The following is a 230686-nucleotide window of genomic DNA, read 5'->3' as shown; positions in this document are numbered from 1 at the left end:
GACTTCTTTACCAACCCGACTCTTCAGGAAATCGGTAAAGAATATGGCAAATCAGTGGCACAGGTCGCACTACGTTATCTGATTCAACGCGATATTATCGTGATTCCTAAATCGACTCATAAAGAACGTATGATTGAGAATTTCAATGTTTTCGATTTTTCTTTAACACCGGATGCTATGGCGGCTATCGCTGCGCTTGATACAGCTAAGACACTTTTCTTCTCTCATAATGACCCGGAGATGGTGAAGTGGTTGATTAATTATAGTAAATAAGGAAATGAAATCCCCTTTACTCCTTTTGCTACTTTCATTACATGAAAGACAAGGTTAAAGGGGATGTTCTCATTAATTGCGCTCATTATAAAATACTACGAATCAGCTATTGAAAATAAACTATCATTCATTTCCGTACGGTTTTCACCACAGAGGACACGGAGGACACAGAGTTTTCAGAGTTCTAATTCAGAGATTATTATAACCTCTGTGTCCTCCGTGTCCTCTGTGGTGAAATAGTTCATTTATATACTGTTTTACTCTAATTCAACTACTGATTTACATAAAAAACAATTTATTTTTCCAATAGAGTGAAATGCAATGCAGCCCCGCCACTTGCTTTTAGCTTCAAAACAAGTTTATCTCCGGCTTTTATCTTCTTATGAGTAGTGCGTACTTTCGTTCGTGTATTCAGCTTGTCATCATCTTCATAGAGATGAAGCATATACTTCTTTCCCGGTTCCAGAAAATCCGTAGTCAATGTAATTGTGCGGGCTTCCGTATTTGTCATTGCTCCTACAAACCAGTCATTCCCCGAACGACGTGCCTGAATGATATATTCACCAATTTCTCCATCTAACGCACGGCTGTCATCCCATACACTCGGAATGGCTTTCCAAAATTCCAGTTCTTCTTCTCCTTGGTAGAATTCCGGTCTGTCATACCAAAACATAAATTGCAAAGGACTGTAATACACTGCTGCCATAGCCAACTGATGTGCTTTCGTATTCTTCACCCGGTTATTGAAATAACAAAGCGTATAATCTCCTGCACCTGCCAGATAGCGGGTGAAAGGAAGAGTCGTATTGTGTGTGGCATCCGGCATTTCTTCATTACCACGAATACCCTCCTGCGTCATCAGGTTAGGATAAGTACGACTGAATCCTGTCGGACGATATTCGTCATGAATATCTACCATCAGACCGTATTCTCCACATTTACGGACTGCATCATGCAGCCAAGTACTCCAACGCTGATTACCAATCTGTACAAAACCGAACTTGATACCTTTCAATCCCCATTTCTTATACAAAGGCAACAGGGTATCCAACTGCTGCACTAATGCACGCTGATTGACATACACCATAAGTCCGATTCCTTTCGATCCGGCATATTTACATAAAGCAGGTATATCAAGGTCTTTATCAGGAGAAACAGTAGTAGCATCCGAACTCATTTTCATTTCCGGTCCGTACCAGCCGGCATCCATATGCACATACTGAATGCCGCGCTCTGCTGCAAAGTCGATGGCAGCTTTTACTCTTTCCTGTTTCAGGTCTCCCGAACGGAATACTTTTCCCGGTCTAATCCAAGAAGTATCAGCCAGTTTGCAAGCCGGATTCAGATTCAAGACAATATCATTATTATTAATTAAATCGACCGGACGTTCGCCAACCATGATTACACGCCACGGAGTACTGTAAGGAGAAATAATATCGACGCTACTATACAGACTTGTCTCCAAAGTGGAAGGTTTCTCTGCCGATAAACGGAATTTACCACGGGCATAATCCACCATTTCCGTTTCCAGCAGAGCTACGGATAATCCGTCAGGCAGTATCAAAGTCAAAGGACGCTCACTCTCCTCTTTGCCCCATCCTTCCAACGGACGAAGTACGCAAGGTCCTTGTGCCCAACGCTCGTAATATGCCATCGTTCCTTCAGGCATTGTGAAGCTGGTCTGCTCACCGATGATATGCAAGAAAAGTCCGTTTGTCGTTTCCGGAAAATGATAGCGGAAAGCAACTCCTTCATTATAGGCACGAACGATAATGTTCATAAAGTAATTCTTACGCTTATCATAGCCACCGTCTCGGTTGCCATCCCCTTCTCCCTTCTTGAATTTCAAAGTCATCTCATTGTAGCAGTCACGTACTTCCGCACGTTCGCCATATACAGGCTTCCATGTTGCATCCGCCTTTCGTTGTTCAGTCCCTGTCAATTTCAGATTTTCACACCAAAAATGACAAGTATCGTTCGGAACGCCCAACGCCGACTCAAACAGTTGATTCTCAATCAGAACTCCTAATTTACTTTCTTCAATCACCGGACGGTTCTTATAAGTCAAGGTATAATACATTTGTGCATTATCCTCTCCCACCGCACGCTGATAGAAGGTAAAGCGGTAAGCTCCATCAGGAGACATCAGTTCCTGGCGGGTTTCTGTCATCACATCTTGCGCTTTTACCAATGCCGGTATCACCAACAACAAAAGCAAAATTCTTTTCTTCATTCTTCTATTTACGTTCATGTTTATTCATCTTTCCTATTATATACGAACGAGAAAGATATTATACTCAATATCAAATATACGATAAAAAATAAAATATTATTTTTAGTTCTATTATTTAATAGTATCTTTGTTTAGATTGTAAGCAGAACAAGATATGAAAGTAGAAGAACCCATAGGTGAATATTATTCCCAGTCATATATCAAAAATATAAGACGTAAAATTATTAAGTCCATCAGAGAAGAAGAAAATGTTGATGTACTAAAACAGTATATGCAGCTTCAAAAAGAAAAAGGGGGACAGATTAATCTTTCCAGAAAGAAAAGGAGAGAATTGTTCGATAGCCAATCCTTAATAGGAAGTATTGATTCTGAAATTCCTTGGGAAGAGATGAGAGATAATATTTTAAAAGAAAAATATAACCTAGAATGAGAGTCTTTTTAGATACCAATATATTAATGGAATCCATAACCAACCGTTCACATTCCGCTGAAATCTCCCGCATATACAATCTATATAAAACTAGAGTTGTCGACTGCTATATTTCTCAAGGTTCTTTCATATACAATTACATATCTTGTGGAGGCATACTTAAAGAAAACAAATTCTTTATCCAAAGAGCAACGTTTAGATAAGCTACGTAATATACTTAATAACATATTATTAATGTCGGATATTTGCGACATTTCAAATGAAGAATTAAACAAAGGCATATGGGATGCTAATTTTACAGATATAGAAGATAGTTATCAATATCAAAATGCAATAGCCGAACAATGTGAATACCTAATAACTCTGAATAAAAAAGACTTCTATACCAACAATGACCAAATAGAGATTGTAACTCCCGAAGAATTTATAAGAAAAATATCATCTGAACTTTGATATTATTCCATCTGCTCTCTATATAAAGTCGGTGTTATTCCTGTCACCCTTTTAAAGATGCGGTTAAAATGTACAGGTGATTCAAATCCGCAAGTAGCACTGATTTGAGATATATTCATCATACTACTATTCAATAGTTTACAAGCATATCCGATACGCATATCAAGTACATACTCTTTGAATGTCTTTCCTGTGTTTTCTTTAAAGTATCGGCAGAAAGCAGCAGGGTTCATCGCTGTGTAAGAAGCAATTTCATCCAGACCGATAGACTCGGTATAATGTTTATTCAAATAAGCAATCACCTTTTCCATTCTTTCATTACGCATGATGGAAGGAGATGGGGTATAATGGGAAGTAGTCAGATATTTCCTGTGATTATTGGTAGCCATCATCTGTAAAAGTGAAAGCAACAGGATGATTTGCTCCGCTCCCCTGGCAGAAGGTATCTGTTTTAATAGCTTGATAATTTTCCCTGAGTGGACAACAGTGAATTTAATCCCCCTGCAAGCATCTTCCAATAAATTCCTGATAGGAATAAACTGGGAGTATTGAGAAATAGAATAATGCATAAAATCTTTCTCAAACTGAATATTCACTCCTTTTACTTTCAGTTTGGATTTTTCTCCATTATCGGATTCTTCTCCGTCATCCGGTGGGCTTTGCATACTATGAGGCAGCTCGGAACCGAAAAGAATCAAATCACCTTTTGAATAAGAGATAATGCTGTCACCCACCAGGCAATCCCCCTCTCCCTTCTCTACATAGATAATTTCATACTCATTATGAAAATGCCACGGATACGTAAAACGCGGATATTCATAAAAGCGGGCACGGACGGGATTGGAAGTCGTAATAGTCAACTTCTCATTCATTATCTTCTTCATAAATCTCCTTTCTAAACTACCTTTGCAAAGATAGGTAAATATCTTGCAAAAATACGCATCATAGCATGTATAAAAACCCGCTATTTTTGCATCAATTCATAAAAACATTTGATAGAAACCATGAACGAATTATTTAGTATTGCCGGTAAAGTTGCTGTTATTACCGGAGCAGGTGGTGTACTGGGTGGAAATATTGCCCAACACTTTGTACAGCAGGGAGCAAAAGTAGTCGCTATTGACATTCGTCAGGAGCAACTAGACAACCGTGTGGCTGAACTTAAGCAATACGGTGACGATGTAATCGGTATCATCGGTAATGTACTTGACATCGCCAGCTTGGAGAAAGTAGCCGAAGAAATCGTAGCCAAATGGGGACAGATCGATATTCTATTGAACATTGCCGGTGGCAATATGCCGGGAGCTACTCTTGAACCGGATCAGCACTTTTATGATATGGATATCTCTTGCTGGGAAAAAGTGACTAATCTGAATATGAACGGGACAGTCTACCCATCTATGATATTCGGTAAAGTAATGGCAAAACAAGGCAAAGGATGTATCATTAATGTATCCTCAATGGCAGCATACAGTGCTATCACCCGTGTACCGGGATATTCGGCTGCAAAAACTGCCGTAGCCAATTTCACTCAATGGCTGGCAAGTGAAATGGCACTGAAATACGGTGATGGTATCCGTGTAAACGCTATTGCACCGGGCTTCTTTATCGGCGACCAAAACCGTCGTGTGCTCATCAACCCGGACGGTTCACTGACAGATAGAAGCAAGAAAGTATTGGCTAAAACTCCTATGAAACGTTTTGGTGATATTAAAGAATTGAATGGCGCCGTGCATTTCTTGTGTAGTGAAGCCGCTAGCTTCGTAACCGGAGCCATGCTACCTATCGATGGTGGTTTCAGTGCATTCAGCGGAGTATAAATAATCGCTCCTTAATAAAGAAAAGAAACTATGATGGAAAAAACTTGGAGATGGTTCGGCAAGAAAGACAAGATTACCTTGCCGATGCTCCGACAAATAGGGGTAGAAGGGATTGTCACTGCCCTGCATGATGTACCGAATGGTGAAATATGGACAGTAGAAGCTATTAACGATTTGAAATCATACATCGAATCGTATGGGTTACGCTGGTCGGTAGTGGAAAGCCTTCCTGTTTGTGAAGCAATCAAATACGCAGGAGCGGAACGTGAACAGTTAATTGATAACTACAAAACAAGCCTTGCCAATTTGGGTAAATGCGGCATAAAAACAGTTTGTTACAACTTCATGCCCGTTATCGACTGGATACGTACAGACTTGCAATACCCTTGGCCGGACGGTACCAGTTCCCTGTATTATGACCGCATCCGTTTTGCTTATTTCGATATCCGAATCCTAGAACGTGAAGGAGCTGAAAAAGATTACACTGAAGAAGAACTTCAGAAAGTTGCCGAGTTAGATAAGGTTATCACAGAAGCAGAAAAAGACGCTTTGATTGATACCATTATCGTCAAGACACAAGGTTTTGTCAACGGCAATATCAAAGAAGGAGATAAAAATCCGGTTGCCATCTTCAAGCGGCTACTCGCTTTGTACAAAGATATAGACCGCGATACTTTGCGTGAAAATATGCGTTATTTCTTATCTGCAATCATGCCTGTATGCGAAGAATATGGAGTTAATATGTGTGTACATCCGGATGATCCTCCATTTCAGGTATTAGGTTTGCCACGTATCGTTACCAATGAAAGTGATATTGAATGGTTCCTGAATGCCATAAATAATCCTCATAATGGATTAACTTTCTGTGCAGGCTCTTTGAGTGCAGGCGAGCATAACGATACACGTGAGTTGGCTAAGAAATTTGCAAAAAGGACTCATTTCGTACACCTGCGCAGCACGGCTGCCATGCAAAGTGGAAACTTCATTGAAAGCTCCCATCTTACGGGAAGAGGACATCTGATTGACCTTATCCGTATCTTCGAGAAGGAAAATCCGGGATTACCGATGCGTGTAGACCACGGACGAATGATGCTGGGAGATGAAGATAAAGGCTACAATCCGGGATATTCTTTCCACGGACGTATGCTGGCTCTTGCACAAGTAGAAGGAATGATGGCTGTGGTGGATGATGAGAAAGAACGGCAGATTATATTATAATCTTGCAGTACTGATACAGTACAGAGCTTCGTCAGAGCAATAACCTAGTTATTTGTTTCAAGGCGGGAAATATTTTGTTTCACGGTGTGAAACAAAGTGTTTCGTTACTTGAAACTGATGGTTTCCTGCCTTGAAACTTTAGTTCCAAAGGCTCGAAACTCCAGTTCCAAAAGCGGAAAACTATAGTTTCTAAAGCTGGAAAATTCAGTCTCAAAGACAAGAAACGACCATTCCTCCGGGCCTTTAGTTATGATCATATGTGAGAGTAAATTTTACCCTCACACTACTCTCACCTTTACCCTCACCCACGAAAGTCCGATGGATAAAGGGATTGAGAGCCGGGTGAGAGTGTGAGGGTAAAATCAACACAATCTTTTATTTGTTAGCTACTTTATCCGTATCTTCCCTACAAAATCTTTTTTATCTATATTCAGTTCTTCCAAAGAGGTGATCCGTTTGCCGTTCAACACGATGTTTTCAAACAAAATATTCTCAACCTTCCTATTCTTATCATAACCTTCCATCAAAGAAGGATTGATATATTTCCCGATACATGAAATATTACGGAACGTTATGTTTCTGACACCTCTGCCGGGCCCTGTGTTATATTTTTGGTTATACATCACCCGAAGATGAAACAACTGTCCTTCCTGAATATGCTCCACACGAATATCCTCAAAAGTAATGTTTTGTGCCAGATTGTGATCTCCTACGTTGATAGTCATACAGCCTTGATAATCACGATCGTCCTCATCATGTTCCAAGATATCGATATTCTTGAACAATATATCTTCTAAAACTTCATCTCCTGTTTTCGTATTTCCATGTGTACCGATATTGATGGGGTGAGCAATATCCGCCCATAGTGTAGAATTAAGTACACGGATATTACGAGAATCTCCATAATAATTCCAACGATGCGTATAGATGGCTATACAGTCGTCTGAATTACGAAGAAAAACATCATCAATCACTACATCCGAGCAGGACATAAAATCCAATCCGTCACTCCAGCCCTGATAACTGAATGATTTCAGGTTTTTGATAGTGATTCCTTGCGATTGCCCACCGGAAACAGTGTAGTGACGGGAGTTGACGACTGTAATTCCATCAATCAGTACATTCTTGGAGTATGCCACCGATATTCCCTGCTGCGGTTCAAGCAACATACCGTGTCCGAGAATCTTTACATTCTCTACGCTGTCGCAAGTCAGGCAACCTTTCAGCACCGCTCCACCTTCCAGATAGACAGTCGTGTTGGAAGGAATACGGAAGCATTTGCCTGCCACATCAGTGGGTTCGTGTATACCGGACTCAAAATACATCACATTCGGATCATTCTTATCAGGCACATTCTCAATGATCGGATTGGCAAACACATGCAGATTATTCAAACGGTCACCGTTGAACTCTACAGAGAGCTTTTGCGGTTTATCCAATGTGAACAGCAGAAAATTTCCGTCTATCTCCGGCTGAATGCCTTTGGATAACGGACGCACTACTGCTGAACGGAGTTCTCCGTTATTCTTTTGCACCAGCACTTCCACTTTACCGGAAAAATCAAACTGTACCATGGTTGCATCCGACTTGGTATCCATATCCACCTTTACATTATATTCATAAAGGTCTACCCAATCTTTTTCACCCACTTGACGTACCTTTACTGTGTAGTCGTCGTTGTGACGGGCATAGTAGATACCTTGTGGCACCGGATAGATGACAATTTCTGCCTGTATAACTTCTGAAGTCATTACAAGTAAAAATGTAAACGCTATTCGTATCAGTCTATTCATTTTAAGTTGTTCATTTATTTTGCATACATCAATGTACCAAGTCCAAGTACATCATATCCGCCGGAATTAGCATCATAATAACCGCCGCCTCCTTCTATTCCTACATATTCGGTAGCAATCTTAGTGTATTTGAGATTATCATCCGAGATGTTTTTTACCCCTTTGTAATGATAGTAAGGCAACGCCCATATCGCACGTTTGATCCATTTACCGTCACCAAGTGCTGTTTGCTCTTCCGGAATCGGATATCCCCATTGACTCTGTTTTTGCCATATATAAGTAGTATATGGTACAGTCTCATTGGTGTAATTACAACAAGCGGCATATTCGCAAGCCCGCATGAACAGATTGTCATCATAGGCAAAGAAATCGTCTCCCTGACTCCATGCCAACTGGCAAATAATTCCCATCAATCCGACACACATCAACGTGTGCCCTTGGTCACGTCCACTCTCCTGCCATTGAGCAAAGTTATAGTCCGGTGCATAATCGTGATAGATAGCACGACGTAAACGTCCGTTTGTATCACCAGTCTGCAAATGGTCGATACCTTCGTTATAAATATCACGACGATCGGTAACGATGCCGATAGCCATTTTAGCCGCTATATTACAAAGACACCAGTTAGCCCAATAATGTAACGCATTCGTATCGTGATGGCGTTTCAGAAAATCGTCATTGGCAGGATAGAACACTTTAAGTAACCAATTCTGGAAAGCTGCGAAGTCCGCACGGTCCCATCCTCCATAGTCCCTCAATAATTCACCGGCAATAGCAAATTCATAACCATAAAGTCCTGCGGCAAGAGATAAATTCGTATTACCCGTTACACCGACGCAAGTCTGTACCCACTTATTCAAATTCTCCACCGCTTTTGCCGCATATTCATCATCTTGTTCAATCTTCCAACGAAGCGCTTGCTGATATGCGATAGTAGCTCCTCTGGCTGCATTCATATAATTTTCATCACCGGAAATTCCACGTTTAATCCATTCCGTAGGATAAGTATCTGCCGTCTTCTGCGAAAACTGACTTTCTACTAATAATTGATAAGCACTTACCCAAGGCTCTTCTCCGGCAGCTTTTTTATCCCGGATACGCTGGAAATCTGCCTCCGTATGCAACCCTTCATGCAGCATGGGTTCTGTTGACGGTTTAAGTTCAACCTGTTCCAAATTTACGTTATTATCAGGAAGGGGAATTTTATTCAAATCAGTTTCCACATTGACACCCGGAAGGTCAATGCCGTCACCACATCCTGCCAAAAACAGGGTAGCGAATACTGCAGCTATGTAATATATCTTTTTCATCATACTTTTGGTTTAATGGTACACCGCATCTACCATTGATTACGGTGTACCCAATTATAGTTTATTGCTCTACTAACTCTAATTTGAAATTATCTATCTTAGCCCGTCCTTGTTTTACTGTAATCGTACAGACAAAACCAATGACCACATCGGTAGGCTCTTCCACAAGAATATCAACGACTACATCACCCGTACCGGAAATAGAAGCGTTTGCCAGACTCTTACTTGGTATATCACTAGTATTTGCCATCTCATTGCCTTTACAAACCGCAACATAACCGGTAAAACCTCTACCGTCATATTCATAAACGTGTGCCGTCAACTTATATTTTCCTTTTTGAAGATGAGAAGTCTGATATACCTTACCATCATTTTTAGGATTGTCAAATCCCCAATCTGTTTGTAAAGCCAAACCTGCGTCACTTCCATCACCATATTTCGTTTTAAATGCCAAATCAACAGCAGCACCTCCTTCACCGGCAGTCAAGTTAGAGTTCTGAACTATCCAATAAGCGGCTTTTGCCCACTCTCCTTTTTTATGGAATCCATTATCTCCACCTTCTTTTACATAGTCAAAAGGCTGTTTATAATTCATAAGTACATATTGAGAAATATCTCCATCCGCCGGCAGAGGTTGTAATATATCACTCTCTACGGGCTGTGTAATGCCTTCAAACACCATTGTTACTTTTCCACCATTGAAACCTTGCGGAACTGTTACTGTTATAGCAGTCGTAGTAATCTCTTTAACCGCAACAGGTACGGATATTCCCTCAAAAGTAACTGTAACAGAATTCTTATCCGTTCCAAAACCTTTTCCTGTAAATGTTATTTCCTGTCCGGCTTTTACTAATGTACCATAAGGATAAATATACGGTGTTTCAACGGAAGTGATTTCCGGAGTTTCCCAAACCTCAAATGTGCCCGATTCGCCCATCTCTATTTCCTTACCCTGAATGATCAGTTTAATCTTCACCGGAGCTTCAGATGAAACTCCTTTTGGAACATTCACTACAATATTACCTTTATCATTCAGTGTCACTTTATCACAAACTGTCTCTCCGAAAAAGACCTGAATATTTTCAGCTTTCGTACCAAAGTTCTGACCAATGATCATTACTTCCGCATTAATATATCCGGCTTTCGTTGAAATGCCTGTTACTGTCGGCATCGGTAATACCGTATATTTCAACTGTGTCCCAATAGTTTCAAACGGAGTGATGACAGTAATTGTATAATCTCCGGCTTCCAACGAAACAGGTACAGTGAGTGGAATACTCTTATCTGTCAAATTATCAGTATCTATTGCAGCTTCTACAGGTTCTCCGCCAGCTTTAGAGAAAGTGACTTTCAAAGGCTCCAACCCCTCAACAGACCTATCCAGCAATTCTTGCACAAGATTGGTTCCTGTTATTGCAAATTTACTGCCTGCAAAACCAGATGGAACCGGTTCGCCTTCCTTAGGAATATCAAGCGTTGCATGCTTCAACACTGTGAAAGGATAAGATGCTAAATCAATCGTTTGTTCTGCCATAACAAGTGTCATGACTCCACTGCCAGCTGTCTCGGGAACTTTGGCTGTAAATTCGGTATCAGTAGGCGTACCCACAATCTCCGCCTTTTCTGTGGAAGTTCCAAAAGTCAAAGTGTATAATGCTTTAGAAGAAACAAATTCTTGTCCTTCGAAAACAATACTGGCACCCGGAAAACCATAGGAAGGTTTCACTACACTAACACCCGGCTTACCAAGTACACGATAAACAAGATCAGTCTCTACACGTTGTCCGAAGACTTCAACGGTTATCTTTCCGTTTGTTGCAGATTCCGGCACTTTCGCAAGAATTGCATCGTCGACACAGGAGACTACTGCTGCCTCCTGGGAACCGATAAAAACTTTCACATCTTCTGTTCTGATACCAAAATCACTACCACTAACGGTAAACTCATTCCCAACATATCCTTCTACAGGATCTATCTTTGTTACAGTTGCCACAGGATCAGTGTAACTCATTGGAACAATTTCTTCGTTATCCTCGTCACAAGCAGCCAATGCGAAAAGCGAGAGGAAAACGGGAAACAGATAGTTATATATTTTCTTCATAATCTTAATTATATTATCACGATGAATTACTCTTTTTTCTTTTTCCACATCATTCAAGAATCAATTTCAATTCTGTTACCTTAAAGTATGAATTGCCTTTGGCCAGAGAAGTAAGGAATCCAATGACAACATCCGTTGTCTCCGCCACTTCAAACGAAGGTGTCACCAACGTACCCGAATCATCATTTGTACCAGCTTTATCATAGACCACACAAACTCCATCTAATTGCTCAATATCAGCCACATCCGGTATATCACTCTCACTATTTCCTTTAGCTATTAATGCAGAAATAAAATTCCCCGCATCATTTACTACCAACGAATAGGCATATGTAACTTCCAATCTATACTTACCAGGACGGAGCGTAGCAACTTGCCACATTTTCCCATTCGCATAAGCTTCCTTGTCCCATCCATTCTGGAACGCTAATGTGAAGCCCTCTGCTGCTTTATACTGCATTCCGGTAACAGTAGTATTGTTTTTTGCATTGAAAGATGCCTTATTCTGATTCCATACTGCCGGAGTCCACCATTCACCGTTCTTCCAATTTTCGTCATTTGCCTTGGCAAACGGCTGCTTGTAGTTTTGGAGGTAAAGCACTGTCACATCACCCTTTGAGTTAGGATTAAACATTGCACTACCTGTCATTGTATATCCATGAATAGTTACAGTCACATTACCTGTCTTATAATCTGCAGGAGTTGTCGCAACAATAGTAGATTCATCCACCAGTTCAAATTCAGCCGGCGTTCCGTTGAAGCTGACAGAAATATCAGATGGATCCGCACCAAAGTTCTCACCTGTTATAGTAACCCTGTCTCCCGTATCAGCTACCCCCTCACCGTCTTCACTATCAGAGGTCACTGTAATGACACGTGGTGTCGGCAATACTGTATAATAACCGATATTCTCCACCTTTTTATTATAAATCTGTAAAGACAGATTGCCTGTTACTGCTGTTTCCGGCACTTCCACTACCAAACGGTTATTTTTGCAATCGAGCACTTTATTTGATTGAGCTTCACCGAAGAAGACCTTCACAGCTTCTGCACGGTCACCAAAATTGGTTCCCGTAATAACTACCTGTGTAGTGACATATCCGTCCGTTGGATAAATGCTCTCCACTACCGGCACAGGATAATCATAAACTCTATACTTGGGATCTTGCTCACAACCGGAGAAAAGTGCGGAAACACAAGCAAGTATTGCCAAGTGAAATGTATATTTGAATAAAAACTTCATATAATCTATGGTATTATACGTTAAACGTTTGAATGATTAATATCCCGGATTTTGTACCAGATTTGAATTCAGGTTGATTTGATTTCTTGGAATCGCCCACAAATAATCTCCCTTAGTAAATGCACAGTCGGATGATTTGAGAAGCACTACACAAGGTAGTTTACCTTTACCTGTCTCTACTTCTTCCGTCCCTTTCGTAAAAATAGCCGGATTGAAAGCACTGGTAGCATTCCCGTTTTCGTCTATAAATGCCGTCGGATAGCTGGCATTACCTACTACCGCACCGCAACGAGACTCATTCAGATTCTCTTCCGCAATACCCCAACGTTTCAGGTCGTCGCAACGGAAACCTTCCATATAGAGTTCCAAAGCACGTTCACGACGGATCTCATCCAGCATTACCTGATTAACTGTCTTACTCGCATTTGCCGGTACTCCTTCCTGAATTCGCTTTGCCAATGCATTTGTCAGGTTGGCAATTCCTGCACGGGCACGGACTTTATTTATTGATTTATTCAACTGGTCATCTGATATTTCACCATAACGTTCCATTACAGCCTCGGCATAGTTCAAGTATACTTCTGCCAACCGAAGTACCGGATAATTGGCCGATTCATCTTTACTTTGGCGTTGAATATCAGTAATAGCAAACTTGGAAACACCATACCCACAGTTCTCAACTGTCAGACTCGTAGCATATGAACCCACATAAGAGGTCAAACGGAAATCCCGGTTCTGAAATTCGTCCCCCGGATTCTTATATCCCTGAAATTTATCAGACATACTGACCGGAAGCCCGTCGGTGCATAAAAACATATCAATTAATTTCCGACTGGGACGCATATCCGTATAAATCACCTGATTCAAAGCAACCTGTCCTTTACGCGTTTCCTGACTATATACAGAAGCTATGATAAATTCCTTGTTCGTCGCTCTTCCTGCACCGGCAGGATTGCTAGCTTCTTCTTCAATATTAAACAGGTAACGGCTACTCATATTTCTCATCGCTGCTACATTATTATAATTCCAAAGAGAATAAACAGCATCCCCCATCACAGTTTCGGATAGTTGAAGAGATTCTTCCAGGAAAGCATTTACTTGATCGGAAGCCGGACCGGCAGAACCTTCAAAATCGGTAGAAGTGCCATTGTATTTACGCCAAGTAGCTTCATAAAGTAACACACGAGCCTTAAATGCCTGTGCAGCCTGTTTGCTGATTTTACCTTTGTCGGCAGAGGTTATATTCTGCTCCAACGGCAACCCTGCGATAGCCTCATCCAAATCGGAGAGAATCAAGTTGACAACCTCATAACGGCTATTACGTTTTCCATATAATTCCGATGAAGTCACGTCGAGAACTTTCGTAACGACAGGCACTCCGCCAAAAAACTTTAATAAGTAAAAATAGTTATAGGCACGAAAGAAATGACCTTCGGCTAATTCTTTTTTAATATCCGCCAAATTACCTGTATAGGAAGAAACTGCCCTCTCAAACATGTGATTAGTGGCACGAATATTACCATAGCAATTATCCCAACGACTATCGTCATTAGGAACTCCCATCACACCGGTTCCTACACCATACGAATATCTGAAACAAGTGGAGAGATCGGATGCTGCATCCATGTGATCGAATATACTTCCATAAGAAGATTGCCATCCTAATAATTGCCCGTAAAGCCCGTTAGCATATTCACGGAAATGTTCCGGAGTCTTGAAGTAAATCACATCTGTCTTGGCATCCAGTGGTTCCAAGTCAAGGAACGTATTCACGCATGAAGAAAATCCCAATGCGCAGGTGCAAATTAATATATAGTTCGTTATCTTTTTCATATCTTCTATTCTGTATTTAATTTTTCATAGCTACTATAAAGTGACGTTCAGACCGAACGACCAAGTACGTGCAAACGGGTATCCACTGTTATTGGAGGCCGCTCCCATTTCCGGATCGAAACCGTCTCGAATACTGGTAGCTTCCCATAAATCATTGCCAGAGAAGTAAACACGTACTTTTTCCAGTTTCACCTTGCGCGTCCATATCTGCGGCAATGTGTAGCCGACTATCAATGTCTTCAAACGGATATAGCGGTTATTCTGCATCATAAAGTCATTATTCTGATAATTCCAGCGTGCAAGGTTTGCATTAGTAGTCAGACGAGGGAATTCCGCATTCAGATTGCTCTCTGTCCATGTTTTGCCCAAATATGTCGGGTTCTGATTGGCGGTACGTGTTTGAAAAGGATAAGCCATCCAGTCATTACGGATAACATACTGCTTGCCGACACCTTGGAACATCGCGTTCACATCAAAACCTTTCCATGATCCTCCCAATGTGAAACCGAAAACAAAATGTGGATTGGAGTCACCGAGGTATTGCAAATCGCTATTCTCATTCCCTGCACCGGAAATCTTATAATCACCATTCAAATCCAAACGTTTGGTATCACCCGGACGCAACCGGCTTGCACTTCCTGCTCCTACACCAGTCAAATCTTCTTTACCCTCTCCATAAAGTGCATAATAGCGATCTACTTCCGCCTGATCTTTAAAGTAACCATCTGTGCGATAAAGGAAGTACGAATTCAATGGATATCCATTCACGGCCGCATTCCAACCGGCCCCATAAGAATCTGCTCCTTCCATCTCTTTCAACAGACTCTTTGTATCACCAATATTAAAGTTGGCATAGTAAGAAAAGTCTTTAATCTGGTCGCGCCATCCGATAGTAAACTCCCAACCTTTTACATTCAAATGACCACTATTCGTTTTAGGAGATTTACCTCCTAATACGCCCGGATAGGTGACATTTACCAACATACCGGTATTATCTTTTATAAAATAATCGAATGTAGCTTTCAAGCGATTATCGAAGAAGTTAAGATCGATACCGAAGTTTTTTTGTGAAACTTTCTCCCAAGTACGGTCATAAGAAATTAAACCACCGAAACCTGAAGATACCTGGTTGGCAGGTATAGTTCCAAAACCGGCCGTCCCAAGAGAGACAGTAGATACATAATCGTAATCGCCCAGCCCAACATCATTACCTGAACTACCATAGCTTAAACGCAGCTTACCAAAAGAAAGAACAGGCTTTAGAAACTCTACAAATTGTTCTTCCGAGAACGCCCAGCCCAAAGAAACGGAACCGAAGCTTTTGAAACGGTAACCAGGAGCAAACTTGGAGTTTCCGTCACGGCGCCCCATCAATTCAACCATATATTTTTCCGCATAGTTGTAATTCAAACGGGCAATATATGAATAGGTACCATTATGAGTCTTTCCTCCCCCCGTTCCCCTGTGTACCTGTAGCCAGATTCAGATCGTAAATTCCGACATCCTCAAACTTCTCACGAGCGGTAACCACTTTTTTAGTCACCCATTTCTCGGCACTGATACCGAACATGGCATCTATGTTATGTACTTCGGCAAATGTACGCTTATATTTCAATAGCCCTGAATAGTATTGATACCGGGAATTGTTTGCCTGTACCAGATATCCCGGCTGATGGGAATCTTTAAAATTCATCACATCTTGCGGAGTACTAAGGGTCTGTGTTGTTTCATACACCAACTTCGCCGTCTGCTCGCCGAACCAATTGTAGCACTGTACCGGAAGCGAATAACGTTCCCTGCGATATTCCTCATTTTGAAAGGAAGCAGTACCCTCGAAAGTAATTCCTTTCCAAATATCCACCAATGCTTTAAAATCAACACGAGTGGTCAGATTCTCTCTCTCGTCACGTCCGCCATCCGTTGTAGCTGCTGCCGCATTGCGGTCACCTACATTACCGAAGTTAGCATACCATTGTCCATAAGGATTCTTAGCCGGAAAGAATGGAGCATCATTCCCGTAGAGTGTACGATCGATACCATGTGTGGGCGTTTCGGTATTTGTTTTAATCATACTGGCTGAAGTCTCCAGTTTGAACCAATCGGTCAATTTGATTCCGTAGTTCAAGCGCAAGTTCAACTGTTTCTGTCCATCATAAGCAGTGGCCAGATTGGCTTGGTTATCGGCATAAGCTAAAGAAATACGGTAATCGGATTTATCCGTAGAACCTGCTACACTCAAGTTATGCTGGTAGGAATAACGACGGGCAAACAATTCATCCAGGCGATTGGCATTACCTACGAACATCGTACCCCAATCGGCCACAGTCGACTCATAAATACCTTCAATGCCTTGAGCCATCTTTTTCAGATTTTCTTCTCCCCAGCCCCACCAGTCATGCTCCGGCATTTCCTTATTGGCTTCCAGCCACATGGTGGCATATTCCTGCATACTGGGAGAGAAAGCCATAATGCCATTAGTGGTGAAACGCATATTGAAGCCATAATCTACGGTGGTCTTGCCCTTACCTTTTTTGGTAGTTACCAAAATAACACCATTGGCTGCTTTCGCACCATAAATGGAAGCTGAACCGTCTTTCAGAACACTAATATTTTCAATATCATCCGAATTTAGATTTTGGAATGACTCTGCATTCAATACAGGTACTCCATCTACAATAATCAACGGACTACCTCCATTGACAGATGTCAGACCACGAATCTGGAAATTCAAACCTTCATTACCCGGACGTGAGGAAGAACGAGTGACTACCAAACCCGGAGTAGCTCCTTGCAAAGCAGCACCGACATTGGTAATGGCACGGCTTTCCAATACCTGGCTACCTATTTGTTCTACCGCCCCTGTCAATGTCGCTTTTTTCTGTGTACCATACCCCACTACAACAACCTCATCCAATGCATTATTATCTTCCTTTAATACTACCTTAAAATCAGAGCGGTCGTGAAGGTTAATGATCTGATCTACATATCCGATATAGCTAATTTTAATTTGTTTGGCATCAGCAGGAATATTCAGTGTAAACCGACCGTCAATATCGGTAATCACTCCTGCATTGCTTCCTACGACCACTACATTACAACCAATCAATGGTTCACCATTCGCATCTGTCACAAGACCTTTGATGATACGGCCTGTCTGGGCTACCATCAAACTCTCTTCTACAGAATCATTTGCATAGAGCAATACACCGGGCGAACCACCCAGCAGCATGGCAAAAGCCAATGCGACTCCTTTTGAACACAAGAATTTGGATTTAATTTCCATAATACTATTAAATTGTTAAAGTTAATATGTGTTTTTCCGAATCTGGTATTTAACCGACTTTGGAGAATTCATTTTTCAAACAAGTACGAACAGTTTTGCGAGCCAGCAATAATTGACATTCTACTGTACGGGGAGATAAGGACAGCTTTCCTGCAATGGCAGGACAAGACAGTTCATGATTGAAACTAAGTTCATAGATCTGGCGGCGTTTGACAGGAAGAGCTTCCATAACTTTGTCGTGTATCTTTTTTAGTTCACGATAATGAACGGCATCTTCTGTGGTATTCCGACCGATGTCTTCCATCCTATTATATATATAGGCGACAAAATCTTCCTGTTTATAATAACGACGGATTTTATCAGTTACGATATTGCGGGCGATAGTAAAGAGCAAAGACCAGACTGTATCTTTGTTCACGAATGCCCTGTGTTCCCATAAGCGGACAAAGACATCCTGCGCCAAATCTTCCGCTTCGTGCGGATGGCAAATGCGGATAGCGATGTAGTTCTTGATATACTCCTTATATTTAAGGTAGCATTCAGAGAAAAAGTCGTCAAATGTAGCTTGCTGTTTATTCATGGCATTAAATTTATCCGTTTAACGATGATACAAAAGTAGGAACAAGTTTCGAACTAAAATATCACAAAAGTAACAGATAACAAAACTATCGTAACAAGCGTGTATTTTTGCAAAAACGTCCCATTTCATCGGGATAAATCTAACGGTCACTCCAATAAAAAAGGGGATGCCGTTACATTAGACGACTCCCCTGTTCTTAAATTTGCATGGATGAAAGCTTTCATCCGGAAGGATTCATTATTTATTATCCTGCGATGTCTGGAAATCCGGTATACGTTTTACGTTCGCACCTTTCATCACACCTCTTTTGATCGCTTCATTCGTATCGGTGATTTCTTTCTTCACACGTTTATAGTATTCTTTCGTCAGTCCTTTCTCTACCGCTTCCGATTCTGTTACTGCCCAAAGATACTGATAATCCATTAACATCAAATCCGGTGCCACTACTTTAAAGAAAATGCTGTCATCCGCAAACTTTTCACGCAAATCGCCCAAATAGATTGTATCTGCCGGATTTACTTCTTTACCACTCGCATTATTTTTTGAACTGCTACCTCCGCAAGAAGATAACATCAAACCTCCTACCAACGAAATTAAAACTAATACTTTCATATCAATATATATTATAAAATAAAACTTCTTCTGCCCCAATGTGAACAAGATCTTACAATTATCTCACTTATTCAGCGCAAATGTAATAATTAAACTACAAATACAAGCACAATGTCATTCTTTTCTTCCCGATTCCTCGGCATATTGCTTGGGTAGCACCCCAAACATTTCTCTAAAACACTTCGAGAAATAGCTGGGTGAACTGAATCCTACCCGGTTCGCAATTTCAACAATCGGCAACTGGCTTCCTTGTAATAACTGTGCCGCCCGTTTCAAACGGATGCTGCGGATAAAGTCCGTCGGTGTGTGTCCGGTGATGGATTGTAGCTTACGGTAAAGGCTCATACGCACCATACCCAAATCCCCACTCAACTCTTCTACACCATATTCCGGATTGTCCATGTTCTTTTCTATATATTCCAGACACTTCTGTATAAGCTGTTCGTCTACTGAAGTAATAGTGATAGCACTCGGATTTACTTCTATGTTTTTACGGAATTCCTGCTTTCTCTTTTCCTGTTGCTCTATCAGTTTTTCAATGCGCACCATGAGCATATCAAAGTTGAAGGGTTTCGACATATAAGAGTCTGCTCCTACTTCATAGCTATTGATCTTGATATCATCGGCAGTGCGAGCCGTCAACAATATCACAGGTATATGGGAAGCCTGCACATTCGTCTTGATCCGACGGCAAAGTTCGATACCGTCTACTTTCGGCATCATAATGTCGCTGATAATCAGGTTCGGATTCTCCTCTATCGCTTTTCGCTCTCCTTCCTCGCCGTCTGCTGCTTCAACGATCTGATAGAAATCTTCCAACTGTTCTTTCAGGAAAGTACGGAATTCCTGATTGTCCTCCACTAACAACAGTTTCTTCAGGTTATCGTCAACTATGGATGTAGTGGTTTCTTTCTCTTTAACGTCCGTTGTTTCCGTTCCGATAATTTCTTCCGGCAGTTCATCCGGTTCCGGTTTCAGATCCATCGGCAGCCAAACGGTAAATACTGATCCGCGATCTATCTGACTGTCCACTTTAATGCGGCCACCATGTATATTTACATATTCCCTTACCAAATGAAGTCCGATGCCACTGCCTATTTTTTTCGTCCCCTTCATTTCCTACCTGATAGAAACGGTCAAAGATATAGGGAAGATCTGATTCGGATATTCCGATTCCGGTGTCGGATACGGATATTCTCACGTAGTTTCTTCCTTCTATTTCTTCTGTTGCAAGCAGTAAGTCTACCGTCCCGCCTTCCGGCGTATATTTGAAGGCGTTGGACAAGAGATTATTTACAATCTTATGTACCTTGTCCCGGTCGAAGAACATATAAAGCGCTCTATGTTCCGATTGGTTCACGAAGTTAAGATGCTTCTCTACTGCCATTGGCATGAAGTTGTTATAGGCCGAAACAATAAATTCCTCCATATCGCCGTTCATCAGATGCAACCTCTCTCCTTTCATTTCCAGTTTGCGGAAATCGAGTAGCTGATTCACCAATGACAATAGGTTTTGAGCATTCTTATAGATGGTATTCAGTTGTTTTTTCATCGCATCGTCTGTCAATCGACGTATCATCATATCCAATGGCGTGATAATCAACGTCAACGGAGTGCGGAGTTCATGGCTTATATTTGTGAAGAAGCGGAATTTCATCTGATCCAGTTCTTCTTTCTGCTTCAACGCTTCTTCCTCCTGCATACGAATCATCTTTTGCCGGTTGCGGCGGTTTATTACATAGATCAGCCCGAAGATTAAGAGAATACCTAAAATTGCATAGAAAACACGAGCGGCCAGTGTATCCCAAAACGGGGGATGAATTACAATTTTGAATGCAGACTCCGGTCCCCATATCCGGTCGTTTCCGGCAGCGGACACACGGAAGATGTATTCGCCCGAAGGGAGATTATTATAGACAACACGTCCTTGTCCATTCTCAAAAAGGGTTTCTGTCCATTCCTTGTCAAATCCTTCCAGCTGGTAACGGAAAAAGGTTTGGGAAGGATTGGGGAAGTTCAGGCCGGAGAATTCAAGTGTAATGTAATTCTCATCATATTTCAACTGTACTTCGTCCGAATAACTCAATGCTTTGTCAAATAAGACACGCCCGTTATATGTTTCACCCGAAACAACCGGAACATTAAACAAGCGGAATGAGGTAAACAGAGGACGATTGAGGCACTGATTATCTATCATGTTTTCCGGTGAGAAAGCGATAAAGCCGTTCATCAACCCCAGGAAAAGCTGATTGTCCCTGGTCATTAACGAAGGGAAACTATATAAATCATCCTGACGGATTTCATCTTCCGACAGACAGCTGATTACATGAAAGCCGTATTTATCAGCTCTTCTGTCTACTTTTATCTTATAAATAGAAGTGACTGTCGAAATCCAGAGATCATGGTTCTTATCTTCTACTACGTTCAGGATGGCTTTGGACAGACCTTCTTCTCTCCCTAATGTGTAGCTTTGCCCATTGTGAGTCAAGACGCTCAAGCCATATTGAGTGGCAAACCATAAAGTTCCCTCATGGTCTTTGAGTATTTGGTTGTACTTGATACTTCCCTGATTGAAGATTGAATTAGCCTGGCCGTCTTGCTCCGGTATCCATATTTTATTCGTTGCAGGATCGTAAATGTAAAGTCCGTTATCACTGCCTACGACCAACCGGGATTGGTTATCTATGGCCAATGCATTGGCTACTTTGTATTTTTTGAGTTCGGGGAACTGTTCGGACAATAAGTTTATTTGCCCGTTTTCCGGATTGAATAATCCTACACCACCATATATACTTACCCACAACCGACCGGAAGGGTCTTCGACCATGACACGGATATTACTGAAATCCAGTTCATTCTGATAATCCGTATCGGGATAATCGTAAGACCGTACCTTTCCATGATCTATACAGTAGAGTCCATCGTGGTATGTTCCGACCCAAACACGCTTCTTACTGTCTTCATAGAGTACACGGCAATTCTTCTGACTGAATTCATGATAGAATCTGTTCATTCTCTTAGTCTCCGGTTCATAACGATAGACACCTTGTGTAGTACCCATCAGAATTTCTCCTTTAGAGGTTTCGAGCATACAGCGTATTTCCTCTCCTTTCCAGTCGCCATTTATCATCTTTTTGTTGTACAGCACTATTTTATTCATGCTGGGATGGTAATAGCACATTCCCTGATTATAGAGTCCTATCCAAACAGAATTGTTTTCCTTGTCGCAATAGATACTCTGAATGCCATTACGTACTGTATTACCTGATAATAAAGGAATGTCCTGTGTCCGGGTTACAGAAAAATTATGCATATCAATGACATAGAATCCATCGATAACGGTTCCTACCCATGCATTTCCACCTTTATCAATGTCCATAGAAGTGAACCATGAATAGTGTCCGAGTCGGATACCTGAAATTTGATTCCATTTTTTATTATAGACATCATAATAGCCTACTCCACGATCCCACATCAGCCAAAAGTCACCATTGTCGAGTATCTTCAGAACTACACGGTCATCCGGTTTCAGTTGGTCTTTCAGGAAATCAAGTTGCTGTACAAAACGTTTCTTTTCCAAATCGTAGCAACGGATAGCTCCTTTCTGATGAACCATCCAACTGTATTTTCCATGACTTTCCACCCCGAGCAATCCGCCATAGTATTCCATAAACTCATCGTTCCTGCAAACCTGCTCGATTGATTTTGTCTCTGCATCGTACATATAGACAGAGGAACCCGGTGTCAGAAACCAACAGTGTTTTTCAGAATCAATGATGATATCCGCCACTTTATCCTTTAAGCCGAACTGTTGGAATAAAGAATCTACGTTATATATATACTGTTCGGTAGTCAAATCGAAAACACGCAGGCTCTTGCGTTCTTTCATCCACAAACGTTTATCAGCATCAATATACTGTTCAGGAATGATATGGTTATATGCTATCGAATATTCGCCATGAATATTGAAAGGGAAATTTGAATAGTTCGCACCGTCATACAGGCTTAACAGCACAGTGCTTCGCACACCGATACGTCCGTCCGGGATGGGGAAAACGCTTTTTACATAGTTATCCGGTAATCCTTCGACAACTCCAATCTGGCGGAATACATAAGGGGACTCTTGCGAGCTAATATAACCCGGATACAATAATCCCATCAGTATGATTAACAAACATATTCGAATTTTCATGGCCATCTTTTTTTGTAGTACTATTATTAAGTACGAATGAGAAATCAAATCCCCTTATCCTGCTTTACTATTATTTTCTGGATTTCGAGTTTATCTCCGGCTTGCTCTATCTGTAAACGAAGTACGCAAGCTCCTGCGGAAAGAGTGAGTTTTCCTATTTCTCTTTCCGTCCATTGTGCGGAGCAGGGTAATTTCACTGGTTCCGTCTTTACTTCCGAATCAGAAGCTACGGACAATAAAGAATTTCCTTTTGATTGATAAACTAGACAATAGGTGATTCCGGGATGAATGAAGTTACGTTGTTGCGCTTGTACTCCATTTTGAATGTTCCCTATCCATACAATCCCAATAATCCATATAATTCTGTTAATCATAGTGCGATTCGATTTCTTTTCTACCAAATGACAAGCAAAGATAGCATTTCGTAGTAAAAAGAAGCTCAAATAGATAAGTTATTATCTCTCTATTGCAAAGTTCTTTCCTTCTAATACTAAAGTTGCTCTTAACTAATAGAAATCTATAATTGCAAGCTTTGATTATAAAAACGAAAGTTTCATTTATATAATTGCAAGTTCTGATTATATAAATGAAACTTGCATTTATAGTTTATGTTTAACCTAAAGAAAGTTTGGTATTAGAAGAAAATAAGTTTGCACCTAATGCAAAGAAATTTATCTATTCATACTTCATGTTCCAGATTATGCTATTTGACGGTGATCTTCTTTATATATTCATTCGTGATAAAATCATCTGTGTTTTTCATCTTCACACCATTGATCATCACATTATCAAAGATGATATTCTTGACGGAGCGTTCTTTATCAAACCCTTTCAATAGAGACGGATTCTCACCCACTCCATTATAAGTGATATTGCGGAAAGTAATATCTTCAATTCCCCCGTCCGGGCTGTTTATCATACTTTGAATTGAAACGGACATTAATATGAAACAATCTTCCCTCCTGAATACTTTCTACACGGATATCTTCAAATAATATCTTACGTACCAGATTTTTATCACCGCAATCCACCGCCATACAGCCCTGATAAAGAAGATCATCTTCGTCATGTTCCAGAATATCGACATTCCGGACGGTTATATCCTCAACCACTTCTCCCACTGCGTCGTCCGGGTTACCGTGTCCTCCAATGTTGATCGGGTGAGCAATATCCGCCCAAAGGATTGAATTCTGTAAAGTCACGTTACGACTTCCTCCGTAATAGTTCCAGCGATGGGCATAGATGGCAATACAGTCATCACTGTTCCGCATAAAAACATTGTCTATTAATACGTCACTGCAACACATCAGGTCTATGCCATCACTCCATCCTTTACAACTGAAAGACTTTAAATTCTTGATGGTCATGCCAGTAGATTCACCACCAAATACTGTATAGTGATCAGGATTTATGACTGTAATACCGTCAATCCATACATTTTTAGAATGAGTAACTTCTATTCCACGGATCGAATGGTCGAGAATACCACGCCCGACAATGCGTACATTTTCAGCTTTATCAATCAGTAATTTAGCTTTTACAACAGCTCCGGGAGCTAAATAAACAGTAGTATTGGAAGGAATCTGTATCTGTGTATTCGGCAAATCTTTCGGACGATGGACACCCGGTCCGAAATACATCACTTTGTCACTGCTTTCAGTATAAGTTTCTGTTTCCAAAGGATTAGCAAACAAATGAAGATTATGCAAACGATCACCATTAAACTCAATCGACAGGTATTGAGGTCTAATTAATGTAAAAAAGATTGCATTGTGATTTACCGTATGTTGTATACCTATTGCCAACGGACGGATTTTCACATCCTGAATTGAACCATTGTTCTTTTTCACCATCACTTCTACGGGACTGCCCATATCAAACTGTACCATTGAAGCAGATTGTACCCGATCCATATCTACCTGAACTTCATATTCGAATACATCTTTCCATTCACCACCTGCTTCACGTACTTTGACTGTATAATCATCATTATGTGGCATACCTGTGTTCAGTCCTTCCGGATAGGTTACTAATTGGGCGTTCCCGAATGTTGAAAACACAATAGCTATCGCTAATAAACATTTTCTTTTGCCAAATAAAACTTCTACCATATTCATATCACCAAACTATGTTATACTTTAATTATTCTATTTATTGAAGTTCTTTGCAAAGCTACACTTTCTATTCCGGTCAGGTTGGCAACCTGGTAACAGAAACTGCCAAACAAGGAACCAATACAAAAAATCTCCTTTATTGTCTATTACGAACAATAAAGGAGATTTACCTAGAGTATTTCTGTTTTTTCAGTTTTCTTATTTCCCGCCTTTTATACTTGCCTCTGCAAAAATACTTCTCTCATAATTATCAGGCAAACCATCAGCTAGCCCGATACGGCGAAATATATATAGAAGGGCGCATTCAGTTTCCCTGTGTGTTTTCATACAATAAATAGTCGGATAATAAAGTGCCTATTTCTTTTCTTACTGGAAAGTAGGCATCTTGAATCTGTATAATAATCCACCTACCATGGAAGCTACGCGGTCAGGTCTTCCCTGTTCGGAGCCATCGTATGTATCGGTACGGATACCCACTTTAGGTTCGGCATACAGATACAAAGAAGAAGCCACTTTCAGCTTAACCTGCACACCGGCATCCAGTCCCGGCACTGCCTGAAACTTACCGTAACGGCGTACCAGTCCGGCAGTAACTCCCACAAAAGGAACAACGTCTATCACATGATCGGGGCTATATCCTTTTGCCAATGTGGCCAGACTCATCATATAATCCATACCCAAACCGGCATAATGGAGATTCATCTTCGACGACGTTTTGGCCTTGTACATAATTGTTCCGTTTACCCGCCATGCAGATAATGGAGTGTACCATTTGCCAATGCTTCCTTTTGCTTCTACACCTGCATTCTTCACCAAATCCTTGTTGGCTACGAGCAAACTACCCAATCCAAGTGCACCGGAGATGAAGTAACGCTTGTCATCCTGACCAAACACGCTACGATTGGCTGCTTTTGAATAAGGAACAAAGCGATAGTGGAAACCTGCATTGACTCCTACCATCACGTCTTTCTGCATAAAGCCCAGATTGCCTTCGATGAATTTATCTCCATACAAGCGAATCTGTGGTTCAATATACAAACCGAGAAAATCATTCACATGCCATAATCCCTGTATGCCCGCATTAACACCCGGTTGGATTTTATGGTCTGATTGGGAAGTATAAGCAAGGTTGACACCTACCGAACCTATTAAATCAAAGATACGATCGGGATTATATCCGCTCATGGTAGACGTTATGTTCCACAAGTAATCAAGGCCGCCACTAACACTGGCATGTCTAAGTTTGCCCGCTTTAACACTTCCCGGAACTACATAGTTCGTAAAGAGTCCACCCATACCCACCAGGCGCAAACCGGAGTAAGGACTCAACCACTTACCGATAGAGACAGAGGCCTGCGGACCTAAAGAACCAAGGTTTTCAAGATTCGTCTTATTCAGGAACATTTGCACACCGATTCCCGAAGTCATAAACAGATTGTCTGCAATGTGATTGCTTGAGAATCCGTTCTTCGGACGTGCCGCACGGTCAATCGTATGATAAGTCAAACCAAAATTCAACTCTCCGAGTTGGTCTGTATTGCTACCTACTCCGCGACCTCCTGCATATCTCTTAGTATACACATTAAGGCGAGGTTCTATAAATAAATCCACAGAACGGTTGATACGGAAACTTCCTTGCACACCAACTCCTATTCCCGGAGCATACTTGGCGGTTTTATCCACTCCTTTCGTACCTGCCAGGTTAACTCCGGCAATACCGATCAGACTAAATATTCTGTCTTCATCATATCCCCAAAGAACATTATTGATATTCAACAGATAGTCCGCATGCAGATCGACATGCTTAAAGTAGCCGCTTGCACTGCCCGAAGGGGTGTCTGAAAGTCCAACTGTCCCGGACAAACGCAGACCGGAAGAAGGACTGAACCATTTACCGATTCCGGCAGAGAACTGCGGTCCTGCTCCTTTAATCGTATTCTTGATTCCCGGAACTTTCAGCGTACTGATACCACCGGATAAAGAGATAAACATATGATTCAGGAAAGAGCTATTATCAAAATCATCGAAATGGATCTTAGTTCCCATCGGAGCAGCAGGCATATAGTTCAGACCTACCAGAACCGAACCTGCCATTTTATAATTTCTCCAACTTTCCGTATGGGCAAAACCGTCATTATACCATCCGATCCGTGGCTCTACAAACAAATCCAATGTAGGAGAAAGACGTACATTTCCCTGTAAACCGAGATGAGCGCCGTAATAAAGCTGACCGCCACCTTTCAAATCCGGATACTTTTCGGAACGCCCGCTATTATCGCCCACCTTAGAATAACCGGCTTCTATACCTGCAATCCCCAATAATTCAAAACAACGGTTCGCATTGTATCCGTATGCCAGAGAGGACATATTCAACAGATAGTCCAGGCTACCGCCCCCCATTTTTATTTTAGAATCGTAGATACTCGACGGCAGATAACCCAAATTCACCCCTATCCGAAGTCCGTGAACCGGAGTAATCCACTTTCCCATAAAGAGATGAGCGGTCATTCCCATCCCATCCTGACTATCTCCACTTGTAAACAAGCTGTATGGCCCGATTCCGGCGGAGAAAAAGAGATGTTCATTGAATTTATTGCTCTCGAACTTTTCATTCGCAGGCCGTTTCTGTAACATATATTGCAATGCACCATAATCCTGTGCCTGTAAGGTAACAGCAAGCATCAGGAAGATTGCCGCTGCCACATATTTATTGTTGATTCTGAAGATATTCATCGTTTACTCTTGTTGTATATATCATTATTTAATTTTCTGCTCTTCCGGCAGCAAGTCAATAATATCCCCGTCCACCTTCGCTACTTCCAATAAGGAAGGATCAAGTTCAAGGGCCTTCTCAATGCTCATAATCGCATCACCTATTTTCTCCAGACGGTTGGCGGCAATCGCTTTTATATAATATTCGCGGGCTGTCTCTACATCCATGGCAGAAATCTTATCCCATGCTTCCTGATTTTTCTTCATTGCCAGTAGCATCACCACCTCATTGAAAGGACTGGTAGCCGCCACCTTTTCGAAAGCATCATTATAATAACCGGCCAATGCCTGAACGATGGCCTGCAAATCTTCAGAAACCGCTTCTTCGGGAACCAACGTCAGTACAGAATCCGCTTTTGTATATTTCCCTTCATGTAATAAGGCAATAGCCTGATTGGACAATAACTCTGCCGGTGCCGATTTACTGACAAACGGTTCGAGAATACGTGAATCCGGAGTATCTTTCTGTATTTTTGCCACTGCCAGTTCATTGGCTGCATACGTAAAATTATCATAAAGTTCAAGAGCTTCCCTGCAATACTTTTCTCTTTCGTCGGGAGTTTTTGCCGTCGTAATCATACGGTAATATTCGAAACGGGTCAGTTCCTTCGGATTCTTTCTGTAAAGTTCTCTAATCTCGTCGTCCGTCAAAGAACGGAAGATTGAATAACCATACGTATATTGCACCTTTCTCAATTTAGGCAGATAAGTAGCCGCAAGTTCCTTGTAGAAAGGTTTCGATTTCAAGACCCCATTCAACCGGTAAGGAGTAGCTGCATATTGTTTGATTAAGTCCTCTACTTCTTTCGCCAATTCCGGTTTGGAATCCTTCTTCAGCAATTCAGCCACTTCCTTCCATGAAGCTACCGACGCATCCGATTTTACTTCCAGCAGCTTGCGTGTTTCCGGATCCAGTTGGGCCAGAATACGTTCCAGTGCTTTATCCGTACGTAACTTTGCCAGACGGAGATTCGTCTCGTAGGAACCGTCCGGTGAAGCCACTCCCGTGATATGGAAACTCTTCAAAGAGGCATCCGGATTCGTCTCAATACCACGTAATTCCTGATTCAACCGGTTCAGTTCCACCTGATTCTGTGGATTCTTATCATCCAAATCGGCTTTACCTACCAGGAAGGTCAGGTTAACCTCCCCTTTCGTATCCCGCAACTGCATCACGGGTTTCGGAAGATATTTCTCGTCCGTCAGGCTGAAAGCGGAGAATTTATACTCCAAGAAACGAAGCGGGTTGACTGTTCCGCGTGCAATGGAGAAAGAGTCGCGATAAATGATATTCCGGTAATTTTCCATCGCCAGATGCACATCCGCACGATAGTCATGTTGCAGATATTCTATATAGATAGAATCATGATAAGCAATAATATCCCCTTTGCGTGAAGAAGTCGTTTTCACACGGATGTAATCGTGCAAAGGGTCTTTATCCATATCATAATCGTACATTCGATTTTGCGTTGTATTATAAGTATCTCCGTCGAATACAACAGGACGCATCAACAGACGCTTTTTCAGTGTCACATCATAAATGGAAGGCTGCAATACCAAGCGGCGATGTGAGTTAAACATCTCCTTAGGCACCGGGACACGGGTTTTCAGATGGAAATAATTACCTTTGATTTCGATGTCCGTAGGTTCCGGAATCACTTTATCCTTCACTTTGGAAGTAATCGTTACCTCGTCCAGTTCGATGACGGCATCTTTCAATACCACATTCAGAATCTGCTTTCCTGCCACCTTCACCGTTTTGTCCTCATAACCGACACATGTAAACTTCAACGAGCCGTTTTTCTCAACCAATACACTGTAACGGCCATCCTCGTCGGACATTTCTATACGTTCGTCATTGACCGGATTCAGCACATTTACATTCGGAACACTTTTTCCCTGCGGGTTTGTGACATGCCCCTGCACACGGATCCGTTGGGCAGATACATTCATGCCGACTAACATCATCGCCACGAGAAGTATACCTGCTAATCTATCACGTTTCAAATTGATTTTCATTCTCTTTTCTGACTAGCTAATGTTCGTTATCGAATAATATAAACAAAAGATATCCCCAGTTTGACAGGTGCAATGGTGGTCTTACTATCGTTGACCGCACCCGGTTTCGGAGTACCCTTATCATACTTAAACTGACGGTAGCGCAACACACCCACTCCGGCAGTTGCTTCGATATTCCAATGATCGCCCAGCACCCATGCATATCCATAGGTCAAACCTGCGGCGTATGCATCGCCTTTGTGATGCACATCTTTCACCATCATATTAAAATTATTCACGAAAGCGGTGATTCCAAGAAAATGACTCACCATCGGACGATTTAGCCAGTAACGAACTTCAGGCTGAAAATGCGTGAAAGTCGTTTTAAAGTTGTCGGTACTGATTGGGTTCGCAGCAATCCCCATGTTTAAGGAGACATGGCTACCCAATACAAATTCTGCTTCTACATTCGGACTGGCGGTCAGCCAACCTAATGCATTTGTCTTTACAGCCACCCGCTGTGCGTGCACATGTACACCACAACATAATAACAGAAATGATAATGCAGCAATTACCCTGCGACCATTTCTCATCACATATACCATCATTTATTTCCCACTAAATATTTCCCACTAATATTTACCCACAAAAAAGGGCTTACTGTCCATTTTATATACTACTTGGACAGAAAGCCACAAAATTAGAAAAAATATAGTATTAAAAACGTTTAAACGCGCTTTTTTTGTTTTTTATTGCAACTATTTCCATCTTAGGCCATAATATATCATACTACGGACAAGATATACAATTTTTCTTTATTACAAATGAAACATCAGATACGCAACAATATAGGCTCCGGCGCAGCATCGGATTTTATCTTCTTATCGCCGATAACAACCGTACAGGGGGCAGAAGAAATAATATACCATTTTCCCCCTTTCTTTTCGAGCAATACATTGGCGGCATTGTCGGTCTGGATCATTATCCCGGGCGTAACCAATTGGGTTCCATTCCCTAAAAACAACGTCCGGTTTCCTGCATATTCATTGCTGATAACGGCATAATCCGCTTTCACTTTCATTCCCTGATAAGTAGCGGTTTGTGCGGCATCGGATAGAGAGAAGATATGATCTATACGTCCGTTTTTGCTTTTCACACAGATTCCGGCAAAGTCTTCTAAACCTGCTCCTTCCGCATCAAAGTAAGAGACGGACTGAATAGCGGACGGTTCCTTTTTCGTGCTCGGTTCGTATATCGAAACAAAAGGACGATTCCATGCTTCTCCATGCTGGCGGGCAACAAATGTCAGCGTCGGCTGCTCCTTTATATTATAGGGCATATTCGGTGTGCGGCTCAACCCTTCGGTCATTGGCGCCAAGGCCGTAAAGACTTCACGATCCGGTGCGCCTTTCATCCAAAGATTCATGTATATATCATCGCCATCCTTATCTTTCATATCAATGGTGAAAGTTGCCTTGACATCCTTATCGGTTGCAGCCACTTTCTTATCATATAAATAGGAATAAGCGTAAAGATGTGCACCTGCAAAGGAGAGTTCTTCCGTAGGCTGGAGATTCAGGTCGCTGCCATCTGCTGCCGTCAATGTCAAAGTCTGCCCAAGGTTATGATAGAAGTAATCGTGCATCTTATCGCCTCCTTTCTCTTTCCGGCTGCGGAATACATCGACATAATATCCTGTCTCCGCCCCGGTAGTGACAATACTCATCATACGGGTCTGATCCGCCCTGCTTTCCGGTTCACGGAAATAAAGGTTACTGTAAGTGACGGACGTAAATGCTTTGCCCGGTTCCGCTGATGCCGGAAAACAGGAAAGCAACTCAAAAGAATGGTTACTTTTCATCACCGGATAGCTCGATATTCCATCCACACAAACTGTATTATGACTGGGGAATTGAGAATAATATTCCGCATAATCCAGTCCGCTGTACAGGAAAAGCCCGATACCTGCATCCGGACCCAGTACATATCCTTTTCCGTAAAGTTCCATCGAAATGCCGTTAGCGTGCATGTGATTACCTTCACTGCCATTCAACGAAATCATCAAACTGTTGCGCGGATGCATACCGTTGCGCTGTACCAGCCACGACACATTGGGAGCATAAAATAAAGGAGAAACATAATCTTCTATCTTTCCCGGCTGCACTTTGGGATTTAGCGTCAGCGGTTTATCTTCAAAGAAAGAATTGACAGATACACGCACATTCTTCTTTTCTGTTTTATCATTTCCCAAATCCGGGTTCAGGCATTTCAGTAAAGCCGTGAAATAGCTTTCCTGTCCTTTCTTCCCGTTCGCCTGTGCATTCTGTATCATACGGATAAAGAAGTTCGTACTCAAATATCCCGGATGCGTATCTCCAAAGCCACAAATCATGCGGTTGGGAAACAGATATTGGGGAGTGGTTGCTACCGCTTTCGACAATACTGGCATTGCTTTCACCAAATCATATTGCAGATTCGTATCAAACTGATTCACAAAATTGGCATAATCATTGATTACCACACTGCTATATCCCGGACATTCAGCCCAAATTCCTGTATTGGTGTCGAAACCGTAATCCGCCAGTCGCGTCAGACTCCATTGGCGGATGCTGGAACGGTTCATCACATAGTCGATATAATATTCGCGTCCTTTTCCGTCGGCATATTCCTTATTGTCTTCCAATACCAATCCGACATTCATAATAAACCGTGCCTGTAACAAATTCCAATTGTTATGAGGTACACCGTTCGCAATGATATTATCCGCCCATTTCTTGAAAGCTCCGGCATAGATTTCCATTTTATCCGGGTAATTAGCCTTTAGGTAATTATATAGAAAATCATATAAAGGGACAACGATATGGAGTGCATCTTCATGGATTACCTCGAAAGAAGTCAGCCCTACCAATGTTTGCTGATGCCCGTGGTTCAAGTCGATGGGGACATTTCTATAATAAATCCCCGTCATATATGTATCAAAGACTCCTGCGGCAAGTTTGGCGAACTTCTCTTCACCCGTCATCCAATAAAGGAAAGCGGCATCACGGGCAATTCCCAGAATTTCGCAGTTCAGACTTTCGATATTCCGCCCGGTTTTGGATGGGTGTACACTCTCCATAGGACGGTCGGGAAGTGCATTATTGCAAAAAGTCACATTCCCGTCCGCATCATCATAAGGAACGACATCCGCCAATTTGGGGCGGCCGTGAGTAGCAGCCGTTCCACGGGTTCCTGTATAGCGCACAGTAGGATAAGGAGCCTTTTCACCGCCTGCATGGTCGAACGTTTCACCTTTCACATATACTTCCGTGGCATGAGATTTCCAGTACATCGCCAAACGGGACAACAACCAAGATGGTTGAGCATCCGTCAGGTTTGTATATACTTCCGTCCGTTCCTTCAATTTATTGAAGACATCTTTCGCCCATTCTTCTTTTCTAATCAACTTCCATGTTTCCTGCTTTCCCGCCGGAGTGGTCAGTACCCGCGGATGCGCCTGCGGCATCGTTTCCGGCAAGGGAATCGCTTGTCCGGATGCACTGTTCAGAAAGGATAAAAAACACAGTCCCAGTAAAATTCGTCTCATACTTCAATTATCTTTTATTAGGTTTGATACCTAATTAAATACGAAGATAGAGATTTATTTACCTAAATCCTCCGTCAAAGATCGGTTTTATTTGCACAAGAGCATGCTGTTATTCCAAACAAAGAATTATATTTGCAAAAAACCTACTAACAATTCTGATACTTATGAAAATCTTATCTATCCATGATTTGGCTACAATCAGGAAGAGAGCAGAACACAAACTTTCATTACGTGAAGAGAGTAATGAAAAAGTGACCGAAAAGTGCTGCGGACTGGCGTCCGGCACACAGCATCTTCAGATTCTTATCTGCGGCGGTACAGGGTGCAAAGCCTCTTCCAGTCAAGGCATTACGGAACATCTCCGGACAGCCATCGAAAAGAACGGCATTGCCGACAAGGTAGAAGTCATCACAGTGGGCTGCTTCGGCTTCTGCGAAAAAGGTCCCATTGTGAAAATCATTCCCGACAATACATTCTACACACAGGTCACTCCCGAAGATGCGGAAGACATCATCACCGAACATATCATCGGCGGCCGAAAAATAGAAAGGCTACTATACATAGATCCTAAAACGGAACAGACTGTCAGTGACTCCAAACACATGGATTTCTATCGGAAACAACTCCGTATCGCCCTGCGTAACTGTGGTTTTATTGATCCCGAAAACATCGAAGAATATATCGCCCGAGAGGGGTACTTCGCATTAGCCGATTGCCTGCTCAACAAACGACCGATGGATGTGATTGATATTATCAAACAGTCCGGTTTGCGCGGACGCGGCGGTGGCGGTTTTCCTACCGGATTGAAATGGGAGTTTGCCCACAAACAGAAATCAGATGTCAAATATGTAGTCTGTAATGCCGACGAGGGAGATCCGGGTGCGTTTATGGACCGTTCCATCATGGAGGGAGACCCTCATTCGATTGTAGAAGCGATGTGTGTCTGCGGTTATTCTATCGGTTCTTCCAAAGGATTGGTGTATATCCGTGCCGAATATCCGTTGGCTATCAACCGTCTGAAAATCGCTATCGATCAGGCACGCCAATATGGGTTGCTGGGAGATCATATCTTGGGGACTGATTTTTGTTTCGATATAGAAATACGATATGGGGCAGGTGCATTCGTCTGCGGAGAAGAAACCGCCCTGATTCACTCCATGGAAGGAAAACGGGGTGAACCAACCCTCAAACCTCCCTTCCCTGCCGAATCCGGTTATTTGGGCAAGCCTACTAACGTAAACAATGTAGAGACGCTTGCCAACATCCCCATTATTTTGACGAAAGGTGCCGACTGGTTTGCAGCCATCGGAACGGAACGTTCCAAAGGAACGAAAGTATTCGCCCTTGCAGGAAAAATAAACAATGTCGGCCTGATTGAGGTACCGATGGGAACTACCCTCCGGGAAGTAATCTATGAAATCGGTGGCGGTATCAAAGGCGGAAAGAGGTTCAAGGCAGTGCAGACAGGCGGACCTTCGGGCGGTTGTCTGACAGAGAAACATCTGGATACTCCTATCGACTTCGATAATCTTCTGGCCGCCGGCTCTATGATGGGTTCGGGAGGTATGATTGTCATGGATGAAGACGATTGTATGGTATCGGTTGCCCGTTTCTACCTCGATTTCACCGTTGAAGAATCTTGCGGAAAATGTACGCCTTGCCGTATCGGCAACAAACGTCTGTTGGAACTGCTGAACAAGATAACGGAAGGAAGAGGTACGGAAAAAGACCTGGATACCCTCGCTACTTTGGGACAAGTTATCAAGGACACCGCTCTCTGCGGATTAGGGCAGACTTCTCCGAACCCTGTTTTATCAACGTTGGACAATTTCTATGATGAATACGTGGAGCATGTGCGGGATAAAACCTGTCGCGCCATGCAATGTAAATCACTGCTGACTTATACGATCAATCCGGAGCATTGCATCGGTTGTCATTTATGCGCCAAAAACTGTCCGGCTGATGCAATCGGCGGCTTAGTGCGAAAACCGCATGTAATCAATCCTGATAAATGTATCAAGTGCGGCATGTGCATGGCACGCTGCAAATTCAATGCTATTCTTGTCTGCTAAAATCTATTTACTATGGAAGAAAAACAAATTACTCTCCAGATAGACGGTCATTTCATCACTGTGCCCGAGGGAAGCACCATTCTTGAGGCCGCTATCAAAATCGGTATCAATATACCTACGCTGTGTCATATCGACTTGAAAGGAACCTGTATAAAAAATAATCCGGCTTCCTGCCGTATTTGTGTGGTTGAAGTGATGGGACGACGCAACCTGGCTCCTGCCTGCGCTACCCGTTGCACGGAGGGCATGGTGGTAAAAACCAGTACCCTGCGCGTAATGAACGCCCGTAAAGTGGTAGCCGAACTGATCCTTTCGGATCATCCCAATGACTGTCTCACTTGCCCTAAATGCGGCAACTGCGAACTTCAAACGTTGGCACTGCGTTTCAATATTCGCGAAATGCCTTTCAATGGTGGTGAGCTGTCCCCCCGTAAGCGGGAAATTACTGCTTCTATCGTCCGTAATATGGATAAATGCATCTTCTGCCGCCGTTGTGAAAGTGTTTGCAATGATGTACAGACTGTCGGAGCATTGGGAGCCATCCGTCGCGGCTTCAACACCACCATCGCTCCCGCTTTCGACCGAATGATGACGGAAAGTGAATGTACTTACTGCGGTCAGTGTGTGGCTGTCTGTCCCGTAGGCGCATTAACGGAACGTGACTACACCAACCGTCTGCTCGACGATCTGGCTAATCCGGACAAAGTAGTGATTGTGCAGACCGCACCTGCCGTACGGGCTGCCCTAGGTGAAGAATTCGGATTTCCTCCCGGCACTCTGGTAACCGGGAAAATGGTATATGCGCTTCGCGAACTGGGATTCGACTATGTATTTGACACGGATTTTGCAGCGGATCTTACCATTATGGAAGAAGGTTCTGAAATTCTGAACCGATTGACACGTTATCTCAACGGAGATAAATCCGTGCGGTTACCTATCCTGACCTCCTGTTGTCCGGCATGGGTCAACTTCTTCGAACATCATTTCCCAGATATGTTGGACATTCCGTCTACCGCCCGCTCCCCACAACAGATGTTCGGTTCCATCGCCAAATCCTATTGGGCGGAGAAAATGGGCATACCCAGAGAAAAGCTGGTAGTCGTATCTATCATGCCTTGTCTGGCTAAAAAGTACGAATGTGCCCGTGATGAGTTCAAAGTGAACGGTATCCCCGATGTAGACTATTCCATTTCCACCCGTGAGCTGGCACGACTGATTAAACGTGCCAATATCGGCTTCCCTCTCGTACTGGATAGCCCATTCGACAACCCGATGGGTGAATCGACAGGTGCCGGTGTCATTTTCGGAACAACAGGTGGCGTAATGGAAGCCGCTCTCCGTTCTGTCTATGAAATCTATACCGGAGAACCTCTGAAAAATGTAAATTTCGAACAAGTACGCGGACTAAGCGGTGTTCGTCGTGCTACTATTAACCTAAACGGATTTGAATTAAAAGTAGGCATCGCACACGGACTAGGCAACGCTCGTCATCTACTGGAAGATATACGGAACGGGCACAACGAATATCATGTAATCGAAATTATGGCTTGCCCCGGAGGCTGTATCGGTGGCGGCGGGCAGCCTTTGCATCACGGCAACTCGGAAATACTCTATGCACGCGCTAACGCACTTTACCGCGAAGACGCCAACAAACCTTTGCGCAAATCGCACGAGAATCCGTATATCAAGACATTGTACGAGGATTATCTCGGCAAACCGCTGGGTGAGAAATCAGAAACTCTCCTGCATACGCATTATTTCAACAAAGCGATTGATTAACTTTTAAATGAAGAGTATTATGTCAGATATCAAACTAGCCTGTGACATGGCAGAGCAAATCAAAACGATCTGCGACAAACATGGAAATAACCCGGGCGAACTTATCAATATTTTACACGAGGCACAGCATCTGCAAGGGTATTTACCCGAGGAGACGCAACGGATTATCGCTTCCAAACTCGGAATTCCCGTATCAAAAGTGTATGGTGTGGTCACTTTCTATACTTTCTTTACCATGACTCCCAAAGGGAAACATCCCATCTCTGTTTGTATGGGTACAGCCTGCTATGTACGTGGCTCTGAAAAATTGCTGGAAGAGTTCAAACGTGTATTGGGTATCGAAGTAGGAGATACGACTCCGGACGGAAAATTCTCATTAGACTGTCTGCGCTGTGTAGGCGCCTGTGGACTGGCTCCGGTAGTGATGATCGGCGAAAAGGTGTACGGACGCCTGCAACCGGTAGATGTAAAGAAGATTATTGAAGAATTGGAATAAACGCTCAAACGTTTCTATATAAAAAATAAAGCGGCTGCTTTGATTATTCAAAACAGTCGCTTTTACAAATTTCAAATAACACTAAAAAAAAGCGGAGAGAACGAGATTCGAACTCGTGATACCCTTTAGGGGTATACACGCTTTCCAGGCGTGCCTCTTCAACCACTCGAGCACCTCTCCTTGTTCGGGGCGCAAAAGTACAGGAAGTTTCCGTAACTCGCAAATATTTGAGAAGAATAATGCAATATTTTTTATATTCAGACTTTTATTGAAAAGATTTATACATCTACTTATTTAAATTCAAGGTAATATATTCGAATAGGGAGAGAAATAAAAAAAGTCCTGCCATGATAATATGTCATGTAGGACTTTTTTATTGCCTTAAGTTTTTTGAGCGGAGAGACAGGCTCTCGAACCTATGCTTTCAAGAAATATCATAAAATTGCAAATCACTGATAATCATATACTATCTAAAGCGCAGAGTAAATCTAAATCTTTCTGAATATCTTTTGCTATTCCAAATATTGGGTGTATATTTGGGTGTAGAATTTCAAACGCACCCAATTATGAATATCAAACGTAACATCATTTTTGCATTGGAAAGCCGGAAAAAGAACGGTGTGCCAATCGTAGAGAACGTACCCATCCGTATGCGTGTCATATACGCAAGCCAACGCATCGAGTTTACAACAGGCTACCGGATTGACGTAGCCAAATGGGATGCCGACAAACAACGGGTAAAGAACGGATGCACCAACAAACTAAAACAAAGCGCATCCGAAATCAATGCGGACTTGCTGAAATATTATGCCGAGATTCAAAACGTGTTCAAGGAGTTTGAGGTACAGGAAACCATACCGACCACCCAACAGCTAAAGGATGCGTTCAACCTGCGGATGAAAGACACCAGCGAAGAGCAGCAGGAAGAAACACAAATAAGTTTTTGGGAAGTATTCGATGAGTTTGTAAAGGAGTGTGGCAATCAGAATAACTGGACGGCATCCACCTACGAGAAATTCTCAGCAGTGAAAAACCACCTCAAAGAGTTCAAGGAAGATGTAACCTTTGAATACTTCAACGAGTTCGGCTTGAACGAGTATGTAAATTTCCTGCGTGACAAAAAAGGATATGAGGAACAGCACCATCGGCAAACAGATGGGATTCCTCAAATGGTTTCTGCGCTGGAGCTTCAAGAAAGGGCATCATCAGAATATTGCATACGACACTTTCAAGCCCAAATTGAAAACCACCTCTAAAAAGGTGATATTCCTGACTTGGGACGAATTGAACAGGCTGAAAGATTATCGGATACCGAAAGACAAACAATATCTGGAACGTGTCAGGGATGTTTTTCTGTTCTGTTGCTTCACAAGCCTGCGATATTCAGATGTTCGTAATCTGAAAAGAAGCGATGTGAAACCCGACCACATCGAAGTTACCACAGTCAAAACGGCAGACAGCCTGATAATTGAACTGAACGACCACAGTAAAACCATACTCGAAAAATACAAGGAAGTCCATTTTGAAAACCACATGGCACTGCCTGTTATCAGCAATCAGAAGATGAATGATTATCTGAAAGAACTGGGGGAACTGGCTGAAATCAACGAGCCTGTACGGGAAACATATTATAAAGGAAATGAACGTATAGATGAAGTCACCCCGAAATACGCATTATTAACCACCCATGCAGGAAGAAGAACATTCATCTGTAATGCGCTGGCTCTCGGTATTCCGGCACAAGTCGTGATGAAATGGACGGGGCACAGTGACTATAAAGCCATGAAACCCTATATTGACATAGCGGATGATATTAAGGCAAATGCCATGAACAAGTTTAACCAACTATAAAAGTATCAATCAGTTTCATAGATTATCAGCTATTTGAATTATATTTGCGACAACAATAAACATTAGAATGGAAAATAACAGAGAATATCATATAGGAAGAACGGACTTTGACGCATTTGTTCATGCCGTCGGTTCGGAAATAGAACAGGCGCAAGTCCGGCTGATTGCCGCAGCCAATGCGCAAATGCTGTTCCATTACTGGAAAATGGGCAACTATATCCTGTATCATCAGAACTTGCAAGGCTGGGGAAGCAAAATCATCAAGCAACTGGCAAAGGCTATCCGGTTCAATTACCCCGAAAAGAAAGGTTATTCGGAGCGTAACCTTACTTATATGTGCCAATTTGCACGGTCATATCCGTTGAACGTGCTACGAAGTTTCATTGATACAGACACAAGGCTGTCTGTTCCAAGCATACAGAATGTTACAGATGAAGTATTGAAACTGAACAACGGACAATTTACGCAGGAACTTACTGCGCAAATACAATCCGCTGATTGTCAATCTTTAGAAATTACGCAGGAAGTTCCTGCGCAAATTCAGGATGTGGAGAAAACAGTTTCTGCCATTTACAGGATGGAGATTAGGGAAATAGAAAAAGTTTTCCTGAAATCCCCTGTTGCCAAAATAAACTGGGCAAGCCAAATGGTCATACTTAACGGTTCGTTACCGTTAGGCATAGGATATTGGTATATGAAACAGGCTGTAGAAATGGGCTGGAGTAGCAATGTGCTGAAAATGCAAATTGAAAACAACCTATATAACAGACAAATCAACAACAACAAGGTAAACAATTTCACAGCCACACTTCCAGCACCACAAAGCGACCTTGCCAATTACCTATTGAAAGACCCGTACATCTTCGATTTGGCTGGAGCGAAAGAAAAGGCAGACGAAAGGGACATAGAAGAGCAGCTGGTAAAGCACGTTACCCGTTATTTGTTGGAAATGGGCAATGGTTTTGCCTTTGTCGCCCGGCAGAAGCATTTTCAAATAGGTAACAGTGATTTCTTTGCCGACTTGATTCTATATTCTATTCCGCTACACGCATACATTGTTGTAGAACTGAAAGCTACTCCATTCAAACCGGAGTATGCAGGGCAACTGAATTTCTACATCAATGTGGTGGATGACAAACTGAGGGGAAAAAATGACAACAAGACTATCGGGCTGTTGCTGTGCAAAGGAAAAGATGAGGTGGTAGCACAATACGCATTGACAGGCTACGACCAACCGATAGGCATCAGCGATTATCAACTGAGCAAGGCTATACCCGAAAACTTGAAATCAGCTTTGCCAAGTGTGGAAGAGGTGGAAGAAGAACTGGCATCTTTCCTTGACAAGGACAATAATCCCCAAAATTGAAGTCTATGGCAGGAGAAATAAACAAACTGATTCCCCAATATGGAGAACTCAATAGAATATATAATGATTGGGTAACCAATTATGCTTTTTCTTTTGACAAGCAGAAATTCATCACCGACTTTTACAGGCAGCACAATGATACAAAGGCTTTTGAAGCCGCTATCCTTGAACTGGTACTTGACAAGCAGAAAGAACAATACACATTGATTCTCAATAGTCTGAAAATCGAAATAGAAAAAAATATACGGGCTTATGAAACAAAACCGCTGAATGATGACGTCATAAAGCGTGTGTGTTTTCACTACGCAGACAGGCATAATTCTGCAATTAAAGACCAGTTGGAGATTACCACCAAGTTGCACGAGCCTTTGAATGACGCATACCACAGATATGATTTCATTGGTTTTCGGGAGCATACGGACGAAGAAGAAATACAGGCAGAAAAGGAATATGAACGCTGCAAGGCTGAATACGACAAGGAAAAGAAAGAATTGGATAAACTTTATGAACTGCAAAAGCAAGACAGGAAAGAGGCTTTTCAATATATAGAAAACCTTTCCGGCAATGTTTACCGCCTAAGTCTTCTTTTTATGGAAGTCCTAAAAAAGTACCTTCCTAATGATAGGGAAGAAAAACAGCAGGATGAACCAGTCAAGCAAAACGAACAAGAAGAAGTACAGAATAGCCCGGAGGGACAACATGAATATTTTGACATGGAAGCAGCTTTCGCCCATTCATGAAACCTGTGTCGGGGAACAGTTCGAAGCCATTACCATAGCGGATTTCTATGCCAATATAAACCTGTACCCCTGCAAGAATAAACTAAAAATCAAGGCAAGGGAAAAGATACGGGTGTGTTACCTGATATTCCTGATGAGCGAGAAACTATCCAAGCAATACAGGGATGAATGGAGAAGCCAAATATTAAAATTGTTGGATATTGACGAGAGCTATTACAGGTCGAAATACAAAGAACCTGTTTCCGATTTTCCGAGTGACAGCAACCAGAAATTCGCAAAGGAAATGGAAAGCATATTCGGATAATTCGTGATATAACCTGACATTCTACGAAATTACCACTTTTACCACTCAAATTAATTTTTGAGTGGTATTTTTATTGTCTGATATTTAATGAGATAGCGCAGTATCCCATTTGTATTATCCACATCCTTACCACTTACAGCCATACCTAATTTTGCATCGTTCGAGAACAGAAATAACAGCCAGTGCGCAGGGCTGATTGTTTAACGACTAAATAGATTGGACGATGACAAATCTTCAAGAGTTATTATTAAAACCCGTCTGGCAGATGACAGGCGAAGAGTTCATATTTCTAAGCAAGTACGCTTCCAACCAAACGGAAGCGCAGCCACAGCCCGTTACGGACACAGAAAGAAAGTATGTGTACGGAATACTTGGCATTGCCAAATTGTTCGGGTGCAGTCTGCCTACCGCCAACCGTATAAAGAAAAGCGGAAAGATAGACAAAGCCATTACGCAAATAGGGCGCAAGATTATCGTGGATGCGGAACTTGCCCTTGAACTGGCTGGAAAGAAAACCGGAGGACGAAAATAACGGGAGGTGTACTTATGGATTATATGAAAGATATAAAAGAAATATCGGCGGAAGAAGCCGTAATCCTTTGGCAAGCCTCACGCCTGAGCCTGTCGAAAATCTATGAGAAAGCACCTGAGATTCTAAAAGTGCAAGGTTCGGTCATTGGTACACTGGGTAATTTCAGTGCATCAATCGGCAAAGCCAAAAGCAAAAAGACTTTCAATGTGTCGGCTATCGTGGCGGCAGCATTGAAGAATGGTACAGTGCTAAGATATGTGGCGGAACTACCCGAAGAGAAACGGAAAATCCTGTATGTGGACACGGAACAAAGTCCTTATCATTGTCTGAAAGTCATGAAACGTATTTTACGGATGGCTGGGCTTCCAGATGACAGGGACAATGAGCATCTGGAATTTCTTGCTTTGAGGAAATACACGCCCGAACAGCGTATCAGGATTGTAGAGCAGGCTATTTACAATACGCCTGACATAGGGCTTGTAATCATAGACGGCATCCGTGACATGGTATATGACATCAACAGCCCCGGTGAATCGACACGCATCATATCAAAGCTGATGCAGTGGACGGACGACAGGCAGATACATATCCACACGATACTCCACCAAAACAAGGGCGATGAGAACGCAAGGGGGCATATCGGTACGGAACTGAACAACAAGGCTGAAACTGTCCTTCTTGTGGAAAAGGACAAGAGCAATGGAGATATAAGCAATGTTTCAGCCATGCACATACGGGCAATGGACTTCGAGCCTTTTTCATTTCGCATCAATGACAATGCCATACCTGAACTGTTGGAGGGTTACAAGCCCGAAACCAAGAAACCGGGAAGACCGGAAGAGGAAAAGTTCGACCCTTACAGGCATATCACCGAACAGCAGCACCGCATCGCATTGGAAGCAGTTTTCGGGCTGAAAGAGGAATATGGCTACAAGGAACTGGAGGACACCTTAATTAAGACTTATGTGTCTGTGGGGGGTAAAGTTGAACCACAAAAAGGCGGTATCGCTCATCACCATGCTTCGGAACAAACGAATGATAGTGCAGGAGAACGGCAGAAAGTACACGTTCATGCCCGACTTCCACTATTAGCCCACACCTTGCAATCGCTTCACTTTATTCCGGGGGTCTATATATTAGGGATAAAGCGAAGTGGTTGCGAAATGTGGCAAAACCGCTTCACTTTATTACCGTACTCTATATATACGAAAATAAAGTGAAGTGATTATACAGACCGTACTTCATAAAGAGGTACGGGCGAAAAGAGAAAATAAACCAATTCAACTATCATTAAACCTATCGTCTTATGGATATACAGACAGCGAAACAAATCAAAATAGCGGATTATCTGCACAGTTTAGGATTTTCACCCGTCAAACAACAGGGCATAAACCTGTGGTATAAGTCACCACTAAGGGAAGAAACGGAAGCATCGTTCAAGGTAAATACAGAACGTAACCAATGGTATGATTTTGCACTCGGCAAAGGTGGGAATATCATCGCACTGGCACAGGAACTTTATTGTTCCGACCATGTGCCTTACCTCTTGCAAAAAATCGAAGAACAGACACCCCGTATTCGCCCCGTGTCTTTTTCTTTTGGCAAGCAATCATCTTCCGAGCCAAGTTTTCAACAACTGGAGATTGTACCGCTTTCTTCTCCTGCCCTGCTTGCTTATTTGCAGGAAAGGGGAATAAACATTGCAATGGCGAAAAGAGAATGCAGTGAAGCGCACTTCACCCATAATGGCAAACGGTATTTCGCCATCGCCTTTCCCAATGTGTCGGGTGGGTATGAAATCCGCAACCAGTATTTCAAGGGATGCATCGCACCGAAAGAGATTTCTCATATCAAACAGCCGGGAACAGCGAGGGAAACATGTTATGTGTTTGAGGGATTTATGGACTATCTTTCATTTCTTACTTTGAGATTGGAGAATTGCCCGAAATATCCCGAACTGGACAGGCAAGATTATATGGTGTTGAACTCAGTAGCCAATGTTTCCAAAGCAATCTATCCGTTGGGAAGCTATGAGCGCATCCACTGTTTCTTTGACAATGACCGTGCAGGAATGGAAGCCATGCAGCAAATCTATAAGGAATACGGCAGGGACTTATACATCCGTGACGCTTCGCAGACATACAGCGGATGCAAGGACTTGAACGAATACTTACAGAAACAGACTGAAAGAAACAGGCAAGTTCAATCTGCAAAAGGGGTGCGCAGCCAACCACCGAAAAAGAAAAACGGCTTTCGGTTATAGCCCACTATAACTACACGCTTCGCTTTCGTAGTTGTGGGCTCTCCCGAGGGGGATTAGGGCTTTGCCCTAATGACCCACTCAGGGCGTTTCTCCCCTAAGAACCCCGAGCAAAGAGTGCCCCTCTCTTTGCAATCTCCGCTTATGGGTTGCACCCCTAAGAACCCTGTGCGGTTATGAGCGGACAACAGAAGATTTCATCAACAATCCAAATCAAATTTTAAGAATATGGCAACAAAATCAAGCATACATATCAAACCCTGCAGAGTGACATCAAGCGGGGCTCATAACCGGAGAACTGCCGAGTACATGCGCAATATCGGCGAGTCCAGAATCTACATTGTACCCGAACTGACTTCCAATAACGAGCAGTGGATAAACCCGGGCTTCGGCAGTCCTGACCTGCAGGCGCACTATGACAGCATCAAACGGATGGTCAAGGAAAAGACCGGACGAGCGATGCAGGAAAAGGAGCGTGAGCGCAAGGGAAAGAATGGAAAGATTATAAAAGTGGCTGGATGTTCTCCAATCCGTGAGGGAGTATTGCTCATCAGACCAGATACAACACTGGCAGATGTACGAAAGTTTGGTGAGGAGTGCCAGAGACGCTGGGGTATTACACCGCTCCAAATCTTCCTGCATAAGGACGAGGGACACTGGCTTAGTGGACAACCCAAAACCGGGGATAGGGAGAGTTTCCAAGTCGGTGAAAAGTGGTTTAAGCCGAATTATCATGCCCATATCGTATTCGACTGGATGAACCACGACACGGGCAAGAGCCAAAAGCTCAATGATGACGATATGATGGAAATGCAGACTTTGGCATCTGACATCCTCTCCATGCAACGTGGGCAATCTAAATCCGAGACCGGAAAGGAACATTTGGAACGAAATGATTTCATCATTGAAAAGCAGAGAGCCGAACTGCAACGCATGGATGCTGCAAAACGGCACAAAGAAGAACAGATAGGTCTTGCTGAACAGGAACTGAAACAGGTGAAATCAGAAATACGCACTGACAAGCTAAAGAAAACAGCCACCAATGCAGCCACCGCCATAGCAAGCGGAGTTGGTTCTCTTTTCGGAAGTGGAAAGATGAAAGAGCTGGAGCGAACTAATGAAGATTTGCACCAAGAGATTGCCAAACGAGACAAAGGTATTGACACCCTCAAAATCCAAATGCAGGAAATGCAAGAGCGACATGGCAAACAGATACGCAATCTTCAGAGCATACACAACCAAGAACTTGAAGCCAAAGACAGGGAAATATCACGATTGAACACTCTGCTTGAAAAGGCATTCAAGTGGTTTCCGATGCTTAGAGAAATGTTGAGAATGGAAAAACTCTGCGCTGTCATTGGATTTACCAAAGATATGATAGATTGTCTTTTGACAAGGAAAGAAGCTATCCAATGTAATGGCAAGATTTATTCCGAGGAACATAGAAGAAAGTTTGAAATCAAAAACAACATCTTCAAGGTGGAGAAGAATCCGACCGATGATAGCAAACTTGTACTGACCATAAACAGGCAACCGATAAGCGAATGGTTCAAAGAGCAATGGGAGAAACTTCGGCAAGGTTTGCGACAACCAACGGAAGAACCAAGAAAAAGTAGAGGATTCAAGTTATAATAGAAAAAAAGACAATATAAAAGCACTCTGATAGTTACGAAGTGCTTTTATATTGTATAAATTATATAATGTTTACCATTGAAGCTTCAAAGTAAACGCAACTTAAGGAATTGCCGAATTTTGTATTAATAAAGAATATACGACCTCTGATATATGCGCAACATATTGTGATGCTTGTGATTCATTACCCTTGAAATCCTTAACAAATATCGCTAAAGTATAGCAGACATTATTAGGCAGGCATATATAGGCAACATCATTGTGAGCTGCAAGAATACCATTTTCATTGACACAACCAGAACCCGTCTTATGTGCAATAGAAACCCTTTCTTTATCAAGAAGCGGAGCGACTATTCTATCTGTACCTGTCACACATTCTTTTAATGTATTCTTAATGAAACTTTGCTTCTCACCACTGACAATACTTTCGGTAAACAAACGGTTCATCAACATTGCGGCACCAAGAGGAGATGTATAATTAAAGTAAGCCCTATCGTGGTCAGCCGACATTTCCTCTTCTGTATAAGCTATCTGAAAACTTGAACGAGGAATAAGTGTGGCTATAAAACTGTCAGTTTGAGCAACATTGACCATATCTTTAAACATCAGATTGCTTGCATTATTATCACTTTGAGCAATAGTATAACGAAGTAAATCTCTCACGGTTAATGATATAACCAACTCGGAATAATCTTTCATCATAGGACTCCAAGTCTTTGAATCAAGTCTATTCCTATCTATCTTTACTAAGGTATCAAGTGAAATCCCTTTGTTATCAAAATCATTGCAAAGAGCTAATGCCTGATGAACCTTAAATACACTCATCATAGGATATACACTCTTATCATTAACTTTAACTGTATCTGTGTTATTAATAATAATTGCCACTCCAATTTCACCAGGACAAGCTGATACTATCCGAGAAATGCTATCAGTCAAAACATCTGTCAAAGGTGGATTTGTACTATTATTAGAAGTTGATTTAGAGAACAATAAAAAAACTAAAACTATGATACAAACTAAAGCTATACACAAAATTACAAGGCGTTTTCTTCTACTTTTTTTCATACTACGATTTTTAAACATTATATATTATCATGACAGACCCTGATTTATTATTTACTGCAAAGATACGAAATCTTACGGAAAATGAATTGGTTGTTTTTTTCGTTTGTTCTGTTTTTTATCAAATTATTTTCCGAGCGAATATGATTCGTCTTAAATAAAATAAAAACACCCAACTTTACATTCTTGGGTATAAAACTGGGTGTTTGTTTTATAATTTGCTGATTTTCAGCGTTTATTGCGGAGAGACAGGGATTCGAACCCCGGGTACCTCGCAGTACAACGGTTTTCAAGACCGCCGCAATCGACCACTCTGCCACCTCTCCAAAACCTCTTTATCAGAAGTGCTTTTCGTTAAAAGCGGTGCAAAGGTACAACTCTTTTTTTGATACGCAAATATTTTTAGGACAAAATTTACGAAAAATAAAATCAGGGCAGAAAATAAAGCTGGCAAAACAACTCTATAGTCCGTTACTAATTAATTCTCATTTTCCTTTGCATATTTACATTTTATGCATATCTTCGCCTCGTTTTCACAACAAAATAAACAATAAGCGAAAAAGCAGTATGGGAAGTATATTTAAGACTAGTATTATTTTTTTATGCCTACTCACACACACTCTTCTATCAGTAGGTAGTACCCCTAAAAAAGACCTCGACCAGATTCTGGTCATCAGCGCTTATGCAGACTCCAATCCCTGGAGCAACAGCTTCATCACTCCGATTGTCACCATGGCTTCACAAGACAGCACCATAGGAGCATATACTATATATCTGAATATGTTCGCATTGCAAAACGCCAAAGAGGTGGATAAATTCGAAGCAAGTATCTGCGAGATGTTACCTTCGTCTCCTCCCAAAATGGTGGTATTTGTGGGGAATGCCAGTTTCGTTTTCTGCGACAACCTCAATAAGATATGGCCGGACATTCCTATGTTGCTATGTGGCGAGCGGGATTATACAGGTCCGGACAGCCTTATCATTCAGGCTCATGCACTGGCTCCGCAACAGCGTATACCTATCAGCGACCTACAAAAGACGATGAACTTGACCATGTTGTACGCCAATCTGTATATCGAAGAGAATCTGCAACTCATGAAGCAGCTCATTCCGCAAATGAATAAAGTCATTTATATCGGTGATGGTACATACACATGCCAGCAGAACGATTATGACCTTTCCGCAACGATCAGGAAGAAGCATCCGGACTTGGAATATCAGTTTATTTCTGCAGAAAACACCTCTACCGACAGTCTTTTCACCATTCTCCGCAAACAGAATCCTCTCACTACCGGATTTTTGTTTTCTTCCTGGTTACGAAAAAAAGACTATGAAGAAAATCTTGTAATGACTAGTAACTCCCATCGTATTATCGCCACTTCATCCGTACCTCTTTTTTCATTCAGAAGAGTAGGTATTCAGGAAGAAGGAGGAATTATCGGTGGCTATATCTATGATGAAAAAGAGTATATTAACCGGATGTTAACCACCATCAAAGAGATTATCCACGGAAAACAACCCCGTTATATCCCTATCTATAATGCCGGAAATGCTACTCCCGTATTCAATTATCAGTCATTACTCCACCGCAAACTCGATCCAAAAAATTGTCCCCAAAATACAATTTTCTATGATGCACCTCCCACTTTGTGGGAGAAATACGAATATGCGATCATCGGAACAAGCTGCCTGTTCATTCTGCTGCTGTTAGGCTTCCAATATTACCGAGTACGCACACTCGAAAGAATGAAGCGTGTCCAGCACAAAGCATTAGAAAGTACTGGCAAGTATTATAACATTATCAATAGTATGCCAATTCTTTACATGGCGGAAGAACTTATAAAAGATGAGGACGGACGGATTGTAGACACAATATATATAGACGTAAACCAACATTTCGAGAAGAGATTTTTCGAAAAACAGAAAGTTATCGGTAAGCGGGGAAGCGAAATATTTCCGGAATCACTGCCGCAGTTTCTACATTTCATGAATATCTCCCTAGCAGAAAAACGTTCCATCACTTTTTCCTACTATTATAAAGAGATCGACACTTTTTATGACATAGTAGTAAATGCCAGTGACGACGGACGATTCATGCATATATTCTGTATGGACAGCACAGAGTTGCACCATGCCCAGATGCAAATGCGTTCTATCAACCACAAGTTATCCATGGCACTCGATATTGCCAATATCATCCCCTGGAAATGGGATTTAAAGACACATACCATACAGTATGATGTAAACAGAACCGCCGTCACCGGCAATGAGAATACAGAAATAAGTGATGAACAGCTTTATATATCCGACGAACAGTATTTTACAAAAATACATAAAGAAGACCTTCCCAAGGTAAAAGAAGCCTATGCAAGCCTAATCACCAAACATACTAGAAAAGCAAAGGTGGAATACCGTATCATCAAAGAAGTGGACGGTGTGAACCATACTGACTGGATAGAGGCACAGGTAGCTGTAGAAAGTTATGACGAAAACGGACAGCCACTCACTTTAGTAGGTTCCTCGCTGACCATTACCGACCGGAAGAGCATGGAAAACGATTTGATTTCCGCTAAAAACCGCGCGGAAGAGTCCAATCGACTCAAATCGGCTTTCCTTGCCAACATGAGCCACGAGATCCGCACACCGCTCAATGCAATTGTCGGTTTCTCCGGAATACTGGCTTCCACCGAGGAAGAAGAAGAGAAACGGGAATATGTCAGCATCATCGAAAATAACAATACCCTGCTTTTACAACTTATCAGTGACATCCTTGATCTCTCAAAGATTGAAGCCGGTACCATGGAGTTTGCCTACACAGACTTTGAACTGAATGGTGTAATGACCGAGCTGGAAAGTTCATTACGCCTGAAACTGTCCCCCGACAAACAAGTCACACTCACTCTCGAAACTCCGTTACCGGAATGTTATATTCATGCCGAACGCAACCGCATTTCACAGATTATCATTAATCTGGTAACAAACGCCATCAAATTTACAGAAACAGGTAACATTCGTATAGGCTACCAAATACGTGATAACAAACAGCTCTATTTCTATGTGACTGATACCGGCTGCGGCATTTCGGAAGACAAGCAAGAAAGTGTATTCGGACGCTTTGTCAAACTGAACACTTTCGCACAAGGAACAGGACTGGGACTTTCGATTTGCCAAACTCTTGTTCAGCAAATGGGAGGTGAAATCAGTGTATGCTCAACCCCCCGGAGAGGGTTCCACTTTTTGGTTCACCCTCCCCTACCGTCCCGCGCTCGAAGCTCCGCAGCAGGAAGTAACAACAGAACCGGTAAAGATAAAGAAGCAAAAAATCACGATCCTGGTGGCGGAAGACCATGGAAGTAATTACCGTCTGATAGAATCCATTCTTAAAAAGGACTACAATTTACTACATGCCTGGAATGGAGAGGAAGCAGTAAGCCTATTTAGAGAACATAACCCGCAGCTCATCCTGATGGATATCAACATGCCCGTGATGGATGGATACGAGGCAACCAAAGAGATACGGAAATACTCCAAACGGGTTCCCATCATAGCCGTCACCGCCTTTGCCTATGCTTCGGACGAGCAGAGAGTGATGGAAAACGGATTTGACGCTTATATGCCCAAGCCCATCAATGCCAATCAACTGAAAGGGCAAATCACCTCCATACTGATGAAACATATCACTTTTATGTAGACCGGAAACAATCGTTTCGTACAGTCGGGGAAAGGTCATTTCCAAAGAATAGCAATATCTAGGTATTTTATGTTGAAAAGCATAAAATAGAGCATATTTATGCCGATTATATGAAAAATCATTGTAACTTTGTGCGCTCTAAAGAAAAGGATAACTACAACCTCTAATTTTATCATTTATGGAATTAAACAAGATCTTTAAAGACGGTCTTTGGAGCACTGAAATCAACGTCAGAGATTTCGTAAGTCATAACATCACTCCGTATTATGGAGATGCTTCTTTCCTCGAAGGACCTACTGAACGCACAAAAGCCGTGTGGAACCGCTGCCTCGAAGCACTGGCAGAAGAAAGAGCCAATAATGGGGTACGCTCACTGGATAATGTCACCGTCTCAACCATCACTTCTCATAAAGCCGGATACATCGACAAAGAAAACGAACTGATTGTCGGCTTACAGACAGACGAGCTTCTGAAACGTGCCATCAAACCTTTCGGAGGTATCAATGTAGTGAGCAAAGCCTGCCACGAAAACGGTGTAGAGGTGGACGACCGCGTAAAAGATATCTTCACCCACTACCGCAAGACACACAACGACGGAGTATTCGACGTATATACCGAAGAAATCCGCTCGTTCCGTTCTTTGGGATTCCTCACCGGACTTCCTGACAACTACGCCCGCGGACGTATCATCGGCGACTACCGCCGCATGGCCCTCTATGGTATCGACCGACTGATTGAAGCCAAAAAAGAAGACTTACGCAACCTCACCGGTCCGATGACCGACGCCCGTATCCGCCTGCGCGAAGAAGTGGCAGAACAAATCAAGGCGTTGAAAGACATGAAGGTAATGGGCGAATACTACGGACTCGATTTGAGCCGTCCCGCTTACACGGCACAAGAAGCCGTACAATGGGTTTACATGGCATACCTTGCTGCCGTAAAAGAACAAGACGGCGCTGCCATGTCACTGGGTAACGTCTCTTCGTTCCTCGACATTTATATGGAATATGAATTGAGCAAAGGAACCATCACCGAATCTTTCGCACAGGAGCTGATCGACCAGTTTGTCATCAAACTGCGTATGGTGCGCCACCTGCGTATGCAATCCTACAACGATATCTTTGCGGGTGACCCGACATGGGTAACCGAATCTCTGGGCGGACGCCTCAACGACGGACGTACCAAGGTGACAAAGACTTCATTCCGCTTCCTGCAAACACTGTACAACCTCGGCCCTTCACCGGAACCGAACCTGACCGTACTATGGAGCCCGGAACTGCCGGAAGGATTCAAGGAATTCTGTGCTAAAGTTTCCATTGACACTTCATCCATCCAATACGAAAACGACGACTTGATGCGCGAAGTACGCCAGTCGGACGACTATGGAATTGCCTGCTGCGTATCTTACCAGGAAATCGGTAAACAAATCCAGTTCTTCGGCGCACGCTGCAATCTTGCGAAAGCCCTGTTGCTCGCCATCAACGGCGGACGTTGTGAAAACACCGGTACAGTTATGGTGAAAAACATTCCCGTATTGACCAGTGATACGCTGAAATTTGAGGAAGTAATGGACAACTACAAGAAAGTATTGACCGAAATCGCCCGTGTTTACAACGAAGCGATGAACATCATCCATTATATGCATGATAAGTATTACTACGAGAAAGCCCAAATGGCACTTGTAGATACCAACCCACGCATTAATCTTGCTTACGGTGTAGCCGGACTTTCTATCGCACTCGATTCACTGTCGGCCATCAAATATGCCAAAGTAACCGCACGTCGCAACGACATCGGTCTCACTGAAGGCTTCGACATCGAAGGCAAATTCCCTTGCTTCGGTAATGACAACGACAAGGTAGACCATCTGGGTGTTGACCTGGTATATTTCTTCAGCGAAGAACTGAAGAAACTTCCGGTTTACAAGAATGCCCGTCCGACTCTTTCATTGCTGACTATCACTTCCAACGTGATGTATGGCAAGAAGACAGGTGCTACTCCCGACGGACGTGCCAAAGGCGTCGCTTTTGCTCCGGGAGCCAACCCGATGCACGGACGCGACAAGAACGGTGCCATCGCTTCCTTGAGTTCCGTAGCAAAATTACGTTACCGCGATTCACAGGACGGTATCAGTAACACTTTCTCTATCGTTCCTAAATCACTGGGAGCTACTGCGGAAGATCGCATCGAGAATCTGGTTACCATGATGGACGGTTACTTCACCAAAGGTGCTCACCACCTGAATGTAAACGTTCTGAACCGTGATATGCTGTATGATGCCATGGAACATCCGGAAAAATACCCGCAGCTTACCATCCGTGTTTCCGGTTATGCCGTAAACTTCGTGAAGTTGAGCCGCGAACATCAATTGGAGGTTATCAGCCGTAGCTTCCACGAACGTATGTAACAATCTATTTACTCTATATGACGATAAACGTACATTCATACGAAAGTATGGGAACATTCGACGGGCCGGGCTTACGGCTCGTCGTTTTTCTTCAAGGTTGCAACTTCCGTTGCCTGTATTGCGCCAATCCCGACACGATAGCCGGCAAAGGCGGCACGCCTACCCCACCGGCAGAGATTGTCCGCATGGCAATGAGCCAGCGTCCTTTCTTCGGAAAGCGTGGAGGAGTTACTTTCTCCGGAGGAGAACCGACGTTTCAGGCAAAGGCACTCGTCCCACTGGTTCGTGAGCTGAAAGAGAAAGGAATTCATGTGTGCATAGACAGCAACGGCGGCATTTGGAACGAAGATGTAGAAGAGCTTTTCCGTCTGACCGATCTTGTATTGCTAGATATTAAAGAATTCAATCCTGCACGCCATCAGGCACTGACCGGAAGAAGCAACGAGCAAACCATCCGCACGGCAGCATGGCTGGAAGAAAACGAGAAACCTTTCTGGCTGCGTTATGTATTAGTGCCCGGCTACAGCGATTTCGAGGAAGACATCCGCCGTTTAGGAGAGGCTCTGGGAAAATATAAGATGGTGCAACGAGTGGAAATCCTGCCTTATCACACATTAGGCGTACATAAGTATGGAAGCGATGGAGCAGGAATACAAGCTGAAAGACGTAAAAGAAAATACCCCCGAACAACTTGAAAAAGCTGCGAAGGTATTTAAAGAGTACTTCGCTACGGTAGTAGTTAATTAGTTGAGAGTTGACAGTTGAGAGTTGGCTGCGCACTGTCACGCTGCATAGTTAATTCTCAAATCATTTCGGCTTTCACTTCGAAACAGGGACATTTTTTGATCCGTTCCCACGGGTCGATGATTCCGTTGTAATTGGTGCCCGGGCTCAAGTCCCGATGCCCCACTACTTTCGCTTCGGGATAACGCTACAACAATTCGTGTACCAAAGAGTGCAAAGCCTCTTTCTGGCAGGGAGTACGCGTGTCCACCGCCTTTCCGTTCTCATCCAGACCATCCTCATAGCACACTCCCAAACTAGTTGCATTATGGTAGATCAGCCGCCTATGTTTTACAAATCGCAAAAGAAGAGGAAAGTATCCGAAAAGAAAAAACAGGAAACAACACAAGGCAGTCACCCGGTGAGTGAAGAAACAGCACTCAACTATCATTCTTCGCACGCCGCGTTAATGGTGACTCTGAATTATTATCATAATAAATCCGAAAAATACGTCATCGGAAACCAGAACAATTACCTGCATCGTCTTGCTTGTACATACAACCGGCACGGCATCCCCGAAGAAGAAGCGACGGCATTTATCAAAAGCCAGTTTACCGACCTCCCTGCAAACGAAATGGATTCGTTGATTGCCAGTGCTTTTACATATACAGAAGAGTTCAACACGCGCAAGTTGAATACTACGCAAAAACGGATTCTGCAAATAGAACAACATATCAGCGAATTTTACGAAACCCGTTATAACGAATTACTTCACATCATGGAATATCGCCGAAAGGTTTCCGACACGGAACAACCGGAGCTTTTTCACATCCTGGATGATATGGTGGAGAACAGTATTTGGGCGGAGATAAACGAACCAGGTTACACCTGCAACGTGAAAATGATTCAAAATTTAATTTACTCTGATTTCAGTGTAAGTTATCACCCCATCCGCGAGTATTTTGATTCATTGCCCGAATGGGACGGGACGGATTATATCCGTATTTTGGCCAATAGTGTCCGCACCAATCATCAGAACTTTTGGACAGAGTTTCTGGAGCGTTATCTGGTAGGTATGTGTGCTGCCGCCACCCAAGATGAAATCGTAAACCACACGGTGCTTTTACTATGCAGCGAGATACAGAATATCGGAAAAACAACATTTATCAATAATCTGCTGCCCCCCGAACTGCACGCTTATCTCTCTACCGGCCTTATCAACCCGAATAATAAAGATGATTTGGCAAAAATAGCGCAAGCAATGCTTATCAACCTCGACGAATTCGAGGGAATGAGCGGGCGCGACCTGAACACGTTAAAGGATTTGGTCACCCGTAAAGTGATTAGTATCCGTCTGCCGTATGCGCGCCGTTCGCAGAATTTCCCTCACACCGCTTCTTTTGCCGGAACGTGCAACTATCAGAAAGTACTGCACGATACCACAGGTAATCATCGTTTCCTGTGTTTTCATGCCGATTCTATCAAGTTTATCGAAATCAATTATACACAGTTGTATGCGCAGATAAAGTATCTGCTCCATAAGCCGGGCTATCAGTATTGGTTCACGCAAGAGGAAAATCAACGGATTGAGGCGAATAACGAGGATTTCGTATTCCATTCACCGGAAGAGGAATTGGTACTCACACACGTTCGCAAACCGGAACGGTTTGATAAGGTACTTTACCTCACTGTCAGTGAGATTGCCGAGTTAATTCGTGAACGTACCGGTTATCAATATTCCACCGGGTCGAAAATTCAGATTGGCAAAATAATGGCAAAGTATAATTTTGAGTTTAAAAGGGGAAGAAACGGGAGAAGATATGCCGTATATATCATTGATACGGAACAAGTAAAGTCAAACAGAACAGGCTACACGGATAAAAAGACAGAGTTAGCATAAAAGGGGCTGTCTAATAACGCCCTTTTAAAATCGTTCACCGGGAGCGTAAAATAAACTGTGTCAAGCCTTCTTTTCTCTAAAATCTCTTCGGTCGGGGAACGCCCAGCGGCAAGGGGCGGGACCACCCGTCCCGACGAGCGACAAAATTAGATTAAAATCAATCGTTCTCCAAATTTAATTGCTAATTGTTGTGCAATTATAGCCCAATTAGCAATAGGCATAGTCCACTTTTTACGTACGTTCCGGTAAGCAAGATAAACCAATTTTTCAAGGGCTGTATCCGTAGGGAATATGCCCTTGTTTTTGGTAACCTTACGAATCTGCCGATGATATCCTTCAACAGTATTAGTAGTGTAGATAAGTGTTCTAATACCTTGAGTAAATTGGAAATACGCAGATAGCCGTTCCCAATTATCCCTCCATGATTTTATCACAATAGGATAAAGTTTTCCCCATTTCTTATCCAAATTATCCAGTTCCATTTCAGCTGTTTCTTTGCTTACAGCTTTGTAAACAAGTTTAAGGTCTTTCATAAATTCCTTTTGATTCTTGCTGGCTACGTATTTGATGGAGTTGCGAATTTGGTGGACAATACAAAGTTGGACAGTAGTATCAGGATAAACACTCGCAATAGCATCAGGAAAACCTTTCAGGCCATCTACACAAGCTATCAGAATATCCTTCACACCACGATTCTGAAGATCCGTAAGGACGGACAACCAAAAATTAGCGCCTTCGCTATGAGCAATATACATCCCTAAAAGTTCTTTATGACCTTCCGAGTCTATTCCCAAAACATTATAGATAGCGCGGCTGACAGACTGACCGCGATCATCCATTACTTTATAATGAATAGCATCCATGAAAACAATGGGGTAAACAGAATCAAGACTGCGAGACTTCCAAGCCTTTATTTCCGGAAGTACACGATCGGTGATTGAACTGATTGTATCGGCAGATACACGATTACCTAAGTTTTCCTCCATCCAATCACTGATTTGACGCGTACTGTTACCCAAAGCATACAAACCGATAATACGATCAGAAACGCTCTCCGCAAGAACCGTTTCACGCTTCTTTATAAACTGAGGATCAAAGCTGGAATTACGATCACGGGGAGTGGAAACAGTAACCTCCCCTAAGGGAGTTTGAACCTGCTTATGCATCCTGCCATTACGGCGATTACCCTCTTCACGCTCTGTTGGACTAAGATGCGCATCCATCTCACCTTCCAAGGCGGCGTTAAGAATACTTTCTAAAAGAGGAGCAAAAGCACCATCTTTACCTAACAAGGATTTACCCGATTTAAGTTGTTCGAGAGCCTTGTTCTTAATACTTTCAAAATCAAATTCTTCGTTCATAAAAAAAACTGTGTTAGCAAAGTTAATTCTTTTTTCTTTCCTGACACAGTTTAAATTACATTCTCCGTTCACCCGCATTACAAATGATTGTAGTGCGGGTGATTTTTTAGTTTTTAGGGCTTGTCAGGCTCTTTTTGTTTCTATAAATTCATCGAAAATTCGATTCTACAACCCAAAGCATTCATTATCCGATAGAAAGTAGATACCTTAGGTTCAGTCTGACCACTTTCCACTCTTGATATATAAGAGCGGTCAGAACCAATACGTCGGGCTAATTCAGCCTGGGTGATTTTAGCCTTCTTCCGTGCATCCTCAATGATCTGTCCGGTATAAAAAGCATAGGCCTTTTCTTCTGCTTCGGCACGTTCCGGAGTTCCTTCTGCTCCAAATTTTGCATCAAGAACTACATCATAATCTACTAGCTGATGATTGTTTATCTGCATAATACTCCTCCTTTATTTTTAATGCTCTTTCAATTTCAATATCCGGTGTCTTTGCAGTCTTTTTTTGAAAACCATTAAACAATACTACAATATTGCCATCATCAAAAATGAAAAATACTCGATATATATTACTATTATATTCAGTGCGGAGTTCAAAGATCCCCTCCCGAATAAATTTCACAAATTTGGCGGAGAGTCTTTCTTGTGTTTTCAACAAGAGTAATCCATACTGAATTTATCCTGTTCCTTTTCGGTTAAAGTCTCCATGAAAGCCTCAAAGTAACCTCCGTATGTACGGATCTTACGGTTCTTTTCCATACTGCAAATACACGAAATGTTGTTCAACTATACAACACAAGAGTCTCTTTTTTATCTATTTTTCATTCTATTTACTACAAAAGTGTGAGGGATGTGAAGGAGGATTTTCAACATTCGTATTTTTTTATTTGAATATATAGATAATAGAATTAAAGAATAGAAGAGTAAAAAGTTGTAATTTCTCCCTCACATCCCTCACACTTTTTCATTTGTAAAAAAAAGACAGCAGGAAATCAGAAAAACACAACCGTCTTTTTCTAATTTCCCGCCACGTTTTTAAATCAACTCACTATTCTATTCAAGTTCGTCGAAATCTCCTTCACGATAATCTGTGAAGTCTCCGGTGTGTCCCTTCTTCTCATAAGACATCAGTGTTTCCACGCTAAGTGCCTTGCCCGTTTTCGGACTTATCACATCAATCAGAGTTGCCAAAGAGCGAATGGTTTGTTCACTATTAGAAGCCCCGTCATAAGTGAGACGACCGTGGTCAATGGCATTTAGAATAACAGAGATATACCGTTTTGGATTTCCCCGATATTCTATAATAGCAGGCGTCTGCGACTTTACTTCCCGAGCCAGTTGACCAATGATTCTTTTTTTTGGTCAAACAGGTTCATCAGTTGTTCACTATGCACATCTATTTGTGCATTTACTTCACGAAGTTCGTTTTTCAACGAACAAAATAATTCATCATTGAATGAATTTTCCATAAAACAGTCCTTTTAAAATTATTAAACAAAAAGCCATTCCGGTGAGAGGAACAATACCTCTCACCTAAAATGGCGACTAATGCCTAGAAAACAAAGACTCTATTTCTAACCTAATGTACTCACATCTCTTTTGATTTTACATTCCAAACCAATAATGCAAAGAGTACCGACAGCAGAGCCGCACCAATCCAGAACCAATTGATGTATGTGAAATCATAAACATCGACTCCGTTCTGAACCGTCTTCTGACCCTCTATCAAAACACCACTCATCACATCCTGCAAACCGGCTCCAATATAACTGGCAATACCCACCACTCCCAATGCTGCGCCCGACGCATTGCGGGGAGCAATATCGACAGCCATCAGGCCACCCAGAAAACAAATGAGAACTCCGATTCCCAACCCGAAAAAGACCATGGCAAGTACATCTACCCAGAAGTGTACGCCCGGAACCAATAGGAACAGACAAAGAGCGGAAACATTCATCAATCCGAATATCAGTGCGGGGACATTACGGCTACCAGAAAAGAACCTGTCGGAAATGATACCGGAAAATACTGTACCGACAATTCCACAGATGGAACTGATAGATATGATGAGACTTGCATCCAATGTAGAGTATCCCTTTTGAGCTTCCAGATAGAAAACACCCCAACTGTTCACAGCATAACGACTGATATACATAAATGCGCTGGACAAAGCCAAAATCCAAATTGCAGGATTCTTCAAGACTGCTTTTTGAGCTTTGTTGAAATCTTCTGTCTGTTTGCCGGATGAAGAACGAGAGTCTGTGGAAGAAGAATTTTTGTCCAACAAGAATCCCTGACTCTGTGGCGTATCACGCATAAAGACAAGCATCATCAGGAATCCCAAGATACCAATTACTCCGGCTCCAATCATTCCATATCTCCATCCCATCCAACTGACCAGCAATGCTATGGAAATAAACGTCAATGCTTCGCCTAAATTATGGCTGGCAGACCAAAAGCCATAGAAAGTGCCTCGCTCCTTACTGCTATACCACCGGGTCAGCGAAACCACACCGGACGCTGCTCCCATTGACTGAAACCAGCCATTTAGCCCCCAAAGTATGACAAACGCATAAAATGAACTGGTGAAACCCAAACATAGGTTTATCAAAGCGGAACACAATAAACCGGTAGACATAAAACGCCGTACATTACTACGGTCGGCAAGAAATCCATTCGTCAGCTTACCCAATGCATACACGAAGAACAGGCAGGAGCCTATGATTCCCAATTGAGTTTCGGAGAATACTCCCTCCTCTACAATCGGCTTGCGCACCACGTTCATACTAAGACGGCAAACATAATAAATACCATATCCGGTAGTAGCCGACAAGAACGTTGCCCAACGGATACGCTTGAAGCGTGAAGAACGTTCGGAATCAGTCTCTCCTCCGGCTGCCGGAGGAGAGATTCTATAAAAATCCAATATTTTAAACGCCATAAACGGAATTTACATATTAATGAAATGCATCTGCCTTATGCTCATTACGTTTCTTACGGGCTTGCAAATATTCCAATAAATAGGCGGTACGATCGGTCTGAATGATGGTTGCGCCAAGTGTGTCTATCAAATATCCATAGCCTTCATCCGGGTTTTCCAACGATTTATCATCGTCATGCCCGCCTGCCATTGTATCCCAAAGGGTATTATACCAGATTTTACTTTTTCTTTCGAGTTTAGCTCGCACCTGTTTGGGGAGTCGGCAAGTATCCGATTCGAACAGTAGTTCAAAAGCTACAGGATGAAGTTCTTTCATAAAATCATCTATTTGCTGCATAGCTCCCGGTCTGTCCAAATGCACGATAGGCATATATATAATCCGGTCTAAATATTTACCCAAATCCTTCTTTACTTCCGTGACGGGTTTGGAGCCTTTCATAATGATCTGCCCGACGGTTCCGGTTTTCTCCAAGATGGGAAAAATCTCGTCAAATATCGGATATGCCTTATCCAAATTTACCATCACACGCCCTTTTGCCGTCAATAATGCCTCTTCCAATGTAGGCACATAGTGTTTGGTTTTCAATGCGGCGCCATTCTTCAGGCGGAGAGTCCGGATGGAGTCCAGTGTCCATTCGGCAATCTTGCCCTTTCCTGTTGTCGTTCTGTCCAACGTCTTATCATGCATAAGGATCAACTGTCCGTCTTTGGTTTTCTGAATGTCCAGTTCTACCACGTCGGCTCCCAACCGGATAGAGCTTTCAATCGCTGCCAGCGAATTTTCAGGTGCAAAACGCCAGTCCGCCCGATGGGCTACGACAGTGATTTCCTTATTATCGGGATCCGTTATCTTTGCGTAAATTGCCTTTACCGGTTCATCAGCAAACAGGCAGAGAGGAAACAGCAGAACAATTGCTATGATTATATATTTCTTCATATTCATTCTTGTTATCTATAATCTTTGGATTTTAAATACTTGGCTACCAATTCGGCATAATCGGTTTGTACGATATTAATGCGTTTATTTATCATACCTACAAGACCCGAATAGTTCTCTGAAAGCATATTCGTATCATTCGCCCCTACAATATTGGAGAAAATAAGCCAGCCTTTAGATTTAATGTCTTCGGTCATTGCGCCCGAAAGAGCATCTGATGTAGATAGTTGCATCATCTGTACATTGTCCGTATAGGAAGAAGCAAAGTAAGTAATATCATCGGCCGCTTTTGCCATCGGATGCAGTAACAGACTGCCGTTTGCCGCTTTTAAATCATACGCATAATTGCGATTATTGGAAACATACAACAGCACTTCACTTTCCATGTCCAACTTTTTAAGTAATGACACCATTGTAGCTACGGCAACGTTTTTGTTGACAATATCCAAATTGAAATATACCTTTCCTTTCCCCTTTTTCAATGCATCTTCTAAAGTTGGAATCCGTTCTCCCGTCAGATTGCCTGCTGCATCTTTGAGATAGAACTGTTGTAGTTGCTGATAGGTATAATTTCCTACTGTACCGCTTCCGTTGGTGGTTCTGTCGATGGTATTATCGTGCATCAGTACCAATATCCCGTCCGATGTGGGGCGTGCATCCAGTTCGATCATCTCTACTCCGGCGTTGATGGCATATTCTATAGAAGGCAACGAATTCTCCGGTATGCCGTTGGCTATGCCCTTCTGCGTATTCGCCCGATGGGCACAAAGCCAGACTTTATACGAGCTGTCCTCAAATAATTTCTTTAAATCGGCCTTCAGATTGCCTGTGATGGGTAGTTGTCCTCCAGGATCACCACCCGGATTTTCACCCGAACCGCCCAACTGTGCACTGGAATGGCGGCTGTCTTTCCCTTTCATCGGCCATGCGGAAGCTGCACATCCGGTAATACCTTCATCTTCCAAAGCTACCAAAACACTCTTTGACGGATCTACGGTATTCGTGACACCAATATAAATAGTGCCGTCCGGACCGATTGTCGGTGAACTCCATATCTTTCCGATACCAGCTTCCCAGTTGTCCTTCAAAGGGGAATCACTTTCATTAATCAGTGCGGCCAGATCTTTTTTCAGGATTAGCTGTTCTTCCGATGCTTCGGGTTTAATGATATAATAATTACCGGATTGGGTTCCAAAATGAATATTCCCTACCTGATCGATTGCCGCGCATCCGCTGACATCTTCCGGCACACCGTAATGCCATTGGATGACTCCATTAGGAGATAAAGAAACAATTCCTCCCGTAGCTTCGCCCGGAGCACGTTTTACTGTTACAATGATGCTTCCGTCCAAACCTATCACAACACCACCCTGATCCAGTGTTCCTACATTTCCCAACGGGGTACGCCATTTTTCGACTCCGTCGCTTCCCATAGCAAAAGCACTGCTTCCTATTCCCGCGAATGTGGCAATCCCATAAATTGTACCGGCTCCATCCACCGCTACGGAACCATTCATGTTTTCCGAAGGTTTGTCATTCCCCGAACTATATACCTGCCATGCCCACATCACATTACCGCCTGTATTCAAGGCAGATGCCGAAGCACCAAATAATCCATTCTTTCCACCTGACCAAATCAAAGTATTGTTCGCCAATGCAATTCCGGCAGCCACTCCGCCCGAAGGACCTCCCGAATTGTCCGCATTTGCCACATAACCCACTCTGTAGCCGGTGTTCTTATCAACGGCAAGCACCGAACCGGTAGAGCCGCCATTACCCATATAGATGTGGTTTTCTCCAATCGCACAGGTCAGGTAATTGATACGGGGCGTGGAAGCCTGTCCTTTATTCCAAAATCCTTTTTCGGCATCTCCGGCAACTACCCATTTTTTCGTTCCATCGGAATTAATGGCATATACACGACCTACTTTACCACTGGTATCGCCAGTCCCTACGTAGACAGTACCATCCGCGTCAATGCTTGGAGTTGTATGCGTATTGCCGGACGGAAAATCGCCATCAGCGGAAGTCCACAAATCGAATTCCCAAAGCTGTTCGCCCGTCGCAGCAGAGAATTTACGTAAATAATGGTCATTGGAAGTCATATACACATTATTATCATCACTGACTGCCGGAGCCGTGGAACGTATTTCTCCCAGTACATGGGCACCTACCCACTTCAATTTCACATTCCCGACTTCGGGCAGAGGTTCTGCTTCAATCGTCAGCAATTTATGAGCCATTGCGTAATTTCCTTTGCCATCTTTTACGTGCAAAGTCACTGTATAAGCACCATTCGTTTCATAAATTACTTTCGGGGCAATCTCGGTCGAAGTTTTTCCGTCCCCTAAATCCCATTGGCAGGTATAGTTGCCTTCCCCGCCCATCGTTTGATTCGTAACACTGACTTCTTCGCCTACATAATAAGTCGTCTTGTCAAAAGCAAATTTAGCTGTCAGCGCATTTTCTTTCCAATCATCCGAACATGCCGAAAGTACCAGCAGGCAGATGAAAAATGTTGCAAATATCTTTATATTCTTCATACTCTGTTCTTTCTAAGATAATTAATAACCTGGATTTTGAGGATAGTTTTCTTCTCCCGCCAAGTCGCGTTCCGACTGGGGCACCGGATAATACATCAAGTAGTTTCTGCCGTTCAAGGAAGTAAACAAGTCCAGCCGGTTGGTTCGTTTCAAATCATACCATCGTTGACCTTCCGCATACAGTTCACGATGACGTTCATCAAGTATTTGGTTCTGGAATTCAGTATCAGTCATGCTTGAGGGTAGCGAAACGGAAGCGTAGCGTTTGTTCATAAACTCTTTCAGCGTAGACAGTCCGTTGGTAGCTCCCAGTGCTTCTGCTTTAATTAGATACATCTCTGCCACGCGGGTAACTACAATCGGGGTTTGTGACGGCTGTTCATTGGTGACAAACTGCCCGGTACTTCCATTCGGGAATTTGATAATGCGACTATTATCCGCACCAAACACGGCTTTTGCACGTATATCTTGTTTCTTGACGGTTGTATCATCGTAGAGATGTCCGTAACAGTCAGTAGAGGGAGAATAATCCCAGGTGGGGTCGATATCGTTCACCGTTTGGTAGAATAGCAGCAGACTTGTGCTGCGCTTGTTGGCTAGCGCAAAGACCAGTTCTTTACTACTGCTGTTGGAGACAAAGGCATTGGCATACTCGGTCGAGGTAGCACTCAATGCAAAATTAGATTTGGCAATTACCTTGTCGGCATAGGCGGCTGCGTTTGTATAGTCTTTCAAAGACAGGCATACTTTGGCATTTAGTGCATCACAAGCGCTAAGAGATACATAAAAACGGTCTGTAAATTCAGGTAATAATCCTTCCGCTTTCGTCAAGTCTTCTTTTATAAAACTCCATACTTCAGTTTCGGGAGAGATGGGCACAACGTTATAGGTACGTTTACGTAAGATAGGAGCTCCCCCCAGCGAGTGACTAAATGATAGTAAATCAAGGCCCTGAAATAATATCCCGTACCGCCTGTCTGCTTCACTACCTGGTTTTCTTTATTGGAGGATGCTTCATATGTTTCGACCAAAAAGTTTACTTGCTTCAGGGTTGTGAAGCATTTTTGCCACTGGCTCAAAACTTCTTTGGAGCTGGGAGCCATCAATATCGGGTCATTCAGGGAGAAACCGGGGCCTGCCTTGAAATTCTCGCCCTTTACGTCACCGTCCATATAGAACTTGAATATCAGTTCTTCCATTTCGGCGTACACTCCATTCAATAACTTTTCCAAATCGGATTCACTCAACATATCTTGAGGGATCTGATCTTTAGGTCGCATATCGTCCAGCATACCTGAACAAGCTGTCATCCAGAAAAGGCAAATGCTACACAGCAAATAGTTGATTATAGTATAGTATCGTTTCATACATCTATGTTTTTAAAAGTTTAGATTCAGACCAAAAATAAATGTTCTCAATACAGGTTGCAGACCGAAGTCAACGCCATAATTTGAATCGCCCGGACTGCCGGAGAATGATGTTTCGGGATCATAACCGGAATACTTGGTGAGAGTCAGCAAATTATCTGCCGAAACATAGACTCTTAATGAGTTCACTCGGAGTTTCTTAGCAACCGATTCCGGCAAGGTGTAGCCCAAAGTCACTGTTTTCAGTTTAAAGTAGGAAGCATCTTCCAGATAACGTGTTGAGGTCTGTACGTTGTAGTCATAATCATATCCGGTATGTACTCCGATTCGTACAGGACGGGGAATCGTGTTGCTTGTTCCTTCTCCGCGCCAGTATCCGTTGGCCACTTCTTTGCTTACATTAAAGTATTGTTCCACAGATTCGCCTCGGTCGCCTACTTTTACATTCGACAATGCGAGCCCCAAATGGTCGGTACCTTCAGCCCCATTCACTCCTCGCCATGCCGACATCACTTTGCCACCTACGGAGAATTGTCCGAACAGAGACAGGTCAAAACCTTTGTAGGAGAAGTTGGAAGTGATACCTCCGTAAAAGTCAGGGATGGCTTTTCCTACGTTCATCCGGTCGGCGTCGGAAATGTCGCCGTCTTCGTTATAATCGAAATATTTCACGTCACCGGCACGTACGCCTTTAGCGTAAAGTTTCGCAGGTACTTCGTCGTCACGCTGGTAGATGCCTTCCATCTTCAGCATATAAAATGTACTGATGGGCTGACCATTGATTAGAGCATGCATCGAACCGCCCAAGAGATTACTTCCACTACTGGGAACTATATACATATCATTTCCTTCAATCAGGGAGAGTAATTTATTCTTCACGAAAGAGATGTTTCCTCCCAAATCCCATTTGAACTTTCCGGCAAGGATTTTGCCATTCAAAGCCAACTCAAGTCCTTTATTCTCCAATGAACCGATATTGGATTGCAAAGTAGTATATCCGGTGGTTGCATTGACCGGTTTCTTGAACAGCAGGTCAGTGGTTTTCTGATAGAACATATCTACGTTCAGAGTCAGGCGGGATTGGAACATTTCTATATCAAATCCGATATTGAACTGGCTAGCTTTCTCCCAGGTCAAGGCACGGGCGTCTTGCGAAATCTGGAATCCGGCAGAACCATTGTAGGAAGCGCCACCCGCACTGATAAGTGATAGCGGAGCATAATTGCTCACTCCTGCCATGCTTCCTGTCATACCCCAGCTTAATCTTAACTTGGCATCATTGACATATTGGTTTTTCGGGAAAAATTCTTCATTGGATGCCCGCCATGCAAAAGAAGCAGAGGGAAAATAACCGTATCTCTTGTTCTTCGCAAAACGGGAGGAACCGTCACTACGCAAAGAGGCGTTCAGTATATATTTGTTATCCCAGTTCAAGGCGATTCGTCCGAAATAGGATTCTAAAGCGTAAGAGGTATAGCTGATGTTTCCGGCATAAATATTGGGTCCTGCATTGATTAAATCAAAGTTTGAGGAAGGAAATGCACCGTTGGCGTAGTTGTCACTCTTTGCGCCGAACTGCTCATAAGTGTATTTCTCAAACGAGTGTCCCAACATGACGGAATAGATCAGTTTGTTCCATTCATTGTTGTAAGAGAATATGTTGTCTATCACATAGCGGAAACTCTGGTCTTTTTGTTCCGCCAATGCTCCCCAACCGCTGCTGTTTTTGCGGGCATCATGTTTGTCCGACAGTTTTTTAGAAGTGTTATCCAAAATGCCATATACACTTACTGTCGGTGTGTACTTGAATCCTTTAAAGGGGGTAACGTCTATGCTGAATACGCCGGATAGTTGGTATTTCTTCGCTACCCAGTCTTCTTCATTTATCAGCATTACGGGATTGTGACGCAGAATATCCGTTCCATTCACTTTGTAAGATGTTCCGTCTTCTTTGTAGGGTGAATACCAGGGCTGTTCTTCACGTGCCGTACGCAGCACTTTCAGACTGGTGCTCGTTTCTTCCAACAGGTCTGAACGGCTGACGGAACCAGCTAAGTTCATATTCAATTTGAAGATGTTATTGATCTTATGGGTGAACTTTGCACGCATATTATATTGGTCATAACTACTTTTATTCAAATATCCTTCTTGGGTATTGGCTCCCAAAGAGGCGAAAAAAGTAGTCTTTTCGTTTCCACCGGAGATGCTGATGGAGCCGGTACCTGTCTTTGAGTTTTTTCTTGATATTTCTTTCACCCAATTGGTTTCCTGAATTTGAGAAGGAGTATACAGTTGAAGGTTAGCTCCCATCTGTACATTGTAATTGTCGATAGCGGCTTGCATGGTATTCATATATTCCGTCGAATTGGCCATTTCAATGTCGCTGGCGAGATAGGCAAATCCATAGCGACCGGACACTTCTATCTTTGTCTTGCCTTGCTGACCAGATTTGGTGGTTATCAATACGACTCCGGCATTGGCACGCGAGCCATAGATGGCAGCGGCGGAAGCGTCTTTCAAAACTTCCATGCTTTCAATGTCATTCGGATTCAGATTGGGATATTTTTCGCTTGGGATACCGTCAACGACATAAAGTGGCGAGCTTCCTCCACTGACGGAACCGATACCACGAACGGTCACATTGGGGGCTTCTCCCGGAGTGCCGGAAGCAGAGGATATATTCACACCTGCTACACGTCCTTGCAGCATTTTTATCGGGTTATAGTCATTACCCTGGTCTATATTTTCCATCTTTACTTTACTGATGGAAGTTGTCACCAGTTTTTGTGACTGAACTCCATAGCCGACAACGACAACTTCATCAATCATTTTGCTGTCCTCCTGAAGCACGACTTTCACTAATGTCTGACCAGTGGTAGAAAGATCGACTGTCTTATACCCTATATAAGAAATTGTCAATATTCCTTTTTCCGGCACATCGGCCAATGTGAATTTTCCATCGAAATCTGTTATTGTCCCATGTGACTTGCCTTTGACCACAATGCTTGCACCGATAATAGGTTCCCCTTTTTCATCTACAACCGTACCTGTTATCTTTTTAGCAACTGACTTGTCCTCGGCTTTACGAATCAATACAATCACATTGTCTTGTTCTTTTTTGTATGTCAGATCCATTCTGCCTAAAAGTTGAGTCATTGTATGGTCAATCGTCGCATTGTGAACATTCAGAGATACTTTCCGATCTAACTCGGGAAGACTTTCACTGTAGAAAAATTTGTAATTGCTTACTTGCTCAATCTTCTTTAAGGAGGCTCTTAAAGACAAATCTTTCAAATTAACCGTTATTTGAGAATAAGCGGCAAAAGAGATGCTTAGGAACAATAGCAAGCATACAGCCCGTAGCGTTCTCCAGTTCTTACTTCTCTCCCCATGGGTTTGAGGGAGATTTACAAGGTGTTTTCTGTTTTTCATATATCCAAACTTTTAAGTTGTTTGATAGGTATACAGACTGCTATATCCTCCCGTCCAAGCGCCTATCAATCTTTAACTCTTATTAACCAAATCAATCCAGAGAATAAAAAAGCCATTCCTTAGAAGTGAAATTCCGAAATGGCTTTTATTATTATTTGAGATAATACTTATCTATGTTATTTCTCCTTTAAAACAATCACCGAACCATCCATCTCATAATAGAAAGGAGAAGTTAGCATCAGAATATTCAAAGCATTCTGTATACCGCCACCCGGAATAGTTCCCGTGAAATATTCTTTAGGTAATTTGCCGGAATCGAAACGAATCTCTACATCATAAATACGTGAAAGTGTCTTCATTATATTTTCCAAAGATTCTTTCTCGAAATAGATGTTTCCTTTCGTCCATTCGATGTAATCATCCGGGTGCACCTGGGTGGTCGTTATCCTATGGGTGGTTTTGTTATATTCTATTTTATCGCCAGGCTTCATGATGTGCGAGATTTCTTGTGCATAGATGCCGACTTTTCCTTCCAACAGAACGACTGTCACGTCTTTAGCATCTTCATAGGCAGATACATTGAAGGAAGTACCAAGTACTTTCACTTCCAAATCGCCAATTTGTACGACAAAGGGATGTTTCTCATCATGGGCTACTTTAAAATAGGCTTCACCATTCAGTTGCACGCGGCGAACTTTTTCTCCGAAATTATTCAGATAACTTAATTGGGAAGCTGAATTGAGTACAACATTTGTTCCGTCCGGTAGCTCAATGGTTGCTTTATCTCCTTTGGCTGCTTTCACAATAAAAGGTGTTTCTGCCGTTAGAGAAGAATCTAAAAGATAATAGGTGAAAAAAGCGACACAGACAGGCAATAAAATGGCAGCAACCCATTTCCAAGGAATGATACGGAGGGTTCGCACTTTCTTGTTTTTCAGAGATTCATCTTTCTCTTGAATTTGTTCTAGTCTTTGAATTCCTTCTTTTTCCCCACCTTCTTCTTGACCTAAAGTCTCTTCTTTGATCCGGGCAAAAAGCTTATCACGCAACACGGGGTTCATGGAAGAATCCGATCTCTCAAACTCTTGTTCCCACCAATCGTGCAATTGACGGTCATTCTTTATCCAGTCTGACAGTTCTTTTATCTCGATATCCGTGATCGTTTCTTCGAAATATTTTTCAATTAGCTCTTTATAATGTGTCTTATCCATCTTTCCACTTATTTACAAGTATACATTTTCATCCTACTTCCCATCCAAAAACAAGTATTACTATTACATTTCATTAACAAAAAAGGCCAACAAAAGGGTAATTACCTTGTCATAATGCTTCATCAACTGTTCACGCATAAATTTCACAGCCAAAGATAATTGGGTAGCAACCGTACTTTCGGAAATTCCCATGATTTCGGCTATCTCTTTATTTGTGTAATTCTGTCTTTTACTCAAAATGAATATTTTCTTCCGTTGCGCAGGCAGTTCTTCGGCAAGAGAATCGATATACTCATTCAAAAAGCGCAGATCAATATTCTCTTCTGTCTGTGAATCACGGTCTACGCTACTTTTCATCAGATATTCATTGTAAACATACTCTATGGTCTGGCGCTGGTACATATTCATCAATAAGTTTTTGGCAATCGTGCAGAGAAAAGAGATAAACGAGGAAGCCGGATCTACTTTTTCACGCACTTCCCATATACGAATGAAAGTAGATTGCACCACTTCTTCGGCCATATATTGATTGCCGGAAGAGAGTCGCATAATGAAATTGTACAGTTTGCCACTATACATAGTATACAATCTTTCGAATGCTTGAAAGGAACCGCCTTTTAAGTCAATTAATAAAAGTTTTTCATCTGTAGAATCTACCATATCTTAGAATTTTGCAACAAAGGTATGCAGCCATAGGTCATAAACAGGTGACAATATTATTAATATTTTCTCAATTATCCGACTTTTCGGGAAGAAAAAGATAGTAAATAGCAAATAGTAACGCCATCCGGTCAGGATAATGACGCTATCCAATCGGGATAGTGACGGTATCCGAACCGGATGGCGTTACTATATTTAGTGAGGTAATTCGTACTAATAAGTCAGACGAACACCTGCTTGTATGTTGAAGTTAAACGGATTCTCTTTACGTATAGTTTGTATGTCGGAGCCATCATTGAAATAATAAGCAACACCCGGTTCCACGTAGATACCCAAACGCTTCGTTGCATTGATCTGTGCACCTACACCACCGGATACCGAGAACTGCAAAGGCTTCACTGTTTCTTTTTCAGAGCCAAGCTTTCCATAAACGCATTTCTCAACCATACCTCCGCCGGAGACATAAAGAGTGACAAGTTTCTTATCCAGGAAGTTCCAGTTGGCACGCAACGGAATACCGATATAATGTAGTTTCTGCTCTATCTGTTGTTCTTCACCTGCCAGTTTTGCATCCGAAGAAAGCAGCGTATAAGTCAGTCCTGTCTCAAGAGAGAATCCCTTAGCTAAACCTTTACGAACAGACAATCCGAAAGAAATAGGTTGATGATGTTTAATATCAACCACCTGTTTTGCCTGACGCAGGTAAGGTACTCCATCTTCAAAAACCAACGTCTGGTCATTAGGAATTGTCTCCATCAAACCGTTGGAAACAGAAAACATACTCACACGGGACATATAGGCATGAGATCCGGCACCTACTTCTGTCGAAGCACCTCCTGAATTTCCTACCGAAAGTCCCATTGACCATGTTCCCTTTTGAGAAGATCTTTTTTCTGTCGGAATATGAAGTTTGTCTTTACCGGAGGGGCGGCGCGGTCTGTTATTCAATCGCTCCGCATCTTGTGACTGTCCCTGACTGGCATTTGTATTTTCTACCTGCTTCGGTTCATCTTCTACATTTTCAGTCTCTCCTTTCCCTTTTACATTCTTATCCTCCTCACTCAAAGAGTCCTCTCCATTTCCTGTTGAAGGTTTATTTTCATTACCGATCCCTAATGGATCTACACCTGTTTTCTGCTCCGTATGATTCCTGTTGACTTTCGCCAAACGGTCTACGCGAGCTACCGGCCGTAAGACAGGTTCCACAGCAGTTCCCTGCATATCCGGTTGTTGCACACCCGGCAATACATCGGGCGTGGAAGCCAATGCAGGAGTTTGTATATGACGTATTTCATCCGCAGCAGGTGTCCCTAGAAAATACAGACCTACTGACGAAACGACAGCTAATATTATAACAGCTGCAGCAGCCATCATCCATTTTCGATAAGGATATATTTTCTTCTCCACAGGAGGCATAAGTTCTTTCTCCAGTTGTTCCCAACCGGAAGCAGGCGTCGACTCGGAATAATCCGCGAGCTTCTCCTTCAACTTATTCATCCACAATTCTTTCTCTTCCATCTCTATCTATCCATTATGCGTTATCCATTCTTTTACTCTTTTTGCTAATACACTCTTTGCACGAAACAGTTGCGAAGCCGAAGATTTTTCATTGATACCTAATACCTGTGCGATTTCTTTATGCGATTTGTCTTCAAATGTATAAAGGTTGAACACGGTACGATACCCGGCGGGTAATTCTTCAATAAACTGCATCAGTACTTTTTGTGGAATCGCTTCCACATCGGAAGCATCCGGCTCTTCATACTCTTCGGGCAACTCTTCCAAAGGTGCCGACTGATTGATTACATCATTCTTCCGAAGATACTGCAAAGCAGTGTTGACCATCACCCGCTCCATCCAGGCCCGCAAGGAACCCTCACCCCTCCAGGTGAACTTATCGAACGAATCGAATATCTTTAAAAAACCGTCGTGAAGCAGATCCTGGGCTGTATCCCGGTCGCCGGTATAACGTAGACAGATGCCAAGCATACGCCCCGCATACTGTTCATACAGTTCCTTGCGGGCCCGGTTATTACCCAGCCTACATTGTTCCGACAACTCTATTTCTTCCATTCTCTTATACACGTGTTTACCTTATAAATGCAGCAAAGATAGAAATACTGCACAGAGAGAACAACTCTTTTATCACTTTTGTTTCTTTAACAGATCCGAATGCAATATTTTCTATCCCCTTGCATTTTTACTACAGAAAACATAAATATTATAAAATCTAAAACCTAGTAAGTATATGAAGAAATTTAAATTCATTGCCTTTATCTTTGCTATTATGACTACCATGCCGATTCTCCAGTCATGCTTGGACGACGATGACAGTTCGTCCGATCTTCTGGTTATCAGCACCATTAATATGATTAGCCAGGATAGCAAGGAATTTTATTTCACTTTGGATAATGGAAAAAAGATGTATCCCAGCAATTCACAAGGATGGAGCAATAAAGATTGGGTGGAGGGACAACGAGCTTTTGTGATATTCAATGAGCTGGAAGAGCCTGTAAATGGATACGACCTTAATATTCAGGTGAAAGGTATCAATCCAATCTTAACCAAAGACATCGTCACAATGGGTGAAGATGACAACGACGAAGAGAAAATCGGAGATGATAAGATCAACACGACTTATATGTGGATCAATAAGGATAATAAATATCTGACGATTGAATTCCAATATTACGGAACACATAGTGAAGATAAAAAACATTTCCTGAATCTGGTGATTAACGACAAAGAAGAGACAGTTCCCACTGCTGACGAAGACAATGCAGAGGACGAATATATTAATCTGGAATTCCGTCATAACAGTGAAGGAGATTATCCTCAACGTTTGGGTGAAGGATATGTGTCTTTCAAACTGGATAAAATAAAAGAGCGGATGGAAGGAAAAAAGGGATTGAGAATTCGTGTTAACACCTTATATAGTGGGGTGAAAACTTATGAAGTAAAATTTCCTTAGATTACTAATCTAATATGAACATGCGAAACACACTCTTTTTTAATATAATATATTAATTACGCAAGAGGGGGCGGTAGTTGTGAAACTGCCGCCCTTTACCTATAAAATCATATACACACCTGCATCTTTTCCATTCATACGCCCAGTCAAGAATGCTCCTGATTATATGGTTAGAAATCATTCCTGCCACATTAGAAAAGATAAGCAGGAATTCTCTAATTCACTATAACAAACATTGTATGGCCTGCAAAGTAAGCATTTCTTTAGGGACCGCTGCCTTTATTTCTTCTTTCAGGACGCACAGCAGACTGTGACGGATAAAATCTCTATTTGTCACCAGCACCACTTGTCGCGTAGGCCGGGGGATAGCAAACGGACGCACTAACTGTCGCTGTTCTTCTGTCAATTGCGCCACTGCCAGTTCGGGAATAAAAGTGATGCCTTTTCCGCTTTCTACCATTCGCATAAAAGTTTCCATACTTCCCAGACGATAAGCTATCTGGCTGACCTTCACCGCCTCCATCTGACAAAAACGGACAAGTTGGTCACGGAAGCAATGTCCTTCGTCTAGGAGCCAAAGATGTTCACCTGTTATATCGGAAGTACGGATCACTTCATGCTTGAAAGAGGGCTCTTTCCTTGATACATATGCGTAGAATTGCTCATAGAAAAGAGTTTCTTCTGTCAGGAATGTGTCTTCTAATTTACTGGCAATAATCCCTGCGTCCAAATCTCCGGCGTGCAAAGCTTGCTGAATATCCTGTGTTTTCATTTCTGTGACACGAATATCCAGTTCCGGGTATTTTTCCATTAGTTGAGGGAAAAAGCGGGGAAGCAAATAAGGAGCAATAGTTGGCAATACTCCCAAGCGGAATACACCGGACAATGACTGTTTATCTTCACAGATTATTTCTTTTACTTGGGCTGCCTGTGCCAGAATCACACGAGCCTGATCCTATCACTTTCCGCCCGATGGCTGTCGGACAAACGGGCTGTACCGTTCTATCGAACAGTTTTACTCCCAGTTCATCTTCCAGTTTCTGAATCATGGCACTCAAAGTGGGTTGCGTCACACGGCAATATTCGGCTGCCCGTGCAAAATGCCTGAACTGGTCTACAGCCAGTATATATTCTAATTGTTGTATCGTCATCTATCAAATCATATTAAGTTATAGATTTCATCTATGCAAAGATAGAAATTTTCAGTTTGACAACAAGCATTTTCCGCCTTATCTTTGCAGTACAGAAAAAAAGAAAACGAGTATAAATCATTAAAAATAAAAAGAATATGAAAACTTTAGAATTTATCAAATTGAACGAATCGGGAGCAAACAACGTAGTAGCATCTTTGCAACAACTATTAGCAGACTTCCAAGTATATTACACCAATCTCCGCGGGTTCCACTGGAATATCAAGGGACATAATTTCTTTGTTCTCCACAGTCAATTCGAAAAGATGTATGATGACACGGCCGAAAAAGTGGACGAAATCGCAGAACGTATCTTAATGTTAGGTGGCACTCCGGCCAATAAGTTCAGTGATTATCTGAAAGTGGCAGGCATCAATGAAGTAGATAAAGTGAGTAACGGAGATGAAGCATTGAATAGTATCCTTCAGTCTATCAGCTATCTGATTGGTGAAGAACGTAAGATCTTGTCCATCGCTTCTCAAGCCGGAGATGAAGTTACCGTTTCGATGATGAGCGATTATCTGAAAGAACAGGAGAAGTTGGTTTGGATGTTGGTTGCCTATAATAACAAGTAAAATTTAAATAAAAGGTTTAGGTTTTAAGTCAAAAAGAGAGGATATTCCCATAAAAAGGTATATTCTCTCTTTTTTGCATTTCTTCTCTCCAGAATTAAAAACATTCCTCAAAGAGTTTCTGCATTTGTGCGTATTTGCCATCTGTATCTTCGACCTCCATACGTAGTTTTATCATTTCCTTTTTCATTTGTTTAATGATAGGGGCATATTCTTTCTCATTGTACACATTATGATCTTCTTTCGGATCTTTTTGTAAATCATAAAAGTCCCATACCGGTTTAGTCGCTCTCTCCTGCCCGTCCGTCATATCTAATGGATCACCATAATAGAAAACAAGCTTATAACGTTCGTTACGAATCCCCATATGAGCAGGACGAATAGTGTGGTGCGTCCAATAACGATAATAAAAACTCCTGCGCCAGTCATCCGGTGTCCGCCCGCAAAGATTATCCACGAAGCTGCGTCCCTGCATTCCTCCTGACGGGTTCACTCCGGTAAATTGTGCCAACGTCGGAGCAAAATCGATATTTAAAATCAAATCTTTCACTCGCTTTCCGGACGGGAGCCTCTTCGGATAACGAATCACAAACGGCATGCGGGCTGCTTCCTCATAAAACATACGTTTATCGAAAAATCCATGCTCTCCCAAAAAGTAACCTTGATCGGAAACATATACCACAATCGTATTATCCGCTATCCCCATATCATCCAAAGCCTGCAAAAGTTTACCTATATTATCATCCACCGTGGCTCCGCAACGCAGATAATCTCTTATATATTTCTGATAGATAGTTTTACGGGCCGCCGCACGTTGCATACCTTGAGTAGAAAAAGGCAATCCGGGATAACGGCACCACCATTTGTCAGGATCGGCAGAAGCCAGTTCCCATCTTCTTCCTATTTCTTCCAATTTTTGTCCGATGAATCCTCTTCCATTAGTTTCCGGTCCCCAATCCATCAGATTCTCGGGCTCGGGAAATACGATTCCATCGTACAGATGCTCCATTCTAGTTGGATAATCATACGGTTCATGGGTAGCTTTAAAATGGCAACACATCAGAAACGGCTGCTTCTTCTCCCTGGCTTTCATCCATTCTATCGCTTTCTCCGTCACAATATCGGTAGAGAATCCCTGCACACACTCACCGAAATTACGATTGCCCGGCCACGGATCGGAACTATTGATAAACAACGGATCGCGATATACTCCTTGATCGTAAAAAATTGAATAATAATCAAATCCTTGCGGCTGGGATTTTAAATGCCATTTACCGACCAAGCCTGTTTGATAGCCTGCCTGCTTCAAGATAGTAGCAATGGTAGGCAACGAAGTGTCCAACGAATCGGCTAATGTATAGACACCGTTTTTATGGCTATAAGCTCCTGTCAGAATAGAAGCGCGACTTGGCGATGAAATAGAATTTGTACAGAAACAATTATCCAGCACCACTCCCTCGGAAGCTAAACGACGAATATTGGGATTATGCGCATAATCAGCCAATATTCCTCCATAAATTCCCCATGCTTGCGCTGTATGGTCATCACTTAGGATGAAGAGAATATTAGGACGTTCGTCCCCTGCTATTTTTATATCTGTCTGAGCACATATTTTTCCGTTCATACAGGCAGCCAGCACGCCCAGCACAGACAATGAAATTTTTTTGTCCATAATGTATTTTAGTCCAATTTAAAAGTATATTTCGCAATCAGAAACGAAATCGAATAAATAAAAACTACTTTTTTATACTAAATTACCCCCTTGTTACAATATCCGTAACAAGGGGGAATCATATTTCAAATGTTTTAACTCATATTGTTTTTTTGTTACAATTTTATCATCTCCCCTACAAACTCAAAGCCCATAGTAAGTGCCGGAGATGAAGCACTCTCCGCTATATTAAGTACTCCCTTAATTGTATACTTTTGGGTCGCTTCATCGTATTGAATAGTAAATGATCCCGGATTCGAAAGATCTACTTGCTTGTCTTTATCAACCCCCGTAAATCCTACCGCTCGGATGTCTGCCTTGGAATACTCACCGGGAAGTAAAACCGTCGTATTTAGCGCTATTCTAAGAGTATTATTTGTAGTATTTCTATCAAATAAAATCAACAGTAAATAATCGGTTTGAATTTGATATCTTGCCATTATAGATTCGAAAAACAGATCTGTATCGGGCGTATCTTTTGCCTCTATTCTGAGTTCTGTTGAAACTCCACTGCCGTCATTCGCTATTATTTCAATAACAGCCGTACCGGAGGCCAAAACCTCAATGATACCATTCTCCAATGAAATGACCTCATCGCCTTCCTTCAAATTATAAGATACAGATTTATCCTCCACATTATCCGGCAATACAACAAGGGTAGCATTCAAATCGTAAGTATCACCGACTACCAAGTCCAGAACTCCCATTCCATCCGCTACAATAATTTCTTCCACTCTTACCTGATAATCTACGGCTACTCTGTATTTGGATTGAAATCGTGCTATATTTGCATTATCTACCAGAGTGACCGTCAGTTCTGCTTCACCAGAAGCAATACCCGTAATTACTCCTTCACGGTTTACTGTGAAAACGTCCTCGTTACTTGAGCCAAACCGAAATGAGTATTCCTCCAGATTACCAGCATTATCCGGAATAACGCTAACACGCAGAGCAGTGGTAATTCCTACTTCATCAAAAACAATATCCCCCTCTTCGGTTATATACTCATTTTCGACAGAAATCCCGGTAACAGGGTTTTCCACCACCTCTACCTGACTAATTTCATCGTCATCACCGCAAGCCGCACATATAACAGCCGCAGCAAACATTAAATATAATAATTTTTTCTTCATATTTACTTCATTATAAATCGATTGATCTGCCAATTATTCGGGACAGCGTACACCCTCCACCCAGTTAAGAGTCTTATTTATATCCCAGCCATTTCCGGTCCAGTCTCTGACAACATCGCCTTCACCTTCATTAAATCTCCAGTAAGCAATCATATCCTGATAATTGTCCGGAGATATATAGCACATATTATTCTGAATCTCGCTCTGTGTCAAAGCCTTTTTCCATACACGAACTTCACTTATGACTCCGTCCAAATAGCGGGAATCCAGCGAAGAGCCAATACAGAACCTGCGTTTATCTGTCTTTCCACACAAGGTAATAGGACCACGCGGAGCATCTACCTGTCCGTCCAATTCACCATTCACATAAAGCTTAATGCTAGAACCGTCGAACACAACTGCAAGATGATACCATTTATTCACTTCGAACTCCGTCTTGCCCGTGACAGGATAGCCACCTCCGGCCAATTGAATCTGATTCGGCTTAATAGTAACATCACCAAAGCGCAATAGAAATTCTTCCTCCACTCCCATTACAGTACTAATATACGGATTTATGGCAGCGAAGTTGTTCACCTTAACTCTCGCCTCCATCGTGACTTGCGGCACACTCGCCAACGCAGGATCATCCTCAAAAGCAAGCTTCATGTTAGTCCGGTAAAGAGTGGCAGCCTTAACTACCATCACTTGATTCAATACAAGATAAATCGTTCGGGAAGATTCCATAACAGGCATATCACCAGTCACATTCGTAATAGTTATAGGCACACAATAGATAACCCCCTCTTCAAAATTAGTAGTTCTCAATAAAGAAAAGATCAATTGTTCTGAAATATTCTCACCTGCTTTCAGCACAATTTCGTCATTGGACAACATATAATCTTCAACAGGAACAATCTTATATTTCTTCCCATACTCCGCATTGTAACCCTCCAGCTTATCCGGATCCACTTTGACTTTAATCAGTTGATCCCCCATTGCCTGGCAAGAAGCCGAAACTGTCACACCAATGTCAGCCGGACCATCCACTGTATATTTAACAGTAGGAGAATTTTCAGTGCCGGTAAAGTATAAAGCATCTTTCAATGGTTCCGCATTTGTACAAGCAAACAAAACGGCCCCCCATAACATAATCAATAATAAATATTTTGTCTTCATATCTTTTCTGCTTTTTAGATATTATTTCTTCGCAGGATTCATTATCTGGATAGCCTCACGAAGATATTTATATTCAACATCCGTATGGTTATACTCATATTCCATATGGTAACTTCCAATCCCTCCCTTATGCTGTTTTTCCGTTATTTCTTCCGGTTGCCAGCGTGCCATTCCAAGCAAAGAGGGAATCGTGCCTAGTTCCGGATCTTTATATCCGGCTCCTCCCGTTGACCAGAGGCTCTCAAAATTTTCTGTAACTATAAAACGTTCTGGGCTAATATGTTTACTCACCGTATTAAATCGAGATTGCAAAAAAGAAGGAGCAGTTGTACCATATGCCTGGGCAATTGCATAATTTGCATATTTCCATCCTTCTTCCGTGATTTTCTCTATATATCCGTCCACACAGATGAGCTTATCCTCTCCCAAATTAGCACGCATTTCTCTCAATAAAGTAGTCATATTCACCGACTTATTGAATAAGTCACCACTGCTACATTCATGGTCGAAATCGACTCCATCATACCCATATTTGAACACACTGTCGGCTACCGCCTTCGCCACAGCAGGAATATTCTCCGCCACATTCTCAAAATTACCGGGGAAGTTGGACATATTATGAGAAAATATAGTAAATGTCACCTTGGTTCCATATACCTCTTGCACATATTTCAAATCCTCCATCTGCGCTTGAGTCAAGCTATGCCATGTTCCCCAAATAGAAACCACGTCTACACTGTCAGGCAAGTTACGCAGATATTTTACAGGAGATGTTCCGGCTGCCTTCCAGCCGCCAAACCATCCAAAAGCCAACTGATGATCTGACTTTTTATAGGCTCGCAGATTCTCATAATATTGGGCATCTTTCACAACAGGCACTTGGAGCGATATATTTTCTATCTCCGTATCACATGCCACCATAACCATAGCCAATACGAAAAGTCCAAAGACTCTATTCATTATCTTATTCATAGTAATAAAATTAGATACATAATTATTTTTTATCCCACCACAACTTTACATTTCCATAGTCCTTGCCACCAAGAAAATCAGTTACGGCCTTATTTACCTCTGTTGTATTCGTATCATATTCCGTAGACGGAAGCGGAATACGACGAGGACCGGAAGCGTCCACTTGCCCTGAACTGGCATTTGTTCCATACAAGTTAAACAGTTTCGGATACCCGGTCCGACGATATTCGCTCCAAGCCTCCTGACCTTCCGGAAACATAGCGATCCATTTCTGCGTGATAATACGCTCGAGTTTCTTTTCATCACGATCAACAGCATTCCATGCAATAGTAATTGTTGAAGCTGCCACCGCACTACCTGTTGTTCCCGAGGGCGCAGTGAACGGCACAGGTTTATATTCATCACCTCTTGTCAGATAATCACCCAAGGACACTCCCCACTGCTCAAAAGACTTCGTAATACCTGTATTATATAGTCCTTCCATTTCACCGCCCATATTCCAACCATGAAGCCTTCCTTCCGCACGCAAGAAATAAACCTCCGCAGCACACATCCACTGAACGGGTGTCTCTGCAAATATATTCGGAGCCGACAACTTAACGTAATTCGTCTTATTAGTAATATTCACCCCTAATCGTGCCCCATGAAGCTTATCACCAACTTCACCATATTCCGATTCTTGGAAATATTTGGAAAGACGAGGATCATTGTAACCCTTCATTATAGACTCAATATCAGCTCCCATTCGTACATCCTCATAATTATCCCAGCAAATCTTCAAAGGATGAAATACAGAGATCCCGTTTCCCGACTGCAACAGGGCATTTTCCGCATTTTCCGTAATCACTCCATTCTTAACTGCTTCCTCAGCTAACTTTCGTGAAGTTTTTCCATTCACCTCAAATCCCTCCACATAACAGGTACGCATAGCCAAACGCAGTTTTAATGAATTCGCGAATTTCAACCACCTCGTGAAATCACCTCCATATACCAGATCATATTTACTCAAAGGCTTACTTCCCGGATGAACAGCGACATAATCCTGCAATTCCGCTATAGCCTCATCAAGATCTTCGAAAAAAGATTTATAGATATCTTCCTGTGAATCATAAGGAGTTTCCAAGCCCCCCGTGTCCAAACTGCAGATAGGGCAAAGGACCATATATATCCGTTATCCGATGCATAGCAGCCACCTTTAATATTTGTGCCACCGCATAAGCTTCCGGAAACTCATCCTTGCCATTATCACGAATTTGTTTCCATGCCGACATCACATTAGTAAATGCGACCTCGAAAGCAACGTCATTCCATTTATCATACCGCAAGTTATAATGGCAAGCAGAATTCGATCCCCACGTACCAATGGGTGTCATGTATCCTGAATGCATATCGCCGCATAAGTTTTGAGCGCGTTGAAATTGATTAGCGTCCACATCACTGGTCGGTATAACATCCATCTGCATAGCCGGAAAGAAATTCCCTATTTTCATCAATCCGACCAGCATATATTCCGGGACCTCTGTAGGATCGGTATTCCACTCTTTATAATTATCCGTACACGATGAAGCAATCAACATAGCCGCTCCTAACGTGCATACCATATGTCTTATTTTTCCTAATCTTTTCATTGTATTATTCCTTTCTGGTTAGTTAATATTGGAATTTCACACTAAACCCGATGCTACGTACACTTGGTTGCATAAAATAGTCAAACCCTTGATAATATGTACCCGTAGAGGCCGATAATTCCGGATCAAAAGGTGCCTTATTATGAAACATGAACAGATTCTTACCAATAAGCGACACTGTTAGATTTTGTATCTGATTGCCAAACCATTTTGTTGGAAATGTATACCCTAAAGTTGCTTCTCTAAGCCGTACATTTGTCATACTATAGACATAATTCGCCAAGACTCCGGTCGCCCCATTACCAAGTACATTATAGTAATCTTTTGCTGTCACACGGCCACTATTAAGATTCACTCCACCATTATCCCGTACTATAGCCGATGTTTTAGAAGTTCCATAGTAATCCATTTTAGCTTGTGTAGCAGACACGCCTACTCCACCGATACGAGCATCAATCAGGAAACTAAGATTAATGCCTTTCCAGCTGAAACTGTTATTCCATCCCCAATTGAATCGTGGTGCCGCACTACCGGCTTTTATCCAGGTATTCGGGTCAGCCTCAATAGCACCCGTATTTGCGTCAACTTTAATGTTGCCTAAATAGTCAATCTTCAACCCAGTTACATAAATATCACTCAGAGTACCTCCCTCTTTCACTATCATTTTATAGCTTCCTTGCGGATTGAAAGGTTCTATCTCTGTAATGGAAATGGGTTCTCCTGTAATTGGATTGGTAGCACCACCGGGTAACAGATAAACAACCTTATTACGATTCATAGTAAAAGTCAGATTCGAGTTCCATTTTACAGGCCCAAGATTAGCGTCAATACCCAAACGCGCTTCAATACCCCAGTTATTTACCTTACCGCCATTCAACATATAGTTGCTATAACCCGTACTCGGCGGCATTGTATAATTAATGAACTGATTGTAAGTATTACTATTATAATAGGTGAAATCAATATTCAACAAATTCTGAAACATTCTCAAGTTCATACCGATTTCAACAGATTTTGTGCGTTCAGGCTTCAGATCCGGATTCAATAATCTGGAGGAAGTGTTGACGATACCATCTTTCACGGTATAGGTGGGCATTGTAATCTGCCGCATCGGCGGATTACCCACTTCACTGTAAGAAGCTCTGAACTTTAAAAAGGAAATATATGCTTTTGACAAATCAAACATCTCACTGACAACTGCAGATACACCTACCGATGGATAAAAGAAACCACTTTTCTCATTATCCGTATTTGCTAAAGTAGAAAACCAGTCATTGCGGGCAGTTAAATCCAGATATGCCCAACTCTTATACCCCAACTGGAAAGTCGCAAAAACAGCTTGATTATTATCTATATATCCCGCTTGTTCAGCCTTGGTATTTGCACCATTTTTACTTATATTGTTAAAAGAGAAAAAGTTGGGAACAGTAGCCAGATGTCCCTCATAGTTCGTCATTTCATAGGTTTGATGATTAAAACTGGCTCCCAAGTTTGCTGTAATTCCCCAATTCTCCCAACGTTTATTAATCTGTGCCATGACATCTCCATAGGTATTCTTATATCCAGACTTCATGTTCATATAATTACCATATTCAGATGCAAACAATTGGTCGGAAGAGGCCGCAATTTTACGTTCATATATATCATTGCTATTGTCTACGCGCATACGGCCAACCACATTCATCCAATCAAAAACTTTATAATTCAAATTAGCCGAGAACATGTAGCGAGATTTATGATTACTCATATTCTCACGATTCACAATCCAATACGGATTTTCTATTGCAAATCCCTGATTACCATAAGGCCAGTATTGCACATCATAATATTTCTCACTATTATAACGTTCATATACCTTATATTTATTCAAATCATCTCCCCTAGGCATGAGGTATAATGCAACAAGTGGGTTATGATATTGCCCCTGCGACATCATATTATTATCATTGGTAATCACATAAGAGGCACTCATATCCAATGTCAACTTATCCTTAATTAATTCAGTCGTATTACGCAATGTAAAATTATACCGGTTATAAGTATTATTAGGTATAATACCACGCGCATTAGTCGATGCTACAGAGAAATAAGTCTGATTGCGGTCATTGCCTGCTGACAAACCTAACGAGTTAGTTTCTGTGAAACCTGTTTGAAAGAAATCTTTAGGTTCCCATGTCGCATCCTTTTTAGCTCCCCAGCTAGCAAACTCACCTTCTAGCGATCCATAAGTCGTCTGAAACTCCGGCATTACCAATGGACTCATGAACTGAGTATCGTTAGAATAATTAATTCTCAACTTCCCCTCTTCTCCTTTTTTTGTTGTAATCAACACAACACCATTGGCACCCTGCGAACCGTAAAGCGCAGCAGCCGCTGCACCTGTCAATACAGACATCGATTCAATATCATCCGGGTTTATACTGGAAATCCCATCACTATCTCCTCCATCTGCATTCTCATAAAAGCTTTTTTCCTGATTAGAACGCATAGAAGCCATAGGAATACCGTCAATTACATACAAGGCATTGTTATCATTTGTGATAGATTTCAAACCGCGCATCACAACACGGGTAGAACCACCAATACCAGACGCACTTTGGTTAATAGTCACCCCGGCAATCTTACCAGCCAGACTATTCATGAAACTAGCATCCTTTACAGTAGTAAGATCAGCAGCTTTCATTTCTTGCACATTATAGGTCAATGATTTCACTTCGCGTTTAATACCCAAAGCGGTAACAACCACCTCATCCAGCACTTCATTATCCGGACGCATGGTTATACTGTAAAAGTCCTTTCCGGAAACAGGTATCAATTGAGTGGCATATCCGATATAAGAGACTTTCAAAGTAGAATTACTCAAAGCAGACATTGAGAAATTTCCATCCAAATCGGTAATGGTACCAGTATTAGTACCCTCTACTGCAACATTGACACCAATCAAAGGTTCTCCCTTCTCATCAACAATTTTTCCTTTCACCGTCTTTGTAGTCTGAGAAGTTGTTTCCTTTTTTTCAGGAACAATCATAATATACTTATCAGTCAATTTATAAGAAAACCCTGTTCCTTTCAAAATTGTTTTTAGCGCAGTCTCTAACGGTTGGTTTACTATATTCAAAGATAATTGTCGTTTATCTGAAAGTTGTGATTGATTGTAAGCAACGGATAATTTAGACTGTCTTTCGACTTCCGACAATGCCTTTTGTAAAGTGATTTCTGCATTTTTTATAGTAATACGAATATTACTTTGGGCAAATGCTGTTGTTTGTAATATAAACAAACAGCAAATAATTATTGTACTTTTAGCTGTTTTTAGATATAAATTCATATCTTCGTAGCGTTTTTAGTGTTAAACTCATAATATTAATTCCATCAAAAATCTAGTATTTTACATTTTAATACTAAAAAACTTATTTCATATCCGGAACCAGGCGGCATCCTCGTTCCGGATACTTTTTTACATAATGATATATTTTAAGGTTAAACAATCGAGCTTCTTATTCTATTTCACAGTTTTCATATAGCAAACATTTTTATCTATTTTGTAAGTAAACTTTCCAGTCACTTCTTTCATTACCTCCATTATTTCTCCAATATCCGTATTCTTGCTAAAACTAAAGTTATATTCATCTGTTGTAAATAACTTCGTATTATATTGGAAAGTTATGTCAAAACGCCTTTCCAAAGTCAACAGAATCTCTTCCATTGTACTTCCACGAAATACAATCTGTCCTCTCTGCCAAGCTGTTACATCTTCCAGATCAGCTTCTTCAATTTTACTTTGAGCTGTCTTTCGATTATAAACTACCTGTTGCCCCGGTCTCAAAATATAAGAATGATCCGATTGTTCATAGTTCACTTTTATCTTGCCTTGAATCAAAGTTGCAACAATTTCCGAATCTTCAGGATAAGCAGCTACATTAAATTCTGTTCCCAAGGCAGTTACAGACATATTGGCAGATCGCACAATAAATGGTTTATCCGGATCCTTCTTAACTTTAAAATCGGCTTCTCCTATTAGATAAACAGTACGAGTATCTCCTTTAAATGCATCCGGATAGAGCAATAACGTTCCGGAATTCACATGAACCCGGCTACCATCCGGTAATTCAAACTCATATGTTTTTCCATCAGGAATATATTGCTCAATCATCGCAGCCGTTTCCTCTTTAAAAGTATTCTTTGTTAACCAAAATGTACCGGATACCGTTACAACAAACATTGCGACTGCTGCCGCATATTTCCAGGGAAACAACCGATACCGCTTTTTAGTGCCGGCAGATACTCCGACTTTATCATATACATTCTCTAAAGAAGTCCATGTGCCTGCATCAACTTTGCCTTCTGTTTCTTTCCATAATGTACTCAACGCTATATCTTTCTCATCAGCATGCTCCTCGTCTAACAACCATTGATGTACTTCTTTGGTTACATTCTCGCTATGCTCAGAAGCGGTGAATACATTGATAATTTTTTGAATATAATTCTTCATTTTAGATTTGCCTTATATAATATAGACAACTAGCTAAAACGGACTACTCAACTGAAATAGAAAAAAATGCGATTAAGATGACTTTTTTAATTCTTGTAGTGCAAGATAGATGTGGCGTTCCACTGTACGGATAGAAAGTTGTAGTTTATCAGCAATCTCCTGATTACTCATACCGTTTTGCCGGCTCATAGAAAAAACTTTTCTGCGTTGTTCCGGCATATTATCTAAAGTAAGTTTTATCAGAAGTTGTAGTTCTTTTGCATAAAGTTTATCGTATATATCAAATTCAAAAGAAGGAGAATCTTCCTGGGACAATTTCTCCTGATAACTAAGTTCTACGGACTGATGCTTCAAAAAGTTATAAATCTGATTACGAGTCATCGTGTAAATATAACTATCCCATGTCTCTTTGTTTTCCCAGATTTCCGGATTATCCCACAGTTTGACAAATATATCCTGAGCAATATCTTCAGCATCTTCTTCCGAACGTAAAATCTTCCATGCAAAAGCCTTTACCTTCGGAAAAGTAAGAATGAAAAACTGCTCGAATTTTTTCTTCTTTTCTTGTTCACCAATATGTGTCATCAGAGATTTTCGGCTATTATCGTTTTTATGGAAGCCAAAAATAGAAGCTTTTATTAAAAAAAACAAGTAAAAGTTATATTAAAAACAAATTTATTATTTTCTCCCGAAATTCATTTTCCGGTATATCCTCTTATTTATCAGAGATTATAAAAGTGAACTACAGCTTTCATAAGATGAGACCTATTCAACTGAAAATAATCCATTTAATCTAATATCATCCGGAGAACTACCGATCATTATCTGAAAAACTCCTGCCTCAACAGTTCGTTCCACATCTTGGTTTATAATACATAAGTCTTCTTCTGCCAAAGTGAAGATAATAGACTTTTCCTCTCCCTTTCTTAAAGGAAAACGTTTAAAATGTTTCAACTGCCTCATTGGCTGGACAACTGACGCATATTTATGCCTTATATAAAGTTGTGCCACTTCCTCCCCGTCATACTTCCCTGTATTTTTCACATTAAATGAAACCTCAAAACAATAAGGGCCTTTCTGTACTATTTGTAAATCTGAATATTCAAAAGTGGTATAACTCATCCCGTAGCCAAAAGTATAGATGGGCGATGCTGACATTTCTACATAATCATGGTTGTGGGGAGCTTTCTTATTATAATATACCGGAATCTGCCCTACTGACCGGGGAACAGATATTGGCAAACGTCCGGCAGGATTATAATCTCCAAATAAGACATCGGCTATCGCATTTCCACCTTCCTGTCCCGGATAATAGGCCGTTAATAATGCATCTGCATATTCCGAAGCCCAGTTTTTCTCTAACGGACGACCTTCGATATAAACTACAATCAATGGCTTTCCCGTTTGCTTCAAGGCTTCCAATAATTCTTGCTGTCTGCCAAGCAATGACAAAGTTGCACGATCGAATCCTTCACCACATTCCATATCACTAATGCTACCCTGTTCAGCTACTGCTGCACCTGTTTCTTTATAACTCGTTTTAAAGTCACGGGCACTGGAACCGCCCACCACTGCTATGACAACTTCAGCACAACGCGCAACGTCAACTGCCTGTTTTATTTCATTCACAGCAGTATCACGGATAGCGCAACCTTTCACATATTCCACACGCGAAGGAGATAGTTTAGCTATTATTCCATCAAGTACAGTTTTCACATTACTGTCTTCCTGAGGAGCGGTATAGTCTCCTAACATATTGTACCGATTGTCGGCATTAGGACCAATAACTGCCACTTTGTTTATTTTCTTGTTTAAAGGCAGAATTGAATTTTCATTTTTGAGCAATGTAATAGAGGCTTGTGCCATTTTACGTGCCAAACTGATATGTTCTTTACTGCGTACTATTTTTTCCGCAACCTTCGGTTCCACATAAGGATGCTCAAACAACCCCATCTCAAATTTCATCCGTAACACCCGGCAAACAGCAGTATCAATCACCGCTTTGTCCATTTGCCCGGTCTGAACTGCATGCCAAAGATTAGTATAGGCATCTCCCCCTAGGTCAACGTCAACGCCCGCCATAACAGCGCTTATCGCAGCTTTTTCTTTTGTCGGAGCTACAAAGTGACTTTCATGAATGCCCTCAATACTATATAAATCGGACACAACAAAACCACGAAATTTCCACTCATTACGCAACAATTGAGTCAGCAAATAATGATTCGACGTACATGGAATACCATCTATTGAGTTATATGAGGTCATGACTGATAATGCTCCTGCATCTATCGCCTTATGAAAAGGAGGAAGAAAGTTCTGATGCAAATCCCGAATACCTACTGATGTATAATTACCATTTTGTCCACCCTCCGGCACAGCATATGCCAGAAAATGTTTCAGCGTCGCTATGGTAGCGTACTTCTGCGATAAATCACCTCCTCCTAAACCTTCGACCATAGCTGCTCCTAAAACGCCACTCAACACCGGATCTTCTCCAAATGTTTCTTCCACACGAGACCAACGCGGGTCACGAGTTAAATCAAGCACAGGCCCGTAACTTATATGCCCACCTTGAGAACGAACTTCTTTAGCTATGACCTGCCCCACTTCTTTTATCAATTCCGGAGACCATGATGCCGCCATTCCTATACCCGTAGGAAAAACAGTAGTACCAATTGCCATATGCCCATGAGGGGCTTCTTCCGCTAGAAACATCGGGATTCCCAAACGGGTATTCTCCATCACATATTTTTGCAATGCATTTCCTGCTTTCGCTGCCAATTCAGGATTTAATCCACTCGATAATGTTTTCTTTGTCCATGGATCTGCACGATAAGTCGCCCAAAGCATTCCTGCATTCCTTTCCTTGACAAGTTGCTTGAACTTCCCGGAAGGATAAACCTCATTTCCCTTTATTTCGTACATCTCCCACCCCAGAGGACAAAGTAATTGACCGACCTTCTCTTCTAAAGTCATACGGGAAAGCAAGTCTGAAAGTCTTATATCTATTGACAGACTGGAATCTTTGTAAGCAGGTAATGAGAGAGAGGATTGAGTAAATCCCAAAGTACATACCATCTGTACTATCACCAAGATATACAATCGTTTTATCATAATGTTATATGCAGTAAAATGACTCAATTAATTTATAGTGTATTTCTAATCTTTCAAATAGAGATATTCAATCCTACTTACCCATTTCTCCTTCAAATATAACTGTATGTACAGGCTGATGAACATCATTTGTTATCAACTTAACCTTTGCATCCAATGGCTGGTTTGAAGATGATACATTTAATTCAAACAAAACTTCCAGACATTCATTTTGCTTCAAAATCTTTTCACCCCGGAGATTAGTAGAAACAAATTCCGGACATTCTATTTTGCGGATAATAAGAGGATTCGCCCCTTCATTAGTAACTTTTACTTTTCTCTGAATATGCTTTTTTAATGAGATATTCCCCAAATTAAAATAAGATTGTGAGCACTTCATCCGGGGAGCAGTTGCTGTGCTTACTTTTCTCATATCATCAATCACTGTTCCAAAGATTTGTATAGGAGAACTGTGTACGGAATTGGCACTAATAATAATCTTATCTTTAAATGTACCGTAAAAGCCTTTTAAAGGAAAAGCTGTTATTTTTATAGTCGCATAAGATCGACCTTGAAGAGATGATGGCATAGATATCGACAAACATCCACTCTTATGTAACAGCGAGTATGACAACTTGACCATTTTATCCGATCGGTTATAGACTTTAATTTCCTGTTGTTTTGACCTCCTATTATGTTGCAGCTGACCATAAGATAGAGTCATTCGGTCGGCCAGAATATCTGATGATAAAGAATAAGGATATTCATCCTCTATACGATTAATTGTACTTATCGTACCTTTTACCCAAAGAGTATTGACACTTTGCCCTGAATTGGAAACAACCCTTATACTCTTAGAGAAAAAGTTTGTTCGCCCTTTAGGATCGAAAGTTACGGTAATAGTGCCTGTATGCCCAGGTTTTACAGGTTGTTTACTATAAACAGGAATGGCACACCCACAAGTTGAAATCACTTCTTCGATCACAACCGGAGAAGTATGCATATTAGTAAAATGAAAAGTATGACTCACTTTGCCTCCTGCTTCCTGAATATTACCAAAATTCCAAGTAGTAGTATCAAAACGCAATACAGCTTTTCCCTGTTGTTGAGCACATACGCCAACAGTAGAGCACAGTAAAACCATCAAAGCTGATATAAAACGTTTCATCATTATTTCTTTAAGTTAATATTGGGAGTTACGTAAAAACACAATAACTCCCAATATAAAATCACATTTTAATTATCTTGAGGCAAATCATTGAATTCTGCATCCCAAATGATATTTGCTGAAGCCGGGAAAGTTAAATCACGCCCATTGCCCGAACTGTCCTTCAATGTATTCCCTTCTCCTTCATCCAATTTCCAATAGCCATATAAGTCCGACGAAGATGGAGAAGCTATTGTACGCAAGTTAGCTTTTACCTCTTCCGCTGTCAGACATTTCTTCCACATACGAATATCAGAAATCAGACCATCAAAATACATACTTGAACTTGTATAACCAAACTGAATACCGGTCAACGTATATCCCACCTTGAATCTTTGAGAAGAAGATGGTCCCCAACGTTTAGTCGGTTTTGCAGAAGCAACTTCCTCACCGTTAATATATAAACGATAAGCAATCTCTGTATTCTGACCCGTTTTTGTTCCCTCACAAGTGATAGTCAACCTTACCCATTGATTAGCCGGCAACGTTATATTTTGATTAGCCAATGTCAAGTCACATTGACGATTACCAATATTAGACGCTCCCGTTACACCTGTTACACGTAGTTCACAACCACTAAAAACTTCATTATTATTGTTAGTATCTTTACCACGCCATGTACCTATATAATTAGTTCCACTGTGCCAACTATATGGATATACAAGCATTTCAAACGTATGTGTATTATCTTCAATCGTAACTACTTCATCATTTGCGAAACTTAACGTACGATACATATCCGTTGAATAAGAACTCATATTCAATCCCGGTATATAATCCAATTCTCCGTCAATGCTAATCGTAAAATAAGAAACAGAACGAGTGTCCGTTACAAATTGTCCTACACACGTTTCATCTATTGTTGCAACAATAGGAAGCAAATATTCTTCACCTTCCACCAAACCGAACAATGATGAAAACTTAACTGATAAGGAATTGGATTCTTGCTGTCCTGCCTTCACTATCGCATTTTTAGCTTGCAACTCATAGACAAAAGCGGGCATCATCTTATAAGACGTGTTATTTGCAGCATTATAAGCCTCTACCATACTTTCGTCCACGGCAATGTCACACAATAAAGTAGTAGCAGCAGGTTTATCCAGTTTGATAGTATAATCATAAACATAGCTTCCTGCATCCAGTATCTCCCTATAATCAATAGAAACAGGTCCTGCTTCCGACTGTGGCATCTCTATTGTTGGCAATTCAATAAAATCATTGTCATCATCCGAACAGGATGTGAATCCTACTCCTCCCAATAAAACAAGCAAAAGGAGAGTTAATCTATTTATATTGTTTTTCATTATCATACAGTCTATTCATTTATTATTACCTTATTCAAGACATTTATTCGTATCATCATAAGTCCAGTCAATCGTGATTCCATTCTTATAACTGATATCACGCTTTGACGGAGATAAATCATAGAAAGTAGTTCCTTCTCCTTCATTCATTCTCCAATAAGACACAAGTCCATTGGTAGAAGGGTCTACCCCACATACATTTGCTTTAATTTCACGAGCAGACAAAGGACGAGTCCAAAGGCGCATCTCACTCAAACGACCATAAAACAATTGTGAAGATTGATAACCTTTTGAAGGCATACCGATCTGTACTCCATAAAGCGCATATTCATACGGAGCAACTGTCATTGAGTTATCTTTCTCTCCATTAATATACAATGTCAACGTAGTGCCGTCATTTACCAAGGCAACAGCATACCAGGTATTTAAAGCAAAGCGAGTATTCGATGACATTTTACCCTGTTTAGTTGTTACATGCAACTGGTTCGGCTCATCCGTTCCTTCACCAAAACGAAGCAGGTTCTGGTCACATTTAAAGCCTCCATCATCAATTGCTCCCCCTTCTACAGACGCTTCACTACCTCCAAATGAACAAACACGGGTAGTACCGGAAGCTCCGGAAGAACGGAATTGAGTGGCATATATCTTCACTTCCCATGTATAAGTAGGCAAGGAAGGAATAGGATCCGGAAGCAAAAATTGATAAGCCATAGAAGCCTGTCCTACATACGGAGCATGGAAACGCAATGTTCGAGATACTTTCAGGAAAATAGTACGTCCTGCTTCTATAATATCCAAATCTCCCGTCGCACTTTTTATGGTAACCGGTATCAAATAAACACGTCCCGGAACAAATTCCGAATCATCCGCAATTGAAAGAGAGGCAGCAGAAGAAATTGCCTGTCCTGCTGAAATCGTAACCTCCGGATTTTCAAATGTATATGATTTATCCGGAATGGGATAATAATTGGTTCCCATTTCCTCATTATAAGTATCAACCAGACTTGCATCAACAGCCAGGTTCACCTGAATATCCGATTCAACGCGAGAAGTTGAAGTCACAGAAACAGCATACGCAGATGGAAATCCATCAATGGCAAACTTTACCAATCTATCCGAAGATGTTCCGGTCATTAACAACCCGTCACCTTTTTGAGCGGCTTCCTGGCATCCCTGCAGCATAAAAGAAGCTATTCCTATCAAAGCTGCTCCCCATATCTTTTTTATATTATTCAATGTTTTCATACCTTGCATACAAATTTAAAATTCATCCATTTTCATCTTCCGTTTCTTGTTTAGTAGACTGTCGTACAGGCTTTCCGGCAGGATTTTGTTCCTGAATACCACGTCGAAGGCTATAATAAGGAATAGCGGTTTTCTCTTTATCACCTATAGCCTGATTAGCAGGACGAGTGGTATTGTATTCATATTCAAAATAATATCCGCCGAATCCGCCTTTTCGTCCTTGTGTAGGATTCCAGCGTGCCATACCTATTACAGAATAGATTGGATTGCCCCATGAATCTACTTTATTTCCATCAGCTTCCGTAAATTCGACTCCACCATTCTGCCAGTACCATCCCATTTGTTCCGTAGCAACGAATTTTTCAGGAGGACACCAGCTACTAAGCTGGTCAAATTTAGATTGCAAACTTTGAGCACTACCGGTGGTGTAACATTGTCGTACAAAATAATCGACATAAGGTTCTGTTTCCTTAGGAGGCAGCTGATTATAGAAGTCAACAATTAATAATTTGCCTGTATCCGATTGAGGACCGAAATAATTTCCTAATACCTTTATAAACTTTGTAAAGTTATCATTTTGCAACCAGTCGCCTTCCGGTTCGTAGTCCAAGTCCAAACCATCCAGATCATTACGCAACACACATCTCACAAGATGCATAGCATAAGCCTCGATACCTGCGTCGGTTTTAGGAAACTCCGTACTTCCAATACGGCAAATCGTACACATCACAACGCGAGTCCCCTTTACTGTACGGATATAATTCATTTCCTCATAAGCAGTCGGCAAATAACGCTCGTTATAATAACTAGTTTCTACATAAGCCGGATTGTTGGAAGGAATACCTGACCACAGACTGACGATGTCCAGACTATCCGGCAGACCAGTGAAATGAAGTCCCTGCGAAGGAGATGCTTCTGAAGTATAACCGGCATACCAGCCGAAACAAATAGCATGATCTGTTTTCTTATATTCACGCAGGTTCTGATAATATTCTTCATTATAAGTATTAGCTGCCTGTATAACTTCCGGTTCAATATCCGTATCACAACCACTCACAACAAATGTCAAGAGATAGGTGAACAAAAAATATACATAATTTCTTTTCATATTCTGCATTATTTAAGTAACCAATTATTTATTAGGCACATCCCACCACAATCTGACACCCGGGTTATCTACGCCACCTAAAAGTGTGATGCCTTTATCCAACTCTGTTCTATTCGTATTATATTCCGATTCCGGATAAGGTAATCTGCGGATTTGTATATTTGTGTCTACAGAACCTCCGGAACTTTCGTTCACAACAACCGGAAATACTTTCGGGTAACCGGTACGACGGAACTCTGTCCATGCCTCTTGTCCCACCGGATAAAGAGCAATGTACTTTTGAGTAATGATTTGTTCCAGATTTGTTTTAAAATCTCCCGATTCATCCCAAGCGATAGAAACAGTACCCAAAGCATCCATGGAATGAGATGATGTCACCGGATCCTCATAATTGGCAGGCACATATCCACCCGCTGCAGTTCTTGTCAGATACGCGTCAACTCCCGATGCACCATGTTCATCAAAAGACATTCTTATTCCATCTTCATAATACTTTTTAGCATCGGCATTCGTTCCCCAACGCAAAGCATATTCCGCCAACAAGAAATATGATTCGGATGAACGCATCCACACTACATTGGAAGTAGCAGTTGCCTGTGGTTCGGCAAAGATTCCTGTTATATATTTATCCTTACTTACGTCCTTTGACATTCCGGCTCTTATACCCCGATATTTTCCACCCGTACCAGCCTCGAAGTAAGCAGAAAGTCGTGGATCCTGATAACCATTCATGTATGAATCCAGCGTCGCTCCCATACAAATATCATCCCATCCTTTCAGAATATACAGAGGACTTTCATAAGTCGCAATCGGAGTAATATGCTGAAGTTCTGCTAAATCAGACTTCACATTCATCAAACCATAACTATTGCCAATAGCCAGTTGGGCTTCACTTTTTGCCTTTGTTTCATCCACATAGGCAAGATGCAATGCAAGACGCAAACGAAGTGAATTGGCAAACTTTATCCAAGATGTAACATCACCGTTGAACACACAATCCCATGATGACAAAACTTTACTTCCGGATGCAGCATAACTATCCAAGTTATTGATAGCTCCATCCAATTCTTCAAAGAATCTGTAATAAACATCCTTTTGCGAATCATAAGGCACTTCTTTTGAAACTCCAAAATTCAAATAAGGAATAGGCCCATAGGTATCTGTCACACGATGCATTGCCGCTACTTTCAGAATCTGCGCCATAGAAAACCGGGGATCTTCGTCATTGTTAATCGCTTTTCTTATTTCACGCCAGGCATTCATAGTCGTCAGGTAATTGGTAGTGAACATATCACCATACCAACTTCTTTTATCCCAATTGTAACGACCTGCAGAATTGATACTGGGAGCAGGAAAACCAAAATAGCCGATATACCCATCTCCACCCATCACTTCCACAGTCTGATATCTGTCCGAACCGATATTAAGTCCCGGTTGTGCTACCACCAGTACGTTCTGCTCCATCTGTAAAAGAAGAGAACCTGTTCTCACATTATCCCAATCCGTCATCTCATCGGTTGCTTCATTAGGATTGGTATTGTACTCCAGAAAATTCTTCGTACAACCTACATTTATCATGATTACTCCAAGGAGTAAGTAGTAGTAGTTCCTTACTTTAAAAAACTTACGTATGTTCATCATTATTTTTTTTAAAGGTTATCCAATTAGAAAGAAATCTTTGCAGAAAATCCCATCGATCTCAAACTCGGTTGCATGAAATAGTCCATACCCTGATTATAAGTACCGGTGCTTGCAGTAGATTCCGGATCAAATGGCGCCTTACAATACAGCATCCATAAATTCCGCCCTACAAAGGATACATTCAACCCTGAAATCCATTTACACCATTTATTGATCGGAACATCATAGCCCAAAGTCAATTCTCCCAAACGAACATTAGTCATACTATATACATACATAGAGCCTACATAACCTGTTCCATTAGCTCCGATAGTCTGATACCATGTCTGGGCATCAATCATCTGGCCGTTTATTTTCACTCCCCCATTATCCCGTGCCTCTGCCGATGTCTTAGACACTCCATAATAATCCATCACTGCTTGAGTGGCAGAAACTCCGATACCACCTACACGGGCATTCAACATAAATCCGAGGCTGATTCCTTTCCAGTTAAATTCATTTCTCCAACTAAGAGTATATTTCGGATTGGTATTACCGGCATAGACATAATTATTCTTATCAGTTTCCAAGACACCTGTCATTGAATTCATCCAGATATATCCATGCTCGTCAGTTCTCATTGTATTAACATACACATCTCCCATAGAGCCACCTACGGTTAGCCGTTGTTTGGCACCCCCTAATGAATAAACATCCATTTCATCCAAATGTACTGTCACTCCCAACTCTTCATTTGTATATTCAGGGAGCAATTGGTCTATGCGATTTCTGTTAAGCGACCATAGTAAAGTCGTTTTCCAATCTACAGGCCCTATATTCTGTTTAAATCCAAGAGCTAACTCAATTCCTTTATTTGTTACTTTACCTGCATTTACATATAATTTAGAATATCCGGTTGTTGTAGAAATTTCCGGACTGAAAAGCTGATTCTCCGTATATGTCTTATAAGCTGTCACGTCCAGTGTCAGTTTATTATCAAACAGACCTAAATTAAATCCTCCTTCCCATGAATGAGTCCTCTCCGGTTTAAGGTCTTTTATCGGAAAATAAGAAGTGGTATTCAGCCCTCCCAACACCGCATAAGTAGTGATAGCCCTGAATCTTTCCGGTGCATTACCTACTTCGCTATACGAAAGGCGGACCTTTGCATAAGAAAGGATATTGGATTTCATTGTAAACATATTAGTCAGAATCGCTGAAGCACCGATAGAAGGATATAATATGGAAGAATGGTTTGTTCCTGCCAAAGCTGATATCCAGTCATTACGCAACGAGCCGTCTACATAAACCATGCCCCTATATCCTAATGAGAATGTTCCGAATAAAGAATTGGTACGATCGTGATAGTTCGTATTTTTATAGGTTAATTTACCGGAAACGTTCGCATTGTTAGAAGTAAACAGATTAGGAATGGTCAGCAATCCCCCTCCAAAATTCAGCTCCTTGTAATCCAGGTCCAATAAACTGGCACCTAAAGATGCTGTCAGATTCCATGTATCGTGATAGAAATATTTATTAATATTCAACATGGCATCGGCATATATCTGACTGGTATTTTTGTTCGATTGCACGTATGCTCCTTTATCCGAGTTTTCAGCAATCACATTCAAAGTAGAAGCATACATTTTCTTTTCCGAGTTGATTGTTTCCTTATCCAGCTTCACGCGTCCGGAAACATTCAACCAATCTGTTATCGTATATTTTAGTGAACCGCTTGCCAGAAAACGGTCTTTCTTGTTGGTATACATATTCCGGTTCGTAATCCAGTAAGGATTCTGCATGGATAATCCATTTTCTTTCAATGGCCAGAACTGTGTTTTTATGTTACGGTCTACATCATATCGTTCATAATACTGATATTTTGAGAAATCATCACCGCGCGGAAATAAATAAACGGGAACCAATGGATTTGCATACTCTCCCTGCGACAACATATTCTGTTCCTTTACATTAGAATACATAAAACTTAAATCCATCGTCAGTTTATCATTCAGCATAGAGGTAGTGTTACGAACAGAGAAATTATATCTGTCCAAGTCATTATTCTGAATGATACCCCGTGCATTTACGGCACCTACGGATACATAGGTTTGATTTTTTTGTGTCCCTGTAGTCAGACTTACAGTGTTCGCTACATTGTAACCTGTCTGGAAAAAATCTTTGACTTCATAATCGGTAGGAGATGACAATTTAGATGCCCAACTATACCACTCTCCTGTTTCCGAACCATACGTATTCTGGAATTCCGGCAATCGGAATGGTGAATAGAAGGTTGAATTATTACTGTATGTCAATCTGGTTTTATCCACAGCCCCTTTCTTCGTTGTGATAAGTACCACACCATTGGCAGCAGCCGAACCGTATAGTGCAGCGGCGGCCGATCCGCTAAGTACTGAAATTGATTCTATATCATCAGCGTTGAAGTTAGCCAATCCGTCACCGGATTGTCCGGCACCCGTATACTGATCGTCGGGTTGTTCACCAGATATATTAGCCAAAGGAACTCCATCTACTACATATAGAGCGTTGTTATTACCGGATATAGACTTCGTACCACGCATTACCACACGGGCACCACCTCCAATACCGGATGAACTTGCATTGATATTCACACCTGCCACTTTACCGGCAAGACTGCTCATCACATTCATATCTTTCGCCTTTGCCACTTCGTCACCGCTAATCTGCTGCACATTGTATGTCAAAGACTTGGTTTCGCGTTTAATACCCAAAGCCGTTACAACAACCTCATTCAAAACTTTTGTATCTTCCGTCATCACGATAGAAAGCGATTTATTATCTGTAACCTTCACCTCTTGAGAAGCATATCCAATATAAGAGATCTCCAATACCGCCCCCTTTTTAGCTTGAATCTGAAAGTTTCCGTCGAAATCTGTAATAGCACCGGTAGTTGTTCCTTTTACTTTCACATTCACTCCGATCAAAGGTTCTCCTTTTGTATCTTTCACTGTACCTTTTACTTGAATAATCGGATCTTGCTCTGTTACATTTAATTTAGTGGTAGACAAGATAATCTGCTTATCAACTACTGTATAAGTAACGTTGGTTCCTTTAAACACCTCATCAAGAATATCCAGGATCTTACCTGAATTGTTTCTCACAGAAACAATACGGTTCTTCTGAATTGTTTTATCATTATAAAGGAAAACATAGTCGGACGTCTCCTCTATTTTATTCAGTACCTGTTCTACAGATACATTGTTCATTGAAATGGCAACCCGCGTTCGCTGGGCATAGCCATCTTCGGCAGAAAGTTGTAATACTACTGCGAAAAGTAGTGCTAGACTAATCCTCATAACTAAAGGAAGTTTTAGATTTAAAGCATATTTAGGACATAATGCTGTAAATGAATGATTTTTTTTCATACATTTGTGGCTAACTAAAGTTTATTACTAAATGAACTATGGTTTGATTCCGGCTAGTGTTTACGAGACCTTGTGCCGTGAATCTGGAAAATTCGGAGGAAGACAGCTGTTGGTAGCAGCTTTCTTCCTTTCTTTTTATTCTCTAGTGTTATTCCATGGGCTTTTATTTTAAGGGTTACTACTCTAATATAAATCTACTCTAATTTTAGTCTTTGATAATGTATCATCAGCCTGCTGTTGCGGTTCTTCAATTTTCCATTTTAAATCGGCGGACCTGGCCAGATAATCCAATATCTGCGACAGAGTTTCAGTCCGGAAAGTAGCCCGGTATTTATATTCTTTTCCAGACCTATTGTTAAACTGAATTTCGACATTGAAGTGTCGTTCCAAACGCTTCAGGATTTCTTCTAATGAAGCATTTCTGAAAATTAGTTTTCCATCTTTCCAAGCTATCTTTCCATAAACATCCACTTTATTTTTTTCGACTTTTGACTCTGTTTATCGTAAAGCAACTGTTCTCCAGGAGCCAATACAATTGTTTCCTGATTAGGGGTTATCACATTTACTTTACCCTTTTCCAATACTGTTTCTATATAATTATCATCCTCATAAGCAGCTACATTAAATTGGGTACCATAAACATATACGCTCAAACCATTCGGAGTGTTTACATAAAAAGGACGCTCTTTATCTGCCTGCACTTCGAAATATGCTTCACCTTTCAACTCTACTAACCGGTTGTCTTTCTTGAAAGTGGTAGGATAACGCAATGTACTACCTGCATTCAACCATACTACAGAATGATCCGGAAGTTCATAACGTATGACAGAACCGGTAGCGGTTACCACCTCTGCATATTTCTCGTCAGTTTCTGTTCCACTAAAATATAAATATCCCAAAATCAGAGAAGAGAGAAATAAAGGTATAGTCAGAAATGCTGCATAACGCATCAATTGATTATACATGTTCTTTCTTCTATTAGTTTTTATTTTGGCTTGTGCTTGATAATAGGCACCCAATACATTAATGGATTCCATTTCTTTAATATCATCTCCCAATGCTTGTGCTTTACGGAGCAATGATTCCGGACTCATATTTTCCATATTTTCTTTCAAAATCTTATCTTTTAATTGTAATTACATTTATAATACAACTGAAGCAATTGGAAAAGGACAGCAAATACAAACTTTTTTTTATTTTATTTTTCGAGCCATGCCAAATTGAAGCGGTAATGCAATCGGCTACTAAGGATATGAACCACATTATCAGGAGTTTGTATTCCTGCAAGATAACCACGTGGTTCAGCATGATTTTCATCCATTTCGAAATATCCCGTCCATGCTCCACCGTTTAAAAAGCGATATTCACCGTCCGTCAGTAGTTTTCTTACTGGCCATGTTTTTCCCTCATCGTAGGAAAGAGCCGCGTACATGCCATATCCTTTCTTCACATTTCCATTTTTATCCTTAAATTCCAGACCACGTTCTTCCAAAGGCGTACGTTGCGGATGGTCTGTGAAAGAAACCAATAGCAAAGGGCCTTCATTCAGTCGCATTAAAACAAGACGCTGACCTCCGTCAATAGGAGGGAGTTCGCTTGCTCCATATTTCCAGTTCTTTCCCATATCATCTGATATGCTCATTGGCATTCGGAGCTTTCCTTCTTTATTCCGTATGCTATTACCACGCCCCATAGCCATCAAACTTCCGTTTCCTAATTGTACAATTCCCGCATGGATACCTGCGATTGTACTTCCCGTTCCTCCTTCTTTGAAATCCGGCAAAGGAGCGCCATCCCAAGGATCGCACCATGTTTTTCCTCCATCTTTACTGATTTGAACAGCTGCCCCATCATGACTGCCAGGACCCGCATCACAGGCTTGAACCAGCCATCCCTCACGTGTGCGAATCGTACCAGCTATAACCTGATGACGTTTGGTATGTTCGGGAGCTATCAGTTTAGGAGTGCTCCATGAAGCACCGTTATCTGTACTGGTACGTAGTACCATTGCGAGATTCTGCCAGTCTCCCGATGCTTCCACTCCATTGATATGATACAATTTTCCTTTCCCGTCATTGAGCAAAGCACTTCCTGTCATATTCCGATCCGGAACTTTAAAGAATAAAGAAGCCACATCCCAATCAGTATGCCCGGCACGCAAGCGGGAACCGAGTACTACCATCCCTCTCCCATTCTCTTCATTTGCAGAAAACCATATTGCCAACAAATCTCCATTATCACACCACGTAACTGCAGGCTGATGATTATGCAGATAAAATGGGGTATTCGAATCACATGCCGGACGTACCACAAATGGTATCGGAGGCAAAAACATCGGTGTGATAGCAGATACTTTCTTCCATTTTATAGATGTATTTTCTACAGATTTCTGATTGAACGGGACAGGAACAAATGTCCCTGATACATTCAAACGAGTATCTGCTTCCACAATTCTAAATCCGGTTTGGGAATGTTTATCTTCCGGGAGCATAGCCAGCCGATTGGCACTTCGCAAGTATTTCTCCGGGGTGTGATGACTCCCTCCTCTAGTGACCCGAAACTCTCCTGCCAATGGTCCTGCCGGGTCTTTCTGCTTTTCTGCGGAATAAGGAGCATACCAATCCAAGCACCATTCTTCCACATTTCCATGCATATCATAAAGCCCGAATGTATTAGGAGGAGTCTGGGCAACTTTTAAAGATACCGGATCAAAATCACGAACCACTTTTTGATTCCGATGATAAACTGCAGGTAACCCGTCTCCTGTAGAAAATAGTGTGTATGTGCCTGCCCGGCAAGCATATTCCCATTCTGCTTCTGTTGGCAAACGATAGTTTTTGCCTTCTTTCCGGCTAAGCCATTCACAAAAGGCAACAGCATCGGAATAACTCACATTGACAACAGCTTCATCATCTCCCAGCGAAACACCGTTTTTTCCTCGTAATGCCCGATGTTCCGGACGGAATGATTCATATTGCGCATTCGTTATTTCAGTGATTCCCATACGAAACGGGCGAGAGATTACTACCTGATGGATAGGAGCCTCATCAAAATTTTCGCCTAATCCGTCACTTCCCATATAAAAACTTCCGGCAGGTATTTCAGTCATCGGAATAAAAGACTTGGAAACTTCTTGAGAATGTATTGGCAAACAAAAGGTTATAGCCAATAAAAAAAACTTGTTTTTCATATTTTAATCCTGTTTATATATAATACAATTATCCTATATACAAAAGGACAGTCTCATCCGATTATTTTTTATTCATTAGAGTTGAAAGCAAAAAAAGAATCGAAAATTAGGCTTTGATAATTATCTTATTATATATTTGCAGCAAAATGAAAAACTACAGAACCTCAAAATAATGAAAATATCTTTTTCCAAACAGACTAAAGAACGGGCTTTCAAACAACTTTATGAGGAGTATTACGCCCCATTTTGTTTGTATGCAAAAAGGTTTGTTGATGATAAAGAAACACGTGAAGACATCGTTTCGGATGTATTCACCTCATTATGGGATAAACTGGATACTGATTCTTTTGATCTTCAATCGAACACTGCATTAGCTTACATCAAAATGTGCGTAAAAAATAGCTGCCTGAATTTCCTGAAACATCAGGAATATGAATGGAGCTATGCGGAAAATATACAGAAAAAAGCTCCTGTCTATGAAACAGAACCGGATAGTGTATATACTCTTGACGAACTGTACAGAATGTTGTATGAAACATTGGACAAACTTCCGGAGAACTACCGTACAGTATTTATAAAAAGCTTCTTTGAAGGCAAAACGCATGTAGAAATTGCAGAAGAGATGAATCTCTGTGTGAAATCTATCAACCGTTACAAGCAAAAGACAATGGAACTTTTGCGCAATGAACTGAAAGACTATCTGCCATTGTTACTTTTGTTATTCCATCGCGCATAACAGCCACTTCTTATCAACACATACAAACTATTACTTGTCCATCCGGAAAGTATTAATAGTAAAGTTGTTATTGCCTAATAGCAAACTTCCAATCCTTTATATATAAAGCTGCTTTCGACTAATCATAAACTATAAATGCAAGCTTCGTTTTTATAATCAAAGGTTTCATTTATAAAAATGAAACTTGCAATTATATAATCAAAGCTTGCAATTATAGTTTATAATAGGTGAAAAACAAGTTTACTATTAACCCCAAACAAGTTTATTTATAATGAAGAATAACTTTGCTATTAATGATTCAGGCGTAAAATAGCAGTAGATTGTTATACAACTGCTATGAGAAATAACGAGAATGAGTATGAGAAATGCCTATTTTTAGGGATAAATCACAGGAAAAGTATGAGAAATGCCAACTTTTAAAAGTATTTCTCATATTCTATTACATTATGTTTCAACAGGTTGACTTATATTCATGAGAATATGAGAAATAGAATTGCCAAATCATTTATGGGAGGCTGAATTCAAGTTGTAAATGCGACACCTCCTTATTTTACAAGTTCACTAGTTTTACCGGAAACCTCAACTACATTATTGCATCATCATGTAGTTCTATGGATGGGAACTGATGCGAATGGGAAAGGTATGATGCTGCCAAAGCGCGACATCCGACACGATCTATTTTACCGTTTTCCGTCTGTGGAATAGATTCTGTAATAAAAATATGTTTGGGACGATAATATGGTTCCAATGTTGTCTGCAACTTATTTTCTATCTCTCTTGTGTCCAATTGTCCCACTATCAACAAAGTCACAGCCTGCCCTAAACGCGGGTCGGGAACAGAAGTGATGACAAATGGCACAGGAATAAACGGCCGGAGCAACTTCTCCAACTCTTCCGCCTGAATCTTAATCCCTCCGCTATTGATTACATTATCTTTTCGCCCCAGAATCATAAAACTTCCATCGGGATAGATACGTGCAATGTCATTGGTCTGCAATGTTTCGTCACATACCAAAGGAGCATCGATGACTAATGTATTCTCTGCGGATAAAGACAATTTTACTGAAGGAAATGGATAATAATGTTCTGAAGCCGATGCTCCATTCAAACGACGAAGGGCAATATGCGACAAGGTTTCGGTCATGCCATAAGTGGAGTAAACCGCCGTCGGAAGATGTTTGATCTCCGTTTCCAGAGCCTCATCGACGGCTCCGCCTCCTATAATCAGAATATCCGTTTGTTTTAATCGCTCTTTTTCTTCGGGAACCTGCAATGTGTTATAAACTTGCAATGGAACCATTGCAACAAATCTCAAAGATTCTTTTATATCGGCCATTGGATGACCGGAAGCGGGACGAACAAGCAGGTTCAAACCTGCGACCAAAGAACGTACCACTACCATCATGGCACCGATATAACGAAGGTTCATACATAATAATGCCGACTCACCTTTCTTCAAATTCAGAAACTCACAGGTCAGGCGCGCACTTTGCATCATCCGGTCCTTACGTACCATCAGTTCTTTAGGTGTACCCGTAGAGCCTGATGTATGAACCGTAATGACCGGAGAATCATTAAACCATTCGTTCAGGAAAAGATATAAATCCCAATAAGCAGGAGAATGAGCTTCCGCTCCTCCTGCTATCAATTGACGTATATCTTCAGAAGTGTATTCTTTTCCGTCCAGTAACAGACATTGTTGTTGTCGGTTGAATATCATCACAATATCCTTTAAATATCATCCTTTAAATATTATCCTTTGCAAAACCACAAGCAATCTTTTCTTATTTCAAGGGGCACTTCCACATTATCCGTAAAAAGCAATCCTGTCCCCAATCCCTGTGGCAACGGATTATTGAATGTTGCACACCACTGTGCAATAGCGTTCAAACCGATGTTTGATTCCAGAGCGGAAGTGACCCACCAGCCGATATGTCGCTTTTCAGCTTCGGTAATCCATTCGTCCCCTCCGCACATTCCTCCGTGAAGGGAAGGTTTAATAACAATATATTGCGGACGGATGGTTGAAAGCAGTTCTTGTTTTCTTTCCAACGTGTTGTACCCTATCAATTCTTCATCCAAAGCTATCGGTAATGGAGATGCGGAAGTAAGGCGTGCCATTTCCTCCCATTGTCCGGCACGGATCGGCTGTTCGATAGAGTGCAGATCAAGTTCGGACAGACGCTTCAGCTTTTCCATGGCATCAACCGGAGAAAAAGCACCATTCGCATCTACACGCAACTCTATTTCCTTAGAGGAGAAATGTGAACGGATATAACGTAGCAATGCCAACTCTTCTTCAAAGTTGATAGCACCAATCTTTAGTTTGATACAACGGAATCCGGCTTCCATCTTTTTCTCAATCTGGGATAACATACAATCATAATCTCCCATCCAGATAAGACCGTTGATGGGAATCCCCGTCTCTCCACGTGAGAAAGCCGTATCACATAAAGCCCAATTTCCTGCAAAGAAATGCCGGATGGCCGTTTCCAGACCAAATAAAATGGAAGGATAGTCGCACAAACCATCCATATCCAATATTCCTTGTTCTCTCTCCACTTGCCGGCAAACTTTCATTAATATATCTTCGTAATCAGGAAGATCATCGCAACTCAAAGCGGGCAAAGGTGCACACTCTCCTATTCCCACTCTGCCCGGAAAGTCTGGAGAGGTGAAATGAAGATACCAGACTTTACGCGTAGTATATGTTCCCCGGGAAGTCCCTGCCGGTTGCTTGAAATGAAGCAACCGGGGAATGATTTCTATTTTACAGTTCATTGTGAATAAATTCTCTATTCACCACAGAGTAACATAGAGCCCCACGAAGTTTTAGTAATCAGATCTCTTGCAGTTCTCCTGCAGCCCTCTTACAGTTCTGCTTTGCAGAAAAAATAAACTCTGTGTTACTCTGTAGTGAAATCGGTTTAAGGGAATTTCGGATATTGTTTGAAGTTCGGTTTACGTTTCTCCAGAAATGCATTCTTTCCTTCCTGTGCTTCATCCGTCAGGTAATAGAGCAACGTTGCATCGCCCGCGAGTTCCTGAATACCTGCCTGGCCATCCAGTTCGGCATTCAATCCCGCTTTAATCATGCGCAAAGCCAACGGACTAAGCAACATCATTTCTTCCGCCCACTGCACATATTCATCTTCCAACTGTTCCAAGGGGACCACCTTATTCACTAATCCCATGTCCAGTGCTTCCTGCGCATTGTATTTCCGGCAGAGGAACCAAATTTCACGTGCTTTCTTTTGGCCTACCACACGTGCCAGATAAGACGCACCGAATCCGGCATCAAAGCTGCCCACACGAGGACCAGTCTGACCGAAGATGGCATTTTCCGAAGCAATGGATAAATCACATACTACGTGAAGTACATGTCCGCCACCAATGGCAAAGCCGTTCACGGCGGCAATCACAGGTTTCGGGATGCTACGAATCTGCTTCTGTACATCCAGTACGCTCAAACGAGGCACACCGTCTTTCCCGATATATCCGCCACGTCCTTTCACATTTTGGTCGCCTCCCGAACAGAATGCCTTATCTCCGGCTCCGGTAATCACAATCACGTCAATATCCGCTTCTTCACGGCAAATACGCAATGCATCACTCATTTCGGCGGTAGTAGTCGGGGTAAATGCATTCCGATAACGTTCACGGTTGATTGTGATGCGGGCAATTCCATTATAATAATCAAAAAGAATATCGTCGTATTCTCTGATGGTTGTCCACTCTCTTTGTGTTGACATAATCTATTTTTGTTTTAATTGATGATAATAATTCTTCAACATACGCGCATCCTTGTTTTTGTTGGTAAACACTTCCAGCAGCACTGGCTGTTCCATAGCCTCCGGTTGGGTGAAAGTTTTCATCGCTTCAGCCAGTTCTTCATCATTTTGTGCTTGCAGATAGAGGAAGCCACGTTCCTCCGCCCAGCCTTTGGCCGACGTTTTATGGACTGCTGCAATAAATTTATGTGAGGTTCCCGACATATCCAATCCCGGTAAAGTATGGAAAATCTCTCCTCCTCCGTTATTTAATAAAAGGATACGCAAGTTAGAACGGACGTTGATATTCCACAACGCATTCATATCATAGAAGAAACTTAAATCTCCGATAGCTATAAAATTCAGTTTATCGGAAGCTGCCGCATAGCCGACTGCCGTAGACAGTGAACCTTCAATGCCACTTGTTCCCCGATTGCAACAGACCTCAATCGTGGAAGGGATCGAATACAACTGCGCATAGCGAACCACCGAACTGTTTGCCAGATGCAAGGCGCACGACTCCGGCAAGGCTTTCAGCAACGCACCGACAGCCGACATCTCCGAATAAGCAAAATCCGGTTCGGGGATAATCTTGCAATAATTCTCCCATACACGTGGATATTCAGGAGTCCGGTTATCCAGCAGACTGGCAATCTTCTCCAAAAACTCGAACGGATCCATCTCGATTACCGTAGTTAATGAGCCGTACAAATCGACCACCTCACCGTCCGGCGATACGTGCCAATGTTCTTTAGGCGGATGCTGGCGAAGGAACTTCTTCAACCGTTTGGAAACCACGTGTCCACCATAAGTAATCAGCAATTCGGGAACCATCTGACCTACCTTCTCTTCGGGCATGGCATAAAGCGCCGCATCAAAATTCTTCACCGGAATACCGGGAACTGTCTGGTTGCCGATATGTTCTGTCAACCAGGCAAAATGTTTATATAATAACTTGATATATCTTTTCTCAAACAGATAGATAAGATTCATCTGACCGATGATAATCATACGCTTCTGATATTTATTCATCCGGTCGATCAAATCGTTATAATCACGGTCGTAGACATTCAATCCCTGATAACGGGTAATGACACGCACTGCGGGTAGTGAATCGGCCGTAAACTGAAACAGCGGTTCGGAAACAGGTACATTGATATGTACCGGACCTTTCCCATGATGGGTCATCTCCAGCAAAGCCTCATTCACCAGACGATTGCAATACCACTCATCTTCTTCCGTGTGAATCTCCGGAAGGTTCACCGATTTCTTGACCAACGTCCGAAATACGTCTGGTTGCGGAACGGTCTGTCCATCCATCTGTCCGATCCAGGCAGCGGGACGGTCTGCAGAAATGACGACTAAAGGAACATTCTGGTAAAATGCTTCCGCCACAGCCGGATGAAGGTTTAATAACGCTGTACCGGAAGTGCAGCAGACAGCAGCAGGCTTACCACCATTCAACGCAAGACCAATGGCAAAATAACCGGCACTCCGTTCATCAGTCACCGGATAACAGGTAAAATTCGGGTGGTTAGACAAAGTATGCACGATGGGCGTGTTACGGCTACCCGGACACAACACAACTTTGGTAATCCCATGCGCCTCGAGCAACGCAACCAACTGGAGTATGTTCTTCTTGTCTGTATACATGACGGTTAATGATTAGTGAATTAGTGATTAATGATTAATGGGTTATAAGCCGTTTGATGGTTTGCAACTTCTTTTCCGTTTCCAGCCATTCATCATTCAATTCCGAAGAGGCCAATAATCCGCCGCCGGCATAAAGAGTGAGGTGTTTGTCCTCGATATGCATACAGCGCAGATTCACGTAGATGTCAGTTCTCCCTTCCGGATCCAGCCATCCGATAAAGCCGGAATAATAGCGCCGGTCGTAACCTTCGTTCTGCAATATAAACCGATAGGCTTCTTCCTTTGGCAGACCGCATACGGCAGGCGTCGGATGCAATACTTTCAGAAGATCGCCCAAACCTTTATTATCTTTCAATGAGAAGCGGAAATCTGTCTTTAAATGAGACAAGGCACCGGCATAAGCCGGATAAGGCCCGTTTTCCGTAGAATGGATGCCCAATGAAAGAAGCTGGCGGCGAATGTAAGAGGCTACATAATCCTGTTCTTTCCGGTTCTTTTCATCCCATACCTGCGGCAGCCTGCCATCTTGCAAAGGCTGCGTTCCGGCTAGCGCAACTGTATTCCATTCATCTTTCTCACCTGATAAAATGATTTCGGGAGTACTTCCCAGCCAAATACCCGTTTGGGGAGTGTAGCATAAATATATATAGGAATGAATATAACGCTTGCAAGCCGCACGAAAAATGGACGAAGGAGAAAAGTCTGCTACTTTATCAATAGTAAGATGACGGGAAAGCACTAATTTATCAAAAGCCTTATCGCGTAAAGCATTGATAAAGGTATGAAAGCACGCTGCATATTCCTCCGTGAAAGAAGTCAGGAATGATTCTTGTCCTTGCATCCGCAAAGCGACCTTGCGGTCTTCTTCCGTATCATCATCAACCAGTAAAGGCTGCCCCCACTGATCGGGTTGAATCAACACAACCGGACACCTCTCACTCACCTGAAACGGAGCGATGACAAATCCTCTCTGTCCATTCAGTTCTTTCAGATCGTATATCAGACGTACCTCTCCTTCCGCCTGTGTCAACAGACGGGGAACTTTCTCCCCGGGAATACGGTAAACAGCAAATGGCTGCTTCCGCTGAATAAATGCATCAATAGTTGTCAAGTTACTTATTTCTTCGTCGGTCATCTCTTTTTCATCACACTGTTGACTACCCGTATGGAAGACACCAGTTTATTGGTTGAAGTAAACACGTCTACATTCCACACATGGGATGAACGTCCTTTATGTACAACTGTCCCTACTGCACGTACCGTATCTCCTTCATGCGCAGAAGATATATGATTTCCGCTGACCTGCATTCCTACTACAATTTCGTCCGGCTGGCAAAGGATCATCGAACCGAGTCCGGCAACTGTTTCTGCCAACGCAAGAGTAGCTCCACCATGTAAAATACCAAAAGGCTGACGGGTACGATGATCTACCGGCATCGTCGCTTCCACACGGTCTTCATCGGCATATGTGTATTGAATTCCCAAGTTTCCCATTAACGCGTGGCGTGCCTGCGCATTCAGTTGGTCAAGGGGGATTTCGGCCGCACGCACTTCAGAAAGGATCGCTTTCTCCACTGCAACAGCCACCCCGTCTTCCTCATTCGAAGCTGTCACATAATCGGCACAGGCTTTCACCGAGTCCTGTGAATGTCCCATAGCTACACCCAATCCTGCCAATTGAATCATGGTCACATCACACACGCCGTCGCCAATAGCAATCACTTCCTCACGCTTCATATTTAAGACTTCCAGCAAAGCCCCCAAAGAATTGGCTTTATCAATGGAGCAGGGAACGACTTCCAGAAAATAAGGTTCCGAACGGAATACATCCAACGCTCCGTTCAGTCTTCTCTTCCAGTGATCTTCCAAACCGATCAATGCTTCTTCGTCGTCACTGACCAGCATACATTTGCAAGGAGCAAAGTCAACGGCTGCAGAAAATTCTTCTTCCTTGATTATTTGCAGGTTATTCAACCGGGCTTCATTTTGGATATGTACATTTTCAGGAGAATCCGTTATGATCGTATCATCATGATAAGTGAATATGGCAAAACCGTTTTTACGGGCTTTCTTTTCCAGATACGGCAACATTTCGGGATTAATCCGACGCTCAAACAATATTTCACCGTTTTGCGCACTGATAATCTGGCAACCATTATAGGAAAGGATAAAACCTCCATAGTTTCCAAGTTCGAGCATCTTGGCCAGTGGCATCAAGCCATAAGTCGGTCTGCCGGAAGCCAGCACGATACGTACTCCCATCTGCTGAACTTTCAACAAAGCGGCCAATGTACGTTTACTAATTTCTTTCGCATCATTAAGGAGCGTTCCGTCTACATCAAGAACCAATAATTTATACTTCATGATTACACGATTTTGATTTAGATGACAAAGGTAGGAAATTGAGTGAACGACAGAAAGCGTAAACAGATAAAAATTACTTTAATTTCACTCTTTCAGATGCATTTCCAAATAATCGCGAAGGATTCGGGCATGATTGTACACAGGTTCTTTAGAAGCATAAAGTAAAGTAACCACAGGATGAGGCTTGATAAGAGTTAGAAAATCAGCCACTGCCGGAGAAGCGTCCAGCTCTTTCTGATACTGCACCACAAAATCGTCCCAATGTCCGGGAATATCTTCGTGAAACCATTTACGTAATATAGGGGACGGTGTTATATCTTTTGCCCAATAATCGTATTTCAACCATTCTTTCTTTATTCCGCGTGGCCATAATTTATCTACCAGCACCCTGTATCCATCTGTTTCTGAAAAATCTTCGTAAACCCGTTTTATCCTTACCTGTATCATTTCCATTTATATTCAGTTACTGATAAATAAACCGGAAAAATCGAAAATTGTTTAACGGAACCGCTTAATTCCTCAATGTTTCCTGTGCTTTTTTAAATTCATAAGGAGTCATCCCCGTCTTCTTCTTAAAAAGATTATATAAGATCGGGGTGCTATTAAATCCGGACTCATCCGCTATGGCACGTATCGTATAGTTAGGATACTTCTTCATCAGCTTGATCGCATAATTAATACGCAGTTCATTGATATATCCATTGAAATTGGTTCCGGCACATTCCCTTATCATCCGGGCAAAGCGTGCGTTGTTCAGATGTACGATTTGAGCCAGATCTTCTCTCGACAATTCGGAAGAAAGATATAACTGCTTCTGAACAACAATATGATTCAGCTCCTGAAATATCTTCCGATTCTCTTCTTCTTCCCCACTTTCCTTGTCTGTCTCATCCGAAAGTTCTTCCTGTTCTTCAGGTGAAACCTGTTCCGGTTCCAGATCCGATGAAATTGTCAACTGCTCGTGCACTTCCGATAACTGATTACCATCTTTTCTATTAGCGAATTTTTCGTTTATGAGACTGGCAAGCATTCTGTTCTTATACTTGACTATATGGCTGAAATGCCACAAACGCCATAGTATAAATAAGGTAAGCAGCACAACACAAGCCAAAAAACAGAGCGAAATATTTCTTATTTTTAATTGAGAAGCCTGTTCGGCAATATATTCTTCCTTTTCAGAAGCACCGTATATGGCATTCAGTTCTAATGCGGCATTTCTCTTGTCGTTATTGTTAATGCTATCCGTTATAGCAAGAATAATCCCACGTATCGCTGCCGCTTCCTTATAATTGTGCATCCCCAGATAAGCTTGTACTTCTTTATTAAGCACAGTAATATATTGAGCATTCAAGGTATCTTGCTGCATCCTCAACAATTCTTTAAAGTCTTTACAGTTATCTATTACTTTCTCATACTGTTTGGAAAGAATCAAATAAGGAATCGAATACATCTTGCCGTCCGGAGTATGGGAATCCTTCATTGTCAGATATTGTTGATAATATCGTTCAGCCTGTGCATACTGTTTTTCTACATAGTAGATATAGGCCAATTTTGCATACAAATAACTATACTGACCATCCACATACCCTTCGGGGACTTGTGGTAATTTCTCCAATTTCTTAAGAAGCTTTTCGCGTTCATAGGCAAGATTCAAAGCTTCCTTGACACGTGAATCACTCATTAAGAATCCCATTTCCGCTCCATAATAATAAGAAAGCAACATCATCTCTCTCACCTCCTTTGATCCCCGCAGCAATTCAATAGCACGACCAAAATAATCGTACGCTTTATCTTTCAATGATAATCTCCAGTTATTCTCTCCTATGCAAAAAAGCAGTCTGGCTTCGGCCTCCCGATCCTTCAGTTCTTGCGCCTGTTTAATTCCATTGAGAGCATATCTCATGCTTTCATTATATTTACTCATTAAAGACGATAGTTCAGACAAAAAGACTGTCATTTTCAACATGTGTTGCGGTTCCCTTTGAGATATGGAATCAAGCAAGTATGATTTCCGCGCATACATAAAAGCTAGTTTATTCATATACATATTACGATATGACAAACTACGTAATTCATTAATCAAACGCATAGAGAAAGCTTTTCTGCTTTCTGCCTCGTCCAATAATTGTAAAGCACGCTTTGGATTGGAAATATAAATATCTCTGATATACTTTTCAGTATACAGAGAATCATTATTTATTATTTTATCAGCCCTCGAAAATTGATTGTGTACAAATAGAAGCACAAAAATACATACCAAAAAACGCATACAACTCTTAATCGTGTTTAATCATTAACATTCAAAGATATGCATTTTCTACATAAAGTACAGACAGAATTTAAATTTGCAAAATAAAAATAAGAAACATTAGCTAAAGATACCGAAGACACAACATTGTCCATGCTATCCATTTGCCGGAATCACAGTCCTAACGCTTTGCCCAACCGTCCTTCCATACACGCACTTAAGTCAGTCGTTACAAACTTCCCGTTATAAAAAAGAGTAAATATAGTAGCCGGAGTGGGTGCATTTTGCGCCTGCTCCATACTTTCCAACTCGATTATTCTCAATGGAATATCTTTGTTCCTGACAGCATTTACCAAAGAACCGCGAACGTGATACTCCGTAAATGGGCAGCGATGGGTATAATAAACCACTATTCCATCTTTATCCGGACACTCACCACTCAACACGCAATCATTAAAAGAAGGATCAGGAGCAACCGGATTTAGTTTCAAACCTAAAAGGCTGAATCCGTAAGGGAGCTTTTCTATTGTTTGGAAACCTTGTCGCAACAGCCATTTCGTATCACTCATAAAGTGAAATTTAGAAGTACCCACCACAGTGACCAAGCCATCTTTCCCCTGCGATTTTGCATCATCAATGGCAGACTGCAACAATGCCTTACCATGTCCGCAACCTTTATATTTACCTGACACCCAGAAACAGTTTATCATCAGATAATTGGGAGCGTTCACCGGAATCCATGCTTTTTCAGCAGGACCGTATTCGATAAACACTTTTGCCCGTTCATCAATACGTCTGAACACATAGCCGTTATCGAACTCTTTCTTCAGCCATTCTTTTTTCAGTTCATAACTATCCTTGCATTTCTTATCTGAAAAAGCACAGCATATATGTTCGTTCGCAATATTCTCCTTTGTCAAAGTGATGTAATTGGTTTCCATAATATATTCTATTCAATTAACTGGTTAAACAAATAACAATTCGATATCTCCCCGTTGTTATGAGTCGGCAGAAAACCGCCAGGCTAATATCCTGCTACTTTTAGTTCCCTGCTGCATTCGAATAATTTTATATTCGGACACATTCACCGATTTTAATTTGGCATATAACTTTCCCAGATTCTTTTCTTTAGAAACCAAACTCGTAAACCATCCGCAGTTCTTCTGAAATTTTTGACTCTCGGAAATCATATTCAATAAGAAACATACTTCTCCGCCTTCGCACCAAAGTTCATTCGCACTCCCGCCGAAATTCAGCTGCACTTTATTCACCTTCGTACCTTTCAGACTGCTTAATTTGCGCAACGTTCCGTCTTCCGCCTCTTCACGCGAACTATGAAACGGAGGATTGCATATTGTCACATCAAAATACTCGTCAGGCATAATAATTCCATCGAAAATCTTCTTACTGTCTTTTTGAAGTCGCAAGTCAATCTTGTGCGCCAACACAGGGTTGCAAGTCACTATCTTTCGTGCATTTTCTATCGAAACCGGATCAATATCAGTTCCAACAAAGATCCACCCATATTCAGTATGTCCTATGATCGGATAAATGCAATTTGCACCTACCCCAATATCCAGACATCTACATTTCGGTTTCTGCCCATTAGCATCTCCTGCCGGTAAATCCGCAGTTGTCCCGTCCGGCTGGATAAGATCGGCAATATAATGAATATAATCCGCCCTTCCGGGAATAGGCGGGCACAAATATTGCTTCGGTATGTCCCAATACCGGATGCCGTAATAAGTGACCAATAATGCTTTGTTCAAGGCCTTCACCGCTTGCGGATTAAAAAAGTTTATAGTCTGTGTTCCGAGGGGATTGAGCGATACGAACCTCTTTAGTGGAAGATAATTTTCCATCAACAATGGAAAATCATACTGACCATTGTGCTTATTTCTTCTATGTAACTCGCCTTTTTTTGCCATGCCGGCAAAGATACAGAGAATTTCCCTGTCTGCAAATCTTTCCCTATTCTTATCTTATACTCTCCGGGGATCATATATAATATTCTACCATTTCAATCAGCCCGGCACGTAAGGCATACTTAGTCGCTTCATATACATTATTCACACCCAACTTCCGGAAAATATTCTTTTTGTGGGTGATAATGGTATGAATACTCGAGGTTCTTTCCAATGCTATTTCTTTCACGGATTTTCCACGTGCAATCAATTTGAGAATGTCAATCTCTGTAACGGTCAAAACAGAATGAATTTCCGGTTTGCCGGAACCGGTTATCAACAGATTGGTTATCTGGTGACCAAGAAACCGTTCCTTATGAGCTGCACACATCAATGCAGAATGGATCTCTTCACCGGAGTTCTCTTTCAATATCATACCGATATTCTTTTCTATACTCATCCTGCGAATAAAATCCTCACTCAATTCATTGGAAAATAATATCCAGTGAACTTCAGGAAAACGCTTTCCTATAATAAGAAACTCATCCACACCATTGAGATCAAACAGGGTATAATCAAGAATGACAACACTGTCACTACATTCTACCAATGCCTGTATCAGTTCCTTCTTGTCTGTCACATCTATCATGCGACATCTACTGAATATAGTGGAAATATATCCATGCATCCCCATTCTGGTTATATCCTGATTATCTGCTATGATAAATGTAATGTCAGTGTTCATTGCAATTCTGATTTTTAAATTCAACGGATTTTTTTCAAAAGCATACGGCAGCCCGGAGATACTGATGCATCATCGTTCCTTATCAGCCACATCAAACCACAAACGGGTAGTGATTTCATCTGCTCCCTGGCGGGATATGGCAATCTGATACTGTTTACCATTAAGTGATTGTTCCGTTACGGGATAAAAAAAGCGACGGGGTAATTCTCCGGAACCCAAAACTGAGTCGGGACCAGGGAGAAGCTGGGGATAACCCAGCCTGCGCCAATCAGTGAAGGCATCGGGGCCTTGTCCATAATAAGCTATCCACTTCTGCCAGCCAATAGATTCGTACCAATGTTCGGCGTCGAACCGGACGCCCTCCTGCTGCAAATAGGAATCGATGATATGAGTGTCTGTTATGCCAAACTGGTTCAATGGAAGCAATAACAGCTTCTCGGTAGAGTGTTTCCGCATCAGCCGTTATCCAGCCGCGTACAGCGGATTCCGCAAAGATAAACAAGACCTCGGCATACGTATAAAATACAGCCGGAGAACTGTCTTTCAAAAAATAAGTGCCGGGTCGGGAGACTTTATAAAATCCCTGATTGTTTGCGGCATCAGCAGAGAGGGAATTGGCTGCTCCTACATAGTTTGTCACACTTTCGTCTTGAGGTAGCTGTGCTAAAACTCCGATTCTCGGATCATTCCATTCATTCAGTCTATCAATCAATGTTTTTGATACCCGCTGATCATCACGTGAATTGAAAGCAGACGCCCACGGATTCCATTGCGGTGAAGAAGTAAATACAAAACGGGCTATGGCATCATTGCTATCTATCACACTGTTACGACTATTCCAAAGGGAAGCAATAACCCGACGTGCCGTATCCTCATCCCGATCCGCCAACTCAAGAGCGATACGTAGCCGCAGGGATTGAGCCAACTGTTTCCAACGGGCAATATCGTTTCCGTAAATCAAATCCCCCTCCACTGCTTCTCCCGTGGTAGAAAGCAACTGGTCAGCAGTAACCAACTCCTCCAAAAGTCCGCGTAAAACAGTTTCTTGTGAATCGTAAGCCGGTGTTACACTTTGTGCATATTCAGTGTATGGTATATCTCCATACAGATTTGTAAGCAACAGATAAACCCATGAACGCCATACAGTAGCTATACCTCGGTAATTATCATTACCGAATTCCGAACTGATAATAGCATTCAAGTCAGTTATTAATGTTGCATATCCGGTGTCCCATGTAGTGGTAAAGCTCCCATTATCCACATTATAGCAGTCCGGCTCTGTATATTGTATTTTAGCCCAATGTTGCACCCACAACAGAGTAGAATTATAATTTGTACTACTTCCCCAATAAAGATTGGCGGCATGATACTGTGCAGCGGCAAGCAAATAAGCCGGCTGTGGATTTTCGGTGGCATTAGGGTTACGGTTGATATCGGCCAGTTCATCATCACACGACCACAGGGAAATGGTAACTACTTGTACCCATATTATATATAAAAAGTATATTCTTCTTTTCATTTTATCCTATTATTAAAAGGTTCGCATTTAGAATTTTACGGAAAGGTTCACACCAAAGGAACGTGTCGTAGGCAGTGAGTAGGCCTCTACCCCTTGTGCATTTCCGGTAGTCAAAGCCGATTCCGGATCTATATTGGGGACACTTTTATAGATAGTCCACAAGTTACGTCCCGTCAGCGTAACGGAAGCTTCTTGTAAATGCAGTTTCTGCGTCCACAGGCGAGGCAGACGATAACTCAAAGCCACTTCGCGCAGTTTCACGTAAGAGGCATCATACACATTAGATTCGGCAATACTGTAAATGCGATGATAGTATTTCTCGGCAGACACGACCTTTTCATTCTTAGAACCGCTTTCCGTCACTCCTTCTACAATAATACCATCCTGATATACACGAGTGGATTGACCATTGACGTGGGCATAGTAAAGCCCATCGGAGGATATGGAGTAAGAAGGAGGTTCCGATAATCGTACATTGTTACCCATAGCGTCAGTATAATACCACAAACCACCATGCTCGGCATCCCTGCCCGGTAATGTGTTAGCCAATACACCGGTATATTTTCCTGTTTTATTAGTGTTGGAAAATATAGAACCGCCCACACTGGCATCTATCAGAAAAGAAAGACTCAACGAACGATAGCTGAAAGTGTTGCTGACACCACCTGTCCAGTCGGGTGTAAACTTCCCCAATGTTTTATTAGTGGTTGAAATTTTAGGCAGACCGTTAGCATCCACCACAATGCTTCCATTAGCATCACGCACGTATGAAGTGCCATACAAAGTTCCATAAGCTTCTCCCACTGAAGCCAGTATCTGAATGCCCGACGAGTAGAGCTGGTAACTCGTAATTAAACCTTCATCATCCAGCTTGATAACCTTGCTGCGGTTGGCACCATAATTCAGGTCCAGATTCCAACGAAACCCTTTCGATGTTTGTATAGGAACAGCTCCCAATTGTATTTCATAGCCACGATTACGAATATGTCCGGCATTACGCACCTGCGACGTGTAGCCACTGGCCGCAGTAGTAGCCAGTTTTAATATTTGGTTGCGGCTATCGGTCTTATAGTAAGTGAAATCCAAATACAGGCGGTTGTCCAGAAAAGCTGCTTCGAAACCAGCTTCTATAGATGATGTCTTCTCCGGCTTTAGATTCGGATTCATACCGATGGTAGAAGAACTTTGAAGCGGATTTCCGTCGAAAGCTGTTTCTGAAGTAAAGACTGTTGCTAATTGATAAGGATCGGCATCTGCTCCCACTTGTGACCATCCTCCACGTAATTTCAGATAGTTGACGGCCTTACTCCTCCACCCCAAAGCCTCGGAAAGCAGCACACTAGCCGTCACCGAAGGATAGAAATAAGAATTGTTGTCCACAGGTAGCGTAGACGACCAATCATTCCGTCCCGTTATGTTCAAGAAAGCCCAACGACGGTAATCCAATTGTACGGAACCGTAGAGTCCATATTGCCGCAAGCGGTAAAAATCATTGGACGAAGTGAGCGGATCACGAGAATTGGTCAACGTATAAAGGTCGGCAACAGCCAAACGGGGAGCAGCCTGATAGTTGTTCTCGTACTGTTTGTTACGCACATTAAAACCCAGAAGAGCGTCAAATCCCCAGTTTTTATTCAACTGCTTGACATAAGTCGCCAATATTTCTGTGTTATTCTCTTTCACCGTATAAGCATCTTCAGCATAACTGCCGTAAGGTGAACCGGCACCTGTACTGCCCCATTTTACTTTAGATTTTCTCCGGTCATTATACCAGTCGGTACTGGTACGGAAACGCATATTCAGACCATCTGCCAGATGGAATTCGGCATGCAGGTCACCTATCAGACGATGCCGCTCCTGACTTTGCGTATTATAAGAAGCACTCCAAAAAGGATTATCATAATAGCTTGAATTCCAGTTGCGAGTATAGTCTGCTTTCAATGAGTTCGTATCCACTTGACGTCCGAACCACAAAAACTGAAGCATAGGACTGTTAGAACGTACGTTACTACCCGAAGGGGTAGCTGACCCCGGTAAACTGGGAGCTGTATAAATGATGTAATTGGCCGTAGCTCCCACCGAAATCCATTTTGCAAGATGGTAATCTGTATTTAGACTGATATTCGTTTTATTGGTTCCAGCGTCAGGAACAATACTGACTTGTTTCTCGTAGTTATACCCTACACGGAACTGATATTTGTCGTCCCCACGGGCAACTGAAATACCGTTATTGGTAGAAAAGCCCGTACGGAAATAATCGCGTACATTGTTGGGATGCGACACCCAGGGAGTAGCCATACGAGTACCGTCAGCATCCAGCGGACTGTCAAACTGGGGAATCAGCAATCCAATGTCAAGACGCGGTCCCCAGCTTTCGTCCACACCGTCATTCACACCTGCACCTTTGCCGTCCACATAACTGAATCGTCCGCCTGCCCCTTGCCCGAAAAGGTTCTGAAACTCCGGCAAGGTCGCTGCAAAAGAAATTTGTGTGGAAGAATGCAATGTAATGCCTATCCCTTGCTGCTTTTTGTCTCCTCCTTTGGTAGTGATAACAATAGCACCATGGGCAGCACGTGCACCATAAAGGGCAGCAGCATTCGGACCTTTTAATACAGTAAGCGTCTTTATGTCCTCCGGATTCAAGTCAGCTATCGCATTCTTAAAATCGCGTCCGCTGGAACGTGCATTAAGCTGCGAATTGTCCACCGGGATGCCATCCACAATAAAAAGCGGTTGATTCTCACCGGCAATAGAAGTTTCACCACGAATAACAATACGGCTGGAACCGACATCTCCCTGCGTGTTGGTAATACGCACACCCGCTATCTTACCACTCAATGAATTCAACAAGTTATTGTCTTTCCCCTGCACCAACGCATCCTGCTTTATCTCCTGTGCCGTGTAGCCCAGTGCCTTCTTCTCGCGTGAAATACCCAAAGCTGTTACCACCACCTCATCCAGCAGATGTGTGTCACTCTTCAATGCCACCGACAACTGTGGTGCGATAGCCACCTCCTTTGCTATCAAACTGATGTAGGAGATTATCAGCCGGGTGGCCGATGGCGGAAGTCCGCTCAGTTCAAATCTCCCGTTAACATCAGTTACAGTACCCAATGCGGTTCCTTTCACTATGACCGAAGCACCGATAACCGGTTCTCCATCTTCTTCTGTGGTGACGATGCCCCGCACCGTTGTCACCTGTGCCGCCCCTTGTATCACTCCTATAGCAAGAGCAAGCAAAAATAAACGAATCCTTTTACCCATTATTATTTACTGTTAAAATGATGGGGCAAAGGTATTAGATATATACAAACTGGTAAATCCCGTATGAATGGCATTTTATATACCATATTTGCGGTATATTACAGCCACAGTGTATCACTTTTTGATTTTCTTTTCTATTCTTTTTTATTTTCCAAAGCCTGCCTGATATCCTCAAACAGATCATCCACATCCTCCAAACCAATGGAGAGGCGGATAGTCGTATCCAGCACATCCATGGCCAGCCGTTGTTCGTCAGTAAACGGTCCGAAAATAGTACTCGCAGGATGGATGGCAAGTGTCTTATTGTCAAATAAGTTGGTAGCACGGCGTATCAACTTCAGGCGGTTGATGAAAAGAAAACACACCTCTTTACTTTCAAGGTCTATCGTAATCATAGCACCAGCGGTTGAACCAAACTGTCTTTGCGCCAAGGCATAGTACGGATTATCCTCCAATCCCACATAATTCACACGTCTAATAGCAGGCAACGTGCGGAGTTTGCTTGCCAGTGTAGCGGCATTGGCAGACTGTAACCGGTATCGTGCGTCCAACGTTTCCAGTCCGATGGTATGCATATAGGCCACATGAGGAGTCATGTAAGCTCCCAAATTGAGTAACATCTCTGTACGCATACGTTGACCGAATCCCAGACAAGTACCATAATCAATCACCAAGCCACCAATGGAAGTGGCTCCTCCTGACAAGTATTTGGTACTGGAAACCACTTCAATATCTACCCCTAATCTGTGTGAATCGAATTCCGTAAAAGGAATAAGTGTAGTATCGGCAATGAGAGGAATCCCCCTTTCATGAGCTATCCGTGAGAGCACCTGTAAGTCCGCCACTTCCATTTGAGGATTGGTGATAATTTCCATATAAATACAACAAGTATTACCGTCTACGACTTTTTCTACAGTTTCAACTTCAGTCAAATCACACAACCTGGGTTCCACCCCGAAGCGCGACAACGTACCAGTAATAAATGAATAGGTATTACCGAACAAATGACGCGATGTAACTATATTCTTTCCTGCAGCTGCAATTGAAAGCAATGTATTACTAATAGCCGCCATACCGGAATTGACAGCTATCACTTCCGTTGCCCCGGTAAGTTGCTTTACTTTATTCTCAAAAAAAGTCACTGTCGGATTCATTACTCTGGAATAATCCGGAGCATCTGTCCGCCCGCAGAAAGCATCAGCCATATCATCGGCATTGTCAAACTCATAAGCCGCTGTATGGTAAACCGGCATACTAAGAGAATTATAAGCATCTCTTCTTTGGAACTGGGTATGAATCGCTTGGGTCTGTTTTTTCATTATTCTATCCTTTTATATTATAGCTATCAAATCTTGTAAAATCAGAACAAAGGTAGATATAAAAACTGAAAGGTGATAGTAAATAAAAACAGATATTTAACTGATAATAAGCATTTTGGAATAATATTCTTTAAACTGATAATTTCCACCTTTTAAAAAGAGTGTTTATTCTAAAATATACTGTTCAAATAGTATTATTTTCTATTTCAATAAGAAACACACTTTTTCATGCCTATCATGCTATATATACAAAATAGAAAATCCCTGTAAAGTGCTACTTTACAGGGATTTATCTATTAATTGAAGCGGAGAGACAGGCTCTCGAACTTATACTTTCACAGAATATCATAAAACTGCAAACGACTGATAATCAAGTGTAAATTACAATATAGAGTAAAAGTAAATGTTTCTAAATGTCTTTTGCTATCTCAATAATTGGGTGTATATTTGGGTGTAGAATTTCAAACGCACCCAATTATGAATATCAAGCGCAACATCATTTTTGCATTGGAGAGCCGGAAAAAGAACGGTGTGCCAATCGTAGAGAACGTACCCATCCGTATGCGTGTCATCTTTGCCAGCCAACGCATCGAGTTTACAACGGGCTACCGGATTGACGTAGCCAAATGGGATGCAGATAAGCAGCGGGTAAAGAACGGATGTACCAACAAGCTAAAGCAAAGTGCAGCCGAAATCAATACGGACTTGCTGAAATACTATGCCGAAATCCAGAATATTTTCAAGGAATTTGAGGTGCAGGAGGTCATGCCAACGACCCAACAGTTGAAGGAAGCTTTCAACATGAGAATGAAAGACACCAGCGAAGAACAGCCGGAAGAAGCCCCTGTCAGCTTTTGGGAGGTGTTCGATGAGTTTGTAAAAGAGTGCGGTAACCAGAATAACTGGACGGCATCCACCTATGAAAAATTTGCAGCAGTGAGGAACCACCTCAAAGAGTTCAAGGAGGATGCAACGTTCAACTATTTCAACGAGTTTGGATTGAACGAATACGTCAACTTCCTGCGTGACACCAAGGATATGAGAAACAGCACCATCGGCAAGCAAATGGGATTCCTCAAATGGTTCCTGCGCTGGAGCTTCAAGAAAGGACATCATCAGAACATTGCATACGATACGTTCAAACCGAAACTGAAAACCACCTCGAAAAAAGTAATCTTCCTGACTTGGGATGAACTGAACAAGCTGAAAGACTACCAGATACCCAAGGATAAGCAATACCTGGAACGTGTGCGTGATGTTTTCCTGTTCTGCTGCTTTACGAGTTTGCGGTATTCGGATGTTCGCAATCTGAAAAGAAGCGATGTGAAGTCCGACCACATCGAAATAACCACAGTCAAGACTGCCGACAGCCTGACGATTGAACTGAACAAATACAGCAAAGCCATACTGGACAAATACAAGGACATCCATTTCGAGAATTACATGGCTCTGCCCGTCATCAGCAACCAGAAGATGAACGATTACCTGAAAGAGCTGGGCGAACTGGCAGAAATCAACGAGCCTGTACGGGAAACCTACTACAAGGGAAATGAACGTATTGATGAAGTCACACCCAAATACGCTTTGCTCAGTACCCATGCAGGAAGAAGGACATTCATCTGCAATGCGCTGGCTCTCGGAATCCCGGCACAGGTGGTCATGAAATGGACGGGACACAGCGACTACAAAGCTATGAAACCCTACATTGACATAGCGGATGATATTAAGGCAAATGCCATGAACAAGTTTAATCAACTATAAAAGTATCAAACAGTTTCATAGATAGTTACCAATGACTATATTTGTAGAAATTATCATCACAATATGAGCAACAAGGAATCCAACATAGAGAAAACGAATTTTGATACATTCATACAAGCGGTCGGTTCGGAAATAGAACAGGCACAAGTAAGGCTGATTGTTGCAGCCAATGCACAAATGCTGTTCCATTACTGGAAGATAGGCAATTACATCCTTTATCACCAGCAGCTGCACGGATGGGGAAGCAAAATCATCAAGCAGTTGGCAAAGGCTATCCGACTGCATTACCCTGAAAAGAAAGGCTATTCGGAACGTAACCTTACCTATATGTGCCAGTTTGCAAAAGCATATCCTTTAAGAGCGTTGCAAAGTTTCATAGAAACAGATGCAAGCCTGTCTGTCCCAACCATACAGAGTGTGACCAATGAAGTATTAAAACTGAATGACAAGCAATTTACGCAGGAACTTACTGCGCAAATACAATCGATTGATTGTCAATCATTAGCAATTACGCAGGAAGTTCCTGCGCAATTTGAAGATGTGGGAAAAACCGTGTCTGCCATTTACAGGATGGGAATCAGGGAAATAGAAGAAGTTTTCTTGACCTCTCCTATAGCCAAAATAAACTGGACAAGCCAAATGACTATACTTGACAGTTCGCTACCTTTAGGTCTAAGCTACTGGTACATGGAAGCAGTCTGTGGAAATAGGATGGAGCAGCAATGTATTGAAAATGCAAATTGACAGTGATTTGTATAGCCGACAAATCAGCAACAACAAGGTAAACAATTTCACGACCACACTTCCGGCTCCACAAAGCGACCTTGCCAATTACCTACTCAAAGACCCGTACATCTTTGATTTGGCAGGAGCCAAAGAAAAAGCAGACGAAAGGGATATTGAAGAACAGCTGGTGAAACACGTTACCCGCTACCTGTTGGAAATGGGCAACGGTTTTGCCTTCGTTGCCCGGCAGAAGCACTTCCAAGTCGGAAACAGCGATTTCTTTGCCGACCTGATTCTATATTCCATTCCGTTGCACGCATATATCGTGGTAGAATTAAAGGCTACCCCATTCAAACCGGAGTATGCAGGACAACTGAACTTCTACATCAATGTGGTGGATGATAAACTGAGGGGAGAGAATGACAACAAGACTATCGGGTTGTTGCTATGCAAGGGAAAAGACGAAGTTGTGGCACAATACGCATTGACAGGCTATGACCAGCCCATCGGCATCAGCGATTACCAATTGAGCAAAGCGATTCCCGAGAAACTGAAATCAGCGTTGCCCAGCGTGGAAGAAGTGGAAGAAGAACTGGCCTCTTTCCTTGACAAAGACAATAACACTCAAAAATAGTTGCGTCCATGAAAGATGTAATTACAACGCTGATTCCCCGATACGGAGAATTGAACAGAATATATAAAGACTGGTTTGATAATAAAGGTTTCTCTTTTGAAAAGCAGAAATTCATTACCAAGTTCTATCTGGACTACAATGATGTAACGGTTCTTGAAACAGCCATTCTTGAACTGGTGTTTCATCTTCCACAGGAGCAATACACACTGATTCTGAATAGCCTGAAAAAGGAAGTATGCGAAAACATAAGTTATTACAAGAAAGGATGTATGCCGGATGAACAGACCGTTTACAATATCTGCTTCCGAGTTTCAGAAATCTATAAAGAAGCCATAGAAGAACAGCAATACAAGACGACCAAGCTCCATGCTCCGCTAAACGAAGCATACCACCGATACGATTCCATAGGTTATCGGGAACACACTGCAGAGGATGAAAAGCGTGCGGAAATGGAATATGAACGGTGCAAAGATGAATACGAGGAGAAAAAAAACAAGCTGACCGAACTCTACGATCTGCAAAAACAGACCAGAGAGAAAGCCCTGCAATATGCAAAAAGCCGTTTCAATGAAATCTATCGGCTGGGCTGCCACCTCAAAGAGACATTGGCGAAATATGTATTTGATGAAACAAACGAGCCGGAAGAGCCAGCCGAACAAGAACCAAATGCCCCCAACATACAGGAAGAAGTGCTGGGAACGAAACAGACTGAGTATTTCAATATGGAACTGCTTTCGCTCATTCATGTAACCTGCGTGGGAGAACAGTTCGAGAATATTTCCGAACATGATTTCTATACCTGCATGAACCTGCTACCAAGCGACACCAAACCCCAAATCAGACCGAGAGAAAAAATACGTACCTGCTATCTGATATTCCTGATGAGCGAAAAACTGCCCAAACAGGACAGGGAGAATTGGAAGAGGAATATCCTGAAAATATTGGATATTGAGGAAAGCTACTACAAGTCAAAGTACAAAGAGCCTGTTTCCGATTTCCCCAGTGACAGCAACCGGAAATTTGCCAAAGAAATGGATGGTATATTCCGATAATCTGTGATATGCCCTGACATTTTACGAAACAACCACTTTTACCACTCAAATTAAATTTTTGAGTGGTATTTTTATTATCTGATATTCAGATAAATAACAAGATATTCCATTTATATCAACCACATCCTTACCACTTACAACCCTACCTAATTTTGCATCGTTCGAGAACAGAGATAACAGCCAGTGCGCAGGGCTGATTGTTAAACGACTAAATAGATTGAACGATGAAAAATCTTCAAGAATTATTATCAAAACCCGTCTGGCAGATGACAGGTGAAGAGTTCATATTCCTAAGTAAGCACGCTTCCCGTCAAACGGAAACGCAGCCACAGCCCATTACAGACACAGAAAGAAAATATGTGTACGGAATACTGGGCATAGCCAAACTGTTCGGGTGCAGCCTACCCACCGCCAACCGTATCAAGAAAAGCGGAAAGATTGACAAGGCAATCACTCAGATAGGACGTAAGATTATCGTGGATGTTGAGCTTGCCCTTGAACTGGCTGGAAAGAAAACAGGAGGACGGAAATAACGGGAGGCATGGCTATGGACTATATGAAAGAGACTAAGGAAATATCGGCTGAAGAAGCCATAATCCTTTGGCAAGCCTCACGTTTGAGCCTGTCGAAAAGTTATGAGAAAGCACCTGAAATCCTTAAAGTACATGATTCTGTCATTGGGACATTGGGTAATTTCAGCGCATCCATCGGCAAAGCCAAAAGTAAAAAAACGTTCAATGTATCGGCTATCGTAGCCGCTGCATTGAAGAACGGCACAGTGCTGCGGTATGTGGCTGAACTGCCTGAAGATAAGCGGAAAGTGCTTTATGTTGATACAGAGCAAAGCCCTTACCATTGTCTGAAAGTCATGACGCGCATTTTGCGAATGGCTGGTTTGCCAGATGATAGGGACAATGAGAATCTTGAATTTCTTGCCTTAAGAAAATACACGCCTGAGCAGCGTATCAGGATTGTGGAACAGGCTATTTACAATACACCCGAAATCGGTCTTGTAATTATAGACGGCATACGGGATATGGTGTATGACATCAACAGCCCCAGTGAATCAACACGCATCATATCCAAGCTGATGCAGTGGACGGACGACAGGCAGATACATATCCATACGATACTGCATCAGAACAAAGGGGATGAGAACGCAAGAGGGCACATTGGTACGGAGTTGAACAACAAGGCGGAAACCGTATTGCAGGTAGAAAAGGACAAGGGCAACGGTGACATCAGCCATGTTTCAGCCATTCACATCCGGGCAATGGACTTTGAGCCTTTCGCATTCCGTATCAACGACAAAGCCCTTCCCGAACTCATTGAGGGATACAAACCTGAAACAAAGAAGCCGGGAAGACCCGAAGAAGAGAAGTTCGACCCTTACAGGCATATCACCGAGCAGCAGCACCGTATCGCATTGGAAGCCGTTTTCGGGCTGAAAGAGGAATACGGCTACAAGGAACTGGAAGATGCCTTAATCAAGACCTATATGTCAGTGGGTGTAAAGTTGAACCATAAAAAGGCGGTATCGCTCATCACCATGCTCCGCAACAAACGGATGATAGTGCAGGAGACAGGCAGAAAATACACATTCATGCCTGACTTCCACTATTAGCCCATTTCCCTGCAATCACTTCACTTTATTCTCGGGGTGTATATATTAGGAATATAGTGAAGTGCTTGGGGAATGGGACTAAATCACTTCACTTTATTACCGTATCCTATATATACGAGAATTTAGTGAAGTGATTATAGACCGTACTTCCTAAAAAGGTACGGGCAAAAAGAAAAATAAACCAATTCACCAACTACTAAAACAATCATTTTATGGATATACAGACAGCCAAGCAAATCAGAATAGCGGATTATCTGCATAGTTTAGGATATTCTCCCGTCAAGCAACAAGGTGTCAATCTGTGGTATAAATCACCGTTAAGGGAAGAAGCCGAAGCCTCGTTCAAGGTAAATACCGAACGTGAACAATGGTATGACTTCGGTTTGGGTAAAGGTGGTGGTATCATAGAACTGGCTGCACACCTGTACGCTACCGACCATGTACCTTACATCTTGAAACGGATAGCAGAGCAGACACCGCACGTGCGCCCGGTATCTTTCTCTTTTGGAAAGCAAAACTCTTCCGAGCCGAGCTTCCAACAGTTGGAGATTGTTCCGCTGTCATCTACTGCCCTGCTTGCCTACTTACAAGGTAGAGGAATTAACATAAAACTGGCGAAAAGAGAATGTAGTGAAGCACGTTTCACTCACAACGGCAAGCGGTACTTTGCCATCGCCTTTCCCAATGGTTCGTGTGGATATGAAATCCGCAACCGCTATTTCAAGGGCTGCATCGCCCCAAAGGAAATCTCCCACATCAGGCAGTCGGGAAAAGCGAGGAATACCTGTTATGTGTTCGAGGGATTTATGGACTACCTCTCCTTTTTGACATTGAGACAAGAGAGCTGCCCAAATTATCCGGAATTGGACGGGCAGGACTACATTGTATTGAACTCCGTATCGAATGTAAACAAGGCTCTCTATCCGTTGGGCAATTACGAACGCATCCACTGCTTTTTCGACAACGACCATGCAGGACTGGAAGCACTCCGGCAAATCCGCATGGAATACGGCAGAGAGCGGTACATCCGGGACGCTTCGCAGATTTACAGAGGATGCAAGGACTTGAACGAATACTTACAGAAACAGATTGAAAGAAAAAGGCAGCTCCAGTCCGCCAAAGGGGTGCGCAGCCAATCACCGGAAAAGAAGAACGGCTTCCAGTTATAGCCCACTATAACTACACGCTTCGCTTTCGTAGTTGTGGGCTCTCCCGAGGGGATTAGGGCTTTGCCCTAATGACCCACTCAGGGCGTTTCACCCCTGAGAACCCCGAGCAAAGAGTGACCCTCTCTTTGCAATCTCCGCTTATGGGTTACCCCTAAGAACCCCTCTGCGAAAGCGAGCAAAGTAAATCAATTGTAAACAAAGGAAAGAAGCTATGGCAACAAAATCAAGCATACATATCAAGCCTTGCAACATCGCATCGAGCGAGGCACACAACCGAAGGACTGCCGAGTATATGCGTAATATCGGGGAGTCCAGAATCTATGTCATTCCCGAACTTTCCACCGATAACGAACAGTGGATAAATCCCGACTTCGGCACTCCCGAACTGCGAACTCATTATGACAATATCAAGCAAATGGTCAAGGAAAAGACCGGACGTGCCATGCAGGAAAAGGAAAGGGAACGCAAGGGAAAGAATGGAAAGATTATCAAGGTGGCGGGATGCTCACCCATCCGTGAAGGAGTATTGCTTATCAGACCGGACACCACACTGGCTGATGTACGCAAATTCGGTGAAGAGTGCCAAAGACGCTGGGGCATCACTCCGCTACAGATTTTCCTGCATAAAGACGAAGGGCATTGGCTGAACGGTCAGCCGGAAGCAGAAGACAAGGAGAGCTTCCAAGTCGGTAACAGATGGTTCAAACCAAATTATCATGCTCATGTCGTATTCGACTGGATGAACCATGAAACTGGAAAGAGCCGAAAGCTCAATGACGAGGATATGGCAACCATGCAGACCCTTGCTTCCGATATTCTCCTGATGGAACGTGGACAGGCAAAAGCTGTCACAGGTAAAGAGCATCTGGAACGAAATGATTTCATCATTGAGAAGCAGAAAGCCGAACTGCAACGTATAGAGGAAACCAAGCGACACAAGGAACAACAAGTAAGCCTTGCCGAACAGGAACTCAAACAGGTAAAAGCAGAGATACGCACGGACAAACTAAAGAAAACAGCCACCAATGCTGCTACCGCCATAGCAAGCGGTGTAGGTTCTCTTTTCGGAAGCGGTAAGCTGAAAGAACTGGAACATCACATCGAGCAGCTACATCAGGAAATTACCAAACGGGACAAAGCTACTGATGAATTAAAAATTCAGATACAACAAATACAGGAACAGCATAGCAGACAAATTCGTAATCTTCAAAGAATACATAATCAAGAACTTGAAGCCAAAGACAAGGAAATATCACGATTGAGCACCTTGCTTGAAAAAGCCCACAAATGGTTTCCCATGTTCAAAGAGATGTTGAGAATGGAAAAATTATGCGCTGTTATCGGGTTTACCAAAGACATGATAGAAAACCTCTTGACAAAGAAAGAATCCATACAATGTAGTGGCAAAATTTATTCCGAAGAACACAGGTGGAAATTTGACATCAAGAATGATATTTTTAGGGTTGAGAAACATCCGATGGATAGTGGTAAGCTTATGCTGACCATAAACCGACAACCCATAGTACAATGGTTTAAGGAACAATGGGAAAAGTTACAGCAGAATCTTACGTAACTCGGTGCAGAGAGAGCAAAAATCCAGAGGATTTAGAATATAGAATAGCCTATTATTAATAAAATCAAGTATCTATGCATCCAAACAGATTGTTTTTATTACAGAATCAAAATCCTAAGAATTTATAAAAAATGAAGCCTAAAGAAGTTTTGGAAAAATGGATAGATTGCTTTAACAAAGCAGATGCTTATCATATAGCAGAGCTGTATGCTACTAATGCAGTAAATCATCAAGTCGCAAACGAACCAATAATAGGTAAAGAATCAATCTACAAAATGTTTGTGAATGAATTTGCCACTGCTAAAATGGTTTGTATGGTGGAAAATATTTTTGAAGATGGCGAATGGGCTATCATGGAATGGAAAGACTCTCTTGGACTTCGTGGATGCGGATTTTTTCATGTAAAAGATAACAAAATCGTCTTTCAAAGAGGGTATTGGGATAAACTTTCATTCTTGAAGCAACACAATCTTCCAATTGAATAAGTACTATCAGAATACGGACTGGGAAATTGAAATACCCAGTCCGAGTTATATAATGAATTTTACTTGTTAAACTATTTAAAGTCAGTTGGATAACAAACCATACCTTTCACATTCTCAGTAGCTCCAGGTATTAATTCAGCCACCATGCAATATTCATGAGAGACTTCGAAAGGAAATTCAATTCCTAAATCGATAGCCTTGCGATAGCCAAATCGAGGATAATACTCTTTATGCCCCAATACGACTGCTGTGCCGTAACCCAAAAGTGCTGCCCTCTGATGGGCTTACTGAATCAACATCCCCCCCCAATTCCCTTACGCTGGAATTCCGGCAAGACTGCCAATGGAGCTACACTCAGGGATGTGACAGACTGGGTGTCACTGTCTATCTTTACTTCTGTAAGTAAGATATACCAGACAATTTGTTTTTCTGTCATTTTCTTGTTCTTATCTAATTGTTAGGCTCATTGTTGTTATACATTGTTTAATTATAGATAAATCGTGAATATCCTTCTCTCTTAAATCGTAGCCCGAATGGAATACTTGTTGCCCTTTTGCAGAAATGCAAGGGATGCTTCTGCCTTCAAAGACTGCTGTTCCAAAATAGTCCGGTTGAAATTCATACCAGCCTCCATCCAAGTCGGCTTGTTTGGAAGTGCCGTCCGCATTCAAGACAAAAGGATGGATATCAATATAGCCTAATTCTTTGCTATACAGTTCCACACGGGTGGGCAACCAATTTGTTTCAATTTGATATCCTCTCTCCTGCAAAAGATCAAGGAGTTGGTCTGTATAATTGGCATCAAAATCAATGTCAATATCTCTATGCAAGCGGGTTTGCTGTCCGTACAAGACATCCACTCCCCAGCCTCCATCCAACCAAAACTGCATGTCCAGGCTTTCCAACAAGTCCAAAACTTGAAATAACTCTGTAATCGTAGTGTGTTCTTTCTTTGTCATATAATAATTCTTTAATAAATAATACTATGCGTAATTATCCAACTGCTTGATTGAAGAAATAAAATTTGCACCCACTCCAATCAGAAAGATAACCCATCCGCTGATCATAAAGACGGATGTGATACCCCATGCTTCCACCCAATATCCTGAAGCTACGATACCCAGCATTGATGGAAAGGTACTCAAACTAAAGATGAGAGAAAAAGTCCGTCCAAGCATGTCCGAAGCCAAGTTCTGCTGAATAATAGCGATGAAAAGCGCATGGTAAATGGAATAGGCTATGCCTCCTGTAAATGTTAGGCAAACAAAACCTATAAATGCGCTTGATGGTAAATAACTGGCGCTAATCAGATACAATCCCAATATCACATAAGCCGTATGCATCACTAATGTTTGCTTGCTTTTCAAAGCCTTACAGGCAAGTACTAAACCGCCCAACAATGCCCCTGAGCCCCAACCCATTTCCACAACTCCCATTTGCAAAATGTTTCCGTTGAAATGCAGAAGCGTCATAAAAGGAAATAACGTAAAAACAGGCATAAGGACAAAAGTCACCAGCGTAAAGCATACGAATAAAGGCAAAATGCCCATTGTACGCCGCAAGGTATGCCAACATTCCGTCAGTTCTTTTTTGAAATCTGGAAGAACTTTCGTTTTTTGAAGAGAAGGAATCTGGACACAAAGTAAGGTCAGACAAGCAGCAACAGCTCCGATCACATCTATGAGCAGAATATACTGTATGGGAAGCCAAACAACGAGGCTTGCCCCTACAACGGGAGCTATCACCTCACTGAAGGATTGAATGGAATGGTACAAACCTGATACCCTGACAAGATGGTGCTTGGGAACCAGTAGAGGGATGCTTGCCTGTAAAGCAGGTGCATGAAACGTACTGCCTATTGAACGACAAGCAGTCAATAGATAAAAAAAAGAAAGGTCTTTATAACCCTTGGTTATCACAATAAAAAGACATAGGGTACAGAACGCGATGAACAAGTCCGAATAAAACATCGTTTTCTTTCGATTCCATCTGTCAACATAGACCCCGGTAAACAAGCCTAATACAAATTGTGGTAAAAATCCAGCTAAAATAGCCAGAGATAAAGCTGTCGGGGATTTAAATTCGTTGCTAATCCAAAAAATAATGGAGAAGCCAACAATCGTACTTGTTAAAATAGATATGAGTTGGCCTATTCCTATCACGGCCAAAGTTGATTTCCAATGATTCATTGTGCTAATATTTCATGCGTTTATAGATAAGTACTTTCGTACATTAAGCAAAACGAAATTCTATCCACACAAAAAACTTGTATTATAATCCACTCCTGACGTTGGAATACAATAACAAATACTTTCAGGACGATGTAAAGTCCTGAAAAATCAAAGTGAATGGATAGATAAATATTAGTCTTTTCTCATCGGATTCTTTTAATATCGCTACTCTTTTATTATGTAGTGGTTGTATTATCTTAAATAAAACAAAAACACCAGACTTTACATTCTTGGGTGTAAAACTGGGTGTTTGTTTTGCAATCTGCTGATTTTCAGCGTTTGTTGCGGAGAGACAGGGATTCGAACCCCGGGTACCTCGCGGTACAACGGTTTTCAAGACCGCCGCAATCGACCACTCTGCCACCTCTCCAAAACTCCTTTATCAGAAGTGCTTTCCGTTGAAAGCGGTGCAAAGGTACGAATCATTTTTAAATCTGCAAACATTCTGATATTTTTTTCGCGAATAAATCGTATTTTTGCAGTTCATTAGTAAGAACAGAAATATGATATACCCTCAAAACTTTGAGCAAAAGATAGGATTCGACCAGATAAGACAGTTACTAAAAGATAAGTGCCTCAGTACTTTAGGCGAAGAAAGAGTTACTGACATGAACTTTTCCGAGCAACATGAAGAGGTTGAAGAGAAATTAAACCAAGTAACAGAGTTTGTCCGCATCATCCAGGAAGAGGACGGATTTCCCGATCAATTTTTCTTTGATGTCCGTCCTTCGTTAAAACGCGTGCGGATAGAAGGAATGTATTTGGACGAACAAGAACTATTTGACCTCGCCGTTCATTAGAAACCATCCGTGACATCGTACGCTTTCTGCATCGGAATGAAGATGAAGAAGAGAACAACACCCCCTACCCCAGCCTGAAACGACTGGCAGGAGATATTGCCGTGTTCCCGCAACTGATAGGAAAAATAGACGGCATCCTTAACAAATATGGGAAAATCAAGGACAATGCCTCTACCGAATTAGCCCGCATACGTCGCGAACTTGCCAGTACGATGGGAAATATTTCCCGCTCGTTAAACAGCATCCTGCGTAGCGCACAGTCCGAAGGTTACGTGGACAAAGATGTAGCTCCCACCATGCGTGACGGACGTCTGGTGATCCCGGTTGCCCCCGGACTCAAGCGAAAAATCAAAGGTATCGTACACGATGAATCCGCCAGCGGAAAAACAGTGTTTATAGAACCGGCGGAAGTGGTAGAAGCCAACAACCGCATCCGCGAACTCGAAGGCGATGAACGACGTGAGATCATTCGCATCCTTACCGAGTTCTCAAACATTCTCCGTCCATCTATCCCGGAAATTCTTCAATCATACGAATTTCTGGCAGAGATAGATTTTATTCGTGCGAAAAGTTACTTCGCCATACAGACCAATAGTCTGAAACCCGCCGTCGAGAATGAGCAACTACTGGATTGGACGATGGCCGTGCATCCTTTATTACAACTTTCACTAGCTAAACATGGAAAGAAAGTCGTACCACTGGATATAGAACTTAATCAGAAACAACGTATCCTTATCATATCCGGACCGAACGCCGGAGGTAAGTCCGTCTGTTTGAAAACAGTCGGTTTGCTGCAATATATGCTGCAATGCGGTATGCTGATTCCCTTGCACGAACGTAGTCATGCCGGCATATTCAGCAGCATCTTTATCGATATTGGTGACGAACAATCTATTGAAGATGATTTGAGTACCTACTCTTCTCACTTGACCAATATGAAAATCATGATGAAGAGCTGTAACGAACGAAGCCTCATCCTGATTGACGAGTTCGGTGGAGGTACGGAGCCGCAAATCGGAGGTGCTATTGCCGAAGCTGTACTGAAACGTTTCAACCAGAAAGGAACATTCGGAGTCATCACTACCCACTACCAGAATCTGAAACATTTTGCCGAAGATCATGAAGGAGTAGTAAACGGAGCCATGCTTTACGACCGTCATCTCATGCAAGCACTTTTCCAATTACAAATCGGAAATCCGGGAAGTTCGTTTGCCGTAGAGATTGCACGAAAAATCGGACTACCGGAAGATGTCATCGCAGATGCTTCGGAAATCGTAGGAAGCGAATATATCAATGCAGACAAATACCTTCAGGACATTGTGCGCGACAAGCGTTACTGGGAAGAAAAACGTCAAACCATCCGTCAACGGGAAAAGCACATGGAAGAAACCATTGCCCGTTACCAGACAGAGATGGAAGAATTGCAAAAATCCCGGAAAGAGATTATCCGGCAAGCAAAAGAAGAAGCGGAACGCATGCTTCAGGAATCCAATGCACGCATTGAAAATACGATTCGTACGATAAAGGAAGCGCAAGCCGAAAAGGAGAAAACGCGTCAGGCACGTCAGGAACTGACAGATTTCCGTACTTCTCTGGATGCACTGGCATCTAAAGAGCATGAAGAGAAGATCGCGCAAAAAATGAAGAAACTAAAGGAGAAACAAGAGCGGAAGAAAAACAAGAAGAGCGAACCGAAAGCTGTAGTCTCTTCTCCATCAAGTGCCCCTAAAATAGTGCCGATTGCGGTAGGAGAAAATGTAAAAATCAAAGGACAGACAAGCGTCGGCCAAGTGATGGAAATCAGTGGTAAAAATGCGACTGTTGCCTTTGGAAGCATAAAAACGACCGTAAAAACAGACCGTTTGGAACGTGTCAATCATATGCCCAAGACGGAAGGGATTGCTAAAAGCACCTTTGTCAGCAGCCAGACACACGATCAGATGTATGAAAAAAAGCTTAGCTTCAAACAGGATATTGATGTACGCGGAATGCGTGGAGACGAAGCCTTACAGGCAGTCACCTATTTTATTGATGACGCCATATTAGTCGGCATGGATCGTGTACGTATCCTTCACGGCACAGGAACGGGAATACTTCGTACACTTATCCGCCAATATCTGGCCACCGTACCGGGAGTTAGCCACTATGCCGACGAACATGTGCAGTTTGGTGGTGCCGGAATCACAGTAGTCGATTTTGACTAACACGTAAACAAAACGTTCAAAGAACTTGTTCTCATTTAGAAAACCACTACCTTTGTTACAGTGGTTTTCTAAAACGAGAATAAAGCATGAAGAATAATCTGTTAAGCGAAAAGCTTATTTACACAGGAGAAAGTCTTACTCCTACCCATTTACATCTTTGTACTTACAATGCTACCGAGATACAGGAAAGCTCTAGTGATACTTTTCAGGCCATCAAAGGTACGCTAAACAATGATCAAATCAATTGGCTACAGATACACGGAATGAAAAATACAGAAACTATCCGGGAAATCTGCAGTCATTTCGAAATAGACTTCCTTGTCTTACAGGATATATTAAATGCGGATCATCCGACCAAGATAGAAGAGCATGATAAATACATTGTTCTGATCTTAAAAATATTCTATCCGAACGAACATAAAGAAGAAAATGAACTGGACGAACTGCTCCAACAGCAAGTCTGCCTTATCATAGGAAATAATTATGTACTGACTTTCCTCGAAAAAGAAACTGATTTCTTCGATGATATCAGTTCCGCCTTGCGTAATGATGTCCTGAAGATACGCAGTCGTCAAACAGATTATCTGCTTAGCGTACTGCTCAACAGCGTGATGGGAAACTATATTTCAACCATCTCTTCCATCGATGACGCACTCGAAGATTTGGAAGAGGAACTGCTTACTATCACCAACGGAGATGACATCGGTATCCAGATTCAGGCATTACGACGCCAATATATGCTAATGAAAAAAGCAATCCTCCCCTTGAAAGAACAATATATAAAGCTACTGAGGGCAGAAAACCTGCTCATCCATAAAGTGAACCGCGCCTTTTTCAATGATGTAAACGACCACCTACAATTTGTATTACAAACCATCGAAATCTGTCGGGAAACCCTTTCTTCATTAGTCGATCTTTATATCTCCAACAATGATTTGCGTATGAACGATATCATGAAGAGGCTGACCATCGTATCCACAATTTTCATTCCTTTGACATTTCTGGTTGGAGTATGGGGAATGAATTACAAATGGATGCCGGAACTGGAATGGCAGTACGGGTATTTATTTGCCTGGATTGTAATGGCAATTATCGGTATTATTGTATATTTGTACTTCAGAAAAAAGAAATGGTATTAACAAAAACACATCATCAGTCATGAAATCGATTAAAGAGCTATACAGGATAGGCACAGGACCTTCCAGTAGCCACACTATGGGACCGCGCAAAGCTGCCGAAATGTTTTTGGAACGTCATCAGGATGCTACATCTTTTAAAGTCACCCTTTACGGCAGTTTAGCCGCTACCGGTAAAGGACACATGACGGATGTAGCCATTATAGACACCTTACAGCCCACTGCACCAGTAGAAATTGTATGGCAACCCAAAGTCTTTCTACCGTTCCATCCGAACGGAATGACATTTGCGGCTTTGGATAACAATAATAAAGTGCTTGAGAACTGGACTGTTTACAGTATTGGTGGCGGTGCACTGGCAGAAAATAATGATAATCCAACTATCGAAAGCCCCGATGTATATGGCATGGAAAACATGACCGAAATACTCCAATGGTGTGAGGATACCGGAAAAAGTTATTGGGAATACGTGAAGGAATGTGAGGAAGAAGATATATGGGATTACCTGGCTGAAGTATGGGGCACCATGAAAGATGCCATTCACCGTGGACTGGAAGCTGAAGGAGTACTTCCCGGCCCACTAAATCTTAGACGAAAAGCCTCCACCTACTATATACGCGCTACCGGATACAAACAATCCCTGCAATCCAGAGGACTTGTCTTTTCTTATGCTTTGGCAGTAAGTGAAGAAAATGCTTCCGGTGGAAAAATAGTGACCGCTCCTACCTGTGGTTCCTGCGGAGTGATGCCTGCCGTATTATATCATCTCCAGAAAAGCCGTGATTTCAGTGATATGCGCATTCTACGTGCATTAGCCACTGCCGGATTGTTTGGCAACATTGTCAAATTCAATGCATCTATTTCCGGAGCAGAAGTAGGTTGCCAGGGAGAAGTAGGCGTCGCCTGCGCAATGGCTTCGGCTGCCGCCAATCAATTATTTGGAGGTAGCCCGGCACAAATTGAGTATGCAGCAGAAATGGGATTGGAACACCATCTGGGAATGACTTGCGACCCGGTATGCGGATTGGTACAAATTCCCTGTATCGAACGAAATGCATACGCTGCCGCACGTGCGCTGGATGCAAATCTTTATTCAGCTTTCACCGATGGTATGCACCGTGTCTCTTTCGATAAAGTAGTGCAAGTAATGAAACAGACCGGACACGACCTTCCATCACTTTACAAAGAAACAAGTGAAGGAGGATTAGCTAAGGATTATAAACAAATGTAATTATAAAAAAGTAAGCATCCGATAAAGTACCCGTTTTCTCTGTCATATTTTCATAGCACCTTTGCCTGTGCAATATTGCATGAACTTCTAACATATTTTCATTATGACAAAAGAACAATTTACCTCTTTACAGGAACTGCATCGTTTAAGCGGTCTGAGTCTTCTGAAATTTCTGCAACGTGAACATGTCAGTTACTCCACGTACAATTATTGGAAACGTAAATCTTCCAGTGTTCCCGATCACGAGACATCTGCTCCCCAATCAGTCTTAGCCCCCATCAGCCTGACGTCCCCCTGTATTGCTTCCTCCTCTTCTGTTTCCGGAATGACCCTGTTGTTTCCTAATGGCGTCCGTGCCCATTTGGGTGCCGGTATGGAAGAGGCCGCTTCCCGTTTGATTAACCAATACGCCTGTTGCCATGTTCTGCCTGAATGATACGATGCGGTATTTTCTCTGCCCCGGCAGGACTGATATGCGCAAGGGTATCAGTTCTCTCTGCGGTGTGGTACACGAGCGTATGGGCTGCAGTGTCAGGAACGGTGATGTATTCATCTTCATTGGCAGCAGCCGTAAATTGATGAAGCTTCTCCATGCCGAGGATGGCGGTCTGGTGATGTATGTCAAGCGCCTTGAAGCCGGTCATTTCAAGATTCCCGAATATGACGAGAAATCGCGCAGCTATCCGATGGAATGGCGCGATCTTGTCATTATGGTGGAAGGAATCCGTGAATCTCCCGGGCAGCGTTTGAGACGTCTGAGGGCGGAACGAAATGTATATACTGTATAAAAATAGATGTCGTATTCCTTGTCTGTCCGGGATATATTTTGTACATTTATAGTGTAATTAAAAGAAACGGATTATGACTCAGGAAGAGATGCTTTCACAGATGAACTCAATGCTGCAGTCCCTGCAGCAGGTGAACGCATCCCAGGCTGAGACCATTATCAGGCTTACCCGGCAGAATGAATCCTTACAGAACCGTCTCAATGAGCTGACGGCTCAAGTCGCATGGCTGAACCGCCAGCTTTTCGGTCACAAGTCAGAGAAACTCCCGTCTCTTGATTCCAACCAGCCTGACCTGTTCGGTGACTTTCTTCCTGATAACGCGGCTGAACTGGAAAAAGCGCGTGAAGTAGCGGTGCAGACAATCACAAAAGAAACGGTGGAGAGCAAGAAACGGGAACGGAATAACCGCAGGATAATGGAAGGTCTTCCCGTACTTGAAAGGGTAATCATCGAGCCGGAAGACATTGACCTGGAACTGTACAGGAAGATTGGTGAGGAAGTGACCCGTGTGGTGGAACATAAGCCCGGACAACTTTATATAAAGGAGATTGTACGGCCCAAATATGCCCTTAAAGACAACACTTCACTTCCACCGGTCGGCAGAAAAGGAGTGGAGATAGCCGCCATGCCGCTGTTGCCTATATACAAAGGAATAGCGGGACCTACACTTTTGGCGGAGATACTCCTGCAGAAATATGAGTATCATCTTCCCTTCTACCGCCAGGTGAAACAGTTGCATCACCTGGGCTTCAAAGCTAGTGAAAGTACCATAGACGGATGGTTCAAGCCTGCGGTTGAACTTCTCAAGCCACTTTACGAGGTACTCAGGCAGGAAATCATGAAATCCGACTACATACAGGGGGATGAAACGACCGTACCTGTACTGGACAAGGCAGGACATCAGACCAACAAGGAATACTTGTGGATGGTCAGGGCGGTAGTCGAACGACTGGTGCTTTTCCATTATGACAAAGGATCACGGTCAGGTACGGTGATAGGGCAACTGGCTAAAGACTTCAAGGGTTATTTCCAATGTGACGGCTTTGAGGGTTACGAATCGGCTTTCAAGGTCAACCCGAATGTGCGCCTTGTTAACTGCATGGCTCATATACGCAGGTATTTTGAGCAGGCACTTGCTGAAAACAGGCAGATGGCGGAACATGCCTTAAAAAGAAATACAGCTTCTATATCGCATAGAACATGACTGTGACCAGAAGCAGCTTACAGAAAATGAACGAATGGGAAAACGTCAGGAACTTGCCGGACCTATTATGGATGCCTTGAAGCTATGGATGGAAACAGAAGGGATAAAATACAGCCCAAACAGCCTGACCGGAAAGGCGATAACCTATGCCTATACCCGCTGGGAGAATATGATGAGGTATCTGCAGGATGGACGTATCCATATTGATAACAATCTGGCGGAAAATGCCATCCGACCAATCACATTGGGTAGAAAGAACTACTTGTTCTGTGGAGACCATCAGGCGGCCGTCAGCATGAGTGTCGTCTGTTCGTTACTGGCTACGTGCAAAGCGCATAAAGTAAATCCGCGCACTTATCTGAATGACGTTATAGCAAGAATGCCATATATGCAGAAGGCAAATTATGAGGAACTGCTACAAATGTTGCCACACAAATGGAAGGAAAAGAATAAAGAATGATGGAGATACAACGATAGATGGCTGCTTACCAGGAAAGGAGATACAGCCATTTTTTATAGTGTACTTTATCGGATGCTTACATAAAAAACAACGGGCTATTCCTTTCATAGAAATAGCCCGTTTTGATTTTTATGATTAAAAACTATTCAGTCGGCGGCCAATTTGTATCATCTCCATTGCTAATATCTTTTTCATGTAGCAATCCGCCTTCCTGTGAGAAATAAAGCGCATAGCGTTGACTACCTTGCTTCACCTGAATCACAGATTCCATCGGATTTTGTGGAAAAGTCAACACATACACATCCGTCACTACCCATGCATTATATTTAGAATCCATGAAAGCGGTGTAAACAGCCGGTACGAGCTGATCTATGCTATTCAGTTCATTTTCCGTCATCACCCAATTGGCATTAGCATCAAACCAGACCTCCAGTTCGTCATTGCTTACCCAGCAGTCAGCTACATAATAGGCACCTTTCATCTCCCATTCTACATTCTGGGCAGCCGGATATACCTGTTTTAAGGCTTCTGTAATATTACTGGGCGGAACAAAAGTATCATCATCGTCATTATCACATGCGCCAAACAAAAGAGCAGTCATCATCAATACCACTGCCCAAGCGCCAAACTTAAATCTCCACATAGCTATCTTCTTGTTTAGGTCTATTATCACAAATCTTCAATTAATCATCAGCCTTGATAAACTTTCCCTTCTTATCAAATTTGAAAGAAAGTCCGGTAGACAATTCTATTTCATATCCTTTACGGTCACGTTCCACTTTGGTCACTCCCTCATTTACAAAATTATGAGACTTCAAATAATTGACAGCAAATCCCGGAATAATACTAACAGGAACAACCTGTCCTTTCTTTGCACTTACTTCTTCCCAGTTGCCTTTACTGTCAAAATCAATTTCCGTACCATCCATCAATACCACTTCATACTTGGTAGACTCCATCATATCCTTATCAATCTTGATATGAGCCACCTCTGGTTTCGTAAAATTGCTATTGATAAAATTACGTGCCGGAAGCGGTAACTGATTCATGTCTTTTGTAATCACATCTTTTGCGAATGAGAATTGTACGGCTACAATAGCCAACACAAGTAAAGATAGAATTTTCTTCATAATCGTTATTCTTTGTAAGCATCCGATAAAGTACCCGTTTTCTCTGTCATATTTTCATAGCACCTTTGCCTGTGCAATATTGCATGAACTTCTAACATATTTTCATTATGACAAAAGAACAATTTACCTCTTTACAGGAACTGCATCGTTTAAGCGGTCTGAGTCTTCTGAAATTTCTGCAACGTGAACATGTCAGTTACTCCACGTACAATTATTGGAAACGTAAATCTTCCAGTGTTCCCGATCACGAGACATCTGCTCCCCAATCAGTCTTAGCCCCCATCAGCCTGACGTCCCCCTGTATTGCTTCCTCCTCTTCTGTTTCCGGAATGACCCTGTTGTTTCCTAATGGCGTCCGTGCCCATTTGGGTGCCGGTATGGAAGAGGCCGCTTCCCGTTTGATTAACCAATACGCCTGTTGCCATGTTCTGCCTGAATGATACGATGCGGTATTTTCTCTGCCCCGGCAGGACTGATATGCGCAAGGGTATCAGTTCTCTCTGCGGTGTGGTACACGAGCGTATGGGCTGCAGTGTCAGGAACGGTGATGTATTCATCTTCATTGGCAGCAGCCGTAAATTGATGAAGCTTCTCCATGCCGAGGATGGCGGTCTGGTGATGTATGTCAAGCGCCTTGAAGCCGGTCATTTCAAGATTCCCGAATATGACGAGAAATCGCGCAGCTATCCGATGGAATGGCGCGATCTTGTCATTATGGTGGAAGGAATCCGTGAATCTCCCGGGCAGCGTTTGAGACGTCTGAGGGCGGAACGAAATGTATATACTGTATAAAAATAGATGTCGTATTCCTTGTCTGTCCGGGATATATTTTGTACATTTATAGTGTAATTAAAAGAAACGGATTATGACTCAGGAAGAGATGCTTTCACAGATGAACTCAATGCTGCAGTCCCTGCAGCAGGTGAACGCATCCCAGGCTGAGACCATTATCAGGCTTACCCGGCAGAATGAATCCTTACAGAACCGTCTCAATGAGCTGACGGCTCAAGTCGCATGGCTGAACCGCCAGCTTTTCGGTCACAAGTCAGAGAAACTCCCGTCTCTTGATTCCAACCAGCCTGACCTGTTCGGTGACTTTCTTCCTGATAACGCGGCTGAACTGGAAAAAGCGCGTGAAGTAGCGGTGCAGACAATCACAAAAGAAACGGTGGAGAGCAAGAAACGGGAACGGAATAACCGCAGGATAATGGAAGGTCTTCCCGTACTTGAAAGGGTAATCATCGAGCCGGAAGACATTGACCTGGAACTGTACAGGAAGATTGGTGAGGAAGTGACCCGTGTGGTGGAACATAAGCCCGGACAACTTTATATAAAGGAGATTGTACGGCCCAAATATGCCCTTAAAGACAACACTTCACTTCCACCGGTCGGCAGAAAAGGAGTGGAGATAGCCGCCATGCCGCTGTTGCCTATATACAAAGGAATAGCGGGACCTACACTTTTGGCGGAGATACTCCTGCAGAAATATGAGTATCATCTTCCCTTCTACCGCCAGGTGAAACAGTTGCATCACCTGGGCTTCAAAGCTAGTGAAAGTACCATAGACGGATGGTTCAAGCCTGCGGTTGAACTTCTCAAGCCACTTTACGAGGTACTCAGGCAGGAAATCATGAAATCCGACTACATACAGGGGGATGAAACGACCGTACCTGTACTGGACAAGGCAGGACATCAGACCAACAAGGAATACTTGTGGATGGTCAGGGCGGTAGTCGAACGACTGGTGCTTTTCCATTATGACAAAGGATCACGGTCAGGTACGGTGATAGGGCAACTGGCTAAAGACTTCAAGGGTTATTTCCAATGTGACGGCTTTGAGGGTTACGAATCGGCTTTCAAGGTCAACCCGAATGTGCGCCTTGTTAACTGCATGGCTCATATACGCAGGTATTTTGAGCAGGCACTTGCTGAAAACAGGCAGATGGCGGAACATGCCTTAAAAGAAATACAGCTTCTATATCGCATAGAACATGACTGTGACCAGAAGCAGCTTACAGAAAATGAACGAATGGGAAAACGTCAGGAACTTGCCGGACCTATTATGGATGCCTTGAAGCTATGGATGGAAACAGAAGGGATAAAATACAGCCCAAACAGCCTGACCGGAAAGGCGATAACCTATGCCTATACCCGCTGGGAGAATATGATGAGGTATCTGCAGGATGGACGTATCCATATTGATAACAATCTGGCGGAAAATGCCATCCGACCAATCACATTGGGTAGAAAGAACTACTTGTTCTGTGGAGACCATCAGGCGGCCGTCAGCATGAGTGTCGTCTGTTCGTTACTGGCTACGTGCAAAGCGCATAAAGTAAATCCGCGCACTTATCTGAATGACGTTATAGCAAGAATGCCATATATGCAGAAGGCAAATTATGAGGAACTGCTACAAATGTTGCCACACAAATGGAAGGAAAAGAATAAAGAATGATGGAGATACAACGATAGATGGCTGCTTACCAGGAAAGGAGATACAGCCATTTTTTATAGTGTACTTTATCGGATGCTTACGCCACACAAATGGAAGGAAAAGAATAAAGAATGATGGAGATACAACGATAGATGGCTGCTTACCAGGAAAGGAGATACAGCCATTTTTTATAGTGTACTTTATCGGATGCTTACTATTCTTTTAGCGTTAATACTATACTTTCGTTTCATACAGCAAATAACGATACAGATTCTGGAAAGATTTAGGAATCATGCAAGTTTGCTCTTTTTTTGTATTCTTTAACCATCTAAAAAATAATATACCAACGATCCTCACAGACAGTTGGTATATTTCACATATAGATACATATCAGTTTTTAAACCAATATGAGGGCTAAGTTAGAAATATACCGCTGTACGATTTCTAACCTGCAAAATGTAGGGATTTCATGAGTTTATCATGAATCTAGGGACCTACATATTCTTTTATAATTATAGTTTGTGATTCATTTTAAATATCAACGATCTTCACAGACAGTTGATATAGTGGGAAATTCACATCGGCTTTAACCTCCGATGTCAGGGCGTAAATTAGAAATGTACCGTCGTACGATTTCCAATCCACAATGTAGGAGAATCATGCCTTTACAGCATGGAAGCTAGGGACCTACATTTTTTTCATCTCACATACGAAACACTCACGTGTTTATTACATCTCAACATATTCAACATTTATTATATACCCAATTTATTTCAGAAAAGTCATCTCAAATACAGATTATCATTATCTCTATACCAATCCTTAATTGCTTCCTCAAATGTATAATGAAACTTATAACCTGAATCAGCCAATTTCTTTCCGCATATATTAGTAGAGATCATTAATTTCTTTACACGAGCCGGACAAATACCTAAAGCTTTTCCCCCTAACGGACCGACAATACTTGCAACTGTCATTAGAAGACTTCCCGGCACCTTAACAATGGCACGTTGTAGTCCCGTAACCTTTTTCATTGTTTCGACTATTTGCTCGATAGTAAAAGCCGGTTCAAATGTACAGTTATATAACTCTACTCCTTCGCTATGATTCTCCAACCGGTAAAGCATAAAGCGAACCAATTCTTTCACATAAATGCAAGCTTTAATCGTATCTTTACGGCCTGGATAGAAGAACTTACCACCACGGATACCCCAATACAAACGGGTAAAGTTACCATTTTCCCCTTTACCGAATACCACACCCGGACGAACAATAGTAAGTTGCCGTTCGTTCGTTTTTTTTGCCTGCCAAATCGTATGTATTTTTTCAGCCACTAATTTAGAAATTCCATAAGGCGTGTTCGGTGTGGGAAGCGTCTTTTCTGTTTTCAAATCTTCAGCTGCACCATAAGGGGCTATGGAACTAGTAAAAACGATTCTCTTTACCCCGAACTTCTCGGCAAAAGCACATACATTCTCTGCACCACGAATATTCGTCTCAAAATAAGCCTGGTCCGGATGTCCCGGGGTACGATGAACGGCTGCAAAGTTAAAGATAACGTCTTCGGAAGTAACGGGAATATCAATGTTTATTTCAGAACGAACATCACAATTGATATATGTAGATTTACCTTCATGGTTATTCTCCACGATATCCAAATTGTATATTCTTGTACCCGGATATAAATTATCAATTAGAGCAATAAGGTGCGTACCGATAAAACCGGAACCGCCAAATATAAAATGACTCATTTCACTAGATGATTAAATTCATTATATTTTAACTCTACAAACTCCTTTATTTCCTTCTTAAAACGTTCTTCCGAAAAAGTCTCCGCATGGTTACGTATTATTTTAGGATCAAACGGTGTTTCTAGTTTTTCAAATCTTTCTACTGCATCAATAATCGAATCTACAGTTTGTTCATAAAAGAAAAGACCTGTTACTCCTTCTTTTACTGTTTCCAAAGAACCTCCCCTGCCATAAGCAATAACAGGAGTCCCACATGATTGCGCTTCGATCGGAATCATACCAAAATCCTCATCTGCTGCAAAAACAAAGGCTTTAGCTTTCTGCATCTTTTTCTTTTAGTACGGCAAATGACTGATATCCCATGACAGTTACATTATGCCCGGCAATCTTGCGTATCTTTTCCAAATTAGGACCTCCACCAATCACAACCAGCTTTTTATTAGGCATACGACTAAAAGCTTCGACAATAAGATCTATTTTCTTATATCCCACCAAACGACTACTAGTTAAATAGAAATCTTCTTTCTCTACGCACAAATCAAAGTTAGAAATATCAATATTAGGGTGAATTGTTACAGAATCCCGCCTATAAGTCTCCTGAATTCGACGTCCCACATAATCGGAATTACTTATAAAACAGTCAACCCGGAAGCTGGATATCAAATCCCATTTACGAATACGGTGAAGCATATATTTAGCCAGATATCCTTTCAAGCCTTTTGTCAACCCCGATTCTTCCAAGTATTCATGATACATATCCCACACATAACGAATAGGAGAATGACAATAACAAATATGCAGTTGATCCGCTTTGGTTAAAACTCCTTTGGCAACAGCATGAGAAGATGATATAATCACATCATATCCCCGTAAATCAAACTGTTCTATTGCAAACGGAAATATAGGCAAATACATCCTATGCTTCTTTACCCCTAAAGGCAACTTCTGAATGAATGATGTATGGACTTTATTCCAGTCAATCCCTAATTCGTCACAAACTTGTTTTTTAGCAACTAAGGTGTAAATATCTGCGGCAGGAAATACATCCGCAATAGCTTTGACTACTTTATCTGAACCGCCAACGGTTACTAACCATTCTTGAATAATAGCAACTTTCATATTTAATAAGTGCAATAATATTTTAAAGCGATAGAAAATATCTCATAAATCACTTTTTCCTTTATCACTTTATGTACTTCACTAAACATATTTATTTTCACAGAACAATACTTGACTACAACTTTTCATTCTTGCAAAATAAATTACTTTAAGTCGCTAAAATCAAATTGGCATTTCCAAAGTATACTGGAAAATATATACTCCCTCTCCTTCATACCAAAGGTATTTATTATAGTCATCAGAATCCTCATCCCCCTAAAAAAATATCCAAATGATAATATTATTAAAACATTGAAGTATTCAATATTCATCATCATATGATTTTATAATATCCCTGATATATTCCGCACTCCTTCCCCACGAAAAACGTTTTACATTCTCGTATCCTCTACGAACTAGATATTCTGACATTATCTTATCTTGAGCAATTTTTATTATAGCTTTAGCAAAATCATTTTCTTTATTTGAATTACACAATATTGCACTATCACCTAACACCTCAAGCAAAGCCGAAGAATCACTCGAAATAACAGGACATCCACAAGCTTGTGCTTCAAGCACAGGTATCCCAAATCCCTCATAAAATGAAGGAAAAACAAAAGCCATAGCGTTACTATAAAATTTTATAAGTTCAGTATCCGCCACACGCCCCAACAATACTACATCTTTATCTTGTTGCAACTGAGAAACAAGGACATCCATATTATTAAAACTTCCTGTTTTAACATCACCAATTATATATAATTTCAAGCCTTCTACATATTTTTGAGCTAATTTAAATGCCTTATATGCCATAATAAAATTCTTATTCTCTTTAAAACTTGAAACTGTAATCAAATACTTTTCCTTACCTAACACATTATCAGTTATATGATGAAACATTCCATTTACCGCATTATAAATAATTGCGACTTTATTCGGATTAACGTTATAGTAATCACATATTTCTTTCTTAGAAAAATCGCTTACTGTAAAAATATGCTTTGAGGTATGTAACACTCTTGGTATGAGAATCCTATATAGCATCCTAAATTTAAATGAGAATGTTTTAGGATAGCGTATGAACATAATATCATGCAGTGTTGAAATTTTATTATGATAAAAAACAGGTGCTGTATTTCCCAGACATATAAGTATAGGACTACCTTTAGTCTTCAAATAGATTGGTAAATCTATCTGTTCCCAAAGATGGCCTTTCTTTTTTCCTATAACGACTGCCCCCAATTGTTCAGCTATCTCTGTATGAATAATATTATAAGGTGCAACAAACTGTACATCACCACCGAATCTTTCTTTCATTTGCAAACAAAGTTCAATAGCAAACCGCTGTACACCAGTTAATTTCTGAGTCAAAAACCTTGCGTTTATTATTATCATTTTATATATGTTATCAACTACTCCACAACATTATTATTTTAAGCTACAGCATTGGGTAATCTTAATAGTTCCACCCTTAACAGTAACGCGTAAATAATATATGCCTCACATAAAAAAATCGGAATCTGTGGTTCTGCAATAATCATCAAACGTCCAACACTTACCACTATTAAAAAAGACCTAATGCAGCACAGTAATACCAGCCATATTTCTGTTGAACACGACACGTCAATTTCAAAAGAAGAACTAAATAATAAACAATAAATACCATTCCTAAGATACCTGACGTCTTGAGTGTACCCAAATATGGGACTTGATATTCAGCTTGATATTGCGAATATTTTTCATTCTCAGAATCAACAACTCTTCTTTCACCACCATCTTCTGACATGGTTTGCCTTATAATCAAACCTCCATCACCTATTCCAAAATAATATTTACTGGATTATTCTGAAATGCAACCATTAAACTATTATTTTGTCCCACTCTAGACATTTTATCACCTTTCGAACTATTAATAAAAAAACAAGGCAAATATAAATACAGCTATACCGATCAACATCGATAAATTCCTAATTCTACGTGATATCCTCCCTCCCATTAATCCTATAATAACTAATAATATAAGCAATAATGCTGCATTTAAATACAACATTTTCACATAATTATACACCTGTAGTAATATGATAACATAAGCCGTAAAAACCATCCATTTGGAAATTATCTTATTTTTAGCTATTATTAAAGGAAGAAGGAATAGTGACATATAACTCTCAGACTGGTCTAATAAAACTACACTATGCCCCCCTCTTTGCCAACTTATACTTTGCAAGAAAAAAAGAACTAATAACCTGAGATAACACATTCATAAAATTTAGAAAGAACAATATTGAAAGGAGTCTTCTTATATCTTGCTCTTTATCATATTTCTTTAAAATAAGCATTGTTATATAAACACAAATGAACCCTGTTATTACCCCCCGTAATGTTCTAAGCTGTATCATATAATCCGTTGGATTGCCTGTTAACATATAAAGATAAAATCCCCCAAAAGATAAAACCAATATATATACATCTCTTCTCCATATCCACATAATAACATTCGATTGCTTAAAAATCCCCTTATCTCTTTTAAGAATAAAATAGCGAATTAAAAGCATCCCACAAAGCCCAATAGAGAAAAAATCGTAAATTGATAATCCTGCAACTATCTTTTGATAAAAAATATAAGTACGAGGTATAGGTAATAAATAATCTTGTACAGGTTTTACATATATATTGTAAATAGAGAATGTTACAATCATATATATATATAAAGCTATTTTTTCTTTTCCAATACTCTTCTTGCTAATATATATTGACGAAATAATTATAGCGATCAATAGTATCAACGAATCAATCAGTACTAATTTTAACAATTCGTTTCCAATTACAAACATGTATTTTTTTTAAATTAACATTCCAGTAATTATATACTTTCAATTATCTCTTCATATTTATCAATCCACCCCTCAAAGTCCATCATTTCCTCTACAGTATTTCTTGCTCTTAAAGCCATACTAGCTAATATAGCAGGATTATCATAAATATACATTATCGCTTTTGAAAGACTATCTATATCTGAAGCATCAACAATTACACCATTAATCCCACTTTGAATTATTTCAGGGAGTCCACCGCAATTAGTAGCTATCACAGGCACGTGGTACGCACAACTCTCAAATGCCACAGTGGGAAATGTATCCGGCCATCTTGATGGAATCACTGACAGATGAATATTAGCATAATGTTCAGCTTGCTTCACATACCCAACAAAATTTATTCTACTATCCCCATAAGCTAAATTATGTAAATAACTCTCATAATCCTGTGTATCGCCTCTTCCAGCAATAGTAAGTGTAGCGTTAATATTCATTTTCATAAAAGTGCGTATCAACCACTCCACCCCCTTCACCTCGCTCAATGTACCAATATAGCCAAGACGAAGCGGCTCGTTACCGTTCCATATAAGGTACTGCTGTGGTTCTGTAATATTACGCGCATTATGAATCACCTTTTTACAACTCCTTGCAAAATAACCTAAACAGATAAGGCTATCTAGTACAAATCTACTAACCCCAATAACCACATCTACCTGATTACTCATATATCGATGAGGCAGTCGCATTAATCGACATAACACGCACTGCCCCTCACATGGTTTCCCATGCTTAAAAGCATTACTATTAGGACATCGAAAATACTGATCATGCAACACTTCAATAATGGGAATATTGCGACGTTTTATAACCTTCCAAATAGAGATAGACAGTCCCGAAATATTGTGACATATAACAACATCCGGTTTTTCTTTATTAAGTACCCACTCAACTCCGGCCATCATAGCACTATTATAAATATCCTGCAAATGCCAAATTAAGTGAACTAACCGTCCATTTCTTTTCTCAAAATGCCAATATATATTGCGTATTCCCACTCTATATACAGTGAGCCCATTTACTGTGTCAGACACCACCTTCCTATTTGCAGCCCCTGTTGTAAGTACAGACACATGATAACCTCTCACTGCTAACGCTTCGGCCTGTTCTTGACAAATAATCTCAGCACCACCTCCAATATTGGGACTATAGAGTGTATTAATGATAAGTAAGCGTTTCATCTAGAAATCTTTGCAGTCTTCTTATTTTCTTTTAATCAGTTTAAATCTATTACTAGGTTTAGTTTTATGTATGCTAACACAATCACATTCAAATCCCCAATAAGTTTTAAACTTTCTATTAAGTAAAATCCAGTTACCCATCTTTTCATCTTTCACAAATATCACTGGACATGGAGAAATAAGTATAGTATTAGGATCGAAATTAATCTCTATTCCTTTACTAGATATTATTGGCAATTTTTGTGTTTTATATAGTAACCCTTGCTTTATCTGTTCTTCTTTCAATGAATCATAAGTCATTACATAGTAACCCAGACCTTTCATTCCGTAAAATCCCGCATTACCTTGTACCCTATTTGCATTACTAAATAAAGAACTGCCCTCATATAACATTTCAGCAACATTCTCGGGAATAGTTATCATAATAGGAACAGAATCTACCCCCAATTTATCAGCTTTAACTCTCGCCAATCTCATTGAAGTGAAACTGGAATTCAATACATCATCTACATTTATAGTAAAAGGCCTCGTAATACTCATGCCTTCATATACCGTTCTTTTTATAATATAATCTTTACTATTAAGATATGTTTGTTGACAATTATCGACAATATTCCACTTATAAAAAGAATCATAAATCACAAGAGTAAAATGTACGAATAAACATATTGCTATACCATAAAACCATCTAACATAACCAGAATTGTAGAAAGCGTATATTAATCTTCCTAAAACTATAATACTGAATGCTTCTATAGCAACAGCTGATCTACCTCCCTGACCTGCAAATATAGGAATAGCAAACGATGAAAATAACATTAACAGAATTAAAATATTTCTCTTCAAGAAAAAATAGCCTCATTTTTATGTTTGAACCGAAATATGACCCATACTCCCCAAAATAAATAAAAAACTTCAAACTTTTACATAAGGCAATTACCCTTCTTATAATAGCCATAAAATTCAAAGCTTCTATTCCCGATTCACTCCCAACGCGGTTAAAGTTACCAGGAGAAGCAAATACAATTAAAGACGCCACACAAAACCCTACTAAAGCAAATAATAGATTTTTATTTAATAGATTTCGATTAAAAGCATAAAATACTAATAGAGAAAAAGACATTGGTATCACAAACATTTCATGTTGCAAACCTAAAAAAATGAAGAAAACAATATTAATATATTTATTTCTGTCGTCATCCGCGTCTTTTTATTTTGTAAATACTGCAAGATCACCAAAAAGCCTAATGACATAGCCATAGACCATAAATAATTTGCAGAACCTGCTCCCCAAAAAGAATAGACTACCATTTTCAAGCATAATTACATAAAATCCACATAATACTATCGCTATAGGGCATACAGAGCTACAGTTAAATTTGGGAACTACAAGTTTAATCATCAAACACAACGATATTGTAAACACAATTGTATTCAAAATATTAAATATTACATCCCCTATAAGCGTTGGAAAAGCCATCATTAACAAATTGCAAAAGAAACGACCATTCAAATTATGCCAGCTAACAAAAGTTGATTTTAATAAATCTGTTACATTTGTGATCAACCTATCATTATACATAGAATATATCACAGCATAATCATCACCATAAAAAGGCACAATAATATTCATCACATAAAACATAAGGATGAATATTAACAGTATGACATAATCAATTTTCTTCATCCGTATCTTTTTTTTATAAAGTATCTCACTAGCAAGAAATTTATTGGTACACAAATAATAAACACCGGAAAGGGCGCCCATTGCTCAGATATCCCCAAGACAAGAAACAAGTTTAAACAGCCTATCTGTATCAGATAGTTAACCAGATGACTAAATGCAAAACCAATAGTTCGTTTTGTATTTAGTTTTACTTTAAATGTAAAATATACGGTTAATAAATAGTTCACAATAATACTTACTATATACCCAACAGTATAGGATAAGTTATGTCCACATACGGATAGTAACAAATAATACACTAAATACAATATAAAAAGAGCAACCCCTCCTACTATTCCAAACTTCACAAATTCAAATAGTTTAGGATTTCGCTTTTACCAGACTAGTTATCAATCTCATACATTCAAAGATTTTACATATTCAAGAACTCGGACTACATCTTCTATACTATCTTTGTTCCCCATCTCTATAGACACAAAATGCTGATAATTGATATCCTTCAATAAAGCAAAAAGTTGCTTATGCATATCACGCCGTTCGATAATATTCAAATTTGGTTCGCTAATATGAATGTGATTTATAACTTCTGCGACTTGTCTCAAATATCCAATATCTTCTTTATTATATATGATTGTGCCTAAATCAACATTTAGTTTTACTCCTTCCGAGGATACTTTATAAATCAATTCAACAGCTTGTTCAGTAGTATTTATAAAACGGGTATTATATATGAGAGGATTGGCTTCTATCGCAACAATAGTATTATGTTTTATTGCATAATCACCCAGTTCTTTAAAAAAATCAATAGCTATTGACATATTACCCGTTATATTATCGGTATCTCTATTACGAGGACATCCAAAAACAATATTCTTACATCCTATTGATTCTGCAAATAAAATGGCCTTTTTAGTATAATTGACTAATATTTTTCTTTCATTTTCTGTTTCAAATATTTTCTCTTGGCGACCATACCAAATAGATTGTATGGAAGATATTTTAAGTCCATATTCATTTTTTAATTCAGTTGCCCAGTGTTTCGCTTCTGCTCTATGCGAATACGGATGTTCCATAAAAATACGTGTCGGGGCAATTTCAAGACCCTGATAACCATAGGATCTAAGTATTTCATACATAAAAAAGATCATTGTTACCCCTCCATGCTATATTTGAAATTGATAATCTCATAGTAATTGTGACAAGACAAATTGTTTGATTTCATCAAGGCAAGTTTTTTTACCCAAAAGATAACCATTGGTACCTCCCAACTCTATATCATGAATAGTTTTAAAATCATAATGAGCAATTGGCTTATCCAATTCATTTACAAACTTTTCACCTTCATATACATATTCATAAATTTCCGCAGCCGTAATCGGTTCTACCGCAATATTCAGTACATTAATGTTAATGGCCAACGCTTTTTCTATGACTGACCAAAGATGCGAAAGACAATAATACTGATATATCCCTCGACTATCTGTAAAAGATAATGCAGTAAAACCTAGATTTTTAAATTCTCTCTTCAGTTTAGAAAGTATAATTTTATCTTTTACAGAACATTTCAAAAAGCCATTACCTTGCATACTATATGAAGATGCTATGAGTTTAGACTTTTTAGAAAGCTCTTCATATTTATCTTCTTTCAACATTGTAGGAATAATATGGATCATGTCAAAAAGAAAGTTTTTCTTTAAATTGATACCATAAATCCCGGAAGGCGTACTATCAATGAATCAGGATAGTTATGTTCAACCCATTCCTCCAAAATCCTACGATTGCAACCATAAGGTGTAGATAATTCTTTGTTTATAGGAGTGGATTCATCAACGCCATAAGTTTTATTATACACTGCTATAGTTGAAATTAACACAATCCTTTTAGGAGCTATACGTCGAATATTCTCTATTGCTTCCTCAATTGTAGCCAAATCCTCATTAGCAAAATTATTAGCAAGAAACATTTCAGCCCTTACTCCAGAATATATCAATAAATCGGGATGAGTACCAAAAGCATTCTCTATATTTCTACTATTATAACAAGCATCAAACTGGTGAGAAACGCAGAGATTACTTCCTACGAAACCTGTATATCCTACTATTACTTTTGCCATTTCATTATCTACCTAAATTTAACCTACCTTTTTTATAATCTCCCATAGAAAACAACCTTTCATTCATACAATAAATCAAGATAAATGTATATCTAAAAAACATAGCCTTTAACTTCAAATTACTTTCCCTAATTCTCGATTATACCAATTATTGGATATTACTTTATAAGAATATCCTCTAATTATTCCTTTAAGTGGTAATTCCAATGCTAGACTAAACTGTCCCGATAGGAAAGGTTTTAATCCTTCAATAGTTTCGCGACTAAATAATTTAAATCCATTAGTAACATCATTATACTTAAACCCAAATAGTAAACGAATACAATGATTTACAACACGATTTAGCCATAACTTATTTTTAGGATAGTTTACCACTTTCGACTTCTTTGTCCATCGAGAACCAAAAACCATATCACATTTTTCTCTTTCCATGACACGAAAGTATTTCACCAAATCCTTTGGCTCGTCAGATAAATCCGCCATCACAATTGCTACACAATCACCTATAAAATTATTCAATCCCTTTTGACAAGCATATCCATAACCATTTGGAGCAATATTTGTTAGATATCGTAGTGTAGGAATTTCTTCTTTCATTTTTTTAAGAACTGCCAATGTTTTATCTTGAGAGTTATCATTTATGACTAGTATCTCATGGTCAATATGTTCTGCAGTCAGCTCTCGATAAAAAGATTTCACTGTATTTTCAATATTTCCTTCCTCATTATAGGCTGGTATTACAACTGATAGCATCTTCATATTTACTGCAATTTTTGAATAGACTCAAATAAAAAATCTTTCTTTCTGAAATTTAACTTGACAATTACCTGAAGATACTTTATCACCATAGCGAGAATTATAAAAAAGCCCACCAAAACCCAAAGAATTGAAAATAACCGTAGTAGTCCAACCTTCAACAGGATTCTCTGTCAATTTATAAGCTAATGCATAAATAGCAATTCCAACAGACAATAACAACATAATAATAGCTAAACCAATTGTAACACGATAAGCTACATCCGTAAAAAGTATTAATGAATCAATAGCAACTGATTTACTATCCTTACGCGGTTTACGTGATATTTTAGAAATTGGCTTATATTCTAGTACATCAATAGCTAGTCCACTATTAGCATAAGCAGCTTTACGGAAAGGTATACTTTGAGTTATAGAATGAATACGATTAATTGCTCTACGAGACAGAATACGAAACGACTCCATGCCGATCTTATATTGCAAATGAGCATACCTATTAAACAATTTATAAAAGATTCGTGATACTAACCGTGGTTTTCCTTCAACTTTGGCACTCACAATATCATAACCAGCTAACGAATGTTGGTATACTTTCATCAACATAGACCAATCGTAATCAAGATTCATTGAGTCAAACTCAAAAACAAAGTCACCGATAGAAAGAGCTACGCCAGCATTCATTGATGCTTCAAGTCCTTGAAAATAACTCATATTTAGTAAGCTAATTACTACTCTCTCTTTATTATAAGTAGTATATTGTTTTATTATATCAGAACTATTATCGGTAGAACAATCATTGACAATTATAATTTCGAATTTCAAAAATATCTCCGACAGTGTTTTATGTAAATTTTCTATAAACTCTTTTATTATACAAGCATCATTATAACAATATACAACGGCTGAAATGAAGTTCTTTTCCTTATATTTTTTTTCCATAAACTTCTATATTATTGATTACTTAAAACATTATCCAGATCATACACAGTATTGATCTTGCCAGACAAAACACTAACAAATGTTGGTTCATTTGAAAACTGACGTATCACAGTAGGGCGTGAATCATCAATCTCAGAAGCCAACAATATAGGTTTCATTGAATACAATGTATGATTGAATTCAAAATTTAAATCATCTCGCATATATTTTCGTGCCAAACTACTCATGTATGGCCATGCTGATTCAGGCTTAACAGGGCAATTATTACAATTTCCTAATTGCATAGGTGAACAAAAACCATCACTACGTTCCTGACAATCAAATCTTGGCAATGATTCCTTACAAGTAACATGAGGGGTAAATGTAACAGCAGTAAGTGAATGATAACCAGTCTTACCAAAAGGCATAATAGAAAAGAATGGACCATCCATCACTGTTAATCCTATTTTTTTAAGTTTATCATTTACATCACATAATATAATCTCACACAACTCATATTTAATTTTGAACATCTCGAAACCAAGCATTTTTTGAATTTGGTTCACAGACGCATAAGTTGCATTCAACACAAATGAAGAACTTACTTTTTTATCACCAGAGATTGTTAAATGATATTCATCGCCATTATTCTCGATTCTTTTTATCTGTTGAGAATACTTTATCTCAATATTGGGATAATTATCGATTTGCTCTAAATACCATCTACATAATATTTTTGCATCATATGTATACTCTTCCGTCAAAAATGCACCATCACAACAGCCTTCTTTAAAATATTGACGTACAGAAATTTCATCACAGCGTATTTTTGAAGCCTCACAAAATTTCCTAAATTCATTAGCATCACTCCAGGAAAAGTCAGAACTTGTAGCATAAATTTGATCAAATTTATTCAGAATACAAAAACCATAATCTTCATTAAAACGCTTAAAATAACCGGCTGATTTTATAGCCGTCGAAAAAGATCGAGGATAGTGATATCCCATGTGTACACGTGCCTGATTAATATATGTAGCACGTTTAAAGGGAATATCTTCATATTCTAAAACCAACACTTTCTCTCCTCTTCTTCCACAAAAGAGTGCTGAATATAAACCATAAAGCCCAGCCCCAATTATGATTTTATCATATTGCTGTTTCATATATAGAAGTATTTTATATCTATTGCTACTATTTATCTTTAAGCATTTTTTCAAAAAAACGAGTTGTTGTCTTTCTTTCCATATCATATACCCGCTCTACATATTGCCAATCAATAATATTATCAAGAGGTGAAAAATCATCAAATTGACAAATAGCACGAGCTTTCAGACCAGTGAGAGTAAGTAAATCATAGATTCGCCCTCCAAACTGCTTGGCAGGTATAACACTAATAAAGTCTTTTTGAAAATTTGTACTAAACGCAGTTACATGAAAGGAGTCTGTAACCACTAACGAAGCATAATAGATGGCAGATAAAAGTATATCTATGGTCGGTATCAATAATGGATATCCTTGTTTACGAATTTCATCGTAACGGTAACACACACGAACAATTTTAAGCTGGCAACGATATGCGATTTCTTTAAGATAATCATCCATACCCTCCTCTTTATGCAGTTGATAAACTAGAAGATATTTCTGTTTCACTGGACGACTATGAACAAATTTTTTCCAATATTTACTTGATAACAATAATGTAGGATCAAGTATTCGATGAACCTGCTTTAAACCCAAGCTATGACATATATTCACTCCACTACTTTCTCTGCAGGTAATATAATCATATCGATTAAGCAATCGACGTACTTCATCTATTTCCCAATCATCGAGTAGTTCTTTTCCAAATGATGACGAAAACGATATACGTTTCTTACCTTCAGGAACAAAATCTAGAAAAAAATGTGGCAAAGTACCACTATTTAACGTACTATTCCAGACTTGATCACTACCTGTACAATAGATATCAGCTTGAGGTGTATGGTCATAAAAATCAGCATTAGTAATATATTCTCTCTTCGAGATATTAAGATTTCTAGTACAGAATATTCCGAACATTCTTTTCCAATGAATTACCGTAGGTAGTAAAACTAATGATTTCAGAATTGATTTCCAAAATGGGTCATCTTTACAAGTATAACATAAATAATTACCTATACTACGAAAATCATTACGTTTGTAGTTTATAAACTCTACTGTATAACCTAGCTGTTCAAAAAAATACTGGGTAGCAAGCGCTTGTAAAACACTACCATAATTCCAAACGCCATGTAAAGTAATAACTTCAATCTTCATATTTTTTTCATCCTATTTACTATATAACTATATAGCTTTGATGGGTGTTTAAGTATATTCATCAAATTATTTAATTTCAATGGTAGTTTAATCGCAGAAGCTACATCATTAATCGTTGCATTTTCATCCATAAGCACAGCCATTGCCTTATTATAAATATAGCCTCTTTGAGGACAAGTCTTCATTTGTCCTTCTGTTACAATTTCTAACGGGTGTTCAACCAGTGTACAATTACACCATTTCAACAATTCATCTCCTTTACTAGTAAAAGTTAAAACAGCACTTACGCCTTCTTCATTTTGAGAATATGTTTTTCCCCAAAGATCACCAATACGAATATCAGCTGAAGACTGTAAGTCTTTATATTTACAATCAGTGTAGCAAGCTTTACCCAGACATGCATCACTCAAAAATAAACGATAAAAGTTATCACCTTGTGACAACCGAGAATAAAAAAAATGCTCTCTTTTATATTTTAAAACATCATTATTACCCCCAATTGGCATTTTTTATTAAACTCACTCTCTATAGCCATAGCCCATGAATCATGCCACCCCGTCCTTTTGTTGCGCCAAGATACATAAGTTAATTTACCAATCTTTTTTTCTACGTCAGTTATATACTTTCGCCACATCAGCATAGATGGAACACCATGACAAAAAAAGTCCATTAGTAGAAAATTATCCTCCATATGAAATTTACGAATATAACGACGAAATGAATCTATTTGACATGGTGTACCTGTAACAAGATATTTCTGTTTGCGATTAATAGAGCTAAATCCATTGATTGTATAGCTCTGTATATATTTACTACCTATAGAAGGTCGTAATTCATCAATAGTAGTAGCAATATAGTGTTCAGCACGAGCAAGCTCAGTATTATAACGCACTCCGCAAACATGATAACCTTTACCAATTAAAGTACGCCCTAATTCAAAACCAATCCCCCACTACTACACTCACTACGTATTATAGAATCATTACTCCATGCAGCATAAGATTTTGGTGTTCTACATTGTAAACTCAACTCTTTATGAGTGTAAGCACATACTTCACAACAAAGTCCACAATCTAAACAATCAGTAATATCAGTAATATTAGGCTCATAAAACCCCTCGTTATTCAATTCAATATTAATAATTCTTTTAGGACAGGCTATAGCACAAAGGCCACAGCCATAACAATTTCTTATATATTGTATATTCATAATATTACTTTCATTCATTATGTAAACAATGAACTAGCAATCTCTTTAACAGCACCCAAGTATTTACAAATAAATTAACAGTTTTATTCCTTCTCCTAATATTCCAGCTTTCAGTCCCCAAGCTTTTTGAACTAATTCCTCCTATTGTAAAAATAGCAAAGTCAATATCAACATATTTAAATATATATGGTTTCAAATATGCTCTAACCAATATATCATAATCAGCACATAAATTATACCGCTCATCAAATCCTTTTAGATCTTCTATTACTTTTCTTCGCATAATAACAGCTTGATGGCTTGTATTGTTTTTCCTAAGAAATGAGGGGTTACTATGAGATTTTATGATTTCTACTTTTCCTTGAGAGTTTGTCAAATAATTGCCATAAATAACATCACAATCTTCTATCTGTTTTTCAAAAATACTTTTAAAAGTATTAGGCAAAAGTTCATCATCAGCACCTAAATAATAAACCCATTCACCTTTAGCCATTCGCCACCCTTTGTTAAAAGCATCATATACCCCTCCATCTGGTTCAGATACCCAACGATAACGTGAATCTTTTTCTGAAAAATATTTAACAACTTCAATTGTGCCATCCTTTGACGCCCCATCAACTATAATACATTCCCAATCTAGAAAATTTTGGTTCTGTACGCTATTCAATGCGACATGCAACGTTTTTACTGCATTATATGTTGCAATAATAATTGAAACTTTCTTCATTATTATAAAAAGAATTAATGCCTATATAATAATAGATATTTAATAAAATAAATCTAGCTATTTACCACTATTCAAATGAATAGATACATAAAAATCAAATACCTTACACAGTGAAACTAAAGTTACACCGCATAAAAACTATTTTCTTTGTTTATTCTATTTCAACCAAATGCCTCTTGCTTTACGATTAATAATTTTCGATATTTGTATTTTTCCAATTAAAGCTTGTATACCAAATGTAATCGTTGGTACAATCAAAATACCTTCTATACCATACCTATGACAAAACAAATTCATCAATGGAACAGATACAATAGCAACAGATACATAAACTATCAGTTGAAGCCGAACTTTACTTGTCCCATTAATAAGATACATATACACATTACCTCCCGTCTGAAACAAAACATAAACGGCTATACAACAAGACAAAGATAAAGGAATACATACCGAATCACCAATCCACAATCGATATAAAAAGCTTGAGCATAAGATCATTATGCATAGAATAGGAATACACAATAACCACATACATTCCAACTTCTTCAATGCTCTACGCATCCATTCATAGTCCTTTTTACGTAAGCGTCCGTAAAAGCAGACCAAAAAGGAGTCAGAATAATCGTAGCCACCATATTAAGCACATTAAAGTACTTGTAAGCTATGTTATATTGGGTAACTGCATCAGGTCCCTCCACTCTTGATAGTATAATATTAATAAACTGAAAGATAAATAACATCGATATCATTATGACGAAGAATTGTCCTCCAAGCCCTAAAATATTCTTAGTCAGAGAAATCCGGACACAATGAATAGAGGGAGCTATAGAACGATATTTTCTCATATTAAACATTACTATAGAAAATATAATCAACAACACACAAGGAACTCCTGCAAAAGTTACAGCTAAAGCACTTAAACTTCCAGAAGTCATTTTCGTCAAAATATAAACACCGAGAAAAGCAAAAGCCTGCCCCCTGTCTGTACAAGCGCAGCCAATGCCGGCTTCTGATCTGCCATCAACATTGTTGTAAAAACACTTGCTACAATATTCAAACAAAAGAAACAAGCTAATAACCCAAAAACAATATGTAGTTCATTATTATAAACTGGAGCTATATTCAAAATACTACTCCAATTCAAAAAAATTGTTCACTATCAAAACTATCAATAATATAAAAGAAAACAATAAGAACAATACAATATATGTCGTACTGATATATTCTTTTGCTAATTTTATATCTCCTTTTGCCTTTGATTCAGCAAAACGATTACGAAATCCATGTGCAAAGCCTAAATCAAAATAAGATAACCAAGCAATAATAGAACTTAATGTCAGCCAAATTCCATATTTTGTTGGGTTGATATAATCAATAGTTAATGGTACGACTTGCAATGAAATCAAAATGCTAATACACTTCAACACCAATGCTCCTGCAATATTTTTTTTACAGTAATACTGCGTGTACATCCATTAGTAAAACTGGAATACAATTTTAATTTTATTAAGTGCATTTTCATTTATAAATTCCTCTAAAATCTCTCCCTTAGTTATTTAAACATCTCATTTTATGCTTTAAAGAAGATAGTAAACATATATTTACTATTTTAAAGCTACTCGATCGTTTTTATTTTTCATTAATATGCATTCTTTTCTCCAACAATCACATTTGCTATAGTCTTATAAATAATATATAAGTCAAGCAACATTGTCCAATGCTCCATATACCAGATATCAGCCTTAACACGTTCCTCCATCTGTGAAAGTTCCCTCGTTTCACCACGAAAACCATGCGTTTGAGCCCAACCGGTTACTCCAGGTTTTATAAAATGTCGCACCATATATTTATCAATCAACCGGGCATAAATCTCCGTATGAGCCAACATGTGAGGACGGGGACCTACTATCGACATATCACCCTTAAAGACATTGATAAACTGAGGAAGTTCGTCAATATTAGAACAGCGAAGGAAGTTCCCAAAACGAGTTTTACGGGGATCATCAGCCGTAGCCTGTTTACTGTCAGCTTCATCATTCACTTTCATGGATCGAAATTTGTAACACACAAAATCCACACCATTCAAACCTGTACGCATTTGCTTAAAGAATACAGGACCGGGAGAAGTTAATTTTATAATACTTCCTACTATAAGATAGATAAAAGGAAAAATAGTAACTAAAAAAAGACTGGAGAAAACAACATCAAATATCCGTTTCAATATACGGTTCTCCATCTTACTCAAAGGCTCATAACGCAGATTCAAGATAGGCATATTACCAACCATACTGTGCCAGATACGACGAGGAAAACCTTTACATACATTAGGAACACCATGAAAATAAAGAAGATGGTTCTCACAGTGATTCATAATAGAAAAATTATAACGCCCCTCCTCCATCGACAAAGAACAAAAAACATGCTTGATGCTTGGGTGTGCAGACATAAAATCTGAAAAAGCGTCAGGATTACCTAAATAAGAACATTGCGAAGAGAGGGTGTCATTCGGTTTAATATCAAAATAGCCTACGACTTCATATAGAGAAGACGCCAGAGAATTCTCCATCTCCTCATACAAAACCTGCATATTATTGCCTCCTCCTATAAAAACAGCATAACGCCTATGCTTGCCCTTAGCACAATAAACTATCAGGAAATGACGGATAATAATACGATAAATACTTAAAATGACAAAGAGGAAAGAGAAATAAGCGACAAAGAAAAGAGGAGAATAGATAGAGATTCCACTAAAAGTCATGATACATGCCCAAAAGATGGAAAAAGCAACAATATTCTTCAATACACGCAACACAAGTTGGTCAGGACGAATTCCCCGACTGTCCCAAACCCTTCCACGGGAGCCCGAACAGGCCAGATAACAGAGACTTAGCGAAGTCATCATCCATGAAACCCTACAAGAAAAAGGTAAAGAGACAAATACTTCTTCCCAAAAGAAAAGGAGAAAGAACAATACCAAATTCAGAATGATCAGATCTCCCAGAACTGCTACAAATTCTATAAATTTATTGATTTGACTGGTGGTTGATACCATATCATATTAAAGATTGATTTTAGGCACATACTTCTTTGAACTTATTCAGAAGATTTTTTTCCGAATAAATTCCATAATACAACAAAACAAACTGATAGGAAAACAAAAGCTAAAACATATAACTTCCTACTAGTTCCTGAAGGATATAATGGCACTACCGCAGGCTCTACAACTGCAAATACAGGCTTTTCCTCCTGAACTTTGGCTCTAGCGATCTGAAGCTGACTGGCAACCTGACTATATACCTGATAAGCAAGACTCACATCATTTTGTAAACGTTCCTGTTCAGTACGAACACTCTGCAAAATGATATTATCATGAGAATCCATATAATCGGCGTATTTTTTCTGTGCTTCATAATATTCCTGCTGACGTTCTTTAAACAATTTCTCCAGATAGAGACAATCCTCTTTTGCCTTGAAAGTACGATAGTCTATTATGTATTCCTGCAATTTCTTCACTACAGAATCGGCTACGACTGCAGCAACTTTAGGATCCTGAAAAGTTGCAGTTACGGAAGTCATAGATGTTTTCTTATCTACAGAAGCAGTTATCATTTTCTTTAGAATTTCAATCTTCATAGACTCCATCTTAGATAATTCAATTGTACCCTGATTCGCTTTACCGAAAGATGTAATTTCATCTTCCTCAGTAAACAAGGAATTTACTCCACCAATTACCATTCCAGGAAACCCGATTACATAGCTCCACCAAGGAGAAGACTCTTCATCTAAATAAGTTTCCAATGTCATAACTTCATTTTTCGATACAGGTATTTTCATTGTGAAAAGTTCCAATAAGAAAGGAGTGGAAGATACAATATCAGCAGATAAGGAAGCATTCAATGCATCAGTACCATCTCCCATAGAAACGTCACTTCCTAAAAAAGAGGCTGCTAAACCAGATAGACCACCACCTTTAGCACTTCCCATCTCTGGAGAAAGAGTCACTTCAACCGTGTACTGTTTAGGAATACTGATTGCTATAATAACGCCAATTACCAAACCAATGCCAGCAGCTTTATAAATTTTCTCACGAATGCTTATAACCTTACGAAGAAGATCCATCAGATCGATTTCAATCTCCTCATCATTGTGAATATTCTGTTGTTGTTTTATTTCTTTTTCAGACGCATGTTCCATCAGAGTAGCCATAAAAGGGATTCGTTATTTCTTTATTAAGTTAGCAATAGAGGCAACCATCATTCCCAAAGTACTGAAGGTAGTAGCATAACCTAAGATATTTCCAATATTAGTTTTCTTCTTAGCTTTACTAGGCACAATTATCTCACAACCTGGTTCAATCTGTTTCTTACCACTACCTTTAACCTTCGTTACCTGACCATTCATATAAACGATGAATTTCTTACTCTTCTTTGCATTTTCAGAATAACCACCAGCTTGATTCAGGTAATAATCTATATTCTCCCCCTCTATATATGAAACTGTATTCGGAACCATTACGGCACCATTAATTGTAACCGTATTATTGTTTTTCGGAATAGAAATTACATCACCTTCACGCAAGACAATATCTGCTGTACTTCCAGGATTCGCTAATGCTTTTTCCAAGTCAATACCAACACTAAAGGTATCTTCCACACGAACACCCAAAGAGTCCATCATAGCTTCACCCAATTGTCTGCTCATCAAGCGGATCACATCACCCATGCGTTTCTTTTCACTTGCATTGGCCACACGAGTCAGTTTTGCACCACGTAAGTAGGCATAAGTCGTTGCACCTCCCGCTTTATTGATTAAGTCAGAAAGACGTTCTTCACGACTAGTCATAGCATAAGAGCCTCCGAACAGAATTTCACCTTCAACAACCACATTCTGTTGAGCCTGATAACCCGGACTACGACGTACATAAACTTCATCATAAGGTTGAAGGACAAAGCCGGGAGTGCCATCCACAATAAAGCCTTCTTTCAGGGAGAATGTATATATCTGGCCGATAGTATCGTTATCTACTGTACTACGAGGATTCTTAATTCTACGGGATACATCTACACGGACTACAGAAGCGGCTTCACGTAATCCACCTGCTTGAATGATCAAGTCTTCAAGGGTCATATTATCTGCATAAGGATAAGAATCCGGTTTGGCTACCTCACCATGGATTACAACGTTGCCTCTGTCTTCCAGGTCATGAATACTCGGAATATAAAGGATGTCATTTTTCATCAGGATGATATTTTGAGAAGTACCGTCCATGATGGCTTTGATGTCTACCGGAACAACTTCGGTAGTCAGGTCTTCACGCTGACGGTAGAGAACAGCACGGTTTAAGAAGGCATCACCAGTCAGGCCTTGAGCTTCGTTTACCAGTTCACGGACTGTATTCAGTTTTCCATTCAGCTGGTAGATGCCGGGACGATAAACGGCTCCACGGATTTCAAGTTTATTGATGGAAGCGGTTAAGGATGGCTTCGGCGGTCACAACATCACCGTTTCGCATTTTATAGACACTATAGTCAAGGTCTTTGACCGTGTTTACTTCATATTCCTGTCCGTTCTGGCGTACGACGCGTAAGGAACGGGTGTAGGCGTCGGCTTCAAAGCCACCGGCATAGCTGATAAGAGTGGATAGACTCTCATCCTTTTTCATTTCGAAACGCATTGGGCGTTTCACTTTTCCGTCGATCTTAACCAATACGTCATAGGCGGGGACAATCACTACATCGCCTTCCTGAAGGCGGATGTCATCCTGAATGTTTCCTTTCATGATAAATTGGTAGACGTCGATCGTAGCGATATTTTTGCCGTTACGTACCAGCTGCACATTGCGAAGGCTTCCTATGTCACTGACTCCACCCGCGCGGTAAAGCGCATGGAAGACTGTGGCAAAAGAAGAGAGGGAGTAAGTGCCCGGTTGGACAACCTCACCCATTACATTGATCTGGATAGTACGTATGCTACCCAAAGTCAGACGGATGTCAGAGGTGGGATCATTCGTATTATTAAGACCATTATATATCTTGTTTAATGTCTTTTTGAGATAGTCGTTGGCTTCAGCAATGGTTAGTCCGTTCAGGTTGACAGGACCTATTTTCTGAATGTTGATCGTGCCGTCAGGAGAAATACGCTGACGGATAGTGTTCTGGCTGGCTCCCCAGATGTCGATAATCACTTCATCACCGGGACCCAGACGATAGCTTAAGGGAGTGGCGATGTTGACGCTGGGTTCAAAAGTCAGATTACGGGTGTTGAAGATGTTTCGTCCGAAAACCTGGTTGCCACGTGCGAGGTCTTGAGTGCTTGGGTGGTCTTCCAGCATATCGGAAGTATTTTCTTTCATTTCCTCACGCAGGCGTGATTCATTGACATCGGTACCTGTTGCATTGGAAGCATTGACATTGTTTTGCTGCTCATATAGTTGCTTCACACGCGTTGCCTGCTCTTTGGTCACGCCTTTGCGTGCCAGTTCGGAGGCTAGTTGCTTTTGTTCTTTACCCTGGCGGATGCCGTCCTTGACATATTCAAGAACTTGAGAGTCGCTCATGTTTTGAGCCAGCAAGGGAGAACAAACTCCCAGTATCAAAAATAGAAAAAAAGTACGAAAAAGCGTTTGTATTTTCATCGATCAATTCAAATTAGAAAAATTAGCCCACATGAATGTCTGCAGATTCAACATAACCAATAGGCATATCTACACAGGCACAGCCAAGCATATTCAACCGAACTGCAATTTTACTTTTACCATCAACACTGACCAATTCACCAACCAGTCCAGTCAAAGGTCCTTTCACAACACGAACTTTTTCGCCACGTGCCAAAGGAGAGCTATTCATACAAATAGCTTCTTCTGAATAATCAAGCATAAAACGGAAACGAGCCATCTGTTCATCAGGAATCACTGCCGGAGTACTTTCTCCACGCATCACCATATAACGGCTCACTGTAGAAAAGCTTAGAACTTCTTTACGTTCAGATGGATCAGCATGAACAAATACCATCATTGGAAGAAGAACAGATTCAACCATCTTACGACGGTCGCTCCATTGATGAATTTCCTGCTGAACGGGAACAAAAGAATCAATTCCCATCTTAGATAAACGCTCGGCAACTTTCTTCTCGTGATGCATTCGAACGAGTGCTACATACCAGCGTTTTGAGTGTGCTACGCCTTCCCCTGTCCCACTACTAGGCCCGGCATTTACTGATTTCGGTTTTGTTAAAATCATACTTTTTTACCCCATGTTATTCCGTTACTTCTTAGGTAACAGACAATATATACACGAAACGCATACTACAGTGAGAATAGAAATCACACACATGACAAAGGCGTATAAAATGGAAAAGCCTAATATTCAATAGGAAAACTATTGAATTAGGCAATGAAAAAGTATAGAGCATGGAAATAAGATTATTTCATGTTCAGACAATTTTTTGCTCTATGTTTTAGATAAAACGAAAAAAAGTGGAAGAATATTTGCTTACTATTCGTGTTTTTGCCTATCTTTGCGTCAAATTTAAGTTCTGTTACCTAAGAAGTAACACACATATTTTACTTCTGATTATCAATATTTTATATATCTACCATCTGTCTACACAACAGTTCCTCACGTAAGATAAATTCCCTTTATTTACCTCTGTACGTTCTTTAAGCCCGAAGCCTTTTAAATAGATTTGTGTGGTTTTTATAGATTTGTGTCCCAATGATTCACTAATCATTTCAATCGATACTCCCCGATACTTCGCGGTCGTTGCCCAAGAATGGCGAAGTGTGTAAGAAGTGACAGGAGACTTCAAACGTAAAGCTCTCGCTAAGTCTTTTAAACGGTTGTTGAATCGACGAAGGGCAGACTGGTATTCCCGATAAGCCCTTTCATCCGTCCGTTTCTTATCACTACTAAGAATATCAAACAAATAATCCGGAGAATCAGGATGAGAATCCTGATTACTACGAAGCCGGTTAATCATTTCCTTTGCAGTATCAAGTATTTCCACACTCATCGGAGTTTTAGTCTTGATACGGTTATACCGTAACACATTCTGATCTAAAGCTGATTTCTCCAGATGAGCTAAATCCGCGAATGACATTCCACAGAATTGAAACATCAGGGCAGCAATAGCCTGCGTTCGACGCAAACGCTCCGATTTGGGATCCTCATACAGAAGTCTACGTAATTCACCGATAGGCAAAGCTTTCTTTTGGCGAACATCTACTCCCGTATAAACATCATGAAACAACCGAGGCACATAAGGTGCACTACCCGCTTCTACTCCCCGGTTATAAATACTACGAAGCATACGCATATACGTAGAAATCGTATTAGGCTTCAAACCACACTCATAAAGATACTGCCCGTAACGTCGTAAACGTTCGCGGGTGACCTGTCGGAACGACACATGGGACGTGCCACAAAATTTGCTAAAAGAGAAAATAGCATTCTTATAGACATGCGCTGTAGAATGCCTCCCTTCCTTCCGCAAACGACCGATGTAGAACTCTGCACATCGGCTAAATCCATTTTTGTTCATCATTTGCATCACTAGTTATTTTATATATATACCATTTGGCAAGCGGCAAAAAAACAAATCTTTTTGCATACCTGGCACACGCTTACCAAATGTAGACTTATTTTTTCAGCATTATTAACTTTGTTAAAATTAGCAAATTATGGCTAGTAAAAAAACAACTCACAGAGAGTCTAAAACACAAGTAGAAAACGGTGCTCAAAACCTGAAAAAAGAGGGAAGAGCACATCAGAAAGGGGAAATCATCAGAAGAGTCAAACGGGAACAGTTGGAAGAGGAAAAAAGACAGGCGAAAGAGAAAGTATCAAGCACCAGGAAAGTATATCATTGCTGCGCTGACGAATAAACGGTAAGAGAATTAAAAAATATCCGGATGCCCACAAAAGGACACCCGGATATCACTCTCTTTTTACCTTCTGACTAATTACCTTTCTGAATAGTTTGCCAGATTGTAACATACCGGCTTAGTGCTATTACCTACACGGTAGATACCGAACTTGAAGTAATAACCATCATCGTCGTTACGTCCAATCATGATTTTTTCATTGTCTACAATGTGTTTACTAACCTTTTTCCCCTTTTCCTGATAGTCCATCTGCACATCGAGCATGCCCGGTTTTACAATCGTTTCCGCCTCTTTGCCATAAACTGTCCAGTCAATATGAATGCGGAATGTAATCCAGCAGTCTTTCGGAAAATCGGCATAAGGCATTTTGTAAGCAATGGTCGATGCTTTATAGTCTGATGTTACAGGTTTCATAATCGGTGTTTTTTCGGGATTTGCGTTGCAACGGTCGTCTTTATCCGTCAGCCACTTACGGTCGGAATTTGCTTTGATATAGAACCATCCACCGGAGAACCCGAACGCCAATGGAGGATAGCCTCCTTGTTCCACGAGCCATCCGTTAGCCTTTCCGGCCTGATATACAGGATTTCCTTGCTTGTCTTTTAACGGGTTACCTTGTTTATCCAGCTTGGCAACTTTCTCGTGCCCTTCATTCTTTTTGAAAATCGTAGTCTTTTCCAGTTCAACGAACTCGTCAATCGTCAGTTTTTTCACTTCACCCTGTGGAGTCTGTACCAATGTACGATCCGGCATTCCATGCCATTGAGCAAAAATTGTCGAGACATCGCTACCCAATGAAGAAGGAATATATACGGAAAACTCATAGTCGCGGGAAGATCCTTGCGGACAAATGCCTTTCCCATGATGATATACGGTTTTAGTGATCTGCGCTTTCTGATAAACATCGGCAGGCAGACCTTTGAAATCATCGGAAGTTGCATAACAATAAGAGAATTCCGCACGCCCTTTTGTTTCCCCTTTGGCATATCCTGACAGGGTGTTATCATCTTCCTTCAATTCAAAACGATAAGAAGGCTTACCATTGAACAGACGTGTAAAGTCGCGTTGAATTGCATGAGACTTTTTAGTCCCTACTGCTACCCAGCAATCGTCTATAATTTGATTGACGCGTGCCGAATCCGCCTGCACATTTACCCGTTCGGTAAGCGGAACCAATGTTTGTGTATCTTTGGTTTGAGCGGTCAGTGCCGTACATCCTACTGCTACCACACAGATAGCAAAAATGTTTTTCTTCATTCTATTCGGTATTAAGTTTGTTGACGGTGCAAAAATACGAAAGGCAACCCCATCGGCTGCCTTTCTTTTGTCTCAAATGTTTTCACATTTGTGCAATTTTACTGTCAACACCCGCCTACAAGCCTAATTGGGCGCTTCGTCGTTATAATCTTCTTCAAGCATATCCACTTTCTGTATACTCATTTTTCCATCAGCGGTGACCGTTATGGAAAGCGGCATATATAAATCTGTCTGCGGATAACAAACACTCGCAGCGTAGACAATTCCCTGCGGAGTAGTCTTGTCATATACAATGCCTTCCAATACGGACTTAGACAGGAAGTTCGCATCGACTACCGATGAAAAATCATTCTTGGTAAAGGTCTTGTTCAACACGGTTTCGTTACCACGCGTCAGGTGCAACACTATTTTATTGTCGACATAGGTATCTCCCATCTCGTTTGTCACATGGGGCAGATTTTCATCCGGAGTACGCGAAACGAGGGAATGATAATCTTTTCCCTTAAACTTAAAGTCGGTTTCGCTCTTAGACGTCTGCATACGCTGCAATCCGTGAGCATCCACACTATCCATCATTGCCAGTGTCGACTTATTATCTGAAGATCCTTTTTTACCGCCACATGCACTCACAGCCACTGCCAACGGCAATAAAAGCCAATAAATTAGTTTTCTCATATGTAAGTTTTCTGTTTATAAATAAATAGCAAAGGAACAAAAAGAGCGGGATATTTACAAGTGTAACCGACATTTTTCCTACATTTGCAAGAAAGAAGGAATACTTTTACAACAATTACAGATTTAAAAACCTGCAAACCTAACACCATGCGCGAACGAATTACAACAATTCTTTTTCTCATCCTTGTCTACTGTACCAGTGGCAATGTATATGGGCAAAAAGTAAATTATCAGCAATTCGACAACATCTATCTCGGGACTGAAGCTTCGGTGATCAGTTGCTTCCTGCAAGATAGCGAGGGACTGATATGGGTGGGTTCCAACAAGGGGTTATTCAGTTATGACGGTTATTCCACACAACAGCATTTCACGTATGGAGAACGCACTAACACACGTATCTACTGTGGTATTATAGCAGACAATACTTATTTATATCTGGGAACAGATAACGGGATTCTTATTTACAACTATCGAACAGACCAATATGAGCAACCGGATACTGATTTTCCAACGGATGTCCGTACCATGGTGCTTCAGGGAGATACGTTGTGGATAGGTTCGTTGAACGGATTATATACTTATCAGTTAAAAAGCCGTCAACTGAATCACTTCGATAGCAAACAGAGTGGGTTGTCTCATAACACCATCTATTCCATCATTCAGACAAAGGACAATCAAATTTATATAGGTACTTACAACGGACTATGCCGCTATGTACAGGCAAGTGGAAAATTTGAAAACATCCTTTTGCCTGTTAACCGGGGAGGCAGCAATTTGTTTGTCAATTCTCTGTTGGAAGACACCACCCGACAATGTATCTGGATTGGGATGGAAGGTTATCTCTTCCAATATAATCCCACTACAGGAGAGATGAAGGCGATAGAGGTGTTTCATAACAACTCCATCAAATCACTGGCGCTGGACGGAGATGAAAATTTACTTGCAGGCACGGACAACGGACTTTATGTATACCAGAATGACAAAGAACCTTTGCAGCATATCATTCACGATTCACGCAATATCCAGTCATTAACCAACAATATTATCTGGAACATATTCTCGGATCAGGAACATAATATCTGGCTGGGAACAGATTATGGCATTTCCCTGTCACGCTATAACAGTGCGCTGCAATTTGTACCAATTTCTCAAATCACAGGTACGGGAGACGGGAATCAGTTCTATTCCCTGTTCCGGGATTCCAAAGGATTCTATTGGTTCGGAGGTACAAACGGAGTGATCCGGTTCACCCATCCTGCAGGCAATAAACACGATGCTATCTGGTATAGAATGGGGGATAAAAACCATCCGTTATCCCACAACCGGATACGGCACATCTACGAGGATAGAGAACAGCAGTTATGGATAGCCACAGACGGAAGTATCAACCGCTATGACTATAATACCCATCAATTTGTACACTACAACATCGTAGACAGTACAGGAACTTATAATACCAACTGGGCTTATTACCTGTTTGAAGATACTGACGGGAAACTTTGGATCGCCACCTGTCTCGGAGGTATCTTTGTTGTGGACAAACATAAACTGATACAATCTGCCGGAAAATCGTATGTGGCCGATCAAAATTATTCCATTCATAATGGGCTGTCGGGGATGTTCATTAATCAGATTGTCCCTGATGCGGAAGGTAATGTATGGGTATTGTTATACAACAGCAAAGGGATAGACAAAATCAATGCCCGTACGCGACAAGTGACAAAGCTGTTTGCCGATGAATTAAGTGGCGAGAAGAGCCCGAACTACCTTTTACGGGATGAAGACGGCATGCTTTGGGTAGGATTTCACGGAGGAGTGATGCGTATCAATCCCAAAGACTCGAGTCAGCAAAGTATCTCTTTCGGCAATTTCAGCAATAACGAGATTCTGTCTATGACCTCTGTAAAAGAACACATCTGGGTTTCCACCACTAACGGACTTTGGATCATCGACCGGAGAACAATGGATGCCCGCCAGCAAAGCCTGACGGATAAACGTTTCACCAGTCTCATGTTTGATCCGGAAGATGGAAATATCTATCTGGGGGGTGCAGATGGGTTCGGCATATCCCGTCCCGAAATACAAGCCATGAGTCAGCCGGAACACTCCATTTTACTGACCGCTTTATATATCAACAATCAACTGATGTCTCCGCATACCGGAAAGAATATTCCCAACATCCGCTATACAGATGCTATCGAACTGAAATACGACCAGAACAACCTGGCTTTCGAACTTTCAGACCTCCCCTACTCACTGGAAGAAAAGCATGAATTCGTCTACCGGCTGGAAGGTATGGACAAAGAATGGAATTTCCTGCAATCCAACACGAATCGCATTACATACAGTAATCTGGGCTATGGGGATTATCAGCTAGTAATCAGTAAAGTAGAAAAGAGCGGTTCTCCTTCCGAGCATCCCTATATCCTGAATATAAAAATTCTCCCTCCATGGTATTACACACTTTGGGCAAAGATAGTCTACATTCTTTTATTCTTGAGCCTCATTGCCTGGGTTATCAATTTCTTCCGTGTCAAGAATCGTCTGAAAATGGAACGGATGGAAAAAGAGAAGATTCTGGAGCAATCACGCCAGAAAATGGCTTTCTTTACCAATTTGTCAAATGAATTAAAGACACCGCTTAGCCGGATTATCGCTCCTGTCAGTCAATTGCTCCCCGTTGCAGAAGAAGTGCATGAGAAACAGACACTGGAGGAGGTGCAGCGTAATGCAATGAAAATAAACTCATTGATTCATCAGGTATTAAACTTCAACCGGATAGAGGATAATAAAGATTCGCTGCTGATTTTGTCGCGCATCGAACTTGTGTCATTCAGCCATAGCCTGTTTTCTGTCTATGAGGAAAACAAACGGATCACATTCCATTTCGAAACGAATAAAGCCAAGATTTATGCTGATATGGATGCCATCAAACTTGGAGTGATTTTAGATAATCTGCTTTCAAATGCCGTCAAATTCACCCCGGATGGCGGAAGCGTCCGTCTGTCTCTTTTCTATCGTGAAGAAACGGAATTGTTGGATATTTGTGTTTCAGATACAGGAACCGGAATCCCGCAACAAGATATTCCCTATATCTTCCAGCGTTTTTTCCAGTCTCCACATTCCGGCAATAAGGAAGGTACGGGTATCGGACTTTATCTGGTCAAGACTTACACGGAACTTCATGGCGGTCACATCAACGGAGTCACCTCGAACGAAGGAAAAGGAACTTCCATTGGCCTGAATATCCCTGTCATCGCCGTAGAGAAAGAAGAGATTCCGGCGACACAGGTGAAAAAGCAGTTGGAATCGTTGCCTGTTCTTAAACCAATCGAAGCAGAATCTCAAGATGAGAAATTTCTGTCAAACATTATCCGCCTGATTGAGGACCATCTTTCTGAATCGGAATTGAATGTAAATGCACTTTGTGAATTATCCGGTATCAGCAATAAGCAGATTTATCGGAAAATCAAACAGCTGACCGGAATGTCTCCAGTGGAATACATCAAATCGATCCGGATGAAAAAGGCGGCCATGTTGTTGCAACAAAAGAAATTTACCGTTGCCGAAGTGATGTACATGGTAGGCTTTTCCAATCACTCTTACTTCTCCAAATGTTTTCAGGCAGAATTCGGAAAAACGCCACGCCAGTACCTTAATGAAGACCTGTAGAGGCATTTTGGGACATTTCGTCCTATTTTTATCCTTATATGTCCAATCTGTGCTTTTATTGAAATGACCAATAAATTACTTTTGTTGCTGTCAATAAACCGATAAATTTGATAGCATGAAAAGACTGTTGATCCTTACCTTTATTTGTTTGATATCTGCCTTTGTCAAAGTGCAGGGCAAATCATCCTCTACACCTATTATATATATAGATGGAAATGGGGTGATGCGTTGGAGTGACACCCGCCGGGAGGCTTCCTTTTTCGGTGTTAATTATACGCTGCCTTTCGCCCATGCTTACCGTGCCATTGGATATTTGGGACTGGACCGCAAAGCTGCCATAGATAAAGATGTATATCATATCTCCCGTCTGGGACTGAATGCTTACCGTATTCATTTATGGGATGTGGAACTGACAGACGGACAGGGAAATCTCCTCGAAAACGAGCATCTCGACTTGATGGACTACCTGATTGCCAAACTCAAAGAACGCAATATTCATATTGTGATTACCGCACAAACCAACTTCGGGAACGGATATCCCGAACGAAACATACAGACGGGCGGCTTCTCCTATAAATATGATAAATGCGATATGCACTCCCACCCGGAAGCTATCGCTGCACAAGAAACCTATCTTCATGGTTTGGTGAAACACGTCAATCCATATACGGGGTTAGCTTATAAAGACGATCCCTCCATTGTTGGGTTCGAAATCAATAATGAACCTTGTCATTCCGGTACGAAGAAAGAGGTGAAAGCCTATATCAACCGGATGCTGAAAGCGATCAATAAAACAGGAAACCGCAAACCTGTATTCTATAATGTAAGCCACAACGGATATGTAGTAGAGGCTTATTACGAAACTGCCATTCAGGGAACTACTTATCAATGGTATCCCATCGGACTGGTATCCGGACAAACACAGCAGGGAAATTTCCTTCCATCTATAGACCGCTATGATATTCCCTTTTCCGATAAAGTGAAAGGATTCGATAAGAAAACACGGATGGTATATGAGTTCGATCCGGCAGATATCATGTATTCTTATATGTATCCGGCCATGGTACGTACTTTCCGTACAGCAGGCTTCCAATGGATTACCCAGTTTGCGTATGATCCGATGGATATCGCTTATGCCAATACGGAATATCAGACTCATTTCTTGAATCTTGCCTATACGCCTCATAAAGCTATCAGTATGAAGATAGCCGCCGAAGCTGCACGCAATCTGAAAAGAGGTGAATCATACGGCAGTTATCCACAGGACACTTTATTTGGTGACGGTTTTCGTGTCAGTTATACGGAGGACTTGAGCGAATTTAATAATGGAAAGAAATTCTATTATTCCAATCATACCAACACCCGGCCCAAAGATGCGTCACAACTTGTTTCCATTGCCGGTTGTGGCAGTTCTCCGATTATTCGTTATGAGGGAACAGGTGCTTATTTCATGGATTGCCTCGAACCGGGAGTCTGGAGACTGGAAGTGATGCCGGACGCGGTAGTAGTGAACGATCCGTTTGCTAAACCGTCACTTGATAAAGAAGTGGTTACCATCGCTTATGGTGCTTGGGACATGGCTCTGCAAATACCTGATTTAGGAATGGAATTTACCTTTACGGCCCTCAATCAAGGAAATCAGCAGAAAGGAGATGTGACAGACGGGATTATCCGCGGACTTTGTCCGGGTACCTATCTGCTGAAACGTAAAAACTGTACGCCCAAACAGAACTGGCAGGCAGACTCTCAATGGAATTCCATCCGCATCGGAGAATATGTGGCTCCTGCTCCACGTGTGACGGATTATAAAGTCGTTCATACTCCATCGGAAACCACTGAAGCAAATAAGGATTTGACGATTAGTGCACAGGTAGTAGGAACCGAATTCCCGGATTCTGTGATTATCTACACCGATAAGATATCTTTTTGGAATGAGCACAATCCATATATCAAGATGAAACGTACAGGCGGATATACCTATCAGGCAACGATACCCGCTACAGAAATAAAGGATGATTGTTTCAGGTATAACATCATCGTATGCCGGGGCAACAGCACTCGCACTTATCCCACAGGAAATTCCGGTTACAGGAATTCATCATCGGGAATAAAGGGAAATCCACTGGACTGGAATTATACTTCCGGAGCCTATTGGACTACTCGTGTTGTTGCCCCAGATAGTGCGATACCACTATTGACTATTACGGACGCAGATAGCCGGATAGAAGCATACACGCTTCCCGAATGGAATGATCTCCAACGTACTTTGGTTGATTCTTCTCCGGTGGAAAAACCTTTGCTCCGGTTCCGGTTTACTCCTAAAGGAGAAAATCCGCACTATTTCCTCCGCACGTTCGTAAAGAACCTGATTGAAGAAAGAAAAGAAAGAGTAAAGGATTGTAGCGTTCTCTGTATCCGGGTAAATCGCACGAAAGCACTTCCGGAAGGATTCAGTGCCGGTTTCGTAACGTCAGACGGATATACTTATAAAAGCCCTTGTCCTGCTCCATCATCGGAGGGAATCATACGGATACCGTTGAAAGATTTACGCCAGACAGACACGGCATTGTTGCCGGTAGCTTATCCGACATTCTTGAAACAGTATTTCCATCCGGAAACGGAAATCGCATTTTTACCGGAAAGGATTGAAAAGCTGGAGTTATCAATGTCAGGAAACAAGAAAGAGTTAGTTGAGATTGAACTAGGAAATATCTGGTTGGAATAATCGTTCTTAAAGTTCCCCGGTGTCGAAGCCTTCGTTCCTCGGTGAGGAAAGGGTCGTTCATCGGTGAGGAACAAGGTCTTCCTCGGTGAGGAACGAATCTTCCGTCTGAACCACGTTTGAAGCCTTCTGAAAGGGGGGAGCAAACGGAAGAGACAGAAAGAGAAAAGCCGCTGATTTTTAAATAAAAAGTAAAAATAAATCTATTATCAATAACACAGTAATTATGAACAGGAATATCTTAAATCTACGCCATCTGACTGTACTACTTATGTTATGTACAGCCTTTTTAGGAGGCATCATTCCTGCCTTCGCCCAACAAGGAGGCAAGAAAATCACCGGACAAGTGATTGACGAGAACAAGGAACCGATGATCGGAGTAAGTATCCTCATTGTCGGTACTTCTACCGGAACAGTGACCGATTTCGACGGTAATTATACACTCAATGTGCCACAGGGCAGCAAAGAGTTGCAATTCTCTTATGTAGGATATGAAACAAAGGTAGTACCTGTTCCTGCCAACAGTACTACTTTGAATGTCCAGCTGAAAAGTGATTCACAGGTATTGAGCGACGTTGTAGTAATCGGCTATGGTACGCAGCGTAAAAGCGACCTGACAGGTTCGGTGACTAACGTCAGCAGCAAGGATTTCAACCTGGGATTGGTCAGCTCTCCCGAGCAACTGATTAATGGTAAGATTTCCGGTGTGCAAATCATGTCCAACAGTGGTTCTCCTACTGCGGGAAGTACGATCCGTGTGCGTGGTGGTGCTTCACTGAACGCTAGTAATGACCCCTTGATCGTACTGGACGGTGTTCCTTTGGAACAAGGAGGCATCAGCGGTAATGACGGAAACTTCCTTAGCCTCATCAACCCGAACGATATTGAAAGTATGACCATTCTGAAAGATGCTTCTTCGACTGCCATTTACGGTTCGCGTGCATCCAACGGAGTTATTCTGATTACTACCAAGAAAGGAAGTTCGGATAAACTGAAGATTACATTCAGTACGACAAATTCCATCCAGACACGTACTAAGCTGGCTGATATGCTAAGTTATGGCCAATTTGTCAACACCATCCGTACGCAAGGAACGACTGCCCAACAATCTCTACTCGGCACAGCCCATACGGACTGGAATGATGAAATCTATCAGAATGCTTTCGGTACGGATAATAATCTTAGTATTTCCGGAAAAATTGCTAAAAACTGGCCATTTCGTATATCAGTAGGTTATTACAATCAAAGTGGTTTGTTACGCACAGACAACGCAGAACGCTACACGGGAAGCATCATGGTAACCCCCTCTTTCTTCAAAGACCACTTGAAACTGAATATCAATGCGAAAGGGTCTATTAATAACAATACATTTGGTAACACGAATGCTATCTGGGCAGCTTCTACAATGAACCCAACCATCCCCGTTTATTCAGGACTGGATACTTTTGGAGGATACACGGAAGCAATAGACAATACAGGTGCACCAGCCAACGGTGCTGTAATGAACCCGGTAGGACTTATCAAAATGAATGATTCCCAAAGTAACGTAAGACGTTTCATCGGAAATATCGATGCGGACTATCGTGTTCATTTCTTCCCCGACTTAAAGCTGCACGCTACATTAGGTTACGACTATGCACAAGGTAAGGGAAGTGTATATGTTCCGGCAGAAGCTGCACAGAATTACACCACTTCCGGTCTGGATTACAGCTACGGTCCGCAGAAGAAAGAAAATCGCCTGCTGACTTTGTATGCCAACTACAACAAATTGGTAGAATCGATTAAAAGTAGTTTTGACGTAACAGCCGGTTACGATTATCAGTACTGGAAAGCTACGACTCCGCTTTACTACGAAATGAACACGCTGGGAGAAATACAAAAGACTTCAAAGGCTAAAGACGAACGCCATGTACTACTTTCATACTACGGTCGTCTGAATTATTCGTTCGATTCACGTTATATGCTAACCACCACCATCCGCCGGGACGCTACTTCACGCTTTGCCAAGAATGTACGTTGGGGTACTTTCCCCTCTGTAGCCTTGGGATGGAGAGTGACGGAAGAATCTTTCCTGAAAGATAATAAGGTATTGAGCAATCTGAAAATTCGTGCCAGTTACGGTGTGACCGGACAACAGGACGGTATTGGTAACTACAATTATCTACCTATCTATACTCAAAGCCAAAATGGTGCGGAAGGTATCATGGGAAATGAATATATTCATACGTACCGTCCCAGCTCTTACGTCCCTGACTTGAAATGGGAAACCACTACTTCATGGAATATAGGATTCGACTTCGGCTTTCTGGAAGACCGTATTACCGGTAGCTTTGACTACTACACTCGCCAAACTAAAGATTTGATTGCAACAGTTCCCGCCGCAGCAGGTACCACCTTCGACCGTAACATCACCACCAATGTGGGAAATGTGGACAGTCAGGGTATTGAATTCAGCGTGAATGCAACTCCTATCCAGACAGAAGACTGGAACTGGGATGTCAGCTTCAACATGACTTGGCAAAAAATGAAGGTAAAAAATCTGTCTTTATCTGCCGGAACTGTCGCTACAAATACCTCAGTAGGTCCATATATCGACAGTTACCAAGTACAAACGTTAAGTGAGGGATACGCCCCTTATATGTTCTACGTTTATCATCAACTCTATGATGAAAAAACAGGAAAACCGGTAGAAGGTGCCTATCTTGATGTGAATGGAGACGGGCAAATCAACTCTTCCGATTTATATCGTTACCACTCTCCCGCTCCGGATTACATTCTCGGTTTCAGTACTTCACTGCGCTGGAAAAAATGGACTTTGAGTACAAGCTTGCGTGCAAACATCGGCAACTATGTCTATAATGCCATGGCTATGAATGCCGGAGCCTGGGAAACAGTAAGCTACAACTCCTATCAATTGAATAACCTGTCTACAAGTTATCTGAAAACCGGATTCCAGACCCGTCAGTACTTGTCCGACTATTATGTAGAAAATGCTTCTTTCCTGAAAATGGATAATCTATCGTTGAACTATAATTTCGGTCAAATCTGCAAAGGATGTAGCCTGAATGTGAGTGCTATGGTTCAGAATGTATTCTGTATCACCAAGTACAGCGGTGTCGACCCGGAGGTTCCTAATGGTGTGGATAATTCCTTCTATCCACGTCCGCGCACCTTCTCACTGAATGTAGGTTTCAACTTCTAACTATTTAAAAACAAGCGAATCATGAAAAAGATATTATATACAGCCTTCTATTTTTGCAGTGCATTATTGCTGAACTCCTGCATAGGCGACTTAGACCAATATCCGCATGAAGACGAAACATCTTCTACGATATATACCAATGCTGAAAACTATAAAGCCGTTTTAGGTAAGATATATGCTGCCATGGTGACCACCGGACAGGAAAAAGGGGGTGATCCGGACTTGAGCAGTAACAGTGGACAGGATTATATACGTTGCTTCTTCAACCTGCAGGAATGTGGAACAGACGAGGTGGCCTCTACCTGGTTGTCGGGTGATAATGTGAGTGGATTGACTTATTTAAGTTGGGATGCTAATGATCCTTGGGTATCGGACATGTACTATCGGATTTATTATAACATAGCATTATGCAATGAATTTCTCCGTAACGCAACCGATGAAAAGCTGGCAGAATTTAGCGAACAGGATCAAACTGAAATCCGCCATTACCGGGCTGAAGCTCGTTTCATGCGTGCTTTATTCTACTACCATGCAATGGACTTATTCCGTAATATCCCGTTCATAACAGAGAATGACCCGACTGTCGGTTATCTGCCTCCACGTTATACGTCTGCACAAATTTTCAGTTATATAGAATCTGAATTAAATGCCATTACAAATGATATGCTTAGCAAAGGGAATTGTCCTTATGGACGTGCTTCACAAGGAGCCGCCTACACATTGCTTGCCAAACTTTATCTGAACGCAGAGGTGTATATTGAAACGTCGAAGTATACAGAATGTATCGCTGCCTGTCAACAGGCTATCGCACAGGGATATTCATTGGAAGATGACTACAGCAAACTATTCAATGCGGATAATGATAAGCGTACTGCTAACGAAATTATATTCACCTTACCTGTGGACGCCACACATACCGTATCTTGGGGTTCTTCCACATATATTGTCTGTGGTGCCGTAAGCAATACTTCCGACAAACAGATTCCTGAAAATTATGGTGTGAAAAGCGGTTGGGGAATGTTCCGTGTACGCGGAGAAATTCCGGCCTTATTTAGTGGAACTGATGATAAGCGCTATATGTTCTTCACTGACGGACAAACACAATATCTGGATGTGATAGATAATCAGGCAAACGGATATTTTGTAGAAAAATGGACTAACCTGACAGATGCCGGAGCAACCGCTTCCAACACTGCAGATGGTGGTGTAAATACAGATTATCCTTTATTCCGTTTGGCAGACATATATCTGATGATGGCGGAAGCTGTGGTACGTGGCGGAACGGGTAGTGATAAAGGAACCGTATTGGAATATATCAATAAACTGCAAGAACGTGCTTATGGCGACGACTCTCATAGTAAAGCGGAAGCCGATCTGACACTGGACTTTATCCTAAAAGAACGTGCCCGTGAACTTTATTGGGAAGGATACCGTCGTACCGACTTAATCCGTTTCGGAATGTTCACTACCGACAAATATCTGTGGCAATGGAAAGGTGGTGAAAAAGGTGGCGTAGCTGTAAATAGCAAGTATAATATCTATCCGATACCGGCTACCGAACTGACGGCTAATCCCAATTTATATAATGAAAATTATTAATCATCCTCTAATACAAACGATATATGAAAACAATAAATAGTCTGTTCCTTTCATTGGCGGCTCTCTTTATATTGAGTGCCTGTGAAGATGACGCAGATAAATATTATTTATCGAGCCTGACAGAAAATGAATTGATAGCTTCTACAAACAACATTGTATTGACGGAAGATATCGCACAAAAAAATGTTCTGTCACTGGCATGGACCGACCGGACATTGGCTATCAACAATCCGGATTTCAAACCAACCAACTTATTGAAAACAAGTATACAGGTTGCATTAAACGAAGATTTCTCCGGAACGATCGTTGAGTCTACCGAAACCTCTCTTTCCAAGACTTACAATGGAGCTGAATTAAATATTGTCACCAATAATCTGGGGGTTGAAGCCAATGTAGCCACTAAATTCTATTTCAGACTGAAAGGAACAACGGGAAACAACATCGAACCGGCATATAGCAATGTGGAAGTAATCACCATCACTCCTTATGAACTGGATATGCGTTTTGCCAGCATGCTGGATCAAAACGGCACAGACACCGGTATGAGTTTATTTTCAGTAAATACAGATGGTGTATACAAAGGATTTGTAGGAGTAAATGCCTGGTACAACTTCCTGATTAAAGAAGCCAACGGAACGATCTGGAGAAATGACAACGAAACCGGAATGCCGTTCCTACTAACTACAGCAGGGGATTGGAAATGTTGGTTCCCAGGAGTTGGAGGTTGCTATTATATCACAATTGACACGAATAATAAGCAATGGAACGGAATACAAATACCAACATTGAACGTCAGTGGAGATATCGATGCAACAATGGAATTTAACCAAACGAGCAGAAAATGGACAGCTACATTCAATGCTAATGCAGCCGGAAGTATGACTATCCAAATCAGTGGAACGGGGAAATTATACGATCATACATGCGCCAATCCGAATGATAACGGTGGATACGACATTGATGACACGAAGGCTAAAGATACTCCTATGGCATTCAGCGGCAGCAGCACAGCGTTAAATCTCGGAGAAACAGCCGGAGACATAACAGTTAATGTGCCACAGGCAGGAGAGTGTACGCTTTCTATCGATCTAAGTAACCCTCAACAATGGACTGTATCAGTAGAAGAAGGTTCTGCAGAACCGGAGCCGGAACCGGAAGAGGGACAATATTTGTATTTACCGGGAATTGGCCAAGGTAGCGACTGGACATACGATCATAAAATTGAAGTGTACTATAAGGAAGAACAAAAATATGCAGGTATAGTGGATGTCAACTCACAATGGGGAAGTTATGCAATGACCCTGTTCTCATCAGGAGATGCATGGGACACCAGTAAAATGTACACCATCGCCAATGATGATTCGGAAAGTACGGCAGAAAATGGAACTCTTGTAAATGAAAGTGCAAAGAATATTCCTGCACCTGCTGCCGGTCTTTATCTGTTTGACGTTTCATTAAAAGAGCTGACTTATAAAACTTATGCAGTTGGAAATAACATCTATTGTTATTATGGAATAGAGGGGGATAACAATTTATATCCTATCGCCACAACAGGAACTGCCGGAGAATATTCGGGAACGATTACGTTATCACAAGATTCTAACTGGGGAATCAAGTTTTATATAAAAGATGACTGGACCGGAGCGTATGGAGGAAGCAATGGAAAACTATATTATAACAGTAACGAGGGTATCCCATTGACTGCCGGAACTTATACTATCACAGTCAATCTGATAGACGGCACTTATTCCGCTTCTAATAAATAACCTTTAGATAACAGTATATAATTATGAAACGATTCAAAAATATATTGATGGCTTCCGCACTACTGTGCGGAGCCTTCTTCACAGCCTGTGACGACAATGATGATAAACCGGTATTTCCGGAAAATCAAGATCAAGCCTATGACATGTCCGGTTTTGCCAAAGGAGCCGATGTCAGTTGGTTGACAGAAATGGAAAAGGAAGGTTACAAATTCTATGATGCTGAAGGAAACGGACATGAATGTATGTCACTACTCCGAGATCTGGGCATGAATGCCATCCGTCTACGTGTATGGGTAAATCCCGATCAGGGATGGTCGGAAGAGGAAGGTTTCTTTAATCCGGGAGGATGGTGTGATAAAGACGATGTAGTGACTAAGGCATGGCGCGCCCACAACTTAGGCTACCGTATTATGATTGATTTCCATTATAGTGATATTTGGGCGGATCCGGGACGGCAAGAAAAACCGGCAGCTTGGGCCGACCTATCCTTTGATGAATTAAAACAAGCAGTAGCCGACCATACCACTGAAGTATTAAGTGCAATCAAAGCAAGAGGCATCGATGTGGAATGGGTGCAGGTGGGCAACGAGACACGTACAGGCATGTTAAAACCCGACGGAGCTGCTAGCAGCGGAAAAACTGCCAACTTCGCTCAACTGGTAACAGCAGGATACGATGCCGTTAAAACAATCTATCCGGAAGCTAAAGTTATCGTACATATTGATCAGGGCAATAATCCCAATCGATATATCTGGCTGTTTGACGGTCTGAAAGCTGATGGGGGAAAATGGGATGTAATCGGTATGTCTCTTTATCCGGAACCGGATACCGAAGACTGGCGACAATTAAACAATGATTGTATTGCTAATATGAAAAGCCTGATTGAACGGTATCATACACCTGTCATGATGTGTGAGCTTGGTATTTACTGGAATTATGAAGAAGCAGAAGAGTTTTTTACCGATTTCATGACTAAAGCTAAAGAAATAGATCAATGCCTCGGTGTTTTCACTTGGGAACCTCAAAGTTATGGTGGTTGGAAAGGCTATCACAAAGGCTTGTTTGACGATACCGGTAAACCCACTAATGCATTTAATGCTTTCAAGAGATAAGATTATTGAATCATTTTTTATAACTTTACCCCGAATCCAAAATATTTTATACCTGAAAAGCAAAAATGAACATGAAACACCAAAAACAGTTATTAGCTGTACTTTTGATGGGCACCGCTTGCACATTGCAAGCGCAACGCAGTGAGACGCTGCTCGAGAAAAACTGGAAATTCAGTAAAGGAGATTTTAAAGAGGCTAGCCAGCCGGAGTTTAATGACACTAAATGGGAGTCGGTTGTTATTCCACATGACTGGGCGATTTTCGGTCCATTCGATATGAATAATGACCTGCAGAATGTAGCTGTGACACAGAACTTCGAGAAAAAGGCTTCCTTGAAAACAGGACGTACCGGTGGGCTCCCTTATGTAGGCACCGGATGGTATCGAACCAGTTTTGATGCTCCTGCCGATAAGGAGGTGACACTGCTCTTTGATGGCGCCATGAGCGAAGCACGTGTCTATGTAAATGGAAAAGAGGCTTGTTTCTGGCCTTTCGGCTACAACTCTTTCCACTGTAATGTGACGCCCCTAATGAATAAAGACGGAAAGAACAATACGCTGGCCGTACGTTTGGAAAATCGTCCGCAGTCCTCGCGCTGGTATCCGGGAGCAGGTTTGTATCGCAATGTGCATCTGATCGTGACAGACAAAGTGCATGTGCCTGTATGGGGAACACAAATCACAACTCCTCATGTTAGTAAGGACTTTGCAGCCATACGTCTTCAAACGAAGATTGACAATGCGGGTGAGAAAACACAAATCCGTGTAGAGACAGAGATTCTTTCTCCGGACGGAAAAGTGGTTACCAGCAAAGAAAATACGAGTCGCATTAATCACGGACAACCATTCGAACAAAACTTTATTGTAAATGCACCCGAGCTCTGGTCACCGGAAAGTCCGTCGCTCTACAAGGCTGTTTCCAAAATTTACGCAGATGATAGACTGGTGGATACTTACACGACCCGTTTCGGTATCCGCAGCATTGAATATATCGCTGATAAGGGTTTCTATCTGAACGGAAAACATCGCAAATTCCAAGGGGTATGTAATCATCATGATTTAGGTCCGCTGGGTGCCGCTATTAATGTGGCAGCGCTTCGCCATCAACTTACATTGCTGAAAGATATGGGATGTGACGCTATCCGTACTTCTCATAATATGCCGACTCCCGAACTCGTAGCATTGTGTGACGAAATGGGATTTATGATGATGATTGAACCGTTCGACGAATGGGACATCGCCAAGTGTGAAAACGGTTATCACCGTTATTTCAATGAATGGGCGGAACGTGATATGGTGAATATGCTCCATAATTATCGGAATAATCCATGTGTGATTATGTGGAGTATCGGTAATGAAGTACCGACCCAATGTAGCCCCGTCGGCTATAAAGTGGCTAAATTCCTGCAAGACATTTGCCACCGAGAAGATCCGACACGTCCTGTCACCTGCGGAATGGATCAGGTTACTTGTGTACTTGCGAACGGATTTGCAGCCATGATTGACATTCCGGGACTTAATTACCGTACCCAACGCTATAAGGAATCTTATGACCAACTCCCGCAGAATCTGATTTTGGGTAGTGAGACTGCTTCTACTGTCAGTTCACGTGGAGTATACAAATTCCCGGTAGAGGATAAGAAAAGTACTAAGTATGAAGACCATCAATGTTCCTCTTATGATGTGGAAGCCTGTTCATGGTCAAATATTCCGGATGAGGACTTTGCACTAGCCGATGATAACCATTGGACAATCGGACAATTTGTATGGACAGGATTTGACTATCTGGGTGAACCATCACCTTATGATACGGATGCATGGCCCAATCACAGTTCCATGTTTGGTATTATCGACCTTGCCAGTCTGCCAAAAGACCGCTATTACTTGTATCGCAGTGTATGGAACAAGGATGCGGAAACCTTGCATATTCTGCCTCACTGGACATGGCCGGGACGTGAAGGTGAAGTGACTCCTGTATTTGTATATACCAACTATCCTACAGCCGAATTGTTTATCAATGGTAAAAGTTATGGTAAACAAAGCAAGAACGATAGTTCGTTGAAGAACCGTTATCGTCTGATGTGGATGGATGCTGTATATGAACCGGGAGAAGTAAAAGTAATAGCCTATAACAAAGATGGAAAAGCAGTAGCGGAAAAAGTGGTTCGCACTGCCGGAAAACCTCATCACATCGAACTGGTCAGCAACCGTAACGAATTGACTGCAGACGGAAAAGACTTAGCGTATGTGACTGTGAAAGTTGTAGACAAAGATGGTAACCTCTGCCCTACTGATAATCGTCAGATAAACTTCTCTGCAAAGGGAACCGGTAAATATCGTGCTGCAGCCAATGGCGACCCGACAAATCTGGAACAATTCCATCTTCCGAAGATGCATACTTTCAACGGAATGTTGACAGCTATCATACAAGCTGGTGAAACTGCCGGAGAAATTGTATTTACAGCCAAAGCAAATGGAGTGAAAGCCGGAAATATTCGTATTCAAACGAAATAAGGCATACGCTTTATAATATCTGATAAGCCACCGGATTTCTTAACTAAAGAGAAGTCCGGTGGTTTTCATATATAATATACTGGACTTTTCACTTTTACGAGAAAAGAGGCAGGTAAATACAGGTTAATATCTATCTTTGCAAAAGAAAACGTTACAGATATGTCGCACAGGATTCACTTCCTTATTTTTACAGGTCTTTTACTGATGTTCTGTTCATGCCGGAAAGAAAACAGGTTTGAATGGCAAGTAAATCAAAGACACATGGAAGTATCTCTGAACAAAGAATCTGATTCGCTCTATGTCATTCATTTGAATACAGACCAACCCTCCCACTCTGTTTGGAAATTGCCTTACCCTGTCTATCAATTTGATTATGGAGATGTTACAGGAGACGGGATGCCGGAAATTATTGTGGGGGTTATCAAGCCTACCCGATTCGATCCCAAACCTGACAAGCGGTTATTCATTTACCGGATTGCAGATGAAGCGTATATCCGCCCACTTTGGTTAGGTTCGAGGGTAGCACAACCTTTGGAAGATTTTAGAGTGATTCGTGAACATACTCCTGTATTGATACGTACCATGGAACGGGAACGAAGTGGAAAATTTCTGATAGCGGAATATGCATGGAGAGGTTTTGGTCTGGATTTTAAGGGATATCTGAAACGCGAGACAGAAGAAAAGGAGGCCAAACGCATTCTTGAACGTTAACGTTAGATACTATCATTTATATATAGTAATTTATAGAATAATGAAAAACATGAGACGACTATTATTACTGTCCTGTACACTAATTCTTATTCTCTGCGGATGCAAGAACAAAAACACCTCAACGGCATCGGCACAAGATACTGTTATGACTGCCACCTCATTATTGACCGATACTGTTCTACCTCAATCTATTGATTTGAAGCAGGATATCAGTCGTTACTCTTTTCAGGAGTTACGTTTATTACGTAGTTATCCATACGCTATACATGGTTATCATTTTATGGAAGCGGACATCAATGCTTTCTTCTCGGCCAATACGAAATGGTATAATGATCTTGTCTGGAAGTTATGGGATGAATCGGAGGCAGACGGAGAGAATAAATTTCCGGAAAACTATGATGAAGTCAAACTGACGGCTGAAGAGAAGGCTTTCGTAGAACGCATCGATGCTCGCATGGCAGAAATGCGTCAGCAACAGTTTACTCAACGAGACTCTTATTATTTAGGAAATGCAAATAATATAGTCAACCTGTTCCAATTCAAAGATATAGACGAGGCATTACTAGCCAAGTTGCAACAGAACAACTTTGCCATTACAGAAGGAAGTAACTTACAGTTGTTTCATGCTTACGAAGAAAATGATTATCGCCAAGTGCCCAATTTCATCACCACTGACTTATATTTACAGGCATTTCACATGTATTTCTCTTATGTACTGAAAAGTCTGGAGAAACAACACATCATTCCTACTTTGGAAAGACTATGTCTATCACTCAACGCAACTTGCATAAGCATCTCCCGCCAGACAGAAGACGAATCTCTGAAAGATATGGCAGAATATGCCGCTACTTTTTATGCTATCCCTTATTATTTGCTGACAAAGGAAACGCCCAGCCTCCCTGCTAAGTGTCAAAAAGCATATCAACAGGAAATAGAACATATTAATGCACAAGAAGATGATTTCTCGGAGTTTCTTTCATACAAAGATGCATACTTCCCATACAGTCTTTTCAAACCACGCGGACATTATACCCGTGAACCCCAATTACAGGCATACTTTCAGGCTATGATGTGGCTTCAAACTGCCTGCTTTTGCAGAGAACAACAAGAACAGCTCAAACAAGCAATCTTTCAGGCTACCGTACTATCTAGTTATAAGGATATGACCAGGACACCACTAATGGAACTATACCAACGCGTCTATACACCACTTACTTTCCTGATGGGTGAGACTGATAATCTTTCTCTTCTCGATATTGCACAGATTCTGAAGAAAAATAAAGCAGAATATACTGAAGATGCATTGACTCCGGTTCAAATAGAAAAGGTGAATCAAGCGCTCATTGAACTGGCAAAAAGCAAGAATAGGATCAAACCTAAAATAGAAATCTCCTGCCGGGACAAAATCAACTTTATGCCACAAAGATATCTGGCAGATAATGAAGTACTTCAGGAATTGGTAGATGTCACCCCAAACAGCAAACGTGCTTATCCGAAAGGATTGGATGTCTTTGCCGCTTTCGGAGTAAACTCCGCCGAGACTTTACTGACTGATTTTTACAAAGAACCGGGCAACTGGAACCAGTATACCGGAGAATTACAAAAACTGAAAGATAAATTCAAAGCTTCCCAGCCTGCACAAGTATCTGTCTACGAATTATGGATGAAAAGTCTGTTCACCATGCAGAAAACGGACAAGAGCCAGCCGGGATTTATGCAAACACCCGAATGGGGATACAAGAACCTGAATACAGCTCTGGCATCTTGGGCTGAATTGAAGCATGACGCGATCCTTTACGGAGAACAGCCCATGGCTGCAGAATGTGGAGGTGCCGGACCTCCTGATCCGATCGTAGTGGGGTATGTAGAACCGAATCTTCCTTTCTGGAAGAAAATGTCAGGGATTCTGCAAGCCACCCAACTGGTTCTGCAACAAAGCAATTGCCTGACGGATGACTTGAAAGGAAAGACAGAGCAGTTGCAGGACTATGTCAGCTTTCTGATTCAAGTAACAGAAAAGGAACTGCGGGGAGAAAAACTGACCGAACAGGAATATCGCACTCTTGAGTATATGGGAAGTAGTATAGAATATTTCACTCTGTCTGTGCTCGATCCGGATTTACATCTGGATAACTGGTCATTAGTGCAAGGTCCGGACAAGTCGATAGCTGTAGTGGCTGATATTTATACACGCAACGTGAGGGGATGTGATAAGAATGGAGTACTGCATGTGGCAACAGGAAATGCCAACAATATCTATGTGATAGTAGAAATAGAGGGTAATCTCTATCTTACCCGTGGTGCCACATTTAGTTACTACGAGTTTGTCCAGCCACTGGATACCCGGCTCACGGACGAAGAGTGGCAGAAAATGCTGGAAGAAAAGAAAGCGCCTGCCGTCCCGGAATGGATGAAAAATATCCTGTTGGAGAAAGAACCTAAAGTAGATGACAGAGTTTTTTATAGTTCAGGATGCTAATATCCTTTTCCCGAATTAACCGGATTATAGGTAGTATAGGTCTGTTATTGCTTACTGCCTGCCAGCACCCGTCAGAAGAATGTCTCTCTATCGCTTTCACCGGAGATGTTCTTCTGGACAGAGGGGTACGCCAACAGATTCAACGGGGAGGTGTCGAAGATTTATTTGCGTCGGTAGCTCCTCTCTTTCATCAAATGGACGCTACGGTAATCAACCTGGAATGTCCCGTCACTTCGGTTCGTTCACCACTACACAAGAAATATATCTTTCGCGCGGAACCGAGATGGATGGAAGAATTGGTTAAAGCCGGCATCAGTCATGCGGCTTTAGCGAATAATCATACTATGGATCAGGGGCGAAACGGATTGACAGATACTTATCAGCATCTCTTATCGGCAGGAATCACTCCGATAGGATATGGTAATACTTCTTCCGAGAGTTGCCAACCTGTAGTGATAAAGAAAGGAAAAATTAAAGTAGCACTCTTCAATTCAGTTACACTTCCTTTGGAGAATTGGGTATATTTAGAAAATGATCCCGGTATTTGCCAGCAAACCACGGAAGAAATAGAAGAGGAAATCAAAAACTTCAAGCGAGAGAATCCCGAAAGTTATGTGGTCGTAATTCTCCATTGGGGAATCGAATATCAATCTTCCCCTACTCTGAGCCAAAGAAAGGGAGCACACCGACTCATTCGTGCAGGTGCGGATGCTATCATCGGACATCACCCGCACGTCATTCAGAAAGAGGAATATTTCAATGGTAAGCCCATCTTTTATAGTCTGGGCAACTTTGTATTCGACCAACGAAAACCGGCAACATCACAAAGCCAGATTGTGCAGCTTGATTTCACATCTACGGCATGCAAAGTTAAAGTGCATCCCGTAACGATCCATCAATGCAAACCGGAAATCCAATAAATTAAATAGCTTTCCAAAAAGTTTGGAAATCTCGGTATCTGCCGTAACAAACCAGCTCATCTCCCTCTTCCACTTTCTCATCCGCCGATAATTCATTCTTCACATGAAGTTCGGTCAGAGAAATACCCAGGCAATTGGTTATCTTATTTGCCCGTTTCAAGCCTATCATTTTCAGATGAAATTCTTCATCCAGATTTAACTCATTCACAAAATATCCTACAAATTTTTCTGGAACCGTGAACTTCACAACATAATAATCCTGATCAATGCGGAACCCTTCCATGTTTGTGCCGAAATCGAGCAGTTGCACCAGACTACGGGCAGCATCTTCTTCCGGAGTCAGGATTCTTTCAAGATCAAAGGCTTCAAGCACTGCTTTATGTACTGCATCAATAGCACGGGCAAAGATGCGGGGAACCTTTTTCTGCTTCAACAGAGCAACAACACGTATCGATGCACCAAAATTCTCACCAATCGCTACAATCACTATATCCACACTATTCAATGGTAACACTGACAATGATTGTTCGTCAGTGGCATCAATGACAAAAGCTGTAGCAACCTTATCTTTGATTGAATCTATACGACTTTCACTAATATCCGCACCAATAATCTCGTGTCCTAACGCAGACAATTCCTCGGCCAACACATGACCGTAATTTCCTAAACCGATAATAATATACTTCATATCTTTAGTTTATTATAATGTTATCACTCGGATAACGGTATTTTGTATTCTTTTTCTGTTTTACAATTCCCAACATCAATGTTATCAATCCCACACGTCCGATAAACATCAACAAGGATACCAACAACTTACTGGCATCACACAAATGAGGGGTCAGATTCAGACTGGATCCTACAGTACTAAGTGCAGAGACACATTCGAAAGTCAATGCCATGATGGAAACACCCGGTTCGAGTATGCTCAATGTGAAAATAAAGATGAATAACACTCCCAATGACATGACTACTGTTGCGTTGGAACGCCGGATTGAATCGTAAGACAATTCCCTGCCGAACACTTCTACCCGTTCAGTACCACGCAATACGGCTACAAGATTCAGAACCACGACCGCAAAAGCATTCACTTTCACACCACCTGCCGTAGACTGTGAACCACCGCCAACCCACATCAAGAATAGATAAACCAATAAAGTCTGCACGCTCAACGATGCCAGATCGACACTACTGAAACCGGCTGTTCGCGGACAAGTGGCATTAAAGAAGGCTTGAGTCCATTTGTCTGCCAAAGGCATACCGGCAAAGGAAGCATTCCACTCAAAAGCAGCAATAGCTAATGTACCGATTAATAAAAGCAGGAAAGTCATGATTAGCACAATTTTCGTATTCAGGTTATAGAGATGCTGCATTTTGTGACGATCCAGTTTACGTGTACAGACCAATTTCCAGAAACGACACAGGTGATACAATACAATATCCTTGAAATTGACAAGAATGGGGAAGCCAATCCCCCGAAGATTATCAGTAAAGAAACAGAAATAAACAGTCCATTATGATTGGCCATCACCATCGGATTCCCTAAATTACCGGAAAGTGTAGAAAAGCCTGCATTACAAAAAGCTGATATAGAATGGAAAGCAGCAAAACCTAACTCCCCTTCCAAAGTCATTCCCAACGTACCGTGAATACTAAACCAAATCGAGGCCATGCCAATCCCTTCAATCACTAAAGTAAAACCTAATATATATAGTAAGGTAGACAGTAATGAGCCTAACGAATTGGAACTAACCATATCACGCACAACGAGCTGATTGTAAATGGAAGTGTTCCCCATGAAGAACATGGCAAAGAAGCTGGTTAATGTCATCACTCCTAATCCGCCGATCTGAATCAATAGAATTATGACAACTAATCCGGAAGTGGTGAATGTTGTAGATACATCTACCGGAACCAACCCTGTAACACATACGGCACTGGTAGCCGTAAATAAAGAGTCCACCCAAGTAATGCCATTCACCGTGCAGCGCGGAAGCATCAACAAGCCTGCTCCAATCAGGATAATAGCCATAAAACTGACTGCCAATATCAAGGACGGATTGGTACGCCGTCCCAACAGGCGCACCAGCCCATTGGACAAGTTGAGGAAGGAAAGGACTAATAGCAACAGGAGATGATAAAACTTCCCATGCAGGAATTCCCAAATCTGCAAAATAGCTCCTTCTTCTTCCGGACGGTGAAAAATGACGGGTATTAGAGTGAGATATAACAATCCGCTTAATATCCAGGCCAATCGCCGGTATTGTTTTTTAGTATTCCGGTATTCCAGTGAGATATGTAAAGTTACATCAATCAGAAAGATGATCCAGACTGTTTTATACAATGTCTGCAAATTCGCCACTTCATCTATGGATAAGGGAAAGCCGTGTTCATATACTACTCCGACAATCAACAACAGAGATGCCAGATAGGTGAGTGCTTCTACCAGCCCCAACAAGATACGTACATAGGGTTTTAGCAGTTTATTCTGATACAATAAAAACTTATGATAAATCTTCATATCATCTTTTTTAACAGGGTCGTGCAAACTTAAGTAAAATAACAATTAGAACCGATTCTTTGTTGACAAAATTTTCTGAATATTAAAAATTTGAGTACTTTTGGCAACAAGAAACTAAAAAACTACAATATTATGAGTGAAAAAAGAAAACGGTATATTTTACCCGAAGAAGAAATTCCACACTACTGGTACAACATTCAGGCTGATATGGTAAACAAACCTATGCCTCCGTTACATCCGGGAACCAAACAACCACTGAAAGCGGAAGACTTGTATCCGATTTTCGCTAAGGAACTGTGTCATCAGGAACTGAATCAGACCGATGCATGGATCGAAATACCGGAAGAAGTGCGCGAAATGTATAAATACTATCGCAGTACTCCGCTAGTTCGTGCTTACGGATTGGAAAAAGCACTCGGTACTCCGGCTCATATCTATTTTAAGAATGAGAGTGTCAGCCCTATCGGTTCACATAAGTTGAACTCTGCATTGGCACAGGCTTATTATTGCAAAGAAGAAGGGGTGACCAACATCACCACTGAAACCGGTGCCGGACAATGGGGAGCCGCTCTTTCTTATGCAGCTAAGGTTTTCGGTTTGGAAGCTGCAGTTTATCAGGTAAAGATCAGTTATGAACAAAAGCCATACCGCCGCAGCATCATGCAGACTTTCGGAGCACAGGTGACTCCTTCTCCATCCATGTCTACCCGTGCCGGTAAGGATATTCTAACTAAACATCCCACTTATCAGGGTTCGTTGGGAACAGCTATTTCGGAAGCTATCGAACTGGCACAAATGACTCCCAACTGTAAATATACGCTCGGTTCTGTACTTAGCCATGTTACTCTTCACCAGACTATTATCGGACTGGAAGCTGAAAAACAGATGGAAATGGCAGGTGAATATCCGGATATCGTAATCGGTTGTTTCGGAGGTGGTTCCAATTTCGGAGGTATCTCTTTCCCATTCATGCGTCACACGATACAGGCAGGAAAAAAGACTCGTTTTGTTGCTGCCGAACCTGCTTCTTGCCCGAAACTGACACGTGGTAAGTTCCAGTATGACTTCGGTGATGAAGCCGGATATACTCCGTTGCTACCGATGTTTACCCTGGGACACAATTTTGCTCCGGCCCATATTCATGCCGGTGGTCTTCGTTATCATGGTGCAGGTGTCATCGTTTCACAGTTGCTCAAGGACAATCTGATGGAGGCAGTAGATATACAGCAATTGGAATCTTTCGAAGCAGGTTGTCTGTTTGCACAGTCTGAAGGTATTATTCCGGCTCCAGAGTCCAGCCACGCTATTGCAGCGGCTATCCGCGAAGCTAACAAATGCAAGGAGACAGGAGAAGAAAAAGTAATCCTGTTTAATCTTTCCGGACATGGCCTGATTGATATGGCTTCTTATGATAAGTATTTGGCCGGTGACTTGGTAAACTATTCATTGACTGATGATGATATTCAGAAGAATTTAGACGAAATAGGAGATTTAGCTAAATAAATAACCTGTTAGTTTCAAGTTTCACCACAGATTACATAAAAGAAACATCGATTCTGCATTGATAATCTTTGAATTACAATCAAATCCGTGCTAATTCTATGATCTGTGGTGATTCTTTTCCCACACTCCTTATTAATTTTCTCTATTGAGCATCTCCATATATTCACTGGGAGACATTTTTTCCACACTCGCAAAATAACGGTAAAAACTGGAACGGGAGGTAAAGCCGCTCAAAAACATTAATTCCTTTACTGTAAGGTCTTTTTTCAGCTGTGCCTGTTCTTTAAAATACTGCAAACGGTAGAAATTAATATAATCTCTGAAACCGGAAAAGCCATCATAATGAAGAGCCTTATTGAGTCTGTTTTCATTCGTATTCAAATCATTCAAGAAATCCTGTAAGGAATATAGAGGATTAGTAAACGATTTACTATGTTTCATAAGACTTTGCATCTGATTGGATAGTTCAAGAACGACAGGTGAAACTGCAATTTCCCGAATGGCTTCTATTTCTTCCATCTCCAACTCTTCTACAGGCTGGGGAGGTAAAGAAAGCGGATTCTCATTACGCAAATATAGTATATTTAAAAAAAGGACGGGAAGGATTACAATATAACCGAACATGTTAAAGCATAATCCACTAGTACCCAGCATCAGCCAAATATAGCCGGACATGATGATAGCAAAACACATCATATAAATCGACATTGCCTTACTCTGTTTACGTCGGACTGGGATCCATCGTCTCATATATGGAAAGAGGAAATTTACGGAAGGAGTAATTACACTGATTATAAACAGCATCAGCCTTACCCGTACATCCTGTTCTCCAATATTCTCCCGAATGGAGGCAAAAGATTTTAGAGTAGTATAGTGACCGTTGAAAAACTCATAACAACAAGCTATACATGTGATCAGCAAAATAGGAATACATAAACTGACGACTCTTGAAAAAGTCATCCATCCCGGTTTCAATGAGGCTATAGGAAAAATAGAAAAGAATTGAAAAAAGACAATCACCCGGACAATATGCCATATCGAAAGATGATTCATCGGAACTTCAGTAAAACGCGGAATCGTCTCCTCACCTCCTCTACTGAAAATCCACATCCATTCCAGATTATCACACAAAAGAAGAAGGGACAGAGTGATAGCCAATACTCCCCATGCTTTTGTAAGTCCATTATTGTCTGAAGAACGTGAATAAACAAGTATTCCCAATACCAAGCCCACAATATCCAGCAACAATTCAATGCAGAGAACAATTACGTTTACCATGTTTTTTTGTTTTGAGCGACAAAAGTAGTCTTTTCGCGAAAAGAACGGGAGCATCCCACTTGCAAAAAGCGTCCCAATATAGGGAGATTAGCTAAAATGGGAACTATTTGGGGGTAATATATTTCAGACTTTTCACCTTTACTAATACTTTTGTGGCAGCATTCACCCCAAACAAGAATAAATTATAATATGACGCGCTACTTAAAGAATATGGAAAAGGAAATCACTATCGAAAATCAGGTAGAGGAAATTGCAATAATTGCCCAATTCATCGAAGAATTAGGCATATCATTACATTTACCTTCCGGCATTACAATGAGTCTCAATCTTGCTATTGAAGAAGCAATAAGCAATATTATCCATCACGGTTACCCTCAAAATCAAAAAGGTGAAATCATATTGAAAACTTCCGTGGCACCCGGACTACTGATTGCCCAAATTATTGACGATGGTATTTCATTCGATCCCACAAAATCTGAAAATGAAGCATCAGGAGATGCACTATCTCTGGAACAGCAACTGACACAAGGTTTGGGGCTCTTTCTGATTCGCCGCACCATGGATAAAGTAGAATATCATTCGACGGACAGTCAAAACGAACTAATCCTGACTAAAAAAATAGACATGGATTTCAAACCGGAGGCAACTCTTAAAACGAACTTATGTAAAATAGAGGAAGTTATCATACTCACTGTTGAAGGACGATTGGACACTGCCAATACGAACGAATTCAATGCTCTCATCCAACCTCTGCTAAGCATTCAGAATCCTAATATAATAATCAACTGCGAAGGATTACTATATATCAGCAGTTCCGGTTTAAGAAGTCTGATAACCCTCCAGAAAAGTGTAAAGCAACACAGCGGACAACTTGTATTGGAAGCTATGCGTCCGGAAATACGGAAAATATTCGATATGACAGGCTGTTCCAGCCTTTTTATCATTCGTTAATCCCACTTAGTAATGAGAAAAGCATCTATTATTTGCTGTATCTTGCTATCTCTGTTCTTTCTGACAGAACCGGTGAATGCGCAGTCGATTAACCTCACACCTAAATGGACGGCACAAGCACAATTTGCAGGCTATTACGTAGCTGACAAACTAGGATTCTACAAGGAAGAAGGACTTGACGTACACGTAGTACATCCTTCGCTTTCGGCAAGCTCTTTTTCTTTCCTGCAGAAAGGATATTCGCAAGCGGTAGTTATGAACCTATCGTATGCCCTGACTGAATATTTTGCAGGTGCACAGGTAGTCAATATCTTGCAAACCTCACAGGAAAACAGCCTGATGCTTGTCAGTCGTTCACCACTCAAGGGTATTTTATCTTTGCAACATAAGAAAATAGGGGTATGGAATCATCTTAGTCAAGAACTACTGGATCAAATAGCCAACAAATATCAACTCCAGGTGGAATGGATACGTTTCAATGGGGGGAGTCAACATTTTCCTATCAAAAGCTGTGGATATTTGTCTCGTAGGAAGTTACAATGAGTTTCTACAACTAATTGAAGCCGGTGTAAAGACTGATTCAATTCATATCATGCATTTCTCGGATTATGGATATAACCTGCCGGAGGACGGACTTTATGTTAGCAGAGAATTCTATCAGAAATATCCTCAAGCAGTACAGAAATTAGCCCGTGCCAGCATGCGTGGCTGGGAATGGGCAAATGAACACCGCGAACAAACATTGGACATCGTAATGGAACAAGTGCATCAACACAACATAGGAACCAACCGGTATCACCAACGTAAAATGTTGGATGAGATACTAAGGTTACAAACAAACAAGAAGAGCGGGCAACGTCCCTATCGGCTAAGCCGGGAAGAGTTTAATCTGGCAACAAGTATTTTGTTGCCGGATCAAACTCAAAATTCCAATGATATCCGTTATGAAAATTTTGTAAAATAATAGACATTCATTCATGAAATACACATTCTCCCATTCTTTTGCAACCCGACTAAGTATCTACGTACTATCTTTTACGTTAATTATCTTTGCTACTATCATGGCGTTATTTTATTATTATAGCCAACAGAAAGTAACGGGCTTTGCAATCGAACGCACTCATGGACTATTAAGTAACATTGCTACAGAAATCAGCGGTCAGCTACTGTCTGTTGAGACGACTGTCAACCAATCTGTCTGGGTCTTGGAAAAGAATATTGATCACCCGGACTCTTTACACAATATTATAGAATCTGTTGTAAGAAACAATCAGTTCATCGTCGGAAGCGGCATAGCTTTTGTTCCCGACTATTATAAGGAAAAAGGGAAATATTTCATGCCTTATGCTTCTTTTAAGGATGAAATAAATGGAGAAATAACCTATCAGGTATTGGGCAGTCAGAATTATGACTATCCATGCATGGATTGGTATCTTATTCCCCAGTTACTTAAACAACCTTATTGGAGTGAGCCTTACTATGACGACGGAGGGGGAAACTTCATCATGAGTACTTATGCCAAACCTCTGTTTGACAGCAAAGGGGAACTATATGCAGTTTTCACTGCCAATATATCCCTGACACAATTCACTGATACAATCAGTCTACTGAAGCCTTATCCTTCCAGCTACACCTATTTAATTAGCCGTAACGGAAGCTTTCTGACTCACATGGACCGAAGCAAGATCATGAATGAAACGATATTCTCCGAAGCTTTCGCCAAAGAAAATCTAGCACAGGAACAGATCGGACACGAAATGCTGGCAGGACATACCGGAACTATGCGCTTCAATAATAAAGGAGTCGACTCGTATGCATTTTACACAACCATTCCTCAAATAGGATGGTCGGTATGTACTGTTTGTCCAAGCCAGATTATTCTTCAGGAATTGGATAACACCTCACGGAAAATCATCTATACCTTTATGGTTGGTATGATAGCTTTATTTCTAATCATATACAGCATTATCCGACGCCTTGTCAGTCCACTGGAGAAATTCTCCGAATCAGCCCGGGAAATTGCGACCGGACGGTTTGATGTTATCCTGCCGGAAGTACATTCCAAAGATGAAATAAAGGATTTACATGATTCACTTGTCTTCATGCAACACTCTTTATCTACCTACGTAGGTGAACTAAGAGATACCACTGCCAGCAAAGAACGGATTGAAAGCGAGCTTTCCATAGCACGGGAAATTCAAATGGGGATGCTTCCTAAAATATTCCCTCCTTATCCCGAACGCAATGATGTAGATTTACATGCTATACTCCATCCCGCCAAAGAAGTAGGTGGAGACCTTTATGATTTCTATATGGATGGCAATCACCTCTACTTTTTAATCGGAGATGTTTCGGGGAAAGGAGTGCCCGCCTCTCTATTTATGGCTATCACCCGTAGTTTATTCCGCACCTTGTCACAACAGGTACTTTCGCCGGCTAAGATTGTGACGGATATGAACAACTCGATTTCTGATAATAACGAATCCAACATGTTTGTTACGCTTATTGTCGGAATCCTTGATTTGGAAACAGGTAAACTGAAACTGTGTAATGCCGGACATAATCCTCCCATATTGATTCGTCCGGACGGACAGGTTTCTTTCCTAGAATTCAAAACACAGATATTTGTCGGTGTCATTGAAGAATTTGCCTATACCGAAGATGAAACAACATTGGAGAAAGGAAGTAAACTGTTCCTCTACACCGATGGAGTGACAGAAGCTGAAAATACAGACAAAGAACTATATGGAGACGAAAAGTTATTGAAAACATTGTCTGATAATAGCACGTCTGATGTACGCACCACTGTTAATGGTATAGTGGACTCTATAGCAGAGCATGTCAAAGAAGCAGAAGCCAGCGATGACTTGACTATTTTACTTATTCAATATGAACCCGGGACAACAAACAATTAAGCACATATCATTATGGAAAGAGAAATAAAGATCTCAAACGATTTAAATGAAATTTCAGTTTTAGCCAGTTTCATCGAAGAACTGGGAGAGGAACTTTCTTTGTCATTTGAAACGACAATGAATATTAATCTGGCATTGGAAGAGGCCGTAGCCAATATAATTATGTATGCCTATCCGACTCAAGAACAACACACCATCCTATTAAGAGTAACTTACAGCGAAAAACAACTCGTTTTCCTATTAACGGACAAAGGAGCCTCTTTTGATCCGACACAAGTAGACGAGGTAGATGTTACGCTTTCTTTGGAGGAACGTCCAATCGGGGGGCTGGGAATATTCCTTATACGAAGCATTATGAACGAAATATCATACCAACGTATCGACAATGAGAATCACCTCATTATGAAAAAAGACATTTAACGCGGGGCGGAAAGATTGTATAGTTTTCCGGTCAATTCATGGGGTATATCAAAGATTTCACTATCTTTGATGCCATTATTAATCTTATGAACTAATAATGAGCAGCCTTAACAAAATAACAATCTGTCTACTTTTTCTATGTGCAGGAGTTAATTATGCTTTTTCTGATATTCCGGAGCAAATCAACTTCTCCTATATCTCTATTAATGAAGGATTGTCACAAAGTACCGTATTCTCTATCGATCAGGACCAACGAGGCAATATGTGGTTCGCAACTTATGACGGAGTAAACAAGTACGATGGGTATTCATTTACAGTTTATCAGCATAATGAAGATGATCCGAACAGTATCGCTAATGATATTTCCCGAATCGTAAAGACCGACAGTCAGGGACGGGTTTGGATCGGTACACGGGATGGTTTGTCATATTATGACGAAGAGAAAGACAAGTTCAGGAATTTCTTCTATGAGAAAAAAGGCAAGAAACAGCAAATCAATGGTATTGCAGAAATCTCGCCTGAGCAGTTGCTTATAAGTACACAGGAAGGTCTGACTATGTTCGATATTAAAGAATCACGATTCGTTGATGATTCTTTTAGCACAGCCATGCATAAGATAGTGGCTTCTGCTCTTTACCGGAATGGTGATATTATCTATATCGGTACCCCTGTTGACGGGCTTTACAGCTATTCCATTCCCCAAAAGAAACTGGAGAAAATTAGTCCGATAACAGGAACTAAACAGATTCAGGCCATTTTACAGCAATCCCCTACCCGCATCTGGATAGCTACCGAAGGAGCCGGTCTACTTCTACTCAATCCGAAAACGCAAGAAGTAAAAGCTTATCATCATTCTTCTTCCAATCCTAAAAGTATCAGTTCCAATTATATCCGTTCCCTGGCACTGGATTCGCAAAATCGCCTATGGATAGGAACATTCAATGATTTAAACATTTATCATGGAAGCAAACGATTCTTTCGTTTCTTATAGCAGCAGTCCGGTAGAAAGCGGGAGTCTGTCACAGCGTTCGGTCCGCAGTATCTTTATGGATTCGCAGGGCGGAATGTGGCTTGGAACATATTTCGGAGGACTAAATTATTATCATCCGATCCGCAACAGATTCAAGAATATTCAGCGTATTCCATATAAGAATTCTTTAAGTGACAATGTAGTCAGTTGCATTACCGAAGATAAGAATAAGAACTTATGGATAGGAACGAATGATGGTGGATTGAATCTATATAACCCAAAGACACAACAATTTACACACTATATTCTACAGGAAGACGAACGGGAAATCGGTATTGGTTCCAACAATATCAAAGCCGTATATGTAGATGAACAAAAATCACTTGTATATATAGGAACACATGCGGGTGGTCTGACTGTTCTCCACCGTAACAGTGGACAAATGGAAAGTTTTAATCAGCTGAATAGCCAGTTGGTCAATGAAAATGTATATGCCATTCTTCCTGACAAGGAGGGTAGTATTTTATTAGGAACTTTAAGTGCGCTGGTTAGTTTTAATCCGGAGAAACGGAGCTTTACCACCATAGATAAAGAAAAAGACGGTACGCCATTTACTTCACAACGAATCACAATCCTGTTCAGAGATTCCCGTAAACGTCTTTGGATCGGTGGCGAAGAAGGTATATCAGTCTTTCAGCAGGAAGGGATCGAAATAGAAAAAGCTCCTATTCTTCCGGAATCATCTGTAACAAAGATGTTTACCAATTGCATTTATGAAGCTGCCAATGGCATCATTTGGGTAGGTACGCGTGAAGGTTTCTACAGTTTTAATGAAAAAGAGAAGAAAATCAAACGATATACAACAGCTAACGGTTTACCCAATAATGTGGTCTACGGTATTCTGGAAGATACCTTCGGGCGTCTCTGGGTAAGCACCAACCGCGGTATCTCCTGTTTCAATCCGGAGACAGAGAAGTTCCGTAATTTTACGGAATCCGACGGGTTGCAGAGTAATCAGTTTAATACTTCTTCATTCTGCCGCACCTCTAATGGGCAAATGTACTTCGGGGGTATCAACGGTATCACAACTTTCCGCCCGGAACTCCTACTGGACAACCCTTACACTCCTCCGGTAGTTATCACTAAACTTCAACTGTTTAACAAGACAGTCCGTCCGGATGATGAAACCGGTATCCTGACTAAGAATATCAATGAAACAGAAAGTATCACGCTAAAATCATGGCAAACAGCTTTCACTATTGAATTTGTGGTATCCAACTATATTTCAGGTCAACACAATACTTTCGCTTATAAATTGGAAGGATATGATAAAGAGTGGTATTATCTGACAGACAAACGTACTGTCTCCTACTCCAACTTGCCGCAAGGTACTTATCATTTTCTGGTGAAAGCAGCTAATAGTGACGGAAAATGGAATACCGTACCTACAATGTTGGAAATCATAGTTCTCCCTATATGGTACAAGACTTGGTGGGCAATCATGCTTTTCCTTGCTGTTTTTATCGGCTTTATCACTTTCGTCTTCCGCTTCTTCTGGATGCGGAAGAGCATGGAGGCAAAACTGGAGCTCGAGCGCAAAGACAAGGAGCATCAAGAAGAAATCAACCAGATGAAGATGCGCTTCTTCATCAATATTTCCCATGAACTTCGTACGCCGTTGACTCTTATCTTGGCTCCTTTACAAGAAATAATCAATAAGATCAGTGACCGTTGGACTCGTAATCAACTGGAATATATCCAACGTAATGCTAATCGTCTGCTACATCTTGTGAACCAACTGATGGATTATCGCCGAGCCGAATTGGGAGTTTTCGAGTTGAAAGTTAAGAAAGAGAATGCGCATCAACTAATACAAGATAATTTCTTGTTCTATGATAAACTGGCACGCCACAAAAAGATTACTTATACTCTCCATTCTGAATTGGAAGATAAAGAGGAACTTTTTGATCCTAATTATCTGGAACTGATTGTTAATAACTTGCTTTCAAATGCTTTCAAATATACGGAAAGCGGTCAAAGCATCACTGTGACATTGAAAGAGGAGAATAATTGGCTGGTACTGCAGGTTAGTGACACCGGCATCGGCATTCCTATCAACAAACAGGGAAAAATATTCGAACGTTTTTATCAGATAGAGAGTGAGCACGTAGGAAGTGGTATCGGTCTTTCATTGGTACAACGTCTGGTAGAATTACACCATGGCCGTATCGAATTGGACAGTGAAGAGGGCAAAGGCAGCACTTTCTCTGTTTATCTGCCACAAGACATAAATACCTATAAGTCCTCCGAACTGGCTTCTAATGACAGTCTGAATGAGGAAGGTCAGGTATATTCCACCAATTCGAAAGAAATGTATTTCATTGATACGGAAAAGATCGAAAGCGAAACGATCGAAGCCGGTGACAAGAAGCGTGGCACTATTCTTATTGTAGAGGACAATAATGAAATCCGCCATTATCTTAGTAGCGGACTTGCCGAACTTTTCAATACGCTGGAAGCCGGGAATGGTGAAGAAGCTTTGGAAAAACTGAAAGACAATGAAGTTGACATCATTGTAACTGATGTCATGATGCCTGTGATGGATGGTATTAAATTATGTAAGAATGTGAAGCAAAATATCCGTACCTGTCATATTCCCGTGATTATCCTGTCTGCTAAAAGCGAAGTCAAAGACCAGATGGAAGGTCTGCAAATGGGTGCGGATGATTATATCCCGAAACCATTCTCGCTGGCTATCCTGACTACGAAGATACAGAATATGATGCGTACCCGCAGACGTATGCTTGAACGGTATTCTAAATCTCTGGAAGTGGAACCGGAAAAGATTACGTTTAACGCCATGGATGAAGCCTTACTGAAACGTGCCGTAGCCATTGTAGAAAAAAATATGGATAATATTGAATTCTCTACTGACGAGTTTGCCAGAGAAATGAACATGAGCCGTTCTAATCTACATCTCAAATTGAAAGCTATTACAGGCGAATCGACTATTGACTTTATACGAAAGATCCGTTTCAATGAAGCGGCCAAATTATTAAAAGATGGTCGCTACACGATAGCAGAAGTTAGCACAATGGTAGGTTTCAATACACCTTCTTACTTTGCTACGAGTTTCAAGAAGTATTTCGGATGTTTGCCTACGGAGTTTATCAAGAAAGCAAAAGGATAATTCCAGAGAAATCATAAATCCATAACCTGCCACATTATTGTATTTATTCTAAGTATTATAGGGGGAAATATAAAAATGTGGCAGAACTAAAAATCAGCTATTTAACCCTAAAAATAGAGTAAAATAAAGATTAGTTTACAAAAAAGAACAGGATGATTTTGCTTTTTTCCGAAAGAAAACTGCATTTTGCATATAATACTTTATTTATCAATCCATTATCCAAGAATTCCGTCTATTGCTTTCATTAGTGAACTGCAGTTGTGCAACCATCAAGTTACACTTGTCCATCTAAGTAGATACACAACTGCAACCAGCGAGTTGTCTAACTGTAACTGACTAAACTAATTAAAAGAAGTTACTAAAAAGATAGCATGATTTATAAAATTCAATTAGATGAAATCGTTAATACTTCTGCATCATTTAGAGAAAGAATACTGTCCTTTATATATATCAAGCAGAATCATTGCACAAATTTGATATACTATTCGATAAAACTATTAGCAACAAAGCTACTTTACCCCATATATTTGCATAGAGTTAATAACCAGCTCTCATATAAATTAAAATCTATCCAAACTAAAATTTATACTATGAATTTCAAAAACGGTTTCCGGATTAATATATTGCTAGTCTTTGTCTTTACAATCGTAGGATGTACTGATAATGATATCCCTCAAAAAGAGAACAATGACATTCCGTCAAAAGAGGAACCGACACCTCCGAAAGAGAATACTGAAGAATATTTATTTGAAATACTCAATCTTGATTATCCCGGATTGGAGGAGGTAAAATCTCTGTATGAAACCGGTGACAGTGATGCTGCCCTGAAAAAGCTGCTCACCTATTACAAAAATAGAACAGAGATAATAAATCCAAACCTATCTACTACCCTTAATGAAACGGAACAAGGATATGCCGACTATGCAATAAACGAATATCGCTTTTATGTCAATGACAATTATCTGGAAGACAAAACCAGAAAGATCCCTTATTCATTGCAAAACAACGATAAAACAATTAACTGGGAATTTGCTCCCAAAGGAGCCGACAATGAATATCAAAAACAATTACATCGTCATAACTGGATGCCCCTTCAAGGGAAAGCTTACCAAAACTCTCACGATGAAAAATACATATATTCATGGAAAGAAGTATATACCGACTGGATTGCCAAGAACCCCAAACCTGATGGAAAACCGGACAAGTTCAAATGGTATCAACTTCAGGTATCCACACGTATCATGGGACAAACAGAATCATTCGAGCATTTCAAGTCCTCTCCCAACTTCACAACCGAATGGCTTTCTTTTTTCCTCATACACTTTGCAGAACACGCCGACTATTTGTCCATGTACAAATACACCGGAGAAAACAATATTCTACTAAGCCAAGCAGTAGCATTAGTCTTTGCAGGAACCTTATTCCCCGAACTAAAAAATGCCCCACAGTGGCAAAAAACAGGATGTAACATCATTAATGAGCAAACCACAAAATTGTTTTTAAGAGATGGGATGACGAATGATCTCTCACTCCACTATCACATAGGTATAGTGGACGGGCTATATGATTTAAAGAGATTAATCCAATTAAATAAGCTACCGGACAACCTGCTTTCTCCAGAACTCGACAACGTCTTGCTGAAAGCCACTAAAGTCGTCATGCACTTTACATATCCTAGCTACTTCATTAAAGGAAGTAAGGATTGCAGTCCTGCATTCAACGATTCGTGGATAAAAACACGCAGTGTACTGAACAAGAACTTCGTAAAATATGCCAAAATGTTCCCGGATGATTCAGAACTTGACTACATGAAAACATACGGAAAAGGAACTCCACCCGATACCAAAATCAAAACGTTCGAATACTCTGGATTCTATGTATTACGCAATGGCTGGACTCCCCAATCAACAATGTTGGTACACAGCAACAATGTATCTTCCAAATTAGAAGATTCAAGTCACAACCAACTCGACAATGGGACGTTCGAACTATATCACAATGGTCGCAACTTCTTTCCGGATTCCGGCGTTTGTTCATATATGAAAGAAAATGATACGGAAGTAATGGAATTACGCAGGTGGTTCCGTCAGACCAAAGCGCACAATACTATGGTTTTGGGACAATTGGAAGAGCATGGAAGCCACCGGAACCGAAGACATCAACAAGGCACAAGGCAAACTATTATTATCAGAAGAAAACGATAACCAACAACTAATAATAACAGAAAATCAAGGATATAGTAACTTCAAACACCGCCGTGCCATCTTCTATGTGAAAAAGCCTGTCGAATTCTTCGCTTTTGTAGATGAAGGCTTTGGAGCAGCTACCGGATATTCCAAATTATATTTCCATCTTTGTGACGAGACATCAGTCAACAATGTCAATTTGGATATTCAAGAGATGGGTGCGCATACAACTTTTGAAGATAATAACAACTTGCTTATTCGCAGTTTTGGGAATCAAGACATTGTATTAAAACCTTTTGAGGGACGAATCTCATATCAGACAGATAGAAAATTCTCTGTCAGAAAAGCTTATTCATTAGTTATGGAGAAAAAGAAAAACACATCCGTACGTTATATTACCATATTATATCCGGTAACAACAGCTTCCAATCACAAGATTAACGCTAAATTCACAGATAATCCTTCAGATTCAGATAATGTTTCTATTGAAGTGACAATTGATAATGAAACATATAATCTAAATTACGAACTTAAGAATTAATATAAAAGATAGCACTATGAATATTCGACGTAAATACCTTAACTGTATCTTTCTATTTTTAATCTGTTCTTTCACTGTAGACGCCCATTCTACAACTCTTAAACAGGATATTAATTGGCCTGAATTCATGAGCCAGCAAGATATGGTATGGGAAAAGCTGCCAGAATACTGGTATGAATCAGCTTATCTAGGCAACGGCAAATTAGGATTAATGATCTACAAAGCACCCGGTGAAAACTACTTGCGTCTGGAAACCGGTAACTGTGATGTGCATGACCATCATACAAAAGAGATGTATTCGGGATTCCCCGACTACTTACCGGTTACTTTGCCCTGCATCCTAGAGGAGAAATAATCAGCGGTAAGATGCGCCTTGACCTTTGGAATGCCGAAGCATCAACAGATATTATCACCACCAAAGGGGTTATCCACCTACAAACCTTTGCCCATGCTGACAATATGATAATAGCAGTAAAAGCAACTACAGAAGGAGAAGAACATGACTTCAAATGGGAATGGGTAGCGGCTGAAGCCAATAGTCCCCGCTATCTACTTTTTAGAAGGCGGGGACAAATCAATAAAATTCCCAAAGACTATGAACTCAATCCTGCACCAACAATCACTCGAAAAGAAGATATCAACTTATCTGTTCAGAAGCTATTGGCAGGTGGTGAAACAACAGTAGGCTGGAAAGAGACTCAATCAACTAAAAAGGAACGTACCTTATGGATAAACCTTACACATACATATCCTCAAAATAATTCGAGTGAAATATGTAAAACTGAAATCCGGAAAGCTATAAGCGAAGGCTATCCATCCTTGCAAAAGACACATCGTAAATGGTGGAATTCCTTTTATCCAAATAGCTTCATCACATTACCGGAAGCACAAAAAAGAGAACTTTTATTGGATTCAAATGTACAAACTAGCTTCTGCTACCCGTGGCGACCGTGCTCTAATAGACAATACAGGTCCATGGCTGACGGAAACTCCCTGGCCAAATGCTTGGTGGAACCTCAATGTACAGCTCACATACTGGGCACTAAATGCTTCCGACCATTTAGATCTCGCAGCCTCTTTAGAAAATGCACTTTACAATCACATAGACCAGTTACGTCTCAACATTCATCCTAATTATCGTCATAATTCATTAGGCATAGGAGTCGCTTCCAATTTGGAATGTATGACTACAGAAGTAGGTATTCCCGGAAAAGGTAAAGCGCAAGTAGGCCTGCTCCCATGGGCCTGTCACAACCTATGGCTTATCTACCGTCATAAAATGGATGATGACATTCTACGGAATAAACTATTTCCTTTATTAAAAGAGTCAATCAACTACTACCTGCATTTTCTTAAAAAAGGAGAAGATGGGAAATTTCACCTTCCGGCAACTTATTCTCCTGAGTACGATAGTACGGAAGATTGTAATTTTGATCTTGCATTATTACGTTGGGGATGCCAAACTCTATTGGAATCAGCCCATCGTCTGAACATTCAAGATCCATTGGCTAATACATGGAAAGACGTCCTTTATAATCTAACTCCTTATCCTATGGATAAGAATGGATTACTTATTGGGAAAGATATGCCATATGCATTCTCTCATAGACATTATTCGCATCTACTCGCCATCTATCCGCTGTACCTTATCAATAAAGAACAGCCGGGCGGTATCGAAACGATTGAAAAATCACTCACTTTCTGGCAAAGCAAGCCCAAAGCTCTCTTAGGTTATTCATGTACAGGTGCATCTTCCATATCCTCTGCCATCGGAAAGGGAAATGACGCACTAACTTATTTAAACAAATTATTTGGCAAGTTTCTCAGTCCAACCACCATGTATAGAGAGAGCGGTCCTGTTATTGAAACGCCTCTTTCCGGTGCTCAAAGTATTCACGACATGCTACTACAAAGTTGGGGTGGAAAAATCCGCATTTTTCCAGCTATTCCTGATACATGGAAAGACATCGCCTATTCCGGTCTGCGTACGGAAGGAGCATTCAAAGTTTCTGCTAGCAGAAAACAGGGAAAAACACAATTCATCCATATCAAAAGTCTGGCTGGAGAACCTTGCATTATAACGACTGATATAGTTAACCCTGTCTTTAAAGGAGAAAGAGACTTCACTGTACAATCATTCGAAAGCAATACTTATCGGATTGATTTAAAAAAAGGAGAAGAGGTCTACATTTCCCCTCAAGGAGAAAAGCCTGATTTTATTATTTCTCCGATTCCTCATACTTCCAAAAATCATTATGGATTAAAAATCATCCAATAGAACACCTAAAAATGTACAAAACCAACCTTGTAAACACTGGTAGATTAGATTACATTATGATACAAAAATAGCCTTCTATCAGTTCCACAACAGTTTTTTTAGACAGAAATAACATATGATTCAACAAATTTAATATCAAAAAAATCATTTTTGAACAAAGTGTGAACAAGGTAGACTATAGTCTATAATTTAATAAGCTAATTTTGCAAACAGTAAAATATAACTTTTAATAATTAAAACCTAATAAAGTATGAAGAACATCTTCTTTATTTGTTTATGTGCGCTTTTCGCTTTTACAGGATGCGCAGACGATGACGACGATCTATTAACCGGAGGAAATGTAGATATAGATCTACTTCCCGATTCTAAGCCCAATGATGTTGTAAATACCAACGTATTCGACATTATCAACCTTAATTATCCCGGATTAGAAAAAGTGAAAGAATTCTATGAAACAGGGGAATATTATTACGCGGCCAATGCTTTATTGGAATACTACAGAACAAGAACCAATGTTACTAATCCCAATTTGTCCTTAATTAATGTAACAATCTCAGAAGCAGATCAAACAAAAGCGGATTATGCATTGGAGGACTATCGCTTTCATGTAAACAATTTCTATGAAGATCAAGAAACATTGAAACCATATTCTTTAAAGAAAGATGGAACGATTAATTGGACATTTTCTCCAGAAGGTGCCTCTGACGAGTATCAGAAACAACTACATCGCCATCAATGGTTTATTCCACAGGCTAAAGCCTATCGAATTAGCGGAAATGAAAAATACATTCAATCATGGATTGAGGTATATAATAATTGGATAGACCAAAATCCTAAACCGGAAAGCGGTACAAACACAACGTCTTGGTGGCAATTACAAGTAGCAACCCGTATCAATGATCAAGTACAATTATTGGAATACTTCAAAAACTCTATTAATTTCACACCAGAATGGCTTACTACTTTTTTAGTAGAGTTTGCAGAGCAAGCTGACTTTCTTGTTGATTATCCTTATGAATCAGGAGGTAATATTCTGATATCACAAGCTAATGCACTGGCAACTGCCGGAACATTAATGCCGGAATTCAAAAATGCTGAAAAATGGATGGAAACTGGTTACCAAATACTTAGTGAAGAAGTACAAAATCAGATAATGAGTGATGGATGGCATAAAGAAATGTCTCTTCATTATCATATAAGTATTGTAGCAGATTTCTATGAGGCTATGAAATTAGCAGAGGCAAACCAACTTTCCAGTAAATTGCCTAGTAATTTTACAGAACCACTTCAAAAGCAGCTGAAGTAGTAATGCATTTCACTTATCCCAACTATTTTAGCAAAGGTTCTGATAATGTAGTACCCATGTTTAATGATTCATGGAGTCGGACACGTAATGTACTTAAAAATACAAATTTCAAACAATATGTAGAAATGTTCCCTAACAGTGAGGAACTTAAATACATGCAAACTGCAGGTAACGGTGGTACTCCCCAAGGACATACTCCAAATAACGATATGAAATTATTTGACCAAGCAGGATATTACGTATTACGCAACGGCTGGACGTATGGCTCTACTGTCATGATTTTAAGTAATAATAAAAGTAATGACGCCTCCAACTCTATCAGTGCATACAGCCATAATCAACCTGACAATGGAACATTTGAACTTTATCACAATGGGCGTAATTTCTTCCCCGATTCAGGAGTATGTACCTATTACAGTACTGGTGGCGACAACACACTACGTTATTGGTTTCGCGGTATTGACAAGCATAATACATTATCATTAGGGAAGCAAAACATAAAAAAGGCCGAAGGCAAACTTTTAAAATCTGAAGAAGGTGCAACAGAACTTGTTGTATTTGAGAATCAAGGATATGACAACTTAAAACACCGTCGTGCTGTATTTTATGTAAATAAAGAATTTTTCGTACTGGTAGACGAAGGCATTGGGAGTGCTGAAGGTACTGTAAATCTAAGCTTTAATCTTTGTGAAGGTAGTAGTACCGAAGTAGTTATGGACAAAGAAGAAAACGGTGTTCATACAGCATTTAGCAATGACAATAATATCATTGTACGTACTTTTGCCAATAAGGAGATAACCTGTTCACCTTTTACAGGACGCATAGCATATCTTGTTGACGGTAACTATAATGACCGGCAATCATATACTATAGATATGAATAAAGAATCTAATGAAACAGCACGTTATATCACAGTTATCATACCAGTTAAAAAAAGCACTGATATAAATAACATATCTGCTCATTTCACAGATAACGGATATAGTGAAAATAGCGTATCTATAGAAGTAAATGTAGGAGGAACTATATACCCATTATCATATACCTTATAAACTAATAACTCTTAAAATATGAGATCTAAATTACTAAACATTACTTCAAGATTACTAGGAACACTCATAGTAATCATATTGACAGTAGTCAATAGTTCTTGTACTGATACGGAAACCACTGACTCTACGAAGTTTACTATTTACTACACAGGTATGACTGATATCGGACCTTCCATGACAGGAATTATCAGTAGTCCGACTTACAAAGGTAGTACTCCATACGATTTTAGTATTACCAAAATAACACTCGATGGAGAAGCCTTTTCTGGCAATATCTTTACCATTGATTCAGAAACAGGAAAAATCACATTAAATAGTACAGGCAATACTCCAGTAGGCTTGTACAAGTTATCTATCTCTTGCTATTCTAATGGTAGCAGATACGAATATGCAGATATTGTAGAAATCAATATGATGAAACCTGTGCCAGATGGCATCAAAGCCATTCCTGAAAAACTTCAGGTAGAATATGCAGATATTATTGATACTGAAAGCAGTCAAGAATTACCGACCTCACAAATAACAACGGAAGGTAATCATATTTCCATTACAAACTACACAATTGCTTCCGTTGTATGGAATGAAACTATAATAGAAGACCCAGACACTTATTTTACAGTTTCGGAAACCGGCGAAATATCAATTATCAAAGGTAACCAGAATATCCAACCTGGCAAATACATCTTATCATTCAAGTTAACAACAGCAGCGACTGGAGAAGATCCTGAAATGGGTATTTTTGAAAATGCATTGGAAATTAATGTCACTTCCAGACCTCTGTCTCTAACATATACTCCCAATGAAGGTAAAATAGAAGAAGAGGGAGAGCTTAGTCCGGAAACAACTTTCCAGAGCAACCCACCAGTACTGAAAGGTTCTACAGAAGGGTTGACTTACAGCATCAGCTCAATAAGCCCAAGTACAGACAAAATTACTATAGATCCAACAACTGGAGTATTGTCTGTGGCTGCGCATCATGGTTTCAAAGATGGAGAAAAATACGAAATCAGTGTCAAAGTTATAAACGAATACTCTACAGAAGGGGTCGTATTTGAAAATGTACTCACATTAAATGCAGTCGAATTTATAGAGCCGATAGCCAATTTCGGATATACTAATGTAGAAGAAGTTCAAGCTGTAGAAATTGATATTCAGAAGAATGACAACTTCAAAGGTGATGAAGTGAAATATGAGTTCATAGACCTCGCAACTGAACTTCAAGGACAATTAAATCTTGATCTGGATGGCAACATCACTATTAAAAAAGGTAATACTATTCCTGTCGGACAGTATACCGTTCAAGTGATGGCAACAAATACCAAAGGTTCAGAAACTGCGACATTTACATTGAAGATTATAGGAAATCCGAATTATTTCACATTCTTCCGTTATGGAAACAATCTAAACTTACAGCCAATAGAGAACTACGCTGATCAATTTAGAATTGCAGCTGGTGCTAAACTCAACACAGTCAAACCTACGCCAGTTTCAACAGATGCATCGGGTGGATTGAAATCGTTAAAATGGGAGGTTGAGTTGAAGCATAATCCCAACAATACAAAAGCAACTATCGATGCTACTACCGGACAAATTACTATCACAGGTTTAAAAGCCGGACAATGTGGTATGGTTATGGTTACAGCTACAGCAGGAGAAGGAAAAACTGCAGTTTCTGTAAGTCAACCCGTATTCTTCCACTTCTCTACTTTATCAGATAATAATGTACAATTAGAATACACTCCATTTGTCTTCCAAGTTAATCCGATGAAAGGTGGTGTATCTGAAGCTCCAAGCTTAGGAACCGATATAGACAAATCAACATTCAGATTAGACTATAGACGTGATTTCTTCTACTATAACATAGCAGGTCCCGATTCACATATAAGTGGTCAATTAGCACAAGGAGTCAACAATTTCTTATCTACATTATGGAATTCATATAGTATAGATGCAGGTACATCCAGAAAACCTGTCTCATATTTTGATAATATAACAGATTTGAGTAAACCTCTAGGATACATAGATCAGACCGACTTTAAGGTACATATTAATCCTAATATGTGGCGCACAAAAGATGGCAATGCTAATGGAGCAATGATTGGTCAAATGACTTACAGCGTCAAAGGAGAAGATCCTCAAGGAGCTGCTAGTGGAGCAAGAGTTTCTCCTATGTTTATCTGGTTTGATACTAAATTCTAATAAATACATGCAAAAATACTCGTTATGTACAATATAAATTTTATAAAATCAATTAGCACAAGAGGGTGGTTCACCCTCTTGACACTGATCCTAACGATCAGCCTATATGCCCAGAATGCCACTTTAAAAGGTGTTATTGTAGACGAAACAGATACTCCTCTCATCGGAGCTACTGTACAAGTAAAAGGAACTTCAACTGGAAGTATAACTGACTTTGATGGTAATTATACAATTAAAGCCAATAAAGGTGCTGTTATTACATTCTCATATATTGGATACAAAACACAGGAAATTAAATTTACCGGGCAACCTACCGTCAACATTAAAATGGTTCCTGACAACCAAACTCTAGATGAAGTAGTTGTAGTTGGCTATGGCACAATGAAACGCAGTGACTTAACAGGTTCCGTAGCTTCTATAGCAGCCAAAGATGTAGAAGGATTTAAAACCAGTTCAGTGGCAGGCGCATTAGGAGGACAAATCGCAGGTGTACAAATCACATCAACAGATGGTACTCCAGGTGCTGGTTTCAGTATTAATATCCGTGGTGTCGGAACTCTGACGGGAGATTCCTCTCCACTTTATATTGTCGATGGTTTTGAAGTAGATGATATTGACTATCTGTCTAATTCTGACATTGAGTCTATTGAGATTCTGAAAGACGCATCTTCTTCAGCTATTTATGGTGCACGTGCAGCAAATGGAGTCGTATTGATCAGCACTAAATCTGGAAAAATAGGGAAACCTATTATTAACTATAATGGTTCAGCTAGTTATCGTAAAATATCAAAGAAATTAGATGTCCTATCTCCATATGAATTCGTTAAATTACAAGGAGAAGTAAACTCTAAATACTCCGACAGTTATTTTAAAACAGGAAATGATGATGACGGAAACCCTTATCGTTATCAATCCCTGGATGACTATATTGGTGTAAGCGGTGTAAACTGGCAAGATGAAACATTCAATCCGACGTGGTCACAAGATCATAGTTTATCAATTATGGGAGGTACGGAAGATACTAAATATAATGCATCATTCTCACGCTATATTGAAAATGGTATTTTCAAAAATAGTGGTTTTAATAAAACAACAGGTAAATTCCGTCTTGATCAGAAATTAAGTAAAAGCCTTTCCTTCAATTTTACTGTTAACTATGCATTGACAAACCGTGAAGGTGTAGGTACATCCGGTGATTCCGGACGCTTCAATATGCTTGCACAAATATTAAGTGCCCGTCCCACGGGTGGACTAAAACTGACAGACGAAGAACTCCTAGCTTCAGCTATTGACCCTGAAATGCTCGAATCAGGTGAAAGTTTAGCCCAAGTAAACCCAGTTAAACAAACCGAGTCGGTAACAAATAATAAACGTGCAGAAATGTGGTCCGGAAACGCTTCGGCAACATGGCAGATCATTAAAGGACTGACATTCAAGACTTCAGGGACCTACAATACAACCAACAATCGTACAGATATATTCTACAAAGATGGTTCAAAAGAAGCATACCGTAATGGTCAAAAACCTTATGGACGCACACAAATGGGTCGTGACGTACGATGGACAAACTCCAACAACCTTACTTGGAAACAGAAGGTAAAAAAGCACAACTATGACATTATGTTAGGTCATGAAGTTTCTTTTAAAAGCACAGAATATTTACTAGGTGAAGCAATGGATTTCCCTTTTGACAATTTAGGCAACGACTATCTGGGACTGGGAGCTACTCCGAGTAGAGTTGAAAGTAGTTACAGCGAGAAAACGCTTCTATCATTCTTTGCACGTGGAAACTACAACTATGATAATCGGTATTTATTTACAGCTACAGTACGTGCCGATGGATCAACTGTATTCTCTAATAAAAATAAGTGGGGATTCTTCCCCTCATTTTCAGCCGCATGGCGTGTTTCGGAAGAAGCTTTCATGAAAGATGTTGAATGGGTATCTAATTTTAAAGTCCGTCTAGGTTGGGGTATCGTAGGAAATGACCGTATTTCCAATTATCTTTCCATGGATTTATATGGAAGCAAACAAATATGGAATTGGCAACAACACTGTTACTGTCCTAACTCCCAAACAATTGAAAAATGCTAATTTAAAATGGGAAGGCGCAAGCAGTGTTAACTTAGGAGTCGATTTAGGATTCTTTGACAACAGATTAAATGTTACAGCTGATTTCTTTATCAAAGATACAAAAGATCTATTATTAGCACAGTCATTAGCACATGTTACTGGATTCGATTCACAAATGCAGAATATTGGTAAGATCCAGAATAAAGGAATTGAGCTAAGTCTTAACTCTACTAATATTCAGACACGTAACTTTACTTGGCAGACCAACTTCAACATCTCATTTATCAAAAACACGTTGAAGGGATTAGCTTCAGGAGTAGAGTCAATGTATGCACGTTCTGGATTCGACAGCAACTTTACTGCATATGACTATATTGCAACAGTCGGACAGTCACTTGGTCTTATTTACGGATATGAATTTGACGGTATTTATCAAAGTTCTGATTTTTACACAACTCCTGACAATCAGTTGATTCTGAAAGAAGGAATCACAAATAATGCACGATATGGTAGTGTTAAGCCGGGTGTTGTGAAATATAAAGATCAGGATGGCGATGGCATTATTACTACTAATGACCGTACCGTTATTGGTAATGCTATGCCCAAATGGTATGGTGGTATTACAAATACATTTAATTACAAAGGTATAGACTTCAGTTTCATGTTCCAGTTCAATTATGGAAATGACATATATAATGCTACCCGTTTGTATGCTACACAATCCAGAAGTGGCCGTAGAAATATGTTGGCTGAAGTTGCCGATCGTTGGAGTCCGACAAATGCATCAAATAAAGTTCCTTCACAGGATGGATATATTGTTAATGATGTATATTCCCGCTTTATAGAAGATGGCTCATTCCTACGTTTAAAAAATATAACTTTAGGATATACACTGCCACACAAATGGACTCGTAAGTTTCATGCATCTAAGCTTCGCATATATGCAACAGGTCAGAATTTATTCTGCATAAGCGGATACAGCGGTTATGACCCGGAAGTTAATAGTGCAAGCAGCAACCCTATGACTCCAGGACTAGACTGGGGTGCCTACCCGAAGAGTAGAGTATTTACATTTGGTATTGATCTTCAATTCTAATCCACAAAAAATATAATATGAAAAAGATAATATACTATATAGCCATATCAGTAATGTGTTTACTTCCTTTTTCTTGTTCATTGGAGGAAGAAACCAGAACTGAAGTAGAGAAGAAAAATTATATGAACAATGCGGATGAAGCAAAGGATGTATTACTTGGCGTATACCGTACAACCATTGTAGATGCCATGTATGGTTATCATTTATCCATACTATTCAATTTAGGAACAGACATTTCACAGGTAGAAGGAAGTGGCAATGAAAACTTTCGTATAATTCCTACGAACTCATTTCCCACAACACAATCAGAAGTACAGCAAACATGGGCTGCACTCTATACAGGTATCTACAGGGCTAATGATTTTTTAGAACGTATTTCTAACAAAATAGAATCGTATACTAACACTGATAAGAAACTGGCAACCATATACATTGCAGAGGCCAGGGCATTAAGAGCTATGTTTTATTTTGAGTTAGTAAGACGATTTGGGAATGTAGTTTTGATGACCAGTACAGAAATGTCTAATCAAGATCCGGCAACATATGTACAATCAGCCCCAGAAAAAGTCTATGAGTACATTGAAGATGATTTGTTATATGCATCTGATATATTACCATATGCAATCGATGACCAATATCGTGAAAGTAATGAATACCGTTTTTCAAAAGGAGCTGCATTAGGATTACTTACTAAAGTCTATGCTACTTGGGCAGGAGATCCAGTGAAAGATACATCCAAATGGGAGGCTGCGGCCAAAACTGCACGTATCCTAATTGAATCTGGAAAACATGGACTACTAACAGATTATGAGCAATTATGGAAAAATACTTGTAATGGGGTTTGGGATCCTACTGAAAGCTTAATTGAAATTTCGTTTTACTCACCAACCGTATCTGGTAATAGTGATCCAGTAGGGCGTATCGGTAAATGGAATGGGGTAAAAACTACTGCAATTGCTGGTGTTCGTGGAAGTTGTGCTGCTAACGTAAAGGTAGTTCATACATTTGTACTTGACTGGAGAGAGAATACAGCTGATATTCGTCGTGATTTGTCCGTAGCCAACTACCAATATACTGACACAAAGAAAACTCTTTGGGCAGCTAGTGCTAGTGACACGGAAGAAAGTGCAGCTGCAAAAGATGCAGATCCGACAAAAGCACAAAAAAATAAACAGAATTATACCCCAGCCAAATGGGATATTCAGAAATATGTAACGACCAACAGTTTCATTAATAATGATAAATCAAATGTAAATTGGTACTTCTTACGGTATGCTGATGTATTGTTGTTATATGCTGAAGCATTGAATGAATGGAAACATGGTCCTACAACCGATGCATACAATGCTATTAATGCAGTACGTCGTCGTGGTTATGGTAACCCGGGTAATACAAGTACATGTGATTTAACAGAAGGGCTTGATGAAAAAGGATTCCGTGAAGCAGTTCGTAAAGAACGTAGTTATGAATTATCATTCGAAGGTCATCGACGTATGGACTTAGTTCGTTGGGGTATTTATTATAATACCATACAAGAGACTGCGAAAGAATTAGGTTATTGGTGGGAAAGTGCTGGCTCTCCTAATTATTCTGTGGCAACATATACAGTTAATGGTAAACATGAGTTATTCCCTATTCCACAACGAGATATGGATTTATGTATTTTATTCAATCAAAATCCTAAGTGGTAATTTAAATAAAGTATTCTCCAATATGCCTTGGTTGGGGCATATTGGAGATATTTAAAACCTTTTTCAACAAAATCGAAACTTGAAAAGCTCTATTTAAATGCCTTTTCGACAATCCTGTAATAAAAAATTAGGCTTTTCGCATACTTTTGCATCAGTACAAAACTTCTAAAAACAATCACTTAAAATGAATAACATGAAAAAGAAACTTGTTCTCTTTGCTTCGGTTAGTATTGCACTCGCGTCGTGCCAGACAACCCCAAAGGAAGACTACAGTTGGATAAAAAAAGGACTGGATGTAGCTTCTGCCCAATTACAACTTTCCGCAGAAGAGGTTAGTGGTACAGGGATGTTGCCACGTTCCATCCGTACCGGCTATGACATGAATTTCCTTTGCCGCCAGTTGGAAAGAGATTCATTAACATTTAAGGATTCACTACGCGCACAACCCACTGCTGACCAGCTAGGCAAACGTCGCCTCTGCAACGTTTATGACTGGACGAGTGGTTTCTTCCCCGGTTCATTATGGTATGCATACGAACTGACAGGAAACAATACACTGAAAACTCAAGCAATCGAATATACAAATCTTCTGAATCCGGTGCGTTATTATAAAGGTACACATGATTTGGGATTTATGGTCAACTGTAGTTACGGCAATGCAGAACGTCTTTCACCTAACGATACAATCGCTGCAGTGATGAAAGAAACTGCCGATAACCTCTGTGGTCGTTTCAACGATTCCATCGGCGCTATTCGCTCATGGGATTTCGGAACATGGAACTTCCCGGTTATTATCGACAATATGATGAACCTTGATCTTCTGTTCAATGTAGCAAAAGCAACAGGTGACAATAGATATAAAGACATCGCTATCAAGCATGCCATGACTACAATGCATAATCACTTCCGCCCGGATTATACTTGCTGGCATGTAGTAAGCTATAACAACGACGGAACAGTGGAAAACAAACAAACTTTCCAAGGCAAGAACGATGACTCTTCATGGGCACGGGGACAGGCATGGGCTATATACGGATATACCGCTTGCTACCGCGAAACGAATGACAGCATATTCCTGAACTTTGCAAAGGACATAGCTGATATGATTATGAACCGCGTAAAAACGGATGATGCTATTCCTTACTGGGATTATGATGCTCCTGTAACCAAAGAAACTCCACGTGATGTATCGGCCGCTTCTGTTACTGCTTCTGCAATGATCGAACTAAGTACGATGGTTCCCGACGGACAGAAATATCTGGATTATGCAGAAAAGATTCTGAAAAGTTTGTCAAGTGATGCATATCTCGCAAAAGTGGGTGACAATCAAGGATTCATTTTGATGCATTCCGTAGGTTCACTGCCGAATGGTTCTGAAATAGACACTCCACTGAACTATGCTGACTACTATTATCTGGAAGCATTGAAGAGATTCATGGATCTGAAAGGTATCAACTATAAAGATATCTAATACATTAAATTATAACACCTATTATATCATGAATAAAACTTTAAAGTACATCGTTCTGCTTGCAATCGCATGTTTCGTAAGCAAGGGTTACGCCCAAGAACTGAAAAGCGAAGTCTTTTCTCTCCTTAACCTGGACTATCCGGGACTGGAGAAAGTAAAAACTTTGCATCAGGAGGGTAAAGATGAGGATGCTGCCAAAGCATTACTGGACTATTACCGTGCACGTACCAACGTAAAAACTCCGGATATCAATCTGAACAAAGTGACTATCAGCAAAGAAGAACAGCAATGGGCGGATGACGGATTGAAACATACATTCTTCGTACATAAAGGTTATCAACCTTCTTACAATTATGGAGAAGATATCAACTGGCAATACTGGCCGGTGAAAGATAATGAGCTCCGCTGGCAGTTGCACCGTCACAAATGGTTCACTCCGATGGGTAAGGCTTACCGTATATCCGGTGATGAAAAATATGCTAAAGAATGGGCACACCAGTATATCGATTGGATTAAAAAAATCCGTTAGTGAAGATGGACAAGAAAGAATATGAGCTAGTAAGTGATGGAAAAATCAAAGGCGAAGTAGAAAACGTACGTTTTGCATGGCGTCCCCTGGAAGTGAGTAATCGTCTGCAAGACCAGACTTCACAGTTCCAGTTATTCCTTCCCTCACCTTCTTTCACTCCGGACTTCCTGACAGAATTCCTGGTGAACTATTACAAACATGCTGTACATATCCTTGCTAATTACTCGGATCAAGGCAACCATTTACTGTTTGAAGCTCAACGCATGATTTATGCTGGTGCCTTTTTCCCTGAATTCAAAGATGCTCCGGCTTGGAGAAAAAGTGGTATCGACATTCTGAACCGTGAAATTCACGTACAGGTATACGAAGATGGCGGACAGTTCGAACTTGACCCACATTATCATCTGGCAGCTATTAACATTTTCTGTAAAGCCTTAGGTATCGCAGATGCTAACGGATTCCGTAAGGAATTCCCCCAAGATTATTTGGATACCATTGAAAACATGATTATGTTCTATGCAAACATTTCTTTCCCTGATTACACTAATCCATGTTTCAGCGACGCCAAGTTGACAACAAAGAAAGAAATGGTGAAAAACTACAAGTCATGGAGTAAACTGTTCCCGAAGAACCAGACAATCAAATACTTTGCTACAGAAGGAAAAGAAGGTGCATTGCCGGATTATATGTCTAAAGGTTTCCTGAAATCAGGCTTTTTTGTATTCCGTAATTCATGGGGAATGGATGCTACCCAAATGGTAGTAAAGGCAGGTCCGAAAGCTTTCTGGCACTGTCAGCCGGACAACGGAACATTTGAACTTTGGTTCAACGGTAAGAATTTGTTCCCGGATTCAGGTTCGTATGTATACGCCGGTGAAGGCGAAGTAATGGAACAACGCAACTGGCACCGTCAGACTTGTGTTCACAACACAGTAACCCTGGATAATAAGAATCTCGATACAACAGAATCTGTTACTAAGTTGTGGCAACCGGAAGGTGCTATCCAGACTTTAGTAACTGAAAATCCGAGTTATAAGAATTTGAAACACCGCCGTTCTGTTTTCTTCGTTAATAACACTTACTTTGTCATTGTAGATGAAATGGTAGGTAGCGGTAAAGGTTCTATCAATCTTCACTATCAGATGCCGAAAGGAGAAATTGCCAACAGCCGCGAAGACATGACATTCCTGACACAGTTTGAGGATGGAAGCAACATGAAACTGCAATGCTTCGGCCCTGCCGGCATGAGTATGAAGAAAGAACCGGGATGGTGTTCAACAGCTTATCGCAAACGCTACAAACGTATGAATGTATCATTCAACGTAAGAAAAGACGGTGAAGAAGCTGTACGTTACATCACTGTTATCTACCCGGTTAAGAAAAGCGCAGATGCCCCTAAATTTGACGCTAAATTCAAGAACAAAGCGTTCGATGAAAACGGTCTGGAAGTAGAAGTGAAAGTAAACGGAAAGAAACAGTCATTAAAATACAAACTATAAAAAACCCCAGAGTCTCTCCCTACTCCTTTTCTTGGGAGAGGCTTCTTCATCATTATGGAAAACTATTACACCTCCTCTACCCTACTCCTCCCATTGGCAGCATTAAACCTCGTTTCTTGCAACAGCCAAAAGAAAGAAGAAGTCAGACAACCGAACATTATCTTCATGATGACGGATGATCACACCACTCAAGCGATGTCCTGTTATGGAGGAAATCTAATCCAAACTCCTAATATGGACCGGATTGCCAACGAAGGTATTCGCTTTGATAATTGTTACGCTGTCAATGCTCTTTCGGGACCTTCACGCGCTTGCATCCTCACCGGCAAGTTCAGTCACGAGAATGGTTTTACCGATAATGCAAGTACATTCAACGGCGATCAGCAGACATTCCCCAAACTTCTTCAGCAAGCCGGATACCAGACTGCCATGATCGGCAAATGGCACCTCATCAGCGAACCGCAAGGTTTCGACCATTGGAGTATCCTTAGCGGTCAACATGAGCAAGGTGACTATTACGATCCTGATTTCTGGGAAGACGGAAAACATATCGTAGAAAAAGGATATGCTACGGATATTATTACCGACAAAGCAATTAAATTCCTCGAAGGACGTGACAAGAACAAGCCTTTCTGCATGATGTATCACCAGAAAGCCCCACACCGTAACTGGATGCCTGCTCCCCGTCATTTGGGTATATTCAACAATACCACTTTCCCGGAACCGGCTAATCTGTTCGACGACTACGAAGGTCGTGGAAGAGCTGCTCGTGAGCAGGATATGTCTATCGAACACACGTTGACAAACGACTGGGATCTCAAATTGATGACTCGTGAAGAGATGCTGAAAGATACAACCAACCGTCTTTATAGTGTATATAAACGTATGCCTATTGAAGTTCAGGATAAATGGGATTCTGTATACGCTGGGCGCATTGCCGAATACCGCAAAGGTGACTTGAAAGGCAAATCTTTAATCAGCTGGAAATATCAACAATATATGCGCGATTATCTGGCTACGGTTCTGGCAGTAGACGAAAATATCGGCCGACTATTGAATTACCTCGAAAAGATTGGTGAACTGGACAATACAATCATTGTATACACCTCCGACCAAGGTTTCTTCCTTGGCGAACATGGCTGGTTTGACAAACGCTTCATGTATGAAGAATGTCAGCGTATGCCTCTTATCATCCGTTACCCGAAAGCAATCAAAGCAGGAAGTACCAGTAATGCAATCAGTATGAATGTAGACTTTGCTCCTACCTTCCTAGACTTTGCCGGAGTAGATATTCCGTCAGATATTCAAGGAGCTTCTTTGAAACCGATATTGGTCAACGAAGGAAAAACCCCGGCCGATTGGCGTAAAGCAGCTTATTACCACTACTACGAATATCCTGCAGAACACTCTGTAAAACGTCACTATGGTATCCGTACACAAGATTTCAAGTTGATTCATTTCTACAATGATATTGACGAATGGGAAATGTATGACATGAAAGCTGATCCGAGAGAGATGAACAACGTCTTCGGCAAACCGGAGTATGCTAAAGTACAAGAAGAGCTGATAGAGCTGCTTCAGGATACTCAAAAACAGTACAAAGATACTGACCCGGATGAAAAGGAAAAAGTCCTCTTTAAAGGTGATCGTCGGCAAATGCAAAACCGCTAAGAAGAGGACATATCAATAAGAATTAATATGCTTCATAATTAGTTTACATAATAAATTTAGGCACGGATTACACGGATGAACGCTGTTGTTTTACCTCATCATCATTCTAAAAACCGTGAAATCCGTGTAATCCGTGCCTCATAACCGAATAAATTAGATAAAACCATGGATAGAAGAAAGTTTTTAAAAAACACAGGCTGGTCTTTCCTCGGATTGGCAGCTTCAGGCAGTTTACTGGGTTCTTGCGCAGCTGGAAGCAAAGAAGCAAAAAAAATTATGCCGTCAGCCAGTAACCTCAAAATGTACTGGGGCGACTTACACAACCATTGCAACATCACATATGGACACGGCGACATGCGCGACGCTTTTGAAGCTGCAAAAGCACAATTGGATTTTGTCAGTGTCACTCCTCATGCTATGTGGCCGGATATTCCCGGAGCAGATGATCCCCGCCTGAAATGGGTGATCGATTACCACACGGGAGCTTTCAAACGTTTGCGTGAAGGCGGTTATGAGAAGTACGTAAAAATGACGAATGAATACAATAAAGAAGGTGAATTCCTTACTTTTGTCGGATACGAGGCCCACAGCATGGAACATGGTGACCATGTTGCATTGAATTATGATCTTGACGCACCGCTTGTGGAATGTACTTCTATCGAAGACTGGAAACAGAAGGCAAAAGGCCACAAAGTATTTATCACTCCGCATCACATGGGTTATCAGGGTGGCTATCGTGGTTACAACTGGAAATGCTTTACCGAAGGAGATATTACCCCATTCGTAGAAATGTATTCCCGCCACGGTCTGGCAGAAAGCGACCAGGGAGACTATCCTTATCTACACGACATGGGTCCGCGCCAATGGGAAGGAACCATTCAATATGGTCTTGAATTAGGTAACAAATTCGGTATTATGGCTTCTACCGACCAACATTCCGGTTATCCGGGAAGCTATGGCGACGGTCGTATCGGTGTCATGGCTCCGTCATTGACTCGCGACGCTATTTGGGAAGCTCTCCGCACCCGCCACGTATGTGCCGCAACCGGTGATAAAATTATTATTGACTTCCGCCTCAACGACGCTTTCATGGGTGACGTAGTTCGCGGTAACAGCCGCCGTATCTATCTGAACGTCACAGGCGAAAGCTGTATCGACTACGTGGATATTGTCAAGAATGGACAGATTTTAGCTCGCATGAACGGCCCTCTGACTCCGATTGCTCCGGAAGGTGATACGGTACGTTGTAAAGTTAAAGTTGATTTTGGTTGGAATCGTGAAGAGAAATACGTACATTGGCAGGGCAAACTGTCAGTAGACAAAGGACAGATCCATAGTGTAACTCCTTGTTTCCGTGGCGCAGCGTTCACTTCTCCGCAAGAAGGTGAAACTGAATTCCACACGCATGTCAACCGTATTGTATCCGTTGGCGACAAGGAAACGGAATTGGATATGTACAGCAGCAAGAATCCGAATACAACTACAGCAGCCATGCAAGCCGTCATTCTGGATGTGGAAATGCCCAAAGACGGCAAGATCATTGCCGAATTCAATGGCAAGAAGTTTGAACATACATTGGGCGAATTGCTCGAAGGTTCACGCTCACACTTCATGATCGGTTGGTTGAGCGAGGCAATCCTCTTCAATCGTGCTATGCCGGAAAGCTGCTTCACTTTGGAACACTACATGGAAGATAAAGAGCCGCAGCGTGATACGGATTACTACTATGTACGCGTTCGCCAACGTGACGGACAATGGGCTTGGAGTTCACCGATTTGGGCAGAGAGAGTGTGATTTTTTTAAGTATTTAAGTATTATGTATTAAGTATTACTTGGTGATATGGAAAAAGAATACGCTATAGGAATTGACCTTGGCGGAACTTCTGTAAAATACGCCCTAATTGATAATGAAGGCGTATTTTACTTTCAAAGGAAGTTACCGTCGAAAGCCGATGTATCAGCAGAAGCTGTCATCGGACAGTTGGTTACTGCTATCAATGAGGTAAAAGCTTTTGCACAAGAACAAGGCTACAAAATCAATGGTATAGGAATTGGTACACCAGGCATCGTAGATTCTACAAACCGTATTGTTCTAGGAGGTGCGGAAAACATCAACGGTTGGGAAAACATACATCTGGCAGACCGTATTGAAAAGGAAACCGGACTCCCGGCTTTATTGGGAAATGATGCTAATCTGATGGGATTAGGAGAAACAATGTATGGAGCCGGACAGGGAGCCACTCATGTTGTTTTCCTAACAGTAGGAACAGGCATTGGCGGTGCAGTAGTCATTGATGGCAAATTGTTCAACGGTTATGCCAACCGGGGGACAGAACTGGGGCACGTGCCTCTCATTGCCAATGGCGAACCTTGTGCCTGTGGTTCCGTCGGCTGTCTGGAACATTACGCTTCCACTTCTGCCTTGGTACGCCGTTTCAGTCAACGGATAATAGACGCAGGTATCTCCTACCCGGATGAAGAGATTAATGGAGAACTGATCGTCCGCCTTTACAAACAAGGAGATAAGATTGCACAACTATCGCTGGAAGAACACTGTGATTTTCTGGGACATGGAATTGCAGGATTCATTAATATCTTCAGCCCTCAAAAGATTGTGATCGGTGGAGGACTTTCCGAAGCCGGAGACTTTTATATTCAAAAGGTAAGTGAAAAAGCCCGCAGTTACGCTATCCCCGACTGCGCCGTGAATACTCAAATCATAGCTGCCGCTCTTGGAAACAAGGCCGGAAGTATTGGAGCTGCTTCACTCTTTTTCAAATGAAAACAAAAATAAATGATAGTTGATAGTTGATAAATGATAGTTAGTAAATGAAAGTTATTCCAACATACAAATACTCAATCATCATTAATTATCAACTTCCATCTATCAGTTATCATTTATCAACTATCAACTATTTAAGATTATGAGAAAAAATTTAGGAATGCTGGCGCTGATTATGGCGTTCTGGTTTACCATCTCGTTTATCACCAATATTCTAGGCCCACTCATTCCGGATATTATCCACAACTTCAATCTAAGCGACCTGGCAATGGCGGGATTTATCCCGACTTCTTTCTTCCTGGCCTATGCCATCATGTCTATCCCTGCCGGATTGCTCATTGACCGTTTCGGTGAAAAGCCGGTATTATTCGGTGGGTTTCTGATGCCGTTCATCGGTACCATCTTGTTTGCCTGCATGCACACGTATCCAATGTTATTAGCTTCTTCTTTCATCATCGGGTTAGGAATGGCCATGTTACAAACGGTATTGAATCCACTCCAACGTACCGTAGGAGGAGAAGAAAACTATGCATTTATCGCCGAACTGGCGCAATTTATGTTTGGCATTGCTTCTTTCCTAAGTCCTCTGGTATATACTTATCTGATTCGCGAACTTAATCCGGCGACATATACAGCAGGTAAGGGTTTCTTTATCGACTTGTTGGCCGATGTCACTCCACGGGAAATGCCGTGGGTATCTCTTTATTGGGTATTTACAATCCTGCTATTGGTCATGCTGATTGCTGTCGGTGTATCCCGTTTTCCAAAAATCGAGTTGAAAGAAGACGAGAAAAGCGGATCTAAAGATTCATATCTGGCTTTATTCAAACAGAAATATGTATGGCTGTTTTTTCTGGGAATCTTCTGCTATGTAAGCACGGAACAAGGAACTTCAATCTTTATGAGTACCTTCCTGGAACAATACCATGGAGTTAACCCGCAAACAGACGGTGCACAAGCCGTGAGCTATTTTTGGGGATTGATGACAGCCGGTTGTCTGGTAGGCATGATCCTACTCAAGTTGATTGACAGTAAACGATTGTTACAGATTTCCGGAATTCTGACGATCATTCTATTATTATCAGCATTGTTCGGAAGTAAAGAAGTATCTATGCTCGCTTTCCCAGCTGTTGGCTTCAGTATCTCCATGATGTATTCCA

148 protein-coding genes, 3 tRNA genes and 27 pseudogenes (2 of these 178 cut by a window edge) are annotated in these 230686 nt (G+C 41.0%); 70 read left to right on the top strand and 108 right to left on the bottom strand.

The window, feature by feature from the left end; all coding sequences use genetic code 11:
• Nucleotides 1-273, top strand: partial view of an aldo/keto reductase gene (locus NXX38_RS15325; protein WP_258980058.1) — the 3' portion only. 570 nt of this gene lie to the left of the window's left edge; 273 of the gene's 843 nt are visible here — the last part of the coding sequence; the start codon falls outside the window, past its left edge; its stop codon occupies nt 271-273.
• A 295-nt stretch (nt 274-568) separates the two neighbouring features.
• Here the strand turns inward: NXX38_RS15325 and NXX38_RS15320 are convergent, their stop codons facing one another.
• Nucleotides 569-2524, bottom strand: coding sequence for a glycoside hydrolase family 97 protein (locus tag NXX38_RS15320; RefSeq protein ID WP_258980057.1), 1956 nt, complete (start codon nt 2522-2524; stop codon nt 569-571).
• 136 nt (nt 2525-2660) lie between these two features.
• Here NXX38_RS15320 and NXX38_RS15315 point away from each other — a divergent pair, with 136 nt between their 5' ends.
• Together NXX38_RS15315 and NXX38_RS15310 are read left to right on the top strand one after the other, a co-directional pair.
• A complete protein-coding gene (locus NXX38_RS15315; RefSeq protein ID WP_195649002.1) occupies nt 2661-2936 on the top strand; it encodes a hypothetical protein in 276 nt (91 codons plus the stop codon).
• 147 nt (nt 2937-3083) lie between these two features.
• Nucleotides 3084-3389: a hypothetical protein gene (locus tag NXX38_RS15310; RefSeq protein WP_234132031.1), complete on the top strand. Its 306-nt coding sequence runs from the start codon at nt 3084-3086 to the stop codon at nt 3387-3389.
• 2 nt (nt 3390-3391) lie between these two features.
• Here NXX38_RS15310 and NXX38_RS15305 read toward each other — a convergent pair whose 3' ends face one another.
• Nucleotides 3392-4273 (bottom strand): AraC family transcriptional regulator, encoded by an 882-nt coding sequence (locus NXX38_RS15305; protein ID WP_258980054.1) that lies wholly within the window; start codon nt 4271-4273, stop codon nt 3392-3394.
• Between the two features lie 120 nt (nt 4274-4393).
• On the opposite strand from NXX38_RS15305, the gene NXX38_RS15300 reads away from it, so the two are divergent.
• Both NXX38_RS15300 and uxuA read left to right on the top strand, forming a co-directional pair.
• Nucleotides 4394-5209 (top strand): SDR family oxidoreductase, encoded by an 816-nt coding sequence (locus NXX38_RS15300; protein WP_117935118.1) that lies wholly within the window; start codon nt 4394-4396, stop codon nt 5207-5209.
• 30 nt (nt 5210-5239) lie between these two features.
• Nucleotides 5240-6427 carry a mannonate dehydratase gene (gene uxuA / locus NXX38_RS15295; protein WP_258980053.1) on the top strand — a complete coding sequence of 396 codons (1188 nt, stop codon included), beginning with the start codon at nt 5240-5242 and terminating at the stop codon, nt 6425-6427.
• 386 nt (nt 6428-6813) lie between these two features.
• On the opposite strand, the gene NXX38_RS15290 is transcribed toward uxuA, so the two are convergent.
• The 15 genes and pseudogenes from NXX38_RS15290 to NXX38_RS15220 form a co-directional block, all read right to left on the bottom strand.
• Nucleotides 6814-8220, bottom strand: coding sequence for a glycosyl hydrolase family 28 protein (locus tag NXX38_RS15290; RefSeq protein WP_258980052.1), 1407 nt, complete (start codon nt 8218-8220; stop codon nt 6814-6816).
• Nucleotides 8221-8234: 14 nt separating this feature from the next.
• Nucleotides 8235-9533 (bottom strand): alginate lyase family protein, encoded by a 1299-nt coding sequence (locus NXX38_RS15285; RefSeq protein ID WP_148366028.1) that lies wholly within the window; start codon nt 9531-9533, stop codon nt 8235-8237.
• Between the two features lie 58 nt (nt 9534-9591).
• Nucleotides 9592-11631, bottom strand: a complete 2040-nt coding sequence (locus tag NXX38_RS15280; protein WP_258980050.1) for an IPT/TIG domain-containing protein — start codon at nt 11629-11631, stop codon at nt 9592-9594.
• 49 nt (nt 11632-11680) lie between these two features.
• The gene (locus NXX38_RS15275; protein ID WP_148366024.1) at nt 11681-12874 is read right to left on the bottom strand and encodes a DUF5013 domain-containing protein; all 1194 of its coding nucleotides are present in this window, start codon (nt 12872-12874) and stop codon (nt 11681-11683) included.
• 36 nt (nt 12875-12910) lie between these two features.
• A complete protein-coding gene (locus NXX38_RS15270; protein ID WP_258980040.1) occupies nt 12911-14707 on the bottom strand; it encodes a RagB/SusD family nutrient uptake outer membrane protein in 1797 nt (598 codons plus the stop codon).
• A gap of 33 nt (nt 14708-14740) precedes the next feature.
• A pseudogene (locus NXX38_RS15265) lies at nt 14741-17990 on the bottom strand (TonB-dependent receptor).
• 49 nt (nt 17991-18039) lie between these two features.
• Nucleotides 18040-18570, bottom strand: a complete 531-nt coding sequence (locus NXX38_RS15260; protein ID WP_148366018.1) for a sigma-70 family RNA polymerase sigma factor — start codon at nt 18568-18570, stop codon at nt 18040-18042.
• Between the two features lie 237 nt (nt 18571-18807).
• A complete protein-coding gene (locus NXX38_RS15255; RefSeq protein ID WP_217721480.1) occupies nt 18808-19182 on the bottom strand; it encodes a hypothetical protein in 375 nt (124 codons plus the stop codon).
• Nucleotides 19183-19296: 114 nt separating this feature from the next.
• A pseudogene (locus NXX38_RS15250) lies at nt 19297-23374 on the bottom strand (ATP-binding protein).
• 44 nt (nt 23375-23418) lie between these two features.
• A complete protein-coding gene (locus NXX38_RS15245) occupies nt 23419-23748 on the bottom strand; it encodes a hypothetical protein (RefSeq protein ID WP_258980039.1) in 330 nt (109 codons plus the stop codon).
• 329 nt (nt 23749-24077) lie between these two features.
• Nucleotides 24078-25491: pseudogene (locus NXX38_RS15240) on the bottom strand (glycosyl hydrolase family 28 protein).
• A gap of 363 nt (nt 25492-25854) precedes the next feature.
• Nucleotides 25855-28221: a hypothetical protein gene (locus NXX38_RS15235; protein ID WP_258980038.1), complete on the bottom strand. Its 2367-nt coding sequence runs from the start codon at nt 28219-28221 to the stop codon at nt 25855-25857.
• Nucleotides 28222-28245: 24 nt separating this feature from the next.
• On the bottom strand, nt 28246-30279 hold the full coding sequence (locus tag NXX38_RS15230) for a tetratricopeptide repeat protein (RefSeq protein WP_217721477.1): 2034 nt from the start codon (nt 30277-30279) through the stop codon (nt 28246-28248).
• A gap of 26 nt (nt 30280-30305) precedes the next feature.
• The gene (locus NXX38_RS15225; protein ID WP_148366366.1) at nt 30306-30851 is read right to left on the bottom strand and encodes a DUF3575 domain-containing protein; all 546 of its coding nucleotides are present in this window, start codon (nt 30849-30851) and stop codon (nt 30306-30308) included.
• 239 nt (nt 30852-31090) lie between these two features.
• Nucleotides 31091-33844: a heparinase II/III-family protein gene (locus tag NXX38_RS15220; protein ID WP_258980037.1), complete on the bottom strand. Its 2754-nt coding sequence runs from the start codon at nt 33842-33844 to the stop codon at nt 31091-31093.
• Between the two features lie 164 nt (nt 33845-34008).
• Here NXX38_RS15220 and NXX38_RS15215 point away from each other — a divergent pair, with 164 nt between their 5' ends.
• Genes NXX38_RS15215 through nuoE form a run of 3 tightly spaced genes read left to right on the top strand, consistent with a single transcriptional unit; the run spans nt 34009 to nt 38191 of the window.
• On the top strand, nt 34009-35916 hold the full coding sequence (locus tag NXX38_RS15215; protein WP_309569419.1) for an NADH-quinone oxidoreductase subunit NuoF: 1908 nt from the start codon (nt 34009-34011) through the stop codon (nt 35914-35916).
• A 12-nt stretch (nt 35917-35928) separates the two neighbouring features.
• Complete coding sequence (locus NXX38_RS15210; protein ID WP_117935148.1) at nt 35929-37695, top strand: NADH-dependent [FeFe] hydrogenase, group A6; 1767 nt, start codon at nt 35929-35931, stop codon at nt 37693-37695.
• Nucleotides 37696-37714: 19 nt separating this feature from the next.
• Nucleotides 37715-38191 carry an NADH-quinone oxidoreductase subunit NuoE gene (gene nuoE, locus NXX38_RS15205; protein ID WP_117935149.1) on the top strand — a complete coding sequence of 159 codons (477 nt, stop codon included), beginning with the start codon at nt 37715-37717 and terminating at the stop codon, nt 38189-38191.
• Nucleotides 38192-38283: 92 nt separating this feature from the next.
• Here the strand turns inward: nuoE and NXX38_RS15200 are convergent.
• Nucleotides 38284-38371, bottom strand: a tRNA-Ser gene (locus NXX38_RS15200).
• 386 nt (nt 38372-38757) lie between these two features.
• Here NXX38_RS15200 and NXX38_RS15195 point away from each other — a divergent pair.
• The 7 genes and pseudogenes from NXX38_RS15195 to NXX38_RS15165 all read left to right on the top strand — a co-directional run bounded on the left by NXX38_RS15195 (nt 38758) and on the right by NXX38_RS15165 (nt 46876).
• Nucleotides 38758-40042: pseudogene (locus NXX38_RS15195) on the top strand (phage integrase SAM-like domain-containing protein).
• Nucleotides 40043-40109: 67 nt separating this feature from the next.
• The gene (locus tag NXX38_RS15190; RefSeq protein ID WP_004292951.1) at nt 40110-41408 is read left to right on the top strand and encodes a YhcG family protein; all 1299 of its coding nucleotides are present in this window, start codon (nt 40110-40112) and stop codon (nt 41406-41408) included.
• Nucleotides 41409-41413: 5 nt separating this feature from the next.
• Nucleotides 41414-42452, top strand: a pseudogene (locus tag NXX38_RS15185) (hypothetical protein).
• A gap of 223 nt (nt 42453-42675) precedes the next feature.
• Entirely contained in the window at nt 42676-42984 is a 309-nt protein-coding gene (locus NXX38_RS15180) for a DUF3853 family protein (RefSeq protein ID WP_004292949.1), read from the top strand.
• A gap of 14 nt (nt 42985-42998) precedes the next feature.
• Nucleotides 42999-44076: pseudogene (locus NXX38_RS15175) on the top strand (AAA family ATPase).
• A gap of 214 nt (nt 44077-44290) precedes the next feature.
• Complete coding sequence (locus tag NXX38_RS15170) at nt 44291-45247, top strand: toprim domain-containing protein (RefSeq protein ID WP_004319668.1); 957 nt, start codon at nt 44291-44293, stop codon at nt 45245-45247.
• Between the two features lie 225 nt (nt 45248-45472).
• Nucleotides 45473-46876, top strand: coding sequence for a hypothetical protein (locus tag NXX38_RS15165; protein ID WP_004292946.1), 1404 nt, complete (start codon nt 45473-45475; stop codon nt 46874-46876).
• A gap of 102 nt (nt 46877-46978) precedes the next feature.
• On the opposite strand, the gene NXX38_RS15160 is transcribed toward NXX38_RS15165, so the two are convergent.
• Together NXX38_RS15160 and NXX38_RS15155 are read right to left on the bottom strand one after the other, a co-directional pair.
• A complete protein-coding gene (locus tag NXX38_RS15160) occupies nt 46979-47944 on the bottom strand; it encodes a CfxA family broad-spectrum class A beta-lactamase (protein WP_118308522.1) in 966 nt (321 codons plus the stop codon).
• Between the two features lie 238 nt (nt 47945-48182).
• A tRNA-Ser gene (locus NXX38_RS15155) sits at nt 48183-48267 on the bottom strand.
• A 241-nt stretch (nt 48268-48508) separates the two neighbouring features.
• Between NXX38_RS15155 and NXX38_RS15150 the strand changes: the two are divergent.
• The 3 genes and pseudogenes from NXX38_RS15150 (at nt 48509) to pflA (ending at nt 54786) form a co-directional block, all read left to right on the top strand.
• Nucleotides 48509-51632, top strand: a pseudogene (locus NXX38_RS15150) (ATP-binding protein).
• Between the two features lie 178 nt (nt 51633-51810).
• Complete coding sequence (gene pflB / locus NXX38_RS15145; RefSeq protein WP_258980035.1) at nt 51811-54039, top strand: formate C-acetyltransferase; 2229 nt, start codon at nt 51811-51813, stop codon at nt 54037-54039.
• A 17-nt stretch (nt 54040-54056) separates the two neighbouring features.
• Nucleotides 54057-54786, top strand: a pseudogene (gene pflA / locus NXX38_RS15140) (pyruvate formate-lyase-activating protein).
• A 55-nt stretch (nt 54787-54841) separates the two neighbouring features.
• Here pflA and NXX38_RS15135 read toward each other — a convergent pair.
• A pseudogene (locus NXX38_RS15135) lies at nt 54842-55090 on the bottom strand (N-acetylmuramoyl-L-alanine amidase); the annotation flags it as partial.
• A gap of 3 nt (nt 55091-55093) precedes the next feature.
• Here NXX38_RS15135 and NXX38_RS15130 point away from each other — a divergent pair.
• Nucleotides 55094-56662, top strand: a pseudogene (locus tag NXX38_RS15130) (VapE domain-containing protein); the annotation flags it as partial.
• A gap of 146 nt (nt 56663-56808) precedes the next feature.
• On the opposite strand, the gene NXX38_RS15125 reads toward NXX38_RS15130, so the two are convergent.
• The 14 genes and pseudogenes from NXX38_RS15125 to NXX38_RS15060 all read right to left on the bottom strand — a co-directional run bounded on the left by NXX38_RS15125 (nt 56809) and on the right by NXX38_RS15060 (nt 73189).
• Nucleotides 56809-58023 carry an IS256 family transposase gene (locus NXX38_RS15125; RefSeq protein ID WP_258980034.1) on the bottom strand — a complete coding sequence of 405 codons (1215 nt, stop codon included), beginning with the start codon at nt 58021-58023 and terminating at the stop codon, nt 56809-56811.
• Nucleotides 58024-58163: 140 nt separating this feature from the next.
• Entirely contained in the window at nt 58164-58466 is a 303-nt protein-coding gene (locus NXX38_RS15120; RefSeq protein WP_258980032.1) for a helix-turn-helix transcriptional regulator, read from the bottom strand.
• Nucleotides 58432-58784 (bottom strand): annotated as a pseudogene (locus tag NXX38_RS15115) (type II toxin-antitoxin system RelE/ParE family toxin). Before NXX38_RS15115 ends, NXX38_RS15120 begins: the two are co-directional and overlap by 35 nt.
• 294 nt (nt 58785-59078) lie before the next feature.
• On the bottom strand, nt 59079-59363 hold the full coding sequence (locus NXX38_RS26770) for a hypothetical protein (RefSeq protein ID WP_309569438.1): 285 nt from the start codon (nt 59361-59363) through the stop codon (nt 59079-59081).
• Complete coding sequence (locus NXX38_RS15105) at nt 59348-59494, bottom strand: hypothetical protein (protein ID WP_258980027.1); 147 nt, start codon at nt 59492-59494, stop codon at nt 59348-59350. Before NXX38_RS15105 ends, NXX38_RS26770 begins: the two co-directional genes overlap by 16 nt.
• A gap of 119 nt (nt 59495-59613) precedes the next feature.
• On the bottom strand, nt 59614-60966 hold the full coding sequence (locus NXX38_RS15100) for an MFS transporter (RefSeq protein WP_258980026.1): 1353 nt from the start codon (nt 60964-60966) through the stop codon (nt 59614-59616).
• 16 nt (nt 60967-60982) lie between these two features.
• Nucleotides 60983-61903 (bottom strand): glycerophosphodiester phosphodiesterase family protein, encoded by a 921-nt coding sequence (locus NXX38_RS15095; RefSeq protein WP_258980024.1) that lies wholly within the window; start codon nt 61901-61903, stop codon nt 60983-60985.
• A gap of 11 nt (nt 61904-61914) precedes the next feature.
• Nucleotides 61915-64446: a glycerophosphodiester phosphodiesterase family protein gene (locus NXX38_RS15090; protein WP_258980022.1), complete on the bottom strand. Its 2532-nt coding sequence runs from the start codon at nt 64444-64446 to the stop codon at nt 61915-61917.
• A 21-nt stretch (nt 64447-64467) separates the two neighbouring features.
• Nucleotides 64468-65813, bottom strand: a pseudogene (locus tag NXX38_RS15085) (RagB/SusD family nutrient uptake outer membrane protein).
• A 12-nt stretch (nt 65814-65825) separates the two neighbouring features.
• Nucleotides 65826-69245, bottom strand: coding sequence for a TonB-dependent receptor (locus NXX38_RS15080; RefSeq protein WP_258980020.1), 3420 nt, complete (start codon nt 69243-69245; stop codon nt 65826-65828).
• Between the two features lie 176 nt (nt 69246-69421).
• Nucleotides 69422-70456, bottom strand: a complete 1035-nt coding sequence (locus NXX38_RS15075) for a FecR family protein (RefSeq protein ID WP_258980013.1) — start codon at nt 70454-70456, stop codon at nt 69422-69424.
• A gap of 63 nt (nt 70457-70519) precedes the next feature.
• Entirely contained in the window at nt 70520-71116 is a 597-nt protein-coding gene (locus tag NXX38_RS15070) for an RNA polymerase sigma-70 factor (protein WP_258980005.1), read from the bottom strand.
• Nucleotides 71117-71329: 213 nt separating this feature from the next.
• On the bottom strand, nt 71330-72634 hold the full coding sequence (locus NXX38_RS15065) for a PorT family protein (protein ID WP_258980003.1): 1305 nt from the start codon (nt 72632-72634) through the stop codon (nt 71330-71332).
• Between the two features lie 6 nt (nt 72635-72640).
• On the bottom strand, nt 72641-73189 hold the full coding sequence (locus NXX38_RS15060) for an RNA polymerase sigma factor (protein WP_148365982.1): 549 nt from the start codon (nt 73187-73189) through the stop codon (nt 72641-72643).
• A 175-nt stretch (nt 73190-73364) separates the two neighbouring features.
• Between NXX38_RS15060 and NXX38_RS15055 the strand changes: the two genes are divergently transcribed.
• Nucleotides 73365-74087: a NigD-like protein gene (locus tag NXX38_RS15055; protein WP_195649879.1), complete on the top strand. Its 723-nt coding sequence runs from the start codon at nt 73365-73367 to the stop codon at nt 74085-74087.
• A gap of 223 nt (nt 74088-74310) precedes the next feature.
• Here NXX38_RS15055 and NXX38_RS15050 read toward each other — a convergent pair.
• Nucleotides 74311-75238: pseudogene (locus tag NXX38_RS15050) on the bottom strand (hydrogen peroxide-inducible genes activator).
• 137 nt (nt 75239-75375) lie between these two features.
• On the opposite strand from NXX38_RS15050, the gene NXX38_RS15045 reads away from it, so the two are divergent.
• Complete coding sequence (locus NXX38_RS15045) at nt 75376-75852, top strand: Dps family protein (RefSeq protein ID WP_148365976.1); 477 nt, start codon at nt 75376-75378, stop codon at nt 75850-75852.
• Between the two features lie 94 nt (nt 75853-75946).
• Here the strand turns inward: NXX38_RS15045 and NXX38_RS15040 are convergent, their stop codons facing one another.
• The 18 genes and pseudogenes from NXX38_RS15040 to NXX38_RS14955 all read right to left on the bottom strand — a co-directional run bounded on the left by NXX38_RS15040 (nt 75947) and on the right by NXX38_RS14955 (nt 103117).
• Nucleotides 75947-77473 carry a sulfatase gene (locus NXX38_RS15040; RefSeq protein WP_371826270.1) on the bottom strand — a complete coding sequence of 509 codons (1527 nt, stop codon included), beginning with the start codon at nt 77471-77473 and terminating at the stop codon, nt 75947-75949.
• Between the two features lie 203 nt (nt 77474-77676).
• A complete protein-coding gene (locus tag NXX38_RS15035; protein ID WP_195649876.1) occupies nt 77677-78693 on the bottom strand; it encodes an Ig-like domain-containing protein in 1017 nt (338 codons plus the stop codon).
• Between the two features lie 33 nt (nt 78694-78726).
• Nucleotides 78727-79851, bottom strand: a complete 1125-nt coding sequence (locus NXX38_RS15030; RefSeq protein WP_195649875.1) for a DUF1735 and LamG domain-containing protein — start codon at nt 79849-79851, stop codon at nt 78727-78729.
• 21 nt (nt 79852-79872) lie between these two features.
• Nucleotides 79873-80811, bottom strand: a complete 939-nt coding sequence (locus NXX38_RS15025) for a glycoside hydrolase family 18 (protein ID WP_234132103.1) — start codon at nt 80809-80811, stop codon at nt 79873-79875.
• A 34-nt stretch (nt 80812-80845) separates the two neighbouring features.
• On the bottom strand, nt 80846-81946 hold the full coding sequence (locus tag NXX38_RS15020; RefSeq protein ID WP_258979991.1) for a SusD/RagB family nutrient-binding outer membrane lipoprotein: 1101 nt from the start codon (nt 81944-81946) through the stop codon (nt 80846-80848).
• Nucleotides 81930-82451: a SusD/RagB family nutrient-binding outer membrane lipoprotein gene (locus NXX38_RS26935; RefSeq protein WP_258979989.1), complete on the bottom strand. Its 522-nt coding sequence runs from the start codon at nt 82449-82451 to the stop codon at nt 81930-81932. Before NXX38_RS26935 ends, NXX38_RS15020 begins: the two co-directional genes overlap by 17 nt.
• Before the next feature lie 22 nt (nt 82452-82473).
• Nucleotides 82474-85779 (bottom strand): TonB-dependent receptor, encoded by a 3306-nt coding sequence (locus tag NXX38_RS15010; protein ID WP_258979988.1) that lies wholly within the window; start codon nt 85777-85779, stop codon nt 82474-82476.
• Between the two features lie 174 nt (nt 85780-85953).
• Entirely contained in the window at nt 85954-86943 is a 990-nt protein-coding gene (locus tag NXX38_RS15005) for a FecR family protein (protein WP_195649872.1), read from the bottom strand.
• Nucleotides 86944-87015: 72 nt separating this feature from the next.
• Nucleotides 87016-87528, bottom strand: coding sequence for an RNA polymerase sigma-70 factor (locus NXX38_RS15000; protein WP_258979986.1), 513 nt, complete (start codon nt 87526-87528; stop codon nt 87016-87018).
• A 180-nt stretch (nt 87529-87708) separates the two neighbouring features.
• A complete protein-coding gene (locus NXX38_RS14995) occupies nt 87709-90057 on the bottom strand; it encodes a glycoside hydrolase family 3 N-terminal domain-containing protein (RefSeq protein ID WP_258979985.1) in 2349 nt (782 codons plus the stop codon).
• Between the two features lie 73 nt (nt 90058-90130).
• Entirely contained in the window at nt 90131-91207 is a 1077-nt protein-coding gene (locus NXX38_RS14990; protein ID WP_234132106.1) for a DUF1573 domain-containing protein, read from the bottom strand.
• Between the two features lie 65 nt (nt 91208-91272).
• On the bottom strand, nt 91273-92547 hold the full coding sequence (locus tag NXX38_RS14985; RefSeq protein WP_234132107.1) for a BT_3987 domain-containing protein: 1275 nt from the start codon (nt 92545-92547) through the stop codon (nt 91273-91275).
• A gap of 30 nt (nt 92548-92577) precedes the next feature.
• Nucleotides 92578-93792 carry a DUF1735 and LamG domain-containing protein gene (locus NXX38_RS14980; protein WP_234132108.1) on the bottom strand — a complete coding sequence of 405 codons (1215 nt, stop codon included), beginning with the start codon at nt 93790-93792 and terminating at the stop codon, nt 92578-92580.
• 22 nt (nt 93793-93814) lie between these two features.
• A complete protein-coding gene (locus tag NXX38_RS14975) occupies nt 93815-94900 on the bottom strand; it encodes an endo-beta-N-acetylglucosaminidase family protein (protein ID WP_258979984.1) in 1086 nt (361 codons plus the stop codon).
• A 24-nt stretch (nt 94901-94924) separates the two neighbouring features.
• The gene (locus tag NXX38_RS14970; RefSeq protein ID WP_234132110.1) at nt 94925-96541 is read right to left on the bottom strand and encodes a SusD/RagB family nutrient-binding outer membrane lipoprotein; all 1617 of its coding nucleotides are present in this window, start codon (nt 96539-96541) and stop codon (nt 94925-94927) included.
• Between the two features lie 23 nt (nt 96542-96564).
• A complete protein-coding gene (locus NXX38_RS14965) occupies nt 96565-99858 on the bottom strand; it encodes a SusC/RagA family TonB-linked outer membrane protein (protein ID WP_234132111.1) in 3294 nt (1097 codons plus the stop codon).
• A gap of 252 nt (nt 99859-100110) precedes the next feature.
• A pseudogene (locus NXX38_RS14960) lies at nt 100111-101030 on the bottom strand (FecR family protein).
• Nucleotides 101031-101125: 95 nt separating this feature from the next.
• The gene (locus NXX38_RS14955) at nt 101126-103117 is read right to left on the bottom strand and encodes an SUMF1/EgtB/PvdO family nonheme iron enzyme (protein WP_258979983.1); all 1992 of its coding nucleotides are present in this window, start codon (nt 103115-103117) and stop codon (nt 101126-101128) included.
• A 172-nt stretch (nt 103118-103289) separates the two neighbouring features.
• Between NXX38_RS14955 and NXX38_RS14950 the strand changes: the two genes are divergently transcribed.
• Nucleotides 103290-103853 (top strand): RNA polymerase sigma-70 factor, encoded by a 564-nt coding sequence (locus tag NXX38_RS14950; protein WP_258979981.1) that lies wholly within the window; start codon nt 103290-103292, stop codon nt 103851-103853.
• 583 nt (nt 103854-104436) lie between these two features.
• Here NXX38_RS14950 and NXX38_RS14945 read toward each other — a convergent pair.
• The 15 genes from NXX38_RS14945 to NXX38_RS14875 form a co-directional block, all read right to left on the bottom strand.
• Nucleotides 104437-105573 (bottom strand): AMP-binding protein, encoded by a 1137-nt coding sequence (locus NXX38_RS14945; RefSeq protein ID WP_258979980.1) that lies wholly within the window; start codon nt 105571-105573, stop codon nt 104437-104439.
• A gap of 32 nt (nt 105574-105605) precedes the next feature.
• Nucleotides 105606-106634 carry an o-succinylbenzoate synthase gene (locus tag NXX38_RS14940; protein WP_074638797.1) on the bottom strand — a complete coding sequence of 343 codons (1029 nt, stop codon included), beginning with the start codon at nt 106632-106634 and terminating at the stop codon, nt 105606-105608.
• 146 nt (nt 106635-106780) lie between these two features.
• Nucleotides 106781-107605 (bottom strand): 1,4-dihydroxy-2-naphthoyl-CoA synthase, encoded by an 825-nt coding sequence (menB, locus tag NXX38_RS14935; protein ID WP_004310001.1) that lies wholly within the window; start codon nt 107603-107605, stop codon nt 106781-106783.
• A gap of 3 nt (nt 107606-107608) precedes the next feature.
• Complete coding sequence (menD, locus tag NXX38_RS14930; RefSeq protein ID WP_195649863.1) at nt 107609-109276, bottom strand: 2-succinyl-5-enolpyruvyl-6-hydroxy-3-cyclohexene-1-carboxylic-acid synthase; 1668 nt, start codon at nt 109274-109276, stop codon at nt 107609-107611.
• A 34-nt stretch (nt 109277-109310) separates the two neighbouring features.
• Nucleotides 109311-110411 (bottom strand): isochorismate synthase, encoded by a 1101-nt coding sequence (locus NXX38_RS14925; protein ID WP_148365932.1) that lies wholly within the window; start codon nt 110409-110411, stop codon nt 109311-109313.
• On the bottom strand, nt 110408-111640 hold the full coding sequence (locus NXX38_RS14920) for a Cof-type HAD-IIB family hydrolase (RefSeq protein WP_148365930.1): 1233 nt from the start codon (nt 111638-111640) through the stop codon (nt 110408-110410). Before NXX38_RS14920 ends, NXX38_RS14925 begins: the two co-directional genes overlap by 4 nt.
• Before the next feature lie 84 nt (nt 111641-111724).
• Complete coding sequence (locus NXX38_RS14915) at nt 111725-112087, bottom strand: DUF488 domain-containing protein (protein ID WP_148366362.1); 363 nt, start codon at nt 112085-112087, stop codon at nt 111725-111727.
• Nucleotides 112088-112151: 64 nt separating this feature from the next.
• Nucleotides 112152-113909, bottom strand: a complete 1758-nt coding sequence (locus NXX38_RS14910) for an AraC family transcriptional regulator (protein WP_258979974.1) — start codon at nt 113907-113909, stop codon at nt 112152-112154.
• A 152-nt stretch (nt 113910-114061) separates the two neighbouring features.
• Nucleotides 114062-114829, bottom strand: a complete 768-nt coding sequence (locus NXX38_RS14905; protein WP_148365926.1) for an N-acetyltransferase — start codon at nt 114827-114829, stop codon at nt 114062-114064.
• 57 nt (nt 114830-114886) lie between these two features.
• The gene (gene rlmF, locus NXX38_RS14900) at nt 114887-115816 is read right to left on the bottom strand and encodes a 23S rRNA (adenine(1618)-N(6))-methyltransferase RlmF (protein WP_258979964.1); all 930 of its coding nucleotides are present in this window, start codon (nt 115814-115816) and stop codon (nt 114887-114889) included.
• Nucleotides 115817-115886: 70 nt separating this feature from the next.
• On the bottom strand, nt 115887-116537 hold the full coding sequence (locus NXX38_RS14895) for a response regulator transcription factor (protein WP_148365922.1): 651 nt from the start codon (nt 116535-116537) through the stop codon (nt 115887-115889).
• A gap of 69 nt (nt 116538-116606) precedes the next feature.
• Nucleotides 116607-116909 carry a SusD/RagB family nutrient-binding outer membrane lipoprotein gene (locus tag NXX38_RS14890; RefSeq protein WP_258979962.1) on the bottom strand — a complete coding sequence of 101 codons (303 nt, stop codon included), beginning with the start codon at nt 116907-116909 and terminating at the stop codon, nt 116607-116609.
• Complete coding sequence (locus NXX38_RS14885) at nt 116806-118056, bottom strand: SusD/RagB family nutrient-binding outer membrane lipoprotein (RefSeq protein WP_258979960.1); 1251 nt, start codon at nt 118054-118056, stop codon at nt 116806-116808. The genes NXX38_RS14890 and NXX38_RS14885 overlap by 104 nt, the downstream gene beginning before the upstream one ends.
• A gap of 27 nt (nt 118057-118083) precedes the next feature.
• The gene (locus tag NXX38_RS14880) at nt 118084-121323 is read right to left on the bottom strand and encodes a SusC/RagA family TonB-linked outer membrane protein (protein ID WP_234132117.1); all 3240 of its coding nucleotides are present in this window, start codon (nt 121321-121323) and stop codon (nt 118084-118086) included.
• A gap of 134 nt (nt 121324-121457) precedes the next feature.
• On the bottom strand, nt 121458-122642 hold the full coding sequence (locus NXX38_RS14875) for a PLP-dependent transferase (protein WP_195649857.1): 1185 nt from the start codon (nt 122640-122642) through the stop codon (nt 121458-121460).
• 477 nt (nt 122643-123119) lie between these two features.
• Here NXX38_RS14875 and NXX38_RS14870 point away from each other — a divergent pair, with 477 nt between their 5' ends.
• The 8 genes and pseudogenes from NXX38_RS14870 to NXX38_RS14835 all read left to right on the top strand — a co-directional run bounded on the left by NXX38_RS14870 (nt 123120) and on the right by NXX38_RS14835 (nt 131666).
• On the top strand, nt 123120-124403 hold the full coding sequence (locus tag NXX38_RS14870; RefSeq protein WP_004308773.1) for a site-specific integrase: 1284 nt from the start codon (nt 123120-123122) through the stop codon (nt 124401-124403).
• 63 nt (nt 124404-124466) lie between these two features.
• Nucleotides 124467-125763: pseudogene (locus NXX38_RS14865) on the top strand (YhcG family protein).
• An 8-nt stretch (nt 125764-125771) separates the two neighbouring features.
• Nucleotides 125772-126815 carry a hypothetical protein gene (locus NXX38_RS14860; RefSeq protein ID WP_004308775.1) on the top strand — a complete coding sequence of 348 codons (1044 nt, stop codon included), beginning with the start codon at nt 125772-125774 and terminating at the stop codon, nt 126813-126815.
• 224 nt (nt 126816-127039) lie between these two features.
• On the top strand, nt 127040-127348 hold the full coding sequence (locus tag NXX38_RS14855) for a DUF3853 family protein (protein ID WP_004308776.1): 309 nt from the start codon (nt 127040-127042) through the stop codon (nt 127346-127348).
• A gap of 14 nt (nt 127349-127362) precedes the next feature.
• Nucleotides 127363-128439 (top strand): AAA family ATPase, encoded by a 1077-nt coding sequence (locus NXX38_RS14850; RefSeq protein ID WP_008766855.1) that lies wholly within the window; start codon nt 127363-127365, stop codon nt 128437-128439.
• A 212-nt stretch (nt 128440-128651) separates the two neighbouring features.
• Nucleotides 128652-129608: a toprim domain-containing protein gene (locus NXX38_RS14845; protein WP_004308778.1), complete on the top strand. Its 957-nt coding sequence runs from the start codon at nt 128652-128654 to the stop codon at nt 129606-129608.
• Between the two features lie 211 nt (nt 129609-129819).
• Nucleotides 129820-131224 (top strand): annotated as a pseudogene (locus NXX38_RS14840) (mobilization protein).
• Between the two features lie 88 nt (nt 131225-131312).
• Nucleotides 131313-131666 carry a nuclear transport factor 2 family protein gene (locus NXX38_RS14835; RefSeq protein ID WP_004308780.1) on the top strand — a complete coding sequence of 118 codons (354 nt, stop codon included), beginning with the start codon at nt 131313-131315 and terminating at the stop codon, nt 131664-131666.
• Between the two features lie 292 nt (nt 131667-131958).
• Here NXX38_RS14835 and NXX38_RS14830 read toward each other — a convergent pair whose 3' ends face one another.
• From NXX38_RS14830 to NXX38_RS14815, 4 genes are all read right to left on the bottom strand, one after another.
• Nucleotides 131959-132102, bottom strand: a complete 144-nt coding sequence (locus NXX38_RS14830; RefSeq protein WP_004308782.1) for a hypothetical protein — start codon at nt 132100-132102, stop codon at nt 131959-131961.
• A gap of 10 nt (nt 132103-132112) precedes the next feature.
• Nucleotides 132113-132625 carry a lincosamide nucleotidyltransferase Lnu(AN2) gene (lnu(AN2), locus tag NXX38_RS14825; RefSeq protein WP_004308783.1) on the bottom strand — a complete coding sequence of 171 codons (513 nt, stop codon included), beginning with the start codon at nt 132623-132625 and terminating at the stop codon, nt 132113-132115.
• Between the two features lie 24 nt (nt 132626-132649).
• A complete protein-coding gene (gene mef(En2) / locus NXX38_RS14820; RefSeq protein ID WP_005924254.1) occupies nt 132650-133855 on the bottom strand; it encodes a macrolide efflux MFS transporter Mef(En2) in 1206 nt (401 codons plus the stop codon).
• 327 nt (nt 133856-134182) lie between these two features.
• Nucleotides 134183-134267, bottom strand: a tRNA-Ser gene (locus tag NXX38_RS14815).
• A gap of 133 nt (nt 134268-134400) precedes the next feature.
• On the opposite strand from NXX38_RS14815, the gene NXX38_RS26930 reads away from it, so the two are divergent.
• The 7 genes and pseudogenes from NXX38_RS26930 (at nt 134401) to tnpC (NXX38_RS14785) (ending at nt 141720) form a co-directional block, all read left to right on the top strand.
• The gene (locus NXX38_RS26930; protein ID WP_409013809.1) at nt 134401-134697 is read left to right on the top strand and encodes a hypothetical protein; all 297 of its coding nucleotides are present in this window, start codon (nt 134401-134403) and stop codon (nt 134695-134697) included.
• Nucleotides 134698-134702: 5 nt separating this feature from the next.
• Entirely contained in the window at nt 134703-136901 is a 2199-nt protein-coding gene (locus NXX38_RS14810) for an endonuclease MutS2 (protein ID WP_409013816.1), read from the top strand.
• Between the two features lie 86 nt (nt 136902-136987).
• Complete coding sequence (gene corA, locus NXX38_RS14805; protein ID WP_074638856.1) at nt 136988-138040, top strand: magnesium/cobalt transporter CorA; 1053 nt, start codon at nt 136988-136990, stop codon at nt 138038-138040.
• A gap of 19 nt (nt 138041-138059) precedes the next feature.
• Nucleotides 138060-139268 (top strand): L-serine ammonia-lyase, encoded by a 1209-nt coding sequence (locus tag NXX38_RS14800; protein WP_258979954.1) that lies wholly within the window; start codon nt 138060-138062, stop codon nt 139266-139268.
• Between the two features lie 103 nt (nt 139269-139371).
• Complete coding sequence (gene tnpA / locus NXX38_RS14795; RefSeq protein ID WP_217723764.1) at nt 139372-139704, top strand: IS66 family insertion sequence element accessory protein TnpA; 333 nt, start codon at nt 139372-139374, stop codon at nt 139702-139704.
• Nucleotides 139688-140056 carry an IS66 family insertion sequence element accessory protein TnpB gene (gene tnpB / locus NXX38_RS14790; RefSeq protein ID WP_167511782.1) on the top strand — a complete coding sequence of 123 codons (369 nt, stop codon included), beginning with the start codon at nt 139688-139690 and terminating at the stop codon, nt 140054-140056. The genes tnpA (NXX38_RS14795) and tnpB (NXX38_RS14790) overlap by 17 nt, the downstream gene beginning before the upstream one ends.
• 73 nt (nt 140057-140129) lie before the next feature.
• Nucleotides 140130-141720, top strand: a pseudogene (gene tnpC / locus NXX38_RS14785) (IS66 family transposase).
• Nucleotides 141721-141862: 142 nt separating this feature from the next.
• Here the strand turns inward: tnpC (NXX38_RS14785) and NXX38_RS14780 are convergent.
• Both NXX38_RS14780 and NXX38_RS14775 read right to left on the bottom strand, forming a co-directional pair.
• On the bottom strand, nt 141863-142363 hold the full coding sequence (locus NXX38_RS14780; RefSeq protein WP_148365908.1) for a PepSY-like domain-containing protein: 501 nt from the start codon (nt 142361-142363) through the stop codon (nt 141863-141865).
• Between the two features lie 40 nt (nt 142364-142403).
• Nucleotides 142404-142850: a PepSY-like domain-containing protein gene (locus NXX38_RS14775; RefSeq protein WP_148365906.1), complete on the bottom strand. Its 447-nt coding sequence runs from the start codon at nt 142848-142850 to the stop codon at nt 142404-142406.
• 107 nt (nt 142851-142957) lie between these two features.
• On the opposite strand from NXX38_RS14775, the gene tnpA (NXX38_RS14770) reads away from it, so the two are divergent.
• The 3 genes from tnpA (NXX38_RS14770) to tnpC (NXX38_RS14760) all read left to right on the top strand — a co-directional run bounded on the left by tnpA (NXX38_RS14770) (nt 142958) and on the right by tnpC (NXX38_RS14760) (nt 145305).
• The gene (gene tnpA / locus NXX38_RS14770) at nt 142958-143290 is read left to right on the top strand and encodes an IS66 family insertion sequence element accessory protein TnpA (RefSeq protein WP_217723764.1); all 333 of its coding nucleotides are present in this window, start codon (nt 142958-142960) and stop codon (nt 143288-143290) included.
• On the top strand, nt 143274-143642 hold the full coding sequence (gene tnpB, locus NXX38_RS14765; RefSeq protein ID WP_167511782.1) for an IS66 family insertion sequence element accessory protein TnpB: 369 nt from the start codon (nt 143274-143276) through the stop codon (nt 143640-143642). The genes tnpA (NXX38_RS14770) and tnpB (NXX38_RS14765) overlap by 17 nt, the downstream gene beginning before the upstream one ends.
• 73 nt (nt 143643-143715) lie before the next feature.
• Nucleotides 143716-145305, top strand: a complete 1590-nt coding sequence (tnpC, locus tag NXX38_RS14760) for an IS66 family transposase (protein WP_195650751.1) — start codon at nt 143716-143718, stop codon at nt 145303-145305.
• A 761-nt stretch (nt 145306-146066) separates the two neighbouring features.
• On the opposite strand, the gene NXX38_RS14755 is transcribed toward tnpC (NXX38_RS14760), so the two are convergent.
• The 28 genes and pseudogenes from NXX38_RS14755 to NXX38_RS14625 form a co-directional block, all read right to left on the bottom strand.
• Nucleotides 146067-147035 carry an NAD(P)-dependent oxidoreductase gene (locus tag NXX38_RS14755; RefSeq protein ID WP_258979953.1) on the bottom strand — a complete coding sequence of 323 codons (969 nt, stop codon included), beginning with the start codon at nt 147033-147035 and terminating at the stop codon, nt 146067-146069.
• Nucleotides 147032-147361, bottom strand: coding sequence for a glycosyltransferase (locus NXX38_RS14750; protein WP_258979952.1), 330 nt, complete (start codon nt 147359-147361; stop codon nt 147032-147034). Before NXX38_RS14750 ends, NXX38_RS14755 begins: the two co-directional genes overlap by 4 nt.
• A complete protein-coding gene (locus NXX38_RS14745) occupies nt 147348-148154 on the bottom strand; it encodes a glycosyltransferase (RefSeq protein ID WP_258979951.1) in 807 nt (268 codons plus the stop codon). The genes NXX38_RS14750 and NXX38_RS14745 overlap by 14 nt, the downstream gene beginning before the upstream one ends.
• A 300-nt stretch (nt 148155-148454) precedes the next feature.
• A complete protein-coding gene (locus tag NXX38_RS14740; protein WP_309569415.1) occupies nt 148455-149507 on the bottom strand; it encodes a glycosyltransferase family 1 protein in 1053 nt (350 codons plus the stop codon).
• Nucleotides 149508-149700: 193 nt separating this feature from the next.
• The gene (locus NXX38_RS14735) at nt 149701-149922 is read right to left on the bottom strand and encodes a hypothetical protein (protein WP_258979949.1); all 222 of its coding nucleotides are present in this window, start codon (nt 149920-149922) and stop codon (nt 149701-149703) included.
• Between the two features lie 406 nt (nt 149923-150328).
• Complete coding sequence (locus NXX38_RS14730) at nt 150329-150970, bottom strand: hypothetical protein (protein WP_258979948.1); 642 nt, start codon at nt 150968-150970, stop codon at nt 150329-150331.
• Nucleotides 150971-150999: 29 nt separating this feature from the next.
• Nucleotides 151000-152190 (bottom strand): glycosyltransferase family 4 protein, encoded by a 1191-nt coding sequence (locus NXX38_RS14725; RefSeq protein ID WP_148365896.1) that lies wholly within the window; start codon nt 152188-152190, stop codon nt 151000-151002.
• A gap of 21 nt (nt 152191-152211) precedes the next feature.
• The gene (locus NXX38_RS14720; protein WP_258979946.1) at nt 152212-153036 is read right to left on the bottom strand and encodes a hypothetical protein; all 825 of its coding nucleotides are present in this window, start codon (nt 153034-153036) and stop codon (nt 152212-152214) included.
• 306 nt (nt 153037-153342) lie between these two features.
• Complete coding sequence (locus NXX38_RS26925) at nt 153343-153444, bottom strand: hypothetical protein (protein ID WP_409013815.1); 102 nt, start codon at nt 153442-153444, stop codon at nt 153343-153345.
• Nucleotides 153401-153877, bottom strand: coding sequence for a DUF6056 family protein (locus NXX38_RS14715; protein WP_258979944.1), 477 nt, complete (start codon nt 153875-153877; stop codon nt 153401-153403). The genes NXX38_RS26925 and NXX38_RS14715 overlap by 44 nt, the downstream gene beginning before the upstream one ends.
• Nucleotides 153874-154224 (bottom strand): GtrA family protein, encoded by a 351-nt coding sequence (locus NXX38_RS14710; protein ID WP_409013808.1) that lies wholly within the window; start codon nt 154222-154224, stop codon nt 153874-153876. Before NXX38_RS14710 ends, NXX38_RS14715 begins: the two co-directional genes overlap by 4 nt.
• A 48-nt stretch (nt 154225-154272) precedes the next feature.
• Nucleotides 154273-155013: a sugar phosphate isomerase/epimerase gene (locus NXX38_RS14705; RefSeq protein WP_258979942.1), complete on the bottom strand. Its 741-nt coding sequence runs from the start codon at nt 155011-155013 to the stop codon at nt 154273-154275.
• Nucleotides 155014-155061: 48 nt separating this feature from the next.
• Nucleotides 155062-155529, bottom strand: a complete 468-nt coding sequence (locus NXX38_RS14700; RefSeq protein ID WP_258979940.1) for a hypothetical protein — start codon at nt 155527-155529, stop codon at nt 155062-155064.
• Between the two features lie 41 nt (nt 155530-155570).
• Nucleotides 155571-155990, bottom strand: a complete 420-nt coding sequence (locus tag NXX38_RS14695; RefSeq protein ID WP_258979938.1) for an NAD-dependent epimerase/dehydratase family protein — start codon at nt 155988-155990, stop codon at nt 155571-155573.
• 114 nt (nt 155991-156104) lie between these two features.
• Entirely contained in the window at nt 156105-156749 is a 645-nt protein-coding gene (locus NXX38_RS14690; RefSeq protein WP_258979936.1) for a glycosyltransferase family 2 protein, read from the bottom strand.
• A 24-nt stretch (nt 156750-156773) separates the two neighbouring features.
• Nucleotides 156774-157685, bottom strand: coding sequence for a glycosyltransferase (locus NXX38_RS14685; RefSeq protein WP_258979934.1), 912 nt, complete (start codon nt 157683-157685; stop codon nt 156774-156776).
• An 11-nt stretch (nt 157686-157696) separates the two neighbouring features.
• Nucleotides 157697-158827, bottom strand: coding sequence for an FAD-dependent oxidoreductase (locus tag NXX38_RS14680; RefSeq protein ID WP_148365884.1), 1131 nt, complete (start codon nt 158825-158827; stop codon nt 157697-157699).
• 28 nt (nt 158828-158855) lie between these two features.
• Nucleotides 158856-159959, bottom strand: coding sequence for a polysaccharide pyruvyl transferase family protein (locus NXX38_RS14675; RefSeq protein ID WP_258979932.1), 1104 nt, complete (start codon nt 159957-159959; stop codon nt 158856-158858).
• The gene (locus tag NXX38_RS14670; RefSeq protein ID WP_258979930.1) at nt 159956-160465 is read right to left on the bottom strand and encodes a Coenzyme F420 hydrogenase/dehydrogenase, beta subunit C-terminal domain; all 510 of its coding nucleotides are present in this window, start codon (nt 160463-160465) and stop codon (nt 159956-159958) included. Before NXX38_RS14670 ends, NXX38_RS14675 begins: the two co-directional genes overlap by 4 nt.
• Nucleotides 160435-160851 carry a Coenzyme F420 hydrogenase/dehydrogenase, beta subunit C-terminal domain gene (locus tag NXX38_RS14665; RefSeq protein WP_258979928.1) on the bottom strand — a complete coding sequence of 139 codons (417 nt, stop codon included), beginning with the start codon at nt 160849-160851 and terminating at the stop codon, nt 160435-160437. The genes NXX38_RS14670 and NXX38_RS14665 overlap by 31 nt, the downstream gene beginning before the upstream one ends.
• Before the next feature lie 38 nt (nt 160852-160889).
• Nucleotides 160890-161168 (bottom strand): 4Fe-4S dicluster domain-containing protein, encoded by a 279-nt coding sequence (locus NXX38_RS14660; protein ID WP_258981956.1) that lies wholly within the window; start codon nt 161166-161168, stop codon nt 160890-160892.
• A gap of 10 nt (nt 161169-161178) precedes the next feature.
• Nucleotides 161179-161895: a glycosyltransferase family 2 protein gene (locus tag NXX38_RS14655; protein WP_148365880.1), complete on the bottom strand. Its 717-nt coding sequence runs from the start codon at nt 161893-161895 to the stop codon at nt 161179-161181.
• 156 nt (nt 161896-162051) lie between these two features.
• Nucleotides 162052-163417, bottom strand: a pseudogene (locus tag NXX38_RS14650) (lipopolysaccharide biosynthesis protein).
• A gap of 117 nt (nt 163418-163534) precedes the next feature.
• Nucleotides 163535-164947: an undecaprenyl-phosphate glucose phosphotransferase gene (locus NXX38_RS14645; RefSeq protein WP_148365876.1), complete on the bottom strand. Its 1413-nt coding sequence runs from the start codon at nt 164945-164947 to the stop codon at nt 163535-163537.
• A gap of 19 nt (nt 164948-164966) precedes the next feature.
• Nucleotides 164967-166101: pseudogene (locus NXX38_RS14640) on the bottom strand (chain-length determining protein).
• A gap of 12 nt (nt 166102-166113) precedes the next feature.
• A pseudogene (locus NXX38_RS14635) lies at nt 166114-168529 on the bottom strand (SLBB domain-containing protein).
• 22 nt (nt 168530-168551) lie between these two features.
• Nucleotides 168552-169133: a UpxY family transcription antiterminator gene (locus NXX38_RS14630; RefSeq protein ID WP_032846245.1), complete on the bottom strand. Its 582-nt coding sequence runs from the start codon at nt 169131-169133 to the stop codon at nt 168552-168554.
• 352 nt (nt 169134-169485) lie between these two features.
• The gene (locus NXX38_RS14625) at nt 169486-170436 is read right to left on the bottom strand and encodes a tyrosine-type DNA invertase cluster 3b (protein WP_297284972.1); all 951 of its coding nucleotides are present in this window, start codon (nt 170434-170436) and stop codon (nt 169486-169488) included.
• Between the two features lie 136 nt (nt 170437-170572).
• On the opposite strand from NXX38_RS14625, the gene NXX38_RS14620 reads away from it, so the two are divergent.
• Nucleotides 170573-170776, top strand: a complete 204-nt coding sequence (locus NXX38_RS14620; protein ID WP_195650180.1) for a hypothetical protein — start codon at nt 170573-170575, stop codon at nt 170774-170776.
• 78 nt (nt 170777-170854) lie between these two features.
• Here the strand turns inward: NXX38_RS14620 and NXX38_RS14615 are convergent, their stop codons facing one another.
• Nucleotides 170855-172033: a polysaccharide lyase gene (locus NXX38_RS14615; protein ID WP_258979919.1), complete on the bottom strand. Its 1179-nt coding sequence runs from the start codon at nt 172031-172033 to the stop codon at nt 170855-170857.
• Nucleotides 172034-172156: 123 nt separating this feature from the next.
• On the bottom strand, nt 172157-172708 hold the full coding sequence (locus NXX38_RS14610; RefSeq protein WP_234133290.1) for a DUF4738 domain-containing protein: 552 nt from the start codon (nt 172706-172708) through the stop codon (nt 172157-172159).
• A gap of 147 nt (nt 172709-172855) precedes the next feature.
• On the opposite strand from NXX38_RS14610, the gene NXX38_RS14605 reads away from it, so the two are divergent.
• The 10 genes from NXX38_RS14605 to NXX38_RS14560 all read left to right on the top strand — a co-directional run bounded on the left by NXX38_RS14605 (nt 172856) and on the right by NXX38_RS14560 (nt 193404).
• Nucleotides 172856-176380 (top strand): two-component regulator propeller domain-containing protein, encoded by a 3525-nt coding sequence (locus NXX38_RS14605; protein WP_258979918.1) that lies wholly within the window; start codon nt 172856-172858, stop codon nt 176378-176380.
• A 115-nt stretch (nt 176381-176495) separates the two neighbouring features.
• The gene (locus tag NXX38_RS14600) at nt 176496-179105 is read left to right on the top strand and encodes a cellulase family glycosylhydrolase (protein WP_258979916.1); all 2610 of its coding nucleotides are present in this window, start codon (nt 176496-176498) and stop codon (nt 179103-179105) included.
• Nucleotides 179106-179328: 223 nt separating this feature from the next.
• Nucleotides 179329-182304, top strand: a complete 2976-nt coding sequence (locus NXX38_RS14595) for a TonB-dependent receptor (protein ID WP_258979914.1) — start codon at nt 179329-179331, stop codon at nt 182302-182304.
• A 21-nt stretch (nt 182305-182325) separates the two neighbouring features.
• Nucleotides 182326-183903 (top strand): RagB/SusD family nutrient uptake outer membrane protein, encoded by a 1578-nt coding sequence (locus NXX38_RS14590; RefSeq protein ID WP_234133299.1) that lies wholly within the window; start codon nt 182326-182328, stop codon nt 183901-183903.
• Between the two features lie 23 nt (nt 183904-183926).
• On the top strand, nt 183927-185669 hold the full coding sequence (locus NXX38_RS14585) for a DUF5114 domain-containing protein (RefSeq protein WP_234133301.1): 1743 nt from the start codon (nt 183927-183929) through the stop codon (nt 185667-185669).
• Nucleotides 185670-185692: 23 nt separating this feature from the next.
• The gene (locus tag NXX38_RS14580; RefSeq protein ID WP_217722940.1) at nt 185693-186781 is read left to right on the top strand and encodes a glycosyl hydrolase 53 family protein; all 1089 of its coding nucleotides are present in this window, start codon (nt 185693-185695) and stop codon (nt 186779-186781) included.
• Between the two features lie 65 nt (nt 186782-186846).
• Nucleotides 186847-189294 (top strand): beta-galactosidase GalB, encoded by a 2448-nt coding sequence (gene galB / locus NXX38_RS14575; protein ID WP_217722942.1) that lies wholly within the window; start codon nt 186847-186849, stop codon nt 189292-189294.
• 261 nt (nt 189295-189555) lie between these two features.
• The gene (locus NXX38_RS14570; RefSeq protein ID WP_148367964.1) at nt 189556-190005 is read left to right on the top strand and encodes a nuclear receptor-binding factor 2; all 450 of its coding nucleotides are present in this window, start codon (nt 189556-189558) and stop codon (nt 190003-190005) included.
• 49 nt (nt 190006-190054) lie between these two features.
• Nucleotides 190055-192484, top strand: coding sequence for a DUF3160 domain-containing protein (locus NXX38_RS14565; RefSeq protein ID WP_217722944.1), 2430 nt, complete (start codon nt 190055-190057; stop codon nt 192482-192484).
• Entirely contained in the window at nt 192478-193404 is a 927-nt protein-coding gene (locus NXX38_RS14560; RefSeq protein WP_217722945.1) for a CapA family protein, read from the top strand. Before NXX38_RS14565 ends, NXX38_RS14560 begins: the two co-directional genes overlap by 7 nt.
• A gap of 1 nt (nt 193405) precedes the next feature.
• Here the strand turns inward: NXX38_RS14560 and NXX38_RS14555 are convergent, their stop codons facing one another.
• Nucleotides 193406-194092 (bottom strand): TrkA family potassium uptake protein, encoded by a 687-nt coding sequence (locus NXX38_RS14555; RefSeq protein ID WP_217722946.1) that lies wholly within the window; start codon nt 194090-194092, stop codon nt 193406-193408.
• Between the two features lie 4 nt (nt 194093-194096).
• Nucleotides 194097-195925, bottom strand: a pseudogene (locus NXX38_RS14550) (TrkH family potassium uptake protein).
• A 132-nt stretch (nt 195926-196057) separates the two neighbouring features.
• Here NXX38_RS14550 and NXX38_RS14545 point away from each other — a divergent pair.
• Nucleotides 196058-197428: a TrpB-like pyridoxal phosphate-dependent enzyme gene (locus tag NXX38_RS14545; RefSeq protein WP_195650169.1), complete on the top strand. Its 1371-nt coding sequence runs from the start codon at nt 196058-196060 to the stop codon at nt 197426-197428.
• Nucleotides 197429-197560: 132 nt separating this feature from the next.
• Here NXX38_RS14545 and NXX38_RS14540 read toward each other — a convergent pair whose 3' ends face one another.
• Nucleotides 197561-198706: a helix-turn-helix domain-containing protein gene (locus NXX38_RS14540; RefSeq protein ID WP_258979906.1), complete on the bottom strand. Its 1146-nt coding sequence runs from the start codon at nt 198704-198706 to the stop codon at nt 197561-197563.
• Between the two features lie 210 nt (nt 198707-198916).
• Between NXX38_RS14540 and NXX38_RS14535 the strand changes: the two genes are divergently transcribed.
• The 18 genes and pseudogenes from NXX38_RS14535 to NXX38_RS14450 form a co-directional block, all read left to right on the top strand.
• Nucleotides 198917-199657, top strand: a complete 741-nt coding sequence (locus tag NXX38_RS14535) for an anti-sigma factor antagonist (RefSeq protein ID WP_258979905.1) — start codon at nt 198917-198919, stop codon at nt 199655-199657.
• 12 nt (nt 199658-199669) lie between these two features.
• A pseudogene (locus tag NXX38_RS14530) lies at nt 199670-200621 on the top strand (ABC transporter substrate-binding protein).
• A 13-nt stretch (nt 200622-200634) separates the two neighbouring features.
• Entirely contained in the window at nt 200635-202572 is a 1938-nt protein-coding gene (locus NXX38_RS14525) for a SpoIIE family protein phosphatase (RefSeq protein WP_217722948.1), read from the top strand.
• Between the two features lie 12 nt (nt 202573-202584).
• On the top strand, nt 202585-202992 hold the full coding sequence (locus NXX38_RS14520; RefSeq protein WP_004325354.1) for an ATP-binding protein: 408 nt from the start codon (nt 202585-202587) through the stop codon (nt 202990-202992).
• 97 nt (nt 202993-203089) lie between these two features.
• Nucleotides 203090-207152 (top strand): annotated as a pseudogene (locus NXX38_RS14515) (two-component regulator propeller domain-containing protein).
• A 590-nt stretch (nt 207153-207742) separates the two neighbouring features.
• Nucleotides 207743-209356, top strand: coding sequence for a heparin-sulfate lyase HepC (gene hepC / locus NXX38_RS14510; protein WP_309600934.1), 1614 nt, complete (start codon nt 207743-207745; stop codon nt 209354-209356).
• Nucleotides 209286-209879 (top strand): heparinase II/III family protein, encoded by a 594-nt coding sequence (locus tag NXX38_RS26765; RefSeq protein ID WP_309600933.1) that lies wholly within the window; start codon nt 209286-209288, stop codon nt 209877-209879. The genes hepC (NXX38_RS14510) and NXX38_RS26765 overlap by 71 nt, the downstream gene beginning before the upstream one ends.
• Before the next feature lie 16 nt (nt 209880-209895).
• A pseudogene (locus NXX38_RS26920) lies at nt 209896-212157 on the top strand (glycosyl hydrolase family 95 catalytic domain-containing protein).
• 250 nt (nt 212158-212407) lie between these two features.
• Nucleotides 212408-214515: pseudogene (hepC, locus tag NXX38_RS26915) on the top strand (heparin-sulfate lyase HepC).
• 18 nt (nt 214516-214533) lie between these two features.
• The gene (locus NXX38_RS14490; RefSeq protein WP_258979902.1) at nt 214534-216714 is read left to right on the top strand and encodes a surface glycan-binding family protein; all 2181 of its coding nucleotides are present in this window, start codon (nt 214534-214536) and stop codon (nt 216712-216714) included.
• A 24-nt stretch (nt 216715-216738) separates the two neighbouring features.
• Nucleotides 216739-219883: pseudogene (locus NXX38_RS14485) on the top strand (SusC/RagA family TonB-linked outer membrane protein).
• 17 nt (nt 219884-219900) lie between these two features.
• Nucleotides 219901-221574 (top strand): RagB/SusD family nutrient uptake outer membrane protein, encoded by a 1674-nt coding sequence (locus NXX38_RS14480; protein ID WP_148364556.1) that lies wholly within the window; start codon nt 219901-219903, stop codon nt 221572-221574.
• 184 nt (nt 221575-221758) lie between these two features.
• The gene (locus tag NXX38_RS14475) at nt 221759-223045 is read left to right on the top strand and encodes a DUF4995 domain-containing protein (RefSeq protein WP_217722953.1); all 1287 of its coding nucleotides are present in this window, start codon (nt 221759-221761) and stop codon (nt 223043-223045) included.
• A 28-nt stretch (nt 223046-223073) separates the two neighbouring features.
• Nucleotides 223074-225073 (top strand): annotated as a pseudogene (gene hepC, locus NXX38_RS14470) (heparin-sulfate lyase HepC).
• Nucleotides 225074-225127: 54 nt separating this feature from the next.
• Nucleotides 225128-226744, top strand: coding sequence for a sulfatase (locus NXX38_RS14465; protein WP_258979901.1), 1617 nt, complete (start codon nt 225128-225130; stop codon nt 226742-226744).
• A gap of 165 nt (nt 226745-226909) precedes the next feature.
• Complete coding sequence (locus NXX38_RS14460) at nt 226910-228538, top strand: Tat pathway signal sequence (protein WP_167511734.1); 1629 nt, start codon at nt 226910-226912, stop codon at nt 228536-228538.
• Between the two features lie 46 nt (nt 228539-228584).
• Complete coding sequence (locus tag NXX38_RS14455) at nt 228585-229526, top strand: ROK family protein (RefSeq protein WP_258979898.1); 942 nt, start codon at nt 228585-228587, stop codon at nt 229524-229526.
• 142 nt (nt 229527-229668) lie between these two features.
• Nucleotides 229669-230686 carry the 5' portion of a sugar MFS transporter gene (locus NXX38_RS14450; RefSeq protein WP_167511733.1) on the top strand. 251 nt of this gene lie beyond the right edge of the window, so only the first 1018 of its 1269 coding nucleotides appear in the window; it begins with the start codon at nt 229669-229671; the stop codon falls past the right edge of the window.

It is taken from the genome of Bacteroides sp. BFG-637, assembly GCF_024793605.1.
GTDB lineage: Bacteria > Bacteroidota > Bacteroidia > Bacteroidales > Bacteroidaceae > Bacteroides > Bacteroides vicugnae.
The sequence above is the reverse complement of the archived record's forward strand: the minus strand, read 5'-3'. Positions and strand labels throughout refer to the sequence as shown.

Coding starts and splice junctions, on each gene's coding strand:
- NXX38_RS14590 (WP_234133299.1), top strand. CDS start 182,326: ATGAAAAAGATATTATATACAGCCTTCTATTTTTGCAGTGCATTATTG.
- NXX38_RS15000 (WP_258979986.1), bottom strand. CDS start 87,528: ATGACACATATTGGTGAACAAGAAAAGAAGAAAAAATTCGAGCAGTTT.
- NXX38_RS14660 (WP_258981956.1), bottom strand. CDS start 161,168: ATGAATATACAATATATAAGAAATTGTTATGGCTGTGGCCTTTGTGCT.
- NXX38_RS15005 (WP_195649872.1), bottom strand. CDS start 86,943: ATGAAGAATTATATTCAAAAAATTATCAATGTATTCACCGCTTCTGAG.
- NXX38_RS14940 (WP_074638797.1), bottom strand. CDS start 106,634: ATGAACTGTAAAATAGAAATCATTCCCCGGTTGCTTCATTTCAAGCAA.
- NXX38_RS14860 (WP_004308775.1), top strand. CDS start 125,772: ATGAAAGATGTAATTACAACGCTGATTCCCCGATACGGAGAATTGAAC.
- NXX38_RS14915 (WP_148366362.1), bottom strand. CDS start 112,087: ATGATACAGGTAAGGATAAAACGGGTTTACGAAGATTTTTCAGAAACA.
- NXX38_RS14880 (WP_234132117.1), bottom strand. CDS start 121,323: ATGGGTAAAAGGATTCGTTTATTTTTGCTTGCTCTTGCTATAGGAGTG.
- NXX38_RS14830 (WP_004308782.1), bottom strand. CDS start 132,102: ATGACAGAAAAACAAATTGTCTGGTATATCTTACTTACAGAAGTAAAG.
- NXX38_RS15035 (WP_195649876.1), bottom strand. CDS start 78,693: ATGAAGAAAAAATTATTATATTTAATGTTTGCTGCGGCTGTTATATGT.
- NXX38_RS14565 (WP_217722944.1), top strand. CDS start 190,055: ATGAGACGACTATTATTACTGTCCTGTACACTAATTCTTATTCTCTGC.
- NXX38_RS14970 (WP_234132110.1), bottom strand. CDS start 96,541: ATGATGAACATACGTAAGTTTTTTAAAGTAAGGAACTACTACTACTTA.
- NXX38_RS14600 (WP_258979916.1), top strand. CDS start 176,496: ATGAAAAGACTGTTGATCCTTACCTTTATTTGTTTGATATCTGCCTTT.
- NXX38_RS14620 (WP_195650180.1), top strand. CDS start 170,573: ATGGCTAGTAAAAAAACAACTCACAGAGAGTCTAAAACACAAGTAGAA.
- NXX38_RS14680 (WP_148365884.1), bottom strand. CDS start 158,827: ATGAAACAGCAATATGATAAAATCATAATTGGGGCTGGGCTTTATGGT.
- NXX38_RS15245 (WP_258980039.1), bottom strand. CDS start 23,748: ATGATTAACAGAATTATATGGATTATTGGGATTGTATGGATAGGGAAC.
- NXX38_RS15055 (WP_195649879.1), top strand. CDS start 73,365: ATGAAGAAATTTAAATTCATTGCCTTTATCTTTGCTATTATGACTACC.
- NXX38_RS15090 (WP_258980022.1), bottom strand. CDS start 64,446: ATGAAGAATATAAAGATATTTGCAACATTTTTCATCTGCCTGCTGGTA.
- NXX38_RS14985 (WP_234132107.1), bottom strand. CDS start 92,547: ATGAAAAACAATATAAATAGATTAACTCTCCTTTTGCTTGTTTTATTG.
- NXX38_RS14850 (WP_008766855.1), top strand. CDS start 127,363: ATGGACTATATGAAAGAGACTAAGGAAATATCGGCTGAAGAAGCCATA.
- NXX38_RS14845 (WP_004308778.1), top strand. CDS start 128,652: ATGGATATACAGACAGCCAAGCAAATCAGAATAGCGGATTATCTGCAT.
- pflB (WP_258980035.1), top strand. CDS start 51,811: ATGGAATTAAACAAGATCTTTAAAGACGGTCTTTGGAGCACTGAAATC.
- NXX38_RS14615 (WP_258979919.1), bottom strand. CDS start 172,033: ATGAAGAAAAACATTTTTGCTATCTGTGTGGTAGCAGTAGGATGTACG.
- NXX38_RS15320 (WP_258980057.1), bottom strand. CDS start 2,524: ATGAACGTAAATAGAAGAATGAAGAAAAGAATTTTGCTTTTGTTGTTG.
- NXX38_RS26935 (WP_258979989.1), bottom strand. CDS start 82,451: ATGAAAAGATTAGGAAAAATAAGACATATGGTATGCACGTTAGGAGCG.
- NXX38_RS26925 (WP_409013815.1), bottom strand. CDS start 153,444: ATGTCATTAGGCTTTTTGGTGATCTTGCAGTATTTACAAAATAAAAAG.
- NXX38_RS14955 (WP_258979983.1), bottom strand. CDS start 103,117: ATGAAAAACAAGTTTTTTTTATTGGCTATAACCTTTTGTTTGCCAATA.
- NXX38_RS14630 (WP_032846245.1), bottom strand. CDS start 169,133: ATGATTTTAACAAAACCGAAATCAGTAAATGCCGGGCCTAGTAGTGGG.
- NXX38_RS14570 (WP_148367964.1), top strand. CDS start 189,556: ATGGAAGTATCTCTGAACAAAGAATCTGATTCGCTCTATGTCATTCAT.
- NXX38_RS14965 (WP_234132111.1), bottom strand. CDS start 99,858: ATGAGGATTAGTCTAGCACTACTTTTCGCAGTAGTATTACAACTTTCT.
- NXX38_RS14540 (WP_258979906.1), bottom strand. CDS start 198,706: ATGGTAAACGTAATTGTTCTCTGCATTGAATTGTTGCTGGATATTGTG.
- NXX38_RS14580 (WP_217722940.1), top strand. CDS start 185,693: ATGAAACGATTCAAAAATATATTGATGGCTTCCGCACTACTGTGCGGA.
- NXX38_RS15235 (WP_258980038.1), bottom strand. CDS start 28,221: ATGAATATCTTCAGAATCAACAATAAATATGTGGCAGCGGCAATCTTC.
- NXX38_RS26765 (WP_309600933.1), top strand. CDS start 209,286: ATGGAAGCCACCGGAACCGAAGACATCAACAAGGCACAAGGCAAACTA.
- NXX38_RS14610 (WP_234133290.1), bottom strand. CDS start 172,708: ATGAGAAAACTAATTTATTGGCTTTTATTGCCGTTGGCAGTGGCTGTG.
- NXX38_RS15285 (WP_148366028.1), bottom strand. CDS start 9,533: ATGATGAAAAAGATATATTACATAGCTGCAGTATTCGCTACCCTGTTT.
- NXX38_RS14675 (WP_258979932.1), bottom strand. CDS start 159,959: ATGAAGATTGAAGTTATTACTTTACATGGCGTTTGGAATTATGGTAGT.
- NXX38_RS14980 (WP_234132108.1), bottom strand. CDS start 93,792: ATGAAAACATTGAATAATATAAAAAAGATATGGGGAGCAGCTTTGATA.
- NXX38_RS15070 (WP_258980005.1), bottom strand. CDS start 71,116: ATGGTAGATTCTACAGATGAAAAACTTTTATTAATTGACTTAAAAGGC.
- NXX38_RS14995 (WP_258979985.1), bottom strand. CDS start 90,057: ATGATAAAACGATTGTATATCTTGGTGATAGTACAGATGGTATGTACT.
- NXX38_RS14735 (WP_258979949.1), bottom strand. CDS start 149,922: ATGTCAGAAGATGGTGGTGAAAGAAGAGTTGTTGATTCTGAGAATGAA.
- NXX38_RS14535 (WP_258979905.1), top strand. CDS start 198,917: ATGGAAAAGGAAATCACTATCGAAAATCAGGTAGAGGAAATTGCAATA.
- NXX38_RS15120 (WP_258980032.1), bottom strand. CDS start 58,466: ATGCAGATAAACAATCATCAGCTAGTAGATTATGATGTAGTTCTTGAT.
- NXX38_RS15180 (WP_004292949.1), top strand. CDS start 42,676: ATGACAAATCTTCAAGAGTTATTATTAAAACCCGTCTGGCAGATGACA.
- NXX38_RS15165 (WP_004292946.1), top strand. CDS start 45,473: ATGGCAACAAAATCAAGCATACATATCAAACCCTGCAGAGTGACATCA.
- NXX38_RS15075 (WP_258980013.1), bottom strand. CDS start 70,456: ATGGATAAGACACATTATAAAGAGCTAATTGAAAAATATTTCGAAGAA.
- NXX38_RS15270 (WP_258980040.1), bottom strand. CDS start 14,707: ATGAAAAAGATAACGAACTATATATTAATTTGCACCTGCGCATTGGGA.
- hepC (WP_309600934.1), top strand. CDS start 207,743: ATGAATTTCAAAAACGGTTTCCGGATTAATATATTGCTAGTCTTTGTC.
- NXX38_RS14755 (WP_258979953.1), bottom strand. CDS start 147,035: ATGAGTCATTTTATATTTGGCGGTTCCGGTTTTATCGGTACGCACCTT.
- tnpB (WP_167511782.1), top strand. CDS start 143,274: ATGTTCTGCCTGAATGATACGATGCGGTATTTTCTCTGCCCCGGCAGG.
- NXX38_RS14885 (WP_258979960.1), bottom strand. CDS start 118,056: ATGAAAAGAAGAATATACTTTTTATATATAATATGGGTACAAGTAGTT.
- NXX38_RS14715 (WP_258979944.1), bottom strand. CDS start 153,877: ATGAAGAAAATTGATTATGTCATACTGTTAATATTCATCCTTATGTTT.
- rlmF (WP_258979964.1), bottom strand. CDS start 115,816: ATGGCAAAAAAAGGCGAGTTACATAGAAGAAATAAGCACAATGGTCAG.
- NXX38_RS14750 (WP_258979952.1), bottom strand. CDS start 147,361: ATGCAGAAAGCTAAAGCCTTTGTTTTTGCAGCAGATGAGGATTTTGGT.
- corA (WP_074638856.1), top strand. CDS start 136,988: ATGAAGAATAATCTGTTAAGCGAAAAGCTTATTTACACAGGAGAAAGT.
- menD (WP_195649863.1), bottom strand. CDS start 109,276: ATGTATACAGACAAGAAGAACATACTCCAGTTGGTTGCGTTGCTCGAG.
- menB (WP_004310001.1), bottom strand. CDS start 107,605: ATGTCAACACAAAGAGAGTGGACAACCATCAGAGAATACGACGATATT.
- NXX38_RS15060 (WP_148365982.1), bottom strand. CDS start 73,189: ATGGAAGAAATAGAGTTGTCGGAACAATGTAGGCTGGGTAATAACCGG.
- NXX38_RS15290 (WP_258980052.1), bottom strand. CDS start 8,220: ATGAATAGACTGATACGAATAGCGTTTACATTTTTACTTGTAATGACT.
- NXX38_RS14800 (WP_258979954.1), top strand. CDS start 138,060: ATGAAATCGATTAAAGAGCTATACAGGATAGGCACAGGACCTTCCAGT.
- NXX38_RS14725 (WP_148365896.1), bottom strand. CDS start 152,190: ATGAAACGCTTACTTATCATTAATACACTCTATAGTCCCAATATTGGA.
- NXX38_RS14870 (WP_004308773.1), top strand. CDS start 123,120: ATGAATATCAAGCGCAACATCATTTTTGCATTGGAGAGCCGGAAAAAG.
- NXX38_RS15125 (WP_258980034.1), bottom strand. CDS start 58,023: ATGAACGAAGAATTTGATTTTGAAAGTATTAAGAACAAGGCTCTCGAA.
- NXX38_RS14730 (WP_258979948.1), bottom strand. CDS start 150,970: ATGTTTGTAATTGGAAACGAATTGTTAAAATTAGTACTGATTGATTCG.
- NXX38_RS14555 (WP_217722946.1), bottom strand. CDS start 194,092: ATGAAGTATATTATTATCGGTTTAGGAAATTACGGTCATGTGTTGGCC.
- NXX38_RS15215 (WP_309569419.1), top strand. CDS start 34,009: ATGAAAATCTTATCTATCCATGATTTGGCTACAATCAGGAAGAGAGCA.
- NXX38_RS14585 (WP_234133301.1), top strand. CDS start 183,927: ATGAAAACAATAAATAGTCTGTTCCTTTCATTGGCGGCTCTCTTTATA.
- NXX38_RS15315 (WP_195649002.1), top strand. CDS start 2,661: ATGAAAGTAGAAGAACCCATAGGTGAATATTATTCCCAGTCATATATC.
- NXX38_RS15105 (WP_258980027.1), bottom strand. CDS start 59,494: ATGGAAAATTCATTCAATGATGAATTATTTTGTTCGTTGAAAAACGAA.
- NXX38_RS14925 (WP_148365932.1), bottom strand. CDS start 110,411: ATGACCGACGAAGAAATAAGTAACTTGACAACTATTGATGCATTTATT.
- tnpA (WP_217723764.1), top strand. CDS start 142,958: ATGACAAAAGAACAATTTACCTCTTTACAGGAACTGCATCGTTTAAGC.
- NXX38_RS14695 (WP_258979938.1), bottom strand. CDS start 155,990: ATGGCAAAAGTAATAGTAGGATATACAGGTTTCGTAGGAAGTAATCTC.
- NXX38_RS15025 (WP_234132103.1), bottom strand. CDS start 80,811: ATGAATAGAGTCTTTGGACTTTTCGTATTGGCTATGGTTATGGTGGCA.
- NXX38_RS14775 (WP_148365906.1), bottom strand. CDS start 142,850: ATGAAGAAAATTCTATCTTTACTTGTGTTGGCTATTGTAGCCGTACAA.
- NXX38_RS14595 (WP_258979914.1), top strand. CDS start 179,329: ATGAACAGGAATATCTTAAATCTACGCCATCTGACTGTACTACTTATG.
- NXX38_RS14855 (WP_004308776.1), top strand. CDS start 127,040: ATGAAAAATCTTCAAGAATTATTATCAAAACCCGTCTGGCAGATGACA.
- NXX38_RS15275 (WP_148366024.1), bottom strand. CDS start 12,874: ATGAAGTTTTTATTCAAATATACATTTCACTTGGCAATACTTGCTTGT.
- NXX38_RS14700 (WP_258979940.1), bottom strand. CDS start 155,529: ATGTTGAAAGAAGATAAATATGAAGAGCTTTCTAAAAAGTCTAAACTC.
- NXX38_RS14475 (WP_217722953.1), top strand. CDS start 221,759: ATGAATAACATGAAAAAGAAACTTGTTCTCTTTGCTTCGGTTAGTATT.
- NXX38_RS15300 (WP_117935118.1), top strand. CDS start 4,394: ATGAACGAATTATTTAGTATTGCCGGTAAAGTTGCTGTTATTACCGGA.
- NXX38_RS14655 (WP_148365880.1), bottom strand. CDS start 161,895: ATGAAGAAAGTTTCAATTATTATTGCAACATATAATGCAGTAAAAACG.
- galB (WP_217722942.1), top strand. CDS start 186,847: ATGAACATGAAACACCAAAAACAGTTATTAGCTGTACTTTTGATGGGC.
- NXX38_RS14690 (WP_258979936.1), bottom strand. CDS start 156,749: ATGAAGATGCTATCAGTTGTAATACCAGCCTATAATGAGGAAGGAAAT.
- tnpB (WP_167511782.1), top strand. CDS start 139,688: ATGTTCTGCCTGAATGATACGATGCGGTATTTTCTCTGCCCCGGCAGG.
- NXX38_RS15190 (WP_004292951.1), top strand. CDS start 40,110: ATGGAAAATAACAGAGAATATCATATAGGAAGAACGGACTTTGACGCA.
- NXX38_RS26930 (WP_409013809.1), top strand. CDS start 134,401: ATGATATACCCTCAAAACTTTGAGCAAAAGATAGGATTCGACCAGATA.
- NXX38_RS14460 (WP_167511734.1), top strand. CDS start 226,910: ATGGATAGAAGAAAGTTTTTAAAAAACACAGGCTGGTCTTTCCTCGGA.
- NXX38_RS15220 (WP_258980037.1), bottom strand. CDS start 33,844: ATGAGACGAATTTTACTGGGACTGTGTTTTTTATCCTTTCTGAACAGT.
- NXX38_RS14520 (WP_004325354.1), top strand. CDS start 202,585: ATGGAAAGAGAAATAAAGATCTCAAACGATTTAAATGAAATTTCAGTT.
- NXX38_RS15030 (WP_195649875.1), bottom strand. CDS start 79,851: ATGAAGACAAAATATTTATTATTGATTATGTTATGGGGGGCCGTTTTG.
- NXX38_RS15210 (WP_117935148.1), top strand. CDS start 35,929: ATGGAAGAAAAACAAATTACTCTCCAGATAGACGGTCATTTCATCACT.
- NXX38_RS14645 (WP_148365876.1), bottom strand. CDS start 164,947: ATGGTATCAACCACCAGTCAAATCAATAAATTTATAGAATTTGTAGCA.
- NXX38_RS14945 (WP_258979980.1), bottom strand. CDS start 105,573: ATGATATTCAACCGACAACAACAATGTCTGTTACTGGACGGAAAAGAA.
- NXX38_RS14875 (WP_195649857.1), bottom strand. CDS start 122,642: ATGAAAAAACAGACCCAAGCGATTCATACCCAGTTCCAAAGAAGAGAT.
- NXX38_RS14455 (WP_258979898.1), top strand. CDS start 228,585: ATGGAAAAAGAATACGCTATAGGAATTGACCTTGGCGGAACTTCTGTA.
- tnpC (WP_195650751.1), top strand. CDS start 143,716: ATGACTCAGGAAGAGATGCTTTCACAGATGAACTCAATGCTGCAGTCC.
- NXX38_RS15225 (WP_148366366.1), bottom strand. CDS start 30,851: ATGAGAAATGGTCGCAGGGTAATTGCTGCATTATCATTTCTGTTATTA.
- NXX38_RS15095 (WP_258980024.1), bottom strand. CDS start 61,903: ATGAAGAAATATATAATCATAGCAATTGTTCTGCTGTTTCCTCTCTGC.
- NXX38_RS14920 (WP_148365930.1), bottom strand. CDS start 111,640: ATGAAGTATAAATTATTGGTTCTTGATGTAGACGGAACGCTCCTTAAT.
- NXX38_RS14545 (WP_195650169.1), top strand. CDS start 196,058: ATGAGTGAAAAAAGAAAACGGTATATTTTACCCGAAGAAGAAATTCCA.
- NXX38_RS15170 (WP_004319668.1), top strand. CDS start 44,291: ATGGATATACAGACAGCGAAACAAATCAAAATAGCGGATTATCTGCAC.
- NXX38_RS15230 (WP_217721477.1), bottom strand. CDS start 30,279: ATGAAAATCAATTTGAAACGTGATAGATTAGCAGGTATACTTCTCGTG.
- NXX38_RS15065 (WP_258980003.1), bottom strand. CDS start 72,634: ATGGAAGAGAAAGAATTGTGGATGAATAAGTTGAAGGAGAAGCTCGCG.
- NXX38_RS14990 (WP_234132106.1), bottom strand. CDS start 91,207: ATGATGAAACGTTTTATATCAGCTTTGATGGTTTTACTGTGCTCTACT.
- NXX38_RS15280 (WP_258980050.1), bottom strand. CDS start 11,631: ATGAAGAAAATATATAACTATCTGTTTCCCGTTTTCCTCTCGCTTTTC.
- NXX38_RS14670 (WP_258979930.1), bottom strand. CDS start 160,465: ATGCCAATTGGGGGTAATAATGATGTTTTAAAATATAAAAGAGAGCAT.
- tnpA (WP_217723764.1), top strand. CDS start 139,372: ATGACAAAAGAACAATTTACCTCTTTACAGGAACTGCATCGTTTAAGC.
- uxuA (WP_258980053.1), top strand. CDS start 5,240: ATGATGGAAAAAACTTGGAGATGGTTCGGCAAGAAAGACAAGATTACC.
- NXX38_RS15160 (WP_118308522.1), bottom strand. CDS start 47,944: ATGAAAAAAAGTAGAAGAAAACGCCTTGTAATTTTGTGTATAGCTTTA.
- NXX38_RS15260 (WP_148366018.1), bottom strand. CDS start 18,570: ATGAATAAACAGCAAGCTACATTTGACGACTTTTTCTCTGAATGCTAC.
- NXX38_RS14465 (WP_258979901.1), top strand. CDS start 225,128: ATGGAAAACTATTACACCTCCTCTACCCTACTCCTCCCATTGGCAGCA.
- NXX38_RS14910 (WP_258979974.1), bottom strand. CDS start 113,909: ATGCGTTTTTTGGTATGTATTTTTGTGCTTCTATTTGTACACAATCAA.
- NXX38_RS14685 (WP_258979934.1), bottom strand. CDS start 157,685: ATGGAAAAAAAATATAAGGAAAAGAACTTCATTTCAGCCGTTGTATAT.
- NXX38_RS14950 (WP_258979981.1), top strand. CDS start 103,290: ATGAAAATATCTTTTTCCAAACAGACTAAAGAACGGGCTTTCAAACAA.
- NXX38_RS14780 (WP_148365908.1), bottom strand. CDS start 142,363: ATGTGGAGATTTAAGTTTGGCGCTTGGGCAGTGGTATTGATGATGACT.
- NXX38_RS15045 (WP_148365976.1), top strand. CDS start 75,376: ATGAAAACTTTAGAATTTATCAAATTGAACGAATCGGGAGCAAACAAC.
- NXX38_RS14975 (WP_258979984.1), bottom strand. CDS start 94,900: ATGAAAAGAAATTATGTATATTTTTTGTTCACCTATCTCTTGACATTT.
- NXX38_RS14480 (WP_148364556.1), top strand. CDS start 219,901: ATGAAAAAGATAATATACTATATAGCCATATCAGTAATGTGTTTACTT.
- NXX38_RS15040 (WP_371826270.1), bottom strand. CDS start 77,473: ATGAACGGAAAAATATGTGCTCAGACAGATATAAAAATAGCAGGGGAC.
- NXX38_RS14605 (WP_258979918.1), top strand. CDS start 172,856: ATGCGCGAACGAATTACAACAATTCTTTTTCTCATCCTTGTCTACTGT.
- NXX38_RS14625 (WP_297284972.1), bottom strand. CDS start 170,436: ATGATGAACAAAAATGGATTTAGCCGATGTGCAGAGTTCTACATCGGT.
- NXX38_RS14895 (WP_148365922.1), bottom strand. CDS start 116,537: ATGAACACTGACATTACATTTATCATAGCAGATAATCAGGATATAACC.
- NXX38_RS15010 (WP_258979988.1), bottom strand. CDS start 85,779: ATGAATTTATATCTAAAAACAGCTAAAAGTACAATAATTATTTGCTGT.
- NXX38_RS14490 (WP_258979902.1), top strand. CDS start 214,534: ATGAGATCTAAATTACTAAACATTACTTCAAGATTACTAGGAACACTC.
- NXX38_RS15100 (WP_258980026.1), bottom strand. CDS start 60,966: ATGGCGTTTAAAATATTGGATTTTTATAGAATCTCTCCTCCGGCAGCC.
- NXX38_RS14745 (WP_258979951.1), bottom strand. CDS start 148,154: ATGAAAGTTGCTATTATTCAAGAATGGTTAGTAACCGTTGGCGGTTCA.
- NXX38_RS14705 (WP_258979942.1), bottom strand. CDS start 155,013: ATGTATGAAATACTTAGATCCTATGGTTATCAGGGTCTTGAAATTGCC.
- NXX38_RS15255 (WP_217721480.1), bottom strand. CDS start 19,182: ATGAAAGTATTAGTTTTAATTTCGTTGGTAGGAGGTTTGATGTTATCT.
- NXX38_RS14525 (WP_217722948.1), top strand. CDS start 200,635: ATGAAATACACATTCTCCCATTCTTTTGCAACCCGACTAAGTATCTAC.
- NXX38_RS15305 (WP_258980054.1), bottom strand. CDS start 4,273: ATGAAGAAGATAATGAATGAGAAGTTGACTATTACGACTTCCAATCCC.
- NXX38_RS14835 (WP_004308780.1), top strand. CDS start 131,313: ATGAAGCCTAAAGAAGTTTTGGAAAAATGGATAGATTGCTTTAACAAA.
- NXX38_RS14905 (WP_148365926.1), bottom strand. CDS start 114,829: ATGGAAACCAATTACATCACTTTGACAAAGGAGAATATTGCGAACGAA.
- nuoE (WP_117935149.1), top strand. CDS start 37,715: ATGTCAGATATCAAACTAGCCTGTGACATGGCAGAGCAAATCAAAACG.
- NXX38_RS14560 (WP_217722945.1), top strand. CDS start 192,478: ATGCTAATATCCTTTTCCCGAATTAACCGGATTATAGGTAGTATAGGT.
- NXX38_RS15080 (WP_258980020.1), bottom strand. CDS start 69,245: ATGAAAAACAGAAAACACCTTGTAAATCTCCCTCAAACCCATGGGGAG.